Raw genomic sequence first — 188,258 nt, 5'->3', positions numbered from 1 at the left:
GGTGTCGGTGTCGGTGTCGGTGTCGGTGTCGGTGTCGGTGTCGGTGTCGGTGTCGGTGTCGGTGTCGGTGTCGGTGTCGGTGTTGGCGTCGGTGTCGGTGTCGGGACTGGAATCGGCACGGGTACTGGCACCGGCAACGGAACCACCGCGCCCCCTACCGCGCCCACGGCACCTGCCAGGCCCGCCCCGACAATGCCGACAGCATCGACGGACCCCGGCCCAATGGCCAGTCGCGGAAGGACAGGCGCCAGAACCGGAGCGGCAGGGGTGGCCGGTGTAGCCGCAACGGAGGCGGCGGTGCGCCCGCCGCCTCCCTCTCCAATCAGCACATCCTGAGAACCTGAATTGATCGACTCGCCACAGGACGTCTTGTCCCCAACCCGCGCTGCAGGTACATCGTTGATCAAGACGGTATCCGATCCCTGAACAATCGCCTGTGCGGATAAATGCAATGGACAAGTCGCCGAACTCACGCCGGCCAATGCCGCCGCCTTTCCGTTGATCAGGACTGACGACGAACCGGACGTAATCTCACCACCCGGCCCTACGGAATCGCCCACGCGGGCTGCTGCAAACATAGCGAATATTCTCCTCGAAACGACAAGGGATAACCCATGGTCACCGTCAATTCCGGCCGACCTTCTCTGAGCCGGCATCGCTGCCATTGGCCAGCTCCGTAAAGCTCGGTGTCGGCGTCGGCGTCGGTGTCGGTGTCGGTGTCGGTGTCGGTGTCGGTGTCGGTGTCGGTGTCGGTGTCGGTGTCGGTGTCGGTGTCGGCGTCGGTGTCGGCGTCGGCGTCGGTGTCGGCGTCGGTGTCGGCGTCGGTGTCGGCGTCGGGACTGGCGTCGGCAAGGGAACGGGTACCGGTATCGGTATCGGTGCGGCGACGACCGCGCCGGCAACACCCACTACGCCCGCCACACCTGCCGCGACTGCGCCGACTGCGCCGAGAACGGCATCGACCGGCAAATCCGGAATGACAGGAATAACCGGTGCCAGGAGCGGAACGTTCGGAACGATCGGCGCATCACCGCCTCCGCCTCCGCATTCGCCGCTGTCGCCGCCGCTTGGATTAAGCTCCAATGGCATGCCCTTGACGACGACGCGATCGTCGCCCTCGATACTGATCGTCTTGCCGGTCAGCTTGATCTTCCCGTCGCACGTCATCGTCAGTGACGACGATCCGCACACGAGCTTCAGTTCCCTCGCCGCATTCAGCGAGTACCCGTCGCCGACTGTCACGGAACGCGCACACCCGACTGACAATGCCGACGTACCGCCGATCGTCGTCGATTCCGCGCCACCGATCGATACCGACTGCGTCTGACCAACGACGTAGTTCGCGAGGCCGATGACATTGCTGGAAAACGCACCGCCGACCGACACACTATGCGCCGCCCCGACGTTGACGCCATACGTCAACCCCACGCCCACCGTCAGGTTCGCTCCCACCACATGCGATTCGTGAATTTTCGTCAGGCGATTCATCAGACCTTCGGCCTGCATCGTGAATTCCTCGCTGCCGGCCTTGTCCTCAAAACGAATGCCGTTGAAATTCTGGAGTCCGCCACCGAGCGAACGGCTCATGAGGCCGCTTTGCGTCGCGTTGCCGGGAAGTTCCCACGGCGGCATCGTGCGGGCGTTGTACAGACTACCCGTAATCAGCGGGCGATCCGGATCGCCGTTCCAGAAATCGACGATGACCTCTTGCCCGACACGCGGAATGCACATCCCGCCGAAACCCTCGCCGGCCCAGGCCTGACTCACCCGGATCCAGCAAGAATCCGACATGGGAGCGACGTCCCACAGGAAACGGACCTTTACCCGGCCGAACTCGTCGGTCCAGATCTCGTTTCCCGGGGGCCCCACCACGATGGCCGACTGCGGGCCGCTAACGCGTGGCTTCGGCGTCAGTCTCGGCAGTCTGAATACCTCGCTCGTCGGCTGCACCTCGAAATGGTTGCTGCAGGCATATTCGTAGCCGCTGCCCGATTCGAGCGGATTGACGCTCAACTCGAGCTGCGTTTCGATGACGAGATACTTGCCGTTCGCGGCCTGATGCGGGTGCCCGTTCAACTTGAATATCTGACCGCACGACAGCCCGCGCAAATTGCCCTCGCCCTTCGCGCGCGTACCTGGAGCGCGCAATTCCTCCATGCGGACGCGCGCGAGCAATTCACCGTGGCGTCGGTCGGTGTAGTCACCCGGCCACTCATACCATTCGATCTTGCCCCAGTTCGTATCGCGAGGTTGTCTGCTGCTCGCGCGAAGATCCGCTCCGATCTGCGTGAAATCGAAGTCGCTCGTGACATAACTGCCGGCATGCAGCGTCTGCGTCATGGACAGGGTCGATACATATTCGGCATCGGTCTTGCCGCGCTGCGGCTGGAACGCCAGCGTGTGATAGTCGGGATTCGGCGACGGCTTATGCGCATCAATGTGATCGCACAGGACGAGACGGTGCTTGCCGTCGACGTGCTCGCAAAACCAATAGATCCCCCACTCTTCCATCAGGCGCTGAACGAAATCGAAATCGGACTCGCCATACTGAACCTGAAAAGTGCGCGGCTCATTGCGCCCACTGTCTCCGAGCACACCATATCGACCGGCGTCGAGCCGCCTCTCGACCGGATATGGATACTCGTTCAGGACCTCGTCGATGATCGCGATCACGGTCTTGTTCTGGAATATCCTGAATTTGGCCGTCAACGTCGCCAGCCATATCCAAGGCTTCAGGACAACACGATAAACGTGGAACCGCCCTTCTTCGTACAGATATTCCGCCTGCGCGACCAACCCCGTGATCTCGCGTGAAATGGCGTCGTTCTCCTCGGTCGTCGAATCACCGGTTCGATCCGACATCACCGTGATGGTCATCTCCTTGCCCAACAGCGTTTTCAGATCTTTCAGATCGACGCCCTTGCTACGGTCGACAGGCACCGGAGAATCATCGAGCGTACGGAGTATCACTTCGTATTCGAACAACTTGCCGAGCCGTTCGCTGCCGCGCAGCGACACGAATTTCAAGGCTGGTTCGCGCTTCGAAGTAGACGCGTCCAACACCTCCGGAACCGCCTCGCCCGAGACCCCGACCACGCGCTCCTGATGACGTGTGTCATTCGAGGATTCCCGCGCAGGCGCCGCCGATCCGGGCCGCTCCTTCGTCTGGCGCATCCGAAATGCTGTGTTTCTGGTGGAATTGTCCTGCATGCGCACCTCTCATCTAAATCATGTTCGTCGAAAACGATCCGGCCAGGAATGCCGGAAGAACGCGCCAACAACGCTATCGGGCTTCGTTGGAACGAAGCAACGCAACCGCTTCCGCCCCGCGCGCGCTCCCGCTGCCCGGACAACGAAACCGCCGCATCAAATCGAGCGGCTGCAGCCCCGCATAGCTGCCCGACGTCAATTCGAGCGAGGCATGGCGGCCGTCGAATATGAAATCCGCGACGCCGCGGCTCGACGACGACGTCGATGTCACGCGTGCCCGATCGATCAGGCGGAACAACGCCCACGGCCCTTCGGTCACGATGGTCGACGTGTCCGGCCGCACGCGCGGGTTGGCCGTGAGGCCGGCCATCGATCCGCCGCGCGGCCCGGGCCAGGTGATGGGCACCGTCGTGACCGGACCGTGCGCATAGCGCATGCTCTGTCCGTCGATGTCGATCAGCAGATCCGTGATCTCCGGATCCATCGACACGACCTTGAGACCCAGCTTCCACGACATCCGAGCGGCCCCGGGATCGCGGAAGAAGGTCTGACGGATCGCGGCGGCCTGTTCGAACGGCTCGAGATCCGGCTCTCGTATCGACGCCATACCCGGCACGGTCGGCTTGTAGCGCCATGGCCGGACGTCCGTATCGACGCGATGGGCCAGGGCCTTCCGGAAAAATTCGTCAAACACCCCGCCCGCTGCGAACAGACGATTGAAGTCGTCCATCTCGACCTCTTGCGCGCTGTCCGCGAACGGATACTTGCCTTCAATCGCGCTGCGGCACAAAGCGCCGACGCCGACATCGATCTGCGACGTCAGCAGCGACCTGACACCGCGCTCCACCCGTTCACCCGACCGCGCTGCAATGCTTCCGAGCACCGCTCGCAACGGTGCCGGCAACGTCTCGGCTTCGAACTGCATCGCCGAACGCAGACTGTCCGCCGCGGGCATGCTGCCGCTCGCGAGAGCGTCGTTAATCATCGAAAGGCGCATGTACTCTCTGCCCACCAGACCGATGATGCCGTCCAGGCGCGGCATCTCGCCAACGCCGGCCGCCGCATGCGGTATGGCCGGCTCACCGTCAGGCGCGCGGCTTCCGCCTCCATTCGAGATGTCGCGCAACGCGGCAAAGCGGTCGTCGACCAGTTCCCGCTCCATCTTCTTCCGTGACGGACGCCCGGCGTCCAGCGCCTTGCCCGCCGCCTCCACCGCCCGAGCGACACGCGTGCCGCCGCCGGCGACGTGCTTGACCGTGGCATCGGCGAGCGAAGCCTGCTGCGCGCCGTCGCTCATCGACAGCGACGTTTCGTGCACCACCGTTCGCACCAGTCGGACCAGCGGCGAATCAGATTCGACGAGCATGCGAAGCGTCTGCATGTCGAGCGACGACGGATCGTCCCCTCCCATGACCAGCCTGATGTCGTCGACGAATCGCGTCCAATAATTTCCGTAATCGATCAGATACCGGTGTCGAATCTCATCGGCAAGCGTATCGCTGCCGGCGACCGACGCGCCGACGCTCGCCGACGACAGCGTCCGCTCGAGCGGGCCGCCCGCCCGCCCCATGACCCACGCATCCTGTTTTCGCGTCCGGTCGAGAAATTCGGGCAACAGCTTGTCGAAAACGCCGCGATAGCCTTCCAAGGTATAGAGGCCCGGGATTCCCCTTTCGAAGGCCGATCCGTCGGCCAGCGCGAAAACCCACGGCGCCTGCGGGCCGGCCGCCCGGCTCAACGTTACGTTCTCCGGCGCCTGGCCGGCCATCGAGGCGATCGCCCGTTCGTAGAGGCGCCCCGATGCGGGAACGCGTCCGAGGAAATCGCGGGCGCGCTGGACGAGGTGCATGTCGAGCGTCCCGGCGGGCGCGGCCGACGCGCCTTGCGCCAGCAGCGCGTCAAGATGGCCGACCATGATGTCGAGCTCGACAGGCGACGCCGCGACTTTTCCGCGTTCCCAATCATTCATCACCCAGGCTTTGATCGCCTCCGTGTCGTAACGGGAGCGATCGCCCAGCATCAGATAGACCGACAGCGTACCGTAGACGTCGTCCGCATTTCGCGCTTCGATCTGGGCGCCGAGCACCGAACCCATCCTGGCCGTCAACTCCGGCAGCAGCATCCGGTTCAGCAGGCGCGCGTAGGTTCCGTCCGCGGCTCCGCGCACGCTTGCTCCGGTGTACATGCCGTAGCGCCACGCGAGACCGGGATCGTCCAGATCGAGTCCGTCGAACTTCGGCAGATCGCGGGCGGCCGACAGGACGGGCGCCATCGCACCGAGCGGCATCTTTCTGTCGCCGGAAGCAATACGCGATGCGAGCGCCTCGCTCTTCCGGCCGACGGTGTCGAGATATTCCCGATTATTCTCGAAACTCCGGGAAAAAGAGAGGGCGAGCCATGCCGCCACGAGGATCAGCGACAGATGCATGCCAAAGCGCAGTGCCCGGAAACGCATCTCCCAGCGACGATTGCCGCGAACGAGGTGGCCTTCCGTCACGACGACGTGCCGGAACAGATCGTTCAGGAAGTAACTCCGATACCCGGCAGGCTCCACCCGCCCCGGCCGCACCGGCATATCTTCCGGCGCGTCGCCGCCGACGACGCCGGCCAGCCCTCGGCGCAGCCGCTGCATCACCGTCGTGACGTCAGCCGGCACCCGCGCATCGCCTTGCACCGCGCTCGTGAAATAGACACCGCGCAACATGCCATGCAGCCGCGTATCGTCGTAGGTCGACTCGAGGAACACCCTCGAAATCAGCTCGGTCAGCGCGTCGCACAGGCTGCGAAATTCGGAAGGCAACGCGTAGAGCTTCTTGCGTCGCTCCAGCTCCAGGATCTGTAGCAGCCTTGCATCGATCCCGTCCTCGATTCGTCGTCCCAGTTCGCGCAGTTCGGCCGCGCAGTCCAGATGGAGCGTGTCGTAGCCGTACTGCGGATCCCTGTCCCGATAAGGCAACGTGAAGCCGAAAACCTGCTCGCGCTCCTGCGTCGTCAGAAAATCGAAGTATTCGCAGAATCCCGGCAGCAAGTCGAGCTTCGTCACCATCAGATAAATCGGGAAACGGATGCCGAGGTCGCCATGCAGCTCGTGCAGCCTCGCGCGCATCGACGCCGCGAACATCTCGCGTTCTGACGGCGAGAGGGTCAGCAGCGTTTCGACGGAAACGGCCAGCAGCACGCCGTTGACCGGCGCGCGCGCGCGCCGCTTGCGCAGTTGCTCGAGAAAACCTCGCCACTCCACGGCATTGTCGCGCGCCGACGCATCGGCCGCGGCGCCCTCGCCTTGCGGCAACGCGTGCTGAACCGTATAGCGCCCCGCCGTATCGATCAACACTGCCTTGTTCGTGAACCACCAGTCGCAGTTCGCCGTGCCCACGCGTCGCTTCCTCGCCGCGGCAATCATCTGCTCGGCCTCGGGAAAGTCGAGACCCGAATTCAGGATCAACGCGGTCTTCCCCGCCCCCGTCGAACCCATCACCATGTACCAGGGCAGTTCGTAAAGGTAACGCTGGCTCTCCAGCAAGCGGCCGAGGCCGGCTTTTTCCCCCCGGATACGCTTGAGCTTCTCGATCGCTCTCGCCATCGACGACTCGATGGCGCGCATGTCGTCGCACGAACGCGAGCCGACATCCTGTTCCTTCGACGACGGGTTCAGGACACGCTGCAGCCATGCGCTGTCGCGGCGCAGCGCCTTCCACAAACGGTGGAGCCCATATATCGCGCAACCTGCCAACAGGATCGAGATCGCCAGAACTCGCGCCCACGACGGTGCCAACGGATAGGCGGTGCCGAACTTCAGGGACGGCCCGAAGCACCATACGACGGCGCAAACAAGTGCAACGATCAGGAAACCGTACGGCCATCCGAACAAACCGAACAGCAACGTCGCAAGCACCAGGACGGTCGCCAGCGCGCGGGCGGCGACGGTCTCGAACGGGCGATAATCATCAAACGCAACCAGTGGCCCGGCGAGCCAGATAGTCGCAACGGCCACGATCGCCATCGCGAATATCAGCATCTGTCGCGACCTAACCATCTTCAACAGGCGATTCAAGTATTGCATCAAAACTTTCTCTTTATTTCTCGACGAGAATTTCCACGCGTCGATTACGGGCGCGACCATCCGCCGTGGCATTGCTCGCGACGGCCCGGGCGTCACCCTCGCCGATCGACGCAACGCGACCGGCGGATATGCCGTGCGACTTCAGAAGGTCCGCGACCACCGCGGCGCGGCGCTCGGACAGCACCTGGTTGTTCGGCATTTCCCGGGTTTTGATAGGTTGATTGTCGGTATATCCGGTCACGACGATCCGGCCGTTCAACCCGGCGATCTTTTGCGCGATCTTCTCCAGAGTCGGCTCCAGTGTCGGACGGGGGGCGCTCTTGCCGGGCCGAAACATCGCGTCGCCCCGAAACACGATCGTGCCGCTCCGTGCGTTCTCGTCGACTGCCACCCAGCCGCTCGCGATTTCGTCCTTCAACAACGCGGACAGACTCAGCCGCTCGCGTACGACCGGTGCCGGCACCGGGACCGGATCGATCCGCCCAATCGCGGCGATCCCGGCCTCGACGACCTCGCGCTTCGACGAAAGCAGGAACTCGTACCGGACAAACAGCGCGAGCGCAGCAAGCGCCGCCAACCCGGCCGTCACCCGGACAGGCACCCTCCTCAGGAGACGGAACTTTCCGGGCGCCTCGCCGCGCCAGTGCGGCGAAAGATCGGAATGCGCGGTACCGCGGGCATCCCCGACCAGAACCTGCAATCTCTGGCGGATTTGTTCGAGATGACGATGGCCGTCCGCCACGACGCTGTAGCGACCTTCGAATCCGAGGCTGAGAATGTGGTACATCACCTCCAGAACATCGATGTACGTCGCCGGCTCCGCAGCCATGCGGCCGATCAGCAGGAAAAATTTCTCGCCGCCATCGACCTCGCCCTCGAACGCAACGAGCAAGCTATGCTGTGCCCAGATGCCCCGCCCCCATTGCGTACGGCTTGCCGCCTCGTCAAGCGCCGTACACAGTGCATAACGCGTTGCCGCCAAGTGTTGCCACGGCAGGTTTACCTTGTCGCAAATGCTGCCGAACGCGGTGATCTCGCGCGCAACCAGCTGACGCAGGCTGGCCGCCCCGGCCGGGGAATCCAGCGAAGCGGGCATGTCCGCCAGCATGCGCAACAACGGACGGGCGGCTTCGAGCAGCGGATTTCGGGCGGCACGCATGCGCTCGATCCGGACCTGCGGATCTTCCGGCAGATCGAACACGGCCGGATCGACGGCCGACCCCGCATCGGGAAGACGTCCAGTGGAAAAATCCGGCGGCGTCTTGTGTCGACCGCCGGGCCCTGGCTCCAGCAGGAAGTCGAAATCGCCGTACGTTTCTGTACTCATTTTTGACGCACGCCCCACAGTTCAAGTTTGAGTTCAGGGAAATGTCCGGCGACATGCATGGCCAACCCTCCGTGCCGCGCGATCTGCTCCCAGAACGGACCGGTTCTGGACAGTTCGAAATAGACGAATCCGGAATGAAACGGAATCTGCCGCGGCGGCACCGGCAACGCGACCATCGGCAAGCCCGGCAGATGCGATCGAATCAGCTCGGCAATACGATGAGGATGACTGATTTTCGTCTGGGCGAGAAATTGCTGCTGCAGCGATTCCGAGGGCATTTGTGCGCCGACGGCCAACACGAGGCTCGAATAGCCGGCAAGTTCCTCCGGCAGGACGGTCGCCGTACGAATGCCGTGCGCCTGCTCCGTGAGCATGATCGGTTGAGCGCCGCGAACCGGCACCTGATTCAGAAGATGATGTACCTCATCGACTAACGGCCTGATGCTCTCGTAAAGCCTCGCGTGCGCGTATCCGGGCGTCGCCAGCGGACGGCGCGTCTGCGGGCGCACGAACGTCGAGAGCTCGCCGGCGAAAAGGGCAAGCTCTCGATACAGATCGACAGGCGCAATTTCTTCGATCCGGCACAGGTGTTCGAGAAGCGGCTCATAGCGATTGAGTACCTGCAGCAGCAGATAGTCGCCGACTTCCGCAACCGCGCCCGCGCGCGGATCGGCTCCTGACAAGCGCAACGCAAGCGCGTCGGCGCGGAGCTTGGCCAGTCCGTGCAACTGTGTCGCCCATTCGCGCAATAACGGATTTGCGCCGTAGCCTGTCACGGGCGGAATATGATCCGCATCATGCAACGACACCGAGCCGTCGGCATGCACCGCTTTCACCCGCGTCAGCGCGATACCGATCCACGACTCCGTCAGTTCCTTCTCGAGGAGCAAACGCAGGCGCAAATTCGCGAGCTGAACCGGCTTGGGCCCCTGGCCGATCGCATTGCTGTCACGCAATTCCGTCTCGTAGGCGAGATAGCGCGCATGCGAACCGCCATCGTCCTCGAACGCGGTTTCCTCGGTATGGGACAAGCGCAGCGGAACGGCGAGAAAGATCAGTTGGCCCTGATGTTCCGGTCCGATGGTCATCGGTGCGGGAGCCGGCGCAATGCCGGGGACGTCGAACGGCGTGCCGTCCGGAAACACGCCCGCGCCGGACTTGAAAGCCAGTTTGCCGAATGCCAGCGCTTCACGATCGATATCGTAGCGGCTGAACCCCCAGAAAAACGGACTCAGGGGAACACTGCGCCGATGAACCAAAGATTCTAAATACCGCTCTTGCTGCTGAAAAAGCTGAGGGCGCAAGAAAAGCCCCTCACTCCAGACAACCTTGTTATACCAACTCATCACAATTATTCTGATTTCGAAATCGAAACGACGTTCCTGTCAAACCGCACGTGCAACTGTTGTGTCTTATCAGGAATGACCGCTCTGTACCACGAAGCATCTGGAGCGACAGGCAATCGATACACGGCGCGCCAGACGGATTTCCCGAGATCGCGGTAACCCGCCAGCACGCCGATCGCCGTCGTGGCCGATGCCGACTTGCGGACCACGTCCCGCACTTCACCCGGCCTCAGGATGAACTCGTCGACGACCAGCGCATCGTTCGCGATGGCCTTCCGATCATCGCTCTGCAGCGTGAAATAGTCGGCCGTCTCGAAGGCCGTTGCGGACTTCAGCTCATAAACCTGAACCAGAATGGGCGAGGCCGCGCCCCATTCGTTCGGATTCACGCCGTCGCTTGCGGTCATTCTCAGCCGGAGATTCACCTGCTCCTTGGCGACGGGGCTCGACGCGGTGCCGCATGCACCCAACCCAGCGACCATGCTTAAAACGACCAGACCGCCGAAAATGCGCAACCCTGTCGAGAAACGTGACAAGAAGTTCGAAACCATTCGAGATAATCGGAAATATCGTGCACGCCGATCGCGACGCTTAACGTCGCGATCGGCGTTCGTGACTCAACTCAACCGAAACGGATGAATCGAGCGTGACTCAGGGTATGCCAGCGACTCAGCTGTTCGCCTTGTTTGCCTTGATGTCGTACGAGCGGGTAATCGCGGCCGCGCTCGCACCACTCTGGCTTTGCGGCGTGTACTCGTATTCGAACTTGGCAAACGACAGCCTCACTTCTTCTGCCAGGCGATCGTCCTCGTAGCGACCGTTGCTTTCCCGCTTGCCGAGCATGTTCACCGACGTAATCACAACGTCCGTCATCTTGATCTTCACGTATTCCTGTGCGTCCTTACCAGCACGACGGACGTAGAGCGTTGCCTGGTCGATGTGCTCGCCACTCGCGCACTTGACCGCCAGATTCGGCGTCGCACGATCGATGTGGTGCACAAAGATCAGGTCGTCGATCTTCGCTCGGCCGGCACCACCGCCGGTTCCGGCATGCATGTTGGACTGCTGAGACATGCTCCACTTCCAGTCCATAACTTCGATATCGTCCTTGTGCTCGCTATCCTGCGATTCGCCGATGATGCCGTTGATCTTGATGAATGCATCTGCTGCCATGAACTACTCCTTAATACAAGGTTGATTTCAAAACCACTCAATGGAATCAGGCATATTTAATGAGCGCCTGTCCGCCGCTCAATCATCCGGCAATCGGGCGCAGCATCACGCTGCGCCTTTGGCGAGCGGCAGCTTCGTGACAAGGCGGAGCGAAACCGTCAATCCTTCAAGTTGAAAATGCGGACGAAGAAAGAACTTGGCCTGGTAATAGCCCGGACTTCCCTCGACGTCCTCGACCACGACCTCGGCATCAGCCAGCGGACGACGAGCCTTGATTTCCTGAGACGAATTCACCGGATCGCCGTCGACGTAGTTCATCACCCATTTATTGAGCCATCTCTGCATTTCGTCGCGCCCGCTGAACGAGCCGACCTTGTCGCGCACGATGCACTTCAGGTAATGCGCGAAACGCGAACAGGCAAACAGGTAGGGCAGGCGAGCCGAAAGATTCGCGTTCGCAGTTGCTTCGGGATCCGAATATTCGGCTGGCTTCTGCAGCGACTGCGCGCCGATGAAAGCCGCATAATCGGTATTCTTGCGATGCACCAGCGGAATGAAGCCGTTCTTCGCGAGTTCCGCCTCACGCCGGTCGGAAATCGCGATCTCGGTCGGACACTTGATGTCGATGCCGCCGTCATCCGTCGGAAATGCATGACACGGCAGGTTCTCCACGACGCCGCCGCTTTCAACACCGCGGATCAGCGTGCACCAGCCGTACTGTTTGAACGAACGGTTGATGTTGACGGCGAGTGCATAGGCCGCGTTCGACCATACATACTTACGGTGATCCGATCCGTCTGTCGCCTCTTCAAAGCCGAATTCGTCGACCGGATTCGTCTTCATGCCATACGGCAAACGCGAAAGAAAGCGCGGCATCGCCAGACCGATGTAACGCGAATCCTCGGATTGGCGAAGCGTGTTCCACGGCGTGTATTCGAGGTTTTGGGTGAAGATCTTCGTCAGGTCGCGCGGGTTCGCAAGTTCCTGCCACGAATCCATCTGCAGCACCGACGGCGCAGCACCCGTGATGAACGGCGCATGGGACGCCGCGGCGACCTTCGCGATCGATGCCAGAAGATCGACGTCCGCAGGCGTATGATCGAAGTGATAGTCGGCAACGAGACAACCGTACGGCTCCCCGCCAAGCTGACCGTATTCTTCTTCGTAGATCTGTTTGAACAACGGGCTCTGGTCCCACGTCATGCCCTTGAACCGCTTCATCGTGCGACGCATCTCTTCCTTTGACACGTCGATGAATCGGATCTTGAGCTTCTCGTCCGTTTCGGTATTGGAAACCAGATAGTGGAGACCGCGCCATGCGCTTTCCAGGCGCTGGAACTCCTCGTGATGCAGGATCAGGTTGATCTGCTCCGACAACTTTCGATCAATTTCGCCGATAATCGACTCGATGCTTTTGTATGCATCGTCGGATAGCGTCAACGACATCGACAGCGCCTGCTGCGCGAGCGTTTGAACCGCACCTTCCACGACTTCGCGCGCGCGCTCGGTCTTCGGCTTGAATTCACGCGACAGCAGCGCGTTGAATTCGGACTGACTTGCCATGCCCAGTATCGCTTCGTCACCGGTCACGGGTTGAACTTCGATCATGACTTCTCTCTCTTGATACGGTTTTATCAGCTATGGCGCACGACGATATTCAATCCTGGCTCGCCGTAGCCTCGGCGGCCTCCGCCTGCGGCTTCGGCGCCTTCGCCAGCGCCTCAAGCAGCGTCCGGTCCTTCAGCAACTGACCGACCAGGCCCTCCGCACCGGCTTTGCCGTCCATGTATGTCTGCAGGTTGGCGAGTTGCGTGCGCGCCTCGAGCAACTGGGCCAGCGCGCCGACCTTTCGGGCTACCGCGGCCGGGGAAAAGTCGTCCATGCCGTCGAACGTCATGTCGACCATCAATTGCCCGTCGTTGGTCAGCGTATTGGGCACCGAGAACGCGACGCGCGGCGCCACGGCTTTCATCCGGTCGTCGAAATTGTCGGCGTCGATATCCAGAAACTGGCGATCCCCTACGGGCGGCAGCGGCTTGGCCGGATTGCCCGACAGATCCGCCAGCACGCCCATCACGAACGGCAACTCGACTTTCTTTTCAGAGCCGTAAATTTCCACGTCGTATTCAATCTGGACGCGGGGGGCGCGGTTACGCGCTATGAATTTTTGAGAACTATTATTGGAAACGGACATGAGTGCTCCGGGACATCAATCGCTCAAAGAGGGTAGGAATGGCAACAAAACACAATAAAATTTCGCATCCTTCAATACTCAATGCTAGACAGGACGCGCCGGATCGAACATGGGCGCCGGCCCAAATCCGGATTCGAGTGGGAAAAATCCTCTCGAACACAACATTCAAATAATCTGCATACCTATATAAATAGAAAATACTTTCTACCGAGGCCTGCCGGGGCCGTCGGGCATGACGTGATGCCCGACGAAAGCGAATCGTTCGATGAGCGGCCACACCGAGGCACCGGTCCGGCACGTCGGCAAATCACGAGTCGACCGCGGAAATCAGGGCATCTCGATCACGTAGGTCACGAAGGTGCTCACCACGCCGGCTGTGGTCTTTCCCGTCGCGTAATAGCTCGCGATGAAGTTGACCGGCGTCGGATTCATCGACGTAATGGGAACGATCTGCATCGTGTTGCGATCGCCGACCTTGATCGGCGTGCCGTCGGCATTCGCCAGCTTCACCTGCACATGGGTCGCCGATGTTTCTCCGGGCACAGGTTGCGGATTCAGATGGCCGCTTGCCGGATCGGTTGACGTGCCGCTTTCGAAGTAGATACGCGCATTCGGTATCCCGCCCTCGCATCGCACCGTGAGGGTGAAAACCGTGTCGCCCGCCGTAGCGCCCGATGTCGACAGAGATTGCGTCGACACCGTCGGCAACGTCACGGTCATGTCCGGAGAGCCGACGATCTCGCACGTCGATGCAACATAGTTCCCTGTGAAATCGAGTCTCACCGAAGGCGACGACTGCGCGTCGACGACGCACGGCATGAGCAGCGCACCGGCAATTAGTCCGAGCCGCGCGCGAGACATCCGTCCGCCCTTTCCCGTGTTTTTCATTCCCCGACCTCCGCTGCCGATACCGTTTCCGGTTCCATTCCCGGGACTGCTTTCGTCAATTCGATGCATCGGCAACATCCGCTCCCGACGCATGATTCGTCGCATGCTCGACCGATCGAGGCGTAGCCGACACTGGATCGCACTCCATCGGAATCCGGGCAACGACGCCGGAAGTCTCGCGCCGGCTCGCCTCCTCGTCATCAGGCATGGCATAGGTCAGCAAGCACTGTTCATTTTCGCCGTCCCCCCAGCGGGCCTGCAGCTTCCCTTGCTTCTCGAGACCGCGCAAATAGGCAACGCCTCCCTGCCCGACAACACCGACAGACTTCCCTGATTCGTCGAACAACTCCGTCCCCATCGGCAACGCATTGCCCGTCCGGTCCGCTATATCGGCGAACACGGGCGTACCCTGAACGGTCGCGATCCGCACCCTCACGAGCGAGCCGGCCCGCGGCACGACTTCCTCGCTGGTATTGCCCAGTTCGACCTCCAGCGGCACGTCGCTCGGATCGAGCGCGATCGTGTTGATCCGGTAAGGCGTCAATGACGGCAGCACCGCGTAACCATTACGATCGATCCGCGCGCCCTGGCCGTTGATGACCCGTCCGCCCTTCGCGCCCTTCGCCTCGACGAGCGCGAAGGCCTGGCCGAGCGGCGGGCTCAGCGTCACGCCGCCGCCATGCATGACCATCGCGCCATCGGCATTGAACGCCGCCTGGCGTGTCCGGTTCCCGATCGACGCGTTGACGTTGTAGGTGCCGAAAGGTGCGCGATAAATCAGATAGCCGCCCGTGGAAGCCGTCCGGCTATCGCCCGACGCGACGCGCGATGCATTGATGCCGTAGTTGACCGGCGTCGTACCGGTCGTATTGCCCGACGCCGAAATCTGCATCACGCTGTCGCCCTCGGAACCGCGCGACAGATTGGTCGTCAGATAGTCGAACGCACGATGCGTGTTCGCAACGCTGCTCCCCCAGCCGAGAGGGATCGAGAAATTCGCGCCGATCTGCGTATCGGTACGGCCGTCCTGGATGCGTGCACGCGCTGCGTACAACGAATAGGACACACGCCGGACCATACTGTTGAAGCCGATCTGATACTGGAGGTCATAGCCGCGCTCTCCGCTCCAATAGTTTTGCGAACTGCCCGATACATAAAACGAGCTTGCCTTTCCTACCGGCTGATTGACGTTCAACTGCAGCCGGCTTCGCATCCGGTAATCGTAACGTCCCTCGATGCCCACTGCGCCGTGTCGCGCATAGATCGCATCGCGCAGACTGTAGAACCGGTCGGTCGAATAACGGTATGCCGCGACGGAAATGTTCGTCCTTACGCCCGGAACGAGCTTGCTGTAGCTTATCCGCATGCTGTAACCAGGGTGCCCGCCCGATTGAGTCGGCGCCTGCGTGCCGGCCGTCGTCACGTCGAGCGCGACGGCCCCCAGCGACGTATTGAAAGCAACGCCGACCAGACCAGCCCAGTAGCCTGCGGAAAACTGTCCACCTGCGTAACCCGTCAGCAAGTTCGTGAAGCCGCGCTGATAGACGGCCTGAACGACCCACGGATGGATGTTCGTCGTTATGTCGCGATAGGCACCGGCGACCAGACTGAAGCGCGATACGCTCGGCCTCAGCAGTTGCGGCACCGATGCGAACGGCACCAGAAAGGTTTTCTTGCGACCGTCCGACTCCGTGACCGTCACCTCGAGATCCCCGCCATAGCCGGTCGCCGGAAGATCGCTCAGCTCGAACGGACCGGGCGGCACGCTGGTCTCGGTCATCACGACATTGTTCTGCCGAACCGTGACGAGTGCGTTCGTATCGGCCACCCCGCGCACAATGGGGGCGTACGCACGCATCGAATCCGGCAACATGCGATCGTCGCTGGACAGCTGAATGCCGCGCACATTGAACGAGTCGAAGACATCGCCGGTCGTTGAACTGTCACCGATCGTCAGCTGACTTTTGAGCGCGGTCACATCGTGTTGCGCGAAGAGGGCGACGCTCTGCCAGCGCATGCCTGCCGACCGGTTGTACCAGTCCGCCGTCGACCATTGCCGAAGCCTCCAGCCCATGACGTTGACGCCAGCCTGCAGACCCAGAAATACGCTGCCCAGATCCCCGCCGCCGTTGTTCTGGCGGCTCGCATAACTGGCGAGGCTATATTGCACGAAGCCTGCGTCGACTCCGCCGTCCCAGCGCGCGGGGTCGACGTATCCCGTGGCTTCCCGGCGCAACTCGATCTGAGGCACCGACAGGTCCAGCTTCAGATCGGCCGTGTTGAACATCGCGATCGAACCCGGCACGGATTCGGAAAGCGGAATGCAGCGTGACGACTGCGCGATTGCGACATCGTCGCCGGCACCTTCGAATCGCCGGGTCACGCGGCCGACATCCACGCCCAGCCGATCGAGATCCGACAGCGTGAAGCACGGTGCCGCACTCTCCGAATCCGGCACCGCCTGAAACAGAACGTCGAAGTACCCACGCCCCTTGCCGTTGACGAATACGTCAAGTGGATATTGCCCCGGACCAACGGGATTGCCATGCGTAAAACGGGAAAGATCGGCGACATCGCCCGTAAAAAACGCGGGATTGAAGATCATCGCCTTCGGGGTCTCGCCACCCTCCCCGCCGCTTCCGCTCGCCGCCTCCGACTGCGTCTCGCCAGGCATGCGCCCCTTCACCGACGTCGACTCGGGGAACTCGGCAATCTCGTCCGCACCGGCCTGGAATGCCCAGCACCCCATCGCGACGATCACCGCCCGGGCCATCGAGTGCGCCCGGAAAGGCACGCGCCCCCGTTCCGACCGACCATCCTCACCACTACCTTGCACACCGCACATGCTGCCGCCAAACCTATTGGTTACCCTTCTCATCCACTGTCCCGGCACGCCCCATCTGTGCCGAGTCGCTCACTTCAGCGCCAAAATCGTTCAGGACCGTATAAGAAACGCTCGCCGCCGATTCGACATCGAGCCTGCCCGCCTGAGGAACGAAATCGACGTAGCCGAACGGAGGCGCCATATCGGGCTTCAGTGCGACGACTTTTCCGCCGCCGTCATTCAGTTCGACCTTGCCGAACGAGACGTAATAGGGCGACGGGTTTTCAAGCCGCAAAACACGCTCGCCTCCATCATTCGACGTAACGTGCCACTTGAGCCGATCGCGCGCCGCAGTCGGGTCCGACTGAAGCGAGGCCGGCCGGTAGAACATCTTGATCCGCGTACGAAACGCGAACTGAATCATGTTGCGACCATCCACGACTTTCGGCTTGGGAGGAATTTCAAGCACGTTCAACCAGTAGACCGACTCCCGGTCCATCGGCATGTCGCCACCGGTAAACATGATGCGCATCGCCTGCCCCCTGCGAGGCTCGACGCGAAACACCGACGGCAACAGCGCGAACGGCACCTTGATCTTGTTCGGCGCGGCGGAAACATCGCCTTCGTCCAACCATGCCTGAACCAGGGCCGGCTGATCCGCGGAATTATTGATGCGAACGCTGACCTCCCGACTCTGAGCGGGATAAATGACGCGCGTGCCGGTAATCGTGACAGCCGCCTGCGCCGCCCCGACCACACAGCAGACCGCCGTAGCAATGGCGAAAATATAAGACTTCATTGAATGCACACGAATCGATTTCATAGCCGGCCGCCCGACGCGGAGTCGGGCCATCCCCTCATGACGAAAAGAACAGCCCGATCACCCCTAACGCCGAACGTTACTGATAGGCCAACGTATAGTTAACGACAGCCATCACATCGCCGGGCGTGGTCTGGCCGGTCGCAAAGTACTGACCGCCGTAGCTCATCTTCGCGGCACCACCCGAGATCGCGACGGGCGCACCCGAGCTACCGAGCAGAATCGGCGTCGTGCCATCCCGATCCAGCAGCTGCACTTGCACCAGACCCGCCGCAGTTGCCGTCGGCGCTTGGTTCGTCGCATTACGCGTATCCGGGTCCATATGGGCGGTTTCGAAGTGAGCCGCCACCAGGTTCAGACCAGCCGGACATTCCGAAACGGAAATATCGAACATCGTGGAGCCGGCCGTCTGACCTGCCGCAGTCAGAGACTGCGTGGAGATCTGCGGCAACGTGACGACCTTGTCTTCGTCGCCCGCGTTGATCTTGCAGGTCTCCTGAATAAGCTTACCGTTGAACGTAACCTTACCCGTACCCTCTGCAAAAGCCGCCGGTGCAACGGAGATTCCCGCCACCATGAACATCAACCCCATGACTTGCGCCTTCATCAATTTAACTCCTCTTTTCACATGATTCACGTACACAGCCCTTCGCGAAACCTCATGCATCCCGGCTCGCAAAGGTGGGCACATTCTGTCACCCGCCCCTCTCTCCGTTAATGGGCGATCACCCAAATTGAAGAACAATCGGCGCCCCATCCGGAACGCGTGGCCGTCATGTCCTGTCGATGAATCGCAAAGAAAGCGGATCGAAGACCCGACATCGCCGACGTCTTCGTCAATGTCGACAACGGGAACAGTCGGCGTCCATGTTTCGGCAAATCCCCATACAGCCAATGCCCCAACGCAAAGCAGGCCGATACTTATTTCGCGTGCCCCTGCCATCCGCGTCGACACATCCGTGATCGGCGCCCGGCGCCATTTATATGGCTCGCCCGCGTTCAGCGATATTTGCATGCGCCTTTTTCAATGCATTGCACGCGATCAATCTGCTCATTAGTATCGACGGTGATTGCTCATCTGCCGGAAAGATCATGGGCAATAGGTGCGGAAATGGTTTCCGCATATTCGCGTGAAATGGTGTTCATCATGGGAGAGTTGACATGCAGGAAAACCAGCAGATCGATTTGCTCGACTGGATGCAGGAAGACACGCACCCCGAGGCCATCGACATGATGGTCGAGGATGCCGTGGTGCCGTTCGGCACCGCGCTCTGGGCAGTCTGATCAGGCCGCTCTTCGTCGTGGAAGGGCCACGGCCCTTCCGCCTCTTCCGGAGTCCCTATGCTGAACCTGCACACCGCGCTCAGCTTTCATCCCGCGCTACGCGCTTCGCTCGCACGCGGCAAAGCGAAAACACTGCTGATCGGCTATGACCTGCGCAATCGCGATATCGCGCTGCGGGCGTTTTCCGCCCTTCCTGCGCCGCTCGACGCACGCTTTCTCTGCCTCGACAACACGCCGCCGGCCGACATCGTCACTGCACTGGAACACGCCGATTTGTTCGTGCTGCTATACGATTCGTCGTGCCTGCCGACGCCGTCTCCGGGCGGGCCGCCGTTTCTCGCCGCGATCCGCCCCACGATCACCACGCATTGGAACAAGTCGGTGCTATTCAAGGATTATGGTCGGCATCTCGACGAGGCGTTCGCCGAACCGCTCGGCGACATCGCCGCACGCAATCGCCGGCTGATCGACGCGGCAGGACGCGCCTCGCGAATCCGCTTTATCGACGAGGCCGGCAATCCCCTGACGGGGTCGCTCGTGCCGTTCCAGAAATGGACGAGCGTAGACGGGATGGGCAACCTCGATGTCGTACCCGGTGAAATCGCGACGCATGTGAACGACCTGCACGGGTCGATCGTATTCAGCGGCACCTTTCTCGGCACCGCGCCCTTCGCCATCAAGTACAAGGTCACGAAGCAGCTCGCGACGCTGCATATCGAGCACAGCACGATCGTCGACTTCGATAGCGACGATGCGGGATTCGCGCGGGATTTCGCGTCCTACCTCGACCGGCATGCGAATCACCGCCGGATCGAGGAGTTCGGCATCGGTACGAATCTCGGGATCAAGCGCCTGTACGGTCGCAATGCCGGTTTCGAGGAGCGGCATCCCGGCCTGCATCTCGGGCTCGGCGGCGGAAAACCGGGTAGCCACCACCTCGACCTGATTTTTTCCGCCGGCGCAATCGAACTCGACGATACGATCGTGTTCGCCGACGGCCGTTTTCATTTCGAGGACCAATGATACGTTCGATATTCGGTGTAGCCGCCGATACTTCGATTGAAGCCGTCATCACCGAGGCTGCGAACAATTCGCGTGCAGCGTGGCTGCCGGCTCGCTACAGGGCCTTCGATACGTTCCTGCTCGCGCTACGCGGCACCGCTCGATCGCGAATACACCGCGTTGACCGGCGAAGTCGCTTTACGCCAACGCATCAGGCCCGCTCCCCGCATTTCGACGCAGCGTGTTCGATGAGGCTCGGCATTCGCCTCGATTTCTCGGGCGCTCGAATATGTCCGGCGGCCGGACGCGGCATCGCGCCCGACCGCCTTCTCCATCCTCGCGGCACCCGGGCCACAGCCCCCGAGCGCACCGAGTGCGTCGTTGCGCCCGAGCCGGCGACGCGCGCTGGTCGAGTCAATCCTGCTCCAGTAAATAGGCCTCGCGGGGCTGGTCGCGAATCCATTGCGGCGCGCGGCCGCGTCCGCACCAGGTCTCGCCGGTTCTCGGATTGAAATATTTCTGACGCACCGAGAACAGCTTCGTGCGCGAGGTACTGCCGAAGCCGAATACTTCCCGCGGCGTAAACCCCTGCCTCGTAATCATTTCGCGCACGTTGGCCAGCGCCATGGCACGCTCGGCACGACATATCGCCTCGATTTTCTCATCGAGGGCTTCAAGCTCGCGAAGAAGCGATTGCAGTTCGGTCATTTCTCCTCCCTCTAGAATCAAGATCGACTGCGGACATTTTTCCCGCTCCGCCCGTCGGTCCTCCCAAAATACTTTGCATCCGTTCCGGTCCGGGCAAGGCGGTTTCGTCATCTTAAGATCTGCGCCGCGCCACCTCATTCAGCCGAATCCCAAATGCCGCCGGCCCAAAGCCGATCCCGTCCTCGGAAACGGCCCGCACGACGTGCAAACCCGTCATGGCCGTCGAATCTTCGCGCGCTCCACACCGACGCTCAAACAATCACAAAGAATCCTCAACGGAGTTGAGCCGAATACCCGGAAACAAGCCGCGGCCTACCGATCGACGAGGCATCAGCCTATTTGCGAGCGGCCCGAATCCTCAAATAATGTTCGATTGCAACCGGTTCCACCTTCCCGCGAAGGACGCCGCCACATGCCTCTTTTCAGATTTCTTCAATGATCGTTGATATGCACTGCGGCCTCTCGAACAATGCGAGCCTAATCCGCTGGATGTCGGCATCTTCGCGGTTAACATCAACCCATTGCCAAGAGCCTTCCATGGAATCCCGGGATTTTGAAGAATTTCGTATAACTGATGAGAAAACACGCGAGCGCGGCGCCGCCAGACACTCAGGCGACGTCGGGTCCCCAATCCGGATCATCATTGCCGACGACCATCCCGTCGTCACACGCGGCGTCCGCTACGTACTCGAACAATCGTCCGCGCTTCAAATCGTCGGTGAAGTTCATACAGTCTCGGAGATCATGCGGCAGCTTGAACAGCAGGCATGCGACGTTCTGGTATGCGACTACTCGTTCGACGACGATCCGGAACCCGACGGTCTCAGAATGATCGAGCGGATCAGGCGCACGCATCCGGACGTCAGAATCGTTCTGCTCACCATGCTCGACGACCAATACCTGCTGAGACACATCATTCAGCGCGGCGTATCCGCATTCCTGAGCAAAACGAGCAACGATCTGTACGAACTGCCGCGCATCATCTTCAGCGTGGTACGAGGCAAGACCCATATCGATACGCAGATCGCGAGCTCGTTCCTGTTCAGCATGCTCGAAAAGCCGCTGCGCGCACCGACGCGTGAAGCGCTTTCCGCGCGAGAACTCGAGGTCGTCAGACTCTATGAAGAAGGCATGACGGTCGCCGACATCGCAACGCGGCTGAATCGCAGCCGGAAGACCATCACCACTCAGAAAGCCAGTGCGATGAAGAAGCTCGGCGTCTCGACCAATCAGGCATTGGTCGACGCCGTCAGAAAGATCCTCTGACGCACGCCTGCCAGACAGCGCTTGACGACCATGCTTGCCCTGCTTACCCGGATGCTTCTCCTCCCGATCGCGCGTGTCAGGCGCGACGGGCGGCATGCGCACGAGATTACCGGCGCCTATCAACGCACTATCCTGTACGGTGGCGCGGCCATGCTGACCATCGCGATATTCATCGCGATCGCCGTTTCCGTCAATGCACGCATAGACCGTTTCATCGACGATCAGCGCAGCACCTTCGTCAATCAGCGCAATAACGTGCAGGCGGCCGTTCAACTCGCGGAATCCCATCTTCAAGGCATCGTGCTGCAACACGAAGGTCGCGAATCGTGGCATGTCAACGCCAACACGATGCACCCGCTGCTCGACAAGTACGCGGGGCTGCTCGCACGCGACCACGGCATGACCGTCACGAAAGGCGACCTCGCCGCATTGCCCTATACGCTTGTCTCGGCCGACGCCGATTACTTTCGCACGAATGCGGCGCGAATCGTGAGCCTCGTGCATGCCGCGTCGCTGTCGCCCGGCGTCCGCGCGACCGCCAGAGGCGTAAAGAAAGGAAACTTCGTCTTCGACACCGAGGCGCGCATCTTTGCGTTCTATCCCGCGTTCGACGCAATCACCGCCCTAAGCAAGCATCCATACGAGGAAAGACATGCGCTCGCAATGGCGGAAACCGCCGACATTCGCGAGGCGCTCGCCAAACAGCACGCTCCCATCGCGTGGACCAGGCCGCATCGCTCACCGTTGACCGGAGAGCAAACGATTCAATACGGCGCGTTCATCAAGGACGACAACAAACACGTCGCCGTTTTCGGGTACGACATCAAGCTTGCCGACTTCTCGTCGTTCTTTCTCGACGACCAGTTCACCGCGCCGGGGTTTCTCCTGCTTTCAAGCGACAGCGCCACCGTCTTGGCCGGCGGCGCCGAGAACGATCTCGCGCTCAACGACACGGCGCGACTCGCCGTGCCGTTGGCAACGGCCGATCAACCGAAAATCTATCGGACGCACGATACGTTCCTGATCGCCCAACGCATTCGCGGCCCCGAATGGGTCGCCGTCTACACGTTCGACTGGTCGACCATCCTGCTCGGATTGCACGGCGAATTGGCGGTTATCGCCTTGACCGCGACCGCCGTGATGGTCCTGCTTTGGGGATTCGTCCTCGCGTTCGATAAATCCGTGCTGACACCCATGCAACGCAAGATGGGGCGCGTATACGAAAGCGAGGCATTCAACCGGACCATCGTCGGGATGGCCCCGATCGGACTGTGCGTGCTGGACGCGAATACGCACGAAATCGTGTTGCAGAACGCGATTGCAAGCAAGTTGCTGGCCCAATCCCCGGAAGCAGCCCAGACGTTCTATCGCTCGCTCGCTCGAGAATATCGGGGCGCCGTTCACACATCGCCGCTTGCCAAGGGAACCGTGATGCGTAGCGAAATCGTTGTCGGCGCGAGCGGCGGCAAGCCGGTCACCATCGGAACCACCTTCGTCGCCACGCGATACGACGAACGGGACGTGATTCTGTGCGGACTCGTCGACGTCAGCCGGGACAGGGAAATGCAGCGGCTGTTGCTTTCGGCGAAGTGCGATGCAGAAGCAGCCAATAATGCGAAATCGATGTTCCTCGCCACCATGAGTCACGAAATTCGCACGCCGCTACATGCCGCTCTAGGCAACCTCGAACTGCTTTCGATGCAGGCACTGACGCCCCCGCAACACATGCTGGTCGACACGATCGGCAAATCGTTCGGTGCGCTGCGCCGGCTGCTGAACGACGTTCTCGACTTCTCCAAGATCGAGGCCGGCGAACTACGGCTGGAGCATGTTGCTTTCGATCCGACCGAGCTGGCCGAAACCTGCGCGCAGGCGATCTCGCCGTCGCTGACCGCCAAAGGCGTGCAGCTGCAACTGCTTACGGATACGTCGCTGCCCGCGCGCGTGATCTCGGATTCTTCGCGACTGCAGCAGATCGTCATGAATCTGCTCGACAATGCGGCAAAGTTCACCTCGGCCGGCCGCGTCGCATTGGAAATGACGCTCTCCCGAGCCGGCAATCGGAGCCTACTTTGCGTGCACGTGATCGACTCCGGCATCGGTATTTCCGCAAAGGATCAGAAACGGCTCTTCCAGCCTTTCGCGCAGGTGGGCGAATCGACCGCGACGCGATTCGGCGGCACGGGCCTGGGGCTGTCGCTATGCAGGCGGTTGACCAGTCTGATGGGAGGCGACATCCGGGTCGCGAGCACGCCGGGCGTCGGCACCACATTTTCCATCGAGATACCCGTCGTCGTGCCGGCGTCTCCGGCAGCCGTGCCGCGCGACGCAACGTCGATTCTCGCGCTTTCCGTGCTGCTGTGCTGCGGCGACGACGCGTGGCGCGACGCGCTGCTTTCGCGGCTGGCGAGCTGGGGCGTCGCCGCCGAAACCGTAACGCCGGCCGCCTTGCCCAATACGGACGGCCGGGGTCGCATTCTGCTCTATGCGCATGCCGGCAGCGACATCGCCGACGTCGATCGACAATCGATACGGAGGTCGCGAGATTGCGGTCTCGCGGGTATCGTCCTGCTATCGGACGCCTATCCGCTTGCGCCCGAACCGCGGGACGAAGGCATTGCGGTCTCGTCCCTCTCCCGCGCGGCACTTCGTCTGGCGCTCGCGACGGCAACCGGCATCGCCCCCCCGCCGCCTCGCCACTCGAGCGCGCCGAGCCCGGTTCGCGCGCGGCACGCTCGTCTACTGGTCGTCGAGGACGACGACGTCGCCCGAACGTTACTGATAACACAGCTCGGTACGCTCGGCTTCCATGACGTCGACGACGTTCCGAACGGTGTCGACGCAATCGAATGCTGCCGGCATCACCGTTATGATCTGATTCTCACCGATCTGAACATGCCGGACATGTGCGGCACCGAATTGCTGACACGCCTGCGACAGATCAACGTGGCAACACCCGTGGCGCTCGTCAGCGCAAGCGTTCCGCTCATCGCCGGCGCTCAGCCGGCATCGGACGATTTCGCCGCGATCGTCGAGAAGCCGCTGTCGATCGAGCAACTCGCCGCGCTGCTCGTCAGGCTGCTCCCCGTCGACCGCCAGGCGCACGATCGCCGCGCCATGCATCGAGCTACCCATGCCGCGGCACCGCGCGCGATCCTGCCGGAAAGGGAACTGTGGAAAACGTTCGCCGCGTGCTGGCCGGCCGACCGCGCCGTCGTCCGGGACAAAGCGGCAGCAAACGATGTCGACGCCGTCCTGCGGCGCGTTCACAAGATCAAGGGGGCGTTGCGCGTGCTCCGGGAAGACGCGCTCGCGGATCTGCTGGGCGAAATCGAGCATGTCGCGCGCACCGAAGGACTGGCAGTCGCCATGCGACTCTGGGCGCGCGCCGAAGCCACGCTGACGGCACGAGTCGACGCACTGTGACCCGCCCGAACAAACGGCACTCAGGGCGCTTTCGGCAACGACGGCGCCGCCGTTCCGGCCGGCTCGTCGTCACCGGCGACAATGGAATCCGTCGCGATCGGCAACGAAAGCGCGACGGACGTTCCTTGCCCGACCTCGCTCTCGATCGAGATCGAGCCGCCATGCCGACCGATCACAGCTCGGACGAAGGACAGCCCGAGGCCGACACCGGCGGCAACGTCCCGGCGCTTGCCGTCCACCTGGAAAAACGGTTCGCACAGGAGCGGAATCGCCTCCTGCGGAATGCCGATGCCATGATCCGCCACGCGCACGAGCACATGACGGCTTTCGGCACGATGCGGGTCACGCTCCAGCGTGACATCGACGACCGTGTTTTCCGTCGAGTATTTGATCGCGTTGTCGAGCACGTTGATGACCGCGCGCTGCAACATGTCTCGATTGCCGTCGATCCAGATGGCCTCGTCCGTCTTTTGATGCAGCACCAGCCGGACCGACCTGGCTTCGGCAAATGCGCCGACCTGGTCGACCGCCTCGTCGACAAGGTCGGCGACATCCACCATCGAGAACGTCGCCGGATCCAGTACTTCTGCCCGGGAAAGCTGCATGAAATCCTGTGCCATTCGGAGACTGTATCCAACCAGACGCCTCAAGTCGTGCATGAATTTCTCGTCATGCACGCCCGTCAGCGAATCCTGCATCCCGATGCTCTGCTGCTCGATGAGCGCAAGAATGGTCGTAAGCGGGTTGCGCAGATCGTGCGCGATATGGCGCAGCGCCTGCCGGTCGTGCGTCACCGATTTCTTCAGATCGTCGACATCGACGAGGCATATCAGGTGTGCTGCGTCCTCCTGCACGGACAACGGCGAAAACTGAGCGAAGGGTACGTTGACAAGCATGTACTCCCTGTCGTTCAGAACCATCTCGCGCTCCTGCGCCGGCGCCTCGCCGAGCCCCTGCGCGGCGAACTGTTCGAGCACGGCCTCCAGCTTCGGCTTTTCGCCTGCGTGGATGCCGCCTGAATCGGTCACGGTTTCGCCAAGTAGCTCGGCCGCGCTGTTGTTCCACAAGACGAGCTTTCTGCCGCGTACGAGAACGATCGGATAGGGCAGCATGTTGATGACGCCGACGTATGCCTCCTGCCATTCCCGGATTTGCTGCATGGCCAACTTGACTTCGTCCAGCAGGTTGGACTCGATCGCGCCATGCGAATCCTCATCCGACATGCGCACGACGCCGATGCTCGACGAAAGCTCTCGGAGCCGACTGATTTCGCGATGCAGCAAACGATGCATGCCGAGCAGTTGGCTCCAGGCGAAATAGCTGTAGACGACCACGCATATGGCAAGTGCCGATCCAATGGGAATCCAAACGCGAAACAGGCCCAGCAAGACGGTCGACGTCGCGAAAATACAGATGCCCCAGGCCAGCGCGTAGGTATGAAGGTTGCGGGTCTTCGTCAGCCAGCAAATCAGCAGCATGCCCAGTGCCAGTACTGGATCGACCAGCAGTTGCGAAACCGGCGGTATCTCGCTCACGATATCGTCGTTGAGCACGGCGGACGTGATCATCGCGTCGAGCTGGGCACCGTTCACGACATAGTCGTTCAACGACGAGACGTTATATTCCCCCAACGGTCGATAGATCGCATGGCCGATGAACACGATCTTGCCGTCGAAAGCCGACGTCGGAATCCGCCCCTTTACGACATCGGCGAACGAATAGGTTTCGACCGATTTCACGCGAGGCAGCATCAGCAGCACCGATTGCCGGGGCCGCTTGCCAATCGCCGTGGTCTGTAGAAATTCGTAGCGGTGAAAATCGGGCAGCATCCCGCCGAGCCCCGCCACCCCGATCGCCTCGAGCGATACATGCGGATAGACCCGGTTATCGATCGTTCGATAGGGTACGAAGCCGGTGACGACGCCGTAATGTCCGATCGTGACGTCACGCTGACCAATCGCGGCGGCGACTTCCGGCGCAGGCTCCGGCAGCGGCAGCAACAGCTTGCCGCTCATGTCGGTATCCGTCGACGGAAGACCGACGACGACCCGTTTGTTGCGGGCGATGGCATCGAAAAACGTGTCGTCGTATTGCTCTCGAGCAGGCAGCGGAATATCGAACACGATACTGGCCGCGCCGGACAGGCGATCGATCAACTGAGCGTTCGTGGCCGGCGAGAACACGCTTTCCCGCCCCAGTTCTCGCAGGCTCCCCTCCCCCTTGCTGATCAGCACGACACGATCCGAACTACGATTCGCGAACACGAGTGCCGTCGCATCGAAGTGCAACTGATCGAAGGAACTGAACAGCGACTCGAACCTCGGCGTGCTCGCCGCTGCCGCGAGCGCAACGACCAGAACAACGGCAAACGGGCTGCGTAACCTGATCGTTTTTCCGGCAGGAAGATTCATCCAGTGACGCATGCCCCTGTCTCCTTTTCATATCTCGCCGCCGAACCGCTCGAACGACGCGCCGGCCCCGGCGCGGCTCATGCGTCGATCCTGGTTCGACGTGGACCGGCCACCCACCGCCAGAGCAAGCCTCCGACGATCACGTCTTCCTCTCTGTAACGTTATTTTTTAATCATACAACCCCAATATTGACGGGGATGTCGATCTCATCGGAAATTGAATATTTCAATCTATTATCCGGCCCACTCTATTTCTCTGAATTTCTCAGGTTCCGCAAAAATTCCGTGCATCGTTCAATCTTCCGGCTTGCCGCTCCATCATTCAGATCGAGCGACAACGGCCGACGCCGAAGCCCGCCGGATCGGGGCGTTACAGCGCGCCGAGGCAACCGCCCCCACTACGACGAGCGTAATGTCGATGGGCGACACGTGCGTTGATCCACTCCACGAGCGCTATCCGGGTTTCCGCATGGGTTGCCGCTCGTTGTCCAAACGGATTCCTTCATACGATTGAAAAGCATTCAAGCACTCCCCGTTGCACGAAAACGGCAAGGAATATGCAAGCCGGAGACATTTCGGGGCCCGTCGCCGTCACAAGATTCCGGTTCGGGAATCGTCATCACTTTCTGGCATTTTTCATGACGGCCGAGACCGGAACCCGACGTCGTCAACGTGCAAGCGTACCGTTACACACAGGATAGAGTTATTTAAAAAGTATATTTTTCATAAGATCCATAAAATCTTATGAAAAATCGCCTCGTCGAGGCAATCAGCGCATCGTCATGCCGACCGTGGACGCCTGTCGGGAAGACGGGAAACACGCGTCGGTTTGGAGGATGTGAAAAACGGGAGAGGCCCGAAGCCCTCTCCCGTTTGCGGGCGGAAGCGGCACGAACCGCCGCCTCGCTGCATTACCACTGGTACGAAGCACCCATTCCCACGGTGTTGCCACCGCTCGACAGACCGACACCCCCCTTCACCTTCAGGTTCTGGTTGATGCGGGCTTCGCCACCGAGCGCCACCGCCTGGTAGCCCTTGTAGGTCGCGCCGCCGATACCGAACGACAACGTCTTGCCCGGATCGACACCCGGAATCATCGTCAGCGCAGTGGCCGCGGCAATGCCGGAATATGCGTTCTTCGACACGTCGTTGATCTGGCCGCGAACACCCTGGATCTGCTGATCCGTGTAGTCCTTGGCCGTCGTTCCCGCAGGCAGGCCGACGCTTGCCTGAATCGCATCGTTCATCTGCCCCAGGTTGACAGCATCGCTCTTCTCGGTCGCATTGCCAACGTTGGTGATCTTCTCGCCGCCGGCATCGAGATCCCAGCCGATCGAACCGCCTGCGCCGGCCGAACCGCCCGAATCGCCGGCCGGCGCCTGTTCAAGAATGCTCACGCGATCCTGTACACCCTCGACCTTGTTGGCAAGTTCGCTCAGTTGACCGAAATTCACCGCATCGTACTGGTTCACGCCGTTCGCCACGTTCGACAACACGATCGGCGCAGTTGCCCCGGTGCCGCCGAGCGTGACGCTCGCGCGGCTTTCGTCGTCGTACTTCACCGCCATGGAGTCCGTCGCGGCCGATGCCGCAGCGGCCTGAATGGCGTCCTCGACCGTCCTGTAGCGATCGCCGTTGACCTCGATAGACGCAATAAGACTACCGTCTTCGCCGACGACCGCATCTGCGCTGATCATCCTCGCGATGCTGGATGCAACGCCATGCAATTGCGACCCGTTCACGGCATCGGAACTGCTCGCCGAGAGCGCCCCTTTCTCGAGGTTGGTCACGGTAACTGCACCGTTACGCGCGCCCCCACCCAGCGTCACGGTGTTTTTCTGCGCATCGTCGTACACGACAATTCGCGATGTCAGTTGCCCGTCGTCACCATCGTCCACGATCCCCGCCGCTTTCAACTGCTTGACGTTCACGGCGTCGTGATCCTCCACGCCATCGGCCACGTTCCTCAACCGCACCGGCTCGGCGCCGCTCGCACCGCCCAGCGTGATCACATTCTTCTGCGCATCGTCGTATGAAACACTCGATGCCATCCGATCTTCCAGATTCGATATATCGCCCGCATTCGTCGTCACCCGTTCATCCAGCGACGACACGTTCGCATTCGTTGCGCTCAGTTGCTTCAGGTTCACCGCATCGGTATCCTGAACACCGTCCGCCACATTCGACAATCGCACGCCATCCGGCGCATCCACGCCCCCCAGCGTCACCGCATTCTTCAACTCGCTGTCGTACGTAACCGCCCGCGACGTCAGTTGGCCGCCCTCGCCGTCGTCCACGATCCCCGCCGCTTTCAATTGCTTGAGGTTCACGGCGTCGTGATCTTCCACGCCATCGGCCACGTTCCTCAACCGCACCGGCTCGGCGCCGCTCGCACCGCCCAGCGTGATCACATTCTTCTGCGCATCGTCGTACGAAACACTCGATGCCATCCGATCTTCCAGATTCGATATATCGCCCGCATTCGTCGTCACCCGTTCATCCAGCGACGACACGTTCGCGTTCGTTGCGCTCAGTTGCTTCAGGTTCACCGCGTCGGTATCCTGAACACCGTCCGCCACATTCGACAATCGCACGCCATCCGGCGCATCCACGCCCCCCAGCGTCACCGCATTCTTCAACTCGCTGTCGTACGTAACCGCCCGCGACGTCAGTTGGCCGCCCTCGCCGTCGTCCACAATCCCTGCCGCTTTCAATTGCTTGAGGTTCACGGCGTCGTGATCTTCCACGCCATCGGCCACGTTCCTCAACCGCACCGGGTCGGTCGCGCGTTCGGTGCCACTCGTGCCGCCCAGCGTGATCACATTCTTTTGCCCATCGTCGTACGAAACACTCGATGCTATCTGACCTTTCAGATTCGATATATCGCCCACATTCGTCGTCACCCGATCACCCAGCGACGACACGTTCGCGTTCGTCGCGTTCAGTTGCTTGCCCGTGACCGCATCGGTACTGTCCGCGCTCAATACGCCGTCAGCGACATTCACGATCTTGCGCTTCAATAGCGACGAGCCGACCGATACCGTATTGTCGCCGTCCGCCACGGAACCATGTCCCAGCGCTACGCTGTTCCAGCCCTGCGCTGTTGCGAACACACCGACTGCAACACCGTTTTCGCCGCTTGCTTTTGCGCCTGCGCCCACGGCCGTCGCATAGTATTTCGTCGCGGCGGCATTGGCACCCACCGCGGTGGTATAGGTTCCCGCGGCGTTGGCGTATGCCCCGATGGCCGTGGCATGATCGCCAGCCAGACTCTGCGTCCGCGCGCTACTTTGATAGCCGATTGCCGTGCTGGCCTCATGCGCGGCCATACTGCCGGTACCGAACGAGGTCGAGTACGCGCCGAGCGCCTGCGCACCGCTTCCGCCGGCAAGCGCCATGCTCCCGCTCGCATTGGGCGCCACGACGTCGGAACTCCAGACGCCCGTCTGCAACAGGCCATCTTGTCCTTCCCGCAGCTTCTTCAGGGCGGCATCGACGCTACTGAATTTCTGCTGCGTCTGAGTCGCCTCCACCGCCAGCTCGGACACTGCCGCATCGACCACGTTCAATTGCTTGAGGTTGACGGCGTCGTAATCGTGCGTTCCATCTGCAACCTTTACGATTCGGCGCTTGGCCGTATCGGAACCGACCGATACCGTGTAATCCTCATCAGCGACCGAGTAATTGCCCAGCGCAACGCTGAATGCGCCTGATGCCGTTGTATTGGCACCGATGGCGGTACTGCGCCGTCCCGTCGCTCGTGCCTCGCCCCCCAACGCCGTCGTGTCCCACTCCGTCGCGAGCGCGTTCGTTCCAATCGCAATCGATGGGCCCGTACCATCCGCTTTCGCCTTGGCACCTAAAGCGATGTTGAAACCACCCGCAAACGATCCTCCCCCGATCGCGACCCCCTGATATCCGGTCGTAATTGCATTTCCGCCAATGGCGATGGTGTCCGCCATCCCCGAGCCCGTACCGGCGCTGGCGCCTTTCCCGATTGCGATGCCGCCATCGCCCAGAACACGTGCGTCCGTGCCGATAGCCACACCCGAGACGACCGAGGGATCCGTCGAAACCACCGCGCCGTTGCCAATGGTAATTCGATCGCCGAGCACGTAATCGTACGCAACGCCAGCGGCTCTAGAACCAGTCATTCGATTCAAATCACCTTCATCCTCTATTGCATTCGAATCCCTTTTCGAGCGCTCATCGGATTCGTCTTCCTCGATCGCACTTTGAGGGAGCACTTCCACCGGCGAGCTTTCAGCCGATGCATTTTGCATGCCCAGCACGATAAAAACCGTACCGATCGCGGAAAACAGCTTCGTCACTTTCATAATCTTTATCACCAACAATCAATTAAAATTAATCTGCCATATAGAAATAGCAACGCTGTCCGCAAAGCCCCAAGAATTCCTGGCCACCACACCAATCTTCAGCAGCATGGAAAAATTCCGGGGCTCGCATACTCAACGAACAAACATACTCGACGCCAATGAAAGCGAGTTTCACCGCCATATAGCCGATCTCGAATTAAACAGTGCGTCCGACGATTCATCGGGGCGTTCGATCTTTACGACCGACGCATACTGTCTCAAATATCGACCCGCAACCATAAACATCAAAAGAATCAAAACATCGAAGCCGTAAACCCTGACAAAACCAACTCGCCGCACCCTGCGTTCAGATTTCTTTCAACAAGCTGGCGAACTCATCGAATCGCCCACATCATTCGAACCTCAAATACCGGCTTCTTCAACAGACGTCGTTTCCATTCACTCAACCGGAGCATCTCTAATGAAAGCAACCCACCTGATCCTCGCTCTCGCCGCCGCATTCGCCACCAGCGGCGCGGCCCTGGCATGCGACGACCCTGCCGTCGACGGACACGGCCACGACGCACCCGCCGCTCAGCACCAGACCGGCGCGGAACATCAATCGAATACGGAGGCGGCCGGCCACTGATCTTCCAGGCTTCGATAGCGAATACGCAGACAAATGCAAGGAGGTTGGCGACGTTCCGCAGGCGGTCCGCGCAGCATCAACTGTTGCGCGATCGCACGAATATCGGACGAATACGCCGCCGTCGTTCGGCGCCGATTCCTGAATATGCCCGCGGCGACTCGCGGTTCTCTCTCGATATGTCGCAGCTGGTCAACCGCGTCAGCGCAATGTCCCTCATGAATCGCCACCTTATTTTTATGTAATTCGAAGCAATCCCATGAAAAACACGACTCTTCGCCTGACGGTGCTGTCGCTGCTCTTCGCCGGCGCGGCTCCGATGGCCATCGCAGCTCAACCTTCGAACGATTCGTCCGCCTCCTACACCGACACGGCACCGAATCGCATCGCGCCGGCCGATTCAACCGCAATCGCCCCCGGCACCCGAATTCAGGAAAAGGACAGGGCCCAGGTCCTGGCGTCTCAAGCGCGCGACCATGCCATCAAGACGATCCGGGGCAACGGCAAGCGCGTCCTGTACGTCTTTTCCGATCCCGACTGTTCGTACTGCAAAAAACTTGAGCACACGCTTCGCCAGATCGAGAACGTGACCATCTACACCTTTCCTTATCCACTTGAAGGGCTCCACCTGCAGGCAGCCGAGCACGCACGCGATATATGGTGCTCGATCGACCGGAGCGCCGCGTGGCAAGCATGGATGTCCGACAACACACGGCCGGCCCTCAACGACGCGTGCGCCACCCCGATCGCACAAAACCGCACGCTCGGTCTCGCCCTGGGTTTGCGAGGTACGCCGACGCTATTCAACGCGAAGGGCCGCATGGCCGCAGGCGCTGTCCCGGCACAATCCATCGAAGCCTTGCTGGCGGAGTGACGCCGCCCAGCGTGCTCGGGCAGCGGGCGAAAGGTCTGGAAGATTGAGTCGCGTCTTGGCGCCGCACCGGCCAAACGCACCGTGCCGAGATCGAGCCGCCCCGACGGGCTTTTCGATGCGGCCGGAAGTCCGGATCGGAACCGGCCTCGACACGGAAATACCGTGCTTCATCGAGCCGGATCGACTCCCGCGATCCCGTTCGTCTGCATGTGCCGGCAGTCATCGAGCCATTGTCCCGACGTCCGGCGATGCCATATCGTTGCGACGCGTTTGCCCATATCGCGATGATTGCCGGTAGACGAGCCGGCAATAACAACCGCCTCGCCCGGCCCGTCAGGCGACGAGATCGATCTTGCCCGACAGCAGCCGATAAACGCCGCCCACGATTTTCAGTTTCCCGCCCTTTTCAGCATTGCGGATGATCTTCGAGCGCGCAGACAGGTTTTCCATGCTGTCCTTGACGTTCTGCGCAATCGACGCGCTCAGCAAATCGCCGCCATCGTTTCGGGCTTTCCGGACAGCCGGCAGCATGGCCCGGGCCAGCGTCTGAATCTTCCCCGGATAGGTTGCGCCTTTCGTCTCGACCTTGACCGCAGCACCCACGGCACCGCACTTGTCGTGTCCGAGCACGACAATGACGGGCACCTGCAATACCGCCACCGCGTACTCAAGGCTGCCGAGCACGTCGTCGTTGACGAAATTTCCCGCCACGCGCACCGCGAACAAATCGCCACGCGCGCTATCGAAGGCGTATTCCGGCGCAATCCGGGAATCCGCACAGCCTAAAACGGCCGCATAGGGATTCTGCCCCATCCCCAACGCCTCGCGCTCGTGAGCAAAATCATGGCGACGCGTCACGCCTGCGACATAGCGAGCATTGCCGTCCATCAGAAGCTTGACGGCCTCATCGGGCGACCGCGCATTCTGCGGCTTTGGCAGGGCAGCGACATCCGCGGCCGCCGCAACATTTCCGCCCAATGCCCCGCTCGCGGCCGCGACAAATGCGGACGCTCCCGTCGCACGCAGAAACAGCCGTCGTGCGGGAGCGTCCGTGGTCGGCATATGGGCATTCGATTCACACATTCGCGACTTCTCCATTCCATGAAATACCGGAATACAACATCGCCCGCTCTTATGAAGGTTCGTCGGTCCGTCCCCGGCCGCTTCGCCGGAGGACGCCCCGAGCGTTAGCCGGAAGGCCGCGCGGCATTCCGGCATCCATCCGTCCTGGGCGCTGTGGATCCACGGGAGATTGTGGGCAACACACCACCCCCGCACCATCGGCCGACGCTCATTTTTCATGGCGTCTTGCCCCGATTCGGCCCGCCCCTCGAGCAACGGTCGGGCCAGAGAGTCTCCACAACGCGATTCACTCCGCGAGGCAATGCCAGCGCTTCCGTCTGGATCGGAGCATGTATCGAAGCCGTGCCGGCAAAACGGGCATTCCGCTCGACGTCGCTCGCCGCACTCGAGCCCGGCCGAACCGCTCCGTCGAAGTATCTTGGCCAACGATCCGCCGTTTCGGTACTGCCCCAGAAGATGTTCTCCACGGGCTCGCGCCATTCCGTCCCATACGTCGACCATTGCGTCCCGACGACAAAGCGGATGTTACGAATCGGCATCAAGGAAAATCGGAGGTGTTCGAGTGCTCGACGCCCGCGGCGAATGCGTGATCCGCGAACGTGCCGCCCTTCCGGCCGAACGCATCGCGCAGGGCGTCCGGCGCGAAAGCCATGCAATCGCCGCGGCACATCGCGCTACCGCTCACGTCGAGCAGGCGGTGCCTGCTCGACGCCGAAGCAGCGCCTTACGTCCGCTCCAGCCGATACCCGTAGTTGTAAACCGTCGAGATCACGAGGCCATTCTTCGAACGCAATGCGAGCGCATTGCGAATCTTGCTGACATAGGTCGCCAGGCTCGCGTCGTACTTCCGGTCGACCTCGCCCCAGATCTTCTTGAGCAGGAAATCCTTGGACACGATCCGGCCGGCGTTACCGAACAACAGCATGGCCAGCTCGAACTCCCGCGCCGACAATACAACGCTATCGCCCTCCACGCCGCTGACTTCCGTGACGTGCACGCGGCGCGAAGTCGGATCGAGCTTGTATTTGCCGAGCGTCAACGCGCCCTGATCCTGAGTATCCGGATAGTATTTGCGCACCTGTGCGCCGACGCGCGCGACCAGCTCCCGCTGCCGCACGGGCTTGGTCAGGAAATCGTCCGCCCCGCTGTTCAGGCCATATACGACATCCTCTTCGCTGTCGTGCTGCGTCACGATGATGACCGGCATCGCGTCGGCGAAGGTCTGCCGGACCCAGCGCGTCACTTCAATCCCGTTCTGGCCGGGAACGTCCCAGTCGACCAGCAACACATCCACCTTCTGCGTACGCACGAGTTCGATGAAACTGTCGCCGTCGTGGCGAATTTCCGTTTCGAAACCCGACTTCTGCAACCAGGACGCCAGCGTTTTTGCCTGTTGTTCGACGTCCTCCAGGATTGCCACGATCATGAAGCCGCTCCATGAGAAAGGAAAAGTCAGGGACGTGCTGCCCCGTTCGCATTATCCGGGCGATAGATGAAAACCCAGTCGCGGTAGCTATTCTTTCCAGAAAACGCTTCGTCCGCAAGAGCGAAGCCCCCTTGCTTGAGCGGCTTGCCTGGAGCCTGACTGTACACGCCCATTATGCCGCCGTCGGGGGCTTTGACAATGCCCCAATCCGGCTTGCCGGTCATCGGGTCCGCATAAAGCCTGCGCAAGTGGTGCTGAATGTTGGGCGAGCGCTTGTCCTCCACGAGCGCATCGAGCGACCTCGGATATTGGCTGCCCGGCGGCGCCCGGTAATAGCGCTCGATCGCCAGCCGGATCTGGCTGCCGACGAAAAGCAGCTCGGTTTCGCGCTCGCGCTGCCGCTGCTTGCTCCATACGAGGCTGGCCTGCATCAGACCGATGCCGATCACGGCCGTCAGCACGAGCACGCCGATATAGGCAAACCCCCGCTCCGATCCGGCCGGCATGCGGCGCACGTTTCGGAGAACGCGATTACCACTGCGCATAAGGGCTCCCGTCGCTGGCATTGCCGCGCGCGCCGCTGTGCACGTCGTGCACCCCCGGGCCACCGTCCGCATCCGTTCGCCACGTATCGCGCCGCCCGGTCACCGGATCGAGCGGAACCTCACGCAGATACTTGTCGTCGACCAGCACTTGAAGCGACGACGGATCGGTGCCGTGGTCGGCGCGATAGTCGTCGATCGCGACCCGCATCGTGCGCAGATTGTGGCGCAGCACCGTTTCGCGAGCGCGGTCCGTCTGCTTGAAATAGCCGGGGGCGACGATCGCCATCAGCACCCCCACGATCGCCATCACCACAAGCAGTTCGACCAGCGTGAAACCGCGCTCACCTCGCGCGCGCCTCGATTCACCATTGGCTGTAGGGGATGCCATTGATACCTTTCCTCCCGCTCTTCGAGCGTATGTCGAATACGTCCTTCCCTGACGCGAACGCGTCGGAGGAACTGGTGTAACTTCGCGTTTCCCACGTATCGGCGGCGGACGTGCCGGGACATCCGCAAAACGGGTCGGCCGGCAAGCGCCGCAAAAAGTAGATTCTGTCGCCGTTCGGATTTTTCCGGTCGACGACACCATCGACCAACGCGGCCAGATCGGGCGGGTAGCCGCTCGCATCGACCGACTTCTCCACCCGCCCGTCGTCCGATGCCTGCTTATAGGCATCGATCGCCGTGCGAATCGTGATCAACGCCTGGCGCAGCTCGGCCTCCTTGCCGCGCCGCTGAACCAGATCCGTGAACGGCAGCACCACGGATGCCAGCAGTGCAAGCAGCGTCAGCGCAACCAGCACCTCGACCAGCGTAAAGCCCCGGGAACGATCGCGCGCCTTCGCACGCCGCCAATATCGACTCCGCATGTCGCGCCCTCGTCACATAGTCCGTGGGTGCGCCGGGCCGGCGACGGGCCTCGACGACGGGCCCGCGGCGAGCTGCTGCCCGTCGCCGTGCGTTGCCGCGCCCCCCTGCATGGACGTTTTCGCCGCGCCTTTCTCCTTGGCGCCGCTCGTATCAGGCGCAGCCTTATCCGTCCCTCCGGCCGGCGCCGGCTCGACGGTACCGCCGCTGGCGGGGGCCGTTCGCGCACCCGAACCCGCCGGATTCCGGTCGAGTTCCGCCGGATGCATCGTGGCGTTCGCGTCGAAACGGCCGACCGAATCGCTCAGGGCCGGCGCCCCCTTCGGCATGGCAGCCGGCACGGACGCCGGTGCGCCCGAGCCGTCGGGATGACCAAACGTCATCGGCTCGGTCGTCACCTCGCCTTCCGTGCCCGACATGAACGTCGTGACCGCGGATGCCGGCAAAGCGAGATTCCGTTCGATATGCGGCGTGATCAGCAACACGATCTCGGCTCGACCGCCTTCGGATTTATCCGTCCCGAAGGCACGCCCCAATCCGGGAATCCGCGAAAGATACGGCAGGCCGCTGGTCGCCGACGTTTCCTTCTGGTTGATCAGGCCGGCCAGCACTTGCGTCTCGCTGTCGCGTGCGGTCATCAGCGTTTCGGCCTTCCGGGTGCCGAGCCGGTAAGCGATCAACCCCGTCTTCGTGGCGACTTGTCCCAGGATACTGCTCACTTCCAGCTTGACCTGGACGGACACCTCGTTATTGAGGCTGATACGCGGCTGCACGACCAGCTGCAGGCCGACATCCTGATACGAGATGGATTCGCTCGTCACGCCATTGTTCGTCGTGGTCGTCACGATCGGCACCCGCTCGCCCACCGTGATATCGGCCTTCTCGTTGTTTCGTACACGCACCTTCGGATTGGCCAGAATCTTCGTCTTGCCCTGGTTTTGCAGCATTCTGATCGCCATCCGCAGTTTCGCGCCGCCATCGCCGGATACCGCGATATTGCTGCGGTTCAGGCTCAGCAGATCGCCAATGGTCGTGTGAACCCGCTCGTACGGATGCTCGATCGAGAACCCGAGTTCCTGCGGGTACTGCACGCCCAAATCGACTGTTTCGTCCGAGTTCACCTCCAGGACCTGCACGTCCATCGTCACTTCGGATTGCGGAAGATCCAGCGCCTGCACGATGCGCTCGGCAACCTTGATCGATTCCGGCGAATCGCGCACGATCACCGCGTTGGTACGCTCGTCGACGTAGACGTCCTTCGGCTTGACCATCTGCCGCAGGGCCGACACGACATTCTTCGCATCCGCGTTCGACAGGAAAAACGTGCGCATCATGTATTCCTTGTAGGCGCGGCTTTTCTCCGATCTCGCCGAATAGACCAGCAGCGTGTGCTCGTCAAGCACCTTCTTCGCCAACTGATTGGTCCGGAGCAGCATGTTGATCGCATCCTCGGCGGTCGTCCGGGACGCAAACAGGCTCGACGGCGCCGAGGTCTGGACCTCCTGGTCGAAAACGAAGTTTACGCCGGTCGTTCGGGAAATCGCGTCGAAAATGTTCTCGAGCGGCTGCGATTTGAAATTGAGCGACACCGGCTTGCGCAAGGCATCGGTCAGTCGCGGCTGCACCGGATGCTCGCGTTGCTGTTGCCGCAGCAGGCTGTCCCGCAGCTGAATCGCTTCGGTAAAGTCGGGCTGCTCGTCAAGCACGCGCCTGACGATTTCCATCGCGCGGCCGGGTTCGTTTTGCCGCACCCGTTCGGCCTGCGCCAATTCGCTGCCGAGTGCAACTCGCCGCTGCAGCCGTGCGACCGTCTGACTCACGCGCTGGTTCGTCGGATCGGCCCGGCGTGCGTTTCCGAGGTGATCGAAAGCGCTTTCCGTATCACCCAGCGCCCATGCCGAACCAGCCGCCCGCAACTCGTCGTTCACATAGGTCGCGCGTCGATTCCGCAGCGCCACGTTCACTTCCGCATCGTCGGGACGCGCCTGATGCGCCGTCTGCAGGACGTCGATCGCCTGCTCGGGTTGTCCGCTTTTCATCAAGGCGTTGCTCTGCTTTACGGCCTCGCTGTCGCTGTTGCCCAAGGCACCCTTCAGCGACGTACACGCACTACCCAGCAGCGCTGGCAGCAGTGCCGACAGAATCAGTATCCGTTTCACGTTCAAGCTCTCATCAATTCGTTCAGAAGAAACTGCATCAATGCGGGTGGCGATCGATCGGCAAGCGATGCGGCCGACCATCCGGCCCCGCCAGCACGACGTCGGCGTCGTCGATCGACTTCACGCGATAACCGCCTGCCAGTGCCTGGCCGGGACGCACCGCGTCACGCAAACCACCGCAACGCCCGCACAAAAGAAACATTCGGCCCATCCCTTCCAGCACGATCACGTGCCGGTCCGGCTCCCGCCACTCGCCGCTCACGTCGAAAGGCATCGCCGGCTTCGTTTGCGGAATATCCGCCGGCAGCGTGGCCGACGCCGGCTCCGGCGGCTCGAGCGGCAGCGACGGCGGCTCGGCGGACGAAGGCTTGTGTTCCGCAACCAGCGAGGCCGGGCTCTGGGCCTGAAACAGATCGACACGCGGACGCTCGGCGGACATCTCGGCAGCGCCGGCAACCCGCATCGTCAGTAACGCGGCAACCATCGCGACGGCCGTTGCGTGAATCATCCCGGCGCGGTTCATGACAACCTCGCCAGCAAGGAAACGTGCATCACGACGCGCAACTGATCGGTCTCCATCGCGGTGCGTTCGAGCGTCAGCTGGTCCACGGTCACGAACGGCTGTTGCCGCAACTCCCGCAGCGCGCCGACGATATCGGGGTAGCGCCCCTGGCCGGTCAGGACCATCGAGCGTCGCGACAGCTTGCCGCTCTCGTCGCTCGTCTGGTACGCCGCCTCCTCGATCATCACGGTGTGACGCTTCAGAACGTCGAAGATCGAAAATTTGCGTGCGGTCGGATCGCCGCTCAGCACGTCGGCAGGCTGAGCGCTCGACGATTCCGCGTGCGGTACCGCCTTGAGTTGTTGCCACCGGGTCGACAGCGTCTGCTGTTCCGCCCGCAGCGCACGCTCGTCCGGTTCGAGCATGCAGAACCGATAAGCCAGCATCGCGACAATGGCGAACGCCGCCACGATTCCGACGCGGCCCAGTTCTTCCGAAGCACGCGTCGCATACCATCTGCCGCGAGCCAGCAACATGCCCCATTTCAGGGGGGTCGAGAGAAACCGCTTCATCTCGCCTCCACGCTCAGGCTGAACGATGCGAGCGGATACTGCTCGACCATCTTGATGCCGTGCTGCAGCAGCGTTACCCGAACCCCCGGCTTTTCACCGCCGGCGCCGTGGCGCAGGCGCGCGACAAACGCATAGACTTCCGTCAGGTTCGCTGCCAGCCCGTCGATGCGCGCCTGCTCGCGGCCGTCCTTGGTCGACATGGCCAGCGACAGCAACGCCAGTTTCGGCGTCCAGGCGTGCTCGATATCAAGCAACATCGGCATTTCGCCGACGGCCGTCATCGGCGCCTTCCGGTCCGATTCCGCGGTGCGTTGCTGCGCGTCCCGGGCATCCCGGCGCGCCCGGTTCACGATGCGCTGCCGGTTATCGACGCGCACTCGGAGCTGTTCCATTTCGTTATCCAGATTCCTGACCACCGAGCGCTCGTTCGCCGTCCACACGCCGCCGCACAACGCGGCAATCAGCAACAGGCATGCGAGCGGCGCGAGCATCCGGCGCTTCGGCAGGTAATCGAAATCGCGCATGCGCTTCATGCCGGCACCCCATCCCAGCGGCGATCGGGCGAACCGACGCAGGTCCACCGATTGTTCGACGCGACGCCGGACGGCACGCAACCCGCGACGTGAATCCCGTCGTCCATCGCATGACCGCTCAGCACGGCAAGCGTGTCGAGCGCCTCCGGCAACGACTGCCCCGCGTCGAGCCGCAGCGTGGCCAGATCTTGCCATTGGGCGTTTGCGCGGAACAGACACGTCAGCGTGCCGGGTTCCAGCAACGCCAGCGTGCCGTTGCTTCCGACCCGACCGACATGACGCGCGGCCGATGCCGACACGATGTCGCGGCACGATGCCATGCGCCAGCCGGCGCCCTCGCTGGCTGCCGCCAGCGCACCGACCCATTCGGCGCGCACACCGACGCACAGACGCGAGCGCCCGTACCCGGCGGCCTCGATGCACAGATTCAAGCCTTCCGGCGCCTTGACGCCATGCTCGGCGAGCACGACACGTGCGTACGCTTGCCATGCGGCACCGGCAACCAGGCCGTCCTGCCACGGCAGAATCGCGGCATCGAGCCACGGATGTCCGAGCAAGACGTGAAGCCGTCGCAACGACGACAGCACGCCGCGCCCCTTGGCACCGCCGCCGGCCTGCGCCAGAAGGCCGGCAAGCGCGGCAACCGGCTCGCCGCCGTGTTCGATCGCCGCGATCGGCATAGTCCGGGGGCGAGCCAGCGTGATGTGTTCCGACCCGATCAGGGCCACACGCTCTTCACAAAACAATTGCACGCTGTACCTCCTGATATGTCGTCAATCCCATGTCGATCAGCGCAAGCGCGCCATCCTTGAGCGAGCGATAGCCCGCGCTGCGCGCGAGTGCGGCCTCGCGCTTGTCCGGCGAGCCGTCGATAAGCGCGACCCGCAATGCCGTATCGAGCGTAATGACTTCGGCCAGACCCACCCGACCATGAAAACCGCTGCCCCCGCACGTCTCGCAATCCGGCCGCGACGCCTGACACTCGGCGCACAGTCGCCGCACGAGGCGCTGGCACACGATGCCGTTGAGTGCCTCGAGAAACGTCGACGGCTCGACACCCATGTAGATGAATCGGTCGATCAGGCTGAACGCATCGTTTGCATGCACCGACGACAACACGCGGTGCCCTGTCAGCGCGGACTGCACGGCGATCGATGCGGTTTCCTCGTCGCGGATCTCGCCGACCAGGATGGTGTCCGGGTCGTGGCGAAGAATCGACCGCAGGCCGCGCGCAAACGTCAGACCTTTCTTTTCGTTGACGGGAATCTGAAGGACACCTTGCAATTCGTATTCGACCGGGTCCTCGATCGTGATGAGCTTCTCGTCGCCGGTATTGATCTCCGAGAGCGCGCCGTACAATGTCGTGGATTTCCCGCTGCCCGTCGGCCCCGTCACGAGCGTCAGCCCGTGAGGCATTTGCATGAGCGCCCGGATCCGGCCGATCGAATGCGCGTCGAAACCGAGCGTGTCGAGGCTTAGCTGGCGGCCGCGCTGCGACTTGTCGAGAATACGCAGCACCGCGTTTTCACCGTACACACCGGGCATGATCGATACGCGCAGGTCGATCTCCCGACCCTGCAGCGCGACCTTGAAGCGCCCGTCCTGCGGCACGCGCTTTTCCGCGATGTCGAGACTCGCCAGAACCTTGAGGCGCGACATGATCTGGCTCGCCACCTCGATACCCGAGACAGAACGAATCATGCGCATCACGCCATCGACTCGATAGCGGATCTGCAGCCCTTCCGCGGTTGCTTCGAGGTGTATATCGCTCGCGCGGCTCTGCAGCGCGTCATAAAGCGTCATGTTGACGAGGCGAATGATCGGGCTTTCGTCGTTGGCGATGCTCGCGAGCGTGATCGATTCGACCGCCAGCGCGAGCGAATCGCTCTGAGCGCCGACGTCGACCGCATCGTCCATCACGCGCTCGCTCGACTCCATCTCCTTGAGACAAGCATCGACCGCGCCGGGCAGGCTCATCGCGAACACGACCCGATCCGGCGCGAATCGCCGTTGCAGACGCTCGCGCGTTGCCCGGGCAAACGGATCGGCTAGGACCACGCAGGCGGCTCCATCGATTTCCAGCGGCAATACGTGCACGGCCAGGGCCTCGGCCAGCGGCAACAGATCCCAGCGCGGCGCGGCACCCCGGAGTCGTTCCGGGGACAGCGGCCGTGCCCCGAGGCACGATGCCACCTGTCCGAGCCGATCAGGCTCGCGCCCCAGCAGCGCATCGAGGTAGACCGGCAGGGCGACGCCCTGCTGCATGGCCTCGTCCTGCCAGGCCTGCAGCAACACGGATGTACTTGCGACGCTCGTCACATCACCTCCAGGAAAAGTCGAATGAATGTGTTGAATCAATGGAGGGGATTGTCGGCGCAGGCACGCGCGCCGACAAAAAGGCTCAACAAAACCTAAAAATGACAAGGCCGAAGCCTATTTTTGAATCAGCCGATGCTGCTCGCCAGTTCGAAGATCGGAAGATAGAGCAGCAATACGATCGCGCCGACGAGCGCACCGATGCCGAGCATGAGAATGGGTTCGAACAGTTTGCTGAATACCTCGATCGCGCGATCGAGCGTGCCATCGTGAAAGTGCGCGATCTTCTCGCACATCTCGCCCAGTTCGCCGCTGCGCTCCCCGACCCGCAGCAGGCGTTCGGCAACCGGCGTGGTGAGGTTCTGCGCGGTCAGCACATCCGACAGCGACTGTCCGGCACGCAGGTCGCCCAGCGATCGCTCCAGACGCGGAAGATACGGCGCCGGCAGCAGGCGCCCGGCCAGTTCGAGCGCATCGATGGCCGCCGTCCCGCCTGCCAGCAGCAAACCGACCGTGCGATAGAACCGGGACAGCACAAATAAGTGACAGATTTCGCGAAGCCGTGGCGTCCGCCACAGCACGTTCAGAAACGTTCGTCGGGCATGCTGCGTGCGCACGAGCGCCACGGTCGCGACCGCCAGCCCGGCCAATCCGGCCAGCAGGACCATGCCGTGCTGCTGCACCAGTCCGGCCCACCACAGCATCACGACGGCGGTCGCGGGCGGCTCGTTGATGCTCTCGAATACGGCGGAAAAGCGCGGCACGACGAAAAACAGCATAAACAGCAGAATGGCTGCCCCGACTGCCATCACGACCGCGGGATAGACGAGCGCGCCGCTGACGCGCTTGCGAATCTGCTCCAGACGCGTCTCGTAATGCTGAAAACGCCGCAGTGCGATCGGCAATTGGCCGCTGCCCTCCGACGCTTCGACCGTCGCGACGAGCAACGGTGGAAAGATCGACGGCTGCTGCGCGAGCGCCATCGAAAAAGCTTGTCCTTCGCGCATCCTGGCGACCAGCTCGTCGAGAACCGCGCGCAGCCCCTTCTCCGATTCGGCCTTGTCGCGCAGCGCCTCGATCGCCTCGATCAGCACGAGCCCTGCATCGAGCAGTGTCGACAACTCCTGCAGAAACAGGCCGAGCGGAAATTTCGGCTGTCGCGACCACGGGACGATGCCTGCCCGGCGCTTCACCGCGAGAACCGTGACCGTCTCGCCCGAAACCATGCAGCGCTGGCGCGCGCTCGCTTCGTCCGGCGCATCGACGGTCCGCTTGACGAGCTTGCCGCCAGACAGAAGATCGACTTGAAAGATCGCCACTTCAATGCCCCTTGTCGGCAACGGCCATCGCCGCGCCGGATCGGCGCGCCTGGGCGGCCTGCTTCAGTTTTGCATAGTGATGCCACACTTTTTTCGCATACCGCTCGCGCAGCTCGCGCCGATGCGGTGCGCTTCCGGCGTTGTATGCGCCGACGGCTTCCCACGTATACCCGTGCCGGGAAATGAATCCGGACAGAATCTGCGCGCCGGCCATGACCGACGTGCACGAATCGTTGAGCAGCTTCTCTCGCGTAATCCCCGCCTTGCTCAGACGAGGCAGATGCGTACTGTTGATCTGCATGAGGCCGATATCGTAGGTGCCGTTCCGGTTGCGGTTGATCGCGCTCGGATTCAGCGACGACTCGACCTTCGCGATCGAATACAACAGCAGCGGATCAATGTTGTGTCGCTGCCCGGCGTCGAACCAGCATTCCGCGTGGGCGGACGTGGCGATTCCGGCAAGCATCGCGAGCACGGCGGTCCCGCGCTTACAGGCCGTAGACAAGGTCCGCGTCATAACCCTCTCCTCCCAGCTTCCCGTCCCGGCCCAGCGAAACGATTTCCGCGTCCGAGTCGCGACCCGGCACGTGATATTGATACGGTCGCCCCCAGGGATCGTTCGGGACATCCTTCGCCAGATACGGCCCATGCCACATCGGCGTTCCGGACGGCTGCTTCACGAGCGCCTCGAGCCCCTGGTCCGCAGCCGGATAGCTGCCGGTATCGAGTCGGTACTTCACGAGCGCGTCGCCCAGCGACTTCATTTGCGCCTGCGCCGCCTGCACCTTGGCCCGGTCCGAGTAGGACAGGACTTTCGGCCCGACATAGCTGGCCAACAACGCGATGATCAACAGCGCAACCAGCAGTTCCAGCAGGGTGAAGCCCCGTGCGGTCCGCAGGCGCGATCGAATGATGTTTCGATTCATGATGTTCCTCCTTGATTGAAACCTTCATGGCGGATATGGGCGGAGGGGGCCGGCCAATGATCGACCTCCCCCGCCATCGCGCGCGTCATGCCGTTCGGCAATCAGCACGAGTACCCATTACTTCGTAGTCCAGGCATCGGTCCAGGCCCAACCCTTGCCCGGTTCGTACGCCGCCTGTGCCTGACCGCACCAGCCCGATGCAGGGAACGACTTGCACTGGTACAGCTTGCCGTTATTCGTGACGATCTCGCCGCCCTTGTATGCATGGCCGGCCTGATAGGCAGGGTAGTTGCCCGCGTTGCCGTCATTGCCGGGGTTTTCCGGCGTGTCCGGGTTGCTCGGATTTTCGGGATTGCCCGGGGTTTCGGGGTTGCCCGGGTTGCCGGTACCCTTGACCAGCAGGGTGTGGGTCGCGGTCGCGGTCGTCTTGCCGTTATCGACGACGAGCTTGAACACGAAGCTTCGGTCCTGTTCCGCCTTCGGTGCCGTAAACGTCAGGGTCGAACCGTTGCGTGCATTCTTGAAGTCCGACGGCATCGTCCATGCGTAGGTCAGCGGCAGACCGTTCGGGTCGCTCGACTGGTTTGCCGACAGCGTGACCTGCTGACCGCCCTGAACCGTGGCCGGACCGCTGATCGCGGCCACCGGCGGCACCGTCGCGGGCGGCTGCTCGCCACCGCCGTTGCTCTTGACCTCGATCGCGTACGCATATTCCTTGCCGTTGCCGAACACTTCGTTCTCGGCCGCGCTGCGCACCGGATCGATCGTCTTGCCGTCGGCGCTCAGTTGGCCGACCCGGACGTATTGCGAACGCCCATTGACCTGATTCGCCAGATCGTAGATCCAGTCCGCGGCATTGACGTTGTTCGCACCGATCTTCATGCTATGGGACTCGAGATCGTTGCCGCGCGTCTTGTCGAACACGCGGAGCTTGGCTTCGTCGCCGGCCTTCTGCACACCGCCGAACTCGATCTTCCCGGACGGCATCCAGTTCACGTTGGACGGAATGACGTCAATATCGCTGCAGCTATAGAATCCTTCCGCGTTGTCGCTCGGATCGCGCTGCCAGATCGTGTACAGCACGCGTTTGCCGGAAACGCCGTTCAGGTTGATCGGATATTCCGTATAGGCTTCCGGCCCGCGCTTGTCCACTTGACCAACCGGCTGCTCCTGAAGGTCGCTCCATTTCAGCGGACGCGAAAAATCGTAGGACGGCTTGGAAATGTACGTCTTGAAATAGGTGGTGTAGTGCTTGGCGGTCTGCTTGTACCGCAGCATGACATTGCCGCTCGCGTCGGGCTTGACCGGTGTGGCCGCCCAGTTCGCGACAGCATCGATGCCCTTCCAGCTCTCCTTACCCCCAGCGCAGATCAGACCGTCCGGAATTTGTGCACGATGGTCCGCATCGCCCTTCACACCCAGGATCGCGTTGGACATGCGATCGTAAAACGGGGTGGAGCCACTGATGCTCTTGGCTGCCTTGCAGCCGTCCGATTTCGGATTTTCCGCACCCTCGTTGAAGCACGCCAACGGACGATCCGGCGGCGATTCCACATAGCCATGTGCATGCGAGACAGCCGGCACCGCAAACAGCGCGGCGGCGGCGACATGAGCGAGCGTCAACGCCGGCAGCGCCCGCATCGCGGTTTTTTTCAACGAGATTCGAGAAACTTTCATTTTGTATTCCTGTATACCTTTCAAGGTGGTTGAAGCATCGGTTCTGTTTCGTGGTCCCGGTAGAACCGGAAGCAACAGTCACCTAGCCGGATAGGCCGGCCCGTCGATCCGCAGCCGGCGTTGCTCAAGTTCCGGTGCGCCACGCGTCTCGCCGGAACTGCGTGCATTCTTGCGACCCGCCTCGATGCATTCAATGAAGCTCAAAGCAATCTGAAATGTTCTTTGAGATTTGGATTAAAAACGTTGAGCCCATTGGCCTACCTGACGAGAATGCCGCCATGTTCTATCTGTCCCAGGGAGCTCAAAATGAATGCCCATTCGAAAGCAGCGCGCTATAGCCGCGCCACCGCGCTATTGCACTGGATAGGCGTCGTCCTGATGATGCTTATCGTGTTGTCCGCGGAACTCCGCCATCTCTGCGTACGCGCCGATCTGATCTCGATGCGCTTGGCCATGGTCACGCACATCGGTTCCGCGATGGCGATCCTGTTTCTCGTGATCCCGCGTCTGATCGCTCGCCTCATGGGGCCGCGCGTTCCGCCGCTTCACGCCGGCAGCCCGCTGGTGCGATGGACCGCGCACGCGGTCCACATCGGTCTTTATGTTTTTCTCGTCGCAGAATGTCTGATCGGCTGGGCGATCGTAAACGCGAAAGGAATGCGCATTCCGATGCCGGTGCTCGGCTTCGAATTCCCGGCGCTCGTCCCCGAGCACGCACGGCTGGTCCATTGGACCGTCACCGCTCACATGGCACTCGGCTATCTGCTGTATACCGTGCTGGTACTGCACATCGGTGCGGCGTTGTGGCACCATTTCGTGCAGCGTGACGGCATCATGCGCCGCATGAGCCTGTCGTCGAACCCTTGACGAACGCCGGACACGACCGCGGCAGCCGCGACAGCACATAATGCGTCCGTGGCCGCCGCGGCACGATCGAGTGACTTCGGCGCGACGGGCAACACCACGCCATACGGGCCGGCCAGCGCGGCTTCCGGGCGATAATCGCTACCGCAAACGAAATCTTGAGCCGCGAGGTTTTTATGCTGCATACCGTTTACCTGGTTGCCATCATCGCCGAGGCCGTCAGCGGCACAATGGCCGCGGGCCGCCGCGACATGGATCTGTTCGGCGCATGCTTTGTCGGGTGCGTAACCGCGCTAGGGGGAGGCTCGGTGCGCGACATGCTGCTCGGTCACTACCCGCTCGGATGGGTGCAACATCCCGAGTACATCTGGTTCACGGCAGCCGCCGCGCTGATCGGTGCGACGCTCGGCAGCGTACTGCATTACTTCCGCACCATCTTCCTGACCGTCGACGCCCTCGGCCTCGTCGCTTTCACACTGATCGGCTGCAACATTGCGATGCAGACCGGCCAGACGTCCACAGTCGTGATACTCAGCGGCATCATCACGGGATGCCTGGGCGGGATCATGCGGGATCTGCTATGCGGTGACGTGCCGATCATCTTCAAACGCGAAATGTATGCCAGCATTTCACTCTTGATCGGAGCCGGGTACCTCGTGCTGCTGAATCTTCAGGTATCGGAGCGGGTAGCCGTCATGATTTGCCTGGGTGTCGGTTTCATCCTCCGCATGTCGGCCATCTATTTCGACTGGCACATCCCGAAGCTCGTCTACCGCGACAAATCCTGACGCATTCGAAAAGATACGGCTCCCGGCCCGTATCGGCAGGATAAAAACCAGTCCGATGCATCCCACACACTGCCGCTGTTGCCATCGCAATCGAACGGCCGCCATGCACGTGGCCATTCGCGATGCAAACGGATGGCCGCCGATGCGATGGAAGTATCGCGGCGGTCCTGTCGAAACACCCGCGAAAAACCTGACGACGGAATGCAGCGAGCCGTACGCCTGATCACCGCCTTCCCGCCCCAATAATCGGCATCCCGATCAGGCCGGAACGACTCCCCTCCCTCGCAGCCGCACCTGCCCCGTCGATTTCTCTCGCATCGAGCATGCGTGATTTACATGCCTCCCGAATGCCCGCCGGTCGGGCAGGAGCGTTTCATTGATCGAAACGCACTAGATTTTAGATTTCGCTGAGAATCTTTGTGGCTCGGACAACCCGCAAATATGATAGCTGCAACCGAATTTAAATATCCGGCAACAGCCCATGTGCTTCGCGTCAGTCAGTACAGATTCACGCGAATAGGCTGCGGCCTATTTTTATTTTGGCCACGGGCCGATGTCGAGAGTTGATTGTGGTGGGTACTATGACAACCGTCGACATCGGTAATGAATGTTTTATCGGGAAATGTCGACAATGGATATTTTAAGCGCGCTGCGATTACTGCGGGATCGGCCTTCATTCAGGCAAATGCAGTTGATATTCGTTTCCGCATTTTTTCTTACCTCGGACGCGTTCATCGTTTGATCGGCGTCGCCCGGGCGAACCGGACTATTTCTTCGATCGCCCGCGAGAGCATTTGCCGCATCAGCACCGTGCGTCCTGAGTTGGAAGCAGCCTTCCCGAAACCGTAATCAAGCGAGCTTATGAATACCAGCAATTCCGATGAAAATCTCCAGTCCGAGCTTTCCGTATTAATAGGAAACGGATTGCAGGCGGACATCGATCGCCTCGAGCGCGACGAGCCTTTCGCCGATGTCATCCCCAATTTCGATTCTCTAGCCATGCTGGAAATCATTCTTCTCATCGAAGAGAAAGAAGGTTTTCAATTCGATCAACACCTGGATTCAGGCAATGCGTCGTCGTTGGCGGATGCGGCCGCCGCATATCGGGCATTCCCGTCAAATGTCAGTGCGCTAGGCCAGGCACTTATCCAGGCACGTCAGGCAGAGAAACTCAAGAAAGAAGGCGAGTCCGGCACGCCCTCCGCCGATCAGATCCGCGCGTCGGACGATACCGGAAGCCGTATCGAAAACCACTCCCAGCATGGTGCATCATGACACGAGATGTCGTTATTACAGGTGTTGGCCTGACCGCGCCGCTGGGCAACGCACCGGAATCGTTCTTCGATGCGCTGGTTTCCGGCGAGAACGGAATTCGCCGCCATCCCGACCCGGCGATCGAGCGTCATGTCGGTTACGTCGATCTCGATATGGCCGCCCACTTTTCCGTCGCGGAGTCGCGCAATCTCGATCGCGTGTCGTTGCTGGCGCTGTACGCCGCCCGACAGGCCTCGGCGAACAGCGGGCTCGCGGATGAAGATGCGTGGCGCGATTGCGGCGTCTATATCGGAACGGGCATTGGCGGCGTGACCTCCTTGTCCGAGGGAATCGCCGAACACCACGGCGTTGGCCGGCGCAGCATCCTCTTGACCATTCCGGCCGCGATGCCTCATGCCCCGGCCGCCCATCTGGCAATGTCGATCCGAACTTCCGCAGAGGCGCTCACGTACACAACCGCGTGCTCGGCCGGCGCGGTTGCCATTGGCGAAGCGTTTCGGCGGATTCGCGACGGCTATTCGGACATGGCCATCTGCGGTGGTACCGAAGCCATGCTGACGCCGCCGCTGCTCCGGGCATGGAGCCAGTTGCGCGTTCTGTGCGCGGAGCCGGCCGGCGCGCCGGCCACGGGCTGCCGGCCGTTCAGCGGAAGTCGTTCCGGCTTCGCGTTAGCCGAAGGCGCGTGCATGCTCGTCCTCGAATCCCGCGACCGCGCAACGGCCCGTGGAGCAACACCGCTCGCCGAACTGGTCGGATACGGCACCAGCAACGATCACAGCCATCTGACGCTGCCGACGCCCGGGGGCCAAGCGCTGGCGATCAAGCGCGCACTCGACGACGCGGGCATCGACGCAAGCCAAGTGGGCTATGTCAATGCGCACGGCACTGGAACACGCAACGGCGACATCTCCGAAAGCGAAGCACTGCGGAGCGTCTTCGGCCGCTCGCTCGAGAATATGTTGGTCAGTAGCACGAAGTCTTCTCACGGGCATTTGATTGGCGCCGCCGGCGCGCTGGAACTGGCGATCTGCGCGATGGCGGTGAAGGAACAAAAGGTTCCGCCGACGCTGCATTACGACGCGGCCGATCCAGCTTGCGGAGGTATCGATTATGTGCCGCATGTCGGCCGTCAGGTCGACGGTCTTGAATACGCAATCAGCAACTCATTCGGAATGGGTGGCAACAATACCGTGCTTGTTGTCAAACGCTGCTGAAATGACTTGCACGAAATATTTGTAATTATCTGGAGAAAGACTGATGTCGAGTCAAGCGCTCACATTCGCCTCATGTCACTCGCGCGATCATGCGCCGCAGCAACCGGCGGCAATCAGATACCGCCTGAACGAGAATGAGCTGCATGTATGGGTAAACGACCAGGGCAGCAAGAGAGTCTGCACCGAGCTATTTCGTAGCGGCGTGGTGGATCGTTCCCGATATATCGCCGATGTTGCATATTGCCGATATTCGCTGTCCGAAACCGTATTGCGCGGCTATCGCATATGGGGGCCCGCATGCGCGTCCCTGATGCAGCGCCACCGGTGGTTCATGACGTTGATCGCAACGCCGACCAAGTGGTTCATCGAAGACAGCGCATTTCACATGGCACTGCGCGATACGCCTCACTGGCGGGGCCGGCTCGTGCGTCGCGCCATCTTCGTTCCGGCCTGCTGGGCAATCGGCGCGCTATCGAATCTGCTTGCACGCCGGCGCGCCAGTGAAACACTGCAGCACTGATTTGTCGTTCGATTAAGTTTTCATTCGACACCCTCCGGTCTTCCATCGTCAGGATCGCCCCAGGCGACTTGACGATCGATCCGTCGCGCTCGTCGCGAGAGAAATCTAGCGTAGTAAACGCTAACAGTCGCAATCGGTTCGAATGCGACCCAACTGCCATTCCGTCACCATGGGATGGTTAACAACCATGCCGATTTTTCGGCGTTTTTTCATCAGTAGATCTAAAGGTAATAGCAACATGAAAATCAAGAGCACCATCGCACTCGCTACTTTCGCACTGGCCGCTGCTTCGGGCACGGCTATGGCGCAAAGCGCCGGCACCAATAGCGGGCAAATCGACTTTGTCGGCGAGATCACCACCGCACCGTGCTCGGTCGACGGCGACAATGCAAATCAAACCGTTCAACTGGGTTCGATTTCGACCAATGTGCTGGGGACCGCGGGCTCCACGTCCACGCCGAAGAACTTCCAGATCAATCTCACGGGCTGCAGCCTGGATACCGTCAAGTCGGCCAGCGTCACGTTCGACGGCACGCCGGACGACAACAATCCGGATCTTCTGAAGCTGGGTGCCGGCGGGTCGGGCCCCACGGCGCAAAACGTCGCCGTCGCCATCTACGACGTGTACAACAAGCAAGAACTGACGCTGAAGACCGCATCGGGCGCCATTCCCATTCAAGACGGCATCAACGCACTGGCATTCCAGGCGTACTACAAGTCGACGGCCTCGGCGAGCAATCCCGTCGTGGCCGGCAGCGCGAACGCAAATGCGCAGTTCACGGTTTCCTATAACTGATCTTAGCTAATCCAGCTTTGCATCACCGCCGGGCGCAAGCCCGGCGCGTCACCCGATCGATTGAATCAAATGTTTCCTCGAGCCACCTCATTTCTTGCTCTTGCACTGTTCGGAGGCATGCTATTGAGCCAGCATGCCGATGCCGGGATCGTTTTGTCAGGCACCCGACTCGTCTTCGACGGCACCAAACGCGAAGCTTCGACCAATGCCCAAAATGCGTCCGATGTTCCGTATGTAGTCCAGGCATGGGTTGAGGCGCAAGATGGAAGCACCGATACCCCGTTCTTCGTTACTCCTGCTCTTTCGAGAATAGACGGAAAGCGCGAAGGATTGCTCAGGGTATTGAAGGTCCGCGATACGCTACCGAAAGACCGCGAGTCGATGTATTGGCTCAACGTCAAGGAAATTCCAAAGGCGGACAACCGCGACAACGTTCTCCAAATCGCCATTCGCACTCGAATCAAGCTTTTCTACCGCCCGCCCGGCCTGAATCCGGATCAGCGCGGCCCTGCCATGCTGCAATGGAATATAGCCAGGAACGATAAAACCGGAGCATGCGATCTGACGGTTAAAAATACCTCTGCATATTACTCGACGTTCTCGGGCCTTACCGTTGAGTACGGCAATAACAGTCAGAACAAATTGAATATCGGCGCAGTCGCACCGTTCTCCACGCATGACTGGAGCCTGCCGCGCTGCGAAGACAATATTCGACTCACCTACTCCATCGTGAACGATTTTGGCGCGACGGAAGATATCCCGACGATTCGGGTCAATTTTAAATCGGACAAGCAACGCGAAAGCAGTGCTTCACACTAAGTATCATGCGGTATAAAGTCTCAGATTCTCGCGGTACGGTAGTCAGGCCTCTTTCGCGTGTGCGTCTTTTGCTGTCGATGGCGTTGCTCACGGGAAGCGGTATTACGCCACTCACGGCAACGGCCGACGGCGACAAGGCCGTATTCAACAACGAATTCCTCCACCTCGGCGGTGGCCCGCAACAGGTCGATCTCTCCGTCTTTGCATTCGGTAACCGAGTGCTGCCAGGTCGATACCAGGCGACGATCGCGGTCAATGGTGAACGCTTCGAAAAAGAAGACATCGACATGGTCGCATCCAGCGAAGATGTCGATGCGACGCCTTGCCTCACGCGCGCCCAGCTCGCGCGATGGAACATCAACACGGCTGCATTCGAATCCATTTCCAAGGCTGCCGAAGACGCTTGCATCGACATCGCCGAGGCGATCCCGCAAGCGAGCGCACAGTTCAACGTCGCCACGCAAACGCTCGAAATTTCCGTGCCCCAGGCGGCCATGTTGCGTCGCGCGCGAGGCACTGTGCCGGTCGACCAGCTCGACAACGGCACGACCGCATTGATGTTCAATTATCAGCTCAACGGCAACCACGATCACCTGAACCAGCAGAGCAGCCTGTATGCAAACATCAGCGCCGGCTTCAATGTCGGCCCGTGGCGCTTCCGCAATCTGTCGACGTTCAATCGCGATCATCATGGCTCGAGATTCGAATCGCGGACCGCGTATGCCGAGCGTGCATTGCTCGGCCTCCACTCTCGCCTGACGATCGGCGACACGTATACGACGGGCATCGGCGTCGACAGCTTCGGATTACGCGGCGTCCAGTTGCAAACCGACGAAACCATGCGCCCCGACAGCATGCGCGGCTACGCCCCATCCGTTCGCGGCATCGCGCGCACTTCCGCGGAAGTAACGATTCGTCAGAACGGCTATGTGATCAACAAGGTGTACGTTCCACCTGGCCCGTTCGTGATCGACGACCTGTATGCCACCCCGGGGGCCGGAGATCTCGAAATCACCATCATCGAAGCAGACGGCGCCACAACGCGCTATACGCAGCCTTATGCCGCGCTTCCGACGCTGGTGCGAGACGGATTGGTGAACTACAGCGTGGCCGTCGGGCGCTATCGGGATTCGTCCTTGAGCAATGGCCCGTACGTGGGCCAGGGCATGGTCGCATACGGGCTGACCTCGGATGTCACCCTCTACGGCAGCGCCATCCTGTCCGGCATCTACGGTGCCGTCGCGGCCGGAACCGGCTTGAACCTGAAGAATTTCGGCGCCCTGGCGATCGACATCACGCGCACCCACGTTTACTCGCCGAACGCTCCCCGCGTATCGGGCAGCGCGTTGCGGCTGACTTACGCGAAATCGCTGCCTGGGTATGGTACGCACTTCCGCATGGTCAGCACGCGCTACATGACGGAAGGCTATCGTTCATTTGCACAGGCCGCGCACGAAAACAGCCGAGGCTGGAAATATCAAGGCAACTTGCGTACGGAATTGAGCGCCAGCATTGCCCAGCAGTTCGGAGCTTATGGGTCGCTTTACGCAACGGCCACGCGCCAGGCGTACCGCGATTCCCGCGGCACGGACACGCTCTTGCAGGTCAGCTATGCGACATCGATCCGCAAAGCAACGACCAGCATCAACTACAACGAAATCTCGAACGGCCAAAGCCCGCGCAAGGAACGTCAGGTATTACTGAATGTATCGATGCCGCTCGGGCAGAGTGCAACTTCCGCGGCATATCAGCTTCGGGGCGACGGCAACGGCAACATGAACCATCAGGCAAGCCTGTTTGGCTCGCTGCTCGCCGGCAAAAACCTTTCGTATACCGCGCAACTTGCCAAGTCGACCCGCGGCCCGCACAACGCCTACGGTTCGCTCTATTACCAGGGATCGAAGGGCAATATCGGCGTCAGCCACAACGAAGGCTCCAACTCTCGTCAGTCGCAGATTTCCGTTGGCGGCGGCATGATCGTGGACCGTCAAGGGCCATTGTTCTCGCAACCGCTGGGCGAGACCGTAGGCATCATCGAAGTGCCCGAAGCCGCGGGAGTGATGGTCGACGGGTATCCGGGCGTGACGACCGACTCGAATGGCCGCGCCGTGGTGCCCAGCCTTGTGCCGTATCGACGGAATCGTATCTCGGTCGACGCGACGCAAACGGCAAAGGACAACGTCGACCTGGTCGAATCGGCCGTGTCCGTCGCACCGACACGAGGAGCCGTGACTTACTCGGTTCTGCGCGCCGACGTCGGCATGCGCATGTTCGCGCGCCTGCGTTCGCCCGATGGCGAAGACGTGCCTTTCGGCGCAATGGTCCAGGATCAGGACGGTCAGGAAAAAGGTGCCGTGGGACCGATGGGACGCGTATTTCTATCCGGCATGAAGGACGGCCCCGTCGAATATTCCGCTACATGGGGCAATTCCGCGGAAAAACGCTGCTCGTTCACTGTCGAACCCGCGCTTCTGCAAAAAGACAATGAAGAGCAAATGATGGATGTAGTCTGCAACAACCGGGAGCCGCAATGACACACAAAGTCTGCAAGGCCGATAGACGTAAAATGCCTTATCTTATTCATGGCAGCTTCGGAATTATCCGCTACAGCAAAATGGCTGGGGTTGCAGTCGCGTTCATGGTTGCAAGCAAAATTGCGCATGCCGACTGCACAATTAACCCCAATTACCCTGTCGGACAATATACTTTTTCAGCTGGCACCATTAACCTCCTAATCGATCCCAACCTGAAAGTTGGTGATCAGATCGGTGATACGCGGACATTCCCCATGCCAGAGTGGAGCGGTTCAGCCGGTTTGAGCCAGTATACCGCCGTCCAGTGCGATGCAGGTTCGGTTGAGGAGTTTGCCGGCACCACCGAATACGATCCTGTTACCCAAACCTACAAGCTTCCAAATATTGAAGGCATCGGGTATCAACTTTCCTATCCGGCTAAGATAAGTACCCCCCAGGTACCGTCGGTGCTCGCACCTATCAAACCCATATCGAACCCCCATACTCCGGGTCATATGGTATATCCGCCCGCATCGCAAGGACAACCGCTCACCTTGAAGTTTATAAAAACCGGCGACATAAAAGGGGGGACGGCCCCGATGCAAAAATATGGATCGGGTGGTGTAACTTCACCGATTATATTCGAAGCACTCTCACTGTCGTTCGGCGTTACCGCACAGGAGCCAACTTGTAACATCAACAACAGTAACATTCGTGTGTCGATGGCGAAAAGCAACGTCTCCGATTTCAACGGAATTGGTTCGTCACCATCCGGAAAGAGGCAGCCATTCGATATAAACATGACCTGTAACTCGGCAGTTTCCCAGCTGAAGATCCAGTTCGATAGTCAATATGCGCACAACGGTATGACAGGCGTGATCGACCTTACGGATAGCGGTGCGAATACGGCCTCTGGAATTGGCATACGGATGCGATATGGTGCGAATGACGAACCAGTACCGCTTGGTCAGCAACTCGACATCACGACGATGAGCCTGGAATCCGGCACGTTGCCGATGAGCGCCGAATATGTTCAGACAGGCGACACCGTAAAGGCCGGCATTGCAAACAGCGTCGCCACCTTTTCTATCGAATATCAGTAAACCCAACGTCTGACGATTCTCCGGTAAGCACATCTGCTGAACGGCGGCGCAAGGCGGCTGCAAGTCACGCCATAGCGTCGAGCGGTCGTAGCGATTCAGGTAACGCACACGCAAGTGCGGCGTGCCAGGTTGCGCAGCCGGTAGGCGATGTGCCCGGCCAGACTACCGACTATTAGCAATACAAATGGTCGAACAACTGGACGCATAACCCGCGCCAACCCACCTGAATGAAAGAGAGAAAGTGAAGTAGCGCCGCCAATCGACGCATGAATTGTACCGATTCGCTTCTGTTCAAGGACTAGCGCGCAACCACTGGAATGGCAGTGTGAAAGTGGGATGCACGTCCAGCCGACATCACTTGAGATGGATCGCATGGCGGAGCAACACGAGCGACCGTAACGTCGCTCATCCGCTTGCCGGGCTACGCGAGCCTAAATGAACAGTAGCGACAACGTATATGGATACATCATTCAAAGTCCGACGCGAATCTGCGTCGCAGATTGCGGGCGGATCGCGCGCGCGCGCGGCCGACGTCGTGCTGATCTCGATCGGCGCGCTGATCGCGGCGCTGGCGCTGGCCGACGCGGAAGCCGATCGCGCGTCCGAACTGGCAACCGTCGCCTATGCGGCAGCGTTTGCCCTGGTTCCGTTCCCCGCATTCCGTCTCTACGACGCATCGCCCGGCCGCTCGAAACGCCGCGTCGCCCGTGTCACCGCGCTCGCATGGCTGCTGGCTCAAGCCGGCGCGGCACTCACGATGAACGTACTGCTTCCCGCACCGAACGTTTCAGTGCACGGGTATCTGCTGTGGGCTTTCGCGAGCTGTGTCACGCTCGTCGCCTCCCGGCTCACGGCGCACACGACGCTCGCGTGCATCGGTAGCGTTCAAGAAAGCAAACAGCGGTTAGCGAGCGTCGGTAAGGGTATGCATCGCGACGCGATACTGAAGCGGATCGCCCGAATGCCATCGGCCGGCTTGCGCGCCGCGGCCACGCCCGAGCCCGGTGGCGTATCGCGGAGCGGCCGCATCTGCGTGCAGTGCTTTCGCACGCTTGAAACGTTCGTACAACATGTTCGCGCCCATTCGATCCCCGAAGCGTGGCCTGCGCTGCCGAACAGGGAGATGCGCGTCGTGACGACCATGATCGACGTGCTACGCCTCACCCGCCACGCCAACCGGACGGCCCGATGCTGACGCGCTTCCTCCTCCGTCTCTCGGCGCTAGGCCTGAAACTCGTACTCACGATCGTCATCGCCCGCACGCTCGGCTTCGACTCGGTCGCTGCCTACGGGCTCGCAATCGCCACGTCCGTGATCGCGTCAAAAGCGCTCGGACTCGGCTTCGGCCCCGAACTCAACCGCAGGCTGAGCGAGGCCAACCCGCTGCCGGCAATCGCCCACGCCCGCACCGTGAGTGTCGGCTATGCCATGCTGTACCTGCTGCTCGCCGCGGCATTTGCCATCGCGACGAGGAACAATGCAGTCGTCGCATTATTCGACCGATTCGCGCTGTCCATTCCGTTGGCATGGTGTGTGCTGCTCGTCACGCTGTCCGAGCATGCCGCACTCGAAGTCAATGGCTGGCTATTCTCGCTGCATCGGCCTCGCGCCGGTTCGATTCTACTGTTCGTGCGCGCCGGCACCTGGTCCGGTCTCGCGAGCGCCGCCCTGCTCACGGGAGCAATGCATTCGATCGAGGCCGTATTCGTACTGTGGATCGCGACCAATCTGATCGTCGTCGCTGTTGCGTGGCATCGGATCAACATCTTCGAACAACGCGCGAGCGAGGTCGGACTGCCCGAATCCGCAGCGCATCCATCACGTATATCGGCCATCTGGCTGCACGGCCTGCCGTTCTATCTGGCCGGTGTGATCCTTTCGTCGCTGCAATATGCAGAGCGCTTCATCGCCAGCCGCAGTTTGAGCGCCGACGTGCTCGGTCAATACGTGTTTGCATGGTCGATCGCAAGTGCGGCGCAGGCGATCACGTTTGCCGTAGTGGTGGTCACGGCCGCTCCGCGTCTCATCCGCACGCTGGCTGACGCGCCCGATACATTCCTCCGTCGCACGACGCATGCGGTAACGGCAAACATCGCCGTTACGCTGCTCGCGTCGGCCATCATCTTTGTCGCACACCCTGCGCTGTTCGCACTCACCAACGAACCGATCGCGGAGAAAAACGTGACATTGCTCGCGCTGCTGCTCGTTTCGTTCATCCTACGTGCAGCCACGGACGTGCTCTGGGTCGCTGCGGTCGCACTACGCGCCGGCGGCGTCGTGTTGGCAACGATTGCCGCGCTCACGCTGCTTTACATACCAGCCGCCCGCTATCTAATCGGAAATTCGGGCGCCGTGGGCATGGCGCTCGCGCACCTGGCTGCAAGCTTCGCCATCGCCGCCGCACTCGCGTTGATCGTCATGCGTCGCGGAGGCGTATGGCACGTCAAACATCCGACGGAAATTGCGTCGCATGCCGGATAAGCTTGCTCCACGCTGATCCGGGGCTCAACCGCGACATGACACGTAACATCGCGACGCCAGCCGTGTTCGCATACTGAATCTGACCTGCGGCGAAAATTTGGATAACCGGTCCGGATAATTCAACGCCGGCGAACAGGGGCGCGGCTTCGCGGTCGTCGCGACCGAGGTGCGCGGGCTCGCGCAACGCCGGTCGAAGAGGCGGCCGCCGCTGCGCTGTCGCTCGAGGAACAGGGCTCGCGGCTCAGCGATGCCGTCGCGCAATTTCGTCTGCGCGATGCGATAGCGGCGTGATGCGACAAGCGCGGGCCGCATCGGGCCCGAGCCTGCCGATACCTCACCGCGCGGCCGGTCGCTCAGTAGTGACTGCGCCCCCACAGCGTCTTCGGCTCGTCGAGCAGATGGCGCAACCCGCTGCGCTCGATCATCAGATCGGCCACTTCGTTCACGCGCTCGAGGATCTCCCCTTCGTCGACCGACAACACGCGTCGATCCTCCATCAGCACCCGGCCGCCGACCATCGTCATGCACACGTCGGCGGCGTTCGCGAAGCACGTCACGCGATACACGGGCATGTTCATCGGCATCATGTGCGGGCGGAACAGGTCGACGAGGATGACGTCCGCGAGCTTGCCGGCTTCGAGCGAGCCGATCTCGCGATCGAGCGACAGCGCCTTCGCCGCGTCGATCGTCACCATCTCCAGCACCTTGCCGTGCGGCAGCACGTCCGGATCGCGGAAGTGACGGCGATGGTAATGCATGCACTGCCACATGTGACGGAACATGTCGTAGCCGCGATCGGGCGCCGCGCCGTCCGACGCGATCGCCACCGTCACGCCCGCATCGATCAGCTCGGGCACCGGGCAGCGGCCGATGATCGACATGATCGCGCTCGGGTTGTGGATGATCGCGGTGCCGGTTTCGACGCACGCGGCGATGTCGTCGTCGGTCAGGTCGATGCTGTGCGACATGAACGACGTCGGGCCGAGCAGCCCCAGCTCGCGATGCGCGAACGCGAGCGTGCCGGCGCGGTGGCCGTCCTGCGTGAAGGTCAGGCCGCGCTCGCGCGCCAGCGCGCCGTAGCGGGCCGCCTGGTCGCGGAAATCACGTTCGTATTGCGCAAGCTCCGGGTCGTGCCCGGGCGCATACACGGGCAGCGTCAGCGCGATCCGGATCCGGCCGTCCGCATCGCCGTGGCACGCGTCGACGATGTCTTCGCATACGCCGACCATCGTGTCGAAATCGATGTCGCGCGTGTCGCTGCCGTCCGGCGTGTGGCGCGTGTACGCGCGCGGTGCGGGCGGCCGCGACGGGCCGACCGCGACGATCGAGCGCGTGCCGGTGCGCACCACCGCATCGCAATGGCGCCGCGCGTAGACGGGATCGTCGACGCGCATGATCGAATTGCCGCCGCCAAGCAGCGACACGCCCGTCGTCACGCCGGCCTTCAGCCGTTCGAGCGCCGCGAGATGCGATTCGGTTTCCCAGAACGCTTCGTCCGATGCGCGCGTATAGATCGTCTCGGCCGCGGCCGACCAGGCATCGCCGTCCGCGCCGCCGATCGTGCGCAGCATCGCGTGGCCCGCGTGCGCATGCGCATCGATCAGGCCCGGCAGCACGGCCTTGCGGCGTGCATCGAGCGTGCGCGCGGCACGGTAGCGCGCCTGCAACTCGGCCGTGTCGCCGACGGCGACGATGCGATCGCCGTTGACGGCCACCGCGCCGTTCTCGATCACGCGCCGCTGCGGATCCATCGTGATCACGCAGCCGTGTGCGATCAGGGTGTCGATTGCTTCGCGCTTGTCCTCGGTAGTCATCGCTGGATGTCCTGTTCTGATTCGAAATGATACGGGTGCCGTCGAATGGAAAAACCGCCGGGCGGCAGCCCGGCGGCCTGGCGACTGCACGCCGCACGGGTTGTCACGCGGAGCGGGCCGGCGCGGCGATCCGCGCCTTCAGCTTGCGCTGCGCCGCGCTGATGGCGATGAATACCGCCGCGTTCACGGCGAGCGCGACGAGCCCGGGGTTGATCGACGTGACCGTGCTCGATGCGCCCGGGAACAGCGACGCGAGCGTCACGCCATAGTAGTTGGTCATCGCGATCACGATCGCGCCGGCGACGATCCCCGCGAACGCGCCTTCGCGCGTGCCGAACGGCCGCGTCAGGAAGCTCGACGCGAGCATCGGCACGAGCTGCGTCAGCAGGCTCGACGAGAAGATCGCGAGCGTGACGAAGGTCGCTCCGCCGCGCAGCACGAAATACACGACCACCAGCGTGAAGATCGGCAGTGCGATCCGCGCGACGCGCGTCACCTCGCGGTCGGTCGCATTCGGCGCGAAGCCTTCGCGGTAGATGTTGCGTGCGATCGTCGTCGATGCGTTCAGCATGATCAGCGAGCCCGGCACCAGCGCGGTCAAGAGGCCCGTGCCGCCGACGATGCCGACGAACCAGGCGGGGAACGTCTGTTTCACGAGACGCAGCAGCGCGAGGTCGGTCTGCGCGCCTTCGAGCCCGTGCACCGTCATCACGGCCGCGAAGCCGACGAGGAACAGGAACGCGATCAGCACCTGGTACAGCGGCATCAGGATCACGTTGCGGCGCAGCGCGCGTTCGTCCTTCGCGACGTAGATCGCGGTGAAGCCGTGCGGATACAGGTAGTAGCCGAGCGACGTGAGCAGGATCGTCGAGTTGTACCAGCTCAGGTTGAAGCCGTGCTCGGGCATGCGCAGCAGCTCCGGATGCGCGGCGTCGATCTTCGCGAACATCTCGCCGAGGCCGCCGTAGTAATGCATCGGCAGGTACAGGCCGAGGAAGATCGCGATCGCGAGGATCAGCACGTCCTTGAAGATCGCGATGCTCGCCGAGCCGTGGATGCCCGACACGACCATGTAGACCGCCATCAGCGTCGCCGCGATCCAGATCGCGGCCGCTTGCGGAATCAGCCCGTACGACATCTCCGACACGATCACGCCGAGGCCGCGCAGCTGGATCATCAGCAGCGACACCATCGCGAACACCGCGACGATCGACACCAGCACGCCGATCGCGCGGCTGTCGTACTTCGCCGCGAAGTAATCGGCGAACGACACGAGCCCGCGCGCCTTCGCGTAGCGCCAGATCGCCGGCAGCATCCAGTAGCCGATCACGAACGCGAGGCAGCCGTACGACAGGATGTAGAACGCGGGCACGCCCTTGCTGTAGGTCCAGCCGCTCGCGCCGAGGAACGAGAACGTCGAGAACGCCTCGCCGGCCATCAGCAGGAACGTGAGCAGCGAGCCGAAGCCGCGTCCGCCGACCGCCCATTGTTCGAGCGTGAGCTTGCGGCCGCGCCGCGCCATCACGCCGATCGCGAGCGCGAACACGGCGAACGCCGCGATGATGACGATCGATGCGTTCATTGCGCGTCTCCCGTGCGGCCGTCACGCGCCGTGTCGCGCTCGTCGAGGTGGAACAGGATCGCGAGGATCGCGGCGGTCGCCGCCATCCAGACCAGGTTCCAGACGAGCAGGAACGGCAGCCCGAACAGCAGCGGCCGCACCTCGGCAATCGAGCCGCCCGCATACATCCCGGCGAACGGCAACGCCGCCAGCAACAGTTTGAGTTTCATGTGTGTCTCCTCCGGAAGACGCGCGAACGCGTCGGAACATCAGAACTTCTGACGGATGCCGACCACCACCGCCACTTGCGACGTCGTCGACGACGGGCTGTCGGTGCCGTCGATCCACGCGCTGCCGACACCCGACGACGCCTTCTGGTAGAAGCCGTTCACGTACACGTCGGTACGCTTGGACAGCAGGTACTGCACGCCGGCCGACACCTGCTGATAGTGGCCGCTGTCGTCGCCGCGCGCGACCTGCGTGTACGTGTAGCCGGCCGCGGCCATCAGCGCGGGCGTGATCATGTAGCGCAGGCTGCCTTCGTAGTTGTTGAAGCGCAGCGCGCCGCCCGTCGCCTGGCCGAAGTTCGAGCCCGAATACAGCAGCCCGAGCGTCGCCTGCCCGATCGCGTAGCTGCCGCCCGCGCCCCAGATCTGCTGGCGCACCGCGCTCGACAGGCCCGCGCCGAACACCGATGCCGAGGCGGGAAAGTAGTTGTCGGATGCAACCGCGCCCGTCGCGCTGCTCGCCGGATGGTTCATGCGCGCATACGCGACGCCCGCGTTCAGCGGCCCGTTCGCATACGTGAGCCCCGCGCTCCAGCTGTTGTCGTTCGCGAAGCCCGTCGAGTTCGAGAACCCATACATCAGGTTCGCCTGCAGGCCGGCGATCGTCGGCGACACGTACTTGACCGCGTTGTTGGTGCGGAACGTGTTGTTGATGTCGTCGTTGTCGAACGGGTGCGTCGAGTACTGCGCGAGGAAGCTGCTCATCTGCAGCGAGCCGAGGATGTCCTGCGTCGAGTTGTACTGGCGGCCGAGCGTCACCGCACCCCAGTTCGCGCCGCTCAGGCCGACCCAGGCGGAACGGCCGAACATGCGGCCGCCCTGGCCGAGCGCGCCGTTCGCGACGTTGAAGCCGTTCTCGAGCCGGAAGTTCGCCTGCAGGCCGCCGCCGAGATCCTCGGTACCGAGCAGGCCCCAGCGCGGGCCCGATTCGTTGCCGCCCGTGAACTGCCACAGCGCGTGGCCTTGCGCGTTGTTCGTGTAGGTCACGCCCGCGTCGACGATCCCGTACAGCGTCACCGACGACTGCGCATGCGCGGCGCCTGCAAACAGCATCGCGATGGCCGCGCTCATGCACGCGACGCCCGTGTTCCTGCCCATCATTCGCACCATCTCCGTCATCTCCTCTCCAAACCTGCTTGTCGATGTTGTGTTGTGTTTTGTGGATCCTGTTCATACGCGCCGGTCAGCTTGTATAGACAGTCGCTGGATGGTATCCAGCCACAACCGCATCAAGAAATGAAATGTTTTACTGGCGGGCAGTGGAAAATCGAATGGGAGACGGAAGACCGGGAGACAAGCAGAGCGGATGCGCTCCGCAAGAAAAACGAAAGGCGGCAAGACCGCTGGGCGCGGCGCGTTTTACTCAGACGTGAAGGGTCGGCGTAAGCAAGCTGACGAAATGGCGATACGCGGCGACGCACGCGACGGCTATGCGGTTTTCCCGGATAGACCGTGCATCGGACGCCGCAGCGCGGCGTCGAACGGATTCGTGCGCGGGCCGATCGCATCGGCCTGCCGCCTGAGCAGTTCGACGACCATCGGCATCCGGTCGTCGCCAAGGCGCGACGCCAGCGTGCCGACGCTCAGCGCGCCGACCGGATAGCCGGTGCGATCGAGGATCGGCACCGCGACGCCCGCCATTCCGTCGAGCACGCCGCTGTTGCGGCCCGCGTAGCCGAGTTGCCGCACGCGTTCGATCTCGGTGCGCAGGTACACCTCGTCGAGCACGCCGTAGCCGCGAATGCGCGGCACGTTGAAGCGGATCACTTCCTCGCGCTCGGCTTCCGGCAGGAACGCGAGGATCGCGAGGCTGCCCTGCCCGACACCCAGCGCAATGCGCCCGCCGATGTCGCCGGTAAACGACCGGATCGGGAACGGCCCTTCGCACAGGTCGAGACACACGGCGTCGAAGCCGCTTTTGACGAGCAGGAAGATCGTCTCGCCGAGGCTCGCGCACAGCCGCAGCAGCGCGGGCCGGCACAACGTGCGCATGCTGCTCGGATTGCCCGCCAGCGCGGCCAGCGCGAAGAAGTCGACGCTCAGCCGGTACAGCTTCGACTGCTCGTCCTGTTCGACCATTCCTTCCGCGATCAGCGATTGCAGGATCCGGTGCGCGGTGCCCTGCGTGAGGCCGACGGCCTTCGCGAGATGCGTGACCCGCACGCCGTCCTGCTGCATGCCGGCCAGCGCGCGCAGGATCGCGAACGCCCGCTGCAGCATGCCGGTGCCCGGCGCGCCGGCGGTCTCGGCCGGGTCCTCGTCCGGGTGCGGCGCGGGCGCGGCCGGCGACGTTCCGCGCGAATGGGGTGCCTGCATGCCGGCTCTCCTCGATGATTTCATTGAACGGAATATGGTAGCCGCCATTGTCGTCGCGCCGGCACTTCCCGGGCATCCGGGTGTGCACGGGATTGACTCGTGTGATTCATGGCCTCGATGCCCTTCATTCAACGGAACGATTTTCGTGCGATACGACGATCAATTCCATTCATCGGAATTTTTTCGAAATACATCTCGATGAGCAGAATCCTAAATTGACGCTCCGAAATATGGCTGGCTAGAGTCCGCATCAACGACGCACCGGCGATCCGGTGTGCGAACCCGGAGCTCCCCATGTCGTTTCTCACGCTTACGGATCTGACGAAATCGTTCGGCGGGCTCACCGCCGTCGCGGACGTCAACCTGTCGGTCGAACAGGGCGAATTCGTGTCGCTGCTCGGCCCGTCCGGCTGCGGCAAAACCACGACGCTGCAGATGATCGCCGGCTTCGTCGACGTCACGCGCGGCCGCATCGCGCTCGACGGGCAGGACATCACGCACATGAAGCCGAACCGCCGCGGGCTCGGGATCGTGTTCCAGAGCTATGCGCTGTTTCCGCACATGAGCGTCGCCGAGAACGTCGGCTTCGGCCTGGACATGCGCGGTGTCGACAAGGCGACGCGCGCGGAACGCATCCGCGCGGCGCTGTCGCTCGTGCGCCTCGATGCGTTCGCGCACCGCTTTCCGCGCGAGCTGTCCGGCGGCCAGCGGCAGCGCGTCGCCATTGCGCGCGCCGTCGTGATCGAGCCGCCAGTGCTGCTGCTCGACGAGCCGATGTCGAATCTCGATGCGAAGCTGCGCGAGGAAATGCAGTTCGAACTGCGCGCGATCCAGCGCAAGATCGGCACGACGACGATCATGGTCACGCACGATCAATCGGAAGCGCTGTCGATCAGCGACCGCGTGGTCGTGATGGAAGCCGGCCGCATCACGCAGACCGACACGCCGTACCGCGCATACGAACGCCCCGAGAACCGCTTCGTGTCGCAGTTCATCGGCAAGGCGAACCTGCTGCCCGGCACGATCGTCGCGCACGACGGCGACACGATCCGCATCGACCTCGGCCACGAGCTCGCCGAGACGGGACATGCCGCGCACCTGCCGGCGCACGAGCGCGACATGCGCGTCGGCGACGCCGTGTCGGTATGCATCCGCCCCGAGAAGCTGCGACTGTGCGCCCCCGGCGCCGGCCGCTTCGCCGCGACGGTCTCGAGCCGCTTCTTCCTCGGCAGCCAGTGGCTGTATCGCGTCGACAGCGCGCTCGGCGAAGTGCTCGTGTGCTGCCAGAACGAAGGCGCGGAGCCGCTCGACGAAGGCATGCCGGTCGGCATCGACTGGCACAGCGACGCAGTGCGCGTGATGCGCCGGGAGGCCTGAATGCGACAGCCTTCCCGCCCGCTCCCGAGCGACGGCGCACCGGGCAGCCTGGCGCACCCGGCCGCGGCCGATGCCGCACCGGCGCGCGCCGCCGGCCGCCGCGCGCCGAACGCGACGTGGCGCGCACATGCGCCGCTGTGGCTGATGTGCGCGCCCGCCTTCGCGCTGTTCGCCGCGCTCGTGCTCGTGCCGCTCGCGATGACCTTCGCGCTCACGTTCTATCGTTTCGACCCGGCCACCGGCCCGATCGCCGCGTTCCAGTTCGGCAACTACGCGGAAGTGCTCGGCTCGTCGTATTTCCACACGATCTTCGCGCGCACGTTCGGCATCGCCGCGCTGACCACCGCGATCTGCGTCGCGATCGGCACGCCCGAAGCGTACGTGCTGTCGAAAATGCGCGACCCGTGGCGCTCGCTGTTCCTGCTCGCGATTCTCGCGCCGCTGCTCGTGTCGGTCGTCGTGCGCGCGTTCGGCTGGAGCATGCTGCTGAACACGGGCGGACTCGTGAACCAGGCGCTCGGGCTCGTCGGCCTCGGGCCGTACAAGCTCGAATACACGACCTTCGCGATCGTGATCGCACTCGTGCACGTGATGCTGCCGTTCATGGTGATCCCCGTATGGACCGCGCTGCAGCGGCTCGATCCGCAGACGGAACACGCGGCCCTGTCGCTCGGCGCATCGCCGTTCACGACGCTGCGCCGCATCGTGGTGCCACAGCTGATGCCGGGCGTGCTGTCGGGCAGCCTGATGGTGTTCGGGCTGTCGGCGAGCGCATTCGCGATTCCCGGCCTGCTCGGCGGACGCCGTCTGAAGGTCGCGGCGACCGCCGTCTACGACGAATTCCTCGGCTCGCTGAACTGGCCGCTCGGCGCGACCATCGCGGTGCTGCTGCTGGTCGCGAACCTGATCGTCATGCTCACCTACTACCGCGTGCTCGAACGCCGCTACGCGCGCAGCCTCGGAGGCGCTTCCCGATGAGAAAGAACGGCCCCTTCGCCCTCGCGTTCCACACGCTCGTGATCCTGTTCGTGCTCGCGCCGCTCGTGATCGTCGTACTCGTCGCGTTCACGCCCGACGAAACGCTGACGCTGCCGACGCACGGACTGTCGCTGCGCTGGTTCCGCGCGATCCTCGACTATCCCGACTTCATCACCGCGTTCTTCAACAGCGTGAAGCTCGCGTTCGCGTCGGCGACGCTGTCGCTCGCGATCGCGCTACCCGCCGGCCTCGCGATCGGCCGCGCGGCGTTTCCCGGCCGGGCGTTCCTGAACGGCCTGCTGCTGTCGCCGCTCGTGATCCCGGGCCTCGTGCTCGGCATCGCGCTGCTGCGCTTCTTCGCGCTGATCGGCGCAACCGGCTCGTTCGCGTGGCTGGTGGTCGCGCACATGGTCGTCATCACGCCGTTCGTGATGCGGCTCGTGCTCGCGTCGGTCGCCGGCCTCGACCGCAGCGTCGAGCAGGCCGCGTGCTCGCTCGGCGCCGACCCGTGGACGACGTTCCGCCGCATCACGCTGCCGATGATCGTGCCCGGCATCACGGGCGGCTGGCTGCTCGCGTTCATCAACAGCTTCGATGAACTGACGATGTCGATCTTCGTCACGTCGCCGCAGACGGTCACGCTGCCGGTGCGCATGTACATGTACGCGACCGAATCGATCGATCCGATGATGGCGTCGGTATCGGCGCTCGTCATCTTCATCACCGCCGGCGCGATGCTGCTGCTCGATCGCGTGTACGGCCTGAACCGCATCCTGATCGGCCAACATTGACGATGACTTCCGTTTCCCGTTCAACCGATACCGTGGACGACGGCGCGCAATTCGTGCGCGTCGCCGAACGCGAGCGCGCCGCCGTCGCGTTCATGCTCGACGGCCGTCCCGCGCAAGCGCTCGCCGGCGATACCGTGCTCACCGCGATCCTCGTCACGCAACGCCGCGTGCGCGCCAGCGAATTCAGCGGCCAGCCGCGCGCCGGCTTCTGCCTGATCGGCGCGTGCCAGGATTGCTGGGTGCGCACCGAAGCCGGCGCCCGCGTCCGTGCATGCTCGACGCCGATCGCCGACGGCATGCGAATCCTCACCGGCGCGCCGTGCGGCGTCACCGGAGACGCATCATGAGCGGCGCGACGCAACCGGTGATCGTCGGCGCGGGACCGGCCGGCGTGCGCGCGGCTGAAGCGCTCGTCGACGCGGGGCTACGCCCCGTCGTGATCGACGAGAACGCGCGCTGGGGCGGCCAGATCTACCGGCAGCCGCCCGCCGACAGCGCGTTCGTGCGCGGCAAGCGCGCGCTGTACGGCTTCGAGGCGGCGAAGGCCGACGCCGTTCATCGGACGATGGCCGCGCTGCTGCCGCACGTCGACTACCGGCCGAACACGCTCGCGTGGGCGTGCGGCGCGGGCCGCGTCGACACGCTGCAGGACGGCCGCGAAACAACCGTCCCGTTCTCGCACCTGATCGTCGCGAGCGGCGCGACCGACCGCATGCTGCCGGTGCCGGGATGGACGCTCGCGGGCGTCTACACGCTCGGCGGCGCGCAAGTCGCATTGAAGGCGCAGGGCTGCGCGATCGGCCGGCGCATCGTGTTCGCGGGCACCGGGCCGCTGCTGTATCTCGTCGCGTATCAGTATGCAAAGGCCGGCGCGCAGATCGCGGCCGTGCTCGACACGAGCCCGCTGCGCCGGCAGGCCGCCGCCGCACCCGCGCTGCTGCGCATGCCGGCGACGTTCGCGAAGGGGCTCTACTACATCGGCTGGCTGCGCGCGCACGGCGTCGCGATCGAAACCGGTGTCGTGCTCGAACGCGTACTCGGCGAGCGGCACGTCACGGGGCTCGCGTGGCGGGCGGCCGACGGCGATGCGGCACCGCGCATGATCGAATGCGACGCGCTCGGCCTCGGCTTCGGGCTGCGCTCGGAAACGCAGCTGGCCGATCTCGCCGGCTGCCGGTTCAGCTTCGATCCGCTCAACCGCGCATGGTTGCCCGAACGCGACGCGGCCGGCCGCACGTCGGTGCGCGGCGTCTACGTCGCCGGCGACGGTGCCGGTATCGCCGGGGCCGATGCCGCGGAGGCGTCCGGGCGACGCGCGGCGCTCGCCCTGCTCGACGATGCCGGCATCGCGTCGCCCGCGCCGGCCGGCAAACCCGACGCCGCCACGCTGGAACGCACGCTCGCGCGGGTCGGCGCGTTCCGCGCGGGCCTCGAGGCGGCGTTCGCGCCACCGGCCGGGCTTGCCGCGCGCTGCCCGGACGACACGATCGTGTGCCGCTGCGAAGAGATCGACGCCGGCACGCTGCGGCGCTGCATCCGTGCCGGCGAAGCGACCGAACTCAACCGTCTGAAAGCGCTGACCCGCGCCGGCATGGGCCGCTGCCAGGGCCGCATGTGCGGCGACGCGACCGCGCTCGTGCTGGCCGCCGAAACAGGCCGGGCGCTCGCCGACGTAGGCCGGTTGCGCGCGCAACCGCCGGTGAAGCCCTTCCCGGTCTCCGCCGCGCTCGCGGGCGACGATGTCGCGGCGATTCCCGACGAGGCGCGCGATGAATGAGATCCGCCATTACGACGTCGCGATCGTCGGCGGCGGCCTCGTCGGCGCATCGGCCGCGCTGGCGCTGACGCAGCGCGGCCTGCGCGTCGCGTTGTTCGAGCGTCGCGACTGCGGCGCGCAGGCGAGCGGCGTGAACTACGGCGGCGTACGCTGCCAGGGCCGCCCCGCCGAGCAGTTGCCGCTCGCGCTGCGTGCGCGGCGCATCTGGGATCGCCTGCCCGAACTGATCGGCATCGACGGCGAATTCGTCGTGTCGGGTCACTTGCGGCTCGCCCGCAGCGATGCCGATCTCGACGCGCTCGATGCATACGCGACGCTCGCCGGCGAGCACGGCCTGCCGCTGCAGGTGATCCGCGGCGACGCGTTCCGCCGTCGCTATCCGTGGCTCGGCCCCGCAGCGCTCGGCGGCTCGCTGTGCGCGAGCGACGGGCACGCGAATCCGCGCATCGTGTCGCCCGCGTTCGCCCGTGCGGCCCGCGCGGCCGGCGCCGAGGTCTTCGAACACACCCCCGTCGACGACGTCCGCCACGACGGCACACGCTTTCACGTTCGTGCAGGCGCGCGCGCCTGCACCGCGACCTGGCTGGTCAACTCGGCCGGCGCATGGGCGAACACGATCGCCGAGCGCTTCGGCGAAGCCGTGCCGATGGAGGCGATCTACCCGAACATGTGGGTGACCGAACCGCTGCCGCCGTTCATCGCGCACAACCTCGGCGTGTACGGGGGCGGCGTGTACGCGCGGCAGGTCGCGCGCGGCAACTGCGTGATCGGCGGCGGGCGCGGCCGCGGCGACGGCGAGTTCGGCCAGCCGTCGGTCGATACGACGCGCGCGGTCATGCGCGATGCGTGCGCGCTGCTGCCCGCGCTGCGCGACGCGCTGCTGATCCGCACGTGGAGCGGCGTCGAGGGCTGCACGCCGGATCACAACCCGATCATCGGCGCGAGCCGTACCACGCCGAACCTGCTGCATGCATTCGGCTTTTCCGGCGGCGGCTTCCTGCTCGCGCCGGGTGTCGGCGACGTGCTCGCCGATCTCGTCACGACCGGCGAAACCGCCACCCCGCTCGATGCATTCTCGATCGGCCGCTTTGCACCGCAAACGACGCCGACCGCCCCTTTCCGTCAAGAGGAGACCCAACGATGAAACTGCTCGGAACGATCGCGGCGGCTGCCGCTCTCTGCATCGCAGGCGCCGGCGCGCCCGCGTTCGCACAAACGAAGACGATCTACGTCGGCATGAACGGCGGGCCGATGGAAAAGGCCTACACGAGCCAGGTGTTGCCCGACTTCGAGAAGGCGAACGACGTGAAGGTCGTCGTCGTGCCCGGCACGTCGTCGGACGTGCTCGCAAAGCTGCTCGCGAACCGCAACAAGCCGCAGATCCACGTCGCGTTTCTCGACGACGGCGTGATGGCGCGCGCGGTCAGTCTCGGCGTGTGCCAGAAGCTCGACGATTCGCCGGTGCTCAAGGAGCTTTATCCGTTCGCGCGGATGAAGGACGACGTCGGTGCGGGCGTGCAGCTCGGGATGACCGGCATCGCGTACAACAAGAAGCTGTTCGCGGAGAAGGGCTGGGCGCCGCCGACGTCGTGGATGGATTTCGCCAATCCGAAATACAAGGGCAAGGTCGTGTTCCAGTCGGCATCGAGCAGCACGTTCGGGCTGCACGGATTCCTCGCGATCAACCGGCTGCTCGGCGGCAACGAACAGAACGTCGAGCCCGGCTTCAGCAAGTGGGCGAGCACGGTCGGGCCGAACGTCGTCGAGTACATCCCGAACTCGGCGAAGATCTCCGAGATGGTGCAGACCGGCGAGGCCGCCCTGTTTCCGCTGACGCCGACCGGCGTCGGCGACCTGCAGGACAAGGGCATTCCGGTCGCGTATGCGAACCCGAAGGAAGGCCCGGTGCTGCTGCTCGTCGACCTGTGCGTCGTCGCGAACAATCCGGACCCGCAGCTGGCGCAGAAACTGGCGCAGTTCCTGCTGTCCGCGCCCGCGCAGACGAAGGCCGCCGAGGCCGGCAAGCAGATCCCGACCAACCGCCTCGCGAAGATGCCCGCCGCGATGCAGCAAAGCCTCGGCAACATCGACGATCTCGTGCGCAAGGTGACGGTGGTCGACTGGACCGCGATCAATGCGCACCGCGCGCAGTGGGATACGCGCTGGAACCGGCAGATCGAGCGGTGACGCGGTGCGGCGCGAGCGGGCACGGCCGCGCGCGCCGCGACCATCATTTGCGGGAATGATGACACCCCCCTTTTTCTGCGGATTTGACCGGGGCCGGCAGGGCCGACAACACTAGCCCGCAGTGCCGCATGGATCCGAAAGACGGCACGCGCCCGCCCCCTTCAGAGTCCGCCATGTACCCGACCGACACCGTGCAATCCCCGAGCGCCGCCCGGCCGCTCGCCGACCGGCAGCTTCGCCGGATCGTCATCGCCTCCGTCGCCGGCAACGCGATGGAGTGGTACGACTTCTTCGTGTACGGCACGGCCGCCGCGCTCGTCTTCGGCCACGTATTCTTTCCGCCCGGCGCATCGCCGCTCGCGGGCAGCCTCGCCGCGTTCGCGGCGTTCGCGCTCGGCTTCGTCGCGCGGCCGCTCGGCGGCATCGTGTTCGGCCACATCGGCGACCGCTACGGGCGCAAGGCGTCGCTCGTGTGGACGCTGCTGATCATGGGCGCATCGACGTTCGCGATCGGCCTGCTGCCGACCTACGCGCAGGCCGGCCTGTGGGCGCCGGCCGCGCTCGTCGCGCTGCGGCTCCTGCAGGGCGTCGCGTCCGGCGGCGAATGGGGCGGCGGCGTGCTGATGATCAGCGAGAACGCGCCGCCCGAGCGGCGCGGCTACTACGCGGCATGGAGCCAGCTCGGTGTGGGCGGCGGGTTCGTGCTGTCGTCGGCCGCGTTTCTCGCCGCACAGGCGCTGCCGGACGACGCGTTCCGCGCGTGGGGCTGGCGGCTGCCGTTCCTCGCGAGCATCGCGATCTTCGCGATCGGCATCTACATCCGCCGCCATCTGCCGGAAAGCCGCGACTACGAGCAGGCCGGCAAGCGCGGTGCGCACACGCATCTGCCGATCGTCGAGTGCGTTCGCCGCCATCCGAAGGAAATCCTGCTCGCGATGGGGCTGCGCGTCGCCGAAAACGGCGGCGCCTACATCTTCCTGGCGTTCTCGCTCGTCTACGGCAAGTATGTCGGCATCCCGAACGGCGTGATGCTGACCGGCGTGATGATCGCGATGATCGTCGAAATGGGCGCGATGCTCGCGTGGGGCCGGCTGTCCGACCGGATCGGCCGCAAGCCCGTGTACCTGATCGGCGCGCTGAGCCTGGTCGCGTGCGCGTTCCCGTTCTTCTGGCTGCTCGACACGCGCGCGACGCCGCTCGTATGGCTCGCGCTGACGGTCGGCACGGCGGTCAGCCACGGCGCGATGATCGGCACGCTGCCCGCGCTCGTCGGCGAGCTGTTCAGCACCGAGGTGCGCTACTCGGGCGTCGCGCTCGGTCACGAAGTCGCGTCGATCTTCGCGGGCGGGATGTCGCCGCTGATCGCGACCGCGCTGCTCGCGCGCTATCACGCATCGTGGCCGGTGTCGCTGTTCCTCGTCGCGCTCGGCCTCGTCACCGTCTTCACGCTGTGCGTGATGCGCGAAACGCGCGTCGTGCGGGCTGGCGATTCGCACGGCGACGGGGCGTGAGCGTGCGGCGCGCCCGCACGCAGGCCGGGCCACGTCCGCCCGCCTGCCGCGGCCGATGCAGCAGCGCGCCGTGCGGCGCGGGCATCCTCACCCTGCCCGCACCGGCCGGCGCCCACGCTGCCCTGCCGCGACGGCTACATACCCGATGCCCGCGCCCGCGCGCCGTCGAATACCGGCGCCAGCCCCAGATGATCGAGCAGGCGCCCGAACTCGCCGAGCCGCTGCCGCATGTACGCGGCGACGTCGACATCCGCATAGTCGTGGAACCCGGCGCCCGTGCGCACGCCGTCGCGCCCGGCCTCCATGTTGCGCACGACGCTGTCGGCGGGCGCGAAGCGCGGGCCGATCTCGCCGGCCAGGTACCTCGATGCGTAGTACAGGATGTCGCATCCGCCCCAGTCGATGAATTCGAGCAGGCCGAGCACCGCGAAACGCGGGCCGAAGCCGGTACGAATCGCCGTGTCGATGTCCGCGGCGCTCGCGACGCCCTCCTCGACCATGCGCGCGGCCTCGTTCATCGCGAGCGCCTGGATGCGCGGCACGATGTAGCCGGGCGCCGGCCCGCAGATCACCGGCTTCTTGCCGACCCGTTCGAGCAGCGCGGCCAGTGCGTCGACGACGCGCTGTTCGGTCGCGCCGCTGCGGCTGATCTCGACGAGCGGCATCAGCAGCGCCGGGTTCAGCCAGTGCGCGTTCAGCATCCGTTCGGGATGCGCGACATGGCGCTGCAGCTCGGTAACGACGAACGTCGACGTCGTCGACGCGATCGTTGCGCGCGCATCGACATGCTCGCCGAGCCAGCGCAACGCATCGGCCTTCGCGTCGAGCACTTCGGGCAGCGCTTCGAAGACGATGCCGGCGTCGCGCACGGCGTCCGCCGCGCCGTCGCGCGCGACCAGCGCGATGCGCGCGACGACGGCCTCGGCCTGCGCGCCGTCGATACGCCCGAGCGCGACCTGAGCCTGCAGCGGCCGCAGGATCTCGCCGCGCGTGCGATCCTCGAACGCACGCCATCCTTGCGCATCGCGCGGCTTGAAGTCGATCAGCGTCACGTTCAGGCCCGCGAACGCGAACACGAGCGCGATCCCCTGCCCCATGCGTCCCGCGCCGAGCACGTGCACACGCGTCACGTCGGTGGCGGCCGTCATGCGGCGTACCCCGCATCGAGCAGCGCGCGCATCGCCTCGCGCGACAGCGCGGCAACGCCGAGCCCGTCGAGCGTGCGGCCTTGCGCGTACAAGTCGCGGCCGGTGACGGCCGACGCGACGCTCAACAGCCCCTGCGCGACCGGCGTCGGCACGTTCGCGAAACGCCCGCACGACACGATGAACGACAGCCCGAGCCGGGTGTCCTCGAGCATGTAGCGATGCGTGCGCAAATCGATCTTCTCGCGCCAGTCGCCGCTATCGGTCAGCTTGCCGTGCGCGCCGCGCCCGTACATCCATTCGTCGCCGTCGGTCGCGTAGTGGTCCGCCAGCGGGAAATGCGGCGCGCGATAACCGAGCGCTTCGCGCACCGCGATGCGTTCCGCATCGAGCGCGTTCGTCACGCGGCGGATCGACGGTTGCGTGCCTTCGTTGTGAATGTCCCATGCGTCGAAGTGTTCGAGCGGGCCGGCGTTCATCAGGATCAGCGGCGGATGGATCACCGGGCCCGCGTTCATCAGCGCGCCGGACAGCGCGTCCTCGACCGGCTCCACCGACGGATAACCGGCGCGCAGCACGTCGAACGCCCAGCCGGCCGCATTCGCGGGAAACACGCCGGTCGGCAGCCGCGTCGCGTACGCGCTGATCACGACATCGTTGTCGCCGTGCTTGCGCACCAGGTAAGGCAGCGTGCCGGTCTCGGCGAACGCGACGCGCGCGCGATTGCCGGCGTCGGCGGCCGCACGTGCGAACACGAAACTGCCGAACGTGCCGGGCGGCAGGAACACGACCTGGTCGTCTTCGAGCAGCGGCGCGACCTGCGCGGCGAGCGCATCGTGCGACGTGGCCGGCAACGGCACCACGACGAGCCGCGCGCCGCGCAGCGCGGCCGCGAGATCGTCGGTCAGGCGAATCGCGCCGGGCGCGTCGCCGAGCGGCACGGCGCGCTTGCCGCGATAGTCGGTCACCTGCAACGCGCCGAGCTCGCGCAGCCGCGCATGCGGCTCGCGATCGCGCCGCCACCACGTCACGTCGTGCCCCTTCTCGAACAGATCGATCGCCGCCGCGTGGCAGCCGTGGCCGCCGCCCAGTACACATACCTTCATCGTTGTCTCCCGGTGAGTGAATGTTTCCGAGACTACGCGGCGCGCCCCGGCGCGTCGCTTCAAAACGCGCAACGGCACGCCCGTTCGCGCAACGCAATCGCGGCGGCGCCGGAAGCGCCGCGCCAACGCATCCGACACGAGGCCTGCGCATGGATATCGCCCTTTCCCGACATGCACCGAACCGGCTCGGCACGCTGCATGCGCCCGACGAAGTCGAACGCGCGGTCGCGCACCGGCTCGGGCCGCACCGGATGGCCGCGCGCGGCCGCGATCCGTTTCGGGCCGAGCTGTACGAGGTGCCGCTGCATCACGGCGCGCTGCTCGAACTCTGCTACGGCCGCGAAACGCACATCGATTTCGGCGACGATGCCGATCACTTCCTGTTCCGGCTGACTGTGTCGGGCACCTGCGAGCTGCGCTCGGGCCATCGCGTGGCGCGCGCCGGCCCGGGCGAGCTGACCGTGTCGTCGCCCGCGCTCGCGAGCCGCCTGAGCACCAGCCCCGATTGCCGCAACCTGGTGCTGCGGCTCGAACGCGGTGCGCTCGAACGCAAGCTGCAGGACATGCTGCACATGACGCTCGCGCAGCCGCTGCAATTCGATCTCGCGGCCGGCGGCACGGGCGCGGGCGCCGCGCTCGTGCTGCCCACCTTCGAATACCTGTGCCGGCTCGGCGCGCAACCGGGCATCGCCACCTCGGCGGCGACGTTCGGCGCGGATCTCACCGCATGGCTGATGTCGCTGCTGCTCACGCACCTGCCGCATTCGCACAGCGACGCGCTGGCGCGCGGCACGCCGCCGCTGCCGGCCCACGTGCGCCGCGCCTGCGACCACGTCGACGCGCACCTGGACGAGCCGCTCGCGCTCGCCGCGCTGGCGGCCGTCGCGGGCGTCGCGCCGCGCACGCTGCAGCATGCATTCCGCGCGTTCCTTCACACCACGCCGGCCGCGTACGTGCGCGAGCGCCGGCTCGCCGCCGTGCACGCGGCGCTGCAACGCGGCGACGCGCGCAGCGTGACCGACGTGCTGATCGCGCACGGCATTCACGGCTTCGGCCATTTCGCGAAGGCGTATGCGCGCCGTTACGGTCACGCGCCTTCCGTCACCGCGAGGCAAGCACCATGACGCACGCTGCAACCGGCCGGCCACCGGCCCGCTCCGACGCTCCGTCGCCCGACGCCGATGCGCCCGACGGCCTGCGCGTGCAGGACCTCGACCTGAATCTGCTGAAGACGTTTCGCGCGGTCTACGAGGAACGGCACGTCGGCCGCGCGGCGCTGCGGCTCGGCGTCACGCAGCCGTCGGTCAGCCATGCGCTCGGCCGATTGCGGCTGATGTTCCGCGACGCGCTGTTCGTGCGCACCGGCACCGGCGTCGAGCCGACGCCGCGCGCGCAGCGGCTCGCGGGGTCGGTCGACAAGGCGCTCGCGATCCTGCAGGACGTGCTCGACGAAGGCTCGCGCTTCGCGCCGGACAGCACGCAGCGCGTGTTCCGGCTGCACATGAGCGATTTCGCGGCGAGCGCGTTCCTGCCGACGCTGCTCGCGGAATTCGACCGGCGTGCGCCGGGCGCGGTGATCGAGACGCTGCACGTCGACGAATGCCAGCTCAACGTCGCGCTCGAATCGGGGCGCATCGACTTCGCGCTCGGGCATTTCGCGGACGCGTCGAGTCACTTCCAGCGCACCGCGCTGCTGCACGAACGCTGCGTGCTGCTGATGCCGCGCCGCACCGCCGAGCGCGTCGCACTGCCCGACGATTTCGTGCTCGACGGCGACGCGCCGGACACGCTGCGCCTGGTCGCCGTGACGTCGCATCCGCAGTCGATGCAGTTGCTGGAGCGGCACGGGCTGATGCCGCGCGTGCGCGCGGCGTTGCCCGATTTCATGGTGATCCCGGCGCTGCTGGCGCAGGGCGACTATGCGCTGATCCTGCCGGAAACCGTCGCGATCACGTTCGCGGCGCGGCAGCCTTGCGCGCTGTACGAGATCGCCGGCGCAGGCGAATGGCCCGTGAACGCGTACTGGCACCGGCGCTTCGATGCGGACCCGGGCCATCGGTGGCTGCGCGCGTTGCTGCTGGAGCTGTTCGATATCGGCCGGCAGGCGCCGTTCGACGCATGGCTCGCGCCGCACCCGCCCGCCTGCGCGTAACGGCGCGGGCGGACAGGGGCAACCGTCGGCGATCAGAACGACGTGAGGATGCCGGCGACGATCGAGCTGGCGGTCGCGCCCGGATTCGCGACCGCGACGCCGCCGCCCGCCGCGCCGTTCACGACGAAGCGCGCGTGCGCGCCGTTGCGCACCATCGCGGCGCCCGTGTACAGCACCGTGCGTTTCGACAGCGGATAGTCGAAGCGGATGCCGTACGAATCGGCGTTGCCGTCGCTGTCGGCGACCTTCCGGTAGTGGCCGATGCTCAGCAGCAGCGATGCGCGTCCGATCGGCACCGTCGCACTAAGCTCCATCGTGTCGCTGTGCGGATACGCGCTCTGGCTGTCGATCGCGGCCGCGACGTCCGGGCCGCCGCGATGCCGCATATACAGCGCGGCAACCTTCACGACGTTGAAGTCGTACGAGATCGCGCCGACCGTGTAGTTGCCGTTCGCGGCCGGGCTCGTGTCGCCGAGCGCGGCTGCCGCGACCGGGCTGAACTTCTGCTGCATGTAGTCGACGTCGACCGACAACCCGCCGCGTGCGTAGTTGAGCCCGGCGCCGTACGTGTCGCCGAGCGTCGCCGGCTGGCCGGCCGCGCCGTTGGTGCCGCGCGCGGCCATCGCACGCAGCATGAAGCCCGCATAACGCGGCGACGTGTAGCGCATCGAGTTGCGCACGCGCAGGAACGCGGGCCCGACGAAGTTGTTGGTCGCATTGCCCCATGCGAGGCCCGCGCCGAGGCTGGGCAGGCTGTACGTGACGAGCGTGGTGTGCACGATCGTGTAGAGCTCGCCGAACTGCACGCCGCCGAACGGCCCGGTGATGCCGACCCACGCCTCGCGGCCGAACAGCGCGCTGCTGTTCGACAGCGCGCCGCTCGCCGCGTTGAAGCCGTCCTCGAGCTTGAAGATCGTCGCGTAGCCGCCGCCGAGATCCTCGACGCCCTTCAACCCCCACTGCGACGCCCACAGGTTGCCGCTGCCCATGCGCGTCACGTGATTCGGCCCGGCGTTCGCGTATTCGATCGACGTATCGATGCGGCCGTAGAGCGTCACGCTCGATTGTGCGAAGGCCGGCTGCGAGGCGCACGCCAGCAGTGCGGCGGCCAGCGTGGCAAGCGGTACGGCAAGCCGGTCGGCTCGCCCGTTCGGATGGTTCATCTGCGTCGTCCCGTAGAAATTGCGGCGCCTGTCGGCATCGCGCCGTTCGTTGTGAAACGCGTTCGCTTTCGCATGCGAACGCTGCCGATCAAAAACGGGCCGAGTCTAGGAACGACAATTTCGGACGTCGACGCAATCCGGTCTATAACGCTTATAGATGCGCCGCATGATGCGCGCGCGCCCCGCCGCACGCGCGCTGCGCGGCGGCCCGCGCGCACGGCCTCGGTGTTTTCTTTATCCGGGTCGGTAAATGTCCGTGTGGCGCGGCTGTCACTCCGGCTATGGCGGCTGAAATTGGCCGACTACGCTGCGTCTCCGACACGTGTCACCCGCACGCTTTCGCGCCGCGACGGCGCCCGGCCCGCAACGCCGGCGCCGCGCTTCCCCACCGCTCCTGGAGAATCCGCATGTCCGCATCCACGGCCCGCGCTGCCGACGGCAAGCGCTATACGTATGAATGGTATGTCGTCGTCATCTGCATGCTCGCGTACGTCTTTTCGTTCGTCGACCGCCAGGTGCTCGTCCTGATGATCGAACCGATCAAGCGCGACCTGCACCTCTCCGACACGCAGTTCAGCCTGCTGAACGGCTTCGCGTTCTCGCTGTTCTACGCCGTGATGGGGCTGCCCGTCGCGTATCTCGCCGACCGCTACGCACGACCGCGCATCATCTCGATCGGCATCGCGCTGTGGAGCGTCGCGACCGCCGCGTGCGGGATGAGCCAGCACTTCGTGCAGATGTTCATCGCGCGCATGGGCGTCGGCGTCGGCGAAGCCGCGCTGTCGCCCGGCGCGTATTCGATGCTCGCCGACTACTTCCCGAAGGAGAAACTCGGCCGCGCGATCGCCGTGTATTCGCTCGGCTCGTTCATCGGCGGCGGCGTCGCGTTCCTGATCGGCGGCTACGTGATCGCGCTGCTCAAGCATGCGAGCGCGTTCACGCTGCCGGTCGTCGGGCAGGTGCACGCGTGGCAGGTCACGTTCCTGATCGTCGGGCTGCCGGGCCTGCTCGTCGCGCTGCTGTTCGCCGCGACCGTGCGCGATCCGCAGCGCAAGGGGCTCGCGCAGGACCGCTCGGGCGCCGTGCGGCGCGTGTCGATGCGCGATTCGCTGCGCTTCGTCGGCACGCATCGCGCGACCTTCACGTGCCACTACCTCGGCTTCTCGTTCTATGCGATGGCGCTGTACTGCCTGCTGAGCTGGACACCCGCGTTCTATATCCGCCGCTTCGGGATGACGGCCGTCGAAGCCGGCTACACGCTCGGCATCGTGCTGCTCGTCGCGAATACGGCCGGCGTGTTCTGCGGCGGCTGGCTCAACGACTGGCTGCTGCGGCGCGGCCGCACCGATGCGCCGATGCGCGCCGGCGCGATCGGCGCCGCGTGCATGGTGATTCCCGCGACGCTGTTCACGCAGCTCGACAGCCTGCCGGCGTCGCTCGCGATGCTCGTGGTCGCGATGTTCTTCGCGTCGTTCCCGATGCCGACCTCGACCGCCGCGATGCAGACGCTCGCGCCGAACCAGATGCGCGCGCAGATCTCCGCGCTGTTCCTGCTCGTATCGAACCTGATCGCGCTCGGGATCGGCACGACCGTCGTCGCGCTGTTCACCGATCGCGTGTTCGGCACGCCGGCCGCGGTCGGTCATTCGATGTCGATCGTCAACGTCGCCGCGGCCACGCTCGCGGCGCTGCTGCTGGCGGCAGGATGCCGGCAGTATCGGCGCAGCCTCGAGCGCGAACGCGGTCACGCATCGGCGCCGGTCGCGCCGGCCGCCGACCGCGGCGACGCGATCGCCGCACGCTGAGCAGCGTCGGCCGGTTCGCCGACCATTATCCATCCCACTGATTCAGGCATCGCTTTTTAATCGATTTGATTTATGTGATGCCCATCCCTATTCTCGATCGCATGACGGCGCAGGCTCTGCCGCGCCGGTTTTCCCCCTCCCCACGGAACACCCCATGCAAGCGAATCGCCACCAGGTCCGGATCGACGCGCTGATCGACGCGGCGCAGGACATCCGCTGTTTCCGGGTTTCGCGCGTCGACGGCCAGCCGTTCGATGCGTACGAACCCGGCGCCCATATCGACGTCACCGCGCCGTCCGGCGTCACGCGGCAATACTCGCTGTGCGGCCGCCCCGACGAGCGCGGCAGCTATCTGTTCGCGGTGAAGAAGGAAGCGCAGTCGCGCGGCGGCTCGCGCTCGCTGCACGACGACGTGCGTGTCGGCGCCGAGCTGTCGATCGGCGCGCCGCGCAACCTCTTTCGTCTGACGGATCAGGCAAGCGAGCACGTGCTGATCGCGGCCGGGATCGGCATCACGCCGCTGCTGTCGATGGCGTACGCGCTCGAACAGCGCGGCGCGCGCTACCGGTTGCACTACTTCGCGCGCAGCCGCGACCACGCGGCGTTCGCCGACGAACTGTCGGCCGAGCCGTTCGCGTCGCACGTGACGTTCCACTACGGCATCGAGCCGGACGCGCTCGCGGCCGAGCTCGGCCGCTGCCTCGAAGCGATCGATGCGCACACCCATGTGTACACGTGCGGCCCCGGCCCGTTCATGGATGCGGTCGTCGCGGCGGCGGCCACGCGGATTCCGGAAGACGCGATGCATCTCGAACGCTTCGCGGCGGAGCCGGCCGCGGCCGACGCCGCCCCGGCGGAAGGCTTCGAAGTGCGCCTGCAGCGCAGCGGCCAGTCGGTGCGCGTCGCACCCGACACGTCGATCGTCGACGCGCTCGCGCAAATCGGCATCGAGGTCGATACGTCATGCGGCGAAGGCGTGTGCGGCACCTGCATGGTGCCGGTGCTCGACGGCGAACCCGATCATCGCGACCATTGCCTGAGCAAGGCCGAACGGGCGAGCAACACGGTGATCTGCTGCTGCGTGTCGCGCGCACGCTCGGCGGTGCTCGTCCTCGATCTTTGATGCGCCGATGCGCCGATGTGCCGATGCGTCGATGTCCTGACGTTCCGGCACACGCGCCCGCCTGACGCGGCGCGGCGCGCGCGGCCGTCATGCGTCGAACCGCTCGACGATCTCGGCGAGCAGCGCGCGCATCCACGCGATCCCCTCGTCCTCGTGAAAGTGCTCGTGCCAGTGCATCGTCACCGGCGCGGGCGGCAGCGACACCGGCAGGTCGTACAGCCGGAACGCGTTGTCGCGGTTCAGGATTTGCGCGAGCCGCTTCGGCAGCGTCGCATAGAGATCGGTGACCGACAGCACGCTCGGCAGCGCGACGAAGTGCGGCACTTCGAGCGCGATGTTGCGGCCCACGCCTTGCGCGCGCAACGCGTCGTCGAGCGCGTGATGGCTGTGCTCGACCGATTTCACGTTGACGTGCGCGGCGCGCACGAACTGGTCGAGGCTCAGCGACGTGCCGGCCGGCACCCCGCGCCGGCGGCCCGTCATGCACACGTAGGTTTCCTCGAACAGCACCTGGTGGCGCGTGCGCGGCATCAGCTCCGGCAGGTTGCCGATCGCGAAATCCAGCCGGCTCGCGCGCAACGCCTCCTCGATCTCCTCCACCGGCAGCGGCTGCACGCTCAGCGTCACGCGCGGCGCGCGCTCGCGCAGCGCCTGGCAGATCGCCGGCAAATACGCCATCTCGCCCGCATCCGACAGCGACAGCCGGAACGTGCGCGTGCTCGACACCGGATCGAACCGCTCCGCATAACGCAACGCCACCCGCACCATGTCGAGCGCCTTGCCGACGATGCCCGCGAGTTCGAGCGCAACCGGCGTCGGCTGCATCCCCGCGCGCGTGCGCACGAACAGCGGATCGTCGAACAGCGTGCGCAGCCGCCCCAGCGAATAGCTGACGGCCGGCTGCGACAGCGCGAGCCGCTCGCCGGCCTTGGTCAGGCTGCGTTCCTCGACGATCGCCTGGAACACCCGCAACAGGTTCAGATCGAGATGATCGACCGATGTCATCGTGACCTCCATCATTTGCCGCATTTATTTGATTGGCAATTTTAGATCAATTTGACGGATATGTAGCAGAAGACGAGACTGGTCTCCCGACGCTGCGCACAGCGCGGCCCGATTTCGCGACTCTTTCCCCACGACGACGATGAGCGACACTCCCTACCAGACGATCGACACCCGCGCGTTGCATGGCTTCGCGCAGCCCGACCGCATCGCGCCCGCGATGTATCACGACCCGGCGCTGTTCGAAGCCGAGCTCGACCGCATCTTCTACCGCACCTGGATCTGGGTCGCGCACGAGAGCGAACTGCCGAAGCCCGGCGACTTCATCACGACCACGATCGGCCGCCAGCCGGTGATCGTCGTGCGCGACAAGACCGGCGAGATCAACGTGCTGCAAAACCGCTGCCGCCATCGCGGCGCGACCGTGTGCGAATCGCACAAGGGCAACGCGAAGGGCTTCACGTGCCCGTACCACAGCTGGTCGTATGCGCTCGACGGCACGCTGCGCGCACTGCCGTATGGCGACGGTTACGAAGGCGTGTGCGAGAAAGGCGACCTGCCGCTCGTGAAACTGCGCGTCGGCGTGTATCAGGGCCTGATCTTCGCGAGCTTCAACGACGACATCGAGCCGCTCGAGGATTTCCTCGGCGGCGCGAAGCCGTGGATCGACCTGTTCATGAAGCAGGGTGCCGGCTACCCGATCAAGGCGAACGGCGAGCACAAGTTCAAGTTCAAGGGCAACTGGAAGATCCAGCTCGAGAACACGACGGATCTCTATCACTTCCCGGTCGTGCACAAGTCGTGGATGAAGTCGATCGACGACGAAACCGCCGCCGCGATCACGAGCTTCATGACGAGCGACGATGCGTTCTGCCGCTCGCTTGGCAACGGCCACAGCCTCGCGGTGCTGATGCCCGAGCTGGTCGATCTCGACGAAGACGACGGTGCGCCGCTGGCCGAACGTTTCGCGCCGCTCGCGGCGAAGCTCGCCGAGCGCCACACGCCGGACGAAGTGCGTCGCATCGTGCGCTCGCTGATGGGCGTGGGCTTCAACCTGAACCTGTTCCCGAACCTCGCGCTGTCGATGGCGTTCTTCCGCGTGCTGCGGCCGATCTCCGCGAACGAAACCGAGATCCGTCACGTCGCGCTCGCGATGGACGGCGGCCCGGACGAAGCGAACCGCGAACGGCTGCGCATCCACGAGCATTTCCAGGGCCCGTTCGGCTTCGGCAGCCCCGACGACGCAGAAGCGTGGGAGCGCGTGCAGCGCGGCGCGCATGCGGGCCCGGACGTGCCGATCCTCGTGAACCGCGGGCTGAACCGCGAGACGACTGCCGCGAACGGCGAAAAGACCGCGCATGCGACCGACGAGACCGGCATGCGCGAGGCCTACCAGCAATGGCGAAAAATGATGGAGCAACAATGATGGACGACCGCAACGCCCTCCTTTCCGAGCAGACCTTCGCCCGCGCGATGGAATTCGTCTGGCGCGAAGCCGAGATGCTCGACCGCCGCGACTATCGCGCGTGGCTCGACCTGTGGGATCCGGCCGGCCACTACGTGGTGCCGATCGATCCCGACGCGACCGACTTCGCGGCGACGCTGAACTACGTGTTCGACGATCGCGACATGCGCGAGAAGCGCGTGCAGCGCATGGTGTCGGGTTACTCGGCGTCGGCGGCCGACGCGGCGCGCACGGTGCGCACCGTGTCGCGCTTCACGCTGGAGAGCGGCAGTGCCGGCGTTGTCGAGCTGAAGTCCGCGCAGGTCGTCGTCGCGTACAAGCGCGGCGTCGCGACGCTGTTCGCGGCCGACGTCACGCACAAGCTGCAGGTCGATGCGGACGGCGAGATGCGGATCGCGGAGAAGGTCGTGCGCCTGATCGACTCGACCGAAGCGCTCAGCGCGATCGGCTTCCTGCTGTAAGCGGTCGCCGGTTCACCGTCGCCAGCGCAACGGTGAGCCGGACACCTTCACCTGTGAGCGGTCGCCGGTTCACCATCGCCAGCGCAACGGTGAGCCGGGCACCTTCACCTGTGAACGGTCGCCGGTTCGCCGTTCCCAACGCAACAGCAGGTCGAGCACCTTCACCTGTAAAGCAGCCACCGGTTCGCCATCGCCAACGCAACGGTGAGCCGGTCACCTTCACCTTTCCCGACGACCATGCCCACACTCGAAGTTTTCCTGCCGGCCGGCCATGACGACACCCGCAAGGCCGAACTGATCGCGCGGCTCAGCCACGCGACCGTCGACGCGATCGGCGCGCCGATCGAATCGGTGCGCGTGCTGCTCACCGAATTGCCGGCGACGCATATCGGCCTCGGCGGCCGCACGGCAGCCGATGGCGCGCCGCCGTCGCTGCCGGTGATCGTCGCGATCCTCATCGCCGGCCGCACCGACGAACAGAAGCGCGCGTTGATCGCGGCGCTTTCCGACGCCGCCGCGACCGTGCTCGATGCGCCGTTGCAGGCGACGCGCGTGATCGTCAAGGACATCCCGAACACCGACTTCGGGATCGGCGGTCAGACCGCACGGGCACTGGGGCGCTGATCATGGGCCGGGCGTCGCTCCATCGTGCGCCGCCGCCCTGCCGTGATGCCCGTGATGCCCTTCGCGGCCGTAGCCGTGACACAACGCAACGGCTACGCGTGCGCTGCGCCGGCAAGTGGCAGCGTCACGCGGCAGTCGAGCCCGCCGCCCGCGGCCGGGCTCGCGACGATGCGCCCGCCGTGACGCGTGACGATGCTCTTGCACAGCGACAGTCCGATTCCATTGCCGCCGGCCTTCGACGACGAGAAACCGTCGAACAGCCGGTCGTGCGCACCTTCCGCAATCCCCGGCCCGTTGTCGATCGCGCGCAGCTCCGCGTACCCGTCGACGTTCGCGGTGCCGAGCGTCAGCGTGCACGACGCACGCTCGCAGCCGGCGAACGCCTCGATCGCGTTGAACGCGAGGTTGAGCATCACCTGCCCGATCAGCACGCGCTCGCAGCGAATCGGCAGCGGCGCGTCGGCCTGCACGATCGCGACCGTCACGCCCGCTTCCTTCGCCCGCAGTTCGATGAAATACGCGACGTCGGCGAGGATCTCGCGCAGGTCGGCGAGCGCGACGACCGGTTCGCGCTTCACGATGAATTCGCGCACGCTCTTGATGATCAGCGCCGCATGCTCGGCCTGCCGATCGGCGCTGCGCAGCCCCCAGATCGCATCGTCGACGGCGCCGCGCGTGTTCAGCCGCTGCACCGCGCCCTCGATGAAGTTGCGCACGGCCGCGAGCGGCTGGCTCAGCTCGTGCGCGATCACGCTCGCCATCTCGCCCATCGCGTTGTAGCGCCCCGCGTATTCGAGCATCCGCGCCTCGGCGCGCCGCGCATCCTCGATCGCGACTTCGTCGCTCACGTCGCGGAATTGCACGAGCAGCCCGTCGAGATCGCCTTCGATCTCGACCTGCCGGCACAGGATGCGCAGCCAGCATGGCGAGCCGTCGCGCCGCGCGATCCGGTAGCGCTGCGGCGCGGACGGGTACGCCGACGGTGCGTCGCGCAGCTGCGCGACGAGCCGGTCGCGGTCGGCCTCGGAGCAATAGTCGAGCACCTCGCCGAGCGCTTCGTCGGGCGCGAGCCCGAGCACGCGGCGGCCCGACTCGCTGATGAACTGCACGCCGCCATGCGGCGTCACGACCGCGATGCCTTCGTCGAGATCCTGCATGAATTCGCGCAGCCGCGCCTCGTAGCGGCGCAGTTGCTGGCGCACCGCCTCTTCCGCGCTGATGTCGCGGAACTGCACCATCACGACATCGCGCCCGCGCAGCGGCACGTAGGTCGCGGTGGCCTCGGACAGCATGTCGACGCCGGTGCGCGATCGATAGCACCATTCGTACACCTGCGGCCCGTCGACGAGCGCGCGATCCCATGCGCTCACCGCGATCTCGCGCCGGTATTTCGGTTCGGGGCGCGTCATGTCCGGCGCCTTCAGCGGCAGCAGTTCCTCGACGGAAAAGCCGAGCGCGATGCAGGCGGCGCGGTTCGCCCACACGATCGCCCTGGTATGCGCGTCGTGCAGCAGCACGCAGGTGGTCAGCGCGTCGAGCAGCCGGTGGAAATCGTCTTCGTCGGGAAAGCTCATGATCGGATTCGGATGAAGGCGCGCGGCGTCGCGCGGCCGGATGTTCAACATAGCACCGGCGTGCGCGGCCCGCATCTGAAGATTTCTTTAGTCCGGCACGGAGCGCCACCAGTCGCGCGGCCCTACGCACCAATTGCCGCACTTTTTAGGCGTTCCTAGACTGGCTCCATCGTCTTGCCCCGCAATCGAACCCTATCCCCAGGAGACAGCCATGCCCAACGCCGCCCTCGCCATCGACGCCGCGTCCCCCTCGCCGCATGCGGTCCGCGAAGCGGCCGCGCGCGTGTCGCCGCTCGACGCGGTGCTCGAAATCGTCACCGCGCGCCGCGACGAATTCGACCGCCTGTCGCACGTGCCGCGCGACGTGATCGCGCTGTTCAAGGAAGCCGGCATCTATCGCGCGGGCACGCCGCGCCGCTTCGGCGGCGATGCGCTCGCGCCGACCGCGTTCCTCGACATGATCGAGCGGATCGCCACCGCCGACGGTTCCGCGGCATGGGTTGCGAGCTTCGGCTCCGCGAACGTCTATCTCGCCGCGTTGCCGCTCGACACGCAGGCCGAGTTGTACGCAAGCGGCCCCGACCAGGTGTTCGCGGGCGGGCTGTTCCCCGTGCAGCCGGCGCAACCGGCGCCCGGCGGCTGGCGCGTGAACGGCACGTGGAAATTCGCGAGCGGCTGCAAGGGCGCCGACTGGCTCGGCGTCGGCATCGCAGTGCCCGGCGCACAGGACGCCGCGCCGAACAAGCCGCGCACGGCCGTGTTCCGCGCGAGCGACGTGCAGATCGTCGAGAACTGGAACGTGGTCGGCATGCAGGGCACCGGCAGCCACGACCTGCGCGTCGACGACCGCTTCGTGCCCGAGGCGTGGACCTTCGTGCGCGGCGGCGAGCCGACCGTCGACGAGCCGCTGTACCGCTACCCGACCGTCGCGTATGCGGCGCAGGTGCTCGCCGTCGTCAACCTCGGGCTCGCGCGCGCGGCGCTCGACGTCGTGAACCGCATGTCGGGCGGCCGCCAGACGACCACCGGCGCACCGCGCCTCGCCGATCGCGCGTACTACCGCATCGAGCTCGCGAAGGCCGAGGCGCAACTGCGCTCGGCGCGCGCGTTCTTCTACGACGCGACCGATTCCGTCTGGCAATCGATCCTCGCCGGGAACCCCGTGACGGCCGAGCAGGTCAGCCTGCTGCGGCTCGCCGCCACGCATATCGCCCGCGAAGGCGCGAGCGTCGTCGAGCGCGCATACCGTCTCGGCGGCACGGCCGCGATCTATCGCACGCATCCGCTGCAGCGGCTGTTGCGTGACGCGATGGTCGTCACGCAGCACGCGTTTCTCGGCGAAGGCAACTTCGACGGCGCCGGCGCCGTGTTCACCGGCGTCACGCCGTTTCCCGGCTATCTGTAATCCGCGTCGACCGGCTTCGACGCAACCGAACCCCATTCTTCAGGAGAACCTGTCATGTCCGATTCGAATCCGCTGCCGCTGCGCGTCCTGTTCTGCTGCGGCGTGTCGCAGAACTTCTTCGACCTGCCGCGCGAGAAGATCGGCGAAGTGTGGCAAGCGTACGGCGCGATGCTCGCCGCCGTCGAGGCGATGCCCGGCGTGCGCGTGCTCGGCGTGATGGACGACGACCGCCTCGTCGTCGGCCAGGCCGACGGTGCACCGTGGACGTTCTACATCATGGCCGACGTCGCCGACTTCGACACGACGGTCGCCGTGTGCAACCTGTATCGCACGACGCCGGTCGGCGAATACAACCTGTGGCGCTACGGCAAGATCGAAGCACGCGTCGGCCGTGCGCTGACCGTGCCGCCGGCCGCGAAGCCCGCCGCGTGAGGCACGCGATGACCGGACCCGATTCGACGCGCGCGATCGAAGCACTCGACGCGCTCGCGCGGCGCGTGGCGGCGCTCGATGCCGAACGCGCGGTGCGCGCGACGATCACGCGCTACATGGCGCTGTGCGACGTGCCCGAGGACGCCGGCGACGGCCCGGCGCTCGCCGCGCTGTTCACGCCCGATGCGATATGGGAAGGCATCGGCCCGCAGTACGCGAGCAAGTTCGGCCGGCTCGAAGGCACGGAGGCGATCGTCGCGATGCTGCGCCGCTATCTGCCGCCCGACCCGCATTTCGCGGCGAACCTGCATTTCCTGACGTCGGAGTCGATCGACGTCGATATCGACCGTGCGCGCGCGCGCGGCCGCTGGATCATGCTGCAGGCATCGCGCTACGCCGACAACACGGCCGAGCTGATCGCCGCCCGGCTCACGATCGATTTCGCCCCGTCGGACGACGGCTCGACCTGGCCGATTCGCCATTTCCGCACCGAGCGCGTACTCGACGGCCCGTGGCCGCTCGCTACTGCGCCGCGGTCCTGAACCCATTCACCCTCTTCGCACGCCATCGCACCATGACAGGCTTCATCGACACCTTCACGCTGGGCGGGCCGGGCCCGACGATCGCGATCAAGGACACGATCGACATCGCCGGCCATCCGACCCGCGCGGCAAGCCGCGCGCTCGCCGACGCGCCGCCCGCCGCGCAGCATGCGGACGTGGTCCGGCTCCTGCTCGACGCCGGCTGGCAGATCGCCGGCAAGGCGAACATGCACGAGCTCGCGTTCGGCATGACCGGCATCAACGACGCCACCGGCACGCCGGTCAATCCGCAGGACGCGACGCGCATTCCGGGCGGCTCGTCGAGCGGGTCGGCGTCGCTCGTCGGGCTCGGCACGGTCGACGCCGCGCTCGGCACCGACACCGGCGGCTCGATTCGCGGGCCGGCCGCCTGCTGCGGCGTGACGGGCCTCAAGCCGACGTTCGGCCGCGTGTCGCGGCGCGGCGTCGCGCCCGCCGACACCACGCTCGATTGCGTCGGGCCGTTCGCGCGCGACATCCGCACGCTCGCGGCCGCGATGGCCGCCATCGCGCCCGGCTTCGACCGGGTGCGTGCGGCAGCGCCCGCCGCCGGCTGCACGATCGCGCGCGTGATCGTCGATGCCGATCCGGCCATCGCAGCCGCGCTCGACGCGGCCGTACGCGCGTCGGGGCTGGATTCGCACGACGTCGTGCTCGACGACATGCCCGCCGCGTTCGCGGCGGGACTCTCGGTCATCAACGCGGAAACGTCGCGCGCGTTCGGCCATCTCGTCGCAACCGGCAAGCTCGGCGCCGATCTCGACGCACGGTTGCGCGCCGCCGCGACGACGACACCGGCCGCGCTCGCGGAAGCCGAAGCCGTGCGCGCGCGCTTCACCGCGCAAGTCGATGCGGCGCTCGAACGCGCGGACGTGCTGGTGCTGCCGACGCTGCCCGCGCTGCCGATCACGCTCGCGCAGGCACGCGACGGCGTCTCGGTGATTGCAATGTCGTCGCTGATCCGGCCGTTCAACCTGAGCGGCCATCCGGCGCTCAGCCTGCCGCTGCCGCTCGCGGGCACGCCGCTGAAGGCCGGGCTGCAGATCGTCGGACGCAAGGGCGCGGACGAACAGGTGTGCGCGCTGGCCGCGCACTTCGAAGCGGCGCTCGCCGCATGAACCACGATGCGGGCGCCGCGTCCGATGCGCGCCCGCGAACCAGGGAATCACGCACCATGTCAGACCGAGTCGTTCTCGTCACCGGCGCCGCGCGCGGGCTCGGCGCCGTCATCGCCGAACGCTTTCACGCGGCCGGCTATCGCGTCGCGCTGGCCGACATCGCCGCCGACGCCATTCGCGCGCATGCACGCGAACTCGATGCGAGCGGCGAACGCGCGTTCGCGCTGCCGCTCGACGTCACGTCGAAACACGATTTCGAAGCGGCGCGCGATGCGCTCGTCGCGCGCTGGGGCACGATCGACGTGCTCGTGAACAATGCCGGCGCGTCGAAGGTCGTGCCCGCGATGGAGATCACGGCCGAGCAGTTCGACCAGGTGATCGACGTGAACCTGCGCAGCGTGCTGTTCGGCTGCCAGGTGTTCGGCCAGTACTTCGCGACGCGCGGCGCGGGCCGCATCGTCAACATCGCGTCGCTCGCCGGGCAGAACGGCGGCTCGGCGACGGGCGCGCATTACGCCGCGGCGAAAGGCGGCACGCTGACGCTGACCAAGGTGTTCGCGCGCGATCTCGCCGCGCAGGGCGTGACCGTCAACGCGATCTCGCCGGGCCCGCTCGACTTGCCGATCGTCTACGAGAGCGTCGCGCCGGACAAGCTGCGGCAGGTGCTCGCGAGCCTGCCGGGCGGCAAGCTCGGGTCGGCCGGCTTCGTCGCGGATGCGGCCGTGCTGCTCGCGTCGAGCGACGCGCATTTCGCGAACGGCGCATGCTGGGACATCAACGGCGGGTTGTACATGCGTTGAACGGCGGCAGGCATCGAGCGCGCGGTGTCGACCGGCGCCGTGCGCGGTGCGTGTGGTGCGTGTGGTGCGTGTGGTGCGTGTGGTGCGTGTGGTGCGTGTGGTGCGTGTGGTGCGTGTGGTGCGTGGTGCCCGCGCGTCGGCTGCGTCGCGTGCCTGGCATGCTTCGCACGACGCGGCCTGCACGCGCAAGCCCGTCCGCTTGCAGGCCCGGCCGTCAGCGCGACGACTCCCCGTCGTCGCCCCACACGACCATCACGTCGCGCACCAGCGCGGCGATCGACGTCGCGCCGAGCTTCTCCTTGATGCTCGCGCGATGCACGTCGACGGTCTTCACGCTGATCGACAGGTCCGACGCGATCTGCTTGCTGCCCTTGCCGTCGACGACGCCGCGCAGCACTTCCTTCTCGCGCGCGGTCAGCGCATCGAGCCGCTGGCGCAGTTCGCGATGACGCTGGTCGACCGCGTGCCGCTGCTGCGCGAGCCGCAGCGCGCGTTGCACGCGCTCGAGCATCTGCTGCGAGTTGTACGGCTTCTCGACGAAATCGATCGCGCCGTTCTGCAGCGCGCGCACCGACATCGGGATGTCGCCGTGTCCGCTGACGAAGATCACCGGCAGCGTCGCGCCGCGCGCATTCAATTCCGCCTGCACGTCGAAACCGCTTTTCTCCGGCATCCGCACGTCGAGCACCAGGCACGCGGGCTGGCTCACATCGAAGCGCGCAAGAAAATCGGCCGCGTTCGCGAACCCTTCGGACGCGATGCCGACCGATTCGAGCAGCCAGGCGAGCGACGTCCGCATGCCGCTGTCGTCGTCGACGATGTATACGATCGGAGCGGGTGACGTCATCGGGGTGTCTCGCAAAATATCGGTATCGGTATCACGCGCGACGCAGGTGAGGCAGGCGTCGTTCGTCGGGGGTATGCGGCACATCATAGCGAGCCGAAAATCCGCTGAATACCCCTTCACGTACCGCGCGAACGCACAATCTCGCTTTTTTTCGCGCAGCGTGCCGCGCATCTAGGTAGAACCTTTAGATACGTTGGCGCGAACGCCATCTTCGTCATCGTTCGTGCGAATGGCCGGCGGCATTTTCGCGACGTACGCTAGGGTCATTGTCGGCGATGCGACGATGCATCGACAGCGCCCGCGATCGCCACCCTCATCCAACCAGGAGCGCCCATGTCCGCAACGACCGATACCCCGCAACCGGCGCACGCCGAACCGACCGACGCGCAAAAGGCCTTCCGGCAAGCGATGGCCCACCTCGGCGCGGCCGTCAACGTCATCACCACCGCGGGGCCGCACGGCCGCTGCGGGATCACCGCGAGCGCGGTCTGCTCCGTCACCGACGCGCCGCCGACGCTGCTCGTGTGCCTGAACCGGTCGAGCGCGATGCATGCGATCTTCGAGCGCAATCGTCACGTGTGCATCAACGTGCTGCCGGCCGAGCACGAACTGCTCGCGCGGCATTTCGCGGGAATGACCGAGCTGCCGATGGAGCGGCGCTTCGAACTGCCGGTGTGGGATCGCGGCGAACAGGACGTGCCCGTGCTGCGCGACGCGCTCGCGAGCCTGCAGGGCACGATCGCCGAGATGAAGGAAGTCGGCTCGCATTCGGTGATGTTCATCGAAGCGACGTCGATCCGCGTGCGCCACGACGGCGACAGCCTCATCTACTTCAGCCGCGCGTTCCATCGCGTGTCGCGCACGGCCTGCGTGCGGTAACGACGCCGGCGCAGCGCGGCGCCGGATGCGGGCCCGTGCCGGCTACGCGGACACCCGCAACGCGCGCTGTCCGGCCGCGAGCGCGGCGCCCGCGAACAGCGTGAGCGCCGAATACACGAGCCCGCGCGCGAGCCCCGCGCTGTCCGACACCCAGCCGATCGCGACGGGGCCGGCGATCTGCCCGAACGCGAAGATCGTCGTGAACGCGCTGATCCCCTTCGCCCAGCCTTCCGGCGGCAGGTTGTGGCGCACGAACGCGGTCGTCGCCGCGACCGCCGACAGGAACGTCGCGCCGAACAGCACGCCCGAGGCGAACGCGGCCGCCGGATGCGCGAAGATCGCCGGCATCAGCGTCGCGACGCCGAGCAGCGCATTGAGCACGGCCAGCGCCTGGCCGCCGCGCATCCGGTCGAGCAGCCCCGACCACAGCCGCGCCGACACGACGGTCGCGACGCCGAGCATCACGTAGAACGCGGACACGACCGTGCCGCTCATCCCCGCCCCGCGCAGCAGCGCGACGATGAACGTCATGTAGCCGATATAGCCGACGCCGAACAGGCCGTAGCCTCCGAGCGCGAGCGCGAAGCGCGCCGGGCTCGCGCTCGCCGCCGGCGCGGCGCCGTCGCGCGGCGCGGCCGGCGCCGCATGCACGCGTTCGATGCGGCGCGCGGCCGACACGGCCAGCATCGAGAACAGCACGCATGCGAACGCGAGTGCGAACCACGCGGGCTGCCAGCCGTGCAGGCCATGCGCGAGCGTCGCCGGCACGAGCAGCGACGACGCGACGATCCCCCATCCCGTGCCGCCGTAATAAAGCCCGAGCAGCAGCCCCGCATCGCGCGGCGACGCCGACGCGAGCCGCGCGGCCAGCACGCCGCCGCTGATGAAGATCAGCGCGCTGCCGATACCGGTCGCGAGCCGCTCGATCAGCAGCGCGTTCGTGCCGGACGTGATTCCGCAGGCGGCCATCAGCACCGCCGTGAGCGCGCAGCCGGCCGCCAGCAGCGTGCCGGTGCGCCAGCGTCGCGACAGGAACGGGAATGCGAGCGCGCCGATCAGGTAGCCGGCTGCGTTGGCCGTGTTCAGCGCGCCGGCCTGCGCGAAGCTCCAGCCGAGATCGGCCTTCATCGGCGGCAGCAGCAGCGCATACGAAAAACGCGCGAGGCCGAGTGCGATCGCGCTGCCGAGCGACAGGCAGATCGCGAGCCGCCACGCGGCCATGCGGTCGGGGTCTTTTACGCCGGCGTCCGGCCGTGCGTGGCCGGCGTGCTCCGGTTGCGACGCTGCGCGCATCGGGGTGTCTCCATCGTGGTTCGAATCGTCCCGCCGGGACGGCGGTGCGCGCGCGGTCGCAACCGGCGCGTGAAGTCGTCAGATGGTGCCAGAAAACCGGCGGGATCGCCGGGGCCGGAACACCTACGGCGCGCCGCCCCGCCGGCCTGATTCTCGCGCGCGCGGCACGCTCGCGCTTGACGAGCGGATCGCGTTCGACGGCGCGTTCGCCGTCCGACGTCGAATCAGGCTTCGGCGGCGGCCTTGTCGCCGAGCCACTTGAACATCACGAGGCAGTCGACGAAACCGTGCCGTGCGTGGCGATACGCGCGCGGCAAACGGCCGACGACGTCGAAGCCGAGCTTCTGCCACAACGCGACCGCGGCCTCGTTCGTCGCGACCACCGCGTTGAACTGCATCGCGAGAAAGCCGCGCTCGCGCGCCGCCTGCTGCGAGTGCGCGCACATCAGGCGTGCGACGCCGCGGCCGCGTGCGGCCTCGCCGACCATGTAGCCGCAGTTGCACACGTGGTTGCCGGGGCCGGCCGCGTTCGCCTTCAGGTAGTACGAGCCGAGCAGCACGCCGTCTTCTTCGGCGACCCACGTGCAGAGCGGCGCATCGAGCCACAGTGCGTGGGCCGCTTCGCGCGTCGGCGCCGGATCGAGTGCATAGGTTTCCTGAGCGGCGGCGATCGCCTGATACGTGGGCCAGAAGCGCGGGAAATCGTCTTCGGTCATCGGGCGAATCGTGATCATGCGGCTCCTTTCGTGAACGGGTTGGCGGAAACGCTAACGGCACGCCACGCACATGGCGTTGCGCGGCGCGGGCGAACTACTGCGAACTAGTGCAAATCGCCGTCGCGCGGCAGGCCGCTGCGATAGGTGCCCGGCGGCACGCCATACCAGCGCTTGAACGCCTGCGAAAAGCTCGACAGGTCGCTGAAACCGAGCCGCTCGGCCACGTCCGTCAGCGACAGATGCGCATCGCCGAGCAGCGTCTCGGCCATCGCGCCGCGCGCCTGCGCGAGCAGCGCGCGAAACGTCGTGCCTTCGTCCTGCAGCCGGCGCTTCAGCGTGCGCGGGCTCGTGTTCATCAGCCGCGCCATGTCCTCGAGCGAGAACGGCACGTTGCCGGGCGTCGCCGTCAGATATTGCCGCACCATCTCCGCCGTGCCCACGCGGGCGCGCCGCGCTTCGACGAGCTGGCTGCACATCTGCTCGCACATCGACACCGTCAGCGGGTTCGCATGCGGCAGCGGCCGGTCGAGAAACGCGCGGTTGAACGCGAGGGTGTTCGCACGCGCACCGAACGCCGGCTCGACGCCGGCGATGCGCGGCACGGATGCGGCGCCGCTCGCCGCGCCCGCGGCCTGCATCGTGAAGCGCGACAGTGCGAAATCGCCGCCGCCGATTTCCTGCAGCAGCACCGCCGCGGCCGTCATGTCGCGCTCGACGAGGAACCGGCTCAGGTCGGCGTCGAGCTCCGGCGCACCGAAATTGAGCACGCCCGCGCCAGGCTCCTCGCGATACGTGATCACGGTGAACGCATACGTGAGCGGCAGGAAGCGCATCGCGAGCGCCAGCGCGTCGCGCGCGGTCGCGCTCGCGATCAGCCCGTAGCCCCAGACGCCGTATGCGGAGAAGTGATAGCGCTGCCCGACCGCGAAGCCGAGGCCCGGCGCCCGCCCGAGCGCGCGCAGCAGGTTGCCGGTCAGCCGCAGCTCCTGCGCGGCCGTCACCTCGACGTTCGGATCGTCCAGCTGCGCGTCGGCGAGGCCGGTGCCGGCCAGCAGCTTCGTGCGCGGCACACCGCGTTCGTCGCCGAAATCGACCAGCAGCCGGGCGCTGGCCGGACTTCGGGTGAAGTCCCAGAAGCTCATGCGGAGAAACCCTCGAAGCGCCGATTTGGCCCAAATACTAAAACAATTGTCCCGAAGCAGCATTGGTGTTTTCCCATGCGGCCCGCACCATCGGCGTCATCGATCGTCGCCCGAACGACGCCAACACCCAGGAGGAGACACCATGCGACCGAGCCGCCAGACCGACCTCGCCGCCTGCTTGAATGGCCGCTTGAAGGCCCGCTTGAACGCCCGCTCTGCACGCCGGCGCGACGCATTCGATCGCGCGCCTCACGGCCCTCACGGCCCCCGCGTGCTCGCGCCGAACGCGCCAAACGCGTTCTGCCGCGATGCCGCGCACCGCCACGGCACCGCGCCGTTCCACCCGCCGTACGGCGAGACCTTCGACCTGCTGCGCGTGCCGACGCGCATCGCATGCCCCATCGACCCTCGGGAGACGCATTCATGAGCAAGACTTACGACTACCTCGTCGTCGGCGGCGGTTCGGGCGGATGCGTCGCGGCAGGACGACTGACCGAAGATCCGGCCGTCACCGTCTGCGTGCTCGAGGCCGGCGGCCGCGGCGACAGCGCGGTCGTCAACGTGCCGACCGGCGCGGTGGCGATGCTGCCGACCCACGTGAACAACTGGGCGTTCGACACCGTGCCGCAGCCGGGGCTCGGCGGCCGCATCGGCTATCAGCCGCGCGGCAAGGCGCTCGGCGGCTCGTCCGCGATCAACGCGATGGTCTACATCCGCGGCCATCGCATCGACTACGACGGCTGGGCGGCGCTCGGCAACGACGGCTGGGCCTACGACGACGTGCTGCCGTACTTCCGCCTGAGCGAGCACAACGAGCGCTTCGACGATGCGTGGCACGGCCGCGACGGCCCGCTGTGGGTCAGCGACCTGCGCACCGGCAACCCGTTCCATGCGCGCTATCTCGATGCGGCGCGCCAGGCCGGCCTGCCGCTCACCGACGACTTCAACGGCGCGCGGCAGGAGGGCGTCGGCATCTACCAGGTCACGCAGAAGCACGGCGAACGGTGGAGCGCGGCACGCGCGTACCTGCTGCCGCACGTCGGCCGCCGCGACAACCTGACGGTCGAAACCCATGCGCAGGTGCTGCGCATCCTGTTCGACGGCACGCGCGCCACGGGCGTCGAGGTGCGGCAGCGCGGCGAAGTCCGCACGCTGCATGCGCGGCGCGAAGTCGTGCTCGCGGCCGGCGCGCTGCAGACGCCCCAGTTGCTGATGCTGTCCGGCGTCGGCCCGGCCGGCGAACTGCAGCGGCTCGGCATTCCGGTGCGCGCCGACCTGCCCGGCGTCGGCCGCAACCTGCAGGATCATCCGGACTTCATCCTCGGCTACCGCGCGCGCAGCGTCGACACGATGGGCGTGTCCGTGCGCGGCGGCCTGCGCATGCTGCGCGAGTTCGCGCGCTTTCGCCGCGAACGGCGCGGGATGCTGACGTCGAATTTCGCGGAAGGCGGCGGCTTCCTCAAGACGCGCGCCGGCCTCGACGCGCCCGACATCCAGCTGCATTTCGTCGTCGCGCTCGTCGACGATCACGCGCGCCGGCTGCATGCCGGCCACGGGCTGTCGTGCCACGTGTGCCTGCTGCGGCCGCGCAGCCGCGGCTCGGTCACGCTGCACAGCGCCGATCCGCTCGCCGCGCCGCGCATCGATCCCGCGTTCTTCGACGATCCGCGCGACCTCGACGACATGGTTGCCGGCTTCAGGCTCACGCGCCGCTTGATGGAAGCGCCCGCGCTCGCCCAATGGACCACGCGCGACCTGTTCACCGCCAACGTGACGACCGACGACGAGATTCGCGACGTGCTGCGCCGGCGGACCGACACCGTGTATCACCCGGTCGGTACGTGCCGGATGGGGCGCGATGCGCTCGCCGTCGTCGATCCGCAATTGCGCGTGCACGGCATGCAGGGGCTGCGCATCGTCGATGCGTCGGTCATGCCGACGCTGATCGGCGGCAACACCAATGCGCCGACGATCATGATCGCCGAGAAGGCCGTCGACCTGATGCGCGGCGTGCAGCGCACGGCGGCACGCGCGCCCGCCGATGCCCGCTGCGACCCGGCCGATGCGCCGGCACGCCACGACCCCGTTCCAGCATCGTGCATGCCGCACGACGCGATCCAGCAGGAGGAAACCCGCCATGTCGTCGCCTGAAGCGCCCCGCTCCGCCGCATCGGCCGCGCCGCTGTCGGCCCTCATCATCGGCGCCGGCTTCGCCGGCATCGGCATGGCGATCGCGCTGCAACGCGCCGGCATTCACGACTTCGCGATCGTCGAACGCTCGCACGACGTCGGCGGCGTGTGGCGCGACAACGGCTACCCGGGCGCCGCGTGCGACGTGCCCTCGCATCTGTACTCGTTCTCGTTCGAGCCGAATCCGGCGTGGTCGCGCGTGTTCGCGCCGCAACCGGAAATCCATGCGTATCTGCGGCATTGCGCGCGCAAATATGGCCTCGCGCGCTATCTGCGTTTCGGTGCGGAAGTCGCCCGTGCGCGGTATGACGACGCCCGCGCGCTGTGGGTCGTCACGCTCGCCGACGGCACGACGCTCAGTGCGACCCTGCTCGTCAGCGGCACCGGCCAGTTGAGCCGCCCCGCGATGCCCGACCTGCCTGGCATCGACACGTTTCGCGGCCGCGCATTCCACTCCGCGCACTGGGATCATGACTATCCGCTCGCCGGCAAGCGCGTGGCCGTGGTCGGCACCGGCGCATCGGCGATCCAGTTCGTGCCCGCGATCGCGCGAGACGTCGAGCGCCTCGTCGTGTTCCAGCGTTCGCCGGCCTACGTGATGCCGCGTCCTGACCGCGCGTATCGCGCGTGGGAGCACGCGCTGTTCCGCCGGCTGCCGTGGGCGATGAAGCTGTACCGCGCATCGATCTACGTGCGCTACGAATCGCGGGCGATCGCGTTCACGCGGCTGCGCGGGCTGATGGATCTCGCGGTCGGCCGGCCGTTTCGCAAGCTGATCGCGCGCGACGTGCGCGATCCCGCGCTGCGCGAACGGCTCACGCCCGATTATCCGATCGGCTGCAAACGGATCCTGCTGTCGAGCGACTATCTCGCCGCGATCGATCGCGACAACGTCGAGCTCGTCACGCAACGCATCCGGCGCGTGACCGAGGACGGCATCGAAACCGATGACGGCGCCGATCATCCGGTCGACGCGATCGTCTACGGCACCGGCTTCGCCGCCACCGCGTTCCTGTCGCCGATGCGCATCACGGGCCGCGACGGGCTCGACCTGAACGACGCCTGGCGACGCGGCGCGCAGGCGTATCTCGGACTCACCGTGCCCGGCTTTCCGAATTTCTTCATGCTGTACGGCCCGAACACCAACCTCGGCCACAACTCGATCGTCTACATGCTCGAAAGCCAGATCGCGCACGTGATGCGCTGCGTGCTCGCGATGCGGCGCGACGGCGCGCGCGCGATCGACGTCGATCCGCGCCGCTACCGGCGCTTCAACGCGCACGTACAACAGCGGCTCGCCGGGTCGGTGTGGAGCGGCTGCAAGAGCTGGTACGTCGATGCGTCGGGGCACAACAGCACGAACTGGCCCGGCTTCACGCTGACCTATCGATGGCTCACGCGCTTCGCCGGGCTGTCCCCGTACCGCTTCACGCAGCCGCTGCCCGGCGGCGCCGCGCCGACGCCCGCGCACGGTATCGTCGTCGCGCCGCCCGCTGGCCGCGCGGAAGCGCTCGCCGCCGCGTCGCTGCGCGGTTTTCTGCGCGTCGCGTTCCGGCCGCTGATCGGGCCGCCGTTCGGCGCGCGCATGCAGCGCGGCGTCGTCGCGTTGCTGTCGCCGCTGATGCCGGGCACGCGCGGCACGCTGCGCTACCGGATGTCCGCCCATGGCGTGCCGGTCGAAGTCGTCGCGCCGAAGCACGGCGAGGCAGGCGGCGCGATGCTTTATCTGCACGGCGGCGCGTTCTGTCTCGGCGGCCCGCACACGCATCGCGGCGTGACGACGCGGCTCGCCGTCGAAGCCGGCCTGCCGGTGTGGGTGCCCGACTACCGGCTCGCGCCCGAGCATCCAAGCCCCGCGGCGCTCGACGATGCGCTGGCCGCATACGATGCGTTGCGCGCGCAGGGCTACGCACCGCACCGGATCGTGATTGCCGGCGATTCGGCCGGCGGCGCGCTCGCGCTGGCGCTCGCCGTTGCGCTGCGCGATCGGGGCGAGCCGGCGGCCGCCGCGCTGCTGCTGATCTCGCCCGTGACGGATCCCGCGCTGGGCGGAGACACGCTGGCGTCGCGCCGCCACGACGATCCGATGATCCGGCGCGGCTGGCTCGAACAGGGTTTGCGCTGGTATCACGGGGCCGGCTCGATTGCGGCGCGCGGCCCGCTCGACATCGATCTGCGCGGCATGCCGCCGATGCTGGTGCAGGCCGGCGATCAGGAGGTACTGCTGTCGGATGCGCGGCGGCTCGCGGATCATGCGCTCGCGTGCGGCGTGCCGTGCCGGCTCGAAGTTCACGCCGCGCGCTGGCACGTGTTTCATCTGCAGGCGTTTTACCTGCGCTCGGCGCGCGATGCGTTGCGGACGCTGGCGGGGTTTGCATCGGAGCGGGTGGCCGCGGTGGCGCCGGCATGACCATGCACCGGTGATGCGGCGCGATCGGGACAGCGGTTCGCCGCGGCCCCGATTGCGCCGATTGCGCCGATTGCGCCGATTGCGCCGATTGCGCCGATCGCGCCGATCGCGCCGATCGCGCCGATCGCGCCGATTGCGGCAATGCGACACCGTCTTGCGAAAACCGGCCGTTTATTTTTTTCCCGCGTGCGCGGCCGCGCATCATCTCCGCAAGCTTCGGCGCGCTGCCGCGGCGACGATCCCTTCACTCTGGCGGAGACACCAATGAAAAGCAGCCACACCCTCAAGACGCTTGCCCTGCTCTGCTGCCTGGGCATCCAGTGCGCGACGTCGGCATTCGCGGACGAACCGAAGAAGGTCGCATTCGTCGACACGGGCAATACCGGCCGCAGCGTGATGGCCGAGGCAATCGCAGGACAACTGATCGAGCAGCGGCACGCGCATATCGCGGTGATCTCGCGCGCGGTCGACGAGGATCCGTACGACGAAAAGCCCGAGGCCAACGGCGTGATCCTGATGAAGCGGCGCGGGATCGACACGTCCGCGCATCGTTCGGTGCAACTGAACGCGAACGACGTCAAGCATTCCGACGTGATCCTGACGATGACCGGCAAGCACAAGGAAAAGGTGCTCGCGCTCTATCCGTCGGCGGCCGGCAAGGTGTTCACGCTCGCCGAATACGCGACCGGCGAGCACAAGGACGTGCCCGACGCGTGGGGCAAGCCGATCGACTTCTACGAATCGGTGACCGCGCAGCTCGACGCGTTCATCCCCGCCGCACTCGACAAGGTCGCGACGGCCGCGCCCGCGAAGCCGTAACGCGGCCGCACCTGCCGGGTCGCCCGTCGCGTTGCGCGGCGGCGCCGGCCCCGGCAGGTTGATCACTCCGCAGTCCCCCCGCACGGCGCGTACTCCCCGCGCGCCAATGCGTTCGGCCGTTTGGCCGAATCGTCACCGCACGCCCCGAATGAAAGAATGATCGTCGTTCGGGAAACAGGCTTCATCACCCGAAATCCCGAACGACAAAGGCGCTGCATGCGTTCCGGCCACAGCATCGGTACGCAGCGTTCCGCCTCGATTTCGGCGGTCGGTCCCGCTGCATCGCGCTTGCTCCGCCTCTTCCGGCAAACCGTGCGATCACGTTGCTACCCATATACCCTTCATGTAGCTTATAAGTTACAATGCTCTCCAAGTTCGAACTGCTTCGCTATCAGCGCGACGACGGTCGCGAGCCGTTCACCGAATGGCTGAACGCCGTACGCGACAAACTCGCGCAAGCGCGGATCCGCGAACGCCTGCGCCGCGTGGAAACCGGAAATTTCGGCGATTGCGACGCTGTCGGCGAAGGCGTGATCGAACTGCGCATCCATGTCGGTGCGGGATATCGCGTGTATTTCGGCCGATACGGCGGTGCACTGGTGCTACTGCTGTTGGGTGGCGACAAGCACAGCCAACCCGACGACATCAGGCGCGCAAAGGAACACGGGTTGAACTGGAAGCGGAGGCAAACATGAACAAGCTGAAAGGCGCGGTATCGCACCACGACGCCGAAGTCGCCGAACTCGGCGCCGATCGCGAACTCGCGGTCGCTTATCTGCGCGTCGCGATGGAATCGCTCGACGATCCCGACAACCGCGCGGCCGGACTGCTCGCGCTGCGCACGGTCGCCGAAGCGTACGGCGGCCTCGGCGCGGTTGCCGCGGAAGCCGGCATCAGCCGCGAATCGCTGTATCGCACGCTGTCACCCAACGGCAACCCGACACTGAAAACCCTGCTCGCGGTGCTCAAGACCGTCGGCCTGCGCCTGTCCGTCGTCCCCGCGCAGCCAGCGCACGCGTAACCGCGCGCCGCACGCTCACGGCTGCACCATCCACACGAGCAGCATGTCCGCCGGCGCGGCACGCATCCCCGCCGGCGGATGCGCGATCGTCGGCTCGATCGCGAGCGCCTGCGCGATCGTCGCCGTATCGTCGATCGTCGTCGTGCGCACGATCGTCATCAGCCGCGCGGGCCGATGCAGCGTCTCGCGATACAACGCGCCGTACCACAGCGGCCGCATCCCGAGCGCATCCTGCAGCACATACGGATAACGCCACAGCCGCAGCACGAGGCGGCTGTCGGGCTGCTCCGGATCGACGCGCACGAACACGCGGCGCGTGCTCTCGCCGTGCGTGTAGCGCGGCAGCACGGGCAGCGTCCCGGCCGGCGCCTGCGGCAGCAGCCAGCGCAGCGCGGTCGCCGGCGACCACGGCGTCGCCCGCTGCCAGCCGGCCAGCGACAGATGGCGATCGAGCGTGTCCGACGTCGCGCACCATTGCAGCGGCAAGTACTCCTCGCGGTCGCCGCCGATCTCGGTGCGCCGCATCGGCACGCGCTGCCAGCCGCCGCGCATCCACTGATCGACGGTCATCGCCACGACATCGCCGACATGCGGACGCGCCGCGCGATCGAGCTGCCATTGCGCGGGCACGGTCCACACGCCCGCCGTCGCGAGCACGACGAGCACCGCGACGAGCGCGCCCCTCGGCTGCACGTGCTCGCGCACCTGCCAGTACGCATAGGCGCCGGCCAGCAGCGCGAACCAGGCGAGCCCGAGACTCCAGCCGCCGAGCAAGCCCGACAGCCACGTATCGCCGACATACAGCCGCGCGAAACCGCCCAGCACGATCCACAGCACGACCGCCGTCACGACCGGAATGCGCCACAGCGCGGGCCGGTCGCGCGCCAGCACCCAGCCGATGCCGCTGCTCGCGAGGATCGCGAATGCCGCATTGGCGTCGGGCAGCGGCACGTGCAGCGCGCCGGGCGGCAGGCTCGCGGGCGTCGTGCCGGGCATGCCGTCGCCGAACGCCGGCACGAGCACGACCGCGATGCCGACGGTCGCGAGCCACCAGGCGGAGGTCAGCCAGCAGCGATGGATCATCAGCCACACGAGAAACGCGGCCGCGACGATCAGCCCCGTATCGTGCCCGTGCAGCACGGCGAGCGCGCGCATCGCGGCGTCCACGGGCGGCGTGCGCAGGTTCTGCAGAAACGCATACAGCGCGATGTCGGCGTGCATCAGCGGATCGTTCGCGACGACGTCCTGCACGATGCCGGCGAACAGCCACACGCAGCCGACGAACAGCAGCGCGAGCACCGGCACCGCGCCCGGCAGGCGGCGCACCCGCGCGATGCCGTCGTGCAGCCGCGCGCCGAAGCGCGGCCAGCGATGGGCACACGCATGCACGGACGCAGCGATCGCGCGGTGCAGCAACGGCCCGCCGCGGCGCAGCGCGATGCGCACGCCGATCCACACCAGCGCGACCAGCGCGGCGACGACCAGCAGGATCACGGCGACCCGCACGCTGATCGCCGCGGCCAGCGCCGCCGACGCGCCGAACAGGATGCCCGGCGCGACGTGCACGGGCGCCCAGATCAGCGCCGACACGACGTTGACGGGATAGAACGAGCGCCGCGGCAGCGTCGCGCAGCCGACGACGACCGGCACGACCGCGCGCACCGGCGCCAGGAAACGCGCAAGCACGATGCTCTTGATGCCGTGCCGCAACACGAACTGCTCGCCGCGCGAATACGCGTCCGCATAGCCGACGCGCACCAGCCTGTTTCGCACCGCGCCGCGGTAGCGCCGTCCGAGTTCGTAACTGACCGCGTCGCCGACGATCGCGCCGGCGGCCGCGACACCGATCGTCGTCCAGCCGTCGAGCGCGCCCGCGCCGATCAGCGTGCCGGCCGCGAACATCACGGCGCCGGCCGGCACGAACGTGCCGACCAGCGCGATCGCCTCGGCACCGGCGGTGACGAACACGAGCGCCAGCACGAGCGCCGGATGCGCGCCGATCGCGCCGAGCCATGCGTGGATCGTGTCGCTCATCGCAGGCCGTGCGGCGTGGCGGCGCGACGTGCATGCGCCGGGCTCGCGGTGGCGTGGGGAGGGTTCATCGGCGTGTGCGCGCGTTCGAGACGGCCGGGGCCGGGGGCATCAGTCGAATTCGTGCTGGCGCGCATCGACCTCGAGCGGTGCGTCGTGATAGCCGACGGTCGCGATCTCGTGCAGATAGCGCGCGAGAAACGCGCCGATCGAGCCGGCCGCCTCGTACTGATGCACGTGGCGGAATTCATGCGTGAGCAGGCGTCGCGTGTCGTGGCCGCGCAGCACGAACACCGCATGGCCGAGCGTGAGGCCGATCGTCCCCGGCGACAGCAGCCCCGTGTCGCGCGCGATCGCGCCCAGCGCCGGCGTGTCGGGAAACGGCAGCCGGTCGGCGACCACGATCCGGATCCGTTCCGGCTGCGCGACGCCCACGGCCCGCGCGTCGTCGGCCTGCGCGGGCGTCGGCGGCCGGCCCTCTGCGAGCCCGTGCGCCGCCTGCGCAGCGGCCCACGCGACGGCGTCGGGCAGCGCGGACGGCAGGATGTCGGCGAGATCGATCATCGTGGCGGCTCCTCGGGACGGACAGGTCAATCGGGCACCAGTTTATCCCCGAATCAGGGCGATCCGCGAGGCGCGGCAGCGGCCCGGCCCCGGCGATTCCCCGGGAATACCCGCCCCGCCTGGCGCTATCGCCTGTACCATTTCCCGCCGATTATTTCGCTGCCGAATACGATCCACACCAGGATGTCTCAAAAATTTACCGCCGGTGCACCATTTCGCGCTTCGGCGGAATATATTGATCAGAAGAACTGCCGCGGCGGCGACCGGCAGAACAGCCCGCGGTGTCATCCCGAAGAGGGCCGCTAGATGATCAGGGTAATTCTGGCTGACGATCACGCAGTCATGCGCGACGGACTGCGTCACATCCTGGAAACGGCCGGCGGCTTCGAAATCGTCGGCGAGGCGAGCGACGGCTCGGCCACGCTCGAGCTGGCCGAGCATCGCGCCGCCGACGTGCTGCTGCTCGACCTGTCGATGCCCGCGCCGACCGGCATCGAGCTGATCCGGCTCGTCAAGACGCGCGCGCCGTCGCTGCGCACGCTCGTGCTGACGATGCACGCGGAGATGCAGTACGCGGCGCGCGCGTTCAAGGCCGGCGCCACCGGCTACCTGACGAAGGACAGCGCGACCGCCGAACTCGTCGAAGCCGTCGGCAAGGTGGCCGCGGGCGGCGTCTACGTGAGCCCGTCGGCGGCCGAAAGCCTGGCGCGCACGCTGCGCGCGCCGGCCGAAATGCTGCCGCACGAACGGCTGTCCGCGCGCGAACTCGACGTGATGCGCCGCATCGTCGCCGGCCAGACCGTCACGCGGATCGCATCCGAGCTCGCGCTGAGCGCGAAGACGGTGAGCACGTACAAGACGCGCATTCTCGAGAAGATGGATCTGCCGCACGAAGCCGCGCTGGTGCGCTACGCGGTGCGGCACGATCTCGACCTGGGCCTCGACGACGCATGACGTCCGCCTTCCGCTACCGCCCCGCCGCTGCCGACGGCGACGACGACACGCCGGAGCCGTCGCGGATGTTCATGTCGTCGCTGCCGCCGGACCGGCGCGAGCGGCGGCTCGCGATCGCGACGGTCGTCGTGTCGGCCGTGATCTTCGTTGCGCTCGCACCGTTCGCGGGCACGCAGCTTGCTCGGGTCTGGGGATTCATTCCCGTGTACCAGTCGGCGATCGTCGTCAACGACATGGTGACGGCCGGCCTCCTGCTCGGCCAGTACGCGATCCTGCGCGAGAAATCGCTGCTCGCGCTCGCGGGCGGCTATCTGTTCACGGCCTTCATGGCCGGCACGCACATGCTGAGCTTCCCCGGCCTGTTCACGCCGTCAGGCCTGCTCGGCGCGGGCGAACAGACCACCGCGTGGCTGTACCTGTTCTGGCACGGCGGCTTTCCGCTGGCGGTCGCCGCGTACGCGCTGCTGCGCGAGACGCCGCGCGCGCGCCAGCCGGCGGCGACGCAGCGCCGCGCGGCGATCCCGATTCTGCTCTGCATCGTATCGGTCGCGAGCGCAACCGTCGCGCTTGCCCTGCTCGCGACCGCCGGCCACGATCTGCTGCCGCGCATCATGCAGGGCAACCGGATGGCCGCGACGATGACCTATGCGATCACGACCGTCTGGGTGCTGAACCTCGCCGCGCTCGTGCTGATGTGGCGGCAGCGGCGGCCTCGTTCCGTGCTCGACCTGTGGGTGATGATCGTGCTCGTCGCGTGGCTGTTCGACATCGCGCTGTCGGCGATGCTGAATCACGGACGCTTCGATCTCGGCTTCTACGCGGGGCGAACCTACGGCCTCGTCGCGTCGGCCGTCGTGCTGTTCGCGCTGCTGTTCGAGAACGGCCGGCTGCATGCGCAGACGGTGCACGCGCTGGCCGGTGCGCGCTATCAGCATCTGCTGGTCGTGCAGAAGAGCGCGCAGCTCAACGACGCGAACGAGCGGCTCGAGCAACGTGTCGCCGCGCGCACCGCGCAGTTGAGCGCGTCGAACCGCGACTTGCGGCGCGAAGTCGAGGAGCGCGTGCGTGCGGAGCGGGCCTTGCAGGCGTCGCGCGAGGATTTGCGCGAGATCGCGGCGATCAGCGCGACCGCGCGCGAGGCCGAACAGCGCCGCATCGCGCGCGAACTGCACGACGAGCTCGCGCAGACCCTCGCGACGCTGAAGAACGATCTCGCATGGCTGCTCGATCACGTGCCGCAGGACGATGCGCCGCTGGCACGCAAGATCGCGGCGATGCATGCGCTCGCGCGCGACGCGGTGACGGCCACGCGGCGCATCGCATCGGACCTGCGGCCGCTGATGCTCGACGATCTCGGGTTTGCCGCGGCGATGCAATGGCTCGTCGAGGATTTCCGGCACCGTCGCGGGATGGCGTGCACGCTGCATGTCGAGCCGGGCGAACTGCAACTCGACGAACCGTATGCGACGGCCGTGTTCCGCATCGCGCAGGAAGCGCTCGCGAACGTCGCGCGGCACGCGGCCGCGTCGAGCGCGAGCGTGACGCTCCTGTATCGGGACGAGACGATCGCGCTGACGATTCGCGACGACGGTGCGGGCTTCGATCCCGGTGCGCCGCGCAAGTCGGGATCGTTCGGACTGGTGGGGCTGCGCGAGCGCGCGTATCTCGTCGGCGGCACGCTGCGCATCGATACGACGCTCGGCGAAGGGACGACGGTGGAGGTGGATATTCCGGTGGCGTCTGCGCATGTGGCGATCGCACATGGCGGGGATGGCGCTTCGCGGATGGGGCAATGAAGCGGCTGGAGCGGCCGCAGCCATTGCGGCGGCAAGGGATTGCCGCTGCAGTAGCGATCAGTAATAGTCCTCTTCTCGCTGATGCCGCACGGCGAGGATCGTGACGTGCTCCGCACTTTCGATCTCAAACAACACAGCACGTAGCCCGATGTACCGAAGGAAACGATCAGTTCGCGCAGAAACGGATTGCGCTCATCGATCTTGCGGCAGGTAAACGGGAACAATCGCAACATGGCCACGCCGCGTTCAATGGCTTGCGCGGCCCTCGCTGCCGCGTCCACATCACGTTCGAGCAGATATCGGTACAGTCGAACCAGGTCTTCACGCGCCGCCCGCGTATATCGGACCTGGTAGCTCAATCGGCCGCCTTCTTCGAACGAGCGGCTTCGAGCATGCGCTCGAGCTCGCTCTGAACATCGGCGGCATCGACGTATTCGCCCGTGCGCTGCGCCTCGGCACGCGACGCCAAACCTCGTGCGACGAATTCGCGCTGCACGCGTCGCCGAGCAATGCCGTCGCGCAACGCCGACTCCATGAATGCAGACAGCGTCTCGTTTTCCGCCAGGACCGATTCCGCTTCCTCACGCAACTGCGGATCGACTCGCAGCGCGGGCATCGTAGCCGTTTTCATTGCGTTCCCCACGCATTACAAATGTAATGCACGGTAGCACATCGCCCGAATCGACGGCAGTCCGCCGTTCGTTATAGCCGGACCATCAAGAACGCTCACGCCCGCGCCGCCACCATCCCCCGCTCCGAACGCGTCCACGCGACCAGCGCGCCGACGCCGAGCAGCGCGAGGCACACGATCGGCACGATCATCGGCCCGAACGCGGTGCCCGTCACCTTGCCCGCGAACGGCATCAGGTTCTGGCTGAAGAAGCCGCCCAGGTTGCCGATCGAATTGATCGCCGCGACGCTCGCCGCCGCACGCGCGCCGGTGAAGTAACGCGGCGGCATCGACCAGAAGCACGGATACAGCAGCGGAATGCACGCGCCGCCGAGCACGAGCGCGATGAAGCGCAGCGGCGTCGACGGCAGCACGAGGCTCAGCAGGAAGCCGAGCGCGCCGAGCGCCGCGACGATCGCGATCGTGCGCAGGATGCTCTTCGCACGGCGCAGCTTCGACGGCAGCCACAGCAGCAGCAGCACCGCGAGCGCCCACGGCAGCATGCTCAGCAACCCGTTCGTGCCGCTCGACACGCCGAACGACTTCACGATCGTCGGCAGCCAGTACGTGACGCCGTACAGCGACGTCGACATCAGCATGTAGGTCGCCGCGAACAGCATCACGCGCGGATCGAGCAGCGCCTTCCACGGCTGCGCATGCTCGGCCTGCGCCGGCTTCTCGCGTTCGAGCGCGGCCGCGACGATCTGCTTCTCGCGTTCATCGAGGAACGGCGCGTCGCGGAACGATGCGGGCAACACGCGGAACACGACGATCGCGACGATCACCGCCGGGATGCCCGTCGCCACGAACACCCACTGCCAGCCCGCCAGCCCCCACACGCCGTTCAGGCTCAGCAGCACGCCGCCGACCAGCGAGCCGAGCATGTTCGCGAGCGCGCTGCCGAGCGTGAAGATGCCCAGCACCTTCGCGCGGTAACTCTGCGGGAACCACAGCGTCAGGTAATAGATCACGCCCGGATAGAAGCCGGCCTCGGCGATCCCCAGCAGGAAACGCAGCGAACAGAACGCGGGCATCGACGTCGTGAAGCCCATCAGCACGGTGATGAGGCCCCACGTCAGCATGATCCGCGCGAGCCACACGCGGGCCCCGAAGCGATGCAGCGCGAGCGTGCTCGGCACCTCGAACAGCAGGTAGCCGATGAAGAACAGCGACGACGCGAGACCGAACGCGGCCTCGGTCATCCCGAGGCTGTGCACCATCTGCAGTTTCGCGAAACCGACGTTCTGCCGGTCGATGAACGCGATCAGGAACATCACGACGAGGATGGGCAACAGGCGTCGCGCCATCTTCGACATGATGCGCTGCTCTTCGGCGGACGCGGGGTCCAGGGTTTCGGTGGCATTCACTGCGGGCTCCTCCGTGAATCGGTTGCTTGTCGGTTGAATCGGCGCCGCACGCGACGGGCGCGCGGGCACGGAAATATGTCGATGAATGGTGCGCGGCGTGCGGCGCCTCGCTGCGGCGCTCAGCCCGACCGGTAGTCGTCGAGCATCGGCGCGAACATCTCGTGCCACGCACGCGGCTTCGCCTTGATCGTGCCGGCGAGATACAGGAATTCGACGTAATCCATCAGCTGGTTCGGCCGCACCGAGAAGCGCGTGTCGGGCGCGGCGAGCATCTGCATCACGTCGTCGTGCGACACGCCGACGCCCGACGACGCCGCGTACAGCGCAGCGGCCGCGCGCGGATCCTGCGCGATCAGGCGATTCGCTTCGTCGAGCGCGCCGAGAAACGCCACGGCCAGCGCGGGCTCCGCATCGACGAGCCGCTTCGGCGCGAACACGACGTCGAGCGTCATCGGGCCCAGCACGTCGACCGAATTCACGACGCGATGAATGCCCGGCTGCCGCAACTCGAGCGTCGAGAACGGCGGCGACGTGAAATGCGCGGTGACGCCGTTCTCGCGACGGATCAGCGCCTGCATCGCCTGCGGATGCGGCAGGTTCACGGTGATCGAGTCGAGCTGCGCGAAATGCTTCGCGCCGAGCTGCCGGCTCGCGACCATCTGCAGCACGACCGCCGACAGCGACGTGCGGATGCCCGGCACCGCGATCCGGTCGGCGCGCGTGAAGTCGTGCAGCGATGCGAGACCGGGACGGTTCGCATTGAGCGACAACGATGTGGTCGACAACCCGCTGATGCCGATCACCTCGACGTTCGGAATGCCGCGCGCCCGCGCCCACAGCTCGATGAAGCCGGGCGCGCCGGCGCCCGCGAAATCGAGCGTGCCGGCCATCATCGCGTCGTTGACGGAATTGCCGCCGTCGAGCAGCACCCAGTCGACCGCGATCTCGCGCAGGCCGTGCCGCGCCGCGTGCCGCTCGAACAGCCGCTGCTTCTCCATCACGAGCAGCGGCAGGTAGAGCACGCCGTAGCCTTTCGAGATCCGCACGGTGCGCGGCGTCGAGTGCACGAGAGACGGCGCCCCGAGCACGCCCAGCGCGCCCAGGCCGGCGGCGATCAGCGCGCGGCGGCGTAGCGACGTCGTCATGCGCGCGCCCGGCTGCCGAAGACGGCGGACGGCGCCGCGCCGGCCGGCGTCGCGCTTGCGTACGCATCCGGCCGCGGGGTCGTCGTGTCCGTGACATGCTGCATGTTGCCGTCTCCTCTGGTATTAATGCCGTCTTCGCTTGTTCCGGCTCGACACAGGTTATCGAGCGAGTCTGAGAAAATGCTGACATCCCCGCCCCGGGAAAACCCCTAACCCATCTACCTGCGAACCGGCACCATGCGCATTCTCGTCGTGGAGGACGATGCCGAAATCGGCGCGGCGATCCGCAGCCGCCTCGCGCGGCTCGGCCATGCCGTCGATCTGGAAACCGACGGCGCGACCGCGAACGGCCTGCTGCGCGTCGAGCGCTTCGATCTCGTCGTGCTCGATGCGAACCTGCCCGGCCTCGACGGCTTCGCGGTGCTGCGCAACCTGCGCGCATCGGGCAGCACGACGCCGGTGCTGCTCGTCACCGCGCGCTCCGCGATCGACGACCGCGTGAGCGGCCTCGGCCTCGGCGCCGACGACTATCTGGTGAAGCCGTTCGACTACCGCGAGCTCGACGCGCGCGTGCAGGCGCTGCTGCGCCGCAACAGCGGCCATGCGAACGACGTGCTGACGCTCGGCGGCCTCGTGATCGACCGCAGCAGCCGCCTCGCGGAACTCGACGGCCAGCCGCTGTCGCTGTCGCGCCAGGAGTTCGCGCTGCTCGAGATTCTCGCGAGCCGCCCGCAGCGGATCTTCTCGAAGGACGAATTGCTGAACCAGTTGTTCAGCTTCGGCAACGAGCCGACCGCGAACGCGGTCGAGCAATACGTGACGCGCGTGCGCAGGAAGCTGCAGGGCAGTTCGGTCGAAATCCGCACCGCGCGCGGGATGGGGTATCAGATTGTCGCGCATTGACTGGTTCCCGAAGACGCTGTTCGGGCGCACGCTGCTGTTCATCGCGCTCGTCGTCGCGACCGGCGCGCTCGCGCTGGCCGCGATCGCGCGCTACTACGCAGGCGTCGCGGCCGAACGCGCTTACGACCAGTTGCTTGCCGGCGCGTCGATCCAGGTCGCGGAGAACCTGTACGTCCAGGGCGGCGTGCTCGCGCTGAACCCGCCGGTCGCCGCGCTGTCGACGCTGTCGCGCTACGACCTCGTCTACTACAAGGTCGTCGATTCGCGCGGCGTCGTGGTGGCCGGCTACAACGATCTCGCGAGCCCGGTGGCGCTCGCCGCCGCGAAACAGGGCCCGGCGTTCGCGAACGCCGTGTACCAGGGGCACCGGATCCGCACCGCGACCATCGCGCGCTACATGCCCGAGGAAAGCACGCCGGGCTGGGCGCTCGTCACCGTTGCGCAGACAACCAACGCGCGCCAGCAGCTGACCAACGACATGAGCATCAAGGTGTGGACGCTGATCCTGCTGATGAGCGTGCTCGCGATCGGTGCGAGCGGCCTCGCGATCCGGCGCGGGCTGCGCCCGCTCGCGCAGATCGGCGCGATCATCGCCGCGCGCGACCCGGCCGACCTGCGGCCGGTGGCCGTCGACACGCCGAGCGAGATCGACGCGATCATCGGTTCGATCAACGGGCTGATGCGCCGCCTCGCCGAACGGATCAACGCGATGCAGCGCTTCATCGCCGACGCCGCGCACCAGATGCGCACGCCGCTCGCGCGACTCGACGCGCAGATCGAACTGCTCGACGGCGAGGCCGATCCCGCGCGTCACGCGGCGCGGCTCGATGCGCTGCGCGCGACCTGCTCGGACGTCGGGCGGCTCACCGGGCAGTTGCTCAATCATGCGATGGTGATCCATCGCACCGAGGCCGTGCCGCTGCAACCCGTCGAACTCGTCGCGCTCGCGAAGGACGTGCTCGGCCGCGCGATTCCGCTGGCAGACGCGCGCGATGTGGCCGTTGCATTCGCCAGCGATTCACCGCATGCGTGGATCGACGGCGATGCGATCAGCTTGCAGGAGGCGCTGTCGAACGTGCTGCACAACGCGCTGCTGCATGGGCATGCGGACGACCTCGTCGTGTCGGTCGCCGCCGCGGGCAATGCGGACGATACGGTGACGCTGACCGTCACCGACAACGGGCAAGGCATCCCACGCGAACATTGGGATGCGGCGTTGCAGCCGTTCGTGCGGATCGCGCCGGACGGCACCGAGCGTCGCACCGGGTCGGGCCTCGGGCTCGCGATCGTGCAGGAAGTGATGAAGGCGCATGGCGGGCGCGTCGGATTCGCGTTTCCCGATGCGGGCGGGTTTGCGGTGGTGCTGACGTTTCCGCGGCCGGTGACGGCCCACGCGAGCAAAGCCCCGGTTCGCCGGACGACCTGACGCAGCGCCGGTCGCACGGCAGCGGGCGACCGACGCTCAACCGTCGCTGTCGCGATCGTCGGCGTTGCGCGCCGCATGCCGCGCCACCAGCCGGTCCAGCTCGTCATAGTGGCCGTCGCAGAAGAGGCGGCACAACGTGTCGACGTCGACGCGTTTCCTGACGTCGATCGTTTCGACGTACTGTTCCAGCTTCGCCTTTCCCATGCCGAACAGTCCCTTCTTCATCCGCATGGAAACGACATTCAACTGAAAGCCGTCCGAGTGTGCGTCGCTCAGCGCGCTGATCCACAATTCGCGCTGATCGCCGGCATGCTGCAGCACGAGCGCGGGCAACGGGCCGTCCTGCAACGCGTTCCAGTCGGCATGCTGCGCGGCCCACGGGAATGCGTCGAAGGCCTGCGTGAACGACGCGTAGTCCGTCGCGCCCTCGGGATCCAGCTGGTTGTAGTCGTAGCCGACTTTCTGCGTGGAATAGGTCAACATGGCGCGGTGGTCTCCGTGGCGTCGATCGCGACAGAACGCTAATCTACTCCACATTTCACCGCGCGCGGCCGCGCCGGCTCGCGCGACCTACGCCGCCACCGCCTCCCCGCCGAGATACGCATCGCGCACGCGCTCGTCGTCGAGCAGCGTTTTCGCGGGCCCTTCGAGCACCACGCGCCCCGTCTGCAGCACGTATCCGTAGTGCGCGATCTCCAGCGCGAGGCTCGCGTTCTGCTCGACCATGAACACCGTCACGCCCTGCCGGTTGATCGTATCGATCAGCTCCAGCACCTTGTCGACGTACAGCGGCGACAGCCCCATCGTCGGCTCGTCCATGCAGATCAGCTTCGGCCGCGCCATCAGCGCACGCGCCATCGCGAGCATCTGCTGCTCGCCGCCCGACAGCGTGCCCGCCCGCTGCGCGAGCCGTTCGCGCACTCGCGGAAACAGGTCGAGCACCCGCTCGTAATCGTCGGCCACCGCGGCGCGGTCGCCACGCGTATATGCACCCATCAGCAGGTTCTCGCGCACGCTCATGTCGCCGAACAGACGCCGCGCTTCGGGCACGGCCGCGATCCCGCGCCGCACCCGCTGCGGCGTCGCGAGCGCCGTCACGTCGCCGCCGTCGAAACGCACGACGCCGCGACGCGGCCGCATCAGCCCGAGAATCAGCTTCATCGTCGTCGACTTGCCGCTCGCGTTGCCGCCGAGCAGGCTCACGATCTGCCCGCGGCCGACCGCGACATTCACGTCGAAGTGCACCTGCACCGGCCCGTAGAACGTGTCGAGGTGTTCGAGTTTCAGCAGCGCATCGGTCATGATCGTGGTCGTATCGGGTCCGGACGAAAGCGCGCTCATGCGGCCGCCTGCACGGTGCGCTCGGCTGCCGCGCCGCCTGCGTGACGGCGGCCGAGGTAGGCCTCGATCACGCGCGTATCGCGCCGCACGTCGCGTGGCGCCCCTTCGGCGATCTTCACGCCGTTGTCGAGCACCATCATGCGATCGGACACGCGCATCACGAGTTCGAGCTTGTGCTCGATCAGCAGGATCGTCAGCCCGCGCGCCTTCAGCGACTGAATCAGTTGAAGCATCTCGGCCGTCTCCGTCTCGTTCATCCCGGCCGTCGGCTCGTCGAGCAGCAGCAGGCGCGGATGCAGCGCGAGCGCGCGGCCGATCTCCACGCGCCGCCGGTTCGCATACGACAGGCTGTGCGCCGGATGATCGATGCGCGGCGTGAGCCGCTCGCCGAAGCCGGCGACGATGTCGCGCGCCTCGTCGCGCAGCGCCGCTTCCTCGCGGCGCACCGACGCGGGCCGCACGAGCGCGCGCCATACCTCGGCCGCCGCGCCGAGCGCGGGCCAGCCGGGCCGGGCCGCACGCAGCCGCGCATGCGCGCCGATCAGCACGTTGTCGAGCACGCTCAGGTTGCCGAACACGCGGCCGTGCTGGAACGTGCGCGCGATGCCGAGCGCCGCGAGCCGTTCCGGCGCGGTGCCGGTGATGTCGCGGCCGTCGAACGTCACGCGGCCGGCATCGGGCCGGTCGGCGCCCGCGATCAGGTTGAACAGCGTCGATTTGCCCGCGCCGTTCGGGCCGATCACGCTGAGCAGTTCGCCGTCGGCGAGCGTGAGGCTGGCGCCGTCGAGCGCGGTCACGCCGTCGAAGCGACGCGTCAGGCCCTGCACGTCGAGCAAGGGTCGGGGGGTGGTCATCGCGTTTTCCTCACACCGTGCCGAGCAGGCCCTGCGGCCGGAACCGGACGAGCAGCAGCAGCACGAGCCCGTAGATCAGCATCCGGTAATCGGCCGCCCAGCGGAACAGTTCGGGCAGCCCGATCAGTGCAATCGCGCCGACGATGCCGCCGAGCACGTTGCCCAGCCCGCCCAGGATCACCATCGTCAGCGCGAGAATCGACACCTGAGAATCGAAGGTCTGGTGATTGATGTAGCTGTACAGATGGGCGGCGATGCCGCCGCTCACGCCGGCCGCGCCCCCGCCCACCGCGAACGCGATCGCCTTGTAGCGGTTCGGCGCGATGCCGTGCGCACGGGCGGCGACGTCGTCCTCGCGCACCGCGCGCAGCGTGCGGCCGAGATGCGAGCGCAACAGCCGCACCTGCACGAGCGCGAACACGACGAGCACCGCGAACGTGAACCAGTACGCGGCGCGCGCGGTCGTCGCCCACGGCAGCGGCGCGATGCCGGTGATGCCGAGCGGGCCGCGCGTGAGGCTGTCCCAGTTCAGGATCACGAGGCTCACTACTTCGCCGATGCCGAGCGTCGCGATCGACACGTAGTGTCCGCGCAGCCGGAACGCCGGGTAGACGAGCAGCGTGCCGAGCACGGCGGTGATCGCGCCCGCGCACGGAATCGTCACGGCGGGCGACCAGCCGAGATCCGACGACAGCAGCGCCGACGCGTACGCACCGATCACGAGCAGCGCCGCATGGCCGAGCGAGATCTGCCCGACCGTGCCCGCGACGAGCGTGAGGCTCAACGCGAGCAGGCCGTACAGCCACGCGTTGGTCAGCGTCTGCAGCACGTACGGCGACGCACCGAGCCACGGCAGCACGGCCGCCAGCGCGATCAGCACAGCGAGCAGCGGACGCGGCACGCGCACCGCCTTCGCGGCCGCGAGGAAGGTGCCCGTCATCGGCTCCGGCGGCAGCGCGCGGTTCGCGCTGAACAGCCCGTTCGGCCGCCACACGAGGAATACGATCAGCAGTCCGAACGCGAACAGGTCGCGGTAGCTCGTGCCGAACAGCGCGACGCCGTAGCTCTCGACGAGACCGAGCAGCAGGCTGCCCGCGATCGCGCCCGGCACGTTGCCGAGCCCGCCGATCAGCAACGCGACCACGCCCTTCAGCGTCGCCTGGAAACCCATCGCCGGGTCGATGCTGTTGTAGTACATGCCGACCAGCAGCCCGCTCACGCCGCCGAGCGCGCACGCGATCGCGAACACCGTCTGGTTCACGCGATCGACGTCGACGCCCATCTGCAGCGCGGCGTCGCGATCCTGCGCGGTCGCGCGCACGGCCCAGCCGAGCCGCGTGAAGCGCAGGAAGCCGTACAGCAGCGCGGCCGCCGCGATGCCGATGCCGGCGATCAGCAGGTCGAGCGCGCCGAGCGTCGCGCCGGCGATCCGCACGTGCCAGTCGGGCAACGGCGTCGGCACCGCGCGCGGGTCCGCGCCGAACACGAGTTGCGCGAGCTGGTCGAGGATGAAGCTGATGCCGATCGTCGCGAGCAGCGGCGCGATGCGCGCCGCGTGGCGCAGCGGCCGCAGCCCGATCCGCTCGATCGCGATGCCGAGCGCGCCGCAGCCGACGACGACCGCCGCGAGCGCGACCGGCAGCGGTAGCCCGAAGCGCGTCAGGCACAGCCAGCCGATGAACGCGCCGGCCATGTAGACCGAGCCGTGCGCGAAGTTGATCAGGTGCGACACGCCGAAGATCAGCGCGAGCCCAACCGCGAGCAGTGCGTAGATGTTGCCGACGATGAGGCCGTTGAGCGTGTAGTCGAGCCAGGAAGCCATCACGATGCGTCCGTCTTGTGCATGCGGGTCAGAGTCAGGTTCACGTCCGGATTCAGCGCGCCGCGATCTGCGGCTTCGCGCCATCCCACAGCGCCCACTGCCCCTGCTTCACGACGAGATACACGGTGCGCGCGCCCGCGACGCGGCGCGTCTGCGGATCGAAGCGCACCTTGCCGAAGATCACGCTCGGCACGTCGCTCACCTTCGCGAAGCCGTCGTGCGCGGCCTGGCGCGTCGTGCCGTAGCGGCGCAACACGTCGGCCGACAGGATCAGCGCGTCGTACGCGCGCGCGACGAACGAATCCGGATCGGTATGGAATTTCGCGCGATAGCGCTGCACGAACGCCTGCACTTCGGGGCGCGGCTCGGCCGGGAAAAAGTTCGATTCCGTATAGACGCCATCCACAGCCGTGCCGCCGAGTTCGAGGAACTTCGGCGAATACACGGAGCCGACCGCTGCGATCGGCAGCGTGACGCCCGACGTGCGCGCCTGCCGCACGATCTGCGCGCCGTCCGCGTAGTACGAAATCAGCACGATCGAATCGGGCTTCGATTCACCGATGCGCACGAGCGTCGAGCGGAAATCCTTCTCCGTCGGCTGGTAGCCCTCGGCCGCGACGACCTGCGCGCCGAGCCCCGTCGCTGCCTTCGCGAAGATGTCCTTGCTGGTGCGGCCCCAGTCGGTGTTCAGGTACAGCACCGCGATCCGCTTGAAGCCGAGTTCCTTCACCGCGTAGCGCGCGAGCAGCGGCTGCTCTTCGGCCTGGCTCAACGCGGTGCTCCACAGATAGTCGCCGCCCTTCGTGAAATCCGGATGCGAGTTCGTGAAGCCGAACTGGATCAGTTGCCCGCGCTGATAGATCGGCGACGCGGCCATCGACGTCGCGCTGGAGAAGTCGCCGAGCTCGATCACGACGCGCGGGTCCGCGACGAATTTCTGTGCGATCGCCACGGCCTGGCGCGGATCGCTGCGGCTGTCCTGGAAGTCGATCGCGAGCGGCCGGCCATGAATGCCGCCGCTGCCGTTGATCTCGTCGAGCGCGAGATCGAAACCGCGCTTCCACTGCTCGCCGTATTGCGCGTCCTGCCCGGTGAGCGGCCCGCTCACGCCGATCACGACCGGCTCGCCCGCCACACCCGCCGCGAGCGCGCCGCCCGTCGACAAACCCCATGCGGCAGCCAGCGCCGCCACCGTGCCCAGCACGCGCCGCCATGCGCCGCGTGTGTCGTTCCCCGAAACGTTCATGCGTCCCCCAGCTTCAGTCGATCGAAAAGAGTGAGGGCATGTAACCATCCGGTTCAGGGCGTTCCAACGAAGTTTTGCGCATATCGATATCGCGCACGGCGCGAAGCGAAGCGCACGCGCGACGGTGTCCCGCGGTTCGCGCGTCGCGCGCCGCACCGGCGCACGGCGCAGCACGTTGATTCGATTGACGTTTCACGCGCGGCGCCGATGGCGGCCGATGCGCGCGCATGCATGACCGGCCGTCGCGGCACGCGTGCGCTTCGCATGTTTCGCGCTGTCGATAGCAAAAATCATTATATGAATCACGCATGCTCGTACTCCTACAATGCGCAAATCGCATCATCGGAACGCGTCATGGAGCTGCATCAACTCGAAGCCTTTTCCGCGGTCATGTCGGCCGGCAGCGTGACCGGCGCGGGCGAACTGCTCGGCCGCTCGCAGCCGGCCGTCACGCGGCAGATCCAGGAGCTCGAAGCCGATCTCGGCTACGCGCTGTTCGACCGGCACGGCCCGCGCGTGACGCCGACGCGGCGCGCGTTCCTGCTCTACGAGGAAGTCGAGCGCTCGCTCGTCGGGCTGCGCGCGATCGAAGCGCGTGCCCGCGCACTCGGCGACGAAACGGCCGAACCCGTGCGCATCGCGGCGACGCCTTCGCTCGCGGCCACGCTCGTGCCGACCGCGCTTGCCGCGCTGCCCGACGGCGCGCATGCGCCGCACTATCAGTTGCGCAGCGAGTCGGCCGAACACGTCGTGCACGAGGTGCTGGCCGGCACCGCCGATATCGGCGTCGTCACGCTGCCGATGGCGCATGCAGGGCTCGACGTGCACTGGATCGCGCAGACGCCATGCGTCGCCGTGTTGCCCGCCGACGATCCGCTCGCGACGAAGCCGCGCATCGCGCTGCGCGATCTCGCGCGGCGCCGCATCGTGACGGTCGCGAACCGGCACCGGCTGCGCCAGCGGATCGATGCCGCATTCGCCGCCGCACGCGTCGATGCGCGCGTATTCATCGAAACCAATGCATCGTTGAATGCCGTGATGGCCGCGCGCGCGGGCGTCGGAATCGGCATCGTCGATCCCGCGACCGGCGTCGCGCTGCCGGTGGACGGCGTCGTCGCGCGCCCGCTCGACGTCGACATCCCGTTCGCGTTCGGCGTCGCGACACCGGCCGGCAAAGCGCGCACGGCCGCCGTCGACGCGCTGCTCGACGCGTTGCATCGCACGACGCGCACGCTGCTCGACGACGTGATCTTTCACGACGCCGCGGCGCACGACGCGCTGCTGCGCGGCGACCGGCTGCGCCCGGATCGCTCGACCCGGGCCGCACGCGCTGCGGGCACCGCACGCACGCGCCGGACGCGCCGGGAGGCCGCATGACGACGCCCGCCACACTCGCAGCCCTCGAAGCGCGGCTCGCGCAGGATCTTCGCTGGCTCGATTTGCCCGCCCCGTCGTGGGTGCCGCCGCGCACCGTCGACGGCACGCGCGTGCTCGACGTCGCCATCGTCGGCGGCGGCATGGCGGGGCTCGCCGCGTCGGCCGAACTGCGTCTGCTCGGCATCGACAACCAGTGCGTGATCGACCGCGCGCCGGCCGGTTACGAAGGCCCGTGGATCACGTTCGCGCGCATGGAGACGCTGCGTTCGCCGAAGCAACTCACCGGCCCCGCGCTGGGACTCCCCGCGCTGACGTTCCGCGCGTGGTTCGAAGCGCAATACGGCCACGATGCATGGGATGCGCTCTACAAGATCCCGCGCACGCAATGGATGGATTACCTGCGCTGGTATCGCCACGTGCTCGATCTGCAGGTGCGCAACGACACCTCGCTCGTCGCGCTGCGTCCGCGCGACGACGGCCTGCTCGCGCTCGACGTCCGCGCAAACGGCGAAGGCGACACGCTGCTCGCGCGGCACGTCGTGCTGGCCACCGGCCGCGACGGACTCGGCGGCCCGTACGTGCCGCCCGTCGCGCAACGTGCGCCGCGCACGCGTTGGGCCCACTCGTCGGAGCCGATCGATTTCGCGGCGCTCGCCGGCAAGCGCGTCGGCGTGGTCGGCGCGGGTGCGTCCGCGTTCGACAATGCGGGCACGGCGCTCGAAGCCGGCGCCGCACGCGTCGACCTGTTCTTCCGCCGTGCGGACATTCCGCGCATCAACAAGCTGACGGGCATCGGCAGCCCCGGCCTCGTGCACGGCTACGCCGATCTCGACGACGCGACGAAGTGGCGCTTCATGCACTACGCGCTGACGTCGCAGACACCGCCGCCGCGCGACAGCGTGCTGCGCGTGTCCCGGCATGCGCATGCGTATTTCCATCCGGGCAGCCCGGTCGACACGCTCGTCGAACACGCGGACGGCCTCGACGTGATCACGCCGCGCGGCCGCTACACGGTCGACTTCCTGATCTTCGCGACGGGTTTTCATTCGGACTGGACGACGCGCGCGGAATTCGCATCGTTCGGGCCGCACGTGCGGCGCTGGAAGGATCGCTATCGTCCCGAACCGGACACGTCGCTCGACGAGCTCGCCGAGTCGCCCGATCTCGGCCCCGCGTTCGCGTTCCAGGAGCGCGAGCCCGGCGCATGCCCGGCCATCACGCGCATTCATTGCTTCAACCATGCGGCGAGCCTCAGCCACGGCAAGCTGTCCGGCGACATCCCCGCGATCAGCGCCGGCGCCGAACGGCTCGCGCGCGGCATCGCGAGCCGGCTGTTCGATGCCGATCGCGACCGCCACTACGACGCGCTCGTCGCGTTCGCGAACGCCGAACTGCAAGGCGACGAATGGCGCGACGCCGACACCGATGCATGAAAACCACTGCGATCAACGACTCTCGAAAACGGAACCCACCACGATGACCGAACCCGTCACGCCGGCCGCCACGCCGGATACGATCGACGCCGTCGCCGGCTTGCGCGACGGCGATGCGGTAACCGCCCTGCGTCGTGCCCGCGACAAGGTGCTGCTGCATACGCGATCGAGCGAAGCCGCGCTGTTCGATCCCGCGCTGCCCGATCTTTCGCTGGTCGAACGATTGCATGCGGCGCGGTACGTCGCGCGGCGCGCGAACGCGCATGCACTCGCCGCAACCTATCGCACGCGACTGCTCGATGCGGGCGGCACGCCGGACGACATCGCGCATGCGGACGCCGATGCGTTCGACGCGCTGCCGCCACGCATCGGCGCACTGCTCGCGCATGCACGCCGGCTGACGCTGTCGCCTGTCGATGCGCGGCGGTCCGATCTCGATGCGCTGAAATCGGCCGGGCTCACGACGCCGGCGATCGTCGCGCTGTCGCAACTCGTCGCGTTCGTGACCTATCAATTGCGCGTCGCCGCGGCCGCGCGCGCGTTGCAGGCACGCGCCGGCAAGGAGGCCGCATGACGACCACGCCCGCCCACGGCTTCACGTCCGACACGCTCGGCTGGCGCGCGTGGCTCGACACCGTGCCGCTCGACGGCGCAACGGCCGACCAGCTCGCGGTGCTCGAAGCGAGCCACCCGCATGCGAAAACGTCCGACTATTACCTGCTGCTCGTCCATCTGCCCGAGATCCTGCGGCAGCGCTCGGGCGTGTTCAACGCGATCATGTACGGCCCCGGCGGGCTGTCGCGCGCGGAGCGCGAGCTGGCAAGCACGGCCGTGTCGCGCGTGAACGGCTGCGTGTATTGCGCGTCGGTGCATGCGCAACGCTTCACGCAGCTCGCGAAACGCACCGATGCGATCGAACAGGTGTTCGACGATCCGGCCAGCGCCGGCACGACCGCGCGCGAACGCGCGATCATCCGCTATGCGATCGCGCTGACCGAACGGCCCGACGCGGTCGGCGAGCACGACATCGCCGCGCTCGAAGCGGAAGGGCTCACGCATGAGGAAATTCTCGACCTGTCGCATGCCATCGCGATCTTCGCGTGGGCGAACCGGTTGATGCTGACGCTGGGCGAGCCGGTGTTTCCGGAGCCGGCGGCCAACGCCTGATGCACCGACGCGGGGTGTCGCCGACACCCCGCGCTTCTCCAGAGATCCCCGCCGTCCCGCTTGACGGCCGCGCGCCTACCGATTATGGTACAGTCATTCAACAATTCTGGAAATGCGATGGCGCGCCCCAGGGAATTCGACGAAGACGCGGTGCTCGACGCCGTGATGGACACCTTCTGGCGCTACGGCTACGAGGCGACGTCCGCGCAGGATCTCGTGCAGGCCACCGGCCTCGGCCGCGGCAGCCTGTATGCGGCGTACACGAGCAAGGACGGCCTGTTCGAGCAGGCCATGCTGCGCTACAACCGGCGTTCGCGCGAGAACGTCGACCTGCTTCGCGGGCCGGGCCCCGTGCTGGACTGCTTGCGCACGCTGCTGGTCGGCGTCGTCGACGACGATCTGAACGCAGCCCGGAAGCGCGGCTGCCTCGCGACGAATACGGCGATCGAACGCGCGAGCCGCGACGCGCATGTGGCGGAGCTCGTGCGCGAGAACTTCCGGATCATGCGCGCGGGCATCCAGGAGGCCATCGAGCGCGGCCAGGCAACCGGCGAAATCGACGCCGCCGGCCACGCCGAAGATCTCGCATGGTTCGTGTTCAACGCGATGCAGGGGCTGCGTGTGCTCGCGAAAACCTCGACCGGCAAGGACCGGAAGCGGCTCATCGCCATCATGGACCGGACACTGCGCGCGCTCGGCTGAGCAAAATTTTTTGCCCAATTATGGAATGATCGTTCCACAAAAAGGACATCCGATGGATACCTCGCTTTCTTCCGTTTCACATCCCGCGGCACGGCTGCCGTTCGCGGTCTTCGTGCTCGGTCTCACCGTGTTCTGCATCGGCACCACCGAAGTGATGGTGTCGGGGCTGCTGCCGCTGCTCGCGCATGAATTCGGCACGTCGATCCCGACGGCCGGCCTGCTGATCTCCGGCTATGCGGCCGGCGTCGTGGTTGGCGGCCCGGCGATGACGCTCGCGTTTCTGCGCGTGCGCCGCAAGACAGCGCTGCTCGTGCTGCTCGGCGTGTTCGTGGCCGGCCAGGCGCTCGGCGCGGTCGCGACGAGCTATGCACTGCTGATGATCTCGCGTGTCGTCGCGGCGTTCGCGCAGGGCGCGTTCTTCGGGATCGGCTCGCTGCTCGCGATCGATCTCGCCGGCCCCCGCGCGAAAGGCCGCGCGCTCGCGGTCATGTTCGGCGGCCTGACGATCGCCAACATCGCGGGCGCGCCGTTCGGCACGCTGATCGGCGAGCAGTACGGCTGGCGCGCGAGCTTCTGGGCCGTCACGGTGCTGGCCGTGCTGAGCCTCGTGGCGACCGCGTGGGTCGTGCCCGCCCAGGCGCGGCCGCCCTATCACGGCGTCGCGCGCGAATTCGCGTCGTTCCGGCGGCCACGGCTGTGGCTCGCGCTCGGCATTTCGGCGCTGAGCCAGGCCGGCCTGTTCGCCGCGTACAGCTATTTCTCGCCGATCTTCACCGAGGTCGGCGGCTTCTCCCGCGCGAGCGTGCCGGCCTTGCAGGCGCTGTTCGGGATCGGCTGTTTCGCGGGCACCCTCGTCGGCGGCCGCTATACCGATCGCCATCCGCGCGGCATCCTCTGCGCGGGCCTCGCGGCCCTGACCGTCACGATGGCCGCGTTCGGCATCCTGGCGCACAGCCCGATCGGCGCGATCGCCGCGCTGGCCGCGTTCGGCGTGGCGGCGTTTTCGATCAATCCCGCGCTGCAGGCCCGCGCGATCGCGGAAGCGCCGCATGCGCCGACGCTCGCGACGACGGCCAACACGTCCGCCTTCAACGTCGGCAACACCGTCGGCCCGTGGCTCGGCGGCGTGGCGATCAATGCCGGGCTCGGCTTCGTGTCGTCGGTGTGGGTCGGCGTCGCGCTCGCCGCGCTGGCCCTGATCCTCGCGCTCGCGTCCATGCGCCCGGACGCCTCTTCCGATTCCGCTTCCGCTTCATCCACAGGTTCGACAGGAGCAAACTCATGAGCACGTCCACGACGCAGCAAACCCGCACGCAGGTCGCCGTCCTCGGCGTCGGCGTGATGGGCACGCCCATCGCCCGCAACCTCGCCCGCAAGGGCTTCGTCGTCCGCGCGTGGAACCGCACGCGCGCGAAGGCCGACGCGCTCGCCATCGACGGCGTCGCGGCCTTCGATACGCCGGCCGGGGCCGTCGACGGCGCACACGTCGTCGTCACCGTACTGAACGACGCCGACAGCGTGTTGCAGGCCATGCAGGCCGCCGCGCCGGCACTCGTGCGCGGCACGCCGTGGGTGCAGATCAGCACGGTCGGCGTGCGCGGCATCGCGTCGCTCGCCGCGTTCGCGCAGGCACAAGGGCTCGTGTTCTACGATGCGCCCGTGCAGGGATCGCGACAGCCGGCCGAGCAGGCTCAGCTCGTGGTGCTCGCGTCCGGCCCGGCGTCGGCGCGCGCGCAGGTGCAACCGGTGTTCGACGCGATCGGCCGGCGCACGGTCTGGGTCGCCGACGACGGTTCGACGGGCGCAAGCAGCCGGCTGAAGCTCGCACTCAATCACTACGCGTTCGCGCTGACGCACGCGGTAGCCGAGAGCCTGAAGCTGGCCGGTTCGCTCGGCGCGGACCCGCGCCACGTGATCGACGTCGTGTCGGGCGGCCCGATGGACAACGCGTACTTCCAGGCGAAGGGCGCGCTGATCCTGAACGACGACTTCCGCCCCGCGTTCACGATCGTCAACGCGGTGAAGGACGCGACGCTGATCGCGCAGGCCGCCCGGGACGCGGGCATGCAGGCCGACATCGCGAATGCGAGCCTCGCGCGCTTTCAGCGCGCCGCCGACGCGGGGCACGGCGATCAAGACATGGCCGCGTCGTTTCTCGCATGAAACGGCGGCGGTAGCGGCGCTGCGTTGTCCGTGCCTGAGTCGAAGCGCGGCCGCAACCGGCTCGCGGCCACGGCCGAACGCGGCGTCCGACGCGGCCCGATACGATCGGCCCGGCCATGCGCCCGCGGGCGCCGCCGGCCGGCATCGCCGGAAACGCCGGGCCGCGGCCGCCGCGTCACGCCTTGTGCGTCGACAACAAGATACTCGTCTCCGTATTCGCGATCCCGTCGATCAGCCGGATCGCGCCCAGCACGCGATCGAAATGCTCGAGCGAATCGGCGTGCAGTTCGGCAACCAGATCCCAGCGCCCGTTCGTGCTGTGGATCGACGCGACGTTCGGATGCCCGCGCAGCACCTTCACCACTTCCGCACCGCGATTGCCCTGCACCGCGATCGACATCAGCGCGCGGATCCGGTGCCGCTCCGCTGCCGGCTTGAGCCGCACCGTATAGCCGACGATCACGCCGTTCTTCTCCAGCCGCGTCAGCCGGTTCTGCACGGTCGCGCGCGCCACGCGCAGCGCCTTCGCGAGCGCGACGACCGGCAGCCGCGCGTTATCGCGCAGCAGCGCGATGAGCTGCCGGTCGACGTCGTCGAGCGTAATCATGAAGGAACCTTCCTGTTGAACGTGAACCGGCCGCAAGCGTGCCGGACATTGCGCATTCCGACCAGCAGGGATTGAACAAACTGCCGGATACGGCAAGCAATTTGCCAAGTCTATCGATAAATCTGCCACTTTTGCCGTCTTTTTGTTGGCTCGACTCCCGGAAATAATGACTCCATCGACCGGCCGAATCCGCCGCGACGCCGCTTTTCATGGAGCCGGGGCCCGGGCCGCAGCGCCCGCCCCGGTCGACCAGAACGCCGGACATCCGTACCGGCAAAAAAATGGAGACAGACCGATGACCCGCTTCCTCGACGTTCCCGCCACCGCCCGACTGATCGCCCAAACCGGCGTCACGCCGTTCCTGCACGCGCTCGTCGACACGCTGCGCGCCGATTACCTGCACTGGGCCGACTTCGACAAGTCGCCGCGCGTGGCCTGCCACTCGCGCAACGGCGTGATCGAACTCATGCCCGTCGCGAACGACGCGCTGTTCGCGTTCAAGTACGTGAACGGCCACCCCGTGAACGCCGCGCGCGGCATGCACACGGTGATGGCGTTCGGCGCGCTCGCCGAAGTCGATACCGGCTACCCGCTGCTGCTCGCCGAGCTCACGCTGACCACCGCGCTGCGCACCGCCGCCACGTCGGTGCTCGCCGCGCAGGCCCTCGCCCGCCCCGACTCGCGCACGATGGCGCTGATCGGCAACGGCGCGCAAAGCGAATTCCAGGCGATCGCCTTCCATACGCTGCTCGGCATCGAAGAGATCCGCGTGTTCGACGTCGATCCGCTCGCCACCGACAAGCTCGTGAAGAACCTCGCCGCGTATCCGGCGCTGCGCGTCGTGCGCGCCGCGTCGACCGCCGATGCCGTGCGCGGCGCCGACATCGTCACGACCGTCACCGCCGACAAGGCCTACGCGACGATCGTCACGGCCGACATGATCGAACCCGGCATGCACCTGAACGCGGTCGGCGGCGATTGCCCCGGCAAGACCGAGCTCGACGCGGGCGTGCTGCATGCGGGCCGCGTGTTCGTCGAATTCGAGCCGCAGTCGCGCATCGAAGGCGAGATCCAGCAGATGCCGGCCGACTTCCCCGTTACCGAACTGTGGCGCGTGCTGCAAGGCGAGACGACCGGCCGCGAACGCGCGGACGAAGTCACAGTGTTCGACTCGGTCGGCTTCGCGCTCGAAGACTATTCGGCGCTGCGCTACCTGTACGCGCTCGCGCAGCAGCACAACGCCGGCATCGAGATCGCGCTGATCCCGCCGGCCGTCGATCCGAAGAACCTGTTCGCGCTGATCGACGATCCGGCCGCGATCGCCCAGGCTCACGCGACGTTCGTCGTCGACGCCGTCACCGCCTTCGCGCGCTGACCGTCATTGCCGGGCGGCGTGCGCGCCGCCCGGTTCCTCGTCTCCCGCCACTACCGTTCATGAATCTCGTATCGATCCAGGCGCCGGCCGCCGTCGTGATGATCCGGCCGCATCGCTTCCTGCCGAACCCGCAGACCGCGGCCGACAACGCGTTCCAGCGCACGGCCGCCGGCGGCGCGCGCGACACGGCGTCGGTGTCCGCCGCCGCGCGCGACGAAGTCACGGCCGCCGCCCAGGCGCTCGCGGAAGCCGGCGTGCGCGTGCACGTATTCGACGACCACGGCGAGCGCGACACGCCCGACTCCGTGTTCCCGAACAACTGGTTCTCGACGCATCCGGGCGGACACGTCGCGCTGTATCCGATGTATAGCCCGAACCGCCGCCGCGAGCGGCGCGCCGACATCGTCGAAATGCTGAAAGCCGAGTACCGTGTGCAGGACGTGATCGACTACTCGGGGCTCGAATACGACGACGTATTCCTGGAAGGCACCGGCGCGATGGTGCTCGATCACGTCGCGCGGATCGCCTATACCGCGCGCTCGCGCCGCGCCGATCCGGTCGCGCTCGAACGCTTCTGCACGCACTTCAACTTCGAGCCGATCTGCTTCGACACGGCCGATGCGAACGGGCGGCCGATCTATCACACGAACGTGATGATGAGCGTCGCGACCGAGTTCGCGATGGTGGGCCTCGACCTGATCGCCGACCGCCGGCGCCGCGACGAAATCGCGCAACGCCTGACCGAAACCGGCCGCACGGTGATCGCGCTCGACTACGCGCAGATCGCGCATTTCGCGGGCAATACGCTGGAACTGTCGGGCAAGGACGGGCGCGTGCTCGCGCTGTCGCGGCGCGCCTTCGACTGCCTGAGCGGCGAACAGCGCGCGACGATCGAGCGCTCGGCGCGGCTGCTGCCGCTCGACGTGCCGACGATCGAACTGGCCGGCGGCTCGGTGCGCTGCATGCTCGCGGGGATTCATCTCGCGCGGCGCGCGTCGATGCATGACGTGCAGGAAAGCGAATCGGTGGAACCGCAACGCGAAGCGGTAACGGTCGCCGTCGCCTGAGAGAACACCTGTTCGCCATTGCAGCGCACAGTCCGGCACAACCGGATGCATCGATCGCCGAACCGGATCGATGCATCCGTTCTTCATTCAACCCGCCAATAGTTTCAGCCCGGCCGGCAGCGTTTCGCCGAACACGCGTGCCGTGTCGGCTTCATCGAACGCGATCGCTTCGCGCACCATGTCGATCCACGCCGCCGATGCGTTGGCCGCCGACAAACGCTTGATCACCGCTTCGCGCGTATCGTCCGGCAAGTCGCGTTCGCGGTCGCCGGTCATGCGCGCGATTTGCGCCGCCGCGAACGCCGCGGGTTCGACCTGTTTCCAGTCGAGCGCGAACAGCGCGTCGAGCCAGCGGTTCGCCACGTCGGCCGGCACGACACTGTGCGCGCTGCCGTAGAACGGCCGGCGCGCGCCGATCCGCCCGAGCGCCCACGCGCACAGCGTGCGCTCGGCCGGCTTCTGCAATTGCCCGATCAAACGCTCGGCCAATTCCACCTTGCGCGCGACCGGCAGCCGCTCGAGCGACGCCGACAAGCGCGTCATGTCGGCAGGGCCGACCTTGGCCGGATCGAACGGCAGCTTGCGGCGCTTGTCGTCGGACGGTTCGAGGAACGCGATCGCGTCGCGCACCTGCGTCTGCGCATCGTCGTCGAGGCCGCCGGCCGCGCGACGCCACAGCGTCCACCACTCGGACCACACCTGCGCGTCGTTCACGTACTGGATCCCGTCGTCGAACAGCGGCCAGAGCTGCTCGATGCGCCATGCGTCGAGCGGATGACCGAAGCCCGGACGCAGGCAATAGCCGGCAAGATTCAGCCACGCGCGTTCGTGATCGGCCGAACGCCGGCGCCGGCGCGCACGCGCGAGCAATGCGTCGAACAGTTCGCGCGCGAGCGCGACGTCCCACTCGTCGCGCGGGCCGAGCACCTGCTCCAGTTGCGCGCGCAACCGTCGCGTATCCTTCGGCGTGACGTCCGCCGCCTTGCCGCCGAACGAACGGTCGATCAACTCGAGCGCCTGGTCCAGACGCGGATGGCGCGCGAGCGCGGCGTCGTCGCCCTGCGCGGGCGCATCGCCGCGCAGCTGGAATTCGAGCCGCCAGCGGCGCGACGCATCGTCGGTCGCGATGCAGTGCATTTCGAGCGTGCCGACCTCGGTCAGCGACGCGGTGAGTTTCACCGGCGTTTCGCGCGCATCGCTGCCGGCCTTGCGGTCGACGACCGTCGCGATCGGCGGCAGCCGCACGAAATCGCCGCCGTCCAGGTCGACGAGATCGCCGGGCTGGTACACGGTGTCGGCCACCGTCGACACGAGGTGGAAACGCACCGGCTGCGCGAGCTGCAGCGCGAACGTGCGATCCTCGAGCCGGATCTCGCGGCCTTCTTCCGAACCGCGCGGCAACAGACAGACGCCGCGCGCCGCCGCGTCGCCGGCGCCATCGTCCAGCACCAGGAAATAGCTGCGCGCCGAGCCGCCGCCGATGCGCGGCGCATGCCCTGCCCGCGCGAGCCCGTAGGCCACCGCGCCGCGCGCGACCGCGACGTCCGGATGCGCGTTGTGCAGCACGTCGAGCGGCGCGCCGCGCCACGCACCGAGCGTCTGCGCGAGACGGCCGGCGAGCGCGCCCGCGCGGAACACGCCGCCGTTGAGCAGCAGCGTGTCGGGCAGCGGGCCTTCCGCATGACGGTTCAGGAACGCGGCGACGTGCCGCGTGACGGCCGGGTCGCTCGCATACGGCAACCCGAATTCGACGATCGCGGCCCGCGCGCGGCGCGGCAGCTCGCCGGCCGCGACCTGCGGAAAGAACCCGTCGACGACGATCTGCTCGACTTCCTGCCGCGTGAGCTCCGCCGAGCGCGCACCGCCGACGAGCTTGCTGCCCGCGCCGAGCAACGTCACGGTGACGGACGCGGGCGCATCGTCGCCGAGCAGCCGCTCCTTCGCCGCGCGGCAGCGCTCGACGAGCTGCGACAGGCTCGCGGCCGACAGCCGCGTGCCGGGCTCGGTCAGCCGCGTCTCGACCAGGCGCGCGAGCGCGAGATCCATGTTGTCGCCGCCGAGCATCAGGTGATTGCCGACGCCGACGCGCGTGAAGGTAGGCTCGCCGTCGTCGCCCGGCGCGACGTCGACGAGCGTGAGGTCGGTCGTGCCGCCGCCGACGTCGCAGATCAGCACGCGCCGCGCCGCGGCGAACGTGTCGCGCAACGTCGCGCGCTGGCCGTACAACCAGTCGTAGAACGCGGCCTGCGGCTCTTCCAGCAGCCGCAGCGCCGGCAGTTTCGCGCGCCGGGCGGCCTCGACCGTCAATGCGCGCGCGCCGTCGTCGAACGACGCAGGCACCGTGAGGATCACGTCCTGCTTCGCGAGCGGCGCATCGGGAAAGCGTGCGTCCCAGGCGGCACGCACGTGCGCGAGATAGCTCGCGCTCGCATCGACCGGCGACACCTTGTCGACGCCGTCGGCCGCGCCCCACGGCAGGATCGCCGCGAGCCGGTCGACCGATGCGTGCGACAACCAGCTCTTCGCGCTGGTCACGAGCCGGCCCGGCACCTGCGCGCCGAGCGTGCGCGCATAGCGGCCGATCACGGCCGGCGGTGCCTCGGCGGCGCCCGCCTTCGTGCCGGCCTTCGGATCGGCCGCCCACGGCAGGCGCAGCGCGTCCGGCGGCAGTTCGCCCGCCGCCGGGTGATAGCGCACCGACGGCAGCAGCGGCTGCGCCGCCACCGCGCCGGGGCCGACCAGCTGCTCGACGTCGAATACGCGGATCGCGTCGGAACCGGCCTCGACGTACGCGACGACCGTGTTGCTCGTGCCGAGGTCGATGCCGACCGTATAGCGCTTCATCGCGCTCAGGCGGCGCCGCGCACGTCGAACTCGACCTTCCAGCGCTCGTCCGTGCCGCTCGGGATCGCCTCGAGTTCGAGCGTGCCGGCTTCGGTCACGCGCGCATGCAGCTTCACCGGCACGATCTCGCCGACCGTGCGCCCTTCGGCGGGCAGCGTCGCCTGGATTTCCTCGAGTTCCTGCAGCTCTTCCGGCGACCAGTAGTCGAGCAGCGTGCCGACCTGGTCCTGGCGTCGCACCGACGAACCGAAGAAACGGAACTGCACCGGTTCGCCGACGACGAGGCCGAACTCCTGCGGCGGCAGCGCCGCGTCCGAGCCTTCCTCCATCCCGAACGGCGCGACGCACAGCGCCTGCACCGGCGGTTCGAGCCCCGGCACCGCCGGCATCGCCGACTCGATCGCGACGTAGTACGCACGCGCCGTGCCGCCGCGAATGCGCACGCCACGGCCGCGCTTCACGAAGCCGTAGTACGCCGCGCCGCGCGCGACCGCGAGATCGAGATCCGCGCCTTCGAGCAGACGCGCGGGCGGCGCGCCTTCGGCGGCGAGCCAGCTGTTGAGCGTATCGAGCACGCGCTGCGTGAGCAGCGTCGACTTGAACACGCCACCGTTGAACAGCACCGCGGTCGGATGCAGGAACGTCGCGCCTTGCGGCAGCGTGCGCTGCACGCCTTCGAGCGCGTCGAGCGCCGCGACCTGACGGCCGAGGAACGCCGCGAGATGGCGCGTGATGCCCGCGTCCTGCGCATACGGCAGGCCGAGCTGCGTGAGGCCGACACGCGCGCGGCTCACCGGGCGCGCCGCCGCGTCGACTTGCGGGAAGAAGCCTTCGAGGATCGTCTGCGTGAGTTCCGCGCGCGTGAGCTCCGTGCGGATCGAGCCGCCGATCAGCTTCGAGCCGCGGCTCGGCACAACGAGCGGCACCGCGTCGGTGGCCGGATCGGACAGCAGCGTTTCCTTCGCGGCGCGGCACGCGTAGGTCAGTGCGCGCAGTTGCCACGGATCGGCCTGCGTGCCCTGCTGCGCGAGCTTGCGCGCGACCACGTGCGCGAGCGCGAGGTCCATGTTGTCGCCGCCGAGCAGAATGTGCTCGCCGACCGCCACGCGATGCAGTTCGAGATTGCCGTCGCGCTCGACCACCGCGATCAGCGACAGGTCGGTGGTGCCGCCGCCGACGTCGACGCACAGGATCAGGTCGCCGACCTGCACCTGCTTGCGCCAGCCGCCTTCGCTCTTCTGGATCCAGCTGTAGAGCGCCGCTTGCGGCTCCTCGAGCAGCGTCATCCGCGAGTAGCCAGCGGCGCGGGCGGCTTCCGCCGTCAGTTCGCGCGCGGCCGGGTCGAACGACGCGGGGATCGTGACCGTCACGTCCTGATCCGCGAACGGCGCATCGGGATGCGTGTGGTCCCACGCTTCGCGCAGGTGCGTCAGGTAGCGGATCGAGCTTTCCAGCGGCGACACGCGCGACACTTCGGGCGGCGCATCGCTCGGCAGGATCGCCGCGCGGCGGTCGACGCCCGGGTGGCACAGCCAGCTCTTCGCGCTCGACACGAGACGGATCGGCGTGCCCGCGCCGCGGGTGCGCGCCATCTCGCCGACCGCGAAGCCGCGCGAGGCCGTCCACGGCAGCGTCAGGTCGCCCTGCGTCAGCTCGCTTTCATGCGGAAGATAGAGGAACGACGGCAGCAGGTCGCGCGACTCCAGCGCGCCCGGCGCGGTCAGCTGCGCGATCGGCAGCACCTGCTGCGTGATCTTTTCGCCGTCGCTCGCGGCGCTGTCGACGTACGACAGCGCGCAGTGAGTCGTCCCGAGGTCGATACCGATCGAATAGCGCGGATCGCTCACAGTTCCACCTCCGCCGGTGCGATGACCGATGCGTCGTGGCTGCCCGTCAGCTTCGGCAGGCGCACGTCGGCCACCCGCCAGCCGCGATGGCTGACCGTGCCCGTGAAAGGTGCCGAGCCGACCACGTTGCCCGTCACGCGCACGGCCGTCGCGTCGAAGCCGGCCGGCAGCGTCACGCGGCTGCCTTCGGCTTCGTCGCGCACCGGCACGATCGTGAAGTGTTCGCGCAGCGCGGCGCGGCAGCCGTCGTGCACGAGGCGTGCGGCGGCGCCGATGTCGGCGTCGCCGTAGCCGGCGATGTCTTCCTCGACGAAATCGATGAAGCGGGCGTCGCGCTGCAGCAGGCCGAGCAGTTGCAGGGCCGCTTGCGGGCTCGCTTCGCGCAGCTCGGGGGCCGGCGCCTTCACGGGCGCAGGCGCCGGGGCAGGTGCAGCAGCCGGCGCAACCGGGGCCGGAGCCGGTGCGGGTGCAACCGGTGCCGGGGCGCCGTCGCGCACGCGCAGCACGCCGGCCGCGAATTCGCGGTTGCCGATCACGGAGAAGAATGTGCCGACGGCCAGCGATAGCCGGCCGAAGAAGGACAGGTTCGATTCGGGCATGGGGTCTGGACTCCTGTGGGCTCGCGACACGGCGAGCATCTTGCCTGGGCGCCGGGCGGCGGCGTGCGATTGCGCACTGCCGCCGCCCGGCGCGTGATTCGGACGCACCCTCGCGGGTGCGGAAAACCCGTATTTTGCCCTGTGGCGGGCGAACCGGGCAGAAGTTGGGGGACAGATCGCGGCGGCGCACGCATTTCGCGCCGCGCCGGATTGCGTCGGACTACACGTTATCGCGGGCCGAAGGCGATGTTGCGGCGCATCAGCGCGGCTTGCGGCGGCGCGCCGCCTTCGCTTCGAATTCGCGCGACAGCATGCCGAGCGTGACTTCGCCGAAACGCGCGAGCAGCGCCGTCTCGGCCTCCTTCAGCGCCGCCGACAGATGCGCGTTGACCGCCTGTTCGACCAGGCATTCGGGCGTGTCCTCGGTCACCAGATCGGAGAACACCGGCGGCTCGCCCACCGCGCGATAGACGTCGAGCAGCGTGATGTCGTCGAGCGCGACGCTGAGCGCCCAGCCGCCGCCGTGGCCTTTCTCCGACTGCACGTAGCCGCAGTCGCGCAGCCCGCCGAGCAGGCGTCGCACGACGACCGGGTTCGTGCACAGCATCGTCGCGATCGCCTCCGACGTCAGCGGGCCATCGGCCTGGTCCATGTGGATCAGCGCATGCAGCATGCGCGACAAACGGCTATCGGTTCTCACGGACGGGCGGCTCCCACTCTCGAAACTTCTGAAGTTGCATGAATGATATCACCGACCTATCATGCAACTTCTCGTGTTTCATGAGTTGGCCGCCATCGAAGCACGTCTTTCGTTCGTATCAATTCAGGAATCAGGAAAGGAGTGGACACATGCAGATGCATCATGACGTGATCGTGGTCGGCGGCAGCTTTGCCGGGCTGTCGGCCGCGATGCAGCTCGCGCGGGCGCGACGCCGCGTGCTCGTGATCGACGCGGGCCGGCCGCGCAATCGCTTCGCCGAACAGGCGCACGGTTTTTTCGGGCAGGACGGCAAGCCGCCTGCGGAGATCGTCGCGCAAGCCGCCGCGCAACTGGCGGCCTATCCGACCGTGCAGCGGATCGCGGGCGAAGCGCGCACCGCCGAGCGCGACGCGAGCGGCGGCTTTCGCGTAACGCTTTCGGACGGCAGCCGCGCGAGCGCCGACCGGCTGATCCTCGCCACCGGCATCCGCGACGAACTGCCCGCGTTGCCGGGGCTTGCGGAACGCTGGGGCGTCAGCGTGCTGCACTGTCCGTATTGCCACGGCTACGAGGTGGCGGGCCGTCGGCTCGGCGTGCTGGCGACGCATCCGCTGTCCGTGCATCAGGCGATCCTGATTCCGGACTGGGGGCCGACGACGTGGTTCACGCAGGGCGTCGTCGAAGCGAACGAAGCGGAAACCGCGTTGCTCGGCGCGCGCGGCGTGCGCATCGAACGATCGCCCGTCGTCGACATCCTCGGCGATGCGCCGCGGATCGACGCGTTGCGGCTCGCGGACGGGCAAGTCGTTCCGGTCGATGCGTTGTTCATCGGTGCGCGAACGGAGATGGCGAGCGATCTCGCGCGACAGCTCGGCTGCGCGTTCGACGAAGGGCCGCTCGGGCAGGCGATTCGCGTCGATACGTGGAAGCAGACGAGCGTGCCCGGCGTGTTCGCGGCCGGCGACGCGTCGAGCCTGATGACGAATGCGACATTCGCATCGGCGTCGGGGGTCGCGGCAGGAGTCGGCGCGCATCGGTCGTTGATTTTCGGGCTGGGCGCGTGATGTGAGGTTTGACGGGGCGTCCGATCCCGTGGCCGTGGTGAGCGGCAGTGGCGTGGTATCTTCCATCGCCATGGGCCTCACCAACATTTCCGCCATCTCGTTCGATCTCGATGACACGCTGTGGCCGTTCGGACCTTCCGTCCAACGGGCCGAAGCGTCGCTGCATGCGTGGCTGACCGAACATGCGCCCAACACCGCGAGCGTGCTGCCGACATCACACGCGTTGAGCACGTTGCGCGACGAATACGAGCGCCTGCGGCCGGATCTCGTCAGCGACTATCGCGCGCTGCGAATCGGATCGATCCGGCTTGCGCTGGAACGCGCGAACGAAGACGTCACGCTGACCGACCGCGCATACGACGTGTTCTATTCCGCGCGGAACCAGGTCGAGTTCTTCGACGATGCGTTGCCGGCGCTCGCGTGGTTGAGCGCACGGTTTCCGTTGATCGCGGTGACCAACGGCAATGCCGATTTGCGGCTGACCGGCGGCGGCGAGTTCTTTCGCGAGACGCTCAGCGCGCGGGCGTTCGGGTTCGCGAAGCCGGAGCCGGAAATCTTTCATGCGGCCGCCGCGGCGCTCGGTGTGCATGCGACGGAACTGCTGCACGTCGGCGACGACTTTCACCTCGATATCGTCGGTGCGTTGAATGCGGGGTTGCAGGCGGCCTGGGTCGTGCGCGATGAACGTCCGGAAGCGGAACACGCCGCGCATCGCGCCCCGTCTCGGCATCTGACGATTCGTGATTTGTCGGCGCTGTGTCGGGTGCTGGGTGGGCCTGTCGCGGGAGGGGGGGGGTGTAGCTGAGTAACCTCCCACGCTTTCCTGCAAGGACATTTGGAGTTCTGATTTGGCTTGTTCGATGTGGGTTTTCTTCCCGCTCCGCCGCTTGACGTGCGTGCCAAGCCGAGCAGGTCAATCCACTCGATCGGATTCGGCGCGTACTGCCAAACGTTGATGCCGCCTTCCAGCCCAATCGGATCCTTACTAATAAACCGCCCACTATCCGGATCGCAATACCGATACCGGCTGTGATGCAGCCCCGTTTCCTCATCCCGATACGCTCCCAAAACCGGAACGTATGACCTGCGTCGCGCTCACAATTCGGCTAAGAGTGATGGAGGGGGACAGTCATCTGGCACTATATTTTCGTATCGATACCATCTGGCCCAACAGTGTTACTTACCTCAACACCCTCCAAGTCAAAACCCGAATTCGGTTCTCTACCAAACAGCGCAACAAAAAGATCATGTACAAACTGCCGCTTATCCTCAATTTCATCCAATGGAATATCTTGCGGCAACAACGCCCTCCAATTAGCCTCCCATGAATTCGATACGAGCACATATTCCAGAACATCAGAAACCATGGCTTTTGAAACCGGCCCAAATCTCTCGAATCTTACTCTCATCTCCCCAAAAAGCCGACGCACGTCATCTTCATCATTAATATAAAAATCATCCAATTCATCATCCGTCATTGAATACAGATAATAATATAATGGCCCGATATAGCTAAAATTGATGATTTTTTTCATAACGAAGGCAATTTCGGAAATGCCGTGACGATACTTCCATCCCGACGAACAATAGTAACATCTGACGCGCTCAATACTGGACCGCCGCCCTTTCGATAACCTTCCCCTACGGTTCTGCCCATATCAAACGTTATTGAGCTTTCCCCACTCGCGTTCATCTTTGCTGTGCCGCGCTGAATGGCGTCCAATTGATCAACATTACTCACAAACCGCGTCGAATCGGTCGGACGTGGACGCTTAAGGCACGGACAGTCAGGCGAGATTCCCGTCACAGCACGATGCTCTTGCTGAGCAAGTGTTGTCCCAGCTCCATGACGAGAATACGCATGCCCGCCTCCTTTCGCGTCGATATCTTGCAGAATATTGCCTGCACGACGGTTCGCACGATTCCCGGCCAAACCTAAAGGATCAATCCACTCGGTACCGTTCGGTGCATATTGATAAGTATTCAGCCCGCCTTGCAACCCAATCGGATCCTTACTAATAAACCGCCCACTATCCGGATCATAGTACCGATACCGGTTGTAATGCAGCCCCGTCTCCTCATCCCGATACTGCCCCTGAAACCGGATCGCATTACCCGTGTCATACCGCTCCGGCGTCTCCCGCCAGACCGTCGTCGTCTCCCCACCCCACGCCCGATACCGCCCCAGCCACACCACCTTCCCCGATTCATCCAGCAGTTCCTGCGGTGTCCCCAGATGATCGTTCTGATAGAACAGCGTCGCATGCCGCGTCTTCGCCGGCACCTGCACAAACCGCCCGTTCGCGTCCGTCGTGACGAACGGCGCCTCCACCAGCATCTCGTCCAGCCGCGCGAGCGGCACGAACGTCCCCGGTTCGTGCAGATACAGCGACGCACCCTGCCATTGACACTGCTCCCTGAACGTATGCGCCCTCTGTGCGACCGGCACCGAATACGCATCGTCCGGCTCCTCCCGCACGAGTTGCGGCGGCCGAGACGTCATCGGCTCGTGTTCGCCCGGCTGCAGCGGGAATATATGGAATCGCTCCTCCATCAGCAGCACATCGCCATCCCACGTGAATACGGTCCGTTCGATACTGCGGTCCTTTCTCGCGACCTCCTTCACCGTCCGACGTCCGAACGCGTCATACGAGAAGCGCACGTGCAATTCCGGCTTCACCGTGCCCGGAATCCAGGCTGTGCCACTTTTCGTTCGCTCGATCCGGTCGACTTCGTGCGCCGCCGGCGGTTTCGCATAGCGCTTCGCCAGGCTGAGTCGATGCGCGGCGTCATACTCGTACAGCCAGGTCACGCCCCCCGGTTCCCTCTTCCGCACCAGATTCCCGTGCGCATCGTGCTCATAGCGCGTGCGGTTCAACTCCTTCAGCACGTTCCCCACGCACTTCGGCAGCGCCTTTTCCCAATTGCGCCACACCTCGCACTCACTCGCCAGCTCCATGCGTCGCGCGAGTTGCGCCTCCGGCAACCGTTCGCCCGGATGCGCTTCCCACCACGCGCGATCCTGCGCCATCTGGCGCTGCATCCGCCCCATCACCGACTCCACCGGTTCGTCGGTCGGACGCGGCGGAATCTTGTCGGGATCCACCGGATTGCCCGCGGGATCGAACGCAAACACTTCCGTCAGATCGAGCGTCGTGGCCCTCAGCAAACGCCCCGTCGGGTCATACGTGTAGTCGGTCACGCCGCGCGCGCGATCCTCGATGCGCATCAGTTGGCCAGCCGCGTCGTACTGAAACCGGCGTCCCGCGATCCAGTCCGCAAGCCGTGCGTTCACATCGCGACGCACGATCATGCGCTGCAGTCGCCCGGCCGGATCGTATTCCCGTGTCTGTTCGAAGCCACGATACCGCCGCACGATCTCGCGATGCAGCTTGTCGCGCTCGAAATCCGCGAGCGGCTGGCCGTCCAGCAGCACGCCGTGCAGATGACCCGAGCCGTAGCGCAACCAGTCGATCGTCCGGGTATTGGGCAGGTGCGTACGCGTCCGGTTGCCGAGCGCATCGTATTCATGGCGCGTCACCGACGTATATTCGCCGTCGATATCCGGACGCACCGTTTGCTCCTCGGCGATCAGATTGTCTGCATCGTCGTAATGCAGGTACACGCGACTCCCGAAGCCCTGCGCGGTCATCAAACGACCGCGGGCGTCGTAATAAAAATGCTCGATCACCTGACCACGACCGCCCGCCCCCTTCGTCTCGCGCCGTGTGAGGCGGCCGAGTGGATCGCGCGTATAGATCGTCTCGATATCGCCGGCCTGCGAACCGATCAATTGCCCCGCATCGTCCCATCGGTAGTAAGTCGTGCTGCCGTCGAAATCCCTCTGCTCGATCAGCCGGCTCAACGGGTCGTAGCCGAATCGCGTCTGATCGCCGTTCTCGTTGGTCAGTCGGTCCAGGCGCCATTGCCGGTCGTATCCATACGCGAGTTCGCGCCCCGCCGCATCCTTGCGCCACGTCGGTTGTCGACGCGCATTGAACGTGTATTCGGTGAGTTGCCCCGCGCCGTCGCGGTAGGTCTGCAGGTTGCCTTCGCCGTCCCACGTGAAATGTTCTTCGGTGCCATCCGGATACGTGACGCTGACGAACTGTCCGCGTGCATCGCACCGGTAGCGCGTGATGTGACCTTCGGCGTCGGCGATCCGCGACAGGTGGCCACGCTCGTCGTAGCCGTATCGCGTCGTGTGGCCCGAGCAATCGGTCGCCTCGGTCAACCGCAACGCGTGGTCGTAGCGGAAGCGTTGCACGCCGCCCTTCGGGTCGGTCAGCGACAGCAACTCGCTCTGCGCGCCCCACGCATAGCGGGTCGTGCGTCCAGACGCATCGGTCACCGAAACCGGGCGGCCAAGCGCGTCGTATGCGGTTTGCGTGATGCGTCCGTCCGGTGCCGTCACCTGCACCGGCCGCCCGTTCTCGTCGTACTCGGTACGGGTCGTATTGCCGAGCGCATCGGTTTCGGTCGTCAGGCGGCCGTGCGCGTCGTACGCGAAGCGTTGTGTGTAGCCGAGCGCGTTTTTGGTGCCGACCAGGCGATTCCGCTCGTCCCATTCGTATGCATCGGACGAGCCGTCGGCGTGTTCGACCAGCACGATCCGGTTGTCGGAGTCGTATCGATGGATCGTCGCGTGGCCGTCTGCATCGGTGACCACCGTGTACCAGTGCTCGCGGTGATATGCGAAATGCGTGTCGTCTTGCGGCGGCTGGCCTTCGTTGCCGAACCACGTGCGCACGCACTTTGCGTCCGACCGCGCCGGCATGCCTTCCCGACGCCCCGGCCAGTCCCAGGCGAGGTTCGCGGCGTGCCTGTTGAAATCCGTATAGCGCGTGAGCAGATGCTGCTCGTACGTATAGGTACGCCGGAACCCGAGCATGTCGACGTGGCCGATGAGATCGCCTTCGGCGCTGTACGCGTAGCGCGCCAGCGCCTCGGTGACGAGACCCGGTACGCCGGAGCGGTAGATGGCGGAAACCCGGCCGTCGACGTAATCAATGTGGATCGCGTTTCCTGCATCGTCACCGATCGTGACGAGTTCGTTCGCGGCGTTATAAGTAAAGCCCAGACCCAGGCCGTCGCGGTTCGTACGGGAGACGAGGCGATAGCGGACCCGCATCGCCGTACCGTGTCGCTCATAGCGTTCGCGCGACCCGTCCGGATACGCGAGCAGTACATGTCGTGCATCCGGACGCCCCACGGTGAACTGCTCAGTCGGCACGTCGACCGATTCGCCGGTCGCCACTGGCGGCAGCGGCACCGCTCGCCCGTCCGGATCGAAAAACGTCAGTGCGCCATCCCGTTCCTCGAGCGACAGGTGATACGGACTGCTCCAGCGTGCCCCGAGCGGACTCGCATCGTATGCGGCAAGGCTCGACCGGTAGCGACGCTTCCACACGATCGGCACAACTGCGTCGAGCACGAAGTCGGTCTGCTCGAGGTTCTCGTCACCCATCGCATAGTTGACCGGCTTCGCGCTCGCGGTCTGCGGGCATCCGCATCCGTCCTTCGCCGGCAACGGACTCGGCATCGCGCCTTTCTGCGTCGAATCACGGTGCTCGCCTGGCTTGCGATGAGGTTCGCGCATCGTGCCCGGCGTGGCCTGGGCCACATGCGACGGAATCTGGCGCGCCTTCCTCGTCTTGATTTCGACGGCAATCTGCGCGGCCATGAACAGCAGGCTGCCGGCCTCTTCCACACTGCCGAATGCGGCGCTCAGCATCGATTCCGTTTGCCGGTCGAACTCGTCCAGCCACGCAACGATCGCGTCGCGCTGGCCGGATAGCCGGAGAAGCTGGTCGATGCCGACGAGCGCGATCTCCTCCGTCGACGGAACCCATGACAGGAAACCCGTGTTCTTCCTAATTCGCCCCATCTGCTCGGCAGTCGACACCGGGTTCAGCACGAAGCGCCGCACCGTGCGCGACGCTTCGCGCACGCTCTTGACGATGTCACCCTTCCATTGCCGGAGATGGGTATCGAGCTCCGCCATGAACGCAAGCACGTCGCCGCCGGCCGTCGCCCAGAACAGATCGACCAGCACGGCGGCGCCCGCCCCCTTCGCGAAGGCGAGCAGCACCTCCTTGACGACCGCGCGCGCCGGCCGCGTCGCATTGCCTGCAGCCGGCACGACGCCGATCGCGTCGATCGCGAGAATCCCCCAGTTGATCACTTTCTTCGTGCCGCCCGGCTCGCTGCAGATTCGGTAGATGTCCACGCCGACGTCATACAGCGACATCGCATTGCCGGCGAACGGCACCATGTACAGGCACTGCACGAATATCTCGCGGCTGTGGTCCCGGACCGATTCGGCGCCGGCAGCGGTCAACCGCGGCGATGTTTCAGTCGCGGGAAACGGACTGACGATGACGCGCCGCGCTTCCGCGTTTTGCCGGAGGTCCTTCGGGATCGGGCGCTGAGGGGTGGTGGGCGTTGCGGTTCCAGTCATGGGTTGTTATCGATTCTGAACAGGAAAAGAAGACGGCGCGCCAGTCAGCGCGACACGATGGACTTGCGGAGATCCGGAGCAACGTCGGGCACCGTAGCCGCCGTGCCGTCGGCAACGGAATGCGCGAGCGGTCCAGCCCCGCTCGAAGCAAACGCAGCGACATCGCCCTGCGCGACGCTCGAAGCAACACGCGCCGCCGTCGCCTCGATCGATGCGGCCGACTCCAGTGCGCGCTTCGCGGCTCCGGTACCCGTCATCGCTGCAGCCAACGTTGCCCCGACAAGACTCGGCACGGCCGGCGCTACGGCGGCTTCACCTGGCGCAACAAATTGCGGTGCCCCCTTCGGTTCATCCCACTTGCGCGTGCGGTCAAGAAGATCGTGGCCCTCCTCGAAATACTCGACCGCACCGCCCCCGCGCGGCACATTCGCCACCGTGCCTCTTCCATCGGCATCCAGCCGCCCGTCGCGCCATGACCCGTCCGCGAACGTCACGCGATAGGGTGCATGCCTGACCGGCTCGCCGTTCGGGTAGGCGTGCCAGAGCTGCATCCCCGTTTTTTCCTGTTCGGGCATCAGCGGCAATGCCTGTCGCCGCGTCGAAGGTGGCCCGACGCGCAACAACCCATTCAAACGGATTTCGGCGGCACTCCCGATCTCCACCATTCCGCCTTCGAGCTTGATATACGCACCACCGCACATCAGTACCAAAGCCTTGTGCGCGTTCAGCGTCACAGCATCCGATGTGCTCGCAATCGTCACGCCCTTCAACGCCGTCAGTTCGAGCGCATCGGCTTGTGCCTGCACGTCGACCTTGCCGGCCCCCGCATACAACTTCATCCCCTGCGTATTCGCAAACAGGGACACCGCATTACCCGCTGCAACCGTATAGTTGCCGCCGATCGCCGCATCCGCATTGCCGCCCGTCGTCGTGAAGAGATGTCCGCCAGCAGCCAGTTGCATGTGCTCGCCGCTGGTCACGGCGACCCCATGCGGCGCGGACGCAAGCAGCACGGCTGCTTCGAGGTCGCGGACCTGCGATTCGAGCAACGCCTGCTGCGCCTCGCATGCCGCCACCGTCGCGCGCGCCTTCGCAACCGCATCGGTCAGACTCCGCATGCGGGATTGCGCTGCTTCGAGCTGCTGCCGCGCAACCGTCATGTCGAAAGCGTGCCCGCCCGCATTCGACTGCGCATCGGCCGACAGGAACAGTCCCTTGCCGGCACGCAATGCACCGCGCTCGTCGGTTCGGACTTCGAACCCGTCGCCACGCGCCGCCTTGCGCGCGTCGACCAGATGACCGAGATTGATCTGCGTCTTGCCACCGTAGTCGGTCGACAACTTGATGCCTTCGTGCCCCTTCCAGTCCTCGAAACGCAGCTTGTTGTTCGCTCGCGTGCGAATTACGTTGCGCGTGTTGAAGGCATCCCGGCTCGTGACCAGATCGACGGCCTGACCGTGATGCTGCGCATGCGCGATATACGGCCGGTTCGGGTCGCCGCCGGCAAATGCCACCGCGACCTCGGTGTCGGCCAGCAGCGGAAAGTGGAAGCCTGTCTGGTGACTGCCCGCGAAGGGCTTGGCGAGCCGCAGCGGTACGCATTCGCCGCCGGCCGGCCATGCGTCGAAGTCGAAATCAAAGCGGACCGTGTAACAGCCGTCGCTCGTCAGATGTGCATACGGCGAGGCGTCGGGAGCGGTCACGCGCGCGGACAACGTACCCGCAATCGTCGGCCAGCGACGCTCGTCGAGCTTCAGGCGAAACGGCCGGCCGCATGGAATCGCATCGAACGTATTGATGTACGACGCGTCGCACCCGCCCGCATGACGGACCGAAACGATCACGATCCCGTGCGGCGCATCGACGGGTTGCTCGTCGAGCTTGGCGACCAGTCCCGGTGCGAAATCCACCACCGAACTCTTGCCTGAATACGTGACCTGCCATGCGAGCGCCGCTTCGTGACGCAATTGCGCCGCGCGCCGGGCTTCGTCGCCGTCCAGATGATGCGTGCCGTACACGTAGCTCGCGCCCCAAGTCGTAGGGTCGTCCCGCGCGATGTTTGCTTCGGCATCGAACCGGCCCTGCGCGTTGTCGGCGTTGTAATCCGCGACCTTGATCGAGCGGGGAATCGTTTCGCTCGACGATTCGAGCGAAAGCACGGCCTCGTGGCCGCTTTCGAGCCCGCTTGCCTCGCGGTACGGAATGACGATCTGCGGACGGTACGTATAGGCATCCACATCATCGCCAAAATGCAGTTCGTCGCCATGCTGTCCTGCCCGGAAGAAGCAGAACAGCCCCGTCTGCTCCATCAGCAGGCGGATGTAGTCCCAATCGGACATCCGGTACTGCATACGGAATGCAAGACGCGGATACGCATGCCGCAACTTGAACGAGAACTGATGCGTGCGAAATTCGTGCCGCCTCAGGATCGATTCGATGATCTCGGGCGCGGATTGCTGCTGATGGACGCGCGTTGCCTCGACGAGGCGCAGGCGCGCAACGAACGGCTCGACGACGATTCGGTAAGACACGAAATCGCGCGTCTTGCGAATCTGGCCAAACGCGGTGATACAGCCGGCGAATCGACGCACCGCGTCTGTGGCGCCATTCGCGCCCGGTGGCTCGATCGTGAAGGTGGCGGGGCGATTGAGGTAATCGGTACGTGCAAGCGGAACCGCGCTCGTCAGCGTCACCGCGATCCGATAGGGCTCGCCGAGTCGCTCATCGAGCACGAACGACATGATCGACAGATCCTGCGCCGCGGGTGCGCCGGGCACCTCGAGGAAATACGACTGACGACCGGTTATCCACTGCGCGAGCGCACGTTGTGTATCTCGTTCTCGGGCCATGCTTTTCTCTCAGCAACCATCTTTGTTCTCGGAAGCTGAAGGGATAAAGGATGGCCGGATTCGCGTCCAGCGAATGGCAACGATCTGCAACAATGTTCAGGGTCGATCACGCCCACCGACATGACCGACCACCATTTCAAACCGCCTCACGCCGCCTTGCGCGCATCCGCGATCCGCTGCGGCGCCTTCGGCCGCGCATACAGCCGCTCGACATACGCACGCAACTGCGGAAACGCATCGATCAGATGGCACTCGTCGGCCCAGTCGATCAGATACACCGTCACGCAATCGGCCACCGTCAGCGTATCGCCGACGATGAATTCGCGCCCTTCCAGATGCCGGTCGAGAATCGCGGCCATCGTCGCGAAATCCTCGCGCGCCAACTCGATATCGGCCGGCAGCCGCTTCTCGGGCGGATAGATGAACGAATGCCGCGTGATGCGCCACAGCGGCTGCTCGAGCTCCGTCACCGCGAACATGACCCACCGGTACGCCTGCGCACGCAGCGCCGGATCGACGGGCAGCAGCGCCTTCCCCGGATACTTGTCCGCGAGGTACAACACGATCGCGGCGGACTCCGGAATCACGAGATCGCCATCCACCAGCACGGGCACCTTGCCCGCCGGATTGAGACGCAGGAATTCGGGCCGCTTGTGCTCGCCCGCCAGCAGGTTGACCGACACGAACTCGAAATCCGCATCGAGCTCCTTGAGCCCCCAGAGCGCGCGTTGCGAACGCGTGCCGGCGAATCCGTAAAGCTTCATTGCATGTCTCCATCGAAAATGTCGGTGAAATCTCCGCATGCAGGCAACAGCGCATCGACAGCGATCACGGCAACACCCACCGCCATCACCGCGACGACGCGCACCGCGCCTGCCGCCGTTCACATGCCCGGCACGGCGAGCACCGGCATCACGTCGATCGTCTCCCCCGGGAACAGCGTGAAATGCGGATGGCCTTCGAACATCGCGGCTGCGGCCTCGTGCGACGCGGCGCGCACCACGGTAAAACCGCCCATCGCGTTGGCGCTGTCCTTCACGCCGCCCGCTCCAACGGTCTTGGTCTTGCCGAGCGGCCCGCCGAGCTCGACGATCGCGTCGCGATGCCGTTCGACCCACGCGTGCCACGCGGCGATGCCTTCCCGCTCGCGCGTCCGCCGCTCCTGCTCGGGCAACGCCATCCATGCCGTCATGCGCGGGCTCTCCTTGCTGCCGAGGAACACCGCGAGATACAACTGCTGCTGAGCACTCATGCTTCCTCCGTCCGGTGGCGAGCACGACGGGACGCCGCGCCTCGCCCTTGACAAGATAGGTTGATATCAACACAATTGCAACATGGCACGCAAAGAAAAGCTCCCTTTCGAAACGACGCTGATGGTGCGTGATTGCTGCCTGTGCCTGCACATGCAGCGCGCGGCGCGCAATCTCGCGCGCATCTTCGACGATGCGCTGCGTCCGCTGGATCTGACCAACGGCCAGTTTTCGCTATTGATGTCGCTGAACCGGCCGCAGCCTGCCGCGATGAAATCGGTCGCGTCGCTGCTCGCGATGGACCGCACCACGCTGACCGCGGCGCTCAAGCCGCTCGAGCGGCGCGGGCTGGTCACGATCGCGCAGGATCCGGACGACAAGCGCAGCCGCCTGCTGGCACTCACGCCGGCCGGCGATCGATTGCTCGCCGAAGCGTTTCCGGTGTGGCAGCAAACGCATGCCGACATCGAACGGCCGTTCGCGCCGGGCGAAGTCGATCTGCTGCGCGGCCAGTTGCGCGCGCTGTCGGAGGATCCGGCTACACGAGACTGACGCGCGCGCCGCTCACTTGCGGCCTTTCTTCGGCATCAGCAATTGCGCGAACGCCTGCAGGAAGCGCACGGGCCCGTGCGCGTGCAGCGCCTGCCCGCTGCTGAGCGCGCCGTCGATGACGGTCGCGAGCCGCAGCGCGTACGTTTCCGGCTCGTCGATCCGCATCGCGTCCGCAAGCTCGGTCAGGCGGCGCCGCAGTTCCTGCTTGTGCGCGACGGCGACCTTGCGGGCCGGATGATTGCCGTCCGCATACTCGGCGGCGATATTGATCTGCGGGCAACCGCGATAGCCGGGGCGCTCGATGCGCTCGCCGATCCACTGAAGCTGCGCGTCCAGCTCCTCGCGCGGCGTGTGCCGGTACTGCGCGGCCACGGCATCCCAGTGCGCCCAGAAATCCGCGTCCTCGCGCAACAGGAACGCCTCGATCAGGTCGTCCTTGGTCGCGAAGTGCCGATACAGGCTCGTCTTCGCGACACCCGCCTGCGCGACGATCAGATCCACCCCGACCGCCCGCGTGCCCTCCCGATAGAACAACTCGCTGGCCGTTTGCAGAATGCGTTCGCGCGTATCGGGCGCGCGCCCGTTCGTGTCCGTTCCCTTTTTCATCGAAGCCCGGCCATTCAGGCCGCCTGTCCCGCGAAAGTGCATCCGATGATAGCACCCGGAGGTTGACGATACTACAGGTCTGTACTATAAAACAGACCGTTCTGTATCGGAGTGGATCATGGACGATCGAATGCCGGTTGCAGTGTATGGCGCCACGGGTCACACCGGGCGATTCGTGCTCGCGGAACTGGCGCGGCGCGGCCTCGGCGCGATCCGCATCGGGCGCGATGCCGCGCGGCTGGCGCAAGACGGCAACGACGCGGCGCCGTGGCACGTCGCATCGGTCGACGATCCGGCCTCGCTCGACGCCGCGCTGCGCGGCGCGCATGCCGTGATCAACTGCGCGGGGCCGTACCTGGATACCGCGCTGCCCGTCGCCGATGCGGCATGGCGGGCCGGCATCCCGTATCTCGACCTGACGGCCGAGCAGCCGTCGATCCAGGCATTGACCGGACAGCGCGACGCACGCGCGCGCGCCGCCGGCGTGACGCTCGTGCCGGCCGCCGCGTTCTACGGCGGCCTGGCGGACCTGCTCGTCACGGCCGTGGTCGACCGGAACCGGCCGATCGATCGCATCGACATCGCGACCGGTCTCGACAGCTGGCATCCGACCCGCGGCACGCGCGTGACCGGCGCGCGCAATCATGCGACCCGGCTCATCCTGAAGGGCGGCAAGCCGACGGCGGTGCCGTCGACTGCCCGCGAACGCACGTGGCCGTTCCCGTCGCCGCTCGGTGACGTCGGCGTGACGCTGCTGCCGTTTTCCGAAGTGATGACACTCGCGCGACATCTGCCTGTCGATACGATCGAGTCCTGGCTCGCGACGCTCGCGCTGCGCGACGTACGCGATGCCGGCACGCCGCCGCCGCAACCGGTCGACGCGCTCGGCCGGTCCGCGCAGCAATTCGCGATGGATGCCGTCGTCGTGCAGAACGGCGTCACGCATCGCGCAACCGCATCGGGACGCGACATCTACGCGGTCAGCGCACCGATCATCGTCGAGGCGACGGTCCGCCTGCTGACCGGCCGGACGCTGACGTCGGGCGGCGTGCGCAGCCTCGGCGAACTGTTCGACGCACGCGATTTCCTCGCGGCGCTCGATACGATCGCCGTATCGTTCGGCACGACTGCCGATCCCGTTTTCACCAGGAGAGACGAGTATGAGCAACAGTAACAACGAGAAAGGCGCGTATTTCCGTTCGCTTCACCGCGCAGGCGAGCCGCTGCTGTTGTTCAACGTGTGGGACGCCGGCAGCGCGCGCACGGTCGCCGAGGCAGGCGGCGTCGCGCTGGCAACCGGAAGCTGGTCGGTCGCGGCCGCCAACGGCTTCAGCGACGGCGAGCAGATGCCGAAAGCGCTGATGATGGAAGTGCTCGCGCGGATCGCGCAGGCGACGGATCTGCCCGTCACCGTCGATCTCGAAAGCGGCTATGGCGAGCGGCTGGAGGATGTCGCGGACACGATCGCCAGCAGCATCGCGGCCGGCGCGATCGGCTGCAATCTCGAGGACAGTTTCCCGGCGACGGGCGAGCTGCGCACGGTCGACGCCGCCGCCGCACGTCTCGCGGCGGCCCGGCAGGCGGCCGATCGCGCGGATATCGGCTACTTCATCAACGCGCGCACCGACGTGTTCTTCAAGGCCGCGGCCGACACGCACGACGAACGGCTGCTCGACGAAGTCCTGACGCGCGCACGCGCTTATGCGGCGGTCGGCGCCGACGGCCTGTTCGTGCCGGGCCTGCGTTCGCCGGCGCTGATTCGCGCGCTGACGGCCGCGTCGCCGCTGCCGGTGAACATCATGCGCGTGTCGGAAACGCCGGCGCTGGCCGAACTCGCCGAATCCGGCGTCGCGCGCATCAGTCACGGGCCGTACCCTTACCTGCAGGCGATGAAGGCGCTTGCGGCGGTGGTGAAGCAACGCGCATAGCCGAACCGATTACATCCGATGTAATTGGCGCGCGGCGCGGCCGTCCGTACGCTTCAGGTGTCGCGCCGCCATTCCGGCGGCGCGCATCGCCCAGGAGGCGTCATGTCCCGCTATCCGCTTCATACGATCGACTCGGCCCCTGCCGAGTCGAAGCCTGTCCTCGAGCAACTCCGCACAACCTTCGGCATGGTCCCGAACATCGCGGCGGCCATGGCCACCTCGCCGGTGCTGATCAACGGCTTCATCGGCCTGTTCGAGCGCGTGCACGCCAGCAGCCTCACGGAGCCGCAGATCCAGACGCTGCTGCTCACCAACGCGGTCACGAACGCCAGCGAATGGCCGGTCGCCTTCCACACCGCGCTCGCCTTGCAACAGGGCGTGCCCGCCGCCGACGTCGATGCGATCCGGCGCGGCGGCCTGCCCGACGACGCGGCGCTGGCCGCGCTGTCGGCGCTGGCGCGCGCACTGATCGAAACCCGTGGCCGCCTGGCGGAAACCGACCGGCGGCGCTTCCTCGACGCCGGCTTCAGCGCCGAACAGTTGTTCGAAGTGATCGCGGTGGTCGCCGCATCGACGATCACGAACTACGTCGGCAGCGTGGCCCGGCCGGCGCTCGAAGCGCCGTTCGATGCGTTCGCGTGGCATGCGGATGCCGAGTGAGTTCGCTATAGTCGTCGGCGTCGCTCACGGAACGATCAGGACAACGCGATGAATGCGAGCACCCGCGATCCGAACGCGCCGCCGCCTGAACTGGGCCGGCTGTTGCGCTACTGGCGCGACCTGCGCGGCATGAGCCAGCTCGACCTGTCGCTCGACGCCGGCATCTCGCAGCGCCAGATCAGCTTCATCGAAAGCGGACGCAGCGTGCCCGGACGCGACACGCTGCTGACGCTGGCGCAAACGCTGGACGTGCCGCTGCGCGAGCGCAACGCGTTGCTGCTCGCCGCCGGATACGCGCCCGTGTATTCGGACGCGCCGTGGAACGCGGTGGAAATGCATGGCGTGATCCGCGCGCTCGAACGGGTCGTCCGCCAGCACGACCCGTTCCCCGCGATCGTCATGGACCGGCACTGGAACGTGCTGATGACCAACGACGCGGCGCCGCGCTTTTTCGGCTGCTTCATCGACATGGCCGCACGCGAAGGCCCGCGCAACCTGCTGCGCCTGATGTTCGATCCGTCGGGCATGCAGCCGTTCGTCGCCGACTGGGACAGCGTATCGCGCAGCCTGCTGCAGCGCGTGTACCGCGAATCGGTCGGCCGCGTGATCGACGACGACACGCAGCGGCTGCTGGACGACCTGCTTGCCAGCCCGCATGCGCCGCGCGACTGGAAAACGCCGCCGGCGCCGGCCGCCGCACCGTCGACGCCGGTCGTTCCGGTCGGCTTCGTGCACGAAGGCGTCGTGCTGCGCTATTTCTCGTTGATCACGACGGTCGGCACGCCGCAAAGCGCCGCCGCGCAGGAACTGCGCATGGAGTGCATGTTCCCGGCGGACGACGCCACCGAAACCCGTCACCGGCAGTTGCTCGACGCACACGCGCCGGCGCGCTGAGCCGCGCGCCGCCGGCGGTCACGCGTCGGTCACTCGGCCAGCGCCGCTGCGACCCCGACCCGCTTCGGCACGCCGGTCACGATCGTCGCCACCGCGACGGCCAGCACCGCGGCCGCGCCGAGGAACACACCGCCCGCGCCGTTCGCGTCGAACACGACACCGCCCACCGCCGCGCCCGTCGCGATCGCGAGCTGGATCGCCGCCACGATCAGCCCGCCCGCGCTTTCCGCTTCATCGGGCACGGTGCGCGTGACCCACGTCGACCATGCGACCGGCACGCCGCCGAACGCCATCCCCCACAACGCGACCAGCACCGCATCGATCATCGGCGCACGGCCGAGCGCGACGAGCGCGATGCCGAGCACGACCATCAGTGCGGGCATCCCGATCAGCATCGGCCGCAGCCGGTGTTCGAGCACGCGGCCCGCGAGCGACGTGCCGACGAAGTTCGCGATGCCGTAGCCGAGCAGGATCGCCGACAGCCCGTTCACGCCGACGCCCGCCACCTGTTCGAGGAACGGCCGCAGATACGTGAAGAACGCGAAATGCCCGGTGAACACGAGGATCGTCGCGAACATCCCGAGGCCGACGGTCGGCCGGCGCAGCACGTCGACGAGCGTGCGCAGCCGCGTCGTGCCGCTCGGCGGCATCGACGGCAGCGTCATCACCTGCGACACGAGCGCGACGCCGCCGATGCCGGCCGCGATCAGGAACACGTTGCGCCAGCCGATCAGGTGCCCGAAATAGCTGCCCATCGGCGCGGACGCGATGGTCGCGACCGCCACGCCGCTGAAGATGATCGACAGCGCGCGCGGCACCATCGCGGTCGGCACGAGCCGCATCGCCGTGGCCGTCGCCATCGTCCAGAAGCCGCCGAGCGCGACGCCGAGCACGACGCGGCCGATCAGCAGCGTCGTCAGGTTGGGCGCGAACGCGACCGCGAGGTTCGAGGCGACGAGCAGCACCGAGAAGGCGAGCAGCACGCGCCGCCGGTCGATCGTGCGCGTCAGCGCCGAGATCAACAGGCTGGTGACGAGCGCGACGGTCGCGGTGGCCGTCACGGCCTGGCCGGCGACGCCTTCGGTCACGCCGAGACTGTCGGCCATCGGCGTGAGCAGGCTCGCGGGCAGGAATTCGGCGGTGACGAGGCCGAACACGCCCAGCGTCATCGCGAACACCGCGCCCCAGGCCGGTTCGCGGGGAGCCGCCGTGGCGGCGGTGGAGGACATTCCGGGATTCATGCGTGGTTCCGTATGAAAAAAGCGTTCCAGTGATGGCGTATCGTAAGGAACCCCGGCAGGACGGTCTATGACATACAATCCGCTCTTATTGATCGAACGTCCGAATCTGATATGTCCGAGCCGCTGCTTCCCGATGTCCCCGACGCGCACGACCTCGTCAGCGAACTGCTGCTGGGCATGCGCCTGAGCGGCGTGCAGTACCGCCGGATCCAGGTGCCGCGGCCGTTCGGGCTGAGCTTCGGCCATGCGCCGGGCCGCGCGCAGTTCCATTTCGTCGGGCGCGGACCGGTGCTGCTGCGCGACGCGGCCGGCACGACGGTGCAACTGGAGGCCGGCGACGCGATCCTGCTGCCGCACGGCCTCACGCATGCGCTGATGTCCGATCCGGATGCCGCGTGCCGCGAGATCGGCGGGTTCGAAGTCGCGAAGATCTGCGACACGGTCGCGTCGGTGGGCGCGACGTCGTGCGCGACGACGGAGCCGGGCGCCGGCGATGCGCTGATCTTCAGCGCGTGCATGGAGCTCGATCTCGGCGGCATGCAGCCGCTCGTCGGGACGATGCCGGCGTTCATGCACGTCGGCACGCTGCTCGCGCGCTACCCGGAAATCCGGCCGATGCTCGATGCGATGGAGCGCGAATCATGCTCCGCGCGCGCGGGCTTCGCGGGCATTCTCGCGCGGCTCGCGGACGTGGTCGCCGCGTTCATCGTGCGCGGCTGGGTCGAATGCGGCTGCGGCGACGCGACGGGCTGGGTACAGGCGCTGCGCGAACCGAAGCTCGGCCGCGCGATCGTCGCGCTGCATCGTGATCCAGGGCGAAACTGGAGCGTCGCGGAGCTGGCCGCCGCAGCCGGCGTGTCGCGCTCGGTGTTCGCCGAACGCTTTCTCTCGGCCACCGGGATGACGCCGGTGCGCTATCTGACCGAGCTGCGGATGCGGCTCGCCGCGCAGTGGATCGCACGCGACCGCGAAGCGATCGAGGCGGTCGCGTACCGGCTCGGCTACGGGTCGCTCGCCGCGTTCAGCCGCGCGTTCAAGCGCGTGGTCGGGCGGCCGCCGGGCGCGGTGCGCGCGGAAAGCGACGCGCACGCCGACGCGTAACGGGGCGCGCGCGACGCCTCCGCCGCGCTCAACGCGGCTTCGCACGCACGACGATCTGCGCCTGCGTGTCGCGTTCGATGCGTTCGAGCGACGCATGCAGCGCCGTGAAGTCGTCGGGCGCGCAGACCTGGCGGCCGAACGCCGCGTTCATCCGGCGGGTGATCTGCACGACGCGCGCGGCCGGATCGAACACATAATGCGACGTGAAATCGACGAAGCGGTCGTGCACGACCGTATCGGCCGGCAGGTCGGTCACCGCGACGTCGGCCGGCAGCGCGATCTGGCCGGTCTCGTCGAAAGCGCCGCCGATGCACACCCACGGCTGCGTGCGCGCGGGCTCGGTCAGCCAGCCTTCGACCTGCGTCGCGATCCCGCCCGTCAGGCTCGACAGCGCGGGCACGGCCGTGGTGCCGTCCGGCCACACCAGATGATCGAGCGTGCCGGTCATCGTCGCGTCGAACGGCCCCTGCGTCACGCGGCGATCGCTTGTCGCGATCTGCGCGCGGCCACGCAACCCGCTTTGCCGCACCCGCTCGTTCGCGAGCTGCCGGATGCGCTCGGGCGGCGCGCGGCGAAACAGCGTACGTTCGAGTTCCGCCGTCCAGCCGTCGTCCTCGGTGAGCGCGTGGAAACGCGCGGCACCCGGCTGCGCGGCATCGATCTCCAGCCGCGCGACGCGGCGGCGCGGCTGCGTGGCCGGCGTACGCGACAGCACGCCGGTATCGACGAGCAGCGCCGGACGATCCATCACGATCGGCGGCAGGTAGCCGAACGCGATGCCGCCTGTCGTCGTGTCCGCGTAGAGCCCGAGATCGGGCAGCCACGTGATCGCGTGATTGATCGCGCCGCCGCCGTAACCGGGCACCGACGGCAGCGTATAGACGGAACCGAGATTGATCAGCACCGGTTCGCTGCGGATCCCGACCGCCGCGAGCAACGCGCCGAACAGCGCGACGTGATCCTTGCAGTCGCCGTAGCGGTTGCGCAGGATGTCCGTCACGCGATGCGGCGCGGCGGCCGTTTCGCCGAGAAAGAGCGCGACGTAACGCACGTTCGCCTGCACCCAGTCGTACAGGATGCGCGCCTTGTCGCGAGGATCGGCGGCGTCGGCGGTAAGCGCGCGCGCCAGTTGCACGACGGCCGGATCGTCCGCGCCCGGATCGACGGCCGCGTCGCGGTAGCGCGCGGCGAACGCCGCGTAGTCGGGCAGCGTGGACACCACGAGCCGGTCGCCGTAGGTCGGGTAGCCGACCGCGCCGCTCTCGATCCGGTCGTACGGCCCGTGCCGGTAATCGAACGCGTAACGCGTGCGGCCGTTTTCGGTCACGGGCGGCAGCGCGACGTAGCCGCGCGCGTCCGCATGCAGCGGCATGTCGGCGGGCACGTCGAAGATCAGCCGCTGGCGCTCCACCGGCTCGCGCGACGGCTCGACGTAGTAGCCGAAGTAACCGGCGTTGACGCGCTTCGTGCGCGTCTTGCGAAACACGATGCGCGTGCTCGATCCGGCCTCGACGCCGGGAAACACGACGGTGCGCAGCAGCCCGTCCTGGAACGTCGGGGCGCCGGCCGAACGCGGCTCCTGCACGTCGCGGATGCCATCGGGGCCGACCGGATGCGCAACGCCGTCGCGATCGATCGTCTCGGCCGCGAGCAAATCGACCTTCTCCAGATTCTTGTCGAACCACACGTAGCGCTGCGCGATCGCATCGATCCCGTTCGCATCGTTCGCGCGCAGTGTCGAATCGTCGTGTTCGTCGAGCGATCCATCGCGCTGGAGCACGAATACGTGGACATCGCTCACGAGCGTCACCGGCGCGGCGTCGTCCGCCTCCGCGAAAACGGGCCGTGCAAGCGCCAGCACAACCGCAGCGAAGACGCCGGCGAGCGCGGCGGTGCGCGCCGGCACACGGCCGGGTAATCGGAGGAACGGGAAACGCACCACGTCGAAGCTCTCCGCGCGTTCGTGTTCGATCGGACGCGACGGGCAGGCATCGATGCAGGCCACACACGCACCCGCGCCGCCCTCGCCCATCGCTCGGACCAGTGTGGGTGACGTGCCCGCAAGCGTCAAGCCGCGCGGCAGCGGCCCGCGTCGCCATGAACGGGACGTGCAGGCCATCGCGCCGCGCGCCCTCCCCGCGGGCTGTCGCCGCTTCCTCGTCCGTACTCCGCGCGATCGCTTTTATATCATGTTGTGATATATAATTCAGACAGGCAAATCGCGCGTGCAACGTCGCCGAAACAGATGACGATCCGGTGAATCCGGCACGCCGACATGGGGAAGGAGACATCATGCTGATCAACAACGATTTCGAAATCGGTTATCTCGTGATCGCGTTCGCGCTGCTGGGCGTGATCCTGTTCGGCGCGCTGCTGACGGCGCTGCACCTCGAGCGCTGTCATCCGAAGCTGGTCGGCGCGGCGCTCGGCGCGCTGATCGGGATCGCGTTGATCGAAGCGATGCCGCTGCTCACGTGAATGCGGCCTGGCAATCGTTCGTCGGCCCCGATCCTGCCGCAACGTGCGCGTTGACGGCACGGGGTCGGAACGAACGGCGCCCGCGAAGGAGATCACGATGAAATCACCGCTCTGCATGACCTATCGCCAATGCGAGATCCGCGCGGGCGCGCTGGTCGACGCGGTAGCCGGAGAAGGGCTCGAACTCGGCGCGCTGTACCAGCCGCTCGCCGTCGTGTACTGGCGCGACGCCGGCGGCCGCCACGAGGCGCACCTGCTCGACCCGAAACACCACGTGTTCCGCAACGACTCGGATGCGGTCAGGATCTCGATCGCGCTGGCCAAGCGCTTCATCGATACGAAACTCGTCGGCACCTTCATGCCCGCGGGCTGACGTCCCGCCGCATACCGCGTCCTTACTCTGCAGGAGGCGACATGGAAAACGGTATCGTCCCCACCATCGTGCTGCTCGTGGTCCTCGTGTTCGCGGTGCTGTTCTTCGCGGAACGGCGCAGCCGCGACCGCACGCGCGACCGGCTGCTGCACCGGGCCGCGCGGCGCTCGCCGCGCTCGCATACGCATCATCACCCGTAAGCGCGCCGCGCAAAAAAAAATCGGCCGGCGGTGCGGCGTCGTTCGACGCGCGACCGCCGGCCTTCCAGTGGAGGTCCGGTTGTCGGGGCAGCCGTGCGCAATGCGCGCCTACATGCCCCACATCACGTGCCGGCCCTGTGCATGGGCCGCACGCATCATGTCCAGCAGCGGCCACGCGCGCTGCGCGAGCCCGCCGGCGTGCGGCGCCAGTTCGGTGCGCAGCCCGCGTGTCGAATGCTCGTGCGCGCTTTCCCGCGCCGCGTCATCCCTGATCGCCTGTTCGAGCCGGGCGATTGCCGCCGGTAATTCTTCGGTGGAAATCACGCCGCGAACAGCGAGCCCCTTCCCGACGAGCCCCAGCAGGTACTGCGCCAGATCGCGCAACATCACGATATCCGGCGCGGCGGATGACCGAAACGTAACCATCATCGTCATTTCCCCTTGTCGTGGCCGCCGCGAGACCGTGCGGCATCCGCCGCCGGTCGCGGCGAGGCCTGCCGGTCATCCTGCCGCGCCCGGTCGCCGCCCCGTTCTTCTGAACCGGACGTTCGCCCGGCACGATGCGCGCATCGCGCGGCCGGGTTCGTTTGCGGCGTAGAGGCCGGATGACACGAAGGCCTGCCTTCATTTTATATCACGTCGTGATGTATTCAAGCGTACGGCCCCGCAATGGCGGAGCCTCCGTGGCGAAATTGCCAACGGGCGCCGGGCGTCGCGCCCGACGCGGCGCTAACCGACGTTCACCGGCAGCAGCACCATCTGCCGCCCCTCGACATACAGCCGCGCCTGCAACTCGACCGGCGTCTGGTTATGCAGCCGCGCGGTAGGGAAGCTACCGCGCCGGAAGATCAGCTTGCTCGCGAAGCACACGCCGCTCGGATACGCATCGAGCGTCGACGACGCGAGGTACATGCATTCAACGACGGGGTTCATGCCGAACGCGATCCGGTACTCGGCTGCAATGTCGTTGCGGCGGCAGTGCGCGACGTCGTAGTCGATCGATTCGGCAATCGGGCGGCGCAGCCGTTCGAGATGCTCGCGTCCGTCGTACGCCTTCGCATCGACTTCCCCTGCCGCGCGAAAGATCACGTTGCGAAAGTGCCCCGGAAACAGCCGGTTGACCCACGGCAGCGCGTGCATGCGCGCGCCGCAATGCTTGCCGACGAGCAGCACGGCGGTGGGCCGCGCCGGATCGGGCCGGCCCGGCGCGCCCGCTTCGTCGACTTCCGGCGGCATGCCCGGGAACCATGCGTCCTCCCTGGCGAGCGGCGTGCGCGTGCACGCGTAGTGCCGGTTGGTCATGAAGGACAGCGCGATCACCGCGCTCGTCGCGAACACCGTGAGCCAGCCGACGGCCGTGAACGTCTCGATCAAAGCGGCCGCCGACGGCCCGGCGGCGCTTTCGACGCGTAAGCGAACGGCCGGCCGCGCCGGCGCCGCGGCGGCGAACTCGCGCCGCCCGCAAGCCGCCCGCCCGGGTCGCGCCGGGTCGAACGGCTGCCGCCGGATGCGCGATGCGATACCCCGCCGCCGGGCCGATTCCGCCATTCGCCGCAATCGAGGCCGAACCCGCCGAACGCAACGCGCAACCGCGTCCCGGTCGTGCGTCATTCCCCGCAATTCGAGTTTTGTGCGCGCGCAACAATGGCGATGCCTCGCGGCCGGCGCCATGCGGGGAGCGGGTTGCTCCACGCGACACCGGCCGCGGCGGTCTTTGAAAAACCACATCACGAGGACATACCATGCAACTCCAATCCCATCCGGCGTGCCGCCCGTTTTACGAAGCAGGTGAACTCACGCAACTGACTGCGTTCTACGAAGAAGGTCGCAATGTCATGTGGATGATGCTTCGATCGGAGCCGCGGCCGTGCTTCAACCAGCAACTCGTCACCGACATCATCCATCTCGCGCGCGTCGCACGCGACTCCGGCCTGCAGTTCGACTTCTGGGTGACGGGCTCGCTCGTGCCCGAGCTGTTCAACGTCGGCGGCGACCTGAGCTTCTTCGTCGACGCGATCCGCAGCGGCCGGCGCGATCAGCTGATGGCCTACGCGCGTTCGTGCATCGACGGCGTGTACGAGATCTACACGGGCTTCGGCACCGGGGCGATCTCGATCGCGATGGTCGAAGGCAGCGCGCTGGGCGGCGGCTTCGAGGCCGCGCTCGCGCATCACTACATCCTCGCGCAGAAGGGCGTGAAGCTCGGTTTTCCCGAGATCGCGTTCAACCTGTTCCCGGGCATGGGCGGCTATTCGCTGGTCGCGCGCAAGGCGAACCGCGGGCTCGCGGAATCGCTGATCTCGTCCGGCGAGGCGCACGTGGCCGAGTGGTACGCGGATCAGGGGCTGATCGACCAGACGTTCGAAGCCGGCGACGCGTACCTCGCGACGCGCACCTTCATCGACGTGACGAAGCCGAAGCTGAACGGCATTCGCGCGATGCTGCGCGCGCGCGAACGCGTGTTCCAGCTCACGCGCTCCGAGCTGATGGACATCACCGAGGAATGGGTTCACGCGGCGTTCACGATCGAGCCGAAGGATCTCGCGTACATGGAACGCCTGGTGATGCTGCAGAACCGGCGCGTGTCGAAGCTGCGCACGGTGTAACGCGAGCGAAACGCGCCGCCGCCGCGTGGCCGGCGGTGCGCCGCAACCGGACGCTCAGGCGATCAGTCTGAGCTTTCTCGTCTCCGCGAGCCATGCCTCGAAGGCCTGGGCCGGCATCGGTCGCGCAAAGTAGTAGCCCTGCGCGTGATCGACGTGGATCTGCTTCAGGAATTCGGCTTCCTCGTGCGTCTCGACGCCTTCGGCGACCACCGAGAAACTCAGCGCCTTCGCAAGCGACACGACGGAGCGCACCAGCGCCTGCGAGCGCGGATTGCGATCGATGCCGGTGATGAAGGTGCGGTCGAGCTTGATCGCATCGAGCGGCAGACGCGACAACTGCGACAGCGACGAATAGCCGGTGCCGAAATCGTCGAGATGGATCTCCGCGCCGAGCTGGCGGAATTCCTTCATCAGCTGATGCGCCGATTCCTCGTCCTCGATGAAGCTGCTTTCGGTGAGCTCGATGTCGAGCAGGCTTGGCTTCAGCCCCGCGCCGTCGAGAATCGACGCGAACTGATGGACGATGTTCATGTCCTGCAGCTGCCGCGCGGACACGTTCACCGCGATCCGCACGCCGAGCCCCTTCGCCCTCCACGCCGCGGCCTGCGCGGCCGCGGTGCGCATCACCCAGCGCCCGAGCGGCGCGATCAGCCCCGACTCCTCCGCGAAGCGGATGAACTCGATCGGCGCGACCAGCCCGCGCTCGGGCGACTGCCAGCGGATCAGCGCCTCGACGCCGCGCACGTCGCCGGTCGCGATATCGACGACCGGCTGGTAGTGCAGCACGAACTGCTCGTCCTCGAGCGCCTTGCGCAGGTTCGTGTCGAGCCACATGTACTTCGCGACCTTCTGGTTCATCTCCTGCGAGAACACGCGGTACGTGTGCTTGCCCTCTTCCTTCGCGACGTACATCGCGGTGTCGGCGCTGCGGATCAGCGTCTCGAGCGAATCGCCGTGCTGCGGATGCAGCGCGATGCCGATCGAGCAGCTCGTGTACACCTCCATCAGCCCGAGGTGGATCGGCGTGCGCAGCCGCTCGAGGATGATCTGCGCGGTCGCTTCGAGCAGCGGCCGCGTGCCGTGCTCGAACAGCACCAGGAATTCGTCGCCGCCGAGCCGCGCGAGCGTCGCGCCGGACGGCAGGCAGCCGCTGATGATCGCGGATACGTCCTGCAGCAGACGGTCGCCGGTGATGTGGCCGTAGTGATCGTTGACGCGCTTGAAGTTGTCGAGATCGAGGAACAGGATGCCGACCTGCCCGCGCATGTCGGTGCGGTCCATCGCGAGCGCCCCGCGGATGCGCTCGTTGATCGCATGCCGGTTCGGCAGACCGGTCAGCACGTCGGTGTTCGCGAGTTCGCTGAGGCGCTGCTGCGCGTTGCGCTCCTCGGTGATGTCGATGCCCGAGCAGATCAGGAACTGCTCGTCGACGCCGCTGCCGCTCTGCACGAACTTGTTGCGGAACTGGAACAGGCGCGGCCCGCTGACCGTGTTGATGTAACGCTCGACCGCGAACGAATGGTTGCTCGCGAAGAAGCCGGCGATGTTGTGGCGCGACTGTTCGCCCTGCTCGGGGCTCATGAACAATTCGAATGCGCTGCGGCCGACCACGTCGACCTCGCGCTTGCCCGTCACTTCCTCGCACAGGCGGTTGAAGCGCTGCACCATCCCGTTGCGGTCGAGAATCACGACGAGCGAATTCACTTCGGACACGACCTGCTCGGCGAACGCGAGCCCGTTCGCGAGATCGCTCGCGACGGACGCGGTATCGGAATAGGCGGAGGCCGTGCCGGCCCAGTCTTTCGTATCGACCTTCCGGCCGACCAGATGGAGGCTGATCGGCGTGCCGAACAGTACGATGTCGAGCACGAGGTGCGACGTGACGCCGGTCAGCACGCGCACCCGCGCAGCCTGCTCGGCGGTGAGCGCGACCGCGACGTCGGTCATGCCGCGAACCGCAGCCAGTTCGAGTGCATTGCTGTCGCTGCCGAGACGCCAGCAGGGGCTGCGCGTACCGACATGCGCCTCGAGCACCGCGCTATCGTTTTCGTCATCCATGGACACGCCCCGATCCAGAAAAAACGCACAGTGTAGACGGAGGCGAGACGGCCGCCCCGGATCCCTGGCCGCGCAACGCGCGTGCCCGGCAAGGCAGCCGTGATGGCCGCGACAGCGGTCCTCGTTCCGTGTTTGTTTCCAACTAATGCGACCCGGCGTTCGCGCTCGACGCGCGCAGGTTTTCCAAACGAATGATGAGACCCATCTTATCAAATGACAGTGAAGATTGGCACTCACATTTGGAACAGGGTGTCAAGGAATCGGGACTCGGTTGGCAACGCGGATTTTTCGTGCTCGGCAATACCGCGCAGGCCGGTTCAGCGGGCCCGGGCGGGGCCCGCTGAACCGGCCGGAAGCCAGGCTGGAAAAGGATTTGCGACGAATCAACGACGATCGAAACCGATACGCGGCAATTGCACGCCAGCGGGGTCGAATCGCATTGCAGCAATCGCGGAAATGGCATTTTCCTTTCCGTTTGCGCGGGAATCCACGTCTTTATTCCCATACCCGTTGCAATACCGCACCGGTCTTTTCACACGAATATATCGTCCGCGCGTGTCGCCCGGCTCAGCTGGCCGCGCCGTAGCCGCCACCCCCCGGCGTTTCGACCACGAACACGTCGCCCGCCGCCATCTGCGCGCGGCCGATGTGGTCGAGCGTCTCGACCGTGCCGTCCGCCCGCTCGATCGTGTTGCGGCCGAGCGCGCCCGCATCGCCGCCCGCCGCGCCGAACGGCGCATGGATCCGGTTGTTCGACAGGATCGACGCGGTCATCGGTTCGAGGAAGCGGATCCGCCGCACCGCGCCGTCGCCGCCGCGCCAGCGCCCGCCGCCGCCCGACCCCGCGCGCAGCCGGTGCGAGTCGAGCCGCACCGGGTAACGCCATTCGAGCACTTCCGGATCGGTCAGCCGCGAGTTCGTCATGTGCGTCTGCACCGCGCCGACGCCCGCGAAGCCGTTGCCCGCGCCGCTGCCGCCGGCGATCGTCTCGTAGTACTGGTATTGATCGTTGCCGAACGTGAAGTTGTTCATCGTGCCCTGGCTCGATGCGACGCAGCCGAGCGCGCCATACAGCGCATTGGTGATCGCCGACGACGTCTCCACATTGCCCGACACGACCGCGGCCGGATACTCGGGATTGAGCATCGAGCGCGCGGGCACGATCACCGTCAGCGGCTTCAGGCAGCCGGCGTTCAGCGGGATGTCGTCGCCGACCAGCGTGCGGAACACGTACAGCACGGCGGCCATGCAGACGGCCTTCGGCGCGTTGAAGTTGTTGTCGAGCTGCGCGGACGTGCCGGTGAAATCGATCTCCGCCCGCCGCGCCGCGCGATCGACGCGGATCGCGACGCGAATCTCCGCGCCGTTGTCGAGCGGATAGCGGTACGCACCGTCCTGCAGCGCGCCGATCACGCGGCGCACCGCTTCTTCCGCGTTGTCCTGCACGTGCCCCATGAACGCGAGCACGACGTCGCGGCCGAACTGCGCGACCATCCGCCGCAACTCGTCGACGCCCTTCTGGTTCGCGGCGATCTGCGCACGCAGGTCGGCCATGTTCTGCTCGACGTTGCGCGCCGGGTAGCGGCCCGATGCGAGCAGCGCGCGCGTGTCGGCGTCGCGCAGCGCGCCGGCCGACACGAGCTGCCAGTTGTCGATCAGCACGCCCTCTTCGTCGATGTGCCGCGAATCGGGCGGCATCGAGCCCGGCGTCGTGCCGCCGATGTCCGCGTGGTGGCCGCGCGAGCCGACGTAGAAGAGCGGCGTGTCGGCGCCGTCGGCGAACACCGGCGTGATGACGGTCACGTCCGGCAGGTGCGTGCCGCCGTGATACGGATCGTTCAGCATGAACACGTCGCCGTCGCGCATGCGGCCGCGATTGCGCTCGATCACCGTGCGGATGCTCTCGCCCATCGAGCCCAGATGCACCGGCATGTGCGGCGCGTTCGCGATCAGGTTGCCGGCACCGTCGAAGATCGCGCACGAGAAGTCGAGCCGTTCCTTGATGTTCACCGAGTACGCGGTGTTCTGCAGCCGCAGCCCCATCTGCTCGGCGATCGACATGAACAGGTTGTTGAAGATCTCGAGCCGCACCGGATCGGCGTCGGTCCCGAGCGAGCGGCGTGTCGGCAGCGACGTCGTGCGCGTGAGCACGAGGTTGCCCTGTGCGGTCATCCGCGCGCGCCAGCCGGGTTCGACGACGGTCGTGCCGTTCTGCTCGGCGACGATCGCCGGCCCGTCGATCGCGTCGCCGGCGAGCAGCGTGTCGCGCACGTAGAGCGCCGCGTCGTGCCACTGGCCGCCGGAATGGAAACGCACGGCCGACTCGGCGGCCGGCGCGGCGGCATCGCCTTCGCCGCGGGGCGCGAGCGGTGCGATTTCGACTGGCGCGTCGGAACGGCCGATCGCCTCGACCGATGCCAGCTCAACCACCAGCGGCGTGTCGGGCATCAGGAACGCGTAGCGCTGCCGATACGCGGCTTCGAACGCCTGCTGCATCGCGGCGACGCTGCCGGCCGGCACGTCGAGCGCGGAATCGGTGCCCTGGTAGCGCAGGTGCACGCGCCGCTCGGTCACGATCCGCTCCGGCGGCACGTGCTGTTCGAGCAGCGCGCCGACCGCCTCGTCGGCCAGCCGGTCGAGCGCCGCGTTCAACGCCGGCAGCGACGCGTCGGACAGCACGGCTTCCACCGCGCGCTCGCGCATCGCCGTCTGGTCGGCCAACCCCATCCCGTACGCGGACAACACGCCCGCCAGCGGATGCGCGAACACCTGCGTCATCCCGAGCGCGTCGGCCACGCCGCACGCGTGCTGGCCGCCCGCGCCGCCGAACGTCGTCAGCACGTAGCGCGACACGTCGTGGCCGCGCTGCACCGAGATCTTCTTGATCGCGTTCGCCATGCTGCCGATCGCGATTTCCAGGAACCCTTCGGCCAGCGCCTCGGGCGTGTCGCGCCGCCCGGTCGCCGCGTGGATCTCGTCGGCGAGCGCCGCGAACTTCGCGACCACGCCGTCGCGATCGAGCGGTTGATCCGCGTGCGGGCCGAACACGCGCGGAAAATGATCGGGCTGGATCTTGCCGAGCATCACGTTGCAGTCGGTCACCGTCAACGGGCCGCCGCGCCGGTACGCGGCCGGCCCCGGGTTCGCGCCGGCCGATTCGGGCCCGACGCGCAGCCGCGCGCCGTCGAAGCCGAGCACCGAGCCGCCGCCGGCCGCGACCGTGTGGATGCTCATCATCGGCGCGCGCATCCGCACGCCGGCCACCTGCGTCTCGAACACGCGCTCGAACTCGCCGTTGTAGTGCGACACGTCGGTCGACGTGCCGCCCATGTCGAAGCCGATCACCCGGTCGAAGCCGGCCGCGCGCGCGGCGCGCACCATCCCGACGATGCCGCCGGCCGGCCCGGACAGGATCGCGTCCTTTCCCTGGAACGCGTCGGCGCGCGTGAGGCCGCCGCTGCTCTGCATGAACTGCAGGTTCACGCCGGGCATCTCGTGCGCGACCTGCTCGACGTAGCGGCGCAGGATCGGCGACAGGTACGCGTCGACCACGGTCGTGTCGCCGCGCGGCACCATCTTCATCAGCGGCGACACCTCGTGCGACACGGACACCTGCGTGAAGCCGATCCGGCGCGCGAGCGCCGCCAGCATCCGTTCGTGCGCGGTGTAGCGATAGCCGTGGATCAGCACGATCGCGAGCGCCTGCACGCCCGAATCGAACACGCGACGCAGCGCCGCTTCGGCCTCCTGCACATCGAGCGGCACGACGACGTCGCCCTGCGCGCCGACCCGCTCGTCGATCTCGACGACCGTCTCGTACAGCGCATCGGGCAGCACGATGTCGAGATCGAACAGGCGCGGCCGGTTCTGGTATGCGATGCGCAGCACGTCGCGAAAGCCGCGCGTCGTCGCGAGCGCGGTGCGTTCGCCCTTGCGTTCGAGCAGCGCGTTGGTCGCGACCGTCGTGCCCATCTTCACCATGTCGACGCGCGCGGGCGTGATCGGCTCGCCGTCGGCGAGGCCGAGCAGGTGGCGGATGCCGGCCACGGCCGCATCGCGATATTGCTCGGGGTTGTCCGACAGCAGCTTGTGCGTGACGAGCGCGCCGTCGGGCCGGCGCGCGACGATGTCGGTAAACGTGCCGCCGCGGTCGATCCAGAATTGCCAGCGGGCGGCGTCGGAGGAAACGGGGAAAGTGTGTCGGTCAGTCATGGCGATGAAGTCGATGCGTCGTTGAATTCAGGGCGAGCGCCGCCGCACGGCGCGCGTCGCGCGCCGCGTGACGGCTTCGATGAAAAGGGTGTGAAAAGCGGCGGGCGAGCGCCCGCTCAGGCGGCGTCGAGTTCGCGGCCGCGCGTCTCGGGCAGCGTCAGCGCGGCGACGATCACCACGCCGTAGGCGGCGACGGCGAAGATCCCGATGCTCATGCCGAGCCCGTACTGCTTCGACAGCGCGCCGATCAGGAACGGAAACAGTGCGCCGATCGCGCGGCCCACGTTGTAGCAGAAGCCCTGGCCGGAGCCGCGTACGCGGGTCGGAAACAGCTCGGTCAGGAACGCGCCCATCCCGGAGAAGATGCCCGATGCGAAAAACCCGAGCGGGAAGCCGAGCCACAGCATCGACGCGTTGGTCAGGTTCAGCGACGTGTACGCGAACGCGATCACCATCGAGCCGAGCGCGAACAGGATGAAGTTCGGCTTGCGGCCGAGGCGGTCGGTCAGGTACGCGCTCGCCAGGTAACCGACCCACGAGCCGAAGATGATCATCGCGAGATAACCGCCGGTGCCCATCACGGTCAGGTGCCGTTCGGTCTTCAGGAAAGTCGGCAGCCACGTCGTGATCGCGTAATAGCCGCCTTGCGCGCCGGTCGTCAGCAGCGCCGCGCGCAGCGTCGTCGTGATCAGCTTCGGCGCGAAGATTTCGGTGAGGCGCGGCGCGTCGGCCACTTTCGCCTGCGCGGCCTTTTCCTTCTCGAAGACGTCGGGCTCCTTCACGTAGCGGCGAATCACGACCACCAGCAGCGCCGGCGCGAGGCCGATGAGGAACAGCCCCCGCCACGCCTGTTCGGCCGGCAACACCGAGAACAGCACCGCGTACAGCACCGCCGACAGCCCCCAGCCGATCGCCCAGCCCGACTGCACGAGCCCGACCGCCTTGCCGCGATCCCGCGCGCGGATCACTTCGCCGATCAGCACCGCGCCGGCCGTCCATTCGCCGCCGAAGCCGAAGCCCATCAGCGCGCGCGCCGCGAGCAGCTGGTGATAGTTCTGCGCGAGCCCGCACAGCGCGGTGAACACGGCGAACCACAGCACGGTCAGTTGCAGCGTGCGCACGCGGCCGATCCGGTCGGACAGGATGCCCGCGATCCAGCCGCCCAGCGCCGATGCGAGCAGCGTCATCGTGCCGATGAAGCCGGCGTCCGCGAGCGAGATGCCCCAGGTCGCGACGAGCGTCGGGATCACGAACGACAGCATCTGCGTGTCCATCCCGTCGAGCATGTAGCCGAACTTGCAGCTCCAGAACGCGCTGCGCTCGCGCGGCTTCGCGTCCGCGTACCAGCCGAACATCCCGTTGCGCGCGGGGCCCGCGGGGTCGGCGGCGGGCGCCGCGAGGGTCTTGCTTTCCATGGTGAGGCTCCTGTCGATATGCCTGTCGATATGCGCGGTCAAAACCGGTTCGTGTCGTCTCGTGCATGCCCGTGTGCCGGGCTCGCGGCCCGCGGGCCACGGATGCGCGCCGCCCTCCGGCCGGGCGGATCGTCTGCGGTCGCGGCACGCTGCCGCGACGGGGCCGGACCGGCGAGCGCGCAGGCTGCCGGCGTCTCGGGTCAGAACACGGCCAGCGACGCGTTCGTGATGTCGGTCACCAGCATGTAGCCGGGCGTATGCGCGATCGCGAGCGGCAGCTTCGCTTCCATCAGCGCGGTTTGCGGCGTCACGCCGCACGCCCAGAACACCGGCAGCTCGCCGTCGCGCACCGTCACCGCATCGCCGAAATCGGGCGCGCCGAGATCGGCGATGCCGAGTGCTTCAGGATGGCCGATATGGATCGGCGCGCCGTGCACGCCCGGAAACCGGCTCGTGATCTGCACCGCGCGGATCGCATCGGCGCCGCGCAGCGGCCGCATCGACACGACCAGCTGGCCGCCGAAGATCCCCGCGCGGCGGTTCGGGATCGTCGTACGGTACATCGGCACGTTGCGGCCCTCCTCGATGTGGCGCAGCCCGATGCCTTCACGCGCCAGCATGTCCTCGAACGAGAACGAGCAGCCGATCGCGAACACGACGAAATCGTCGCGCCACAGCGCTTCGAGCGATTCGACGCGCCCGGTCAGCCGGCCGTCGCGGTACACGTTGTAGCTCGGCACGTCGGTGCGGATGTCGAGATCCTCGCCGAGCACGTCGAGCCGGAACGCGCCCGGTTCGCCGACGCCCAGCAGCGGGCACGCTTTCGGATTCGCCTGACAGAAGCGCAGGAAATCGTGCGCGTACGCATTCGGCAGGATCGCGAGATTCGCTTGCGCGAACGGGCCGCACTGGCCGGCGGTCGGGTTGCGGAATGTACCGTTGCGCACGGACTGGCGGAATTCGGAAGGCGTCATGGTGTTCGTCGGCGGATCGGAGGGCGTCGGGCTGACGGTGTTGCGTCAGCGGATACGGCGAAGAATAGAAAAGAAAAAAATTTGTCGCCAACGAGTTTTTTTGCGCCGCGCGTATAGAATTTCTTAACGAATCTCCGGGTTTTCCCCGGTCCCGTTCACTTTTCTTCACCGGCAAGCTGCGCGTGCCCGATCCGTTCCACCGCCATGAACACGCGTTTTCTCGAAACTTTCGTCACGCTCGCGAAGCTGCGCAACTTCCGCACGACGGCCGCCGCGCTGCACGCGACGCCGGCCGCGATCTCGCAACGCCTGAAGGCGCTCGAGGACGAATTGCACACCGTGCTCGTCGATCGCGACAGCCGCGAATTCCGGCTCACGCCGAACGGCGAATACCTGCTCGGCTATGCGAAGGCCGTCGTCGAGGCGACGCAGGAGCTGCAGGCCGCCGCGGCCGGCGAAAGCGCGCTGCGCGGCAAGCTGCGGCTCGGCGTGATCGAGACGGTCGTGCACAGCTGGCTGCCGCACTATCTGCGCCGCCTCGCGGCCGACTATCCGCAACTGGAAATCGACCTGACCGTCGACGTCAGCGTCGTGCTGCAGCGCCGGCTGATGGCCGGCGAGCTCGATTTGATCATTCGCGTGGAAGGCAGCGACGAGGCGTCGGTCGTCTGCGACGCGCTCGCGAACTATCCGGTGCGCTGGATCGCGCGCACGGGGCTGCTGCCGAACGCGCGCACCGGCCTCGCGCGGCAGGTGCTGCGCCAGCCGATCCTGACCTACGGGCGCGGCACCGCGCCCCACCGCGCGCTCGAGGACATCGTGCGCACGCTCGCGCACGCGCATGGCGTGCCGCTGTCGGAGACGCGCATCACCGGCTCGCCGTCGATCTCGGTGATCGTGCAGCTGGTGCGCGACGGCTTCGGCGTCGCCGCGATTCCGGTGCTGTTCGTCGATGCGCTGATCGAAAGCGGCGAAGTCGTCGAGCTGCCGCTGCAACCGTCGCCGCCGTCGATCGTCGTGTCGATGTCGCGCCGCGCCGACGCGCCGAAGTTCGTGCACGGCGCGTCGATCGCCGCGCGCGCCGCGTGTCACGAGTATTGCGGGAAGAGCAACCGGTTGCTGGTCGAAGCGCTTTGATGCGCGGGATGCTGCATCAACTGCCGCAGCGCTGCCTCCGATTCCCAGTAGTAGACGTTCTGGATCAGTCCCGCCTCGGCGTTCTCCCACGTCTCCTCGCCGAGATAGCCGGGCGTCGCGCGCGCCATGTCCGCGATCCGCCGATCGAGGCGATGGAATTCGTCGTCGTATTGCCCGGCGCGGAAAATGAAGGTCGATGCATCCATGCGCGCTCCGTCGGAGACGATTGCAAGAGCGCCAAGTGTAAGACACGCGTGACGTGCCGCCGTGGTCACGCGGTGAGTTTGACGGGATCGTGTCGATCGGCGAGCCACGCGTCGATGCGTGGGGCATCGGCGTGCGTGCGCGTCGGGGTTTCCGTGGTTGCGGGCATCGCTGCGAGCGCGTGTCGCGCGCGTTCGAGTGCCTCCGCGAAACCGCGCAACTCGCGGGTCGCCGGCCGGTCGTCGAGACGCCGGCGCGCGAGTGCCGCTTCGATACGTACGTCGATCAACGCGCGCTGCGCGTCGATGAAATCGACGCACAGCATGCGGCACTGCGCGGAGATCGATGCGGCCGCGAGCAGCACCGGCACGATCGACATCGTCAGGTAGCCGCCGGGCGCAAGCCGCGACAATGCCGCGCGTACTTGCGGGCCGCCGTCGATCAGCGATGCGAACACCGCGTCGCGCCACACCGCGCGCTCGAACACGAGCGCATCGCGAAACGTGTCGAGCGCCGCGCGATCCGCGACCTGCCCCGCCGTGACCAGCGGTATCGCCGGCGTCGCATCGGCCGAAGCCGTGCCGCCGTCCGCGCCGACGATGCAGTTCGCGCCGAGCCAGGCCGTCTCGTCGCGCCGCCCGGCGAGCACGCGCGATTGCAACCGGTCAGGCAGCATCGGATCGAGCGGCACCGCACCGCAGATCGACGGCTTGCTCGCATGCACGCTGCAACGGCCGTCGTCGGCCAGCGCGGGGCACCGGCCGAGCGACGGATAGTCGTAGCCTTGCAGCGTCAATGCGATCCATTCGTCGCCCGCGCCGTGCGTGCGGTGGAACAACCGGTTCGCGAGCGCATCGCAGGCGGCGACGTCATCCGCATCGAACGCGTGCTCGCGTCCGCTCGTGTGCGATCGTTCGCCGACCCGCCGCTTTGGCACGCGATGGATCGTCAGCGCCCCGACGAAACGGTGACGATGCCGGAACAGCTCGCGCAGCGACAGCGTCGGCGCGCTGTTGCAACAGCGTCCGCACGCATTGCACGCGAGGCGGTAGTCGGCTACCACGGCCGCCGCACCGAGTCCTGGTAGCGCGTCAGGATGAAATGCGCGACGTCGTCCGAGTGATACGCGGCGACGAGCTGCGCGACCCACGGCTTCGCGCGATCGGCATCGCGCACGGTCAACACGTTCGCATACGGCGAGCGGGCGTCCTCGAGGTTGATGCTGTCGCGCGCCGGTTGAAGGCCCATGCGCGTGGCGTCGTCGCTGTCGATCGCGACGAACACGGCCGAATCGAGCGCCGCATGAAGCCGGTCGCGGCGCAGCGCGACGAATTTCAGCGCGAGCCGGTTGCCGGTCACGTCGCGCAGCGTCGCATGCAGGCCGGCCTGTTCGCGCAGCGTCACCAGCGTGTCGTTCTGCAGCAGCACGAGCGCGCGCGCCATCCCGCGCGGATCGGCGGGAAGCGCGACCGTCGCGCCGGGCTGCAGTTCGTTCAGGTTCTTCAGCTTGCGCGAATAAAGCGCCATCGGCAATGTGACGGTCGGCGCGACGGCGGTCAGCGCATAGCCTTTCGCCGCGCGCGTGGCGCTCAGGCGCTGGGCATCCTCGAAGCTCGCCGCGTCGATGCTGCCGCCGGCAAGCGCGGTATCGATGCGCGATGCGTCGTCGAATGCGACGACGTCGACGGCCAACCCGCGCGCCGCGGCGACGCGTTTCACCTCGTCGAGGATTGCCGCATGCACGCCGCGCGTCACGCCGACGCGCACCGCGGGCGCGGCGGATTCTGCCCACGCCGGACGCATGACGCCGCACGCAATGATCAACCCTGCGGCAATGGCCCACCCTCCGCGCTTCATGACGCATCCCTCAGAATCGTGCGGAACCCGATGTGCGATGCGCCGAGATCGGCTTCCTGCTGTTCGCGCGACGATGCGCGATAGCGCACGCAGTAGTCGCGCGAGCACAGGAACGAGCCGCCCTTGATCACCATCGGCGTATCGTGCCGGCGCGTCGGCGGGGCGACGGCTGCCGTGTCGCCGTTCGTATGCGACTGGTGCGGCCCCGTGTAGGCATCCTTCGTCCATTCCCATGCGTTGCCGATCATGTCGTAGAGACGAAAGCCGTTCGCCGCGTAGCAGCCGACCGGCGCCAGCCCCGCATGACCGTCCTCGGCCGTGTCGAGCACCGGAAACGCGCCCTGCCAATAGTTCGCGGCCGGCGTGCCGTTCGCGTCGCGCGGCGCCGCATCGAGCGACGCGTCGTCGCGGCCGGCCTTGCCCGCGTATTCCCATTCGGCTTCGGTCGGCAGGTCGCGGCCGAGCCAGTGTGCGTACGCGAGCGCATCGCGCTGCGTGACGAGCGTGACGGGCAGGTTGCCGAGCCCGTCGACGGTGCTGCCGGGGCCGCGCGGCGTGCGCCACGACGCGCCCTTCACCCACGTCCACCATGCGAGGTCGCGTGCATTCAGCTCGTCGCGCGTCGGCACATGGAACACCGCCGCGCCGCCCTGCTGCTCGGCTTCGGTCACGTAGCCGGTCGCCTGCACGAATGCGGCGAACTGCGCGATCGTCACGTCGGTCTGGTCGATCCAGAAGCCGCCGACGCGCGTCTTGCCGTCGCCGACCGGACGCTCGTCCGCATAGCCGCGCGTGCTGCCGAACACGAACGCGCCGCCACTCAGGTGCACCATCCCGGCTTCGGGATCGTCGCGCCACTTTGCCGGCAACCCCGAATAGCGCTCGCACTGCCGCTCCGAGCCCAGCGGCGCGAGCGTGCGGCCGCGATTCGCGTCATCGAACGCACCGCCCGGCGCGCCCGGCGGATTCGCATAACCGACCGCGAACGCGGCGGCGAACAGCGTGGCCGCGAGCGCCGCGCCGAGCGTCCAGAACCGGAACCGCATCGCGTCGTCCTCAGTAGTAGCCGCGCGGACGCAGCGGCTCGACACCGCCGACGTTGCTCATGTAGGTCTTCCACTGGTCGACCAGCGTGCTGACCACCGACGGATTTTGCGCCGACACGTCGGTCGTCTCGCCACGATCCGCCGCGAGGTCGTAAAGCTGCCAGTGCCCGTCGAGCGGGCCGAGCGGCGGCTCGGTCCACAATGCCTTCCAGCGGCCGTCGGCGCTGCGCAGATACGCGCGGCCATACGCTTCGTCGCCGAACGGCGTCGTATGCACTTCACCGCTGGCCGAGCCGGTAAGCACCGGCAGCAGCGACTGGCCCGTCACCGGATACACGTAGCGGTTGTTGTAGACCACCTTGCCCTTGTTCCGGTCGACGCCCGTCAGCGTGTTCACCAGCGGCGGCGCCGGCTGCGACGGCGGCGTGACGCCCGCGACCGCGAGGAACGTCGCAGTGTTGTCCGTCACGTGCGTGAACGCGCGCAGCGTCGGCAACGCTTGCGTCTGGCCCGGCAGGTGAACGATCGTCGGCGTCGACACGCCGCCTTCGGCCGAATAGCCCTTCGTGAGGCGGAACGGCGTCGCGCTCACCTCGGCCCAGCGCAGCCCGTATTGCAGCCGCTGCGCGTTCTGCTTGCCGTTGTCGGTGCCGAGCGCGGAGTAGGTCGGCTCCTGTGCGTTCGCGGTGTCGGTCGCCGTCGGGTCCGCGCCGGAGTCGATCGGCCAGCCTTCCGCGCCGTTGTCCGACTGGAACATGATGAACGTGTTGTCGTATTCGCCGATGTCCTTCAGATGCTGGATTAGCAGGCCGATGTTGTAGTCGAGGTTCTCGACCATCCCCGCATAGATCTCCATGTAGCGCGCCTGCGCCTTGCGCTCGGCCGGGCTCAGGCTCGACCACAGCTTGTCGACCTTGCCGATGCCGTAGTCGCTGTAGCCGTCGGCGGCCGAATGCACGGCGCTGATGTACTTCGCGCCGGCGGTGCCGTCGTTCGCCGTCGCCGGCGACGCCGCCGTCGTTTCGGGCAGGCCGTCGAACGGCTTGAAGTCGGCGGGAATCAGGCCGAGCGCCTTCTGCCGCGCGATCCGTGCGTTGCGGATCGCGTCGTAGCCGGCGTCGTACACGCCCGCGTATTTGTGCAGCCACGGGTCGGGCACCTGCAGCGGCCAGTGTGGCGACGTGTAGGCCGCGTAGGCGAAGAACGGCTTGCCGTCCTGCTTGTTCGCATCGATGTACGAGATCAGCTTCTGCGTGTAGAAATCCGTCGAATAGAACACGGCCGGGCTGCCGCCCGTACCGCCCGGCTGTCCGGGCTGGCCTGGCTGCACGTAGCGACCGTCTTCCGTGTAGTTCGACGAACCGGCCGGCTCGTGCGCGAAGTGGTTCGTCGCCGCGCCGCCGAGCAGCACGTAGCTGTGCTCGAAGCCCCATTGGTCCGGCGTCTGCCCGCTGCCCGCCGTGCTGCCGACGATCCCCGAGCCGATGTGCCACTTGCCCGCGATATACGTGTGATAGCCGGCGTCCTTCAGCAGTTGTGCGAACGACAGCGCGCGGTCGTTCAGGTAGCCCTCGTAGCCCGGCAGCCCGCGCCGCTCGTCGGTCGGCACACCCATCGTGCCTTCGCCGACCAGGTGGTGATCGGTGCCGGAAATCAGCATCGCGCGGGTGATCGCGCACACCGTGCCGGTGTGGTGGTTCGACAGGATGCGGCCCGATGCGACGAGCGCGTCCAGGTTCGGCGTGTTGATCTCGCCGCCGAACGCGTGGATATCGGAGTAGCCCAGATCGTCGGCCATGATGTACAGGATGTTCGGGCGTCTGGCTTCGGGCGTCGCACTGGCCTGCGGCGGCGGATCGCTGTCGACGCCGCCGCACGATGCCAGCGACAGCGCACCGGCGACCGCGGTGCACACTACACGGAAACGGAAGGCAAGCAAGGGCGAAGCGGACTTTTTCATTGTTGTGGATCGCTCGATCTACGGGATCGGCGATCTTAGCGTCGCCCGCGCGGCGCCCAAAGTCGGATTCGTCACATGCTAACGGGATGCGGGAATATGCACGCGGGTCCGATGGCGTCCATCCGCACCGGGCCGCACCCATTTCGAGATGAATGACGGAATCCGCGACGCATCATCCCGTCGCACGCCGCGACGAAAACGAGCAACCGGATCGCGCTCGAAACGCACGTCGCACACACGGCGGGCGGAAGCATCCCGATCACCCAATGCACCCTGGAGACCCGATGTCAAAGATCACCGACGTACTGAAAGTGCTGTCGAAGTGCGAACCCTACCGCCCCGCAAAAGGCGTGTCGATGGAACGGGCACGCAAAGCGGCGCGACTTCTGCTCGCGGGAGGCGGCGTCTGCTTCGTGCTGCTCGGCGCATTGGCGCTCTGGCACAAGGCGGCCCCGGCACCGTTGCAGCAGCACGTCGCCATCGTGTTCTACGTACTGACGGTCTTGTTCAGCCTGCTCTCCCTCATCGTCGAACCCGTCGCCGGCATCGTCCAGATGTTTCGCTGGAAATCGGAAACGCTGAACACCATCACGCGCGAGGTGGAGACCGACGAGAAGCATGCGCTGCTGCTGGCCGGCTACGACGACAGCACGCTCGAGTATGCGCGGCACGTCCTGCAACTCAAGGTGAAGCGCCTCGACGCGCGCGCCGTGTCGTTCTTCGGCGGCGGAACGGCCGCCTATGCGCTGCTTGCCGTGACGCTCTCGAACATCAAGGACGCCGGTGGCTTGCCGTGGTTGCAGAGTACGCTGACAAGCGGATTCGTTTCCGGAAATTTCCTGAATACCGCCATCGTATGGGGCATTGCATTGGTCTTCGGGCTATCCGTCGGCTCGATGGCGTTGAAGGTGGTCCAGTCGCGCTACGTCTATCAGGTCGAACTGATCGAGCTCGTGCTGCTGCATCGAACGATGGCGAAGGCGGCCAAGCGCGCGTGACGTCTGGTCGGCACGGCGGACCGTGCTCACCCGCGAATCCCGTACGTTCATCCCGCACGCCGCGCGGCCATCGGCATCGCGCGCCGTGACGCGATCCGCAACCCGAGCACGCCGCCGGCGAGCAGCGCCACGGCGACCAGCAGCAGCGCGAGATCGTACGAATGCGTGACGTCCTTGATGTGTCCCATCACCGGCGGCAGCGCAAGCCCCGCGATGTTCGCGACCGCGTTGATCAGCGCGATCGACGCGGCGGCCGTGAGGCCCGACACGTATTCGGTCGTCACCGCCCAGAACACCGGCGTCGTGGCCCAGTTGAACCCGACCGCGAACACGAGCAATGCATACGCAACGGGCAGCGCGGGCGTATAGATCGCACCGATGAGCAGCGCACCGGCCAGCAGCATCGGCACGCCGAGATGCAGCGCACGCTCGCCGCCGAGATCCGAATGCCGGCCGTTCAGATACATCGCGATGCACGCGAACAGGAACGGCAGTGCGGACAGGCTGCCGACCGCGAAGCTCGATTGCGCCGACAGGCTCTTCACGAGCAGCGGCAGGAACAGCGTGAGGCCTATTGTGCCGAAGGCCTGCAACAGCCAGAACGCCGCCAGCGCCCATACCTTGCCGTCGCCGAACGCCCGCCGCAATGCAGCGCCGTGCGACAGATGCTCGTGCGGCGCACCGGCGCGCAGCGTGGCTTCGAGCCATGCGCGCTCGTCGGCCGGCAGCCAGCGGGCATGCGTGGGCGTATCGGGCAGCTTCCGCCATACGACGATCCCGAGCAGCAACGCCGGCACGCCTTCGAGCAGGAACAGCCAGCGCCAGCCTTCGACGCCGAGCACGCCGTTCAGGTTCAGCAACGCGCCGGACAGCGGCAACCCGATCACCGACGCGAGCGTCGCGCCGATGTAGAAGAACGACATCGCCCGTGCGCGATCGCTTTGCGGATACCACGCGGACAGGTAATAGATGATGCCCGGCGTGAACCCCGCTTCGGCCGCGCCCAGCAGCAGGCGCATCGCATAGAGCTGGCCCGGCGTATGCACCGCGCTCATCCCGGCCGCGACGATACCCCACGTGACCATGATGCGTGCGATCCAGCGGCGTGCGCCGACACGCGCGAGGAACAGATTGCTCGGTACTTCGAAGATGATGTACGTGACGTAGAACAGCCCCGCGCCGAGGCCATACATCTGTGCGCTGAGGCCGAGATCCGCGTTCATCTGCAGCGCCGCGACCGAGATGTTCGAGCGGTCGATGTACGCGACGAGGTACAGCAGCATCAGGAACGGAATGAGGCGCAGGTTCAGGCGCCGCATCGTCGCGGCGTGCAACTGCGAAGCGGCAGCATGCATCGGCTTGTCTCCTGGATCGTCTCGCGGGACGGGCGGATGCCGCGCACGATCGCGGCATCGTCGCGCCGCGTGAAGCGCGGCGTCATGCGAAGCAGTCTAGAAGTCGCGTGAAATGTGCGTCAATTATCGGGATGCAGTCTCGATATGTGAGAAATGCCGGCGAGTGAGTACCCCATCACGAGATGCTGCCCGGCAGCCGCAAGCGCCATCCCCAGCCATGCGAGCGAACCGGCGAGCCCCGCGGATCACCACGACGGCATAAGGCGAATACGTGGCCATTTTTCAGTCCGTGTCCGGGCGCCGAACCGGGGACCAGTCGACGGAATCTGCCTCCGCGAATTTGAGCCGTTCGCGCAATTCCGGATGCACGCCCGCCTGCATCAGCAGTGCAATGCCGCCTAAACGCCGCGCGTCCTCATCGGTAATCGAGCAACCGTCGTTCGGTTCTGCGTGCGGCGGAATCGTGATGCCGACACCTGCATTCAATTCGCGATCCAGGACGGCCTGAACGTCCTTGCGAAACACAGTGCACAACGTAACCTGTTCGGTTTCTTCATCGTAAAACACGATGGTTGCACGTCTCGGTTTGCTCATGTCACATTCCTCTACAAGTCTGGAATTTCTCGAATGCCCGTTGCTTGCACAGTGCGTAGGTCCGAGGGTCTCGATACATCGAACCAATAGCTGCACACATTTCCATGTCGATTTCGTAACGTTCGAAACACTGTTCCTCTTGAAACGGGCCGACAGCCGCCATGCTCAAAGCATCGTTCAATGCCGAATCATCGAGAAAAAACGGGGCAGCGTCACCGAGCGGCCTGACGTCAACGAATCCGGGTGCGATGTCAGCGACATCACCGCCTGCGCCCCCTACGATGTGTTCCAGATAGCTTATCAACTCCTCGGCGGATACATCACTTGGCCGCGCCCAATCCGGGAGCGGCTTGTCTACCGGAAGCGATGCCACCGGCGCGACACTGGGGAGCCGATGTGCCCGAGGGAAAGGTGGCGTCGATGGCCGACCACCAGCAGTGCCACGCCCTGTCGCTTGACGCTCGATCGCAACGACGACCAGTCCGTCCTCGATGGCGGATCTGAGCACATCGAGCGGCGCACCACGGAACGCGTCAAGGCCCAACTGCCGTAAGTACGTCATCGCGTTCGTTGTCAGACCCGCATACACCGGCCAGTGCAGCATCAACTCGGAGACCGCGGCGCGCTGATTGGCCGACAACGTCGCACTTCCCGCGCGTGTCAGCGTCGCGCGCTTTCCTGAACCCAACTCGATTGCAATTGAACTCATTCGACTCCCCGGCGTTACCGTCGGGCGAATCTACTTTTCGAAGCGCGATGCAACAAGCGCCCGGTTTTCATGAAGCAGAACAAAACCGGCACCCGGCGGGACTGAAAGCACGCAGGGTTTCCCTGGAACAGGCCGGAGAAGCGCTACAGGCCGCGTGTGTGCACGAACGGGCGGACGCATTCCGCGCGAATGTACAAAAGCACACCCGCGCGTCGGAACCTTTAAATTGTGTTACCTGCCCGACGTGGCCTGTGCCGCTCGCTCAATACCGCATCACGAGATACAACCCCGCAGCCGCAAGCGCCATCCCCGGCCACGCGAGCGCACCGATCGTCTCGCCGAGCACGACGAGCGCGATCAACGCGGTAGCCGGCGGAATCAGGAAAAACAACGCCGACACGCGCGACGCCTCGCCGTATCGCACCATCGCGAGCAGCAGCGAAATCGCGATCAGCGAGTTGCAGATCACGAGATACGCGAGCGACCCGGCGAGGCCCGCGGTCCAGTGCACGTGCATCGGTTCGAGTGCGAACGCGAGCGGCGCGGTCACGGCGAGGCCGACGGTGTACTGCACGAGGTTCGCGGTGACGGGATGAACATCGGTGCCGAAGCGTTTTTCCCACAGCGTGCCGCCGGTGATCGATGCGAGCGCAAGCAAGGCGAACACCAGCGCCCACGACGACGACACCGCGACCGACGAGCGCGCGAGGATGACGATCACGGCGCCCGCCGCGCCGAGTGCGAGCCCGACCCAGCGCAGCACGCCGACCCGCTCGCCGGCAATCATCGGCGCGAGCAGCCCGACGAGAATCGGCTGCTGCGACGTGACGAGCGCGACGGCCCCGGCCGACATGCCGAGCTTCAGGCTCAGATACGTGAACGAAAAATAACCGGCCTGCAGCAGCAAACCGACGACGACGAGATTGCGCCATTCGCCGCGCGTGCGCGGCAATGCGGGACGCAGCCACAGGAACGGCCCGACGAGCAGCGCGACGACGCACGCATAGCGCAGCGCGAGGAAGGTGAGCGGATCGGCATCGCGCAATCCCAGCTTCAGGAACACGAAGCCGCTCGCCCACAGCAGCAGGAACAGTGCGGGGGCGATGCGCAGCCAGCGGGGTTGTCGCGTAGCCATCGGCGGATCGATCGTCGTCATGCGCGCTCGCCCTGCATGACCGGATGATCGTGCGTGCCGCTCGCGGCGCGGCTGCGTGCACACGGGCGCATCATCGAAGGATCGGGCGGGATACGACGTGCGTCGCGGTCGTCACGATGCCGGCGACGATCACGATCCGCAGTGTCCTGCTCATCACGGCATGCCCCCGAATAGGAATTGTGCGGTGATCATACGCCGCGTCGACCGATCCTGCGTCATCGCTACGGCGCGCGCGCGACGCGCCGCGGCACGCGCTCGCCGTCAGCGTCGTCCGATGCCAGCATGCGCGGAATCTCGTCGACGAACGCATCGATGACGACGCGCACCTTCGACGGCAGATGACGCGACGCCGGCCGCACGACGAACACTTCCGCGCCGGACGTGCTGTCGCTGTCCATCACGAGCGCGAGACGGCCGTCGCGCATATACGGCGCCATCAACCAGCACGGCAGCCACGCGAGGCCCGCGCCGGCTGCCGCCGCGTCGGCGATCGCCTGCAAGTCGTCGAACCGCAGGCGGCCGGCCGGACGATGGTCGTGCACCGCGCCGTCCGCGCCGATGATCCGCCACGGCGTCGGCTGCCCGCCGCGCGAATACGCGATGCCGACATGCGACGCAAGTGCGTCGAGCCCCGACGGCCGGCCATGACGATCGAGATACGCGCGCGATGCGCAGATGCCCATGCGCTGTACGCCGAGCTTTCGGCCGACCAGCGCGCTGGTGTCGGCCAGCGCGCCGATCCGCACTGCGACGTCGAAGCCGTCGTTGACGAGATCGGCGACGCGATCGCTGAACGACACGTCGACTTCAAGCCGCGGATAACGCTCGACGAGACGCCGCACGACGGGCGCCACGCATTGCCGGCCGAACAGCACGGGCACGCTGATCCGCACGCGCCCGGTCGGCTCGCGCCGGCCCGCGTCGAGCGCGGCCTCCGTCTCGCCGAGTTCGGCCAGCAGCCGTCGGCACTGCTCGTAATAGACGAGCCCTTCGTCGGTCAGGCCGAGCCGGCGCGTCGTGCGCTGCAGGAGCCGCGCGCCGAGACGCTGTTCGAGTCGCGCGATGATCTTCGCGACGGCCGAACGCGTCATGCCGAGGCGCAGCGCCGCCGCCGCGAAGCTGCCCGACTCCACGACGTCGACAAATTCGGCGACGCCTCTCAACCGCTCGTCCATGGAATTCCGCTCCGGTGAGGTGACAGGTTTGTGTCCACACTGGCGACAATCGTTGGCCGAATTCTCGCCAATGCGTCCCCTCGCGCAACACTATGATAGTCCGGTCTATCTCGAAAAAGGAGTCGACATGCATGCATGGCAAGTCAAACCGGGCGACGGCGTTGCCGGGCTCCGGCGCATCGACGCGACGCTTCGTCCGGTCGGCCCGACCGACGTCGTCGTGAAGATCCACGCGGCCGCGCTGAACTATCGCGACCTGATGTTCGCGCGCGGCGACTATCTCGGCATCGGCACCGACGCGCTGATACCGGTCGCCGACGGCGCCGGGGAAGTCGTCGAAACCGGCCGCGACGTGACGCGGTTCAAACCGGGCGATCGCGTGATCAACACGTATTTCCCGCACTGGATCGACGGGCCGCCCACGCAGCAGAAAGTCTCGGGGTCGCCCGGCTCGCATTTCGACGGCGTGCTCGCCGAACGCTTCGTCTCCGACGAAACCGCGCTGGTCGCGATTCCCGCGCATCTCGACTACGAAGAAGCCGCGACGCTGTCGTGCGCGGGCATCACCGCGTGGAATGCGCTGTTCGTCGACGGCGGCCTGGGACCGGGCGCAACCGTCGTGCTGCTCGGCACGGGCGGCGTATCGATCGTTGCGCTGCAGCTCGCCCATGCGGCCGGACTGCGCACGATCGTGACCTCGTCGAGCGATGCAAAGCTCGAACGCGCCCGCGCACTGGGTGCGGACGCAACGATCAACTATCGCGCGACCCCCGAATGGCAACATGAAGTGCTGCGGCTCACCGGCGGCGCGGGCGCGGATCTCGTCGTCGAAGTCGGCGGACGCGATACGCTGCCGCGCTCGATTGCCGCGACGAAGATCGGCGGCATCGTGTCGATCATCGGCGGCCTCAGCAGCTTCGGCGGCCCGGCGCTCGATCTGCTGTCGCTGATCGGCGGCGTCCGGCAACTGCACGGCTTCATGGTCGGCAGCCGCGCGATGCTCGACGACGTCGTGCGGCTGGTCGACGCGCAGCGGATCAAGCCGGTGGTCGATCGCGTGTTCGGCTTCGACGAAGCGCCGCAGGCCTACGCGTACCTGCAGTCGGGGCAGCATTTCGGGAAAGTCGTGATTCGCGTCGCCTCGTAACGAAGGAAGGCGGCTCGGGCCGCCTTCTTCCCCTCCGCCGTTCAACCGCCCCGCCTCGTTCCCCCGTCCATAGCGCATTCGCGCAAATGCTTTTCCGAATCCGTTATTGGATCGCGCCGCCGCGCGTTTTTATACTCGTCAGCACTCTCTGATGAAGAGTGCCAACCAATTTCGACGCAACAGAACAGGACGGAAAGATGAGCCTACGCCCCTTGCACGACCGGGTCATCGTGAAACGACTCGACCAGGAAACCACCACCGCCTCGGGCATCGTGATCCCCGACAGCGCCGCTGAAAAACCCGACCAGGGCGAAGTGATCGCCGTCGGCCCCGGCCGCAAGGACGCGGACGGCCAGCGCATCGTGCCCGACCTGCAGGTCGGCGAACGCGTGCTGTTCGGCAAGTACGCGGGTCAGGCCGTCAAGGTCGACGGCACCGAATTCCTGGTGCTGCGCGAAGAAGACATCGTCGCGGTCGTCAATCAATAACGGAGTGCAATCATGGCAGCGAAGGAAATCATTTTCAGCGACGTCGCCCGTGCGAAGCTGACCGAAGGCGTCAACATTCTCGCGAACGCGGTGAAGGTCACGCTCGGGCCGAAGGGCCGCAACGTCGTGCTCGAACGCAGCTTCGGCGCCCCCGTCGTCACGAAGGACGGCGTGTCGGTCGCGAAGGAAATCGAACTCGCGGACAAGTTGCAGAACATCGGCGCGCAACTCGTGAAGGAAGTCGCGTCGCGCACCAGCGATGCCGCCGGCGACGGCACGACGACGGCCACCGTGCTTGCGCAGGCGATCGTGCGCGAAGGCCAGAAATACGTCGCGGCCGGGCTCAATCCGCTCGACCTGAAGCGCGGGATCGACAAGGCGGTTGCAGCGGCCGTCGACGCGCTGAAAAAGATCAGCAAGCCGACCACCACCAGCAAGGAAATCGCGCAGGTCGCGACGATCTCCGCGAACGGCGAGGAATCGATCGGCCAGCGCATCGCCGAAGCGATCGACCGCGTCGGCAAGGAAGGCGTGATCACCGTCGAGGACGGCAAATCGCTCGCCGACGAACTCGACGTCGTCGAAGGATTGCAGTTCGATCGCGGCTATCTGTCGCCGTACTTCATCAACAATCCCGACAAGCAGATCGCCGAGCTCGAGAACCCGTACATCCTGCTGCACGACAAGAAGGTCTCGAACATCCGCGACCTGCTGCCGGTGCTCGAACAGGTCGCGAAGTCGGGCCGTCCGCTGCTGATCATCGCGGAAGACGTCGAAGGCGAAGCGCTCGCGACGCTGGTCGTGAACAACATTCGCGGCATCCTGAAGACGGTCGCGGTCAAGGCGCCGGGCTTCGGCGATCGCCGCAAGGCGCTGCTCGAGGACATCGCGATCCTGACCGGCGGGCAAGTCGTCGCCGAGGAAACGGGCCTCACGCTCGAGAAGGCGACGCTCGCCGAACTCGGCCAGGCGAAGCGCATCGAAGTGGGCAAGGAAAACACGACGGTGATCGACGGCGCGGGCGACGCGAAGAACATCGAGGCGCGCGTGAAGCAGATTCGCGTGCAGATCGAAGAGGCGACGTCCGACTACGACCGTGAAAAGCTGCAGGAACGCGTCGCGAAACTCGCGGGCGGCGTCGCGGTCATCAAGGTTGGCGGTGCGACCGAGATCGAGGTCAAGGAGAAGAAGGATCGCGTCGACGACGCGCTGCATGCAACGCGCGCGGCCGTCGAGGAAGGCATCGTGCCGGGCGGCGGCGTCGCGCTGATCCGCGTGCGGCAGGCGATCCGCGAGCTGAAGGGCGCGAACGCCGATCAGGACGCGGGCATCAAGATCGTGCTGCGCGCGCTCGAGGAACCGCTGCGCCAGATCGTCGCGAACGCGGGCGAGGAATCGAGCGTGGTCGTCGCGAAGGTCGCGGAAGGCACGGGCAACTTCGGCTACAACGCGCAGACCGGCGAATACGGCGACCTCGTCGAATCGGGTGTGCTCGATCCGACCAAGGTCACGCGCACGGCACTGCAGAACGCGGCGTCGGTGGCCGGGCTGCTGCTGACGACCGATGCGACCGTGTTCGAAGCGCCGAAGGATGCGGCACCGGCCGCCGCGCCGGGCGGCCCGGGCGCGGGCGGGCCGGGGTTCGATTTCTGACGACACGTCGCGGCGTGCCGGTTCGCCGGCATGCCCGGCGATTCCGAAGCACCGCAACGCGTGGCGACGAAAGTCGTCACGCGTTTTTTATTGATCGACCCGCACACCGGTTCGGCGCGGCGGCCGCGGTAAGATGAACGCTCATTCCGTCTCGTCGCCTCCCCAAAGCCATGTCGACCGCCGTCACCACCTTGCTGCCGCTCGCCGGCGTCCTGCTGCTGAGCGTCGCCAGCCCGGGCCCGAATTTCGTGATCGTCACGTCGACCGCCGTTGCGTCGCGCCGGGCCGGCGTGATGACCGGCCTCGGCCTCGCCGCTGCCTCCGGCACCTGGGCGGCGATCGCGATTGCCGGGCTGAGCCTGCTCGTCACCCACGTCGCGTGGGTGCACACCGCGCTGCGCCTGGCAGGCGCCGCGTACCTGATCTGGCTCGGCCTGAAAATGGTGCTGACCGCGCGCAGCCCGTTGCCTGCGTCCGCGCCGGCCGTATCCTCCGACTGGAACGCCGCGAAAAGAGGCTATGTGGTCAGCATGACGAACCCGAAATCCGTCGCGTTCTACGGCAGTATCTTCGCGTTGATGGTGCCGGCGCACGCATCGGCGTGGCTCGATCTCGCGGTCGTCGCGCTGTCGATCGGAATCTCGGGCGCGTGGTATTGCACGATGGCGCTGCTCGCATCGCACCCGTCCGTGCGCCGGCTGCTGATTCGGCGCAAGGCCGTGCTCGATACGACGGCAGGGCTGCTGCTGATGGGGCTCGGCGGGAGGATGCTGGCGGGGCGTTGAAGCACGCTCGGCGCGTGGGCGCCTACCCTACTGCAGATAGCGGACCACGAGCCGCGTCACCTCGTCGGCCAGCGCATCGAACGCCGCATCGGAGAAGTCGCCTCCGTGATGGAGCACGGCCGTGTGCGTGAGCGCTTCGATCGACGTCACGCACACGAACGCGGCCATGCCGAGGTCGACCGCGCGACACTCGTTGCGATGCGCGTCGAGATACGCGGAAAAAAACGCGTAGAAATCGTGATTGAACCCGCCGACCCGTTCGAGCACGCCCGTGCGCGGAATCTGCTCCGACAGCACGGCATGCAGCCTCGGATCGATGCGATGCGCATCGATGGCCGCGCCGACGATCTTGCGCACCGCCGCTGCCACCGGTAGCGCCTCGACTTCCGCCAGTGCCGCCCGCACCGTGTCCATCAGTTCCCGACGATGGCGCTCGCCCACCGCCGCGACCAGCGCCTCCTTGCCCGGGAAATACTGATAGAGCGAACCGATGCTCACGCCGGCCTTGTCGGCGATGCGGTTCGTGCTGGCCTTGTCGAAGCCTTCCTTGACCAGAATGCGAGCAGTCGCTTCGACCAGCGCGTCCACCGTCGCGCGCGAGCGCTGCTGTGACGCGTGTTTACGGGGTTTCGTGACGGGCCGCCGTGCCATGGGTCGCGCTCCGAATGCGAGTAGGGAAATGCGAGCGATCGCTCGTATTATGCATCGGACGGATCGCCTGCGACGGCAGCCGCGATCCGGACGGAATGCCGCCCTGCCCCATACCGGAAGGAGAATGCCGATGAGCCTGGCACCCTATGCGAAGCTGCTTGCTGTCAAACGATGGGCCGATCGCGGCCTCTACGACGCCGTCACGCACAACATCGATCGACTCGGCGCCGACGATGCAACGCTGATGATGCGTATCCTCGATCACATTCACGTGGTCGACCGCATCTTTCAGCATCACCTGCAACGCGTGCCGCATGCGTTCCGCTCGGCGCGCTCCGACGTGCTGCCCGCGCTCGGCACGCTCGCGCCCGGCGCACGGGAGGTCGACGACTGGTACGTGTCGTATGTCGACAGGCTGACGCCGGCCGAGCTCGACGAGACGATCGATTTCACATTCACGAGCGGCAAGCCGGCACGCATGCGGCGCAGCGACATGCTGCTTCATGTGTGCATGCACGGCACGTATCATCGCGGCAATGCCGGTGCGCTGCTGCAACTGCGCGGCATCGTGCCGGGCCGCGACTCGGTCGCGGATTTTCTGGAGGAGTCGATGTGACGGCGCGTGGATTGCATCGAGCGCCCGCCATGCAAGAAGGCCGCTTGCGGCGCGTCATCGACGACGTCCGCAAGCGGCCTTGTCACTCTCGGCGCAGCTCAGCGCCGCGTCGCCAGCCTCTTCACGACACGCACGAGCGCATCGACTTCATCGCACGTGTTGTAGAACGCCAGCGACGGCCGCACCGTCGCTTCGAGCCCGAAACGCCGCAAGATCGGTTGCGCGCAGTGATGCCCGGAGCGCACCGCGATGCCCTCTTCGTTCAGCGCCTGCCCGACCTCCTCGGTCTCATAGCCCTTCAGCACGAACGACAGCACGCTCGCCTTGTCGCGCGCGGTGCCGACGAGCCGCACCCCCGGCACCGGCGCGAGCACGCTCGTTGCATACGCAAGCAGGTCGTGTTCGTAGCGCGCGATGTTCTCGATGCCGACGCGGCTCACGTAATCGAGCGCCGCCCCCAACCCCACCGCATCCGCGATGTTGCCGGTGCCGGCCTCGAAGCGGTTCGGCGGCGGCTGGAACACCGTGCGCTCGAACGTCACGTCCGCGATCATGTTGCCGCCGCCCTGCCATGGCGGCATGTCGTCGAGAATCGCGCGCTTGCCGTACACGACGCCGATCCCGGTCGGCCCGTAGATCTTGTGCCCCGAGAACACGAAGAAATCCGCGTCGAGCGCCTGCACGTCGACACGCATGTGCGAGATCGACTGCGCGCCGTCGACGAGCGCCTTCGCGCCCGCGCGATGCGCGAGCTCGACGATCTCCTTCACCGGCACGACCGTCCCGAGCGCATTCGACACCTGCGTGACGGACACGATCTTCGTGCGATCGTTGAGCAGCTTCCGGTATTCGTCGAGCAGCACCTGCCCCGAATCGTCGACCGGAATCACGCGCAGCTTCGCGCCCTTCTGCGCGGCGAGCTGCTGCCACGGCACGATGTTCGCGTGATGCTCGAGATGCGACACGACGATCTCGTCGCCTTCGCCGACGTTCTGCACGCCCCACGTCTTCGCGATCAGGTTGATCGCCTCGGTGGTGCCGCGCACGAACACGATCTCGTCCGGCGACGAAGCGCCGATGAAGCGTCGCACGGTGTCGCGCGCATGCTCGTACGCATCCGTCGCGCGGCCCGCCAGTGCATGCGCAGCGCGGTGGATGTTCGAGTTCTCGTGCGCATAGAAATACGCGAGACGGTCGATCACGGCCTGCGGCTTGTGCGTCGTCGCCGCGTTGTCGAACCAGACGAGCTGCTTGCCGTTCACGCGCTCCTGCAGGATCGGGAAATCGCGGCGAATGGCGTTCACGTCGAACGGCGGGTGCGCACCGCGATGCAGGTTGCCCTGCGGCTCGACCGCCTGGGCATCGTCGATGAAGTAACGCGGCACCTCGGCGCCCGACGCGCGCGAGACCGGCACGTCGCGATGCACGGCGAGCAGGTCGCGCAGCGCATCGTCGCCCGGCAACCCGAATGCTTCAGGCGACGCGAGGCCGTTCGACGGCACGACGATGTCCTGCGGCGTCGCCTGCCAGCCTTGCAGCGAACCGTCGGTGAAATAGTACGGCGACGCAGCCGGCGCAGCCTTCACCGCGCCGTCCGATACCGCCGCGCTCGCCTGCGGCACGCCGAGCGCCGCGCCGCCGACGCGCGGCTCGAATGCGGGCGCGATCGACACCGCGTTGTCGGGCAGCCCGTTCTGCGCGGCCGCATGCGGCGCGAGCGCGGGCACGCGGTTTCCCAGCGACAGCACGTGCGTCGGCGCGGACGGCGCGAGGTTCGCGCCGGGCGCCTTGCCTTGCGGCAGCGCGAGCCCCGGCACGCCGGTGCCCGTGCCGCCCGGCCCCGCGAGCCGCGAGCCGGC

161 protein-coding genes and 4 pseudogenes are annotated in these 188,258 nt (G+C 66.2%); 77 read left to right on the top strand and 88 right to left on the bottom strand.

All coding sequences use genetic code 11. The annotated features are described in order from the left end of the window. The 13 genes from BME24068_RS35100 to BME24068_RS35550 all read right to left on the bottom strand — a co-directional run. Positions 1-578, bottom strand: a 578-nt coding sequence (locus tag BME24068_RS35100; protein ID WP_244962178.1) for a PAAR domain-containing protein, incomplete at its 3' end; no start/stop codon positions are given. A 46-nt stretch (positions 579-624) separates the two neighbouring features. Beyond that, a complete protein-coding gene (locus tag BME24068_RS21780) occupies positions 625-3,210 on the bottom strand; it encodes a type VI secretion system Vgr family protein (protein ID WP_244962177.1) in 2,586 nt (861 codons plus the stop codon). A gap of 73 nt (positions 3,211-3,283) precedes the next feature. Continuing rightward, the gene (gene tssM, locus BME24068_RS21775; protein WP_174927320.1) at positions 3,284-7,273 is read right to left on the bottom strand and encodes a type VI secretion system membrane subunit TssM; all 3,990 of its coding nucleotides are present in this window, start codon (positions 7,271-7,273) and stop codon (positions 3,284-3,286) included. Positions 7,274-7,286: 13 nt separating this feature from the next. Further along, the gene (tssL, locus tag BME24068_RS21770) at positions 7,287-8,600 is read right to left on the bottom strand and encodes a type VI secretion system protein TssL, long form (protein WP_174927319.1); all 1,314 of its coding nucleotides are present in this window, start codon (positions 8,598-8,600) and stop codon (positions 7,287-7,289) included. Then, complete coding sequence (gene tssK, locus BME24068_RS21765) at positions 8,597-9,946, bottom strand: type VI secretion system baseplate subunit TssK (protein WP_174927318.1); 1,350 nt, start codon at positions 9,944-9,946, stop codon at positions 8,597-8,599. The genes tssL and tssK overlap by 4 nt, the downstream gene beginning before the upstream one ends. 5 nt (positions 9,947-9,951) lie before the next feature. Further along, positions 9,952-10,497, bottom strand: a complete 546-nt coding sequence (tssJ, locus tag BME24068_RS21760; RefSeq protein WP_096500076.1) for a type VI secretion system lipoprotein TssJ — start codon at positions 10,495-10,497, stop codon at positions 9,952-9,954. A gap of 118 nt (positions 10,498-10,615) precedes the next feature. Continuing rightward, positions 10,616-11,119: an Hcp family type VI secretion system effector gene (locus tag BME24068_RS21755; RefSeq protein WP_096500078.1), complete on the bottom strand. Its 504-nt coding sequence runs from the start codon at positions 11,117-11,119 to the stop codon at positions 10,616-10,618. 105 nt (positions 11,120-11,224) lie between these two features. Next, positions 11,225-12,727, bottom strand: coding sequence for a type VI secretion system contractile sheath large subunit (gene tssC / locus BME24068_RS21750; RefSeq protein WP_162826165.1), 1,503 nt, complete (start codon positions 12,725-12,727; stop codon positions 11,225-11,227). Between the two features lie 49 nt (positions 12,728-12,776). After that, positions 12,777-13,313 (bottom strand): type VI secretion system contractile sheath small subunit, encoded by a 537-nt coding sequence (tssB, locus tag BME24068_RS21745; protein WP_096500082.1) that lies wholly within the window; start codon positions 13,311-13,313, stop codon positions 12,777-12,779. 327 nt (positions 13,314-13,640) lie between these two features. Further along, positions 13,641-14,201 (bottom strand): fimbrial protein, encoded by a 561-nt coding sequence (locus BME24068_RS21740; protein WP_239007867.1) that lies wholly within the window; start codon positions 14,199-14,201, stop codon positions 13,641-13,643. A gap of 55 nt (positions 14,202-14,256) precedes the next feature. Beyond that, a complete protein-coding gene (locus BME24068_RS21735) occupies positions 14,257-16,974 on the bottom strand; it encodes a fimbria/pilus outer membrane usher protein (RefSeq protein WP_239007866.1) in 2,718 nt (905 codons plus the stop codon). 85 nt (positions 16,975-17,059) lie between these two features. Continuing rightward, positions 17,060-17,848 (bottom strand): fimbrial biogenesis chaperone, encoded by a 789-nt coding sequence (locus BME24068_RS21730; protein WP_420887546.1) that lies wholly within the window; start codon positions 17,846-17,848, stop codon positions 17,060-17,062. A 76-nt stretch (positions 17,849-17,924) separates the two neighbouring features. Beyond that, positions 17,925-18,452, bottom strand: a complete 528-nt coding sequence (locus BME24068_RS35550; protein WP_096500090.1) for a fimbrial protein — start codon at positions 18,450-18,452, stop codon at positions 17,925-17,927. 554 nt (positions 18,453-19,006) lie between these two features. On the opposite strand from BME24068_RS35550, the gene BME24068_RS35305 reads away from it, so the two are divergent. Further along, a complete protein-coding gene (locus tag BME24068_RS35305; RefSeq protein WP_275404991.1) occupies positions 19,007-19,129 on the top strand; it encodes a hypothetical protein in 123 nt (40 codons plus the stop codon). 57 nt (positions 19,130-19,186) lie between these two features. After that, the gene (locus BME24068_RS21720) at positions 19,187-20,152 is read left to right on the top strand and encodes a CgnE/CgnB domain-containing protein (protein ID WP_096500092.1); all 966 of its coding nucleotides are present in this window, start codon (positions 19,187-19,189) and stop codon (positions 20,150-20,152) included. Between the two features lie 393 nt (positions 20,153-20,545). Here the strand turns inward: BME24068_RS21720 and BME24068_RS21715 are convergent, their stop codons facing one another. Further along, on the bottom strand, positions 20,546-20,839 hold the full coding sequence (locus BME24068_RS21715; protein WP_162826164.1) for an H-NS histone family protein: 294 nt from the start codon (positions 20,837-20,839) through the stop codon (positions 20,546-20,548). 537 nt (positions 20,840-21,376) lie between these two features. Here BME24068_RS21715 and BME24068_RS21710 point away from each other — a divergent pair. After that, entirely contained in the window at positions 21,377-22,105 is a 729-nt protein-coding gene (locus BME24068_RS21710; protein ID WP_174927317.1) for a response regulator, read from the top strand. Between the two features lie 30 nt (positions 22,106-22,135). Beyond that, positions 22,136-25,531: a hybrid sensor histidine kinase/response regulator gene (locus BME24068_RS21705; RefSeq protein WP_239007874.1), complete on the top strand. Its 3,396-nt coding sequence runs from the start codon at positions 22,136-22,138 to the stop codon at positions 25,529-25,531. 20 nt (positions 25,532-25,551) lie between these two features. Here the strand turns inward: BME24068_RS21705 and BME24068_RS21700 are convergent, their stop codons facing one another. Continuing rightward, entirely contained in the window at positions 25,552-27,954 is a 2,403-nt protein-coding gene (locus tag BME24068_RS21700) for an ATP-binding protein (protein WP_174927315.1), read from the bottom strand. An 898-nt stretch (positions 27,955-28,852) separates the two neighbouring features. Further along, the gene (locus tag BME24068_RS21695) at positions 28,853-32,278 is read right to left on the bottom strand and encodes a YadA-like family protein (RefSeq protein ID WP_174927314.1); all 3,426 of its coding nucleotides are present in this window, start codon (positions 32,276-32,278) and stop codon (positions 28,853-28,855) included. Positions 32,279-32,738: 460 nt separating this feature from the next. Between BME24068_RS21695 and BME24068_RS21690 the strand changes: the two genes are divergently transcribed. Then, a complete protein-coding gene (locus BME24068_RS21690) occupies positions 32,739-32,906 on the top strand; it encodes a hypothetical protein (protein ID WP_162826162.1) in 168 nt (55 codons plus the stop codon). Positions 32,907-33,162: 256 nt separating this feature from the next. After that, a complete protein-coding gene (locus BME24068_RS21685) occupies positions 33,163-33,777 on the top strand; it encodes a DsbC family protein (protein ID WP_174927313.1) in 615 nt (204 codons plus the stop codon). A gap of 333 nt (positions 33,778-34,110) precedes the next feature. Here the strand turns inward: BME24068_RS21685 and BME24068_RS21680 are convergent, their stop codons facing one another. From BME24068_RS21680 to BME24068_RS35300, 15 genes are all read right to left on the bottom strand, one after another. Next, the gene (locus BME24068_RS21680; RefSeq protein ID WP_096500106.1) at positions 34,111-34,860 is read right to left on the bottom strand and encodes a carbonic anhydrase; all 750 of its coding nucleotides are present in this window, start codon (positions 34,858-34,860) and stop codon (positions 34,111-34,113) included. Positions 34,861-35,584: 724 nt separating this feature from the next. Further along, entirely contained in the window at positions 35,585-36,286 is a 702-nt protein-coding gene (locus tag BME24068_RS21675; RefSeq protein WP_174927312.1) for a response regulator transcription factor, read from the bottom strand. A 26-nt stretch (positions 36,287-36,312) separates the two neighbouring features. Further along, the gene (locus BME24068_RS21670) at positions 36,313-36,792 is read right to left on the bottom strand and encodes a type II secretion system protein (RefSeq protein ID WP_240327253.1); all 480 of its coding nucleotides are present in this window, start codon (positions 36,790-36,792) and stop codon (positions 36,313-36,315) included. A gap of 25 nt (positions 36,793-36,817) precedes the next feature. Beyond that, positions 36,818-37,219 (bottom strand): type II secretion system protein, encoded by a 402-nt coding sequence (locus BME24068_RS21665; RefSeq protein WP_096500112.1) that lies wholly within the window; start codon positions 37,217-37,219, stop codon positions 36,818-36,820. Continuing rightward, positions 37,194-37,700 (bottom strand): type II secretion system protein, encoded by a 507-nt coding sequence (locus tag BME24068_RS21660; protein ID WP_174927311.1) that lies wholly within the window; start codon positions 37,698-37,700, stop codon positions 37,194-37,196. The genes BME24068_RS21665 and BME24068_RS21660 overlap by 26 nt, the downstream gene beginning before the upstream one ends. A gap of 12 nt (positions 37,701-37,712) precedes the next feature. Next, positions 37,713-39,938 carry a secretin N-terminal domain-containing protein gene (locus tag BME24068_RS21655; RefSeq protein WP_239008150.1) on the bottom strand — a complete coding sequence of 742 codons (2,226 nt, stop codon included), beginning with the start codon at positions 39,936-39,938 and terminating at the stop codon, positions 37,713-37,715. Further along, positions 39,895-40,380, bottom strand: coding sequence for a hypothetical protein (locus BME24068_RS21650; RefSeq protein WP_174927310.1), 486 nt, complete (start codon positions 40,378-40,380; stop codon positions 39,895-39,897). Before BME24068_RS21650 ends, BME24068_RS21655 begins: the two co-directional genes overlap by 44 nt. Next, entirely contained in the window at positions 40,377-40,931 is a 555-nt protein-coding gene (locus tag BME24068_RS21645) for a GspMb/PilO family protein (protein ID WP_115531357.1), read from the bottom strand. The genes BME24068_RS21650 and BME24068_RS21645 overlap by 4 nt, the downstream gene beginning before the upstream one ends. Beyond that, complete coding sequence (locus tag BME24068_RS21640) at positions 40,928-41,464, bottom strand: hypothetical protein (RefSeq protein ID WP_174927309.1); 537 nt, start codon at positions 41,462-41,464, stop codon at positions 40,928-40,930. Before BME24068_RS21640 ends, BME24068_RS21645 begins: the two co-directional genes overlap by 4 nt. Then, positions 41,461-42,216, bottom strand: coding sequence for a hypothetical protein (locus BME24068_RS21635; protein ID WP_174927308.1), 756 nt, complete (start codon positions 42,214-42,216; stop codon positions 41,461-41,463). Before BME24068_RS21635 ends, BME24068_RS21640 begins: the two co-directional genes overlap by 4 nt. Next, positions 42,200-43,729: a GspE/PulE family protein gene (locus BME24068_RS21630; protein WP_174927325.1), complete on the bottom strand. Its 1,530-nt coding sequence runs from the start codon at positions 43,727-43,729 to the stop codon at positions 42,200-42,202. The genes BME24068_RS21635 and BME24068_RS21630 overlap by 17 nt, the downstream gene beginning before the upstream one ends. Before the next feature lie 179 nt (positions 43,730-43,908). Continuing rightward, the gene (locus BME24068_RS21625; RefSeq protein ID WP_174927307.1) at positions 43,909-45,099 is read right to left on the bottom strand and encodes a type II secretion system F family protein; all 1,191 of its coding nucleotides are present in this window, start codon (positions 45,097-45,099) and stop codon (positions 43,909-43,911) included. Position 45,100: 1 nt separating this feature from the next. Beyond that, on the bottom strand, positions 45,101-45,604 hold the full coding sequence (locus tag BME24068_RS21620) for a transglycosylase SLT domain-containing protein (protein ID WP_338138616.1): 504 nt from the start codon (positions 45,602-45,604) through the stop codon (positions 45,101-45,103). Next, on the bottom strand, positions 45,588-46,025 hold the full coding sequence (gene gspG / locus BME24068_RS21615) for a type II secretion system major pseudopilin GspG (protein WP_174927306.1): 438 nt from the start codon (positions 46,023-46,025) through the stop codon (positions 45,588-45,590). The genes BME24068_RS21620 and gspG overlap by 17 nt, the downstream gene beginning before the upstream one ends. Before the next feature lie 117 nt (positions 46,026-46,142). Then, positions 46,143-47,702: a lytic polysaccharide monooxygenase gene (locus BME24068_RS35300; protein ID WP_096500130.1), complete on the bottom strand. Its 1,560-nt coding sequence runs from the start codon at positions 47,700-47,702 to the stop codon at positions 46,143-46,145. A 306-nt stretch (positions 47,703-48,008) separates the two neighbouring features. Here BME24068_RS35300 and BME24068_RS21605 point away from each other — a divergent pair, with 306 nt between their 5' ends. The 12 genes from BME24068_RS21605 to BME24068_RS21550 all read left to right on the top strand — a co-directional run bounded on the left by BME24068_RS21605 (position 48,009) and on the right by BME24068_RS21550 (position 60,075). Next, positions 48,009-48,569: a cytochrome b gene (locus BME24068_RS21605; RefSeq protein WP_162826161.1), complete on the top strand. Its 561-nt coding sequence runs from the start codon at positions 48,009-48,011 to the stop codon at positions 48,567-48,569. A gap of 173 nt (positions 48,570-48,742) precedes the next feature. After that, positions 48,743-49,354, top strand: a complete 612-nt coding sequence (locus BME24068_RS21600; RefSeq protein ID WP_096500134.1) for a trimeric intracellular cation channel family protein — start codon at positions 48,743-48,745, stop codon at positions 49,352-49,354. Positions 49,355-49,957: 603 nt separating this feature from the next. Next, on the top strand, positions 49,958-50,203 hold the full coding sequence (locus BME24068_RS21595; RefSeq protein WP_174927305.1) for a hypothetical protein: 246 nt from the start codon (positions 49,958-49,960) through the stop codon (positions 50,201-50,203). Between the two features lie 12 nt (positions 50,204-50,215). After that, positions 50,216-50,629, top strand: a complete 414-nt coding sequence (locus tag BME24068_RS21590) for a hypothetical protein (protein WP_096500136.1) — start codon at positions 50,216-50,218, stop codon at positions 50,627-50,629. Further along, positions 50,626-51,843, top strand: a complete 1,218-nt coding sequence (locus tag BME24068_RS21585; RefSeq protein WP_174927304.1) for a beta-ketoacyl-[acyl-carrier-protein] synthase family protein — start codon at positions 50,626-50,628, stop codon at positions 51,841-51,843. The genes BME24068_RS21590 and BME24068_RS21585 overlap by 4 nt, the downstream gene beginning before the upstream one ends. A gap of 43 nt (positions 51,844-51,886) precedes the next feature. Next, positions 51,887-52,363: a hypothetical protein gene (locus BME24068_RS21580; protein ID WP_174927303.1), complete on the top strand. Its 477-nt coding sequence runs from the start codon at positions 51,887-51,889 to the stop codon at positions 52,361-52,363. 238 nt (positions 52,364-52,601) lie between these two features. Then, complete coding sequence (locus tag BME24068_RS21575) at positions 52,602-53,159, top strand: fimbrial protein (protein WP_174927302.1); 558 nt, start codon at positions 52,602-52,604, stop codon at positions 53,157-53,159. A gap of 123 nt (positions 53,160-53,282) precedes the next feature. Next, positions 53,283-53,978: a fimbrial biogenesis chaperone gene (locus BME24068_RS21570; protein ID WP_162826159.1), complete on the top strand. Its 696-nt coding sequence runs from the start codon at positions 53,283-53,285 to the stop codon at positions 53,976-53,978. Positions 53,979-54,037: 59 nt separating this feature from the next. Beyond that, positions 54,038-56,512, top strand: coding sequence for a fimbria/pilus outer membrane usher protein (locus tag BME24068_RS21565; RefSeq protein ID WP_162826158.1), 2,475 nt, complete (start codon positions 54,038-54,040; stop codon positions 56,510-56,512). After that, positions 56,509-57,594: a fimbrial protein gene (locus BME24068_RS21560; protein ID WP_174927301.1), complete on the top strand. Its 1,086-nt coding sequence runs from the start codon at positions 56,509-56,511 to the stop codon at positions 57,592-57,594. The genes BME24068_RS21565 and BME24068_RS21560 overlap by 4 nt, the downstream gene beginning before the upstream one ends. A 457-nt stretch (positions 57,595-58,051) precedes the next feature. Continuing rightward, positions 58,052-58,789: a Rossmann-fold NAD(P)-binding domain-containing protein gene (locus tag BME24068_RS21555; protein ID WP_174927300.1), complete on the top strand. Its 738-nt coding sequence runs from the start codon at positions 58,052-58,054 to the stop codon at positions 58,787-58,789. Next, positions 58,783-60,075, top strand: a complete 1,293-nt coding sequence (locus BME24068_RS21550) for a lipopolysaccharide biosynthesis protein (protein WP_174927299.1) — start codon at positions 58,783-58,785, stop codon at positions 60,073-60,075. The genes BME24068_RS21555 and BME24068_RS21550 overlap by 7 nt, the downstream gene beginning before the upstream one ends. A 353-nt stretch (positions 60,076-60,428) precedes the next feature. On the opposite strand, the gene BME24068_RS21545 is transcribed toward BME24068_RS21550, so the two are convergent. The 5 genes from BME24068_RS21545 to BME24068_RS21525 all read right to left on the bottom strand — a co-directional run bounded on the left by BME24068_RS21545 (position 60,429) and on the right by BME24068_RS21525 (position 66,053). Further along, the gene (locus tag BME24068_RS21545; protein ID WP_174927298.1) at positions 60,429-61,889 is read right to left on the bottom strand and encodes an amidohydrolase family protein; all 1,461 of its coding nucleotides are present in this window, start codon (positions 61,887-61,889) and stop codon (positions 60,429-60,431) included. 103 nt (positions 61,890-61,992) lie between these two features. After that, positions 61,993-63,471, bottom strand: a complete 1,479-nt coding sequence (locus tag BME24068_RS21540; protein ID WP_174927297.1) for a sodium:solute symporter family protein — start codon at positions 63,469-63,471, stop codon at positions 61,993-61,995. Next, the gene (locus BME24068_RS21535; RefSeq protein WP_096500158.1) at positions 63,468-63,680 is read right to left on the bottom strand and encodes a DUF3311 domain-containing protein; all 213 of its coding nucleotides are present in this window, start codon (positions 63,678-63,680) and stop codon (positions 63,468-63,470) included. Before BME24068_RS21535 ends, BME24068_RS21540 begins: the two co-directional genes overlap by 4 nt. 39 nt (positions 63,681-63,719) lie before the next feature. Beyond that, a complete protein-coding gene (locus tag BME24068_RS21530) occupies positions 63,720-64,847 on the bottom strand; it encodes a porin (RefSeq protein ID WP_420887558.1) in 1,128 nt (375 codons plus the stop codon). A 318-nt stretch (positions 64,848-65,165) separates the two neighbouring features. After that, the gene (locus BME24068_RS21525) at positions 65,166-66,053 is read right to left on the bottom strand and encodes an IclR family transcriptional regulator (RefSeq protein WP_096500161.1); all 888 of its coding nucleotides are present in this window, start codon (positions 66,051-66,053) and stop codon (positions 65,166-65,168) included. 294 nt (positions 66,054-66,347) lie between these two features. Here BME24068_RS21525 and BME24068_RS21520 point away from each other — a divergent pair, with 294 nt between their 5' ends. The 8 genes from BME24068_RS21520 to BME24068_RS21485 all read left to right on the top strand — a co-directional run bounded on the left by BME24068_RS21520 (position 66,348) and on the right by BME24068_RS21485 (position 74,674). Then, positions 66,348-67,430, top strand: a complete 1,083-nt coding sequence (locus BME24068_RS21520; RefSeq protein WP_174927296.1) for an ABC transporter ATP-binding protein — start codon at positions 66,348-66,350, stop codon at positions 67,428-67,430. Further along, positions 67,431-68,408 (top strand): ABC transporter permease, encoded by a 978-nt coding sequence (locus BME24068_RS21515; RefSeq protein WP_096500167.1) that lies wholly within the window; start codon positions 67,431-67,433, stop codon positions 68,406-68,408. After that, positions 68,405-69,199, top strand: coding sequence for an ABC transporter permease (locus tag BME24068_RS21510; protein WP_096500169.1), 795 nt, complete (start codon positions 68,405-68,407; stop codon positions 69,197-69,199). The genes BME24068_RS21515 and BME24068_RS21510 overlap by 4 nt, the downstream gene beginning before the upstream one ends. A gap of 2 nt (positions 69,200-69,201) precedes the next feature. Continuing rightward, on the top strand, positions 69,202-69,546 hold the full coding sequence (locus tag BME24068_RS21505; RefSeq protein ID WP_096500171.1) for a (2Fe-2S)-binding protein: 345 nt from the start codon (positions 69,202-69,204) through the stop codon (positions 69,544-69,546). After that, positions 69,543-70,976 carry an FAD/NAD(P)-dependent oxidoreductase gene (locus BME24068_RS21500; RefSeq protein WP_174927295.1) on the top strand — a complete coding sequence of 478 codons (1,434 nt, stop codon included), beginning with the start codon at positions 69,543-69,545 and terminating at the stop codon, positions 70,974-70,976. The genes BME24068_RS21505 and BME24068_RS21500 overlap by 4 nt, the downstream gene beginning before the upstream one ends. Next, a complete protein-coding gene (locus tag BME24068_RS21495) occupies positions 70,969-72,120 on the top strand; it encodes an NAD(P)/FAD-dependent oxidoreductase (protein ID WP_174927294.1) in 1,152 nt (383 codons plus the stop codon). Before BME24068_RS21500 ends, BME24068_RS21495 begins: the two co-directional genes overlap by 8 nt. Then, positions 72,117-73,163, top strand: a complete 1,047-nt coding sequence (locus BME24068_RS21490) for an ABC transporter substrate-binding protein (protein WP_096500177.1) — start codon at positions 72,117-72,119, stop codon at positions 73,161-73,163. Before BME24068_RS21495 ends, BME24068_RS21490 begins: the two co-directional genes overlap by 4 nt. Before the next feature lie 173 nt (positions 73,164-73,336). Beyond that, positions 73,337-74,674, top strand: a complete 1,338-nt coding sequence (locus BME24068_RS21485) for an MFS transporter (RefSeq protein WP_174927293.1) — start codon at positions 73,337-73,339, stop codon at positions 74,672-74,674. A 134-nt stretch (positions 74,675-74,808) separates the two neighbouring features. Here BME24068_RS21485 and BME24068_RS21480 read toward each other — a convergent pair whose 3' ends face one another. Together BME24068_RS21480 and BME24068_RS21475 are read right to left on the bottom strand one after the other, a co-directional pair. After that, the gene (locus tag BME24068_RS21480; RefSeq protein ID WP_174927292.1) at positions 74,809-75,822 is read right to left on the bottom strand and encodes a 3-hydroxybutyryl-CoA dehydrogenase; all 1,014 of its coding nucleotides are present in this window, start codon (positions 75,820-75,822) and stop codon (positions 74,809-74,811) included. Continuing rightward, positions 75,819-76,925: an NAD/NADP-dependent octopine/nopaline dehydrogenase family protein gene (locus BME24068_RS21475; protein WP_174927291.1), complete on the bottom strand. Its 1,107-nt coding sequence runs from the start codon at positions 76,923-76,925 to the stop codon at positions 75,819-75,821. The genes BME24068_RS21480 and BME24068_RS21475 overlap by 4 nt, the downstream gene beginning before the upstream one ends. 149 nt (positions 76,926-77,074) lie before the next feature. On the opposite strand from BME24068_RS21475, the gene BME24068_RS21470 reads away from it, so the two are divergent. Both BME24068_RS21470 and BME24068_RS21465 read left to right on the top strand, forming a co-directional pair. Continuing rightward, entirely contained in the window at positions 77,075-78,049 is a 975-nt protein-coding gene (locus tag BME24068_RS21470) for an AraC family transcriptional regulator (protein WP_174927290.1), read from the top strand. Continuing rightward, a complete protein-coding gene (locus BME24068_RS21465) occupies positions 78,046-79,077 on the top strand; it encodes a LysR family transcriptional regulator (protein WP_096500187.1) in 1,032 nt (343 codons plus the stop codon). Before BME24068_RS21470 ends, BME24068_RS21465 begins: the two co-directional genes overlap by 4 nt. A gap of 32 nt (positions 79,078-79,109) precedes the next feature. Here the strand turns inward: BME24068_RS21465 and BME24068_RS21460 are convergent, their stop codons facing one another. Beyond that, a complete protein-coding gene (locus BME24068_RS21460) occupies positions 79,110-80,240 on the bottom strand; it encodes a porin (RefSeq protein WP_174927289.1) in 1,131 nt (376 codons plus the stop codon). Between the two features lie 407 nt (positions 80,241-80,647). Between BME24068_RS21460 and BME24068_RS21455 the strand changes: the two genes are divergently transcribed. Further along, positions 80,648-82,045: a spinster family MFS transporter gene (locus tag BME24068_RS21455; protein ID WP_174927288.1), complete on the top strand. Its 1,398-nt coding sequence runs from the start codon at positions 80,648-80,650 to the stop codon at positions 82,043-82,045. A gap of 154 nt (positions 82,046-82,199) precedes the next feature. Further along, positions 82,200-83,168 carry a PDR/VanB family oxidoreductase gene (locus BME24068_RS21450; protein ID WP_174927287.1) on the top strand — a complete coding sequence of 323 codons (969 nt, stop codon included), beginning with the start codon at positions 82,200-82,202 and terminating at the stop codon, positions 83,166-83,168. 87 nt (positions 83,169-83,255) lie between these two features. On the opposite strand, the gene BME24068_RS21445 is transcribed toward BME24068_RS21450, so the two are convergent. Then, positions 83,256-84,173 carry a LysR family transcriptional regulator gene (locus BME24068_RS21445; protein ID WP_174927286.1) on the bottom strand — a complete coding sequence of 306 codons (918 nt, stop codon included), beginning with the start codon at positions 84,171-84,173 and terminating at the stop codon, positions 83,256-83,258. Between the two features lie 139 nt (positions 84,174-84,312). On the opposite strand from BME24068_RS21445, the gene BME24068_RS21440 reads away from it, so the two are divergent. The 3 genes from BME24068_RS21440 (at position 84,313) to BME24068_RS21430 (ending at position 86,720) form a co-directional block, all read left to right on the top strand. Then, on the top strand, positions 84,313-85,596 hold the full coding sequence (locus BME24068_RS21440; RefSeq protein WP_174927285.1) for an aromatic ring-hydroxylating oxygenase subunit alpha: 1,284 nt from the start codon (positions 84,313-84,315) through the stop codon (positions 85,594-85,596). After that, a complete protein-coding gene (locus BME24068_RS21435; RefSeq protein ID WP_174927284.1) occupies positions 85,593-86,096 on the top strand; it encodes an aromatic-ring-hydroxylating dioxygenase subunit beta in 504 nt (167 codons plus the stop codon). The genes BME24068_RS21440 and BME24068_RS21435 overlap by 4 nt, the downstream gene beginning before the upstream one ends. 237 nt (positions 86,097-86,333) lie before the next feature. Continuing rightward, positions 86,334-86,720 carry a tautomerase family protein gene (locus BME24068_RS21430; RefSeq protein ID WP_096500199.1) on the top strand — a complete coding sequence of 129 codons (387 nt, stop codon included), beginning with the start codon at positions 86,334-86,336 and terminating at the stop codon, positions 86,718-86,720. A gap of 92 nt (positions 86,721-86,812) precedes the next feature. Here BME24068_RS21430 and BME24068_RS21425 read toward each other — a convergent pair whose 3' ends face one another. After that, the gene (locus BME24068_RS21425; protein WP_174927283.1) at positions 86,813-88,369 is read right to left on the bottom strand and encodes an ATP-binding protein; all 1,557 of its coding nucleotides are present in this window, start codon (positions 88,367-88,369) and stop codon (positions 86,813-86,815) included. A 136-nt stretch (positions 88,370-88,505) separates the two neighbouring features. On the opposite strand from BME24068_RS21425, the gene BME24068_RS21420 reads away from it, so the two are divergent. From BME24068_RS21420 to BME24068_RS21400, 5 genes are read left to right on the top strand one after another with little or no spacing between them, the layout of a single operon-like run. Beyond that, complete coding sequence (locus BME24068_RS21420; RefSeq protein WP_096500204.1) at positions 88,506-89,699, top strand: acyl-CoA dehydrogenase family protein; 1,194 nt, start codon at positions 88,506-88,508, stop codon at positions 89,697-89,699. 54 nt (positions 89,700-89,753) lie between these two features. Further along, the gene (locus BME24068_RS21415; RefSeq protein WP_011356094.1) at positions 89,754-90,131 is read left to right on the top strand and encodes a hypothetical protein; all 378 of its coding nucleotides are present in this window, start codon (positions 89,754-89,756) and stop codon (positions 90,129-90,131) included. Positions 90,132-90,139: 8 nt separating this feature from the next. Continuing rightward, positions 90,140-90,673, top strand: coding sequence for a nuclear transport factor 2 family protein (locus tag BME24068_RS21410; protein WP_096500206.1), 534 nt, complete (start codon positions 90,140-90,142; stop codon positions 90,671-90,673). A gap of 32 nt (positions 90,674-90,705) precedes the next feature. Next, a complete protein-coding gene (locus BME24068_RS21405) occupies positions 90,706-91,830 on the top strand; it encodes an amidase (protein WP_174927282.1) in 1,125 nt (374 codons plus the stop codon). A 56-nt stretch (positions 91,831-91,886) separates the two neighbouring features. After that, positions 91,887-92,630: an SDR family NAD(P)-dependent oxidoreductase gene (locus BME24068_RS21400; RefSeq protein ID WP_174927281.1), complete on the top strand. Its 744-nt coding sequence runs from the start codon at positions 91,887-91,889 to the stop codon at positions 92,628-92,630. 214 nt (positions 92,631-92,844) lie between these two features. Here the strand turns inward: BME24068_RS21400 and BME24068_RS21395 are convergent, their stop codons facing one another. Next, positions 92,845-93,477, bottom strand: coding sequence for a response regulator transcription factor (locus tag BME24068_RS21395; RefSeq protein ID WP_096500208.1), 633 nt, complete (start codon positions 93,475-93,477; stop codon positions 92,845-92,847). A 333-nt stretch (positions 93,478-93,810) separates the two neighbouring features. Between BME24068_RS21395 and hpaC the strand changes: the two genes are divergently transcribed. Next, positions 93,811-94,356 (top strand): 4-hydroxyphenylacetate 3-monooxygenase, reductase component, encoded by a 546-nt coding sequence (gene hpaC, locus BME24068_RS21390; protein WP_174927280.1) that lies wholly within the window; start codon positions 93,811-93,813, stop codon positions 94,354-94,356. Positions 94,357-94,398: 42 nt separating this feature from the next. On the opposite strand, the gene BME24068_RS21385 is transcribed toward hpaC, so the two are convergent. The 3 genes from BME24068_RS21385 to BME24068_RS21375 form a co-directional block, all read right to left on the bottom strand. Next, positions 94,399-95,649 carry a YbfB/YjiJ family MFS transporter gene (locus tag BME24068_RS21385; RefSeq protein WP_174927279.1) on the bottom strand — a complete coding sequence of 417 codons (1,251 nt, stop codon included), beginning with the start codon at positions 95,647-95,649 and terminating at the stop codon, positions 94,399-94,401. Between the two features lie 224 nt (positions 95,650-95,873). Then, positions 95,874-96,383 carry a GNAT family N-acetyltransferase gene (locus tag BME24068_RS21380; RefSeq protein WP_174927278.1) on the bottom strand — a complete coding sequence of 170 codons (510 nt, stop codon included), beginning with the start codon at positions 96,381-96,383 and terminating at the stop codon, positions 95,874-95,876. A gap of 86 nt (positions 96,384-96,469) precedes the next feature. After that, positions 96,470-97,507, bottom strand: coding sequence for an AraC family transcriptional regulator (locus BME24068_RS21375; RefSeq protein ID WP_174927277.1), 1,038 nt, complete (start codon positions 97,505-97,507; stop codon positions 96,470-96,472). Positions 97,508-97,649: 142 nt separating this feature from the next. Between BME24068_RS21375 and BME24068_RS21370 the strand changes: the two genes are divergently transcribed. The 6 genes from BME24068_RS21370 to BME24068_RS21345 all read left to right on the top strand — a co-directional run bounded on the left by BME24068_RS21370 (position 97,650) and on the right by BME24068_RS21345 (position 103,947). Further along, a complete protein-coding gene (locus BME24068_RS21370; protein ID WP_174927276.1) occupies positions 97,650-97,934 on the top strand; it encodes a hypothetical protein in 285 nt (94 codons plus the stop codon). Beyond that, positions 97,931-99,658, top strand: a complete 1,728-nt coding sequence (locus BME24068_RS21365) for a GMC family oxidoreductase (protein WP_174927275.1) — start codon at positions 97,931-97,933, stop codon at positions 99,656-99,658. The genes BME24068_RS21370 and BME24068_RS21365 overlap by 4 nt, the downstream gene beginning before the upstream one ends. Beyond that, positions 99,645-102,107 carry an alpha/beta hydrolase fold domain-containing protein gene (locus tag BME24068_RS21360; protein WP_174927274.1) on the top strand — a complete coding sequence of 821 codons (2,463 nt, stop codon included), beginning with the start codon at positions 99,645-99,647 and terminating at the stop codon, positions 102,105-102,107. Before BME24068_RS21365 ends, BME24068_RS21360 begins: the two co-directional genes overlap by 14 nt. A 264-nt stretch (positions 102,108-102,371) precedes the next feature. Then, positions 102,372-102,926 carry an arsenate reductase/protein-tyrosine-phosphatase family protein gene (locus BME24068_RS21355; protein ID WP_174927273.1) on the top strand — a complete coding sequence of 185 codons (555 nt, stop codon included), beginning with the start codon at positions 102,372-102,374 and terminating at the stop codon, positions 102,924-102,926. A gap of 362 nt (positions 102,927-103,288) precedes the next feature. Further along, positions 103,289-103,621 carry a type II toxin-antitoxin system RelE/ParE family toxin gene (locus BME24068_RS21350; RefSeq protein ID WP_174927272.1) on the top strand — a complete coding sequence of 111 codons (333 nt, stop codon included), beginning with the start codon at positions 103,289-103,291 and terminating at the stop codon, positions 103,619-103,621. Continuing rightward, positions 103,618-103,947: a helix-turn-helix domain-containing transcriptional regulator gene (locus BME24068_RS21345; protein ID WP_047901651.1), complete on the top strand. Its 330-nt coding sequence runs from the start codon at positions 103,618-103,620 to the stop codon at positions 103,945-103,947. Before BME24068_RS21350 ends, BME24068_RS21345 begins: the two co-directional genes overlap by 4 nt. 15 nt (positions 103,948-103,962) lie before the next feature. Here the strand turns inward: BME24068_RS21345 and BME24068_RS21340 are convergent, their stop codons facing one another. Then, positions 103,963-105,981 (bottom strand): VTT domain-containing protein, encoded by a 2,019-nt coding sequence (locus BME24068_RS21340; protein WP_174927271.1) that lies wholly within the window; start codon positions 105,979-105,981, stop codon positions 103,963-103,965. 108 nt (positions 105,982-106,089) lie between these two features. Beyond that, the gene (locus BME24068_RS21335; RefSeq protein WP_096500228.1) at positions 106,090-106,542 is read right to left on the bottom strand and encodes a hypothetical protein; all 453 of its coding nucleotides are present in this window, start codon (positions 106,540-106,542) and stop codon (positions 106,090-106,092) included. A gap of 306 nt (positions 106,543-106,848) precedes the next feature. On the opposite strand from BME24068_RS21335, the gene BME24068_RS21330 reads away from it, so the two are divergent. Beyond that, positions 106,849-107,496, top strand: coding sequence for a response regulator (locus BME24068_RS21330; protein WP_096500230.1), 648 nt, complete (start codon positions 106,849-106,851; stop codon positions 107,494-107,496). Further along, positions 107,493-109,292, top strand: coding sequence for a sensor histidine kinase (locus BME24068_RS21325; RefSeq protein WP_174927270.1), 1,800 nt, complete (start codon positions 107,493-107,495; stop codon positions 109,290-109,292). The genes BME24068_RS21330 and BME24068_RS21325 overlap by 4 nt, the downstream gene beginning before the upstream one ends. A gap of 57 nt (positions 109,293-109,349) precedes the next feature. On the opposite strand, the pseudogene BME24068_RS21320 reads toward BME24068_RS21325, so the two are convergent. The 4 genes and pseudogenes from BME24068_RS21320 to BME24068_RS21305 form a co-directional block, all read right to left on the bottom strand. Continuing rightward, positions 109,350-109,651, bottom strand: a pseudogene (locus BME24068_RS21320) (type II toxin-antitoxin system RelE/ParE family toxin). Continuing rightward, positions 109,648-109,923, bottom strand: a complete 276-nt coding sequence (locus BME24068_RS21315; protein ID WP_096500236.1) for a YlcI/YnfO family protein — start codon at positions 109,921-109,923, stop codon at positions 109,648-109,650. The pseudogene BME24068_RS21320 and the gene BME24068_RS21315 overlap by 4 nt, the downstream one beginning before the upstream one ends. A gap of 95 nt (positions 109,924-110,018) precedes the next feature. Beyond that, entirely contained in the window at positions 110,019-111,329 is a 1,311-nt protein-coding gene (locus tag BME24068_RS21310; RefSeq protein WP_174927269.1) for an MFS transporter, read from the bottom strand. 119 nt (positions 111,330-111,448) lie between these two features. Beyond that, positions 111,449-112,474 (bottom strand): ABC transporter substrate-binding protein, encoded by a 1,026-nt coding sequence (locus BME24068_RS21305; protein WP_096500238.1) that lies wholly within the window; start codon positions 112,472-112,474, stop codon positions 111,449-111,451. A gap of 237 nt (positions 112,475-112,711) precedes the next feature. Between BME24068_RS21305 and BME24068_RS21300 the strand changes: the two genes are divergently transcribed. Together BME24068_RS21300 and BME24068_RS21295 are read left to right on the top strand one after the other, a co-directional pair. Beyond that, the gene (locus BME24068_RS21300; RefSeq protein ID WP_174927268.1) at positions 112,712-113,377 is read left to right on the top strand and encodes a response regulator transcription factor; all 666 of its coding nucleotides are present in this window, start codon (positions 112,712-112,714) and stop codon (positions 113,375-113,377) included. Further along, positions 113,364-114,803, top strand: coding sequence for a sensor histidine kinase (locus tag BME24068_RS21295; protein ID WP_096500242.1), 1,440 nt, complete (start codon positions 113,364-113,366; stop codon positions 114,801-114,803). The genes BME24068_RS21300 and BME24068_RS21295 overlap by 14 nt, the downstream gene beginning before the upstream one ends. Positions 114,804-114,839: 36 nt before the next feature. Here BME24068_RS21295 and BME24068_RS21290 read toward each other — a convergent pair whose 3' ends face one another. The 5 genes from BME24068_RS21290 to BME24068_RS21270 form a co-directional block, all read right to left on the bottom strand. Further along, positions 114,840-115,286 (bottom strand): hypothetical protein, encoded by a 447-nt coding sequence (locus tag BME24068_RS21290; RefSeq protein WP_096500244.1) that lies wholly within the window; start codon positions 115,284-115,286, stop codon positions 114,840-114,842. A gap of 87 nt (positions 115,287-115,373) precedes the next feature. After that, positions 115,374-116,144 carry an ABC transporter ATP-binding protein gene (locus BME24068_RS21285; RefSeq protein WP_174927267.1) on the bottom strand — a complete coding sequence of 257 codons (771 nt, stop codon included), beginning with the start codon at positions 116,142-116,144 and terminating at the stop codon, positions 115,374-115,376. Then, complete coding sequence (locus BME24068_RS21280) at positions 116,141-116,998, bottom strand: ABC transporter ATP-binding protein (protein ID WP_174927266.1); 858 nt, start codon at positions 116,996-116,998, stop codon at positions 116,141-116,143. Before BME24068_RS21280 ends, BME24068_RS21285 begins: the two co-directional genes overlap by 4 nt. A 10-nt stretch (positions 116,999-117,008) precedes the next feature. Beyond that, positions 117,009-118,820, bottom strand: coding sequence for an ABC transporter permease (locus BME24068_RS21275; protein ID WP_174927265.1), 1,812 nt, complete (start codon positions 118,818-118,820; stop codon positions 117,009-117,011). A gap of 52 nt (positions 118,821-118,872) precedes the next feature. After that, positions 118,873-120,066, bottom strand: a complete 1,194-nt coding sequence (locus BME24068_RS21270) for an ABC transporter substrate-binding protein (protein ID WP_096500252.1) — start codon at positions 120,064-120,066, stop codon at positions 118,873-118,875. A gap of 354 nt (positions 120,067-120,420) precedes the next feature. Between BME24068_RS21270 and BME24068_RS21265 the strand changes: the two genes are divergently transcribed. The 7 genes from BME24068_RS21265 to BME24068_RS21235 all read left to right on the top strand — a co-directional run bounded on the left by BME24068_RS21265 (position 120,421) and on the right by BME24068_RS21235 (position 126,908). Next, positions 120,421-121,443, top strand: a complete 1,023-nt coding sequence (locus BME24068_RS21265; RefSeq protein WP_174927264.1) for a LysR family transcriptional regulator — start codon at positions 120,421-120,423, stop codon at positions 121,441-121,443. Further along, entirely contained in the window at positions 121,440-122,876 is a 1,437-nt protein-coding gene (locus BME24068_RS21260) for an NAD(P)-binding domain-containing protein (RefSeq protein ID WP_174927263.1), read from the top strand. The genes BME24068_RS21265 and BME24068_RS21260 overlap by 4 nt, the downstream gene beginning before the upstream one ends. A gap of 43 nt (positions 122,877-122,919) precedes the next feature. After that, positions 122,920-123,450, top strand: coding sequence for a CMD domain-containing protein (locus BME24068_RS21255; RefSeq protein WP_174927262.1), 531 nt, complete (start codon positions 122,920-122,922; stop codon positions 123,448-123,450). Then, positions 123,447-124,043, top strand: coding sequence for a peroxidase-related enzyme (locus tag BME24068_RS21250; protein ID WP_174927261.1), 597 nt, complete (start codon positions 123,447-123,449; stop codon positions 124,041-124,043). Before BME24068_RS21255 ends, BME24068_RS21250 begins: the two co-directional genes overlap by 4 nt. A 117-nt stretch (positions 124,044-124,160) precedes the next feature. After that, entirely contained in the window at positions 124,161-124,745 is a 585-nt protein-coding gene (locus tag BME24068_RS21245) for a TetR/AcrR family transcriptional regulator (protein WP_174927260.1), read from the top strand. A gap of 52 nt (positions 124,746-124,797) precedes the next feature. Beyond that, positions 124,798-126,030, top strand: a complete 1,233-nt coding sequence (locus BME24068_RS21240; protein ID WP_174927259.1) for an MFS transporter — start codon at positions 124,798-124,800, stop codon at positions 126,028-126,030. Next, positions 126,027-126,908 carry an NAD(P)-dependent oxidoreductase gene (locus BME24068_RS21235; protein WP_174927258.1) on the top strand — a complete coding sequence of 294 codons (882 nt, stop codon included), beginning with the start codon at positions 126,027-126,029 and terminating at the stop codon, positions 126,906-126,908. Before BME24068_RS21240 ends, BME24068_RS21235 begins: the two co-directional genes overlap by 4 nt. Before the next feature lie 175 nt (positions 126,909-127,083). On the opposite strand, the gene BME24068_RS21230 is transcribed toward BME24068_RS21235, so the two are convergent. Further along, positions 127,084-127,515 carry an Lrp/AsnC family transcriptional regulator gene (locus BME24068_RS21230; RefSeq protein ID WP_059237585.1) on the bottom strand — a complete coding sequence of 144 codons (432 nt, stop codon included), beginning with the start codon at positions 127,513-127,515 and terminating at the stop codon, positions 127,084-127,086. Between the two features lie 295 nt (positions 127,516-127,810). On the opposite strand from BME24068_RS21230, the gene BME24068_RS21225 reads away from it, so the two are divergent. Continuing rightward, a complete protein-coding gene (locus BME24068_RS21225) occupies positions 127,811-128,890 on the top strand; it encodes an ornithine cyclodeaminase (RefSeq protein ID WP_174927257.1) in 1,080 nt (359 codons plus the stop codon). Positions 128,891-128,949: 59 nt separating this feature from the next. Next, positions 128,950-129,957 (top strand): citrulline utilization hydrolase CtlX, encoded by a 1,008-nt coding sequence (ctlX, locus tag BME24068_RS21220; protein ID WP_174927256.1) that lies wholly within the window; start codon positions 128,950-128,952, stop codon positions 129,955-129,957. An 87-nt stretch (positions 129,958-130,044) separates the two neighbouring features. On the opposite strand, the gene BME24068_RS21215 is transcribed toward ctlX, so the two are convergent. The 4 genes from BME24068_RS21215 to BME24068_RS21200 form a co-directional block, all read right to left on the bottom strand. Then, on the bottom strand, positions 130,045-132,801 hold the full coding sequence (locus BME24068_RS21215; protein ID WP_174927255.1) for an Hsp70 family protein: 2,757 nt from the start codon (positions 132,799-132,801) through the stop codon (positions 130,045-130,047). A 5-nt stretch (positions 132,802-132,806) separates the two neighbouring features. After that, entirely contained in the window at positions 132,807-134,648 is a 1,842-nt protein-coding gene (locus BME24068_RS21210; protein WP_096500272.1) for an Hsp70 family protein, read from the bottom strand. After that, complete coding sequence (locus BME24068_RS21205; protein ID WP_096500274.1) at positions 134,645-135,247, bottom strand: DUF2760 domain-containing protein; 603 nt, start codon at positions 135,245-135,247, stop codon at positions 134,645-134,647. Before BME24068_RS21205 ends, BME24068_RS21210 begins: the two co-directional genes overlap by 4 nt. A gap of 259 nt (positions 135,248-135,506) precedes the next feature. Continuing rightward, the gene (locus tag BME24068_RS21200; protein ID WP_096500276.1) at positions 135,507-135,947 is read right to left on the bottom strand and encodes an RrF2 family transcriptional regulator; all 441 of its coding nucleotides are present in this window, start codon (positions 135,945-135,947) and stop codon (positions 135,507-135,509) included. A 149-nt stretch (positions 135,948-136,096) separates the two neighbouring features. Here BME24068_RS21200 and BME24068_RS21195 point away from each other — a divergent pair, with 149 nt between their 5' ends. Both BME24068_RS21195 and BME24068_RS21190 read left to right on the top strand, forming a co-directional pair. Further along, positions 136,097-137,011, top strand: coding sequence for an NAD(P)/FAD-dependent oxidoreductase (locus BME24068_RS21195; protein ID WP_174927254.1), 915 nt, complete (start codon positions 136,097-136,099; stop codon positions 137,009-137,011). Positions 137,012-137,081: 70 nt separating this feature from the next. Beyond that, positions 137,082-137,816: an HAD family hydrolase gene (locus BME24068_RS21190; RefSeq protein ID WP_174927323.1), complete on the top strand. Its 735-nt coding sequence runs from the start codon at positions 137,082-137,084 to the stop codon at positions 137,814-137,816. 89 nt (positions 137,817-137,905) lie between these two features. On the opposite strand, the pseudogene BME24068_RS35090 reads toward BME24068_RS21190, so the two are convergent. The 6 genes and pseudogenes from BME24068_RS35090 to BME24068_RS21160 form a co-directional block, all read right to left on the bottom strand. Continuing rightward, positions 137,906-138,076, bottom strand: a pseudogene (locus BME24068_RS35090) (RHS repeat-associated core domain-containing protein); the annotation flags it as partial. A gap of 74 nt (positions 138,077-138,150) precedes the next feature. Further along, positions 138,151-138,546 carry a hypothetical protein gene (locus BME24068_RS21180; protein WP_174927253.1) on the bottom strand — a complete coding sequence of 132 codons (396 nt, stop codon included), beginning with the start codon at positions 138,544-138,546 and terminating at the stop codon, positions 138,151-138,153. Then, positions 138,543-143,471, bottom strand: a complete 4,929-nt coding sequence (locus BME24068_RS21175; RefSeq protein ID WP_239007939.1) for an RHS repeat-associated core domain-containing protein — start codon at positions 143,469-143,471, stop codon at positions 138,543-138,545. Before BME24068_RS21175 ends, BME24068_RS21180 begins: the two co-directional genes overlap by 4 nt. Positions 143,472-143,515: 44 nt before the next feature. Further along, on the bottom strand, positions 143,516-146,212 hold the full coding sequence (locus BME24068_RS21170) for a type VI secretion system Vgr family protein (protein ID WP_239007941.1): 2,697 nt from the start codon (positions 146,210-146,212) through the stop codon (positions 143,516-143,518). Between the two features lie 254 nt (positions 146,213-146,466). Continuing rightward, positions 146,467-147,084, bottom strand: coding sequence for a glutathione S-transferase family protein (locus tag BME24068_RS21165; protein ID WP_096500286.1), 618 nt, complete (start codon positions 147,082-147,084; stop codon positions 146,467-146,469). A 119-nt stretch (positions 147,085-147,203) separates the two neighbouring features. Beyond that, positions 147,204-147,572, bottom strand: a complete 369-nt coding sequence (locus BME24068_RS21160; protein ID WP_174927252.1) for a hypothetical protein — start codon at positions 147,570-147,572, stop codon at positions 147,204-147,206. An 82-nt stretch (positions 147,573-147,654) separates the two neighbouring features. Between BME24068_RS21160 and BME24068_RS21155 the strand changes: the two genes are divergently transcribed. Continuing rightward, positions 147,655-148,122, top strand: coding sequence for a MarR family winged helix-turn-helix transcriptional regulator (locus BME24068_RS21155; protein WP_096500290.1), 468 nt, complete (start codon positions 147,655-147,657; stop codon positions 148,120-148,122). 12 nt (positions 148,123-148,134) lie between these two features. On the opposite strand, the gene BME24068_RS21150 is transcribed toward BME24068_RS21155, so the two are convergent. Further along, positions 148,135-148,728 carry a TetR/AcrR family transcriptional regulator gene (locus BME24068_RS21150; protein WP_174927251.1) on the bottom strand — a complete coding sequence of 198 codons (594 nt, stop codon included), beginning with the start codon at positions 148,726-148,728 and terminating at the stop codon, positions 148,135-148,137. Between the two features lie 118 nt (positions 148,729-148,846). Between BME24068_RS21150 and BME24068_RS21145 the strand changes: the two genes are divergently transcribed. From BME24068_RS21145 to BME24068_RS21130, 4 genes are all read left to right on the top strand, one after another. Continuing rightward, positions 148,847-149,902: a saccharopine dehydrogenase family protein gene (locus BME24068_RS21145; protein ID WP_174927250.1), complete on the top strand. Its 1,056-nt coding sequence runs from the start codon at positions 148,847-148,849 to the stop codon at positions 149,900-149,902. Then, on the top strand, positions 149,889-150,656 hold the full coding sequence (locus tag BME24068_RS21140) for an isocitrate lyase/PEP mutase family protein (RefSeq protein WP_174927249.1): 768 nt from the start codon (positions 149,889-149,891) through the stop codon (positions 150,654-150,656). The genes BME24068_RS21145 and BME24068_RS21140 overlap by 14 nt, the downstream gene beginning before the upstream one ends. A gap of 102 nt (positions 150,657-150,758) precedes the next feature. Next, on the top strand, positions 150,759-151,316 hold the full coding sequence (locus BME24068_RS21135; RefSeq protein ID WP_174927322.1) for a carboxymuconolactone decarboxylase family protein: 558 nt from the start codon (positions 150,759-150,761) through the stop codon (positions 151,314-151,316). A gap of 48 nt (positions 151,317-151,364) precedes the next feature. Then, positions 151,365-152,210 (top strand): helix-turn-helix transcriptional regulator, encoded by an 846-nt coding sequence (locus BME24068_RS21130; RefSeq protein WP_174927248.1) that lies wholly within the window; start codon positions 151,365-151,367, stop codon positions 152,208-152,210. A 29-nt stretch (positions 152,211-152,239) separates the two neighbouring features. Here BME24068_RS21130 and BME24068_RS21125 read toward each other — a convergent pair whose 3' ends face one another. After that, a complete protein-coding gene (locus BME24068_RS21125) occupies positions 152,240-153,451 on the bottom strand; it encodes an MFS transporter (protein ID WP_096500302.1) in 1,212 nt (403 codons plus the stop codon). 111 nt (positions 153,452-153,562) lie between these two features. Between BME24068_RS21125 and BME24068_RS21120 the strand changes: the two genes are divergently transcribed. Further along, complete coding sequence (locus tag BME24068_RS21120; RefSeq protein ID WP_174927247.1) at positions 153,563-154,552, top strand: AraC family transcriptional regulator; 990 nt, start codon at positions 153,563-153,565, stop codon at positions 154,550-154,552. Positions 154,553-154,580: 28 nt separating this feature from the next. On the opposite strand, the gene BME24068_RS21115 is transcribed toward BME24068_RS21120, so the two are convergent. Next, entirely contained in the window at positions 154,581-156,494 is a 1,914-nt protein-coding gene (locus tag BME24068_RS21115; protein ID WP_174927321.1) for a DUF3857 domain-containing transglutaminase family protein, read from the bottom strand. Between the two features lie 350 nt (positions 156,495-156,844). On the opposite strand from BME24068_RS21115, the gene BME24068_RS21110 reads away from it, so the two are divergent. From BME24068_RS21110 to BME24068_RS21100, 3 genes are all read left to right on the top strand, one after another. Continuing rightward, the gene (locus tag BME24068_RS21110; protein ID WP_096500306.1) at positions 156,845-157,030 is read left to right on the top strand and encodes a hypothetical protein; all 186 of its coding nucleotides are present in this window, start codon (positions 156,845-156,847) and stop codon (positions 157,028-157,030) included. 97 nt (positions 157,031-157,127) lie between these two features. Beyond that, the gene (locus BME24068_RS21105) at positions 157,128-157,403 is read left to right on the top strand and encodes a hypothetical protein (protein ID WP_096500308.1); all 276 of its coding nucleotides are present in this window, start codon (positions 157,128-157,130) and stop codon (positions 157,401-157,403) included. A 41-nt stretch (positions 157,404-157,444) separates the two neighbouring features. Further along, the gene (locus BME24068_RS21100) at positions 157,445-157,603 is read left to right on the top strand and encodes a hypothetical protein (protein ID WP_172441868.1); all 159 of its coding nucleotides are present in this window, start codon (positions 157,445-157,447) and stop codon (positions 157,601-157,603) included. Positions 157,604-157,711: 108 nt separating this feature from the next. On the opposite strand, the gene BME24068_RS21095 is transcribed toward BME24068_RS21100, so the two are convergent. Both BME24068_RS21095 and BME24068_RS21090 read right to left on the bottom strand, forming a co-directional pair. Beyond that, positions 157,712-158,032 (bottom strand): DUF1840 domain-containing protein, encoded by a 321-nt coding sequence (locus tag BME24068_RS21095; protein ID WP_096500543.1) that lies wholly within the window; start codon positions 158,030-158,032, stop codon positions 157,712-157,714. A gap of 300 nt (positions 158,033-158,332) precedes the next feature. Continuing rightward, positions 158,333-158,977 (bottom strand): annotated as a pseudogene (locus tag BME24068_RS21090) (amino acid transporter); the annotation flags it as partial. A gap of 368 nt (positions 158,978-159,345) precedes the next feature. On the opposite strand from BME24068_RS21090, the gene BME24068_RS21085 reads away from it, so the two are divergent. Then, positions 159,346-160,209: a crotonase/enoyl-CoA hydratase family protein gene (locus tag BME24068_RS21085; protein WP_096500310.1), complete on the top strand. Its 864-nt coding sequence runs from the start codon at positions 159,346-159,348 to the stop codon at positions 160,207-160,209. Positions 160,210-160,263: 54 nt separating this feature from the next. Here the strand turns inward: BME24068_RS21085 and pdeR are convergent, their stop codons facing one another. From pdeR to BME24068_RS21065, 4 genes are all read right to left on the bottom strand, one after another. Continuing rightward, positions 160,264-162,267 (bottom strand): cyclic di-GMP phosphodiesterase, encoded by a 2,004-nt coding sequence (gene pdeR / locus BME24068_RS21080; protein ID WP_174927246.1) that lies wholly within the window; start codon positions 162,265-162,267, stop codon positions 160,264-160,266. Positions 162,268-162,834: 567 nt separating this feature from the next. Further along, positions 162,835-166,479, bottom strand: a complete 3,645-nt coding sequence (locus BME24068_RS21075) for a hydantoinase B/oxoprolinase family protein (RefSeq protein WP_174927245.1) — start codon at positions 166,477-166,479, stop codon at positions 162,835-162,837. A 116-nt stretch (positions 166,480-166,595) separates the two neighbouring features. After that, the gene (locus tag BME24068_RS21070; RefSeq protein WP_174927244.1) at positions 166,596-167,894 is read right to left on the bottom strand and encodes an MFS transporter; all 1,299 of its coding nucleotides are present in this window, start codon (positions 167,892-167,894) and stop codon (positions 166,596-166,598) included. A gap of 200 nt (positions 167,895-168,094) precedes the next feature. Continuing rightward, positions 168,095-168,868: a putative hydro-lyase gene (locus tag BME24068_RS21065; RefSeq protein ID WP_174927243.1), complete on the bottom strand. Its 774-nt coding sequence runs from the start codon at positions 168,866-168,868 to the stop codon at positions 168,095-168,097. Positions 168,869-169,072: 204 nt separating this feature from the next. On the opposite strand from BME24068_RS21065, the gene BME24068_RS21060 reads away from it, so the two are divergent. After that, positions 169,073-170,005 carry a LysR family transcriptional regulator gene (locus tag BME24068_RS21060; protein ID WP_096500320.1) on the top strand — a complete coding sequence of 311 codons (933 nt, stop codon included), beginning with the start codon at positions 169,073-169,075 and terminating at the stop codon, positions 170,003-170,005. On the opposite strand, the pseudogene BME24068_RS21055 reads toward BME24068_RS21060, so the two are convergent. From BME24068_RS21055 to BME24068_RS21035, 5 genes and pseudogenes are all read right to left on the bottom strand, one after another. Continuing rightward, a pseudogene (locus BME24068_RS21055) lies at positions 169,996-170,211 on the bottom strand (antibiotic biosynthesis monooxygenase family protein); the annotation flags it as partial. The gene BME24068_RS21060 and the pseudogene BME24068_RS21055 sit on opposite strands and share 10 nt — an antisense overlap. A gap of 65 nt (positions 170,212-170,276) precedes the next feature. Beyond that, positions 170,277-171,272 carry a YkgJ family cysteine cluster protein gene (locus BME24068_RS21050; RefSeq protein WP_174927242.1) on the bottom strand — a complete coding sequence of 332 codons (996 nt, stop codon included), beginning with the start codon at positions 171,270-171,272 and terminating at the stop codon, positions 170,277-170,279. Further along, entirely contained in the window at positions 171,266-172,012 is a 747-nt protein-coding gene (locus BME24068_RS21045) for a MetQ/NlpA family lipoprotein (RefSeq protein WP_420887557.1), read from the bottom strand. The genes BME24068_RS21050 and BME24068_RS21045 overlap by 7 nt, the downstream gene beginning before the upstream one ends. A 50-nt stretch (positions 172,013-172,062) precedes the next feature. Then, a complete protein-coding gene (locus BME24068_RS21040) occupies positions 172,063-173,112 on the bottom strand; it encodes a formylglycine-generating enzyme family protein (RefSeq protein WP_174927240.1) in 1,050 nt (349 codons plus the stop codon). Between the two features lie 10 nt (positions 173,113-173,122). Then, the gene (locus BME24068_RS21035) at positions 173,123-175,072 is read right to left on the bottom strand and encodes an arylsulfatase (RefSeq protein WP_174927239.1); all 1,950 of its coding nucleotides are present in this window, start codon (positions 175,070-175,072) and stop codon (positions 173,123-173,125) included. Positions 175,073-175,224: 152 nt separating this feature from the next. Here BME24068_RS21035 and BME24068_RS21030 point away from each other — a divergent pair, with 152 nt between their 5' ends. Further along, a complete protein-coding gene (locus tag BME24068_RS21030; RefSeq protein WP_174927238.1) occupies positions 175,225-176,070 on the top strand; it encodes a hypothetical protein in 846 nt (281 codons plus the stop codon). A 47-nt stretch (positions 176,071-176,117) separates the two neighbouring features. Here BME24068_RS21030 and BME24068_RS21025 read toward each other — a convergent pair whose 3' ends face one another. The 5 genes from BME24068_RS21025 to BME24068_RS21005 all read right to left on the bottom strand — a co-directional run bounded on the left by BME24068_RS21025 (position 176,118) and on the right by BME24068_RS21005 (position 181,059). Then, positions 176,118-177,425 carry an MFS transporter gene (locus BME24068_RS21025; RefSeq protein WP_174927237.1) on the bottom strand — a complete coding sequence of 436 codons (1,308 nt, stop codon included), beginning with the start codon at positions 177,423-177,425 and terminating at the stop codon, positions 176,118-176,120. Positions 177,426-177,707: 282 nt separating this feature from the next. Next, on the bottom strand, positions 177,708-178,019 hold the full coding sequence (locus tag BME24068_RS21020; protein ID WP_096500335.1) for a hypothetical protein: 312 nt from the start codon (positions 178,017-178,019) through the stop codon (positions 177,708-177,710). A 1-nt stretch (position 178,020) separates the two neighbouring features. Beyond that, on the bottom strand, positions 178,021-178,728 hold the full coding sequence (locus BME24068_RS21015) for a hypothetical protein (protein ID WP_174927236.1): 708 nt from the start codon (positions 178,726-178,728) through the stop codon (positions 178,021-178,023). A 262-nt stretch (positions 178,729-178,990) separates the two neighbouring features. After that, positions 178,991-179,863, bottom strand: coding sequence for a DMT family transporter (locus BME24068_RS21010; RefSeq protein ID WP_239007938.1), 873 nt, complete (start codon positions 179,861-179,863; stop codon positions 178,991-178,993). A 242-nt stretch (positions 179,864-180,105) separates the two neighbouring features. Beyond that, positions 180,106-181,059, bottom strand: a complete 954-nt coding sequence (locus BME24068_RS21005) for a LysR substrate-binding domain-containing protein (protein ID WP_096500339.1) — start codon at positions 181,057-181,059, stop codon at positions 180,106-180,108. Between the two features lie 127 nt (positions 181,060-181,186). Between BME24068_RS21005 and BME24068_RS21000 the strand changes: the two genes are divergently transcribed. From BME24068_RS21000 to BME24068_RS20985, 4 genes are all read left to right on the top strand, one after another. Then, on the top strand, positions 181,187-182,206 hold the full coding sequence (locus BME24068_RS21000) for a zinc-dependent alcohol dehydrogenase family protein (protein WP_174927234.1): 1,020 nt from the start codon (positions 181,187-181,189) through the stop codon (positions 182,204-182,206). A gap of 197 nt (positions 182,207-182,403) precedes the next feature. Continuing rightward, on the top strand, positions 182,404-182,694 hold the full coding sequence (gene groES / locus BME24068_RS20995; protein WP_096500343.1) for a co-chaperone GroES: 291 nt from the start codon (positions 182,404-182,406) through the stop codon (positions 182,692-182,694). Positions 182,695-182,706: 12 nt separating this feature from the next. Continuing rightward, positions 182,707-184,347 (top strand): chaperonin GroEL, encoded by a 1,641-nt coding sequence (gene groL / locus BME24068_RS20990; RefSeq protein ID WP_124830772.1) that lies wholly within the window; start codon positions 182,707-182,709, stop codon positions 184,345-184,347. A gap of 170 nt (positions 184,348-184,517) precedes the next feature. Next, positions 184,518-185,132 (top strand): LysE family translocator, encoded by a 615-nt coding sequence (locus BME24068_RS20985; protein ID WP_174927233.1) that lies wholly within the window; start codon positions 184,518-184,520, stop codon positions 185,130-185,132. Positions 185,133-185,159: 27 nt separating this feature from the next. Here the strand turns inward: BME24068_RS20985 and BME24068_RS20980 are convergent, their stop codons facing one another. Then, positions 185,160-185,783 (bottom strand): TetR/AcrR family transcriptional regulator, encoded by a 624-nt coding sequence (locus BME24068_RS20980; RefSeq protein WP_174927232.1) that lies wholly within the window; start codon positions 185,781-185,783, stop codon positions 185,160-185,162. Between the two features lie 130 nt (positions 185,784-185,913). Between BME24068_RS20980 and BME24068_RS20975 the strand changes: the two genes are divergently transcribed. Next, a complete protein-coding gene (locus BME24068_RS20975; RefSeq protein WP_096500363.1) occupies positions 185,914-186,399 on the top strand; it encodes a DinB family protein in 486 nt (161 codons plus the stop codon). A gap of 98 nt (positions 186,400-186,497) precedes the next feature. On the opposite strand, the gene BME24068_RS20970 is transcribed toward BME24068_RS20975, so the two are convergent. Then, positions 186,498-188,258 (bottom strand): family 2A encapsulin nanocompartment cargo protein cysteine desulfurase (locus BME24068_RS20970; RefSeq protein ID WP_174927231.1); only part of this gene is annotated, 1,761 nt, incomplete at its 5' end.

The organism is Burkholderia anthina, from assembly GCF_902498995.1.
GTDB classification, from domain to species: domain Bacteria; phylum Pseudomonadota; class Gammaproteobacteria; order Burkholderiales; family Burkholderiaceae; genus Burkholderia; species Burkholderia anthina.
The sequence above is the reverse complement of the archived record's forward strand: the minus strand, read 5'-3'. Positions and strand labels throughout refer to the sequence as shown.

Bases quoted from the DNA above. Each gene is read 5' to 3' on its own strand.
- BME24068_RS21780 (WP_244962177.1), bottom strand. From the start codon at position 3,210: ATGCAGGACAATTCCACCAGAAACACAGCATTTCGGATGCGCCAGACG.
- tssM (WP_174927320.1), bottom strand. From the start codon at position 7,273: ATGCAATACTTGAATCGCCTGTTGAAGATGGTTAGGTCGCGACAGATG.
- tssL (WP_174927319.1), bottom strand. From the start codon at position 8,600: ATGAGTACAGAAACGTACGGCGATTTCGACTTCCTGCTGGAGCCAGGG.
- tssK (WP_174927318.1), bottom strand. From the start codon at position 9,946: ATGAGTTGGTATAACAAGGTTGTCTGGAGTGAGGGGCTTTTCTTGCGC.
- tssJ (WP_096500076.1), bottom strand. From the start codon at position 10,497: ATGGTTTCGAACTTCTTGTCACGTTTCTCGACAGGGTTGCGCATTTTC.
- BME24068_RS21755 (WP_096500078.1), bottom strand. From the start codon at position 11,119: ATGGCAGCAGATGCATTCATCAAGATCAACGGCATCATCGGCGAATCG.
- tssC (WP_162826165.1), bottom strand. From the start codon at position 12,727: ATGATCGAAGTTCAACCCGTGACCGGTGACGAAGCGATACTGGGCATG.
- tssB (WP_096500082.1), bottom strand. From the start codon at position 13,313: ATGTCCGTTTCCAATAATAGTTCTCAAAAATTCATAGCGCGTAACCGC.
- BME24068_RS21740 (WP_239007867.1), bottom strand. From the start codon at position 14,201: ATGAAAAACACGGGAAAGGGCGGACGGATGTCTCGCGCGCGGCTCGGA.
- BME24068_RS21735 (WP_239007866.1), bottom strand. From the start codon at position 16,974: ATGGCCCGGGCGGTGATCGTCGCGATGGGGTGCTGGGCATTCCAGGCC.
- BME24068_RS21730 (WP_420887546.1), bottom strand. From the start codon at position 17,848: ATGAAATCGATTCGTGTGCATTCAATGAAGTCTTATATTTTCGCCATT.
- BME24068_RS35550 (WP_096500090.1), bottom strand. From the start codon at position 18,452: ATGAAGGCGCAAGTCATGGGGTTGATGTTCATGGTGGCGGGAATCTCC.
- BME24068_RS35305 (WP_275404991.1), top strand. From the start codon at position 19,007: ATGCAGGAAAACCAGCAGATCGATTTGCTCGACTGGATGCAGGAAGAC.
- BME24068_RS21720 (WP_096500092.1), top strand. From the start codon at position 19,187: ATGCTGAACCTGCACACCGCGCTCAGCTTTCATCCCGCGCTACGCGCT.
- BME24068_RS21715 (WP_162826164.1), bottom strand. From the start codon at position 20,839: ATGACCGAACTGCAATCGCTTCTTCGCGAGCTTGAAGCCCTCGATGAG.
- BME24068_RS21710 (WP_174927317.1), top strand. From the start codon at position 21,377: ATGGAATCCCGGGATTTTGAAGAATTTCGTATAACTGATGAGAAAACA.
- BME24068_RS21705 (WP_239007874.1), top strand. From the start codon at position 22,136: ATGCTTGCCCTGCTTACCCGGATGCTTCTCCTCCCGATCGCGCGTGTC.
- BME24068_RS21700 (WP_174927315.1), bottom strand. From the start codon at position 27,954: ATGCGTCACTGGATGAATCTTCCTGCCGGAAAAACGATCAGGTTACGC.
- BME24068_RS21695 (WP_174927314.1), bottom strand. From the start codon at position 32,278: ATGAAAGTGACGAAGCTGTTTTCCGCGATCGGTACGGTTTTTATCGTG.
- BME24068_RS21690 (WP_162826162.1), top strand. From the start codon at position 32,739: ATGAAAGCAACCCACCTGATCCTCGCTCTCGCCGCCGCATTCGCCACC.
- BME24068_RS21685 (WP_174927313.1), top strand. From the start codon at position 33,163: ATGAAAAACACGACTCTTCGCCTGACGGTGCTGTCGCTGCTCTTCGCC.
- BME24068_RS21680 (WP_096500106.1), bottom strand. From the start codon at position 34,860: ATGTGTGAATCGAATGCCCATATGCCGACCACGGACGCTCCCGCACGA.
- BME24068_RS21675 (WP_174927312.1), bottom strand. From the start codon at position 36,286: ATGATCGTGGCAATCCTGGAGGACGTCGAACAACAGGCAAAAACGCTG.
- BME24068_RS21670 (WP_240327253.1), bottom strand. From the start codon at position 36,792: ATGCCGGCCGGATCGGAGCGGGGGTTTGCCTATATCGGCGTGCTCGTG.
- BME24068_RS21665 (WP_096500112.1), bottom strand. From the start codon at position 37,219: ATGGCATCCCCTACAGCCAATGGTGAATCGAGGCGCGCGCGAGGTGAG.
- BME24068_RS21660 (WP_174927311.1), bottom strand. From the start codon at position 37,700: ATGCGGAGTCGATATTGGCGGCGTGCGAAGGCGCGCGATCGTTCCCGG.
- BME24068_RS21655 (WP_239008150.1), bottom strand. From the start codon at position 39,938: ATGGTCGGCCGCATCGCTTGCCGATCGATCGCCACCCGCATTGATGCA.
- BME24068_RS21650 (WP_174927310.1), bottom strand. From the start codon at position 40,380: ATGAACCGCGCCGGGATGATTCACGCAACGGCCGTCGCGATGGTTGCC.
- BME24068_RS21645 (WP_115531357.1), bottom strand. From the start codon at position 40,931: ATGAAGCGGTTTCTCTCGACCCCCCTGAAATGGGGCATGTTGCTGGCT.
- BME24068_RS21640 (WP_174927309.1), bottom strand. From the start codon at position 41,464: ATGAAGCGCATGCGCGATTTCGATTACCTGCCGAAGCGCCGGATGCTC.
- BME24068_RS21630 (WP_174927325.1), bottom strand. From the start codon at position 43,729: ATGCAGCAGGGCGTCGCCCTGCCGGTCTACCTCGATGCGCTGCTGGGG.
- gspG (WP_174927306.1), bottom strand. From the start codon at position 46,025: ATGAATCGAAACATCATTCGATCGCGCCTGCGGACCGCACGGGGCTTC.
- BME24068_RS35300 (WP_096500130.1), bottom strand. From the start codon at position 47,702: ATGAAAGTTTCTCGAATCTCGTTGAAAAAAACCGCGATGCGGGCGCTG.
- BME24068_RS21605 (WP_162826161.1), top strand. From the start codon at position 48,009: ATGAATGCCCATTCGAAAGCAGCGCGCTATAGCCGCGCCACCGCGCTA.
- BME24068_RS21600 (WP_096500134.1), top strand. From the start codon at position 48,743: ATGCTGCATACCGTTTACCTGGTTGCCATCATCGCCGAGGCCGTCAGC.
- BME24068_RS21595 (WP_174927305.1), top strand. From the start codon at position 49,958: ATGAATGTTTTATCGGGAAATGTCGACAATGGATATTTTAAGCGCGCT.
- BME24068_RS21590 (WP_096500136.1), top strand. From the start codon at position 50,216: ATGAATACCAGCAATTCCGATGAAAATCTCCAGTCCGAGCTTTCCGTA.
- BME24068_RS21585 (WP_174927304.1), top strand. From the start codon at position 50,626: ATGACACGAGATGTCGTTATTACAGGTGTTGGCCTGACCGCGCCGCTG.
- BME24068_RS21580 (WP_174927303.1), top strand. From the start codon at position 51,887: ATGTCGAGTCAAGCGCTCACATTCGCCTCATGTCACTCGCGCGATCAT.
- BME24068_RS21575 (WP_174927302.1), top strand. From the start codon at position 52,602: ATGAAAATCAAGAGCACCATCGCACTCGCTACTTTCGCACTGGCCGCT.
- BME24068_RS21560 (WP_174927301.1), top strand. From the start codon at position 56,509: ATGACACACAAAGTCTGCAAGGCCGATAGACGTAAAATGCCTTATCTT.
- BME24068_RS21555 (WP_174927300.1), top strand. From the start codon at position 58,052: ATGGATACATCATTCAAAGTCCGACGCGAATCTGCGTCGCAGATTGCG.
- BME24068_RS21550 (WP_174927299.1), top strand. From the start codon at position 58,783: ATGCTGACGCGCTTCCTCCTCCGTCTCTCGGCGCTAGGCCTGAAACTC.
- BME24068_RS21545 (WP_174927298.1), bottom strand. From the start codon at position 61,889: ATGACTACCGAGGACAAGCGCGAAGCAATCGACACCCTGATCGCACAC.
- BME24068_RS21540 (WP_174927297.1), bottom strand. From the start codon at position 63,471: ATGAACGCATCGATCGTCATCATCGCGGCGTTCGCCGTGTTCGCGCTC.
- BME24068_RS21535 (WP_096500158.1), bottom strand. From the start codon at position 63,680: ATGAAACTCAAACTGTTGCTGGCGGCGTTGCCGTTCGCCGGGATGTAT.
- BME24068_RS21530 (WP_420887558.1), bottom strand. From the start codon at position 64,847: ATGGTGCGAATGATGGGCAGGAACACGGGCGTCGCGTGCATGAGCGCG.
- BME24068_RS21525 (WP_096500161.1), bottom strand. From the start codon at position 66,053: ATGCAGGCACCCCATTCGCGCGGAACGTCGCCGGCCGCGCCCGCGCCG.
- BME24068_RS21520 (WP_174927296.1), top strand. From the start codon at position 66,348: ATGTCGTTTCTCACGCTTACGGATCTGACGAAATCGTTCGGCGGGCTC.
- BME24068_RS21515 (WP_096500167.1), top strand. From the start codon at position 67,431: ATGCGACAGCCTTCCCGCCCGCTCCCGAGCGACGGCGCACCGGGCAGC.
- BME24068_RS21510 (WP_096500169.1), top strand. From the start codon at position 68,405: ATGAGAAAGAACGGCCCCTTCGCCCTCGCGTTCCACACGCTCGTGATC.
- BME24068_RS21505 (WP_096500171.1), top strand. From the start codon at position 69,202: ATGACTTCCGTTTCCCGTTCAACCGATACCGTGGACGACGGCGCGCAA.
- BME24068_RS21500 (WP_174927295.1), top strand. From the start codon at position 69,543: ATGAGCGGCGCGACGCAACCGGTGATCGTCGGCGCGGGACCGGCCGGC.
- BME24068_RS21495 (WP_174927294.1), top strand. From the start codon at position 70,969: ATGAATGAGATCCGCCATTACGACGTCGCGATCGTCGGCGGCGGCCTC.
- BME24068_RS21490 (WP_096500177.1), top strand. From the start codon at position 72,117: ATGAAACTGCTCGGAACGATCGCGGCGGCTGCCGCTCTCTGCATCGCA.
- BME24068_RS21485 (WP_174927293.1), top strand. From the start codon at position 73,337: ATGTACCCGACCGACACCGTGCAATCCCCGAGCGCCGCCCGGCCGCTC.
- BME24068_RS21480 (WP_174927292.1), bottom strand. From the start codon at position 75,822: ATGACGGCCGCCACCGACGTGACGCGTGTGCACGTGCTCGGCGCGGGA.
- BME24068_RS21475 (WP_174927291.1), bottom strand. From the start codon at position 76,925: ATGAAGGTATGTGTACTGGGCGGCGGCCACGGCTGCCACGCGGCGGCG.
- BME24068_RS21470 (WP_174927290.1), top strand. From the start codon at position 77,075: ATGGATATCGCCCTTTCCCGACATGCACCGAACCGGCTCGGCACGCTG.
- BME24068_RS21465 (WP_096500187.1), top strand. From the start codon at position 78,046: ATGACGCACGCTGCAACCGGCCGGCCACCGGCCCGCTCCGACGCTCCG.
- BME24068_RS21460 (WP_174927289.1), bottom strand. From the start codon at position 80,240: ATGAACCATCCGAACGGGCGAGCCGACCGGCTTGCCGTACCGCTTGCC.
- BME24068_RS21455 (WP_174927288.1), top strand. From the start codon at position 80,648: ATGTCCGCATCCACGGCCCGCGCTGCCGACGGCAAGCGCTATACGTAT.
- BME24068_RS21450 (WP_174927287.1), top strand. From the start codon at position 82,200: ATGCAAGCGAATCGCCACCAGGTCCGGATCGACGCGCTGATCGACGCG.
- BME24068_RS21445 (WP_174927286.1), bottom strand. From the start codon at position 84,173: ATGACATCGGTCGATCATCTCGATCTGAACCTGTTGCGGGTGTTCCAG.
- BME24068_RS21440 (WP_174927285.1), top strand. From the start codon at position 84,313: ATGAGCGACACTCCCTACCAGACGATCGACACCCGCGCGTTGCATGGC.
- BME24068_RS21435 (WP_174927284.1), top strand. From the start codon at position 85,593: ATGATGGACGACCGCAACGCCCTCCTTTCCGAGCAGACCTTCGCCCGC.
- BME24068_RS21430 (WP_096500199.1), top strand. From the start codon at position 86,334: ATGCCCACACTCGAAGTTTTCCTGCCGGCCGGCCATGACGACACCCGC.
- BME24068_RS21425 (WP_174927283.1), bottom strand. From the start codon at position 88,369: ATGCGGGCCGCGCACGCCGGTGCTATGTTGAACATCCGGCCGCGCGAC.
- BME24068_RS21420 (WP_096500204.1), top strand. From the start codon at position 88,506: ATGCCCAACGCCGCCCTCGCCATCGACGCCGCGTCCCCCTCGCCGCAT.
- BME24068_RS21415 (WP_011356094.1), top strand. From the start codon at position 89,754: ATGTCCGATTCGAATCCGCTGCCGCTGCGCGTCCTGTTCTGCTGCGGC.
- BME24068_RS21410 (WP_096500206.1), top strand. From the start codon at position 90,140: ATGACCGGACCCGATTCGACGCGCGCGATCGAAGCACTCGACGCGCTC.
- BME24068_RS21405 (WP_174927282.1), top strand. From the start codon at position 90,706: ATGACAGGCTTCATCGACACCTTCACGCTGGGCGGGCCGGGCCCGACG.
- BME24068_RS21400 (WP_174927281.1), top strand. From the start codon at position 91,887: ATGTCAGACCGAGTCGTTCTCGTCACCGGCGCCGCGCGCGGGCTCGGC.
- BME24068_RS21395 (WP_096500208.1), bottom strand. From the start codon at position 93,477: ATGACGTCACCCGCTCCGATCGTATACATCGTCGACGACGACAGCGGC.
- hpaC (WP_174927280.1), top strand. From the start codon at position 93,811: ATGTCCGCAACGACCGATACCCCGCAACCGGCGCACGCCGAACCGACC.
- BME24068_RS21385 (WP_174927279.1), bottom strand. From the start codon at position 95,649: ATGCGCGCAGCGTCGCAACCGGAGCACGCCGGCCACGCACGGCCGGAC.
- BME24068_RS21380 (WP_174927278.1), bottom strand. From the start codon at position 96,383: ATGATCACGATTCGCCCGATGACCGAAGACGATTTCCCGCGCTTCTGG.
- BME24068_RS21375 (WP_174927277.1), bottom strand. From the start codon at position 97,507: ATGAGCTTCTGGGACTTCACCCGAAGTCCGGCCAGCGCCCGGCTGCTG.
- BME24068_RS21370 (WP_174927276.1), top strand. From the start codon at position 97,650: ATGCGACCGAGCCGCCAGACCGACCTCGCCGCCTGCTTGAATGGCCGC.
- BME24068_RS21365 (WP_174927275.1), top strand. From the start codon at position 97,931: ATGAGCAAGACTTACGACTACCTCGTCGTCGGCGGCGGTTCGGGCGGA.
- BME24068_RS21360 (WP_174927274.1), top strand. From the start codon at position 99,645: ATGTCGTCGCCTGAAGCGCCCCGCTCCGCCGCATCGGCCGCGCCGCTG.
- BME24068_RS21355 (WP_174927273.1), top strand. From the start codon at position 102,372: ATGAAAAGCAGCCACACCCTCAAGACGCTTGCCCTGCTCTGCTGCCTG.
- BME24068_RS21350 (WP_174927272.1), top strand. From the start codon at position 103,289: ATGCTCTCCAAGTTCGAACTGCTTCGCTATCAGCGCGACGACGGTCGC.
- BME24068_RS21345 (WP_047901651.1), top strand. From the start codon at position 103,618: ATGAACAAGCTGAAAGGCGCGGTATCGCACCACGACGCCGAAGTCGCC.
- BME24068_RS21340 (WP_174927271.1), bottom strand. From the start codon at position 105,981: ATGAGCGACACGATCCACGCATGGCTCGGCGCGATCGGCGCGCATCCG.
- BME24068_RS21335 (WP_096500228.1), bottom strand. From the start codon at position 106,542: ATGATCGATCTCGCCGACATCCTGCCGTCCGCGCTGCCCGACGCCGTC.
- BME24068_RS21330 (WP_096500230.1), top strand. From the start codon at position 106,849: ATGATCAGGGTAATTCTGGCTGACGATCACGCAGTCATGCGCGACGGA.
- BME24068_RS21325 (WP_174927270.1), top strand. From the start codon at position 107,493: ATGACGTCCGCCTTCCGCTACCGCCCCGCCGCTGCCGACGGCGACGAC.
- BME24068_RS21315 (WP_096500236.1), bottom strand. From the start codon at position 109,923: ATGAAAACGGCTACGATGCCCGCGCTGCGAGTCGATCCGCAGTTGCGT.
- BME24068_RS21305 (WP_096500238.1), bottom strand. From the start codon at position 112,474: ATGACGACGTCGCTACGCCGCCGCGCGCTGATCGCCGCCGGCCTGGGC.
- BME24068_RS21300 (WP_174927268.1), top strand. From the start codon at position 112,712: ATGCGCATTCTCGTCGTGGAGGACGATGCCGAAATCGGCGCGGCGATC.
- BME24068_RS21290 (WP_096500244.1), bottom strand. From the start codon at position 115,286: ATGTTGACCTATTCCACGCAGAAAGTCGGCTACGACTACAACCAGCTG.
- BME24068_RS21285 (WP_174927267.1), bottom strand. From the start codon at position 116,144: ATGAGCGCGCTTTCGTCCGGACCCGATACGACCACGATCATGACCGAT.
- BME24068_RS21280 (WP_174927266.1), bottom strand. From the start codon at position 116,998: ATGACCACCCCCCGACCCTTGCTCGACGTGCAGGGCCTGACGCGTCGC.
- BME24068_RS21275 (WP_174927265.1), bottom strand. From the start codon at position 118,820: ATGGCTTCCTGGCTCGACTACACGCTCAACGGCCTCATCGTCGGCAAC.
- BME24068_RS21270 (WP_096500252.1), bottom strand. From the start codon at position 120,066: ATGAACGTTTCGGGGAACGACACACGCGGCGCATGGCGGCGCGTGCTG.
- BME24068_RS21265 (WP_174927264.1), top strand. From the start codon at position 120,421: ATGGAGCTGCATCAACTCGAAGCCTTTTCCGCGGTCATGTCGGCCGGC.
- BME24068_RS21260 (WP_174927263.1), top strand. From the start codon at position 121,440: ATGACGACGCCCGCCACACTCGCAGCCCTCGAAGCGCGGCTCGCGCAG.
- BME24068_RS21255 (WP_174927262.1), top strand. From the start codon at position 122,920: ATGACCGAACCCGTCACGCCGGCCGCCACGCCGGATACGATCGACGCC.
- BME24068_RS21250 (WP_174927261.1), top strand. From the start codon at position 123,447: ATGACGACCACGCCCGCCCACGGCTTCACGTCCGACACGCTCGGCTGG.
- BME24068_RS21245 (WP_174927260.1), top strand. From the start codon at position 124,161: ATGGCGCGCCCCAGGGAATTCGACGAAGACGCGGTGCTCGACGCCGTG.
- BME24068_RS21240 (WP_174927259.1), top strand. From the start codon at position 124,798: ATGGATACCTCGCTTTCTTCCGTTTCACATCCCGCGGCACGGCTGCCG.
- BME24068_RS21235 (WP_174927258.1), top strand. From the start codon at position 126,027: ATGAGCACGTCCACGACGCAGCAAACCCGCACGCAGGTCGCCGTCCTC.
- BME24068_RS21230 (WP_059237585.1), bottom strand. From the start codon at position 127,515: ATGATTACGCTCGACGACGTCGACCGGCAGCTCATCGCGCTGCTGCGC.
- BME24068_RS21225 (WP_174927257.1), top strand. From the start codon at position 127,811: ATGACCCGCTTCCTCGACGTTCCCGCCACCGCCCGACTGATCGCCCAA.
- ctlX (WP_174927256.1), top strand. From the start codon at position 128,950: ATGAATCTCGTATCGATCCAGGCGCCGGCCGCCGTCGTGATGATCCGG.
- BME24068_RS21215 (WP_174927255.1), bottom strand. From the start codon at position 132,801: ATGAAGCGCTATACGGTCGGCATCGACCTCGGCACGAGCAACACGGTC.
- BME24068_RS21205 (WP_096500274.1), bottom strand. From the start codon at position 135,247: ATGCCCGAATCGAACCTGTCCTTCTTCGGCCGGCTATCGCTGGCCGTC.
- BME24068_RS21195 (WP_174927254.1), top strand. From the start codon at position 136,097: ATGCAGATGCATCATGACGTGATCGTGGTCGGCGGCAGCTTTGCCGGG.
- BME24068_RS21190 (WP_174927323.1), top strand. From the start codon at position 137,082: ATGGGCCTCACCAACATTTCCGCCATCTCGTTCGATCTCGATGACACG.
- BME24068_RS21180 (WP_174927253.1), bottom strand. From the start codon at position 138,546: ATGAAAAAAATCATCAATTTTAGCTATATCGGGCCATTATATTATTAT.
- BME24068_RS21175 (WP_239007939.1), bottom strand. From the start codon at position 143,471: ATGACTGGAACCGCAACGCCCACCACCCCTCAGCGCCCGATCCCGAAG.
- BME24068_RS21170 (WP_239007941.1), bottom strand. From the start codon at position 146,212: ATGTCGTTCGTGCTCGATGAGCGACTCGGCGAGCCCTATCGGATCGCG.
- BME24068_RS21165 (WP_096500286.1), bottom strand. From the start codon at position 147,084: ATGAAGCTTTACGGATTCGCCGGCACGCGTTCGCAACGCGCGCTCTGG.
- BME24068_RS21160 (WP_174927252.1), bottom strand. From the start codon at position 147,572: ATGAGTGCTCAGCAGCAGTTGTATCTCGCGGTGTTCCTCGGCAGCAAG.
- BME24068_RS21155 (WP_096500290.1), top strand. From the start codon at position 147,655: ATGGCACGCAAAGAAAAGCTCCCTTTCGAAACGACGCTGATGGTGCGT.
- BME24068_RS21150 (WP_174927251.1), bottom strand. From the start codon at position 148,728: ATGAAAAAGGGAACGGACACGAACGGGCGCGCGCCCGATACGCGCGAA.
- BME24068_RS21145 (WP_174927250.1), top strand. From the start codon at position 148,847: ATGGACGATCGAATGCCGGTTGCAGTGTATGGCGCCACGGGTCACACC.
- BME24068_RS21140 (WP_174927249.1), top strand. From the start codon at position 149,889: ATGAGCAACAGTAACAACGAGAAAGGCGCGTATTTCCGTTCGCTTCAC.
- BME24068_RS21135 (WP_174927322.1), top strand. From the start codon at position 150,759: ATGTCCCGCTATCCGCTTCATACGATCGACTCGGCCCCTGCCGAGTCG.
- BME24068_RS21130 (WP_174927248.1), top strand. From the start codon at position 151,365: ATGAATGCGAGCACCCGCGATCCGAACGCGCCGCCGCCTGAACTGGGC.
- BME24068_RS21125 (WP_096500302.1), bottom strand. From the start codon at position 153,451: ATGAATCCCGGAATGTCCTCCACCGCCGCCACGGCGGCTCCCCGCGAA.
- BME24068_RS21120 (WP_174927247.1), top strand. From the start codon at position 153,563: ATGTCCGAGCCGCTGCTTCCCGATGTCCCCGACGCGCACGACCTCGTC.
- BME24068_RS21110 (WP_096500306.1), top strand. From the start codon at position 156,845: ATGCTGATCAACAACGATTTCGAAATCGGTTATCTCGTGATCGCGTTC.
- BME24068_RS21105 (WP_096500308.1), top strand. From the start codon at position 157,128: ATGAAATCACCGCTCTGCATGACCTATCGCCAATGCGAGATCCGCGCG.
- BME24068_RS21100 (WP_172441868.1), top strand. From the start codon at position 157,445: ATGGAAAACGGTATCGTCCCCACCATCGTGCTGCTCGTGGTCCTCGTG.
- BME24068_RS21095 (WP_096500543.1), bottom strand. From the start codon at position 158,032: ATGATGGTTACGTTTCGGTCATCCGCCGCGCCGGATATCGTGATGTTG.
- BME24068_RS21085 (WP_096500310.1), top strand. From the start codon at position 159,346: ATGCAACTCCAATCCCATCCGGCGTGCCGCCCGTTTTACGAAGCAGGT.
- pdeR (WP_174927246.1), bottom strand. From the start codon at position 162,267: ATGGATGACGAAAACGATAGCGCGGTGCTCGAGGCGCATGTCGGTACG.
- BME24068_RS21075 (WP_174927245.1), bottom strand. From the start codon at position 166,479: ATGACTGACCGACACACTTTCCCCGTTTCCTCCGACGCCGCCCGCTGG.
- BME24068_RS21070 (WP_174927244.1), bottom strand. From the start codon at position 167,894: ATGGAAAGCAAGACCCTCGCGGCGCCCGCCGCCGACCCCGCGGGCCCC.
- BME24068_RS21065 (WP_174927243.1), bottom strand. From the start codon at position 168,868: ATGACGCCTTCCGAATTCCGCCAGTCCGTGCGCAACGGTACATTCCGC.
- BME24068_RS21060 (WP_096500320.1), top strand. From the start codon at position 169,073: ATGAACACGCGTTTTCTCGAAACTTTCGTCACGCTCGCGAAGCTGCGC.
- BME24068_RS21045 (WP_420887557.1), bottom strand. From the start codon at position 172,012: ATGCGTCCGGCGTGGGCAGAATCCGCCGCGCCCGCGGTGCGCGTCGGC.
- BME24068_RS21040 (WP_174927240.1), bottom strand. From the start codon at position 173,112: ATGCGGTTCCGGTTCTGGACGCTCGGCGCGGCGCTCGCGGCCACGCTG.
- BME24068_RS21035 (WP_174927239.1), bottom strand. From the start codon at position 175,072: ATGAAAAAGTCCGCTTCGCCCTTGCTTGCCTTCCGTTTCCGTGTAGTG.
- BME24068_RS21030 (WP_174927238.1), top strand. From the start codon at position 175,225: ATGACGGAATCCGCGACGCATCATCCCGTCGCACGCCGCGACGAAAAC.
- BME24068_RS21025 (WP_174927237.1), bottom strand. From the start codon at position 177,425: ATGCATGCTGCCGCTTCGCAGTTGCACGCCGCGACGATGCGGCGCCTG.
- BME24068_RS21020 (WP_096500335.1), bottom strand. From the start codon at position 178,019: ATGAGCAAACCGAGACGTGCAACCATCGTGTTTTACGATGAAGAAACC.
- BME24068_RS21015 (WP_174927236.1), bottom strand. From the start codon at position 178,728: ATGAGTTCAATTGCAATCGAGTTGGGTTCAGGAAAGCGCGCGACGCTG.
- BME24068_RS21010 (WP_239007938.1), bottom strand. From the start codon at position 179,863: ATGGCTACGCGACAACCCCGCTGGCTGCGCATCGCCCCCGCACTGTTC.
- BME24068_RS21005 (WP_096500339.1), bottom strand. From the start codon at position 181,059: ATGGACGAGCGGTTGAGAGGCGTCGCCGAATTTGTCGACGTCGTGGAG.
- BME24068_RS21000 (WP_174927234.1), top strand. From the start codon at position 181,187: ATGCATGCATGGCAAGTCAAACCGGGCGACGGCGTTGCCGGGCTCCGG.
- groES (WP_096500343.1), top strand. From the start codon at position 182,404: ATGAGCCTACGCCCCTTGCACGACCGGGTCATCGTGAAACGACTCGAC.
- groL (WP_124830772.1), top strand. From the start codon at position 182,707: ATGGCAGCGAAGGAAATCATTTTCAGCGACGTCGCCCGTGCGAAGCTG.
- BME24068_RS20985 (WP_174927233.1), top strand. From the start codon at position 184,518: ATGTCGACCGCCGTCACCACCTTGCTGCCGCTCGCCGGCGTCCTGCTG.
- BME24068_RS20980 (WP_174927232.1), bottom strand. From the start codon at position 185,783: ATGGCACGGCGGCCCGTCACGAAACCCCGTAAACACGCGTCACAGCAG.
- BME24068_RS20975 (WP_096500363.1), top strand. From the start codon at position 185,914: ATGAGCCTGGCACCCTATGCGAAGCTGCTTGCTGTCAAACGATGGGCC.